This is a genomic window from Pseudomonas sp. TH49, from assembly GCF_016650625.1.
In the GTDB taxonomy this organism is placed as follows: domain Bacteria; phylum Pseudomonadota; class Gammaproteobacteria; order Pseudomonadales; family Pseudomonadaceae; genus Aquipseudomonas; species Aquipseudomonas fluorescens_H.
This window is the reverse complement of record NZ_JAEKFL010000002.1, coordinates 2460397-2689723: the sequence shown is the minus strand read 5'-3', so window position 1 is coordinate 2689723 and position 229327 is coordinate 2460397. Positions and strand designations below refer to the sequence as shown.

Genomic DNA, 229327 nt, shown 5'->3' with positions numbered 1-229327 from the left:
AGGACGGCAGCTTGGCTTTCAGAGAATTCGTCGGTCATGGCGGGCTCGGTTTCAGGCAGTGTGGAAAGCGCATCTTAGCGCTTTCCACACGGTCTGTACGGCGGGTTTTACTCTTCGCTGTCGGCCTGGCGGCTCTCAACGGCTTCTTTCGGCTCGGGCTGTTGGGCGCCGGCTTGTTGCGTGGTCGTCTGCTCAGGTACGTGCAGGCTTGGGAAGGGGAGATTAGGAATCTCGTGCATGGTTGCGCTCCTCGCTAAGTCTGTTGATAGATCTGGTAGATCCGCGCTTCTTGAAAGCCTGCGCAGGATACAGCAGGAAAAATGACATTCAGACTTTTAATTGAAAATAATGCGACAGATGGCCGCAGGGCGCGCAAAAACAACTGTGGGAGCGAGCTTGCTCGCGAAATCGGTGTATCAGTCAACATATCTGTCGAATGACACTCCGTATTCGCGAGCAAGCTCGCTCCCACAGAGGTTTGTGTAGCTGGATCTACTTGCTGACGTCGGCGATGGCTTGTGCCAGCAGCGCCAGGCGCGTGGCATCGATTCCGGCGACGCTGTTTCGTCGGCGCTACTTCAACAACGGTGCCCATGCCGGATTTGTGTTCTACACCAACGACCCGAACCTGTCGGAAGCGGACGAACAAGCGCTGCAGGCGAAAATTGCCGGTAGCAAAGGGGTGGGAAATTTCAGGTCGCTGTTCGTCAACATTCCCAGGGGCAGCGACAAGGCGATTCAGATCATCCCGGTGGGGATATCGCGACGAAAGACGAATTCGAACGCATCAAAAATATCACCCGCAACGATGTGATCGCGGCTTGGCGAATGAATCCGGCGTTGGCGGGGGGTATGCCGGAAAACGCGGCGGGGTTTGGCGATATTGAGAAGGTCGATCGGGTTTACACCAACAATGAAATACGGCCGATCAGTCAGTTGTTTTTACAAGTGAACGAGCAGTTGCGAGCGGATCAGGGTGTAAGGTGGTGAGAATGTCGATGCGCGTAGGAAGCACCGTCGTATTTAATTTTTGGCTATGAATGTAATTCTAAGTTGTTCTAAAAAACTGTCATTTATGACAGTGGTGGTGTTTGTGTTTTTTGCTTGATGATAGGAGGGAGGCAATGTCTGGAACATTGTTTTCATAGTCTGTCTAGAACAGGAGATAACACCATGACAACCACCATTTCTTTTGTAGAGCCAGTGCCAGAGAACAGCACAGATGCTGAAATTCTGGAGAGAATAAAAGAGCGGGAAAAATGCGAGATTTTGAACTTTGCAAGAGTTTCTAAGACGCGTGTCGAATATGATATTGAAATTCAAGGTGATGACGTAAGTGTCGGCAAGAATTCAGCTTCTCAGGAAATATTTATTAACTATAAGTTTGATTCTGAGGGTTTTAAAAAACACTTTAAAGATAAGTAGTGATTTACTTGTATTGTGTCGTCAATTGCAAAATTTTTGGCGATCTGGCGCATGAGTGTTGATGTGTGTGGCAAGTGCGATTGTTTAAGTTTTCTGCTGCGGGAGTTATAACCATGGGCCGTTTCGTGCTTGTTTCAAAGTGGGTGCCGGAAAATAGTAAGGATGCTGAAATTCTAAATAATTTATAGCTCGTAGAAGGAGAGGTTTTCAGTTTTAAAAGGGTTGAAAAAATCGTGTGGAATATCAACTAAAGTTGCCATAACCTGCGGAGGATAGGGCTTCAGATCCGCCGGATAAGGCTTTTTACGATGTGATTCATCAACCGAAAAATGATGGTCGCCTGTGATCTATCAATGCCAGAGTTGCATTCGGATGGTGGCGAAAAAAGGATGGGCTGATAGTACGAAAATGGCTGTGTAAAGATGAGAAATAACGCCGATCCGTCGGGAACGGAAATGTCTGAATTAAGTTGAGGAGTGCTTTAATGGATAGCCGACTTGGTACCTTTGAGCTTGTTTCTGCGGATTCAGGCGATTTAGAAATTACCGGTGTTCCGGTTGATTTGTCAATTGAGCAAATCCAGCAAAAATTGCGGGGTGTTCAAACATTTTTAGGCAGTAATGGAGGATTGGATGAAGATGAAGCGTTTGACAATTTTTTTGTTGTTCCGATAAAGGATAGGAGTGGTGGCGTAATAACGATAGCTTCTTGGTACGAGGACACTGAGATATCACGGGGATATGGATGGGGGAAAAAGAAGCTGAAGGAGTTTAAGACTTGGCAAGAACTTGAAGCGTGGGCGTGATGGGGGGCTAGCTTCCTGACAACTGATTGCTTGGTTTTGTTAGCGGCGATGATAAAAAAGACACGTGCTTTTGGAGGGGATAATAGTGCGTGTCTATTGCAAAGTACGCAGTGAGAAAGGGCGAATTTCTCTCGCGATGAACTGTCCTTGGAGTTTGTTCGGTTGTATTGCCAACGTTCTTCTGTAGCTTGTGGTCACACTTGGGTGGCTAACTTGACGTTTTCCCACACGCTGAGCCCCTCCGCCCAGGCGGTTGATCGTTTGCTGTTTGATCGGCTGCGTTCGCTGTCACGTCTGGAGCGGCGCGATTTATTCGACCAGCTCTGTTGTGTATCGGAGCCGCGTAATGTGCGCTGTGGCGAGGGGCTGGCCCCGCCACAGCAGTCAGCTACTCAGTCGGTACCAATTGATTGAGCACTTCATTGACGGCTATTTCAGCCACCATGACGATCTGGGCGATGCCTTGCGCGGTTTTGCGGTGTGAGCCGCCGAGCGCGGCGGCGAAGTCGTTGAGCATGACGGTCGCTGAACCCAAGGACTCGCAGGCGTCAGCCAGCAGGGGCTCGGTGCCGCTTTGCGGATTCGCCAGGTAGAGGCGGTTAGGTTGATAGGGTGTGGCCATGATGTCGGCGGTGGGAGGGCCTAAATAATGATCCAGGGCTCGCTCAGCGGCTTCATTGAGCTTTTTTGAATCGAGCGATTGGTAGGGGGACGTTGGATTTGCGATGGATGCCGGATCAATTACCGGCGGGTTCGGCGTTACCTTGAACATGAGTCTTCACCTCGTCTTTTTTCGCCGCACCTTATCGCTACTAAACGAAAGGGTGGCAGCTATGCGCAAGTTAGTAGGCCGGCAGAAGACTCAACATCCGGCGCACCCGAAGGTGCCATGCGCACAGCCGCCATCAAGAGCAGGCAGACACCTGACTGGATGGAGCTCATGCAACCGTAAAGTCATCTAATCCGGGCTACTAAACCCGATCACTGGGAATCAGTGATGGGAAACAAGTTACCGATAGCGTCCAAGGTGCACAAGCCAGCGGATTCTGGCTTAGGCGTAGGCAGCGGCGCAAGGTTTTGTAGGCATTGTGGCGTATCACGACGTGTCGCTAAACACGTTTTGTTTAGAGTGTTTTAGCGGTGCTGGATGCGGGGAAATGATCTGACGTGCCTCACACAGCTGACGGGACATCCTCACGTTGCAACAGGTGCTTGGTCACTCGTCGCTCATGATGACCATGCGCTACGCGCACTTCAGCCCCGGGGCATCTGGCGGAAGTGGTGAATCTCAATCCCTTAGCTAAGGACTTTGGAAACTTTGTGGACGATACAAAGTGGGCCACGGTTAGGGAATTGGCTGAAACAGCCTAAATTTGGGGATGGGGCTGGGGGCTTTGCCTTTTTGGGGGGGGATGCTGGAAATGACAATCAGACTTTTAATTGAAAATAATGCGACAGATGGCCGCAGGGGGGACGCAATAACAAAGGTCGCCGCAAAAACAACTGTAGGAGTGAGCCTGCTCGCGATGGCGGTGTGTCAGTCAACTCATATGCTGGCTGATACGCCGCTATCGCGAGCAGGCTCACTCCTACAGGGGGATTGCGGTGTTACTTGCTGACGTCGGCGATGGCTTGTGCCAGCAGCGCCAGGCGCGTGGCATCGATCCCGGCGACGTTGGCCCGGCCCGAGCTGACCATGTACACGCTGTGATGCTCACGCAGTTGTTTGACCTGCTCCGGTGACAGGCCGGTGTAGGAGAACATTCCGCGCTGCACGCCAATGTGCGCAAAACGCTCACGCAGGCCATGCGGTTCCAGTGCTTCGACCAGGCCGCTGCGCAATTGGGCGATACGCAAGCGCATGGCTTCCACTTCATCGGCCCAGCGGCTTTTCAGCTCCGGGTCGGCGAGGATGGTCGCGACCACTGCCGCACCGTGATCCGGTGGGGTCGACCACAGGTTGCGGGCGATGTTGGCCAGTTGGCTGCGGATGTCGATCAGCTTGTCGGCGGTTTTCGCACAGACAATCAATGCGCCAGTGCGGTCGCGGTACAGGCCGAAGTTCTTCGAGCAGGAGCTGGTGATCAGCAGCTCGGGTACTTCTGCGGCGAACAGTCGGGTCGACCACGCGTCCTGCTCCAGCCCATCGCCAAAGCCCTGGTAGGCAAAGTCGATCAGCGGCAGCAGGTCACGGCGGCGCACCACGTCGAGCACGCGCTGCCAGTCGTCATGATTCAGGTCGAAACCGGTCGGGTTGTGGCAGCACGCATGCAGCAGCACCACGTCGCCGTGCGGCACTTCGTTGAGCACGGCGAGCATCGCATCGACGTCGAGGCGGTTGTCGCTGCCCACGTACGGGTAGTGACTGACCTTGACCCCGGCCGCCGCGAAAATGGTTTCGTGGATCGGCCAGGTCGGGTTGCTCAGCCATACGCCCTTGCCCGGCAGGCACTGGGCGATGAAGTCGGCCGCCAGACGCAGTGCGCCGGTACCGCCCGGGGTCTGGGTGGCGCCGGCGCGCTGTTCGGCGATCAGCTTCGATTCGGCGCCGAGCACCAGCTCATTGATGACCTTGCCGAACAGCGGATTGCCGTGACCACCGATGTAGGTCTTGGTGTCCTGGCTTTCGACCAGTCGCGCCTCGGCGATTTTCACCGCTTCGGGGATCGGCGTCAGGCCCTGGGCATCCTTGTAGACGCCAACGCCGAGGTCAAACTTGCGCGGGTTACTGTCCTGCGCATAGGCCTCCATCAAACCGAGGATCGGGTCGCCGGGTACCCGGCCGATGGCGTCAAAGTGCATTACTTGCGTCCTTCTGCGGTCTTGGCCACTTCGTCAGTGCGCGCGGCCATGATGAAGTCGTTGCGGTGCAGACCCTTGATCGAGTGGCTCCACCAGGTCACGGTGACTTTGCCCCACTCGGTCAGCAGACCCGGGTGGTGACCTTCGGCCTCGGAGATCTCGCCGACGGCGTTGGTGAACGCCAGCGCATGCTTGAAGTTCTTGAACAGGAAGACCTTCTCCAGCTGCATGATGCTGTCGCGAACTTCGATGTTCCAGTCCGGGATCTGCTTGATCAGGATCGGCAGTTCTTCGTCGCTGACTTGTGGCGCATCGGCACGGCACGCTTCGCAGTGGGCTTGGTTCAAAGTGGACATGGTGTGATTCCTGAAATCGAGTGTGTTTTTTTTATAGAAGCTATCGGCCCGTCAATGCCGTCACGCTAAACCAAAGTGGCGGCGACTGACAGACTCAATTGTCAGCAAAAGACGCGGATCACGCGGCTTTCGGTTTTGGCGGAAACTTCGGAGCATGCAACCCCAGCTGCATGCCTTGCTTGACCATGGCCATGATGTCTTCATGGGCGACGTCGAACAGGCGCTTGAGGTTCGGCAAGACAAAGTACAGCGGCTGCAGAATGTCGATGCGATACGGCGTGCGCATCGCTTCCAGCGGATCGAAGGTTTGATGTTCGGGCTCGTCCGACAGCGAGTAAACGGTTTCTTTTGGCGAAGACAGGATGCCGCCGCCGTAGATGCGTTTGCCTTGCGGGGTGTCGACCAGGCCGAACTCGATGGTCATCCAATACAGACGCGCCAGATACACGCGCTCTTCCTTGGTGGCCTGCAGGCCGAGCTTGCCGTAGGTGTGGGTGAATTCGGCGAACCAGGGGTTGGTCAGCAGCGGGCAGTGACCGAATATCTCGTGAAAAATGTCCGGCTCTTGCAGGTAGTCCAGTTCTTCGCGGGTGCGAATGAACGTGGCCACCGGAAACTGTTTGCTGGCGAGCAATTCGAAGAAGGTCTGAAAGGGAATCAGTGCCGGAACGCGGGCAACCTGCCAACCGGTGGTTTCACCGAGTACCTTGTTGATTTCGCCGAGCTGCGGAATGCGGTCGTGGGGCAGACCGAGTTTTTCGATACCGTCCAGGTACTCCTGGCACGCCCGACCCTCGATCACTTTCAGCTGGCGAGTGATCAGCGTGTTCCACACCGCGTGTTCTTCGGCGGGGTAGTCGATAAAACCTTGCGCATCGGGCTCGCGGGCCAAGTACTGCGTCTGCTTCATACTGCTCTCCTGCTAGGGGAATTCGTTCTTGTTATGTCCAGCGATGGGCTCAGGATTACCCGAGTGCGGGGTTGGATGCAGCAGGTTGAGCGTTCTCTGTGTAGGAAAATTCGCCGCATTTCGTAAAAAAATCGTTACGCTTTGCCGGGTATCTCGCATTTGCGGTGATTTGCAGGTTTGAAAAGGGTCGTGGCTGTCACATAATCTTGACAACTATCTGCGCGCCTCGACAGAAAAGTCAGGCCAAACCGCAGCGCAAATCTCTTGTGGGAGCGGGCTTGCTCGCGAAAGCGGTGTGTCAGCTGAATGAATGGCGACTGACACACCGTCTTCGCGAGCAAGCCCGCTCCCACAGGGATTGTGTTCAACCCCTCATCCTTGTCGGGCCTCTTTATATGCGTATCAAAGTTCACTGCCAAAACCGCATCGGCATCCTGCGCGACATCCTCAACCTGCTGGTGGAGTACGGGATCAACGTTGCACGCGGCGAGGTCGGCGGTGAGCACGGCAACGCGATCTATCTGCACTGCCCGAACCTGATCAACATCCAGTTCCAGGCGCTGCGGCCGAAGTTCGAGGCGATTGCCGGGGTGTTTGGGGTCAAGCGCGTCGGGCTGATGCCCAGTGAGCGTCGGCACATGGAGTTGAACGCGTTGCTCGGCGCGCTGGAATTCCCGGTGCTATCGATCGACATGGGCGGCTCGATCGTCGCCGCCAACCGCGCGGCGGCGCAGTTGCTCGGGGTGCGGGTGGACGAGGTGCCGGGGATTCCGCTGTCGCGCTATGCCGAGGATTTCGATTTGCCGGAACTGGTGCGCGCCAACAAGTCGCGAATCAACGGCATGCGGGTCAAGGTCAAGGGCGACATCTTCCTCGCCGACATCGCGCCGCTGCAATCGGAGCATGACGACAGTGAAGCCATGGCCGGTGCGGTGCTGACCTTGCACCGCGCCGACCGCGTTGGTGAGCGTATCTATAACGTGCGCAAGCAGGAACTGCGCGGCTTCGACAGTATCTTCCAGAGCTCGAAAGTGATGGCCGCTGTCGTGCGTGAGGCGCGGCGCATGGCGCCGCTGGATGCGCCGCTATTGATAGAAGGCGAAACCGGCACCGGTAAAGAGTTGCTGGCCCGCGCCTGTCACCTCGCCAGCCCGCGCGGACAGTCGCCGCTGATGGCGCTCAATTGCGCCGGGCTGCCGGAGTCGATGGCCGAGACCGAGCTGTTCGGCTATGGCCCCGGCGCGTTCGAAGGGGCGCGCGCCGAAGGCAAGCTTGGTCTGCTGGAGCTGACGGCGGGCGGTACGCTGTTCCTCGATGGCGTCGGGGAAATGAGCCCGCGCTTGCAGGTGAAACTGCTGCGCTTTCTGCAGGACGGCTGCTTCCGTCGGGTCGGCAGTGATGAAGAGGTGTATCTGGACGTGCGAGTGATCTGCGCAACCCAGGTCGACCTGTCCGAATTGTGCGCGCGCGGCGAGTTTCGTCAGGATCTGTATCACCGCTTGAACGTGCTGTCGCTGCACATCCCGCCTCTGCGCGAATGCCTCGACGGTTTGACCCCGTTGGTCGAGCACTTCCTCGATCAGGCCAGTCGGCAGATCGGTTGTGCCCTGCCGAAACTGGCGCCGGCAGCGATGGATCGGCTGAGTCATTACCACTGGCCGGGCAACGTGCGGCAGCTGGAGAACGTGCTGTTCCAGGCGGTTTCACTGTGCGAGGGCGGCACGGTCAAGGTCGAACACATTCGCCTGCCGGATTACGGCGTGCGTCAGCCGCTTGGCGATTTCTCGCTGGAGGGTGGGCTGGACGAGATCGTCGGACGCTTTGAGAAAGCGGTGCTGGAACGCCTGTATTCCGAACACCCGAGCAGTCGGCAACTGGGTAAGCGGTTGGGGGTTTCGCATACGACCATTGCCAACAAGCTGCGTGAGTATGAAGTCGGTAAAGACCCCGAGAGTTGACAGCAACACTGTGGTGAGAAGAGCTTTTGTGGTGAGGGGATTTATCCCCGATCGGCTGCGCAGCAGTCGCAAAACCTGTAAATGAGGTCGTCCTGAAAGAAAAGCGGGGCGGCTTCGCCCCCCATCGGGGATAAATCCCCTCACCACAGGTTTTATTTCCATCTGCAACAATCGTGATTGCCGCCTAGCGGCATAACACCGCCGGTTTTTCGACTTCGATACATTTCCAATTTCCCCGCAAACCCCCTCAAGTCCTTTGTTTACCGGGCCGCAAGCCGCCAGAAAAAAGTTGGTCTGCAAATTGCTTATGGCTCAGCAGTACAGCGGTGGGCGGCAAACGTCCGGCATGCAGAGGAAAGAGTGTGGACAAGTACCTTTATGTGGCAATGACCGGCGCCAGTCAGAACGCACTGGCGCAAAAGGCGCATGCCAACAACCTGGCGAACATCTCCACCAATGGTTTTCAGCGCGACCTGGAGCAGGCGCGTTCGATGCCGGTGTTCGGTGACAGCTTTCCGGCGCGTGCGTTTGCCATGAGCGAGCGGCCCGCCACCGACTTCACCGCCGGTTCGCTGGTGCAGACCGGGCGTGACCTTGACGTCGCCGTGACCGGCAACGGTTTCATTGCCGTGCAGAACCCCAACGGCGGCGAAAGCTACGTGCGCACCGGCAGCCTCAACATCGACGCCCTCGGCGTATTGCGCGCCGGCAACGGCATGCCGGTATTGGGCAACGGCGGTCCGATCGCCGTGCCGCCGGAGCAGCAGGTCGAAGTCGGTGAAGACGGCACCATCAGTATTCGTGCGATGGGCGAAGGCCCGCGCGTCATGGCGGAAGTCGACCGGATCAAACTGGTCAACCCGGACATCAAGAACCTCAACAAGGGCCTCGACGGTTCGATCTACACCAAGGACGGCCAGCCTGCGCCGGCCGATGCCAACGTCAAACTGGTGTCGGGTTTCCTCGAGTCGAGCAACGTCAACGCCGTGGAAGAAATGACCTCGGTGCTGGCCCTGGCCAAGCAGTTCGAGTTGCACGTCAAGATGATGAACACCGCCAAAGACGACGACCAGGCCATGGCTCGGGTCTTGCAGATCAGCTAATTATCAGAACGTCGCGCCGTAAAACAGGCGCACGAGGAGAATCGAATGCTTCCGGCTCTATGGGTTGCCAAAACCGGTCTGTCCGCCCAGGACACCAACCTGACCACCATTTCCAACAACCTGGCGAACGTCTCGACCACGGGTTTCAAGCGTGACCGTGCCGAATTCCAGGACCTGCTGTATCAGATCAAGCGTCAGCCAGGCGCTCAGTCGACGCAGGACAGCGAACTGCCGTCGGGTCTGCAACTGGGTACCGGTGTGCGCATCGTCGGCACGCAGAAAAACTTCACCGCCGGCAGCCTGCAAACCACCGAGCAGCCGCTGGACATGGCCATCGACGGTCGCGGTTTCTTCCAGATCCTGCAGCCGGACGGCACCACGTCCTACACCCGTGACGGTACTTTCCACCTCGACTCCAATGGCCAGATCGTCAACGCCAGCGGTTTCGCCCTGGAGCCGGCCATCGTCATCCCGAACAACGCGCAGAGCTTCACCGTCGGCACCGACGGCACCGTGTCGATCACAGTGCCAGGCAACCCGGCCGCTCAGGTGATCGGCAACCTGCAAACCGCCGACTTCATCAACCCGGCCGGTCTGCAAGCGGTGGGCAACAACCTGTTTCTGGAAACCGCTGCTTCCGGCGCGCCGCAAATCGGCACCCCGGGCCTGAACGGTTTCGGTACCACGCTGCAGAACACCCTGGAAGGTTCCAACGTCAGCACCGTTGAAGAGATGGTCAACATGATCACCACTCAGCGCGCTTACGAGATGAACTCCAAGGTGATCTCCACCGCCGACCAGATGCTCTCGTTCGTAACGCAGAATCTGTAATCAGTCTATGAGGCGGCCATGAGGCCGCCTGCAACACCGTGAGGTAAGGGTCATGAAACGCTTCGTATCTGTTCTGGCATTGGGTGGGGTCGTCTCGCTCGCGGGCTGCGTCGCTCCGCCGCCAAAGCCCAATGACCCTTACTATGCCCCGGTATTGCCGCGTACGCCGTTGCCGGCTGCAGCCAACAATGGCTCGATCTATCAGGCCGGCTTCGAGCAGAACCTCTACAGCGACCGCAAGGCGTTCCGGGTCGGTGACATCATCACTATCACCCTGAACGAGAAGACCCAGGCCAGCAAGAACGCCAACTCCCAAGTGGCCAAGAACAGCAAGACCGGCATCGGCCTGACCTCGCTGTTCGGCGGCAGTGGCACCACCAACAACCCGTTGGGTGGCAATGACCTGAGTCTGGATGTCGGCTACAGCGGCGACCGTGCAACCAAGGGTGACAGCAAGGCGGCGCAGGGCAACACCCTGACGGGTTCGATCACCGTGACCGTGGCCGACGTGCTGCCCAACGGCATCATCGCCGTGCGCGGCGAGAAGTGGATGACCCTCAACACCGGCGACGAGCTGGTGCGGATCGCCGGTCTGGTGCGTGCCGATGACATCGCCACCGACAACACCGTGTCGTCGACCCGTGTCGCCGATGCGCGCATCACCTACTCGGGCACCGGTTCGTTTGCCGATGCGAGTCAGCCAGGCTGGTTCGACCGTTTCTTCCTCAGCCCGCTGTTCCCTTTCTAGGTGGCGACTTTGAACTTCAAACACCTGATGCTGGCTGCGGCATTGATGTCCGCAGCCTTTGGTGCCCACGCCGAACGGCTGAAAGATATCGCCAGCATTTCCGGCGTGCGCTCCAACCAATTGATCGGTTACGGCCTGGTGGTCGGGCTTAACGGCACCGGCGACCAGACGACGCAAACCCCGTTCACCCTGCAGACCTTCAACAACATGCTCTCGCAGTTCGGCATCAAGGTGCCGCCGGGATCGGGCAACGTGCAGTTGAAAAACGTCGCGGCGGTGTCGGTGAGTGCCGATCTGCCGGCGTTCGCCAAACCGGGGCAGCAGGTCGATATCACCGTGTCTTCCATCGGTAACTCCAAGAGCCTGCGCGGCGGCACCCTGTTGCTGACCCCGCTCAAGGGGATCGACGGCAACGTCTACGCCATCGCTCAGGGCAACCTGGTGGTCGGTGGTTTCGATGCTGAAGGTCGCGACGGTTCGAAGATCACCGTCAACGTTCCGTCGGCCGGTCGCATCCCGGGCGGTGCGTCGGTGGAGCGTTCGGTGCCGAGCGGGTTCAACCAGGGCAACAGCCTGACGCTGAACCTCAACCGTTCCGACTTCACCACCGCCAAGCGCATCGTCGACAAGATCAACGACATGCTCGGCCCTGGCGTGGCGCAAGCCATCGACGGCGGCTCGATCCGTGTGACCGCGCCGCTGGATCCGAGCCAGCGCGTCGACTACCTGTCGATCCTCGAAAACCTCGAAGTCGATCCGGGTCAGGCGGTGGCGAAAGTCATCATCAACTCGCGCACCGGCACCATCGTCATCGGCCAGAACGTGAAAGTCTCGCCGGCCGCCGTGACCCACGGCAGCCTGACCGTGACCATCACCGAAGACCCGATCGTCAGCCAGCCGGGCCCATTGTCCAATGGGCAGACGGCCGTTGTGCCGCGCTCGCGGGTCAACGCCCAGCAAGAAGCCAAGCCGATGTTCAAATTCGGCCCGGGTACCACCCTCGACGAAATCGTGCGTGCGGTAAACCAGGTTGGCGCGGCACCGGGTGACCTGATGGCAATCCTTGAAGCACTGAAGCAGGCCGGCGCGTTGCAAGCCGACCTGATCGTGATCTGAGGACGGCGACCATGGATATGCGCAAAGGCAGTCTGGCGGGCACTGGCGATTCGGGTTCGTACTCCGACCTCAATCGTCTGAACCAGCTCAAGGTCGGCGACAAGAACAGCGATGCGAACATGCGCAAAGTGGCGCAGGAATTCGAATCGCTGTTCCTCGGCGAAATGCTCAAGTCGATGCGTTCGGCCACTGAGGCATTGGGTAAAGACAACCCGATGAACACCCCGGCGGCCAAGCAATATCAGGAAATGTACGACCAGCAACTGGCGGTGTCGCTGTCTCGCGAGGGCGGCGGTATCGGTCTGGCCGACGTGCTGATGAAGCAGATGTCGAAGAACAAGCCAATGGCGCCGGGTGAGGCTGCGGCCGCGTCCGCTGCCAAGCAGGAAGCGGCGAAAGCCGCTGCGGTGCAGACGCCGATTGCTGCCGGCACTACCGGCACCGGCCCGCTGTCACGGCTCAATGGCGAGCGCCCGTTGTGGGCCTCGCGTTCGTTGCATGCGCCGAACACTCAATTGGCCCACGCCAACGACATGGAAATGATCAACAAGCGTCGTCTGGCTCTGCCGCCGAAACTGGCTGATCGTTTGCTCGCCGGTCTGGTGCCTTCCGCTACGCCGACTGCCGCCAATGCGTTGCCGCAACGCACCGCGAGCACGGCCGCCACTGGTTCCGGTCCGCTGTACAACGGCGACTGGCTGAGCCGTGCCGAAGACGCCAAGGCGTCCGGCGGGCAGATGCAGATTTACGGCCGGGCAATGGCGCAGATTCCGCTGGCGCCGGCCAAGCGCGCCTTCAGCTCCGCCGACGAATTCGTCAACACCATGCTGCCGATGGCCAAAGAAGCCGCCGCGCGTATCGGTGTCGATCCGCGCTACCTGGTGGCGCAAGCCGCACTGGAAACCGGTTGGGGCAAATCGGTCATGCGCGCTCAGGATGGCAGCAGCAGTCACAACCTGTTCGGCATCAAGGCCAGCAGCAACTGGACCGGCGATTCGGCCCGGGCAATCACCAGCGAGTTCCGCAACGGGCAGATGGTCAAGGAGACGGCGCAGTTCCGTTCCTACGCCTCGTACAAGGACAGTTTCCACGATCTGGTGACTTTGCTGCAGACCAACAATCGCTATCAAGATGTGGTGAAGTCGGCCGATAACCCAGAACAGTTTGTACGCGAGTTGCAAAAGGCCGGTTACGCGACCGACCCGAACTACGCGACGAAGATTTCGCAGATAGCCAAGCAGATGAACAGTTTTGAAAACTACGCTGCGGCGGGCGTTTCCACCCAGCCTTTTTAAGGCACAAGGTATAAGGTCTGAACCATGAGTTTGCTCAATATCGGGATGTCGGGTCTGGCGTCGAGTCAGGCCTCTTTGGCTACGACAGGCAACAACATTGCCAACGTCGACACCGCCGGTTATTCACGCCAGCAAACCGTGCAGGGCACCAAGGCCTCGCAGCAGTACGGCACCGTTTTCATCGGCACGGGCACAACCCTGGCTGACGTGCGCCGGGTCTACAACTCCTACCTGGAATCGCAATTGCACACCGCGACTTCGCTCAACAGCGAAGCGGCGTCGTACCTGGCCCAGGCCACGCCACTGGACGCCACGTTGTCCGACACCAACACCGGCCTGACCGGCGTGTTGCAGAAGTTCTTCACCTCGATGCAGGGCGTCGCAACGTCGGCGACCGATGACACCTCCCGTCAGTCGGTGCTGACTGGCGCACAGGCGCTGACCAGTCGCTTCAACACCATCGCCAAACAGCTGAACGACCAGAACACCAGCATCAACGGCAGCCTGGGCGACATGACGGCCCAGGTGAACAAACTGGCGACCTCGATTGCCAATCTGAACCAGAAGATCGGTGAGATTTCCACCAGTGGCGGTGCCCCGAACGATCTGCTCGACAGCCGTAACGAAGCCGTGCGTCAGCTGTCCGAGCTGACCGGTGCGCAGGTCGTCGAGCGCGGTACCAGCTTCGACGTGTACATCGGCAGTGGTCAGCCACTGGTGATCGGCAACACCACCAACACCCTGAGCACCGTGCCAAGCAAAGACGATCCGTCGCGCATGGCGATCCAGATGGACCGCGGTTCGAGCACCATTGACGTCACTTCGGCGATGACCGGTGGCGAAATCGGTGGCCTGCTGACCTATCGCAGCGACGTCCTCGACCCGTCGCTCAATGAGCTGGGGCGTGTAGCGCTGGTCGTCGCCGATCAGATCAACAGCCAGCAAGCCCAGGGCATCGACAAGAACGGTGACTTCGGCGCAGCACTGTTCAACAACATCAACAGTGCCGCGCTGGTCAGTCAGCGCAGCATCGCGCAGTCGGGCAACAGCGCAGGCTCGGGCAACCTCGATGTGACCATCAAGGACACCGGCAAGCTGACCACCAGCGATTATCAGGTCACCTTCACCAGCGCCACCGACTACTCGGTCAAACGCTCCGACGGTACCGACCTCGGTTCGTTCAGCACCACCACCAACCCGCCTCCGGTGATCGACGGCTTCAGCCTGTCGCTCAATGGCGGTGCGCTGAGCGCCGGTGACACCTTCAAGGTGACCCCGACCCGTAACGCGGCGGCGAGCATCCAGACGGTGCTTACCGATCCGAAGAAAATCGCCGCCGCCGGCCCATTGACCGGCTCGGCTAGCGCCAACGGCCTGGGCACTTACACCCAGCCGACGCTCAGCGACAAGATTGATATCTACAACCCGACTGCCCAGGCCGACATGCAGGCGGCGCTGAAGAATTCGACGCCGGTCAAACTGGTGTTCGGTGACGCGAGCGGCGGCAGCCAGTCGTACAACCTGGTCGATGCCAAGGGCGCGACCATCGGCACTGGCACCATCGTTCCCGGCCAATCGAACACGCTCAACCTGAAAGTGGGCATCGTCGACGCCAGCGGCAACCCGGTGATGGACACCACTGTCACGCCGAACGTGCAGAAAACCTTCACCGTACAGACCACGGTCGGTGGCACGCCGAAGTCCGGCGAAACCTTCACCATGAACCTAACCGGTGCCGCCTCGTCCGACAACCGCAACGCGCAAGCGCTGGTGGCTCTGCAAACCAAGCAAACCGTCGACACCGGTTCGGCGAGCAAGGGCATCAGCCTCACCGACGCCTACAACAAGCTGGTGACCAACGTCGGTACCAAAGCGGCGCAAGGCAAATCCGACGCCACGGCCACTTCGCAGATTCTGGATCAGGCCCAGGGCGCACGCGATTCGCTGTCCGGGGTCAACCTGGATGAAGAAACCGGCAACCTGGTCAAATACCAGCAGTACTACACCGCCTCGTCGCAGATCATCAAGGCGGCGCAGGAAACATTCTCTACGTTGATCAACAGCCTTTAAGGAGTCGTAATTCATGCGCCTTTCCACCGCCCAGTATTACGGCACCCAAGCGGCTGACTATCAGCGTAACTTCAACAAGGCCGTTGCCACCGCGAGCGAGGCCAGCAGCCTGCAGCGCATCAACACTGCAGCTGATGATCCGATCGGTGCCGGTCGTTTGCTGCAACTGGGCCAGCAGGCGGCGATGCTGGATCAGTACAACACCAATATCAGCAGCACCAAGAGCGGGTTGTCCGTACAGGAAACCACGCTGGACTCCATCACCACGGCACTGCAACGCGCCAAGGAATTGTCTCTGGCCGCCAACAACGGCACGGCCACCGACAAGGATCGCCAGGCCTACGCTCAGGAGCTGGGACAGATTCAGCAAACAGTGCTGGGCCTGATGAACTCCAAGGATGCCAACGGCAACTACCTGTTCTCCGGTTCGAAGACCGACACCGCGCCGTACTCGCAGAATGCCGACGGCACCTTTTCTTACAACGGTGACCAGACCACCATCAACCTGGGCATCGGCGACGGCATGACCGTCGGCACCAACACCACGGGTTGGGATGCTTTCCAGCAGACCATCAATACCGGTCGCACCAGCACCACCATGACTGCTCCGGCGGTGGATGACGGTCGTGTGGTGCTGTCCAACGGTACGGTTGGCACCGCAGCCACCTATGACGCCAAGTTCACCGCTGGCCAGCCTTACACCGTCAGCTTCGTCAGCAGCACTCAGCTGAAAATCACCGATGCCCTGGGCAATGACGTAACCGCCGAGGCCAGCAAGAACGGGGTTGTCAGCAACAGCAGCGGCGCCAACCAGACGGTCAGCTTCCGTGGTGTCGACATGAAGCTGAACATTAACCTGAAGGCGGGTGACACTAACCCTGACGCGGTCATTGCCGGGCACAGTTTCCAGTTGGCTTCCACGCCTGACTCGTTCACCACCACGCGCAGTCCGGGCAACCCGTCTACTGCGGTGATCACCGGTTCCAGCATCACCGACCAGGCGGCGTATAACAATGCCTTCCCGCAAGGTGGCGCGGTCCTCAAGTTCACCAGCGCCACCGCGTTCGATCTGTACGCTGCACCTGTTACCGCTGACAGCAAGCCTGTGTCGTCCGGCACGGTGGCCGGGGGTAACGCAACCGCTGCTGGTGTGACCTTCGCGTTAGGCAGCGCACCGGCAGCGGGTGATCAGTTCTCGATCCAGCCGAACAATCATCAGACCCAGAATATCCTCGACACCCTGGGCCAGATGATCACTGCGATGAACACGCCAATCGATGGCGATGACGTGGCCAAGCAGAAATTCCAGGGCGCGATGGAGGCCGGTCTTGGCAACATCGACAGCGCTAATAATCAGATTGGTGCTGCGGTTACTGCAATCGGTGCGCGTGGTCAGTCGCTGGATATGCAAACCGTGACCAACCAGAGCCTGAGCACCGCGAACACTACGACCCAGGGTTCGATTCGCGACTCGGATCCGGCCGAAGTCATGACCCGCCTGACTTTGCAGCAAACCATGCTGCAGGCAGCGCAACTGGCCTTCAGCAAAATCAGCCAGTTGGGTCTGTTCAACAAGATCTGATGGTCAACGGGTGTGCAAACGCCCGTTTTGCCGTGTCCCCCTTAGTTAATGTTTTTTGCGGTTTTCAGGGCTCGCTTTCAGGAGCGGGCTCGTACCGCCTGTGAGCCCGCCGTGAATTCACTCCCTCTCGTCAGTATTGCCATTCCCGCCTTCAGTCCACGTTTCTTCGAACGGGCATTGCGCAGTGCCGTCGGTCAGAGCTACGGCAATCTCGAAATCATTGTGTGTGATGACAGTCGCGGCAACGAGATCGAAGACATCGTTGCCAAGGTGGTCGAGGGCACGGGTTTTGCCGTGAGCTACGTGCGCAATCCACGCACGTTGGGCATGGTCGGCAACCTGAAGGTCTGCCTCGATCAGGCGCAGGGTGAGTTCATCAAGTTTCTGTGTGACGACGATCTTCTCTATTCCACCTGTGTCGAACAACAAGCCCATGAACTGTTGCGCGACGAAGTCAGTCTGGTAGTGGCCCAGCGACTTCTGTGGGATGCGGGCGAAATCATCCTGCCTTCGCGTCTGGAAAATACTTCGTTGACACCTTTCAGCGGCTTGCTCAAGGGCGATGATCTGCTGGGGATATTCGAAAAATTCCCGGTCAACGTTCTGGGCGGGTTCAGTAGCGCCTTGTTCCGCCGTGCGGATGTTGTGGAGCTCTTGCCGGCGCTGACCCAGGAAGGTTACTGCTTTGTCGCAACCCTGGATTTCGCGTTGTACGTCTGCCTGCTGCGGCGCGGCAATCTTGCGCTGTCCAACAATGTGCTCAGCGTCGAGCGACTTTACGCAGAGCGCTTGAGCGCACAACAACCCATGAAGGATGCGGTAGAGGTTGAGCGCGAATGGATTTCGCAAATGCTCAAGGCCCGCAGCGGCGAGGCGGCACCTGCATCCGGATGGGTTCGCTACGTCCAGTTGACCAAGGCTGATGAGTCGCCGCGAGTCTGGGAGGAGCTGCCTTTGAGCCGTACTCTCGGTACCAAACAGAGCCGTCAGGAGTGGAGTGTCGGCGCCGACAGTTTCAGTTTCACCGAACTCTATGCGCAGTGGCTGGCGTGTCGGGTGCTCACCGACGAGCAGCGAAAATATCTGCCGGAAACGATTTCCAACTGGCCGCATCAGCCCCGGATCGTGCCGGTCATCATTGATGGTCGGGGCAACCGTAACGGTCTCGAACGCACGTTGGAGGCGCTCGGTGCTCAGGATTACCCGCCAGAATTGATTCTGGTGCTATCGGAGTCCTGTGCCGAAGCCGAGCTGGACGGGCGCGTATTTCGCATGCCGTTGCAAGGGGACGGTCTGGAGCAGATCAATGCGTTGCTGCCGCAGCTGGAAGGCGCCGACTGGTTCTACCTGTTGCAGGCCGGTGATTGTCTGGTAGCGCCAGCGCTGTTGATAATGGCAGAGCGGATCGCGCACTCGAACACTTTCACCTGCCTGTACAGCGATGAGGGCAGTTTGCGCGGTGGTGAGTCGGTAGAGCCGGCTTTCAAACCGGATTTCAACATCGATCTCATGCGCAGCTACCCTTACGTCGGGCGTGCTCTGGCGTTCAAGCGCGAGCGTTTTCTTGAGCTGGGCGGGTTTGAGCCGGACTTTGCCGAGCTGGCAGCGCATGACGTGCTGTGGCGCATGGTCGAGAGCGACGGGACGCAGGCTATCGGCCATGTCGCGGAAGTTTTACTGGAGTCCAGGCACGACCTGTCCAAATGGCTTGCCGAACCAGGCGTCGTGGAGCAAAACCCACGGGTGCTCGAAGCGCATTTGCAGCGTTTGGAGGTCGCACACGGTATTCGCCGTGGCAGTCGCGAGTTGCTCAATCGTATCGACTATCAACATGCCCGACGCCCGTTGGTGTCGATCATCATTGTGACGCAGGACCAGACAGCCGCTTTGCAGCGCTGTGTCGAGACGCTACTGGAAAAAACTGCTTACACCGAGTACGAATTGCTGTTGGTCGACAACGGCAGCAAAAGCGCTGAAGCACTGGCATGGCTGGAAGGCATGGCGCAGCTGGGCAGTGACCGGATCCGCGTAATCACCTGTTCACAAACGAGTAATGTCGCTGCATTGCACAATTTCTCGGTGGCGCAGGCGCGCGGCGAGTATGTGTTGATGCTCAACTCCTTTGTGGTGATTACTCAGGCTGACTGGCTGGACGAACTGGTCAACCATGCACAGCGCCCGGAAGTGGGTGTGGTCGGAGCCAAACTGTTCAACCCGGACGGTTGCGTGTTGCATGCCGGCCTGATTCTTGGCTTGCAAGGGCCGGTCGGTCTTCCGTTTTACGGTCAGCCTGCACAGTCCGACGGCTATATGTTCCGTCTGCAAGCGGTGCAAGACCTGAGCGCTGTGGGTGGCGATTGTCTGATGATTCGCAAATCGCTCTTCGAGGCGCTTGGGGGGCTGGATGAGCATGATCTGAAACAAGCGCTCAATGTCGCGGATCTCTGCCTGCGGATCGGTCAGGAAGGCTATCTGGTGGTGTGGAACCCTTACGCCATTCTGGCCATTGGCGAACGGCCAACCAGTGCGGCGACGGAGCAGGAAGAGCAACTGCATGTTCAGGAACAGGAAGTGTTTTATCGACGTTGGCTGCCGCTCATCGCGCGTGACCCGGCTTATAACGTCAACCTGGCCTTGCAGGGTATCGGAGCGACTTGCTTCAGTCTTGAGCCGGGGCTGCGCACTGGCTGGAGCGCATTCTCCAGAGTGCAGTTGCCCAATGTGCTTGCGGTGCCGATCAATGCCTCGGCGATTGGGCATTACCGCATGAGTCAGCCGTTGATCGAGCTGAAGGCGGCCAACAGAGTAGAGGGGCGCATTTGTTACGGCTTGCCATCGATCATTGATATCGAGCGCCAGACGCCTGACGTTATCGTGCTGCAAGGACGCTACTCGGAACACGCCATCGATGAAATTCCACCACTGAAGAAGTATTTCAATGCGCGGCGAATCTTCGAGCTGGACGACTATGTGATTGACGTTCCACATCGCAACGCGCACATCCGCAACATGCCGAGCAAGCAGGACATGGAGCGTATGGTACGACGTGCTATCGGCCTGTGTGATCGTGTGGTGGTCTCCACTCAGCCGCTCGCCAACGTCCTGTCGGACATGCATCACGATATTCGTGTTGTGCCGAACATGCTGGCCAAAGACATGTGGAGCAACCTTCGCAGCCAGCGCCGTACCTCGAAAAAACCTCGAGTGGGCTGGGGCGGAGGCACCAGTCACCATGGCGATCTGGCGGTCATCGCCGACGTGGTTCGTGAGCTGGCGAATGAAGTCGAATGGGTGTTCTTCGGCATGTGTCCGGATGACCTGCTGCCGTACATGCACGAGTTCCACGGCGTAATCCCCCTCGAGGTGTATCCGGCAAAACTGGCCAGTCTCAACCTGGATCTTGCGTTGGCGCCGCTGGAGTTTCACATCTTTAACGACTGCAAGAGCAACCTGCGTCTGCTGGAATATGGTGCCTGCGGTTACCCTGTGATCTGCACCGACACCGAGGCCTATCGCGGCTACCTGCCGTGCACGCGGATCAAGACCAACACCACCGATGAGTGGCTGCAAGCGATCCGCATGCACCTGGCCGATCCGGATGCCAGCTACCGCATGGGTGATGATTTGCGTGAGGTCGTGTTGCGTGACTACGTGTTGCGTGGCGATAACCTGCGGTATTGGGAGTATGGCTGGCTGGCGGATTGATCGATTCGCGCACGGCCCCATTGCAAAAACAGGCGACTTTCGAGTCGCCTGTTTTTTTTTGCGTGGCGAAAAGTTTTTGTATCAAGCCCGATACTTTTTTTGGCGGCGGGCTCAAGCATCGGGATTTTTCTGTCGATACCTTTCCATGCGCTCAATTGGCACGGTCAGCGAAGACCGCCCGGCCAGTGTCTGAGGTGACCGATTTCCGGATTCGACAACAACGCAAGGAAGAAGCAAATGGCAGTAGTAAATGGAACGAGTGAAGCGGATATCCTGTCGGGCACCGATGGCAATGACGAACTCCATGGACTGGAGTCCGACGATCAACTGCTGGCCAGCGCGGGATCCGACCTGCTCGACGGTGGTGAAGGTTTTGACACGGCGAACTATTACGCAATGGAGTCGGGAGTCAGCGTCGAGTTTGGCACTGGTGCGGCAACGGTCGCAGGGCCTGACGGCAAGGTCGATACGCTGGTGTCGGTGGAGAAGGTGGCCGGCAGTTACCACAACGACACGTTTACCGTTTCCGTGGGCGGGGTGACGCTGGACGGCAGCGGCGGTGATGATCTGTACATCGTCGACGCCGAAGGCGTGACCCTGATTGAAGAAAACTACGGTGGCTACGACGAGCTGCGCACCAGCCTCAACACGGTCAAGATGGACCCGTTTATCGAGAAGCTGACCTTCACGGGCACGGGGGATCTCAAGGTTTACGGCAACGCCAGTGACAACGAGATCATCGCCGGAGCGGGCAATGACTGGCTGTGGGGCGGCGCTGGTGCCGACCACTTTGTCGGTGGCGATGGTTACGATACGGTCAGCTACAGCGACAGTCTCGAGGGCGTGCGCGTCGAAGACTTTACCAACTACGACGGACTGACCATTGCCTACGGCGATACCTTTACCGGTATCGAGGCGATTCAGGGCTCGGGGTTCGATGATGTGATTTATCGCCATCAAGGCTCGATGGTCATCGATGGTGCCGACGGTCATGACACCGTGAATTATCGTTACGCGTTCGATGTGGCCAACGTTGTGATCGGCGGTGGCACCAATGCTGCGGGCGATACGTTGCTTAGCGTGGAAGAAGTCATCGGCTCCACCGGTGCTGACCGCTTCACCGTGAACGCCAGCGGTGTGACGGTCGCAGGCGGTCACGGTGATGACGTTTATGTGATCAACAGCACCGGCGTGACGGTCGAGGAAGACGACGGTTTCATGGGCGGAACCGATCACGTGTTCACCAGCCTTTCGGAACTGAAGCTGAGTGCGTTCGTGGAAAACCTGACCTATACCGGCACTGCCGACTTCACCGGCTACGGTAACGACGAAGCCAACACCATCGTTTCCGGTGCCGGCAATGACGTGTTGCTGGGCGGTGCAGGTGGCGACCGTTTTGAAGGCGGCGCCGGTATCGACATCGTCAGTTACGACGACAGCACTGAAGGCCTGAGCGCCTCTCTGAACTGGGGGCCGCAGAGCGGAATTGCGCTCTACGATATCTACATCGATATCGAAGGTCTGCGCGGCAGTCAGTACAACGATTCGCTGCAAGGCAATTCGGACGACAACATCCTCGAGGGCGGGGCCGGCGACGACCAGATTACCGGTGGCGATGGCAATGACCACATCTATGGCGGCCTGGCATCCGGTCTGGATCAGGCCGGGCAGTCCGACTCCCTGTCGGGCGGCGCGGGGGATGATGTCATCGTCGGTGCCAGCAATGATCTGTTCACCTGGGCCAGTGGCGATGACGGCAACGACACGATCACGCTGGGCCGTGGAATGGCCTTTGGCGGTGAAGGCAACGATGTGCTGACCGCTACGGGCAGCAACTACGTGCTGAACGGTGATGGCGGGAATGATCTGCTGATTCTCAATCTTGCCGGCCAGTCGTCTTCCGGCGGCAGCGCCTATGGCGGCCAGGGTGACGACACTTACGTGGTCAACACCAGCGGCCTGGTAACGATTCAGGATTACGGGCTGGACATCAACGACACGCTGATCCTCAACACCATCACCAACGCCAGCCAGTTGAACGTCACCCGTATCGGCGACGACGCCTACCTGCACAGCGCCAACGATGGCAGCACTGGTGTGCCGGACAACGGCGTGAAACTGGCGGGTTGGTATGCCGGGTTCAACACCATCGAGCACCTGCAGACTGCCGACGGCCAGGTCTACGACCTGCCGGCGACTGTCGATGGCTTCGCCATGTTCGGCTGATCGCTCAATCTGTTGATGCAACGCAAGGAAAGAGATGAATCCGCTGCTGGATTCATCCCTTTTTTCATGCCTCGCGGCGCACCTGACGCAGCGCTCATGGAGCTGGCGCGTTTCCTGCAAGTCCCCCTCAAATCGCCATAAAACGAGCGCTCGCGGTCATCGCAGCGACGCCGCAGGCGGCAAAAGGGTTAGCCAGACGGCGCGCATCGCTCAAAAAAGCCATGCGCAGCCCGGTGACGAACGAGAGGGGAGACGATGAAGGCAGTTATTTTGGCGGGTGGCCTCGGCACGCGCATCAGTGAAGAGTCGCACCTCAAGCCCAAGCCGATGATCGAGATCGGCGGCAAGCCAATTCTCTGGCACATCATGAAGCAGTATTCCGCTCACGGAATCCACGACTTCGTGATCTGCCTGGGCTACAAGGGCTATGCGATCAAGGACTTCTTCGCCAACTACTTCCTGCACACCTCCGACGTCACTTTCAACATGCGCGAGAACCGCATGGACGTGCATCAGAATTACAGCGAGCCGTGGAGCGTCACCCTGATCGACACCGGCGAGGAAACCATGACCGGAGGCCGTCTGCTGCGTGCCGGTCGTTACCTCAAGGATGAAGAGGCGTTCTGCTTCACCTACGGCGACGGCGTTTCCGACATCAACATTGCTCAGCTCGTCGATTACCACAAAGCGCACGGTCGCCTGGCCACCGTCACCGCGGTGCAGCCGCCGGGACGTTACGGCGCCCTCGAGCGCCAGGGCGATCAGGTGCTGGGTTTCACCGAGAAACCGCGCGGCGACGGTGGCTGGATCAACGGTGGCTTTTTCGTGCTGTCACCCAAAGTCCTGTCCTATATCGCTGGCGATGAAACCACCTGGGAAGCCGAGCCGCTGGCGCGTCTGGCTCAGGAAGAACAGTTGAACGCCTTCGAACACGAAGGCTTCTGGCATCCGATGGACACCCTGCGCGACAAGAACCACCTCGAAGCGCTGTGGCAGAGCGGGGAGGCCCCATGGAAGCAATGGGTCTGAGCGCGGATTTCTGGCGCGGCAAACGTGTGCTGGTCACCGGTCACACCGGTTTCAAGGGCAGTTGGCTGACCCTGTGGCTGCAAAGCCTCGGTGCGCAAGTCAGCGGTTTCTCGCTGGATCCGTCGACCGAACCGAGCCTGTATGAACTGGCGCGGGTTCACGAAGGGATCAACGATCAACGTGGAGATCTGCGCGATCTCGGCGCGCTGCTGGAGATCATTGCCGACACAGAGCCGGAGATCGTCCTGCACCTGGCGGCGCAGCCACTGGTGCGTGAAGGCTATCGCGACCCGCTGGGCACATACTCCAGCAACGTCATGGGCACGTTGAACCTGCTCGAAGCGATTCGTCAGGTCGGTTGCGTACGCGCCTGCGTGCTGGTGACCACCGACAAGGTTTACGCCAACAAGGAATGGCTGTGGCCGTACCGCGAAGACGAAGCCCTTGGCGGGCACGATCCTTACAGCAGCAGCAAGGCTTGCTGTGAACTGTTGGCACAGTCTTATGCGGCGTCGTTTTTCCCGGCTGACAAGTACGCCGAGCACGGTCTGGCCCTGGCCACCGCGCGCGCCGGCAACGTGCTGGGCGGCGGCGACTTTGCCCCGGAGCGCCTGATTCCCGACGTGCTCAAAGCCTGGACTGCCGACGAGCCGGTGACCCTGCGTTATCCGCAAGCCGTGCGCCCGTGGCAGCACGCGCTGGAACCGCTGGCCGGTTATCTGCAACTGGCGGCGGGGCTCTACGAACAAGGCCCGGAGTACGCCGGGGCGTGGAACTTCGGCCCGGGCGAGGCGGACATGTGCAGCGTCGGCGAAGTGGTCGAACAGCTCGCCAGTCGCTGGCCGCAGGCACGCGGTTTGCGCATCGAAAAAAGCGAACTGCACGAGGCTGGTCTGTTGCGCCTCGACAGTAGCCGCGCCCGTCAGGTACTCGGCTGGCAGCCACGCTGGACCTTGCAGCAATGCCTGACCCAGACTCTCGACTGGCACTTGGCGTGGCAGAACGGCGATGACATGCGCAACGTCACTCTCGGTCAACTGAACCTGTACCGAGGCGCGCTGTGAGCGAGTTTTCCTTGAAACAGTTGCCGCTGGCCGGGTTGTTCAGCGTCCAGCACAAACGCTTCGAAGATCAGCGCGGGCACTTCGCCCGGTTGTTCTGCGAGGGCAGCCTGAGCGCGTTCGGCAGCGAATTTCATATCCGCCAGATCAACCATTCCTGCACCCGCGAGAAGGGCAGTGTGCGCGGTCTGCATTACCAGAACGCCAATGCACCGGAAGCCAAGCTGATCACCTGTCTGCGCGGTGAGGTGTGGGATGTGGCGGTGGATCTGCGCCCTGATTCCGAAACCTTTTTGCACTGGCACGCCGAGCACCTTAAGGCTGGCGACGGTCGCAGCCTGTTGATTCCGGCCGGGTTTGCTCACGGCTTCCAGACCCTGACCGCCGACGCCGAACTGCTTTATCTGCACAGCGCCGATTACGCGCCGGAGCACGAGAGCGGACTGTCGGTGAACGATTCACGGCTGGCAATTGCCTGGCCGTTGCCTGTCAATAATTTGTCAGCGCGTGATTCCAGCCATCCCGCGCTCGATCAACACTTTGCTGGAGTGCGTCTATGAACTGCCGTGGGTGCGCCGCACCGCTGAGCCTGCCGCTGATCGACCTCGGCACCTCACCACCGTCCAATGCCTACGTGCACGCCGAGCGCCTGGACCAGGCTGAGCAATGGGTGCCGCTGAAGGTTGCCGTGTGCCAGCAATGCTGGCTGGTGCAGACCGAGGATTACACCCGCGCCGACAGCCTGTTCGATGCCGAGTACGCCTACTTCAGTTCGTTCTCCAGCACCTGGCTGGCCCATGCCGAGCGCTATGTCGCCGAGATGGTCGAGCGCTTTGCGCTGAACGCCGACAGCCGTGTAGTCGAAATCGCCGCCAATGACGGCTATCTGCTGCAGTACGTCGCTGCTCGCGGCATCCCGTGTCTGGGTGTCGAGCCGACCCGCAGCACCGCGCAAGCGGCGCGGGAAAAGGGTCTGCAGATTCGTGAAGTGTTCTTCGGTCGCGACAGCGCTGCGCAGCTGCACAGCGAAGGCTGGGGCGCCGACCTGATGGCCGCCAACAACGTGCTCGCGCATGTGCCGGACATCAATGATTTCCTCGGTGGTTTCGCCACGCTGCTCAAGCCGACCGGCGTCGCCACTTTTGAATTTCCGCAACTGCTGACGCTGATGGCCGGTGCGCAGTTCGACACGCTGTACCACGAGCACTATTCCTATCTGTCGCTGACTGCCGTGCAGACTCTGTGCGAGCGCAATGGTCTGGAAGTGTTCGACGTCAGCGAACTGCCGACCCACGGCGGTTCGCTGCGGGTGTTCGTGCAGCGCCGGGACGGTGAGCGTCGGGCGGTGCAGCCGGCGGTGCAGCAACAGTTGCAGGCCGAGCTGGATGCCGGGGTGAAAACCCCTGAGTACTACGCGACCCTCGCGCCGGCTGCCGAACGCATCAAGCATGAACTGCTGCGCTTCCTGTTGCAGGCCAAGGCCGACGGCAAGCGTGTGGTCGGTTACGGCGCGGCGGCCAAGGGCAACACCTTGCTCAACTACGCCGGGGTCAAACCCGACCTGCTGGCGTGGGTGGCCGATGCCAACCCGCACAAGCAGGGCAAGTTTCTGCCGGGCAGCCGTATCCCGATTGTCGCGCCGACGCAGATCGACATCGAAAAGCCGGACTACGTGCTGGTACTGCCGTGGAACCTGCTGCACGAAGTCAGTCAGCAACTGGCGCAGGTGCGTCAGTGGGACGGGCGCTTCGTGATCGCCGTGCCTGAGATGAAAGTCCTGTGAAAGTTCTGGTCACCGGGGCCACGGGCTTCGTCGGCCGGCATCTGGTCGCCGCGTTGCTCGCGCGTGGCTACGACGTTCGCGCGGTGGCGCGCAATTCAGATACGGCTGCGACCATGCCGTGGATCAACCACGTCGAATTTGTCGCGGCGGATATTCACGCGGCGGATCTGGACATTGCGGCGCTCACCGACGGTATCGACGTCCTCGCGCACCTGGCTTGGCCGGGGTTGCCGAACTATCGGGCGCTGTTCCATTTCGAGCACAACCTGATGGCCGACTACCGCTTTATCAAAGGCACGGTCGAGGCGGGTGTGAAGCAAGTGCTGGTGACTGGCACCTGCTTCGAGTACGGCATGCAAAGCGGCCCGCTCAGCGAAAATGTCGAGCCGAAGCCGAGCAATCCTTACGGTCTGGCGAAACACACGCTGCATCTGTTTTTGCAAAATCTGCAACAGGAAAAACCGTTCACCTTGCAGTGGGCGCGTCTGTTCTATCTGCATGGCGAAGGGCAGAACCCCAACAGTCTGCTGGCGGCACTGGACCGGGCGATCGATGCCGGGGAGGCGTCGTTCAACATGTCTGGCGGCGAGCAGCTGCGGGACTTTTTGCCGATCGCCAGCGCCGCCGCTTACCTCGCCACGATCGTCCATCAGCGCGATTTCAACGGCGTGATCAATTGCGCCAGCGGTCAGCCGGTATCGGTGCGCGCACTGGTTGAACAACGGCTGCGCGAGCGCGGTGCGGCACTGAATCTGAACCTCGGCCATTACCCGTATCCGAGCCATGAACCGATGGCGTTCTGGGCCGTGACCGAGCGTTTGCAACAGCTACTGGGAGAGCCGCAATGAGGCACGAGTTGTATCGGGTTACCGACCTGCCGGTGTTGCAGAACCGCACCTTCGCCGACCCGGAGTCGGCCAAGGCTTCGGCCAGCGCCGACATGCTGCTGGTGCAGGACGAGCGGAGCGGCCTGATCTTCAACGCCGCGTTCAATGCCGACAAGCTCAGCTATGACGCTGACTATCAGAACGAGCAGGCCCATTCGGGCCAGTTCCAGAAGCACCTGAGCGACGTCGAAGGCATCATCGCCAGGCACTTCAAGGGCCAGGAGCTGATCGAAGTCGGCTGCGGCAAGGGCTACTTCCTTGAGTTGCTCAAGGGCCTCGGTTATTCGATCACCGGGATCGACCCGGCCTACGAAGGCGAGAACGCCGACGTGATCAAGGCGCCGTTCACCCGTGGTCTCGGCCTGGCGGCGGACGCCATTGTCCTGCGCCATGTGCTGGAGCACATCGAAGACCCGGTGAGCTTTCTGGCGGTGATTGCCGAAGCCAATCAGGGCGGGCAGATCTACATCGAAGTGCCGTGCTTCGACTGGATCCTCGAGCACAAGGCCTGGTTCGACCTGTTCTACGAGCACGTCAATTATTTCCGCCTCGATGACCTGCGCCGGATGTTCGGCACCGTGCACGAGGCCGGCCACCTGTTCGGTGGCCAGTACCTGTACATCGTCGCCGACCTGTCGACGTTGCGCCTGACCCCGGAGCAACCGGTGCCACGCCTGACGCTGCCGGACGGTTTCACGGCGAGCCTTGAGCGCGCGGTGCAGATCATTCAATCCGCACCCGAGCAGGGTTCGGCGATCTGGGGCGCATCGTCCAAAGGCGTGATCTATTCGCTGTTCCTGCAACGCGCGGGTGTCGCGGTGGATCGTGTGGTGGATATCAACCCGGCCAAACAGGGGCGTTATCTGCCGCTGAGCGGCGCGCGGGTGTCCTCGCCGCAAGAGGCCATGGATGCGCTGCCCGAAGGCGCCAACCTGTTTGTGATGAACTCCAATTACCTCGAAGAAATCAAGCGGATGACCGGTGGACGCTACGTCTATCACGCCGTCGATAGCGCTTCGTTCCAGTGACCATTGAGACTTTGAACATGACCGACAACAGCATCAACCAAGCCTTCGAAGCCGAATGCCGCGAGCAGATCGCCCAGCAGGGTGACGACCAGAAACTCACTGGCCTGGCCCGTGATTTCTTCAACGAATCGGCCAAACACAAGTACAGCTACCACTTCTCGTGGATGGGCCGCCCGATCATCCAGTTGCCACAAGACATGATGGCGATGCAGGAGATCATCTGGCAGGTCAAGCCGGATCTGGTCATCGAGTGCGGCATCGCCCACGGCGGTTCGATCATCTACTACGCCTCCCTGCTGGAGCTGCAAGGTCACGGCGAAGTGCTGGGCATCGACCTCGACATCCGCCCGCACAACCGTGAAGCGATCGAAAGCCACCCGATGGCCAAGCGCATCAAGATGATCGAAGGCTCGAGCATCGACCCGGCCATCGCCGCTCAGGTGCAGGCTGCGGCCAAAGGCAAGAAGGTCATCCTGGTGCTCGACTCCAACCACACCCACGACCACGTACTCGAAGAGCTGCGCCTGTATGCGCCCTTGGTCTCGGTCGACAGCTACTGCGTGGTGATGGACACCGTGGTCGAAGACATGCCGGCCGATTTCTTCCCGGATCGTCCATGGGGCCCGGGTGACAACCCGAAAACCGCAGTGTGGAAGTACCTGGAAGAGAACCAGGATTTCGAGATCGACCAGCAATTGCAGAACAAGCTGCTGATCACCGTGGCGCCGGACGGCTATCTGCGTCGCGTTCGTTAATTCGCAACATCACCAAAGCGTTATCTCGGCGAGTCGCCGGTTGTGGAGAGAAGTTATGCAAGGCAAGTACAGTTCTGAACTGGCGCTACCGCTCAACGAGCTGTTGACCGTGGTGCTGATTACTCACAATCGGCCGGCGTTCCTGCGTCGGGCGGTGAAGTATTACAGCAGCTTGCCCTGCCGGATCATGGTGCTCGACTCCACACCCGAGCGGCCGGAAGGGGATTTTTCCGCCGTCGATTATCACCATGTGCCGCAGTTCGCTTACTGGGGCATGCAGTCCAAACTGGCTTATGGTGTAGAGCGACTGACCACGCCGTACATGGTGCTGGCGGCTGACGACGATTTTATCCTGCACGATTCGCTGGCCGAGTCCGTCGGTTTTCTGCAGGCGAATCAGGACTACGGCATGTGCCACGGCTACTGCCTGATGTACCTGTCTCTGGCACACGGGGTGAGTTACTACCGCCGCGACAAGAAGGTCCAGGAAGATTATGCGTCGGAGCGGGCTCAGGATCGGGTCATCGATTACATGAGTCAGTACATCCCGCCGTTCTACGCGGTGACCCGTACCGATCTGATGAAGACTTGGCATTCGGCGCTGCCGCCGGGTACCAGTTTCCAATGGCAGGAAATCGGTCACGTGTATTTTCTGCTGGCCAGTGCCAAGGCGCGGATCCTGCCGATGCCTTACGTGGTTCGCGAGATCAACTATGGTGTCTCCGAGCACAGCACGGATGTGTATCACTCGCTTACTTACGTCGACAGTAAGTCGGTTGCCGAACGCGAGGCTTTCACCGACTTCCTGATAACGCTGCCGACCGAGATCAATGGCCTGGACACCGAACAGGCCAAGGCCTTCGTCGAACAGAGTTACGAAGCGATGGCCGAGAGTCTGCGGACCGGCCGGGCTCTGGCTGCCGAGTTGATTTTTGAATCCACCTGGAATCAGCACTCGAAAGTACCGGATCGTCGTTTCGGACCACTGCAATATGTCGAGATGCCGTTCTACAACCAGGCGTTCTTCGACCGTCTGGAACAGTTCGAATTCATGCTGCACGCCATGCCGGCCGGGCGCATGCAGCTGGAAGGGCTAGAAGGTATCTGGGCGCGCCAGACGCACCTGTTGCAGGCACGCAATAACGATAATCCAGAGAGTGTGCTGGACCGTTTGTGGCAGGCGCATGACCTCAATGCCTTCAATCGAAATGTGCTCAAGCGTCTGGCGGGGCAATTGGACCTGTTGGGCGACGCCGAAGCGGCACCGGCGATTCATGAATGGATTGCCCGTCTCGAGTCGCTGAGCGTCGACGATCATCGCGCAGTCTTTGACAATATGACGTCGGGTCGCCTGCTCAACTGGCTGGCCGCGCGAGCGCCTTCCGAACAACAGTTCGAGTCAATCCGTCAGCACTTGGCAACTAACGGTGGTGGTCCGCAGTTCGGGATTTTCCTGCTTGATCTGGATAACGACATCGACAAACTGCAGGTCTCTCTCGACAGCCTGCTCGAGGGGCACTGCAAGGCGTTCAAGATTGTCGTGCTCACCACCGGCGAACCACCAGCGGCAACCACGGCGCAAAACATTCTGCATTTTGTCCGGGTCACTCCAGGCAATTTTGTTGACAGGCTCAACCAGAGCATTCGGCAGTCTCCCTGCGATTGGATGTTGCTGGCGCAGGCGGGGGATGAGTTCACGTCGAGCGGATTGCTGCGTGCCAGCCTGGAGTTGATGTCCGTCGAGGGCGTTCACGCGGTTGCCACCGATGAAGTCCAGCGCAAGGAAGGCGGGGCGCTGATTGACGTGTTCCGCCCCGGCTTCAATCTGGATCTACTGCAGAGTATTCCTTCGTTGATGGCGCGCCACTGGTTGATTCGCCGAGAGGTACTGCTTGAGGTTGGCGGTTATCAGTCGGATTTCCACAAGGCGCTGGAATTCGACTTGCTGCTACGCATCATTGAGCAAGAAGGGCTCGGTGGCCTGGCCCACCTTGACGAACCGTTGTTGATTACCCAGGCAGCGGTGCTGGAAGAAAACGCCCACGAGCGTCAGGCCTTGCTGCGTCACCTGGGTCATCGTGGCTACAAGGCGCGGATCAGCTCGACAGTGCCGGGGACTTACCAGATTGATTACCGCCATTGCGAACAGCCGAAGGTTTCGATCATCCTGCCTGCGGGCGGCGATCTTGCGGAACTTCAACGCTGCCTGAACGGCGTGTTGTTGCGAACGCGCTACACCCGTTATGAGGTGCTGATTGCGGCCAATCCGCATTTGTCGGCTGCGATCAATGACTGGCTGGGTTCTCTGCAGAATGCCAGGGTGCGCGTGCTGTACGCCGATCGACCACTGACTGAGGTGGCACTGTGCAATGCGGCGAGTCAGGAGGCACAGGGCGAGTATCTGGTACTGCTGGCAGCGGACAGCGAAGTGGTCAATCCGAACTGGCTCGAGTCTTTGCTCAACCACGCTCAGCGTCCGGAAGTCGGCATCGTGGGGGCCAAAATGATTGATCGCGACGGCAAGATTTCTCAGGCCGGTTTGATTCTTGGTCTGAACGGTGGCGTCGGATCGGCCTTCATCGGCGAAACACACACCACCGAGGGCTATATGCAACGCCTCGTCGTCGAGCAGAACTACTCGGCCGTGTCGAAGGTGTGCCTGATGGTGCGCAAAGAGTTGTTCGACGCGCTCGGCGGTCTGGACGAAGTGACCTTTGCCGACGGTTTCAGCGACGTCGATTTGTGCCTCAAGGCCGGTCAGGCCGGTTACCTCACGGTGTGGACGCCGCTGGTGCAGGTGCTGCACACCGGCGAGCTGCCGCAGGTTCCCGAAGCATTGGCGGCATTGCGGGAGAAATGGAGCGCGGCCTTCGCCCAGGATCCGGCGTATAACGCCAACCTGGCCCTGACCGGCAAAGGCTTCACCCTGGGCGACAGTGCCCCGATCAATTGGGCGCAGTTGCTCGCCTGAGCCGGCCGACAGGAATCCGAACATGTTCAATGGTAAATCGATCTTCATCTCCGGCGGCACCGGCTCGTTCGGGCGCAAATTCATCGCCCGTCTGCTTGAGCAATACCAGCCCAAGCGCGTGGTGGTGTTCTCCCGCGATGAGCTCAAACAGTACGAAATGCAGCAGACGTTCAACGCGCCGTGCATGCGGTACTTTCTCGGTGACGTGCGCGATGCCGACCGTCTGCGGCAGGCCATGCGCGGCATCGACTACGTGGTGCACGCGGCGGCGCTCAAGCAGGTGCCGGCGGCGGAGTACAACCCGACCGAATGCATTCGCACCAACGTCAATGGCGCGGAGAACATCATCGCCGCTGCCATCGACAACGGCGTGAAGAAAGTCGTGGCCCTGTCCACCGACAAGGCTGCCAGCCCGATCAACCTGTATGGCGCAACCAAGCTGCTCTCGGACAAACTGTTCGTCGCCGCCAACAACATTGCCGGCGAGCAGCAGACCCGTTTTGCCGTGGTGCGCTACGGCAACGTGGCGGGCTCGCGGGGTTCGGTGGTGCCGTTCTTCAGCAAGCTGATTGCCGACGGTGCGCAGGAGTTGCCGATCACCGACGAGCGCATGACCCGCTTCTGGATCACCCTCGATCACGGCGTGCAATTTGTCCTCGACAGCTTTGCGCGGATGCATGGCGGCGAAGTGTTCGTGCCGAAGATCCCGTCGATTCGCATCGTCGATCTGGCGCGAGGCATGGCCGAGCATCTGCCGCACAAGAACGTCGGTATTCGTCCCGGGGAAAAACTGCATGAACTGATGGTGCCGCTGGACGATGCGCGGATGACCCTGGAATTCGCAGACCACTACACCATCCAGCCTTCCATTCGCTTTACCAGCGTCGATGTCGATTTCTCCATCGACAAGCTCGGCGAACGTGGGCGGCCGGTGAGTGAAGATTTCGAATACCGCTCCGATACCAATCCGCACTACCTCTCGGTCGGGCAGATCGCCGAGCTGCACGCGAAGTTGTCGGCATGATTCCCTACGGTCGGCAGAGCGTTGATCAGGCGGACATCGATGCTGTGGTCGAGGTGCTGCAATCGGACTGGCTGACTCAAGGCCCGAGCATCGAGCGCTTCGAGCAGGCAATGGCCGAACGATGCCAGGCCAACTTCGCCGTGGCGGTGTGCAACGCCACCGCGGCGCTGCACATTGCCTGCCTCGCTGCCGGCCTTGGCCCGGGCGATCGCTTGTGGACCACGCCGAACACTTTTCTGGCTTCGGCCAACTGCGGGCGCTATTGCGGCGCCGATGTGGATTTCGTCGATATCGATCCGCTGACCTGGAACCTCGATGCCTTCGCCCTCGCGGCGAAACTCGATCAGGCCGAGCAGGACGGCACGCTGCCGAAAGTGTTGGTGGCGGTGGCGTTCTCCGGGCAGAGCTGCGACCTGCGCAAGATTGCCGAACTGGCCGAGCGCTACAACTTCACCGTGATCGAAGACGCCTCGCACGCCGTGGGCGCCAGCTACGCCGGGCGCCCGGTGGGTTGCGGGGAATTTGCGGCGATGACCGTGTTCAGTTTCCACCCGGTGAAGATCATCACCAGCGCCGAAGGCGGCATGGTCCTGACCAATCGCCCGCAACTGGCCGAGCGTCTGCAACGCCTGCGCAGCCATGGCATGACCCGCGATCCGCAGCAGATGAACCAACCCAGCCACGGCCCGTGGTATTACCAGCAGATCGAGCTGGGCTTCAATTACCGGATCACCGATTTGCAGGCGGCGCTGGGTCTGTCGCAACTGGGCAAACTGGACGAATTCATTGCCCGTCGCCGTGAACTGGCGGCGCGTTACGACCGTTTACTGGCCTACCTGCCACTGACCTTGCCCAGCGCGCAGCCGGAGGCAGAATCGGCGTGGCACCTGTACGTGGTGCGCCTGCAGACCGAGCGCATCGGCCTGACCCACCGTCAGGTGTTCGAAGGCTTGCGTGCCGCCGGTATCGGCGTGAACCTGCACTATATTCCGGTGCATTTGCAGCCGTACTATCGCGAACTGGGTTTCGCCGAGGGCGACTTCCCCGAAGCCGAGCGTTATTACGCCGAGGCGATCAGCCTGCCGCTGTTTCCGTTGCTCAGCGATGAGCAACAGGATCATGTGGTCGAGCAACTGCGTCGGTTGACCGAATAGAGACCGCTGCGGCGGTGAATGAGACTGTGCGATGCGTGATCTGAGTGAGCAGGAAAAATTCTGGCAGGGCGACTTTGGCAACCAGTATGTCGATCGCAACGTCGGACAACCGCTGGTGGCGGCCAATCTGGCGCTGTTCGCCAAGGCCCTGAGCCGCGCCGGGCGCATCGACAGTGTGGTTGAGCTGGGCACCAATGCCGGCAACAACCTGCAGGCGTTGCATCAACTGCTGCCGCAAAGTGAGTTGTTCGGCGTCGAGATCAATGAAAGCGCCTGTGCTCAGGCGCAGGCACTGGGCATCGCGCAGATCTGGCACGGCTCGCTGTTCGACTTTCCCCGCGAGCGCCGTTACGACCTGACCCTGAGCAAAGGCGTGCTGATCCATCTGGCGCCGGAACTGCTGCCGACTGCCTATGCGCAGCTGTATGAGCTGAGCCAGCGCTACATCCTGATCGCCGAGTACTACAACCCGGCGCCGGTGGAGGTGTCCTATCGCGGCAACAGCGGCAAGCTGTTCAAGCGCGATTTCGCTGGGGAAATGCTTGATCGTTATGCCGATCTGCACTTGCTCGATTACGGCTTTGGTTATCACCGTGACCCACAATTCCCGGTGGATGACATCACCTGGTTTCTGCTGGAAAAACGTCCTTGAACAGCGTCGCAATCATCCCGGCCCGTGGCGGCAGCAAGCGCATCCCGCGCAAGAATCTGTTGCCGTTCGATGGCGTGCCGATGATTGTCCGCTCGATCCGTACGGCGCTCGACAGTGGCCTGTTCGAACAGGTCGTGGTCAGCACCGATGACGCCGACATTGCCGAGCTGGCGCTGGCCCATGGTGCGCAAGTGCCGTTCCTGCGCCCGGCTGAACTGGCGGATGATTTCATCGGCACTGCTGCGGTGATCGTGCATGCCTTGCAGCAGCTGCCTGCGTTCGATTATGCCTGCTGCGTGTACGCCACGGCGCCGTTGTTGCAGGCGTGCTTTCTGCGTCAGGGGTTGGAGTTGCTGCAGCAGCATCCGCAGAAGTCGTTTGCGTTCTCCGTGTGCAGCTTTGGTTTCCCCGTGCAGCGGGCGCTGACGCTGGACGGGCAGGGCGCGTTGACTGCGTTGTACCCGGAATTTCGCAATACCCGCTCGCAGGATCTGCCTGAAGCTTTTCAGGACGCCGGCCAGTTTTACTGGGGGCGTAGCGAAGCGTGGTTGCGCGGCGAGGTGCTGTATTCAAGCGCCAGCCTGCCGGTGATTCTGCCGCGGCATCTGGTGCAGGACATCGACACGCTGGAAGACTGGAAGCGCGCCGAATACCTCTACGCCGCGCTCAAGGCCGGCGGAGAACTGCAATGAGAGTGCTGATCCGCGCTGACGCTTCGCCGACCATCGGCAGTGGCCACATTGCCCGCTGCCTGACCCTCGCCAGGGTGTTGCGCGGGCAGGGCAGTCATGTCGCGTTTGCCTGTCGGCAATTGCCGGGCCATCGACTGGATGCACTGCAGGCCGAGGGGTTCGAGACGTTCGCGCTGCCCGACAGCTATCCTGGTGAAGATCCGCAGCAGGCCATCGAGTCGATGCTGCCGTGGCAGGCTGATATCGATGCTCTGGACGCCTTGCTGGCAGGTCACGCCGCATTCGACTGGATCATCGCCGACCACTACGGCCTCGATCATCAGTGGCAAACCGCGGCCCGTCAGTGGTCGCCACGAATTGCTGCAGTGGATGACCTCGCCACGCGGCATTACAGCGTTGATCTGTTGCTCAATCAAAACCTGTCCGGCCTGAGCGCCGACTACGCGCCACTGCTGCCCGAAGGCTGCCGCACCTTGCTCGGCCCGCGCTACGCCATGCTGCGCGAAGAGTTCGTCTGCCCGGCCATCGAGATCAAACCCAAGGCCCGCCGTGTGCTGGTGAATTTCGGTGGTTTCGACGCGGCGATGCAGACCCATCACGCGATGTTGGCCCTGAAGGATTTCACCGAACTGGAAGTGGATTTCGTCGCCGGTGCAGACAATCCGGCATGGACACAAATGCAGGCACTGGCCGCAACACGGCCGCATTGGCGCCTGCACAGTTTCGTCAGCGATTTCCAACAACGCATGACCGAAGCAGATCTGTTTATCGGCGCCGGCGGCGGCACCAGTTGGGAACGCGCGGCGCTGGGTCTGCCGACGATCTGCATCGCGGTATCGAATAATCAGCAGGCCAACGGCGAAGTCATGGCGGCGGCGGGCGCGCATGTGTTCATGGGCGCCCGCGAGCAGGTGAGTGTCGAGCAGTTGCGCGACGCCATCGGTTTTGTCGTCGACAATGTCTATCTGCGCCAGAGCCTGGCCGAGCGTTCGCGGCAACTGGTCGATGGGCGCGGTGCTTTGCGTGTGGCGGCGGCGCTGGCCGGTGCAGTGCTCACGCTGCGCCCGGCGACCCTCGATGATGCGCAACTACTGTTCGACGGGCGCAATGCCGAGGCTGTGCGGCGCTGGTCACTGGACACGGCTGCAATCGAATGGCCGCAGCACCTGAACTGGCTCAATGCGAGTCTGCGCAACCCTCAACGCCTGCTGTTGATTGCCGAGGCCGATGACGGGCCGGTTGGCGTCTTGCGCTATGACCTGCGCGGCTTCGAAACTGAGGTGTCGCTGTATCTGCTGGACGGGCGTTTCGGTCTCGGCTGGGGCAGGGCGCTGCTGGCGCGAGGTGAGGCGTTCGTCCGCGCGCACTGGCCGCAGATGACCGCCATTACCGCGCAGGTCTTGCCGGGCAATCGCCCCTCTTTGAATGTATTTCGTGACGCCGGATTCACCCAGAGTGCCTGCGCGTTCACCCAGGTTTTGAAGGATCACCGCGATGAGTAGTTTCAAGATTGGCGAGCGTCTGATCGGCGCCGATGCGCCGCCGTTCATCATTGCCGAGATGAGCGGCAACCATAACCAGTCGCTGGAGGTGGCTCTGCAGATTGTCGAGGCCGCCGCCAAGGCTGGCGCGAATGCCTTGAAGTTGCAGACGTACACCGCGCAGACCATGACTCTGGATCTGACCGAGGGCGAGTTTTTCATCAAGGATCCGAACAGCCTGTGGGCCGGTACTTCGCTGTACGACCTGTATGAGAAAGCCCATACCCCGTGGGAGTGGCACGCACCGATTTTCGCCCGGGCCAAAGAGATGGGGATGCTCGCGTTCTCGACGCCGTTCGATGACACGGCGGTGGACTTTCTCGAAAGCCTCGACGTGCCGGCGTACAAGATCGCCAGTTTCGAAAACACCGATCTGCCGTTGATTCGTCGCGTGGCGGCGACCGGCAAACCGCTGATCATCTCCACCGGCATGGCCAGCATCGCCGAACTCGACGAAACCGTGCGTGCTGCCCGCGAGGCCGGGTGCAAGGATCTGGTGCTGCTCAAATGCACCAGCACTTACCCGGCAACGCCGCTCAACAGCAATCTGCGCACGATCCCGCACCTGCGTGAGCTGTTCGGTTGCGAGGTGGGTCTTTCCGATCACTCCATGGGCGTTGGCGTGTCCGTGGCCGCTGTGGCGCTCGGGGCGACCGTGGTAGAAAAGCACTTTACCCTCGACCGTTCGGCGGGTGGGGTGGACGCGAGTTTCTCGCTGGAACCCGCCGAACTGGCCAGTCTGGTGGTCGAAACCGAACGCGCCTGGCAGGCCATGGGCCAGGTGCATTACGGCGTCACCGAGGCCGAGCGCAAGTCGCTGGTTTATCGCCGTTCGCTGTACGTCACCGCCGACATGGCCGCCGGTGAGCCCTTCACCGCAGCCAATCTGCGCGCCATTCGCCCCGGTCTCGGTCTGCCGCCCAAGCACACCGAAGCCGTCCTCGGTCGCTGCGCTCGTCTGGCGATCAAACGCGGCACGCCGCTGGACTGGTCGTTGGTCGAATAACCCGATCTGCAACCGATTCGGCAAAATAGCGTGACCTGCGAGTCATAACGCGCATCTTCACTGTATTGTATTGACCGGGGAGATGGCGCCTGGCCGTGTATCGGTTCCAGTGATAGCCCTTTGCGCTCCCCGTGGCTGCCCTTTGTGGCGGCCGTTTTCTGTTTGTCGGCGCCCCTCGAATCCTTGCGAGCGGTGGTTTTGGGCTGTTTTTTATTGGGAAGCCGTAATGATTGGCATAAAAAGCATTGCGAGCTACGTTCCTGTAGCCGGCGTGGACAATTACGCACAAGGTGCAAAATTCGAGAAGGATGAAGAATTCATCCTCGGCAAAATCGGTTCGGCCTTCCTGCCGCGCAAAGACGCTGAACAGGAAACCTCCGATCTGTGCGTGGAAGCGGCCAATGCGCTGTTTGCCAGCAACCCTGAACTGAAACGTGAATCGATCGACGCACTGATCGTCGTCACTCAGAACGGTGATGAAGAAGGCCTGCCGCACACTGCTGCAATCGTCCAGGACAAACTCGGTCTGCCGACCAATGTTGCGGCGTTCGATATTTCCCTGGGCTGCTCCGGTTACGTCTACGGGATCTACGCGATCAAGGGCTTCATGGAAGCCGCCGGCCTGAAGAACGGCCTGCTGATCACCGCTGACCCGTACTCGAAAATCGTCGACCCGGAAGACCGCAACACCACCATGCTGTTCGGCGATGCCGCCACTGCGACCTGGATGGGCGAAGATCCTTCCTGGGCGCTGGGCAAGGCCAAGTTCGGCACCGACGGTTCCGGCGCACCGCACCTGAAAGTCACCGATGGCGTGTTCTTCATGAACGGGCGTCAGGTGTTCAACTTCGCGCTGCTCAAAGTCCCGGCGCACTTGCACGAATTGCTCGACGACTCCGGCCTCAAGGCTGATGACATCGACGCCTTCTGCATTCACCAGGGCAGTGCGGCGATTGTCGATGCGGTGGCCCGCCGTTTCGAAGGTGAGCCGGAGAAGTTCATCAAGGACATGGTCGAGACCGGCAACACCGTGTCGTCGAGCGTGCCGCTGCTGCTGGAAAAACACGTGCTCGATTCCGACTGGAAGCGCATTGCGATCAGTGGTTTCGGTGTGGGTCTGTCGTGGGGCTCGGCGATCATCTACCGTCCTTGAGTCCGGTCAAAAACGGCGGATACAAAAATAGCGTTCAGGGTTACCCTTGAACGCTATTTTTTTGCCTGAAGGGAGCGCGAGCCGGCATGAGCGAGTTTTTCCAAGCCAACGCCGAGGTTATTCAGCAGCGCTGGCCGGCGTTGTTCGAGCGGATGATGGCTGAAGACAGTTCAGCCGTTCAAGCCGAGCTGGTGCAGGGGCTGGGTTCAACGCTGAGCGTAAATGGCATTCAACTGACCAGTCGCCACGACCGCGTCCACGAAGCCCGCATCCAGGCTGCCAGCCTGGCGGAAAAACCGCAGTTGCATGTCTACGGCACTGGCCTCGGTGATCTGCCAACGGTGCTTCTGGAGCGCGCTGGCCTTGAGCAGTTGTACGTGCATATCCTCAATGGCGCGTTGTTCGCGCTGGTGCTGCAACTGCTCGATCAGCGCCAATGGCTGGAAGACCCGCGCGTGCAGCTGTTCTATGCCGGTGATCTGTCAGACATCTGCACACCGTTTTTCGCCCTGCCGGCGGAGATGCTGCTGTCCGATGACTTCAACGCGAAGATCCGCGATCGGCTGGTCAGCGAAGTGCACCTGAGCTTCAACAATCGCGAGTTCGATCCAAACTTGCCGTTCATTCAACAGCGTTTGCAGGACTGCCTGCCGGTGTTGCTGGGCGATGACGATGTGGCGCAATTGTTCGGCAGCGCCAATGGCCGGGAGATCTATGTGATCGGTACCGGGCCGACCCTGGAGGGGCATTTCCAGCGTCTGGCGGCGGTGCACGCGCAGGCTGAACGTCCATTGTTGATGTGCGTCGATACCGCTTACCGGCCACTGCGCGAGCACGGCATCGTCCCGGATCTGGTGGTCACCATCGATCAGCGCATCAGCTTTCGGCATTTGCCGTTCGAGGACTCCGCTGGCATCCCGCTGGTGTATCTGCCCATGAGTGATCCTGCGGTGCTGACCGCCTGGAAGGGCAAGCGTTACGGCGGTTACTCAGCCAGCCCGGTGTACGCCGCGTTGCGCGAGCAATATCCGCGCGGGCAACTGCATGTGGGTGGCAGCGTGATTCATCCGGCGGTGGACCTGGCGGTGAAGATGGGTGCATCGCGCATTACCCTGTTCGGCGCCGACTTTGCGTTCCCGATGAACAAGACCCATGCCGGTTGGAATGACGGTGATCTGGGCCCCGGTGTTGATCAGGCGCGGCACTGGGTGCAGGACGGCCATGGCCGGCGGGTCAGCACCCAGCTGAACTTTCGCGGCTATCTGTGCGTACTGGAGCGTTATATCGCCGCACATCCGCAGGTACAGTTTTTCAACAGCAGTCGGGCGGGCGCATTGATCGCCGGGACGCAGTTCAATCAGGAGTTTGTGCAATGACGACGATTGAGCAGTGCGTTGGCGAATGCCGTCAGTGCGCCGGGTTGTTTCGCCTGGGACGTGATGTCGAGGCGGCGCTGGATATGGTCGATGTATTCGAGGGCGCGCAGCAGTTGCTGATAGCCAAACCTGCGCCGATTCAACAGGACTGGGCCTTTGTACTCACGCACATGCTCGCTTGTCAGGAACGTCAGGACTGGTTGGGGCTGGCGGACTGGATGGAGTATGAGTTGATCGAACTGTTGCAAAAAGCACGATCGGCACACTGACCGAGCGCACTGGCCCGCGGCTTTACGCGCGGGTCGGTTTTATGGCGTCATTTTTTCGCAGGTGGGAGGGCGCTAAGCCCTTGTTTTCTCGGGGGTGGCAGGGTGATGGCAAATTTTTTTCAAAAAGCCCTCAAGCAACCTGCCAACCCGACGATAACTATTACGAAGGTTCTCTAGGCCACACCAGGCGGTTGCCAGGGCCGGAAGCCGCAGTACCCAACCAACGAGGAATTCGTCATGGCTTTAACAGTAAACACCAACACCACGTCGCTGAACGTTCAGAAAAACCTGAACAACGCTTCCAACGCCCTGTCGACTTCGATGCAGCGCCTGTCTTCCGGCCTGAAAATCAACAGCGCTAAAGACGACGCCGCTGGCCTGCAGATCTCCAACCGTATGGCTTCGCAAATCCGTGGTGGCAACCAGGCTATCCAGAACGCCAACGACGGTATCTCCGTTGCTCAGGCAGCTGAAGGCGGCCTGCAAGCGACCACCGACATCCTGCAACGTATGCGTGAACTGGCTGTTAAAGCACGTAACGGCACCAACGGCACTGCTGACCAGACCGCAACCAACGCTGAATTCGCTCAGATGTCCGACGAGATCACCCGTATCTCGGCTTCGACCAACCTGAACGGCAAAAACCTGCTGGACGGTTCGGCTGGTACTGTAACCCTGCAAGTTGGCGCAAACACTGGTTCGGCTAACCACATCGACCTGGTACTGAGCTCCAAGTTCGACGCCGTCAGCCTGTCCGTAGGTAGCGGTACTGTAGTTCTGACCGGTGCTACCGGTACTGGTGCTGGTTCTGCTTCGCAGAACATCGACAACGCGATCACTGCAATCGACGCCGCTATCGCTGCCATCGGTGCACAGCGCGCCAGCCTGGGTGCTTCGCAAAACCGTCTGACCAGCACCATCTCCAACCTGCAGAACATCGTGGAAAACACCACTGCTGCACAGGGTCGAGTACAAGATACCGACTTCGCCGCAGAAACTGCTAACCTGACCAAGCAGCAAACTCTGCAGCAGGCTTCGACCTCTGTTCTGGCTCAAGCCAACCAACTGCCATCCGCTGTACTGAAGCTGCTTCAGTAATTTCGGATTGAGTTCGGGCGGGGGAGTGCGCTGGTCGCGCTCTCTCGCCTTTTTACGTTAGAGGGTGATGAGCATGGACATGAGCGTAAAGCTTAACGTGTCTTATCCGGCTCCCAAGCCAGCAGCACCGGTTGCTGACAAACCGTCAGAGGCGCCAGTCGTTGCCAAGGTGGATGCTCCGGTCGCTGATAAAAAGAGTCAGGATTCGGATGATGCCAAGTTGAAACTGGCGGTGCAGGAGATCGAAAAGTTTGTACAGTCGATCAAGCGCAATCTGGAGTTCTCTATCGACGAACACTCCGGAAAGGTCATCGTCAAGGTGATCGCAAGCGAGACGGGTGAAGTCGTTCGACAGATTCCCTCCGCAGAAGCCCTGAAGCTGGCAGACAGCCTCGCCAACGCGAGTCACGTGTTGTTCGACGCCAAAGTCTGATAGCTGGCATGAATAATGTTTGTACGTTCTCAGGACGCTGTTAACGGTCAAAAGAATGGCAACAATCTGAAGGGAGATGCACATGGCAAGTCCAATTCTACCGGGTTCCGGACTGGGTTCCGGCCTGGACATCGGCGCGATCGTGACCGCGCTGGTCAACGCCGACAAGTCTGCCAAGCAGACGCAGATCGATACTCAGACAAAAACCAACTCGCTGAAGATTTCCGGTGTCGGCTCGCTGAAAAGTGCGCTGGCGGCATTCCAGAAATCGATGACTGATCTGGGCAAGGCGACCAGTCCTGCGTTTGCCGGTTATACCGCGACTTCGGATACGCCGACGGTACTCGGTGCAACGTCCGACAGTACTGCAGTACCTGGCAGCTATAGCGTTATCGTGAACAAACTGGCAACCGGCTCGAAAGTAGCCAGTGCTGCTTTTGCTGGCGGCGCCACCAGTGCCATTCCGAGTGGTACTCTGAAAATCAGTCAGAATGGCATTGATTACAATGTTGCGATTCCGGCCAATGCCACCTTGCAGAGCACTCGGGATGCGATCAACACCGCGCAGGCGAGCAATGGTATCTCCGCCAACATCGTGACCGACGCCAGCGGCGCTTCGCGTTTGGTGATCAACTCGAGCAAGACCGGCGCAGGCATGGACTTGCAGGTGAGTGGCATCGCTGGTCTCGAGATCGACGGTACTCAGCAAATGGGGACCAGTCCTGCGGCAGGTGCCTCGGGCGCCGTTGGCGCCTTGGCTCAGGACGCATCGCTCACCATCGACGGTCTGACCGTTACCAGCAAGAGCAACACGGTAACAGGTGCAATCAGCGGAATGACGTTGAGCCTCGCTGCCGTAAGCCCTAAAGACGCCAGTGGGACTCCGACGCCCGCAACCGTGACCGTCGCAACCAACACCGCAGGCATCCAGACGTCGCTGCAGACGTTCATGGATTCCTACAACACGCTCAAGCGAACCATCGATACCCTGTCCAATGCGACCGCGGACGCTGATGGCAACCTGACTGTTTCTGCTGCGTTTACCGGTGACTCGCTGCCGCGTTCGCTGATGGCGGATATCCGTTCGCAGCTGACCCAGAGCTCGGCAGGTACCGGACAGTTGGCCGTCCTGGCGCAGATGGGTGTGCTGACCGACAAGGAAACCGGTGAGTTGACCCTCGATACCAAGGTGTTCAACGATCGTATGAGTATTCCGGGCATGTCTGGTCAGGTTCAGCAGATGTTCTCCGGCACCAATGCCACCAATGGTCTGTTGGCGCGCATGAGCAGTGCGGTTGATCCGTACATCAAGTCGGGTACCGGGCTGCTCGATCAGCGCAGCACCAGTTTGACCAACGCTGCGGCGAATCTGAAAAAGCAGCAGACAGCGTTGGACTTGCACGTGACGAGCCTGACGGCGACGCTGACCGCCAAATACAACGCCATGGACCTGTTGGTCGGGCAAATGAAGGCGACGGCAAGTAACATCACGTCGTTCTTCAGCTCGCTGAACGCTCAGCAATCCGCGAAGTAACCCGTAAGAACGACAAAAACCCGGCTACGCTTCATCGGCGTGCGCCGGGTTTTTGTCTTTTGATCTAAAGTTCTGTGATTCGTTGGCGATACACTGGTTATACGAGTCATTGTGGCAATGAGGTAGAACATGAACCCAATGTTAGCCCTTCGGCAATATCAAAAAGTCGGTGCACACGCCCAGACATCCGAAGCGAGCCCGCACCGCTTGGTGCAAATGTTGATGGAAGGTGGTCTGGAGCGCATTGCTCAGGCCAAGGGTGCCATCGAGCGCAAAGACATCCCTGCCAAGGGTACGGCTATCAGCAAGGCCATCGGTATCATTGGCGGTTTGTGCGAGGGTCTGGATCTGGAAAACAGCGCCGATTCGGTCGCTGATCTCAATCAGCTCTACATCTACATGATGAAGCGGCTGGCGCAGGCCAATATTGACAGCGACCCGCGAATTCTTGATGAGGTCGCGGGCCTGCTGCGCACCGTAAAGGAAGGCTGGGACGGCATCGCTCCGCCAGGCCCCCAGTTTTAAGGAGAGCACCATGAGTCTTGTATTGCAGCGAATTGCCGATACCCGTGAAGCGTTGGTCAGCGCGTTGGCCGAACGCAACTGGGAAGCCATTGGCGAGCTGGATCTGGCTTGCCGTTCCTGCATGGAAGACGTCATGGCCGAGGCTTCGCTGGATGAGGAGGCCTTGCGCAGTAACCTTGAGGAATTGCTCCATGTCTACAAGGAGCTTCTGGAGGCGGCGATGGGTGAGCGGCAGGCGATAGCCAACGAGATGTCGCAGATCACCCAAGCGCAGAAGGCGGCAAAGGTTTACCATCTGTTTGGTTAATTAACCTCCAGTTAATCCAGACATGTGCGCCATAAATTTGACTGTGCACGGTTTTTTGACTTAACTAGTGGCTGTTTTCAGATTTCAGGCGTCTACAGGCACAAGGTGTCCTGCAAGCGTCTCGCTTGCCCCATTTTTCGGGCATTGAGTTGACTAGGGAAGTTGCTATTGCATGTGGCGTGAAACTAAAATTCTGCTGATCGATGACGATAGCGTCCGCCGCCGCGACCTGGCGGTGATTTTAAATTTTCTCGGCGAAGAAAATTTACCCTGCGGCAGCCATGACTGGCAGCAGGCCGTCGGCTCTTTGTCATCAAGTCGTGAAGTCATCTGTGTATTGATCGGGACGGTCAATGCTCCGGGTGCACTTTTGGGCTTGTTAAAGACACTCTCGACATGGGATGAGTTCCTTCCGGTTTTGCTGATGGGCGATAATTCTTCCGTCGACCTGCCGGAAGACCAGCGCCGCCGGGTGCTTTCGACCCTGGAAATGCCGCCCAGCTACAGCAAATTGCTCGACTCCCTGCACCGTGCCCAGGTCTATCGCGAGATGTACGACCAGGCCCGCGAGCGCGGCCGTCATCGCGAACCCAATCTGTTTCGCAGCCTCGTCGGCACCAGCCGGGCGATCCAACACGTCCGGCAGATGATGCAGCAAGTGGCCGATACCGATGCCAGCGTGCTGATCCTCGGCGAGTCCGGCACCGGCAAGGAAGTGGTTGCGCGCAATCTGCATTACCACTCCAAGCGTCGCGACGCGCCATTCGTGCCAGTCAACTGCGGGGCGATCCCGGCAGAGCTGCTGGAAAGCGAACTGTTCGGCCACGAGAAGGGCGCCTTCACCGGTGCGATCACCAGCCGTGCCGGGCGTTTCGAACTGGCCAATGGCGGTACGCTGTTCCTCGACGAAATCGGCGACATGCCGCTGCCGATGCAGGTCAAGCTGCTGCGCGTCCTGCAGGAGCGCACCTTCGAGCGCGTGGGCAGCAACAAGACCCAGAGTGTCGACGTGCGCATCATTGCCGCGACCCACAAGAATCTCGAAAGCATGATCGAGATCGGCACCTTCCGCGAAGACCTCTACTATCGCCTGAACGTGTTCCCGATCGAGATGGCGCCCCTGCGTGAGCGCGTCGAAGACATTCCGCTGCTGATGAATGAACTGATCTCGCGCATGGAACACGAAAAGCGCGGCTCGATCCGTTTCAACTCGGCAGCGATCATGTCGCTGTGCCGTCACGGCTGGCCGGGCAACGTCCGTGAGCTGGCGAACCTGGTCGAGCGCATGGCGATCATGCATCCGTACGGGGTGATCGGCGTGGTCGAGTTGCCGAAGAAATTCCGCTACGTCGACGACGAAGACGAGCAGATGGTCGACAGCCTGCGCAGCGATCTCGAAGAGCGCGTGGCCATCAACGGTCACACCCCGGACTTCACCGCTAACGCGATGCTGCCGCCGGAAGGTCTGGACCTCAAGGACTACCTCGGTGGTCTGGAGCAGGGCCTGATCCAGCAGGCGCTGGACGACGCCAATGGCATCGTGGCGCGCGCTGCCGAACGCCTGCGCATTCGTCGTACCACGCTGGTGGAGAAGATGCGCAAGTACGGCATGAGCCGGCGCGAAGGTGACGAACAGGCGGATGATTGACGCCTGTTTTTCAATGCCTTCATTTATAAGCAGTTTTTTTTAGGCACGGGTATTGCTACATCCCTCGCAACGTTCCGTTTAACTGACGGTCAGCCAAGCGAGAGAACACAATGCCCCACGCCCAGATGTCTTCTGCCTCCAATGCCGAGGGGCAACCGTCGTCCTTAGAGCAGACGAGCCGCCTGGGTCTTGAGCAGGCGTTCGCGCTGTTCAATCAGATGTCCAGTCAACTGACCGACTCCTACAGCATGCTTGAAGCCCGGGTCACCGAGCTCAAGGGCGAACTGGCCGTGGTCAGCGCCCAGCGCATGCAGGAGCTGGCAGAAAAAGAACGCCTGGCCAACCGTCTGCAAAACCTCCTCGATCTGTTGCCTGGTGGCGTCATCGTGATTGACGGCCACGGTATGGTTCGCGAAGCCAATCCGGCGGCGATCGACTTGCTCGGGCTACCACTGGAAGGCGAATTGTGGCGTCACGTCATCGCCCGTTGCTTTGCCCCGCGTGAAGACGACGGTCATGAAATCTCTCTGAAAAACGGTCGACGCCTGTCGATTGCCACGCGCTCGCTGGATGCCGAGCCGGGGCAGTTGGTGTTGCTCAACGACCTGACAGAAACCCGTCATCTGCAGGATCAACTGGCGCGCCACGAGCGCCTGTCGTCGCTGGGGCGGATGGTCGCCTCGCTGGCTCATCAGATCCGCACGCCGCTGTCCGCCGCTTTGCTCTATGCCAGTCATTTGACTGAGCAGGAGCTTCCGGTCGCCACTCAACAGCGCTTTGCCGGCCGCCTCAAAGAGCGCCTGCATGAGCTGGAACATCAGGTGCGCGACATGCTGGTGTTCGCCCGTGGCGAGCTGCCGCTGACCGACCGGATCGCCCCGAATGCCTTGATGCAGTCGCTGCAAGCGGCGGCGCTGACCCATGTGCAGGATTTGCCGATTCGTTGGCAGTGCGACAGCCATGCTGGCGAATTGCTATGCAACCGCGACACGCTGGTCGGGGCGATTCTCAATCTGATCGAAAACGCGATTCAGGCCAGCGATGGCAACGTGCGCCTGAAAGTGCACTGCTACAGCCGCGACAACAGCCTGCGCCTGTGTGTCAGCGACAGCGGCAGCGGCATTGATCCGGCGGTGCTGGAGCGTCTCGGTGAGCCATTTTTCACCACCAAAGTGACCGGTACCGGGCTTGGCCTGACCGTGGTCAAGGCTGTGGCGCGGGCACATCAGGGAGAATTGCAGCTGCGCTCGCGAGTAGGGCGCGGCACGTGCGCGCAGGTGATCCTGCCGCTGTTTTCCGCTGTACACGGAGCTGAGTAAACGTCATGGGCATCAAGGTTTTGCTGGTCGAGGATGACCGCTCGTTGCGCGAAGCGCTGGCCGATACGCTGTTGCTGGCGGGCCACGACTACCAGGCGGTCGGCAGTGCCGAAGAGGCGTTGCAGGCGGTCGAGCGCGAGGCGTTCAGTCTGGTGGTCAGCGACGTCAACATGCCTGGCATGGACGGCCATCAACTACTTGCACTGTTGCGTGCCCGGCAGCCGCAATTGCCGGTGCTGCTGATGACTGCGCATGGCGCGGTCGAGCGTGCGGTCGATGCGATGCGTCAGGGCGCGGCGGATTATCTGGTCAAGCCATTTGAACCCAAGGCCCTGCTGGACCTGGTGTCGCGGCATGCCCTGGGTAGCGTCAGCGTTGCTGACGGTGAAGGTCCGGTGGCAGTCGAGCCGGCCAGTGCGCAGTTGCTCGAACTGGCCGCGCGGGTGGCGCGCAGTGATTCCACGGTGCTGATCTCCGGCGAATCCGGTACCGGCAAGGAAGTGCTGGCGCGCTACATCCACCAGCAATCCCATCGCGCCAGCCAACCGTTCATCGCGATCAACTGCGCAGCGATTCCCGACAACATGCTCGAGGCCACACTGTTCGGTCACGAGAAGGGCTCGTTCACTGGCGCCATCGCGGCGCAGGCCGGCAAGTTCGAGCAGGCCGATGGCGGCACCATTCTGCTCGACGAGATTTCCGAAATGCCCTTGGGCCTGCAAGCCAAGTTGCTGCGGGTGTTGCAGGAGCGCGAAGTCGAGCGCGTCGGTGCGCGCAAACCGATCACCCTGGATATTCGCGTGGTCGCCACCACCAACCGTGATCTGGCCGGCGAAGTGGCGGCGGGGCGTTTCCGTGAAGACCTTTTTTACCGTCTGTCGGTTTTTCCCCTGGCGTGGCGTCCACTTCGCGAGCGCACTGCCGATATCTTGCCGCTGGCGGAGCGGTTGCTGAACAAACACGTCAATAAAATGAAGCATGCGGCGGCGAAACTTTCGCCAGAGGCCCAGGCTTGCCTGACCCACTACCCGTGGCCGGGCAACGTGCGTGAGCTGGATAACGCGATTCAACGGGCGCTGATTCTGCAGCAGGGCGGTTTGATCCAGCCGCAGGATTTCTGCCTGACCGGCGCGGTGACGTTTAGCGCAGCGCCGGCCGTAGTGCCGGTGCAACCGTTGGTGCGCGAGATCGAAGTCGAGGCCGAATCCGCCGGTGCGCTGGGCGATGACCTGCGTCGCCGGGAGTTCCAGATGATCATCGACACCCTGCGCACCGAGCGTGGCCGGCGCAAGGAAGCCGCGGAAAAGCTCGGTATCAGCCCGCGTACCCTGCGCTACAAACTGGCGCAGATGCGGGATGCCGGGATGGACGTCGAAGGCTATCTGTTCGCCACCTGAAAATTGTCGCAGGTCAATTGTGGGAGCGGGCTTGCTCGCGAAAGCGCAGGGTCAGTTGCGAAAATATCGACTGACTCTCCCTCTTCGCGAGCAAGCCCGCTCCCACAGTGGTTTCGCGGTGCCTGGACCTGACGCGGTGCCTTGATGGGCTTTTATAGAGTAAGTCCGCCGAGCTGGCACCCTTGTTGCTAATACCTGTGTACCCGCCGAGTGAGTGTCAAAAAATTGCGGGCCGCCCAAGAGAGTAGACCATGAGCCAAGGTATTGAATTTAATCGGTTGATGATGGACATGAAGGCCATGAAAATGGACGCCATGGCCACGCCGAAATCGACTGCCGCCGTCCCTGAACTGGCAGGCAGCAGCTTTTCCGACATGCTCGGTCAGGCCATCAACAAAGTCAGCGATACCCAGCAGGCGTCGACTCAGTTGGCCAACGCATTTGAAATCGGCAAGAGCGGCGTCGATCTGACGGACGTGATGATCGCCTCGCAGAAAGCCAGCGTGTCGTTCCAGGCTCTGACCCAGGTGCGCAACAAGCTGGTTCAGGCTTATCAAGACATCATGCAGATGCCGGTTTAAGGACGAGATTGAGTCATGGCAGAAGCAGTCGCCGATAACGTTCCGGCCAAGGCCACCCCGATAGACGGCAAACCGCCGCTGTTCGGCCTGTCCTTCCTGGAAAACCTCTCCGAGATGACCATGCTGCGTCAGGTGGGCCTGTTGGTCGGCCTGGCTGCGAGCGTGGCGATTGGCTTTGCCGTGGTGCTGTGGTCGCAGCAGCCGGATTACCGTCCGTTGTACGGCAGCCTTGCCGGCATGGACGCCAAGCAGGTCATGGACACCCTGGCCTCCGCCGACATTCCCTACACCGTCGAGCCGAACTCCGGCGCCTTGCTGGTCAAGGCCGACGACCTGTCCCGTGCGCGGATGAAACTCGCGGCCGCTGGTGTCACTCCCAGCGACGGCAACATCGGTTTCGAAATCCTCGACAAGGAACAGGGTCTGGGCACCAGCCAGTTCATGGAAGCGACCCGTTACCGTCGCGGCCTCGAAGGCGAACTGGCACGCACCATTTCCAGCCTGAACAACGTCAAGGGCGCCCGTGTGCACCTGGCGATTCCGAAGAGTTCGGTGTTCGTGCGTGATGAGCGCAAGCCAAGCGCTTCGGTTCTGGTCGAGCTGTACTCCGGGCGTTCGCTGGAGCCGGGTCAGGTGGTGGCGATCATCAACCTGGTGGCGACCTCCGTGCCTGAACTGAGCAAATCGCAGATTACCGTCGTCGATCAGAAGGGCAACCTGCTCTCCGATCAGGCGGAAAACTCCGAAATGACCATGGCCGGCAAGCAGTTCGATTACAGCCGCCGCATGGAAAGCATGCTCACCCAGCGCGTGCACAACATTCTGCAACCGGTACTGGGTAACGATCGCTACAAGGCTGAAGTCTCGGCCGACATCGATTTCAGTGCCGTCGAATCCACCGCCGAGCAGTTCAACCCGGATCAGCCGGCGTTGCGCAGCGAGCAGTCGGTCAACGAACAACGCACCGCCAGCAATGGCCCGCAAGGTGTACCGGGTGCCCTGAGCAACCAGCCGCCAGCGCCGGCCTCGGCACCGCAGACCACCGGTGGCGCGCAAGCCTCTACCGGCATGATTCAACCCGGTCAGCCACTGGTTGATGCCAACGGTCAGCAGATCATGGACCCGGCCACCGGCCAGCCAATGCTCGCGCCGTACCCGGCGGACAAGCGTCAACAATCCACCAAGAACTTCGAACTCGACCGTTCCATCAGCCACACCAAACAGCAGCAGGGTCGCCTGAATCGTCTGTCGGTGTCGGTGGTGGTCGACGATCAGGTCAAGATCAACCCGGCCAACGGGGAAACCACCCGCGCGCCGTGGAGCGCCGATGAACTGGCGCGTTTCACCCGTCTTGTGCAGGACGCGGTCGGCTTCGATGCCAGCCGTGGCGACAGCGTCAGCGTGATCAACATGCCGTTCTCCGCCGAACGCGGCGAAGTGGTTGCCGATATTCCGTTCTACTCCCAGCCATGGTTCTGGGACATCGTCAAACAAGTGCTGGGTGTGTTGTTCATCCTGGTGCTGGTGTTTGGTGTGCTGCGTCCGGTGTTGAACAACATCACCGGTGGCGGCAAAGGCAAGGAGCTGGCCGGTCTGGGCAGCGACGTGGAACTCGGTGGCATGGGCGGCCTGGACGGCGACCTGGCCAACGACCGCGTGAGCCTCGGTGGTCCGCAGAGCATTCTGTTGCCTAGCCCGAGCGAGGGTTACGACGCACAACTGAATGCAATCAAGAGCTTGGTGGCCGAGGATCCGGGTCGCGTGGCTCAGGTCGTGAAAGAGTGGATTAACGCAGATGAGTGATAACCGAGCCGCAACCGCCAAACTGAACAAGGTCGACAAAGCCGCGATTCTGCTGCTGTCCCTGGGTTCAACCGATGCCGCGCAAGTGCTGCGCCACATGGGCCCCAAAGAGGTTCAGCGTGTCGGTGTGGCCATGGCGCAGATGGGCAACGTCCATCGCGAGCAGGTCGAGCAGGTCATGAGCGAGTTCGTCGACATCGTCGGCGACCAGACCAGCCTCGGCGTCGGCTCCGACGACTACGTGCGCAAAATGCTTACCCAGGCGTTGGGCGAAGACAAGGCCAATGGCCTGATCGACCGCATCCTGCTCGGTGGCAACACCAGCGGCCTCGACAGCCTGAAATGGATGGAGCCGCGCGCCGTTGCCGACGTGATCCGTTACGAACACCCGCAGATCCAGGCCATCGTCGTCGCGTACCTCGACCCGGATCAGGCCGGTGAAGTACTGGGCAACTTCGACCACAAGGTGCGTCTGGACATCATCCTGCGCGTCTCGTCGTTGAACACCGTGCAACCGGCTGCGTTGAAAGAGCTGAACCAGATTCTCGAGAAGCAGTTCTCCGGCAACTCGAACGCCTCGCGCACCACCCTGGGTGGCATCAAGCGTGCGGCAGACATCATGAACTTCCTCGACAGCTCGATCGAAGGCCAGCTCATGGACTCGATCCGCGAAGTCGACGAAGACCTGTCCGGTCAGATCGAAGACCTCATGTTCGTGTTCAACAACCTGGCCGACGTCGACGACCGCGGCATTCAGGCGCTGTTGCGCGAAGTCTCTTCCGACGTGCTGGTACTGGCCCTCAAGGGTTCGGACGAAGGCGTCAAAGAGAAGATCTTCAAGAACATGTCCAAGCGTGCGGCCGAGCTGTTGCGCGACGACCTCGAAGCCAAAGGCCCGGTGCGCGTCAGCGACGTGGAAACCGCGCAGAAAGAAATCCTCACCATTGCCCGTCGTATGGCCGAAGCCGGCGAGATTGTGCTCGGTGGCAAGGGCGGCGAGGAAATGATCTAAGCCCATGGACAAGCATGACGATGTGACGGATCTGATCCGTGCCCGGGATGTCCGTGGTTTCGAATCCTGGGCGCTGCCCAGCTTCGATCCGCCGAAACCGGAACCCGAGCCGGAACCGGAGCCCGAACCGCCGGAAATGGAAGAGGTGCCGCTGGAAGAAGTCCAGCCACTGACTCTGGAAGAACTCGAAAGCATCCGTCAGGAGGCTTACAACGAGGGCTTTGGCATCGGCGAGAAGGAAGGTTTTCACAGCGCTACGCTGAAGGTGCGTCAGGAGGCCGAAGTGGCGCTGGCGGCGAAACTGGCCAGCCTCGAGCAACTGATGACCCACCTGTTCGAGCCGATTGCCGAGCAGGACACGCAGATCGAAAAGTCGCTGGTCGACCTTGTGCAACACATCACCAAACAAGTGATCAAGCGCGAGCTGGCCATCGATTCCAGCCAGATCGAACAGGTCATGCGCGATGCGCTCAAGCTGTTGCCGTTGGGCGTGGAAAACGTGCGTCTTTACGTCAATCCGCAAGACTTCGAGCAGGCCAAGGCCTTGCGCGAACGTCATGAGGAATCCTGGCGTATCGTCGAAGACGACTCGTTGCTGCCCGGCGGTTGTCGGGTTGAAACCGAGCACAGCCGTATCGACGCCAGTATCGAGACCCGCGTGACCCAGGTCATGGCCAAACTGTTCGACCAGTTACACGAACAGGCCCTGCACCCGGCTGCGCCGGATCTGAGTCTGGACATTCCTGAAGAAAACCAACCGGCGGCTGCGCCTGAAGAGCCGCTCGCGGACACCCCCGATGCGCCTTGAACGCACCAGTTTCGCCAAGCGCCTCAGCACTTATGCCGAAGCCACTGAGATCGCCGGCGCGCCGATTCTCGAAGGCCGCCTGCTGCGGATGGTCGGCCTCACCCTCGAAGCCGAAGGCCTGCGCGCTGCCATGGGCACGCGCTGCCTGGTGATCAATGACGACAGCTATCACCCGTCCCAGGTGGAAGCGGAGGTCATGGGGTTTTCCGGCAACAAAGTCTTTCTGATGCCGGTCGGCAGTGTCGCCGGCATTGCCCCCGGCGCCCGTGTGGTGCCGCTGGCGGAAACCGGCCGCCTGCCAATGGGCATGAGCATGCTCGGTCGCGTACTCGACGGCGCCGGACGCGCGCTGGACGGCAAGGGCGGGATGAAGGCTGAAGACTGGGTGCCGATGGACGGCCCGACCATCAACCCGCTCAACCGCGATCCGATCCACGTCCCGCTCGATGTCGGCATCCGTTGCATCAACGGTTTGCTGACGGTCGGGCGTGGTCAGCGTCTGGGGCTGTTCGCCGGTACCGGTGTCGGTAAATCGGTGCTGCTGGGCATGATGACCCGCTTCACCGAGGCCGACATTATCGTCGTCGGTCTGATCGGTGAGCGGGGTCGAGAAGTTAAAGAGTTCATCGAGCACATCCTCGGTGAAGAAGGCCTCAAGCGTTCGGTGGTGGTCGCCTCGCCGGCGGACGATGCGCCGCTGATGCGTCTGCGCGCGGCGATGTATTGCACGCGAATCGCCGAGTATTTCCGCGACAAGGGCAAGAACGTCCTGTTGCTGATGGATTCGTTAACCCGTTTCGCCCAGGCCCAGCGGGAAATCGCTTTGGCCATTGGCGAGCCGCCAGCGACCAAGGGTTATCCGCCCTCGGTGTTCGCCAAACTGCCGAAACTGGTGGAGCGCGCCGGTAATGCGGAGAAGGGCGGTGGTTCGATCACCGCGTTCTACACCGTGTTGTCCGAAGGCGATGACCAGCAGGACCCGATTGCCGACTCGGCGCGGGGCGTGCTCGACGGCCACATCGTGTTGTCCCGGCGTCTTGCCGAGGAAGGGCACTATCCGGCCATCGACATCGAAGCCTCGATCAGCCGGGTGATGCCGGCCGTGGTTTCGGCGGAGCACATGCAGCGCGCGCAGTACTTCAAGCAATTGTGGTCGCGCTATCAGCAGAGCCGCGACCTGATCAGCGTCGGCGCGTACGTCGCCGGTGGCGACCGCGAGACCGATCTGGCGATCAATCTGCAGCCGCAACTGACCCGCTACCAGCGGCAGGGCCTCAACGACAAGATCAACATGGGCGAGAGCCAGGCTTACCTCGAAACCCTGTTCGCGCCTGCGGCGGGTGGGTAACCGGCCATGGCCGTGAGCCGAGCTGCGCGTCTGGCACCCGTGGTGGAGATGGCCGAACAGGCCGAGAAAACCGCCGTGCAGCGCCTGGGTTACTTTCAGGGCCAGGTCAAAGTGGCCGAAAGCAAACTCGCCGACCTCGACGCCTTTCGTCTGGATTATCAGGAGCAGTGGATCGTGCGCGGCAGCGACGGGGTTTCCGGACAATGGCTGCTGGGTTATCACGGCTTCCTCGCGCAACTGGACACCGCCATCGACCAGCAGCGCCAGAGCCTGGTCTGGCACCAGAACAACCTGATCAAGGCGCGCGATGCCTGGCAGCAGGCGTTTGCCAAGGTCGAAGGCCTGCGCAAACTGGTGCAGCGCTACCGCGAAGAGGCGCAACGCCTCGAAGACAAGCGTGAGCAGAAGCTGCTGGACGAGTTGTCGCAGCGTTTGCCGCGCCAGAACCCTTTTTAAGTTGTTCCAAACTCCCTGTGGGAGCGGGCTTGCTCGCGAAGGCGTCGTGTCAGTCACCACCTCGGTCAACTGACCGATTGCATTCGCGAGCAAGCCCGCTCCCACATTTGGTTCTACGTTGCACCTTGCCCCTGGGTCTACCAGATGCTAAACCTTGTACACGTTCGTCAATGACAAGGAAGCCAGTCAATGTCAGTCGTTACAGAAGTCTCTCCGGATGGTCAAAAACTGACGATTTCGGTCAAGGGGCGGTTCGATTTTGGGCGCCATCAGGAGTTTCGCGAGTCCTATGAGCGGCTTAACCAAAAACCCGACTCCATCGTGGTTGATCTGAAAGAAGCCACCTACCTCGACAGCTCCGCGCTGGGCATGCTGCTCTTGCTGCGCGATCATGCCGGCGGCGACGACTCGGATGTGCGCGTGATCAACAGCAACTCCGACGTGCGCAAGATCCTCGCCATCTCCAATTTCGACAAACTCTTCGACATCAGTTGACGGCCATGCAGGCGCAAGAGCCGCTGACGATCCTGATCGCCGAAGACAGCGCCGCTGACCGGTTACTGTTGTCGACCATCGTCCGGCGTCAGGGGCATGAAGTGCTGACGGCGGCCAATGGCGCTGAAGCGGTTGAGGTCTTTCGCCGGCAACAACCGCATCTGGTGCTGATGGACGCGATGATGCCGGTGATGGACGGCTTCGAAGCGGCGCGGCAGATCAAGGCGCTGGCGGGGGAAACCCTGGTGCCGATCATCTTCCTGACCTCGCTGACCGAAAGTGAAGCCTTGGCCCGGTGTCTGGAGGCTGGGGGCGACGACTTTCTGGCGAAGCCCTACAACCAGGTGATCCTCGCCGCCAAAATCAAGGCGATGGATCGCTTGCGCCGCTTGCAGGCCACCGTGCTGCAGCAGCGCGATCTGATCGCCAAACATCACGATTACCTGCTCAACGAACAGCGTGTGGCCAAAGCGGTGTTCGACAAGGTGGCCCACTCGGGCTGCCTGAGTGCGCCGAATATCCGCTATCTGCAATCACCTTACGCGTTGTTCAACGGCGACCTGCTGCTGGCGGCGTACACCCCGGCCGGCGATATGCATGTGCTGCTCGGTGATTTCACCGGTCACGGTCTGCCGGCGGCGGTGGGGGCGATGCCGCTGGCAGAAGTGTTCTATGGCATGACCGCCAAGGGCTACGGCCTGGCTGAAACCCTGCGCGAGATGAACGCCAAGCTCAAGCGCATCCTGCCGGTGGACATGTTTTGCTGCGCGACGATGCTCTGCCTGAGTTTTCAGCGGCGCACGGTGGAGGTGTGGAACGGCGGTATGCCCGACGGTTATCTGCACCGGATTGCCAGCGGCGAGCGGGTGCCGCTGTCGGCGCGGCACTTGCCGCTGGGCGTGCTCAGCCCGCAAGCGTTTGACGATCGGACAGAAGTGCAAACCATGGCGGTGGGGGATCGGGTGTTCCTGCTGTCGGACGGTGTGATCGACACCACTGACGGCGATGACCGGTTGTTCGGTGTCGAGCGTTTGCAGCAGCTGTTTGCTGTCAACCGAGAGCCGGACAACCTGTTTGCCGAAATTGAACAGGCCTTGCTCGAGTTTCGCGGCGAGCCCCGTGACGACGTGAGCATGGTCGAGATCAGTCTGCTTGACGCGGCGCGGGTCATGCCGCCGGCGCCGGTGTATTCCGACAGCGGCCAGTCGTGTCCGCTGGACTGGTCGGTGAGCTTCGAGTTTCGCGGCGCTACACTCAAGCGCTTCAATCCTTTGCCGTATCTGCTGCAGTTGTTGCTGGAAGTACACGGGTTGCGCACCCAGAGCGGGGCGATCTACAGCGTGCTCGCCGAGTTGTACTCCAATGCGCTGGAGCACGGCGTGCTGGGTCTGGATTCCAGCCTCAAGCGCGATGCCGCAGGATTCGCCCGCTACTATGAGCAGCGCAATGCGCGACTCGAAGCCTTGCAGGACGGTTACGTGCGCGTGCATCTGCAGGTCCGGCCGCAAGGTGCCGGTGGCTGTCTGGTCATTCGCGTCGAGGACAGCGGCAAGGGTTTTGACGTGGCGCGGGTGATGGAGCGGCCGGTGGACGGTGTCCGTCTGTCGGGGCGCGGGGTCAGTTTGATCCGGCATTTGGGGCATAACGCCAGATGGTCGGACGAAGGTCGCAGTGCTTGCGTAGAGTTTTTCTGGGAGGTTAGGGCATAATTCGCCGATTCTTGATCAAGGAGTGAACAAGTGACTGACCAACATGTGGATCGCGAAGTACTCGATGCGTTGCGCGAAGTGATGGAAGACAGCTATCCGGATTTGCTGGATACCTTCCTGACCGATTCTGAAAGTCGCTTGCATCAACTGCAGAAGACCGCCGATGCCAGGGTGTTGGCTGAGGTTGCCCATAGTTTCAAGGGTAGCGCCAGCAACATGGGCGCCGTTCGGCTGGCGCAGCTCTGTCAGGAGCTGGAGGCGGACGCCAAGGGCAAAAGCCCTGCGGAAATCGTCAAACTGGTGGCCGACATCCGTTGCGAATTCGCCGATGTGCGACCTGTCTACGAAGACGAACGCCAGCACGCCCTGACCCATTGAATCCCGCCGTCCGGCGCTTTTCGCAAGTGCCGGACAAAACTGGCCCGACACTTGCAATAATCCCCGTCAACTGTACCTACGATCCCAGTGCAGCGGAGACCGTGTCATGCCTGCGACCCCCAATGTTCTTCTTCAATCTGCCGCTCAGGCCAAGGCGCAAGCCGCCTCCGCGAAAACGCCGGTAATGGCTGCAGACACCGGGGACAAGGCCTCAAGCTTCGCTCAGGTGTTCGCCGATCAAGGCCCGAAAAAGACTCTTCCGAGCTCTGACAGTTCGTTGAAACCGGCGCGCGACAAGGTTGCCGACAACAGCGACAGGAAAGATCTCGGCAAGGATAAGTCTGCCGCCACGCAACAGACCGTTGCCGATAGCGGCAACGCCTTGCCTGCCGACAAGTCTGCACCGACGACATCCGATGATCAGGCCGCCGCTGACAAGGCCGCTGCCGATGCTGCCGCAGACGACGCGCAGACTCCGGTGGCTGACACCACGCCGGTTGACCCGGCGCTGGATCCGGCGCTGGCGCAAACCGTGCAGCCGCTGGTCGCAGCGCCTGTGGTGCCAGCCCCGGTGGCTGTAACACCGGAGCCGGTCAAGGCCGAAACACCGGTCGTGGCCGCAACCGTCGCGCCGGCAGTGGTCAAAGACCCTGCTGTGTCGACCGACAGCGCTTTCGACCCGGCTGCCGATCCGCTCGACTCGTTGCCGGCGGTGCGCATGGCGATGGAGCAGGGCGGGCACATTTCCGCATCCAGCCAGACACAGCCCAAAGCTACGCCGGCCCAGACTCAGGCCGACGGTGAATTGACTTCGGCGCAGAACTTCGCCGCCGGCATGGCCAGCATGCTCGACGTGCAGGCCGACAAGGACAGCACCAGTCAGAATGGTGAAAAAACCTTCAGTGGCCTGATCGACGATGGCCTGAAAGATCTGAAAAGCGCCACCAGTGATACCCGTGTCGATGATTTCGCCAACCGTCTGGCGGCGCTGACTCAGGCAGCCACACCGAAAACCGCGAACGCCGTACCGGTGAATCAGTCGATCGCCATGCACCAGAGCGGCTGGACCGAAGAAATCGTCAACCGCGTCATGTACCTGTCGAGCGCCAATCTGAAGGCGGCGGATATTCAATTGCAGCCGGCGGAACTGGGGCGTCTGGATATCCGGGTGAACATGGTTCCCGATCAGCAGACTCAGGTGACGTTCATGAGCGCGCATCCAAGCGTGCGTGAAGCGCTGGACGGGCAGATGCATCGTCTGCGTGACATGTTCACCCAGCAGGGCATGGGCCAGGTCGACGTCAATGTCTCCGACCAGAGCCGCGGCTGGCAGGGTCAGCAGGGCCAGGAGCAGGCGCAGCAGGGCCAGAGTGGCCGCACCAGCGCCGCTGGCGGACGTCTGGATTCGGCGGAAGAAGAGCTGACGCCGGCGGCAGTGGCGGAAGCCGCTGCGCAAACCACCAGCGTGATCGGCAGCAGCGCCGTCGACTATTACGCCTGAGCAAAATCAAGAGCCCCTCACCCTAGCCCTCTCCCACAGGGAGAGGGGACCGATTGGGGGATGCTCGCGAAGTACGCCGACCGGATACTTTCGCTGTGAATCCATAATCGACTCGGTCTTTCAGGTCGATGTTTGATGCCTGACACCTCGGTCAGCCCCCTCTCCCTCCGGGAGAGGGCTGGGGTGAGGGTGGCTTTTGACTTTAGCGTTACCTCCGACACTTCTGGCATAACACTTGCTCTTGCCTTGCCGTGCGACTGTGAAAACCCGAATAGTGACGGATTATTGGCATGGCGAAGAGCGAAGCAGCAGCTGTAAAAGACCCCGCGACCAAAGGCAAACTCAAGATGATCATCCTGATCGTGGTGGCTCTGCTGCTGGCGATCGGTGTGTCCGTGGGCGCGACCTGGTACTTCATGCACAGTGCTCAGAGCAAGCCTGCCGCAGCGGCCGAAGCCGCACCGACCGGCAAGCAGCCGGCGATTTTCGAGCCGATGGCGCCGGCGTTTGTCGCCAACTACAACCAGAACGGCCGTCAGCGCTACATGCAGGTGAGCATCACCATGCTGGCGCGTAACCAGGCCGATCTGGACGCGCTCAAAGTGCACATGCCGGTGATCCGCAACAACCTGGTGATGCTCTTCTCCGGTCAGGATTTCGCCACGCTGGCGACCCCGGTCGGGCAGGAGATGTTGCGCCAGAAGGCCACAGCCAGCGTCCAGGAAGTGGCGCAGAAAGAGCTGGGCAAAGTGGTGATCGAACAGTTGCTTTTCACTAATTTCGTACTGCAGTAGGAACACGACATGGCCGTGCAGGATCTGCTGTCCCAGGATGAAATCGACGCGCTGTTGCATGGCGTCGACGATGGTCTGGTACAGACCGATAACGCTGCCGAACCCGGCAGTGTCAAAAGCTACGACCTGACCAGCCAGGATCGCATCGTCCGTGGACGCATGCCGACTCTGGAAATGATCAACGAGCGTTTTGCCCGTTACACCCGCATCAGCATGTTCAACATGCTGCGCCGCTCGGCGGACGTTGCCGTCGGTGGCGTTCAGGTGATGAAGTTCGGCGAATACGTGCACTCGCTGTACGTGCCGACCAGCCTCAACCTGGTCAAGATCAAACCGTTGCGCGGCACCGCGCTGTTCATCCTCGACGCCAAACTGGTGTTCAAGCTGGTGGACAACTTCTTCGGCGGCGACGGCCGTCACGCCAAGATCGAAGGGCGTGAATTCACCCCGACCGAACTGCGTGTAGTGCGCATGGTGCTGGAGCAGGCCTTCGTCGATCTGAAGGAAGCCTGGCAGGCGATCATGGAAGTCAATTTCGAGTACATCAACTCGGAAGTGAACCCGGCCATGGCCAACATCGTCGGCCCGAGCGAAGCGATCGTGGTCTCCACCTTCCACATCGAACTCGATGGCGGTGGCGGTGACCTGCACGTGACCATGCCGTACTCGATGATCGAGCCGGTGCGCGAAATGCTCGACGCCGGTTTCCAGTCGGACCTCGACGATCAGGACGAGCGCTGGGTCAACGCCCTGCGTCAGGACGTGCTCGATGTCGATGTACCGATCGGCGCCACCGTGGCCCGCCGCCAGTTGAAGCTGCGCGACATCCTGCACATGCAGCCGGGGGACGTGATCCCGGTCGAGATGCCGGAAGACATGATCATGCGCGCCAACGGCGTACCGGCCTTCAAGGTCAAGATGGGCTCGCACAAAGGCAACCTCGCGTTGCAAGTGATCGAGCCGATCGAGCGTCGCTGAAGCGCCGCTCTCACCCCCACGCATTTAACTGAATTGTTGCCCGCCGAGGACAAATGATGAACGACGAAATGAACGCCCAGGACGATCAGGCACTGGCCGACGAATGGGCTGCGGCCCTGGAAGAGACCGGTGATGGCAGCCAGGCTGACATCGACGCGCTGCTGGCGGCCGACGCTGGCGCTGCAAGCTCCAACCGTCTGCCGATGGAAGAGTTCGGCAGCGTGCCGAAAAACAATGATCCGGTGACGCTGGACGGTCCGAACCTGGACGTGATCCTCGACATCCCGGTGTCGATCTCGATGGAAGTGGGCAGCACCGACATCAACATTCGCAACCTGCTGCAACTGAACCAGGGTTCGGTGATCGAGCTTGATCGTCTGGCCGGCGAGCCGCTGGACGTGCTGGTCAACGGCACGCTGATCGCGCACGGCGAAGTGGTGGTGGTCAACGAGAAGTTCGGCATCCGCCTGACCGACGTGATCAGCCCAAGCGAACGCATCAAGAAGCTGCGCTGAGTGAAACGGTTCCTGTGGGCGCTGCTGGCGCTGCCGTTGAGTGTGCTGGCCGCTGAACCGGCCGCCACGTCCGCCGCTGCGGTTGCCGCGCCGGCGATCGGCAGCGGTGTGGCCGGGCAATTGACGCAACTGGTCTTCGGCTTGTTGCTGGTGCTGGGGTTGATCTTCTTCCTCGCCTGGCTGCTGCGCCGGGTGCAGCAGTCCGGGCCGGCAGGCAAGGGCCAGGTGATCGAGCTGATCGGCTCCCGCGCACTCGGTCCGCGCGACCGGTTGATGCTGGTGCAGGTCGGCAACGAACAGATTCTGTTGGGCCTCAGCCCTGGCACCATCACGGCGCTGCATGTGCTGAAGGAACCGGTGCCAGTGCCGAGCAGCAGCGAAAAAGCGACCCCGGAATTTGCCCAGCATCTGCTGAAGATTCTCGGCAAGGATCAGAAGGATAAGAAGTAATGGGTGCGCTACGCATCGTCTTGACGCTGGCCCTGATGCTGGCCGCGCCGCTGGCGTTCGCCGCCGATCCGTTGTCGATCCCGGCGATCACGCTGGGCACCAACGCCGACGGCGCGCAGGAATATTCGGTCAGCCTGCAGATCCTGCTGATCATGACGGCGCTGAGCTTCATTCCGGCGGCTGTGATTCTGATGACCAGTTTCACCCGGATCATCATCGTCTTCTCGATCCTGCGTCAGGCCCTCGGCCTGCAGCAGACACCGTCGAACCAGATCCTCACCGGCATGGCGCTGTTCCTGACCATGTTCATCATGGCCCCGGTGTTTGATCGGGTGAACAACGATGCGCTGCAGCCCTATTTGGCGGAAAAACTCACCGCGCAGCAAGCAGTGGAAAAGGCTCAGGTGCCGATCAAGGACTTCATGCTCGCCCAGACCCGCACCAGCGATCTGGAGCTGTTCATGCGCCTGTCCAAGCGCACCGACATTGCCACCCCGGATCAGGCACCGCTGACCATCCTGGTGCCGGCGTTCGTCACCTCCGAGCTGAAAACCGCGTTCCAGATCGGCTTCATGATCTTCATTCCGTTCCTGATCATCGACCTGGTCGTGGCCAGTGTGCTGATGGCGATGGGGATGATGATGCTGTCGCCGCTGATCATTTCGCTGCCGTTCAAGATCATGCTGTTCGTACTGGTGGATGGCTGGGCGCTGATCATCGGCACCCTGGCCAGTAGCTTCGGAGGTGTTTCGCCATGACGCCGGAAGTGGCGGTCGATATCTTTCGGGAAGCGCTGTGGCTGACCACGATGATGGTCGCAATTCTCGTGGTGCCGAGCCTGCTGGTCGGCCTGCTGGTGGCGATGTTCCAGGCCGCTACCCAGATCAACGAACAGACCCTGAGCTTCCTGCCGCGTCTGCTGGTCATGCTGGTCACCCTGATCGTCGCCGGCCCGTGGCTGGTGCAGACGTTCATGGAGTACATCATCCAGCTCTACAAGAACATTCCGATGGTCATCGGCTGAGCCATGCAATCGCTGCTTCAGCTGACCGACACCCAGATCAGTACCTGGGTGGCGTCGTTCATGTTGCCACTGTTTCGCGTTGCCTCGATGCTGATGGTCATGCCGGTGTTCGGCACCACCCTGGTGTCGCGCCGTGTGCGTCTGTATTTCGCCGTGGCGATTACCGTGTGCATTGCCCCGGGGCTGCCGCCGATGCCGGAGGTCAGTCCGCTTGCGCTCAGCGGCTGGTTGCTGATCGCCGAGCAGATTCTGGTCGGTGCGGTGCTCGGGTTTTCCCTGCAACTGTTTTTCCAGGCCTTTGCCGTGGCCGGGCAGATTGTCGCGATCCAGATGGGCATGGGCTTCGCCTCGATGGTCGACCCGGCCAACGGCGTCTCGGTGGCAGTGATCGGGCAGTTCTTCACCATGCTGGTGACCCTGCTGTTCCTGTCGATGAACGGCCATCTGGTGGTCTTCGAAGTGCTCACCGAGAGCTTCACCACGCTGCCGGTGGGCGGCGGGTTGATGACCGCGCAATACTGGGAACTGGCCGGCAAACTCGGCTGGGTTCTCGGGGCGGCGTTGTTGCTGGTGCTGCCGGCGGTCACTGCGCTGCTGGTGGTCAACATCGCGTTCGGCGTGATGACCCGCGCTGCGCCGCAACTGAACATTTTCTCCATCGGTTTTCCGCTGACCCTGGTGCTGGGGCTGTTCATCGTCTGGGTCGGTCTGGCGGACATTCTCAATCAGTATCAACCGCTGGCCACCGAGGCCTTGCAGTTGCTACGCGAACTGGCACGGGCGCGCTGAGGCATGGCTGAGAGCGAAAGCGGTCAGGACAAAACAGAAGACCCCACGGAGAAACGCAAAAAGGACTCCCGTGAGAAGGGTGAGATTGCCCGTTCCAAAGAGCTCAACACCCTCGCGGTGATGCTCGCCGGTGCCGGCGGCCTGCTGGTGTTCGGCGGCATGCTGGCGCAGGAATTGATGGATCTGATGCGCCTGAATTTCTCGCTGTCGCGGGAAGTGATCATGGATGAAAAGTCCATGGGCACGTTCCTGCTGATCTCGGGCAAGATCGCGCTGGTGGCGATTCAGCCGATCATGATCACCCTGTTGCTGGCCGCACTGATCGGGCCGATTTCCCTTGGCGGCTGGCTGTTCGCCGCCGGCTCCATGGCGCCGAAATTCAGCCGGATGAACCCCGGTGCGGGCCTCAAGCGCATGTTCTCGATGAAGGCCGTGATCGAGTTGGTCAAGGCGCTGGCCAAGTTCCTGATCACCCTGTTCGTGGCGCTGATGGTGTTGTCGTCCGACATCGATGACTTCCTGCGCATCGCCCATGAACCGCTGGAGCAGGCGATCATTCACAGCGTGACGCTGGTGGGCTGGAGCTCGCTGTGGCTGGCCTGCGGTTTGATCATCATCGCTGCGGTCGACGTGCCGGTGCAGTTGTGGGAAAGCCACAAGAAACTGCTGATGACCAAGCAGGAAGTGCGCGACGAGCACAAGGATCAGGAAGGCCGGCCAGAGGTCAAACAGCGCATCCGCCAGACCCAGCGCGAGATGTCGCAGCGGCGGATGATGGCGGCGATTCCCGACGCCGACGTGGTCATCACCAACCCGACCCACTACGCCGTCGCGCTCAAGTACGACTCGGAGAAGGGCGGGGCGCCAGTATTGCTGGCCAAGGGCAGCGACTTCCTGGCGCTGAAGATCCGCGAAATCGCCGTCGCCAACAACGTCATGCTCCTCGAGTCGCCGGGGCTGGCGCGCTCGATCTACTACTCCACCGAACTCGACCAGGAAATCCCCGGCGGCCTCTATCTGGCGGTCGCCCAGGTGCTGGCCTACGTCTACCAGATCCGCCAGTACCGCGCCGGCAAGGGCAAACGCCCGGATCCACTCAAGGACGATTTGCCGATCCCACCGGATTTGCGCCGCGATTCCTGACCTGACAGTGACACAATAAAAAACCGCCATCCTGATTGAACGGGACGGCGGTTTTTTATGCCTGAAGACATCTGTCGGCTGTGAGGCCGCTTTCGCGAGCAAGCCCGCTCCCACAGGTTCGGCGTGTAGGCACAGGTTTGTGATCGTCCCCAATCCCTGTGGGAGCGGGCTTGCTCGCGAAGACGTTAGCAGCCGCAACGCCTCATTCAAAGCTTGTCACCGATCCCTGTTACTGCAGCAATTCCAGATTATCCAGCGCCCGATTCACCGCCAACTCCCCGAGCATGATCAGTTGTGCGATGCCCAGCAGCGTCCTGCGCTGCGACGCCGGTATGAGGTGGGCGAAGTCATTGGCGATGGTTCTGGCTGAGGCGAGTGTTTCGCAGGCATCGGCCAGCAGTTCTTCGTTTTTGAAGTCTGCGGTCACGGCGTACATCGAGCGGGTTTTACGCTGAATGGGCGTGGCGCCGGGCGAGCAGAGGTAGTGGTCGAGGGCACGGTCGGCGGCTTCGTGGAGCTTTTTTGAATCGAGGGATTCGTAGGGGGAGGTGGTGTCGGTATCGGGTGGGTTGGGTGTTGGTTTGATCATGGTGAAGCTCCTTTGAGGTGGAGCCGCTACAACCTGTCGCTAAACAGGAGGGGTGGCGGCTGTACGCAGGTTAGCGAACCGGTCAAAGGCACCCGGCAGACCCGAAGGTCTCCCGCATACAGCCACCATGACGAAATCGCGAAAATACAGATCCGCAACGAAGCCTGGAGCGCTGATGCACCTTTGAATTGAGTTCGAGTCGCTAAACCCGATCGCTGATTCGTCAGCGACCGAGCCACAATAGAACCCGCCCCCAAAGCGCACAAGCCGGCGGATTCTGGCGTAGCTGTAGGCAATGGCGCAAGGATGTGTAGCCTTGGAGGCGTGTCTGGAGGTGTCTTTTAAACACCTCCACTTAATACGCAGAAGATCGGGTGACTCTCTGGATGCAATATCACCCTTCTCTGTCTGCTATCCTTATTTACAGTTTGAATGTGAAGCAGTCTAATAAATAAGCGTCATTTGCTCCTGAGATTTCCATTTCTACTATTTCGGAATAAGTGGCAGTCATATTGTCCAGCTGCGAGGGTAACTCATTACTTTTAAAGTTTTGTGTGCCAAGGAGAAGTCTGTTGGGTCCAAAAAAAGTTACTTTGGTGGTCGACTTTGTCTGGTTGTACCAAAAACTAATCGATGAATAGGGTTTTTTAAATGTTATTAGGATTTTGGCAGCTGAAGTTGACCATAGATATAAAACATTCTGGTACATTTTCCCCTCCTGTGCAGGAGGTTTCGGTCGCGGCGGATTGAGCGTGTCCAGTTTTGCGATTTCTAGTGTCGTGGCGGTGGATAATAATTTGATTGTCATGGCTGGGGTTTCGATTGTTCCGTTAAAGCCAATTGATTGAATCGGTACCTCATCGAAATTTTCTTCAAGTATCACGTTTTGTATTTTGTAATTCCTCTCTGGGAACTTGGTTGTTATCAAGTCGCCTGAAGTGTCGGTGGATGTATTAAATTCAATGTTGAGGTTGCTGTTGTTTTTTAGTTTTTTTAATTCTTCAAGCGGCAGAAGAGTGCTGAAGCCGGGAGGTGTGGTTGGTTCGTTTTTGACCAGCTCCGATTTGAAATCAGTGTCGTCAAAATACTCCCCTTCCAGTACTAACGAGATTAATTCACCAGGGATGTGCGGCCAGGGGTTGACAGATATTGTGTCTGTTGGCTCTAGCTTCGTTACGTCGAGATCGTCGCCGGAGGCGCGATTGATAAAGGGAGTAGGGAGTCGTGCGTCCTCATCTGCAATCTTCAATATGTTCACTTCCAATAGACCTGACTTTCCTGCCTGCCCTCCATTGCGATTCAAATTCCAGTGCAGCTTTATCTCCTTGCCTTGCCTTGCCGCGAGAAACGTCTGGCTCAACACCGTGTTCACCCGTTTGTTGCTGTTGAACTCCACCAGTGGAAACTGCGGCGAGCCTGCCGGTGGGTTTACTTCCACGAGACGTCCCTTGTCGCCGCTCAATGCTTCAAGGAATTCGATGCGCACCGTCACGCCGTTCGGGTAGGCCAAGACATCAATCGGATCTTTTGCCGGTGCTACAAGAAACGGTGGCGGTAGCTCCCCCAGTGCCGTCCCGATGCGCAGCGTCAATTCCCGAGAGTGCCCCAACTGCACGCCGCCGCGCTGAATACTGTAATCAGCGACCACCGTATCGTTCAGGTTGGCGGTCACGTATTTTTTCTCAACGGTAATCCGCACAGGCCTGCCGGCGGTGGCGGGGATCAGGTCGACATGACTACTGATGCTGCCGCCACTGGCTGAGCCGCGCCAGCGGTAATTCACGCGGTCCTTGTCGAGGGTGTCGAGGTACGGGATCACCAGCGTGGCACCGGTCGGCGGCACGTTGTCCGGATCGAGCACATCATTGGGTGCACCCTCGACTTCCGGCCGGTCGAACGTCGGCAAGGCCACGCCGACCTGCATCATGAACGGCAGCGACTCGCGAACGCTCAACAGCCCCGTTTCGCTATTGGTGACGACGTAATAGACCTTGACGCGCAGGCCATCGAAACGCTGGATTTCGGCATTGCTGACGCTGCGCAGGACGGGCTGATTGTCCGCTACGTTACCGACCGGGCGGGGATCTTCGTAATAAACGGTGTCGTTACCGGGCGTCCGGGCCCACCAGATCAGGTTGATCAGGTCGCTGCTGTTGCGACCGAAATACCAAGGGATCTGCACAGTCGCCCAGCGCGTTTCGGGTGGCAGCGTGCCGCCCGGTGCCTCGTCGACGGTGGGGGCGACTAACTGGCTGATGTCGCCATTCACGGTGACGCTGGCATTTTTTGAGGGGCGGTCGCTTTCACCGCTGCGACGGCGCACATAGCCGACCGAGGCTGCGCCTTTGGCGATGGCTTTGACGGCGGCGTTGGGGATGGGGAAATCGAGCTGGAAAGGCACGTACAACACCTCTTTTTCCAGCGGCCCGACGATGATTTGCGACCCTTGCGCCGGGGTGCCGAACCAGGTCAGGAACACTTTGTCGCCCACCGCAAAATTGTCCTTGGTGATGTACACGCGGGCGTTCACATCGTCATCCCCGAGCTGATCGAGGTCGATGCTATTGGTTGGAATTCCGTTGACCAGCGCCTGCGGTTCGTCCAGCCGATTGCCCCCAAGGTCCACCAGCATATGATGCGTCGCCGACCAGGGCGCGCGTTCGTCCGGGAAGTTACCGCAGCGATCAATGACCTGATAAGCCACCGCGACACGATCGCCATCCCCCGCGGCGTCGATAACGGCGCGGCTGAAAACGACCTCAATCGGGTTGCTGATCGGGTCCTGGGCCTGTTCCGGCGTAACGACATGCACCACTTGCTGGCTACCCCAGCGGGCGAGAATGCGGTCGTATCGGGTGAGGTTGCGGTAGGGCACGATGTGCATCGTCACCCCGCTGGGCGGCAAAGTTTCATCGACCTCGTCGTGGGAGAGGGAAAACCTGAGATCGGAGTGGCCGTCATCGCCGGCAATGTCATCGTACTCGCCGGGTCGGGTGAGTTTGACCAGCAAGGTCAGAACGGGCGCCGAATCCTCCGGGGACTGATTCTTTTGCTTGATCCGGTAGAACACTGGCGTGGCATCCCCCTCCAGCACGTGCGCCTTGGCAATGGTGAAAGCTACATCCTTGTTGAGCTCGGCATCGTTCTCGATGAACTTGCTCCAGACCGCTGCGCTGCCATTGCCCCAGAACACCTCGGCCAGATCGCCAATGGCCATGTCCTGCCAGGCGGAGATGACGCCTTGCAGATCGCCTTCCACGGCTCTGATGGGGATGCCGCCGTTATAGTGTTCGGCAGGGCTGAGGCTGACCAGCGCCGGAAAATACGGAGGTCTGGGGGCTTTAGGGGTAGGGGCTGCTTGGCTGGACATTTGGCGAACTCCGGTCGGAGGGGTTGGTGACGGAGTTATTGAGCGCGGATTGGAGGAATTGCGCACCTGTCAGATCTGACAGGTGCTGGCGGGTTTCCGACAAGTGGTCATGTGGGCTGAAGGGAAGAGGCGACAAACCGCAGTCCGGTTAAATGAGGTGGCGGTTTTTTATGCCTGGAGACATGTGTCGGCTGTGAGGCCGCCTTCGCGAGCAAGCCCGCTCCCACCGGTTCGGCGTGCAGGCACAGGTTTGTGATCGACCCCAATCCCTGTGGGAGCGGGCTTGCTCGCGAAGACGTCAGCAGCCGCAACGCCTCATTCAAAGCTTGTCACCGATCCCTGTTACTGCAGCAATTCCAGATTATCCAGCGCCCGATTCACCGCCAGTTCGCCGAGCATGATCAGTTGCGCGATGCCCAGCAGCGTCCTGCGCTGCGACGCCGGTATGAGGTGGGCGAAGTCATTGGCGATGGTTCTGGCTGAGGCGAGTGTTTCGCAGGCATCGGCCAGCAGTTCCTCGTTTTTGAAGTCGGCGGTCAGGGCGTACATCGAGCGGGTTTTGCGTTGAATGGGCGTGGCGCCGGGCGCGCAGAGGTAGTGGTCGAGGGCACGGTCGGCGGCTTCGTGGAGTTTTTTTGAATCGAGGGATTCGTAGGGGGAGGTGGTGTCGGTATCGGGTGGGTTGGGTGTTGGTTTGATCATGGTGAAGCTCCGTGGTTGATTTAGCCGCCACGGCTCATCGCTAAACAAGTAAAGGTGGCGGCTGTACGCAGGTTAGCGATCCGGGTCACAGAAACCCCGGGTAGACCCGAAGGTCTCCCACGCACAGCCACCATGAAATCAAGTGCAGGTCGAAAACTGCAATTGAGATTGGGCATTGGTGCGTCTGTAAGGTGTCGGATCGCTAAACCCGATCGCTGATTCGTCAGCGACCGACCCACAATAGAACCCGCCCCCAAGGCGCACAAGCCGGCGGATTCTGGCGTAGCTGTAGGTAATGGCGCAAGGATATGTAGCCTGGAAGACGTATCTTGAAGTGTCTTTTAAACACCAAAGTTTAAAGAGCAATTTTCGCCGACTGCACTGACCCGTTCGCGAGCAGGCTCGCTCCCACATTTGGAATGTATTCCACTTCCGGATTTGGAATGCATTTCCACTGTGGGAGCGAGCTTGCTCGCGAAGGCGTCAGTCCAGGCGCGAAATTTTTCCGTTACGCCCTCAGCCTGATGCCTTTGGTCTGAAAGCAGGCGTGACCTGTCAACTCTGACAGGTGCATGTAGCTTTCTTTTGCCGTTTGATTGCGGGGTGATTCCGCGCACTTCGCGCGACTGCACGGGAGCAAGGCAATGAAAGGCACATTCAGCAGCTATGACCCGAAAACCGGTAAAGGCACCATTACGCCAGATCCAGAGCCTGCATCAACAGGTTTTTCTTTTGGCGCGGCCGCGGCGGGAGTTCTGTTCGCCGAAGATTACCCGTTCAGCATTCCATTGGCCGAGGCCGGACGTGTGAAGATCAAAAAGGATAAAGCGGTGGAGTTCGACAAGCCATCAACGGCTGGTGGCGAAGCCACGAACCTGAAGTATTAGTTTCCCCCGAAACCAAAAGATCGCAGCCTCCGGCAGCTCCTACAGGGATCGGTGTAGGAGCTGCCGAAGGCTGCGATCTTTTGATCTGGCTTTTGAAAAAAAGATCGTCCGGTCGCGGCCCGAGCTTTCGGCAGTTCCTAAAGGGGAGGGCAGAGAAGCGTGCTACTGCGGCAACTGCAGGTTATCCAGCGCCCGATTCACCGCCAGTTCGCCGAGCATGATCAGTTGTGCGATGCCCAGCAGCGTCCTGCGCTGCGACGCCGGTATGAGGTGGGCGAAGTCATTGGCGATGGTTCTGGCTGAAGCGAGTGTTTCGCAGGCATCGGCCAGCAGTTCCTCGTTTTTGAAGTCGGCGGTCACGGCGTACATCGAGCGGGTTTTACGTTGAATGGGCATGGCGCCGGGCGCGCAGAGGTAGTGGTCGAGGGCGCGGTCAGCCGCTTCGTGGAGCTTTTTTGAATCGAGGGATTCGTAGGGGGAGGTGGTGTCGGTATCGGGTGGGTTGGGTGTTGGTTTGATCATCGGTAAAGCCTCTAGAGTAATGAAGCTGACACCGTTCGCTGCTAACGAAGGAGGTGGCGGCTGTACGCGGGTTAGCAGACCAGGACTCTAGAACCCGGCGCACCGAAGTGCCCCACGCAAAGCCGCCATAACGACAACGGACTTTGTGCGTCTAGAGAAACCCCAGGCTGCTAAACCCGATCACTGAACAATCAGCGACCGACCCACAATAGAACCCGCTCCCAAGGCGCACAAGCCGGCGGATTCTGGCGTAGCTGTAGGCAATGGCGCAAGGAGGTGTAGCCCGCAACGCGTGTCTGGAGGTGTCTATTAAACGCCAACGTTTAAAAGTGCTGCTCATGATTCTGTGGTGTCGCGGATGGCCTCTTCGCGAGCAAGCCCGCTCCCACAGGGGATCAGTGTGATACCCCCTATCTGTGTTCATTGCGGCGCGATTCCTGATAATTCAAAAGACCGCGGCCTTCCGTTTATCTGAAAAAGACCTCTACCTGTTAGTTCTGACAGTGGACACAAAGGGCATTCGGCTATTCCATGTTCCTTGGCAGGTTTCACGGGCAATTCGCCTTCTGACCTGTCTTTAACATTCGCCAAGGAGAAGGTCATGCCAGAGAACTACAAAAAGCTTGAAGGAATGAGGTTCGAGTTCGTTTCCGGGTCGGTGGCGAAAGAGTCTGATCATATCGCTTGCACGTTCACTTTTAAGGCGATGTTGGACTTCACGCATTTCGTGCACATGAGCAATGCGTATGTGCCGGGCTATCTCGATTCGTATATCAATGCGATCAAGCCAAGGTTGGACGGGGTAGCCCACCATAGTCTCTACAACCGATTCAATAGTGCCGCTGGCAACATTGGTACTGTTGAAGAGTTGGTCAGAGTTTTCTCTTCGCCCAACAACTACTCCGATACATGGAGTAGCAATGGCACCGGCCTACTGGCGCGTTATCACAAACCACAATTTCACATGGTCGGTGATCAGTTACAGGTCACGGGTGGGCAGGACTTTCGATGGGAGGTCGAGCCGGAGGTCGAACGGAAGATCGAGCCGCAGGATGTGCCGGACATTTACTTTGTCTGGGCACTGATTGTGATGAAGGCATACCCCGAAGATCCTTTTCATCAGCCTGAGGAAATCGTGACATTAGGCTATTCTGAGGAAGCGTTTGTCGACGTGGGAGGGAGTCCGATCCGTAAGGGTACGCGCTATCTGGTGGGCCGCGATTTGCGTCTTGGTGAGATTAATCCAGAGCAAATTTTGACTGCCGGGTATCCGTGAGTGCGCGTGTTTTTCTGATTTTTGTTCACCGCTAATGGTGATAGCCGTCCTGAGTCTGTTTTGCGGTCGGCTCCATGGCGCCCAGCTTCTCTCAAGACACTTCCCCGAAACAAAGCTCAATTTCAATCCCCGGCAAAAGTTGGAAGGCTTCTTGCAGTAGCCGCCGTGCGCCTGCTTTGGGCGTCAAAAGTTTGCTTTAAAGGAACGGGGAAAACCGGTGGATCGCTCTCAGTTAATCAACAGCGCACGCTCGAACATTGCCGACCTCAGTCGAGGCAATCTGGGCGTGCCGTTGTTGCTGCTGGTCATGCTGGCCATGATGATGTTGCCGGTGCCGCCGTTCCTGCTGGACGTGTTCTTCACCTTCAACATTGCGCTGTCGATTGTCGTCCTGCTGGTCTGCGTGTACGCACTGCGGCCGCTGGATTTTGCGGTGTTCCCGACCATTCTGCTGGTGGCGACGCTGCTGCGGCTGGCGTTGAACGTGGCCTCGACGCGGGTGGTGATGCTTCACGGTCAGGATGGCCACGCCGCTGCCGGTAAGGTGATCCAGGCCTTCGGTGAGGTGGTGATCGGCGGTAACTACGTGGTCGGTATCGTGGTGTTCGCGATCCTGATGATCATCAACTTCGTCGTGGTGACCAAGGGTGCCGGGCGAATTTCCGAGGTGAGCGCGCGCTTCACCCTCGATGCAATGCCCGGCAAACAAATGGCAATCGACGCCGACCTCAACGCCGGTCTGATCGACCAGAACCAGGCGAAGCTGCGCCGTCAGGAGGTCGCGCAAGAGGCCGAGTTCTACGGTTCGATGGACGGTGCGAGCAAGTTCGTCCGGGGTGACGCCATCGCCGGCCTGCTGATTCTGTTCATCAACCTCATCGGCGGTATGGCCGTCGGTATCTTCCAGCACAACATGACCTTCGCCGACGCGGGCAAGGTTTACGCCTTGCTGACCATCGGTGACGGTTTGGTGGCGCAACTGCCATCACTGTTGTTATCGACAGCGGCAGCGATCATGGTGACCCGTGCTTCCGGTTCGGAAGACATGGGCAAACAGATCAATCGCCAGATGTTCGCCTCGCCCAAAGCCCTGGCGGTGGCCGCTGGTTTGATGGCCGTGATGGGCCTCGTCCCGGGCATGCCGCACTTCTCGTTCCTGAGCATGGCCGCGCTGGCTGCCGGTGGCGCGTACCTGTTCTGGAAGAAGCAGAACGTCGCCAAGGTGCAGGCGCTGCAAGAGGTTCAGCGTCAGCAGGAACTGCTGCCGTCGCCGGCCCGCGCCATGGAAACCAAAGAGCTGGGCTGGGATGACGTGACGCCGATCGACATGATCGGTCTGGAAGTCGGCTATCGCCTGATCCCGCTGGTGGATCGCAATCAGGGTGGTCAGTTGCTGGCGCGGATCAAGGGCGTGCGCAAGAAACTCTCGCAGGATCTGGGTTTCCTGATGCCGACGGTACACATTCGCGACAACCTCGATCTGGCGCCGAGCGCCTATCGCCTGACCCTGATGGGGGTGATCCTCGCCGAAGCCGAGATCTACCCGGATCGCGAACTGGCGATCAACCCGGGGCAGGTCTACGGCACGCTCAACGGCATTACCGCCAAAGATCCGGCTTTCGGCCTGGAGGCGGTGTGGATTGAAGTCAGCCAGCGTGCGCAGGCGCAATCGCTCGGTTACACCGTGGTCGACGCCAGTACCGTGGTCGCGACGCACTTGAACCAGATTCTGTACAAGCACTCCAGCGAGCTGATCGGCCACGAAGAAGTGCAGCAACTCATGCAATTGCTGGCCAAAAGCTCGCCGAAACTGGCTGAAGAACTGGTGCCGGGGGTGGTGTCGCTGTCGCAGTTGCTCAAAGTGCTGCAGGCGCTGCTGGCCGAACATGTGCCGGTGCGCGATATCCGCAGCATTGCCGAGGCTATCGCCAACAACGCCGCCAAGAGTCAAGATACCGCCGCTTTGGTGGCCGCAGTACGCGTCGGGGTATCCCGCGCCATCGTCCAAAGCATTGTAGGCACTGACTCCGAGCTGCCTGTGATCACCTTGGAACCAAGGTTGGAACAAATATTGCTCAATAGTCTGCAGAAGGCAGGACAAGGCTCTGAAGAGGGCGTTCTGCTGGAGCCAAGCATGGCCGAGAAGCTGCAGCGTTCGCTCATCGAAGCGGCGCAGCGCCAGGAAATGCAAGGTCAACCGGTGATCCTGTTGGTAGCAGGCCCGATACGCGCGATGCTTTCGCGTTTCGGCCGCCTCGCAGTCCCAGGGCTGCACGTGCTGGCCTACCAGGAAATTCCGGACAACAAGCAAGTGACCATCGTTGCGACAGTAGGGCCCAACGGCTGAGGTAGTGGTTTATGCAAGTTAAGCGTTTTTTCGCCGCCGATATGCGTCAGGCCATGAAGCTGGTTCGTGATGAGCTGGGCGCTGATGCCGCCATCATTGGCAACCGCCGCATTGCCGGCGGCGTCGAGCTGACGGCGGCGCTGGATTACAAATTGTCGGCGCTGGCGCCACGGGTTCCGAACATGGAACTCGAGGACGAGCTGCGCAAGACCCAGTCGCGCATCGTTACCGCCCAGGCCGAACTGAGCCTGCGTGGCGAAGCCGACGGCAACACCAATCGCCAGTTGTTCGCCGGGCTGCCGTTGACGGCCGGCCTGCCGCTGACCGCTGCCGAGCCGTTGAGCGAACCGACTTACGCCGCCCCGGCGCGTCCGGCGCCAGCGCCTGCCCAGTCGTCCGCCGGCATCGATCCGCGTGCGCTGGATTCGATGCGTTTCGAATTGAACAGTCTGCGTGAGCTGATGGAAGTGCAGCTCGGCACCCTGGCCTGGAATCAGCTGCAAGGCAGCCGTCCGGCACAAGCCAATCTGTATCGTCGTCTGCAACGCATCGGTCTGTCCGGGCCGTTGTCGCGCGACTTGCTGGCGATGATCACCGACATCGAAGAACCGCGTCAGGCCTGGCGCATGCTGCTCGCGCACCTGGCGCGAATGATTGCCGTACCGGAAGTCGAGCCGTTGGAAGAGGGCGGAGTGATTGCCATGGTCGGCCCGGCCGGCATGGGCAAGACCACCACCCTGGCCAAACTCGCGGCGCGCTACGTGCTCAAGTACGGCGCGCAGAATGTCGCGCTGGTCAGCATGGACAGCTTCCGCATCGGCGCCCAGGAACAACTCAAGACCCTGGGGCGGATTCTCAATGTGCCGGTTACGCACGTCGATCCGGGCCAGTCGCTGGTGCAGGCACTCGACCCGCTGCTGCGCAAACGCGTGGTGCTGATCGATACCGCCGGCCTGCAGGCCAGCGATCCGGCACTGCGCATGCAGCTGGAAAGTCTGGCCGGGCGTGGCATCCGTTCAAAAAATTATCTGGTGCTGGCAACCACCAGCCAGAAACAGGTTCTAACCGCCGCTTATCACAGTTACAAGCGTTGCGGGCTTGCCGGCTGCATCCTGACTAAACTGGATGAGACGGCCAGCCTTGGCGAAGTGTTGAGCCTGGCGATCAGTCATGAACTGCCGGTCGCCTACCTGACCGACGGCCCACGGATTCCGGATGATCTGCATCTGCCGCGCCGTCATCAATTGGTCAGCCGCGCCGTCAGCGTGCAAATGCAGGAAGAACCCAGCGAAGAAGCCATGGCTGACATGTTCGCTGATATCTACCACAGCCCGACCAAGCAGGTTGGCTGAGGTAATGAACAGTTTTTGTACCTACATCGATGGTCTGCCATGCATTGTTCCGGTTGAGAACGCGCAGCCAGTAATGTGGCCTCCGTCTATGCAAGACAAGGTAAAGAAATAACATGGGCAGCATGCATCCCGTACAGGTGATCGCGGTGACCGGCGGCAAAGGTGGCGTCGGCAAGACTAACGTGTCAGTGAACTTGTCTCTGGCGCTGGCAGAGCTTGGCCGTCGGGTCATGCTGCTGGACGCCGATCTGGGGCTGGCGAACGTCGACGTTCTGCTGGGACTGACCCCCAAACGCACTTTGGCCGATGTCATCGAAGGCCGCTGTGAGCTGCGCGACGTGCTGTTGCAGGGCCCCGGCGGGATCCGCATCGTGCCGGCCGCGTCCGGCACCCAGAGCATGGTGCACCTGAGCCCGGCACAACATGCCGGTCTGATTCAGGCCTTCAGCGACATCGGCGACAACCTCGATGTGCTGGTGATCGACACCGCTGCAGGTATTGGTGACTCGGTAGTCAGTTTTGTCCGCGCCGCGCAGGAAGTGTTGCTGGTGGTCTGCGACGAGCCGACCTCGATCACCGACGCCTACGCGCTGATCAAACTGCTCAACCGCGACTACGGCATGAACCGCTTCCGCGTGCTGGCCAACATGGCGCAGAGCCCGCAGGAAGGGCGCAACCTGTTCGCCAAGTTGACCAAGGTCACGGATCGCTTCCTCGACGTCGCCTTACAATACGTCGGCGCGGTGCCGTACGACGAAAGCGTGCGCAAGGCAGTGCAGAAGCAGCGAGCGGTCTATGAAGCCTTTCCGCGTTCCAAGTGCGCGCTGGCGTTCAAGGCGATCGCGCAGAAGGTCGATACCTGGCCGCTGCCTGCCAACCCGCGCGGTCACCTGGAGTTTTTCGTCGAGCGCCTCGTGCAGCAAACGGCAGGGCCTGTGCTATGACCGCCAGCGGTATGAACTACTACAAGAAGTCGGCACGTGACGCGCAGTACGAGTTGATCGAGCGTTACGCGCCACTGGTCAAGCGCATTGCCTATCACCTGCTGGCGCGCTTGCCGGCGAGTGTGCAGGTTGAAGACCTGATTCAGGCCGGGATGATCGGCCTGCTCGAAGTCTCGACCAAATACGACGCCAGCAAAGGCGCCAGTTTCGAAACGTACGCGGGCATCCGGATCCGCGGCGCGATGCTCGACGAAGTACGCAAAGGGGACTGGGCGCCACGTTCGGTTCACCGCAACACCCGTATGGTCAGTGACGCAATTCGGGCAATTGAAGCTAAAACCGGCCGTGACGCTAAAGATCACGAGGTTGCGGCCGAACTCCAATTGAGTCTCGACGATTACTACGGGATTTTGAATGACACCCTGGGCAGCCGGCTGTTCAGTTTCGACGACCTGTTGCAGGACGGCGAACACGAAGGGCTGCACGAGGATGGCGCCAGTGCTCATCTTGAGCCGTCACGCGATCTGGAAGATGAACGCTTCCAGGCGGCGCTGGCGGACGCGATTGCCAATTTGCCGGAGCGTGAGCGACTGGTGTTGGCGCTGTACTACGACGAAGAGCTGAACCTCAAGGAGATCGGTGAAGTCCTTGGCGTCAGTGAATCGCGGGTCAGCCAGTTACACAGCCAGTGCGCGGCCCGTTTGCGGGGGCGTTTGGGGGAGTGGCGAGCGCGCTGAAGGCAGTGTGGGGACACTGCGAACGAGGCTGGTGCGGTGATGAACGGCACCGGTCTTGCTCTGTTGTGCTCCAGACAGTCTTCGAGTGCTGCGCCGATTGATTGAAGTGGCGCGTCCAGGTGCTGGGCGCGTTTAAGACTGCTTGGAGGTCGAATTGAACAAAGACATGAAAATCCTCATCGTTGATGACTTCTCAACGATGCGGCGGATCATCAAGAACCTGCTGCGGGATCTTGGGTTCACCAACACCGTCGAGGCCGACGATGGCACTACCGCCATTCCGGTGCTCAACAGCGGCAGCATCGACTTTCTGGTAACGGACTGGAACATGCCGGGCATGACCGGTATCGACTTGCTGCGCCACGTGCGTGCCGATGAAAAACTCAAGCACCTGCCGGTGCTGATGGTGACCGCTGAAGCCAAGCGCGAGCAGATCATCGAAGCGGCCCAGGCTGGCGTGAACGGCTACGTGGTCAAACCTTTCACGGCTCAGGCGTTGAAAGACAAAATCGAGAAGATTTTCGAACGCATCGGCTGATGAACGCGCGGGGGAGCTATGGAGCATAACGAATCTTCACAGGGCGATTTCGAGTCGACCCTGAAAAAACACGCGGTCGAACTGGTCGAAAGCCTTGAAAAAGGCAGGTTCGGCGACGCTGTGCAACTGATCCATGAGCTCAATCAGACCCGTGACCGCGGCCTGTATCAGGAAGTGGGCAAGCTCACACGCGAACTGCACAGTGCGATCGTCAACTTCCATATCGATCCGCACATGCCGCAGGCCGAGGAAGTGTCGCAAATCACCGACGCCACCGAACGCCTGGGCTATGTGGTCAAGCTGACCGAAGCCGCGGCCAACCGCACCATGGATCTGGTGGAAAGCGCCACGCCGGTGGTCAATGGCCTGGCTGAAGAAGCTCAGGCCTTGAGCACCGATTGGGGGCGCTTCATGCGTCGCGAAGTCGGGGCTGAAGAGTTCCGCGAACTGGCGCGCCGGGTCGACGGTTTTCTGTCACGCAGCAGCACGGACAACCGTGCGGTGTCGAGCAACCTGAACGACATCCTGCTGGCTCAGGATTACCAGGACCTCACCGGTCAGGTGATCAAGCGTGTGACCCAGTTGGTCACCGAAGTCGAAAGCAATTTGCTCAAACTCGTACTCATGGCCAGTCAGGTGGACCGCTTTGCGGGCATCGAACACGACCGTGCTGCGATGCTTGCAGAAAAAGATCCACAAAAACATCTCTCGCAGGGTGAAGGTCCGCAGATTCATGCCGATAAACGAGAAGACGTTGTGTCCGGTCAGGACGATGTGGACGATTTGTTATCCAGCCTTGGATTTTGAGTTTAGGTTTTTAGACCTGTAGGAGCACCCCATTAATGAGCTTCGGCGCCGATGAAGAGATCCTTCAGGATTTCCTGGTTGAGGCCGGCGAGATTCTTGAGCAACTGTCCGAGCAACTGGTCGAGCTGGAAAGCCGCCCGGATGACGCAGATCTGCTCAACGCAATTTTTCGCGGTTTCCACACTGTAAAAGGGGGCGCCGGCTTCCTTCAGCTCAATGAGCTGGTGGAGTGCTGTCACATCGCCGAAAACGTGTTCGACATCCTGCGCAAGGGTGAGCGTCGCGTTGATGCAGAACTGATGGACGTGGTGCTTGAAGCACTGGACGCGGTGAACAGCATGTTCAGCGAAGTCCGTGAGCGTGCACCGATCACTGCTGCAACCCCGGAACTGCTGGCTGCGCTGGCGCGTCTGGCCGAACCGCAATCGGCGGACGAAGCCCCGGCTTCGCCAGTGGCCGAGATGATCGAAGAGCTGGTCGTCGAAGGCGATTCCGGCGACATCACCGATAACGAATTTGAACAGCTGCTGGATTCGCTGAACGCCGTCAAGGCTGAAGCCGAAGCCCCGGCCGCTGCTGCACCTGCGCCAACTGCCGATACGGCAGCGAGCGATGAAATTACCGACGCTGAATTCGAGTCGTTGCTCGATCAGTTGCACGGCAAAGGCCAGTTCGCGCCAGACGCCGTGGCACCGACAGCGGCCGCTCCGGCGGCACCGGCTGCCGGTGACAGCTCGGACATCACCGACGACGAATTCGAAGCACTGCTCGATCAGTTGCATGGCAAGGGCAACTTTGCCGTTGAAGCGCTGGAGTCGGCGATCGCCTCGGCACCGGCTGCGCCAGCCGCTCCGGTGGCCGCTGCCGCCGGCAGTGATCTGATCAGCGATCACGAATTCGAATCACTGCTCGACGAGTTGCACGGCAAAGGCAAGTTCACCGATGTCGGCGCTGCTGCTGCGGGCACCGCGTCGACCGTGGCCGCGCCAGCCGCCAAGGCCGCCGCCGCTCCAGCTGCTGCACCGAAAGCAGCGCCCAAGCCTGAGCCAAAAGCTGAAGCGCCAAAACCGGCTGCCGCTGCTGCACCGGCGCCGGCCCGTGCCGCCGCTGCTCCGCCACCGGAAAAACCGGCCAGCGAAGCCGAAACCACTGTTCGTGTCGATACCGCGCGTCTCGACGAAATCATGAACATGGTCGGCGAGCTGGTACTGGTGCGTAACCGTCTGGTGCGCCTGGGCCTCAACAGCGGCGACGAAGCCATGTCCAAGGCCGTGTCGAACCTCGACGTGGTCACGGCTGACTTGCAGACCGCGGTGATGAAGACCCGGATGCAGCCGATCAAGAAGGTCTTCGGGCGCTTCCCGCGTCTGGTTCGCGACCTCGCGCGTCAGCTCAAGAAAGAGATCAACCTGGAACTGGTGGGTGAAGAAACCGACCTCGACAAAAACCTTGTCGAGGCCCTGGCCGACCCGCTGGTTCACTTGGTGCGTAACGCTGTCGACCACGGCATCGAGTCGCCGGAAGAGCGCGAAGCGTCGGGCAAGGCCCGCGGCGGTCGCGTTGTACTGGCCGCCGAGCAGGAAGGCGATCACATCCTGTTGTCGATCTCCGATGACGGCAAGGGCATGGACCCGAACGTCCTGCGTTCGATCGCGGTAAAACGCGGTGTGATGGACAAGGACGCGGCCGATCGCCTGAGCGATACCGAGTGCTACAACCTGATCTTCGCCCCGGGTTTCTCGACCAAGACCGAGATCTCCGACGTGTCCGGCCGCGGTGTCGGCATGGACGTGGTGAAGACCAAGATTTCCCAGCTCAACGGTTCGATCAACATCTACTCGACCAAGGGCCAGGGTTCGAAGATCGTCATCAAGGTGCCGCTGACGCTTGCGATTATGCCGACCCTGATGGTCATGCTCGGCAATCAGGCGTTTGCGTTCCCGTTGGTCAACGTCAACGAAATCTTCCACCTCGACCTGTCGACCACCAACGTGGTGGATGGCCAGGAAGTGGTGATCGTGCGGGACAAGGCGCTGCCATTGTTCTACCTCAAGCGCTGGCTGGTCAGCTCCGCCGCTCACGAAGAGCAGCGTGAAGGCCATGTGGTGATCCTTTCGGTGGGCACTCAGCGGATCGGCTTCGTCGTCGATCAACTGGTCGGCCAGGAAGAAGTGGTCATCAAGCCATTGGGCAAAATGCTCCAGGGCACTCCGGGCATGTCCGGCGCCACCATTACCGGTGATGGCCGCATCGCTCTGATCCTCGATGTTCCAAGCATGCTCAAGCGTTACGCCGCACGGCGTATTTGAATCCGGGGCAGCGGGGCGACGACGTCCCGCTGCGCCTAATGGAGTGTTTATGGCAGTCAAAGTCCTGGTGGTGGACGATTCGGGTTTTTTCCGCCGCCGCGTCTCGGAAATTCTTTCAGCGGATCCGAGCATCCAGGTGGTCGGCACGGCCACCAACGGTAAAGAGGCGATCGATCAGGCCCTGGCCCTCAAGCCGGACGTGATCACCATGGACTACGAGATGCCGATGATGGATGGCATCACGGCGGTGCGGCACATCATGCAGCGCTGCCCGACTCCGGTGTTGATGTTCTCCTCGCTGACGCACGAAGGCGCCCGGGTCACCCTGGATGCGCTGGACGCCGGCGCGGTGGATTTCCTGCCGAAGAATTTCGAAGACATCTCGCGCAATCCCGAGAAGGTCAAGCAACTGCTGTGCGAGAAGGTCCACAGCATCTCGCGCAGTAATCGTCGTTTCAGTGCCTACAGTGCGCCGGCTCCAGCCGCTGCACCGACGCCTGCACCTGCCCCGGCGCCAGCGGCTTCGAGTTTCAGCAGCCACAGCGCTGCTGCTCCGACGCGTCCGGCCCCGGCTCCGACACCGGCTCGCGCGCCGGCTGCCAGCGCTTCGTCGCCGGCACCGAAACGCAAAGCGTACAAACTGGTTGCCATCGGTACTTCGACCGGCGGCCCGGTTGCCCTGCAACGGGTGCTGACCCAGTTGCCGGCGAACTTCCCGGCGCCGATCGTGCTGATCCAGCACATGCCGGCGGCGTTCACCAAGGCGTTTGCCGAGCGTCTGGACAAGCTGTGCCGCATCAGCGTCAAGGAAGCCGAGGATGGCGACATCCTGCGTCCGGGCCTGGCGCTGCTGGCGCCGGGTGGCAAGCAGATGATGATCGACGGCCGTGGTGCGGTGAAAATCCTCCCGGGCGACGAGCGTCTGAATTACAAGCCGTGCGTGGACATCACCTTCGGTTCCGCGGCCAAGTCCTACGGTGACAAAGTTCTGGCGGTGGTCCTCACCGGCATGGGCGCCGACGGCCGTGAAGGCGCGCGTCTGCTCAAGCAGGGCGGCAGCTCGGTATGGGCGCAAGATGAGGCAAGCTGCGTGATCTACGGCATGCCGATGGCCATCGTAAAAGCCGATCTGGCTGACGCGGTGTATGGGCTGGACGACATCGGCAAGCACATCGTCGAGGCGTGTATCTGATGGATGTTCTAAGCCTTATCGGGATCATCATGGCGTTCGTCGCCATCATCGGCGGCAACTACCTTGAAGGCGGTCACCTCGGCGCGCTGGCCAACGGCCCGGCGGCGCTGATCGTTCTCGGTGGCACCATCGGTGCCGCGCTGCTGCAATCGCCGATGAGCGCCTTCAAGCGCGCCATGCAGATCCTCGCCTGGATCCTGTTCCCGCCACGGGTCGACCTGGCCGGCGGTATCGACCGGGTGGTCAACTGGAGCCTCACCGCACGCAAGGAAGGCCTGCTGGGGCTGGAAGGCGTAGCCGATGCCGAACCGGACAACTACTCGCGCAAGGGCCTGCAACTGCTGGTTGATGGCGCCGAACCGGAAGCGATCCGCAGCATTCTCGAAGTGGATTTCTACACCCAGGAAGCCCGCGACATCGAGGCTGCCAAAGTCTTCGAAAGCATGGGCGGCTACGCGCCGACCATCGGCATCATCGGTGCGGTGATGGGCCTGATTCATGTGATGGGCAACCTCGCTGATCCGACCCAATTGGGCAGCGGCATTGCCGTGGCATTCGTCGCGACCATTTACGGCGTGGCCAGTGCCAACCTGGTGTTGCTGCCGGTGGCGGCCAAGCTCAAGTCAATCGCGTTGCGGCAGTCGCGTTATCGCGAAATGTTGTTGGAAGGTATTTTGTCGATCGCCGAAGGTGAAAACCCTCGCTCTATCGAGCTGAAGCTTCAGGGCTTCATGGATTGATGGGGGTAATGGACTATGGCTCGCCGCAGGCATCAGGAAGAACACGTTAATCACGAGCGTTGGCTTGTGTCGTACGCGGATTTCATCACGTTGTTGTTCGCGTTCTTCGTGGTGATGTACTCGATCTCGTCGATCAACGAAGGCAAGTACAAGGTCATTTCCGAAGCGCTGATCGGGGTTTTCACCGACTCCGATCGCTCGCTCAAACCGATCCCGATCGGTGAGGAACGCCCGAAAACCGTGACCCCGGCCAAGCCGTTGGTCAAGGACAGCGAGCAGGTTGATGCCGGTATCGCCGGTGCCAGCGATCCGCTGAAAAGCATTGCCGATGACATCAGTGCCGCGTTCGGCGACTTGATCGCCTCCAACCAGATGACCGTGCGCGGCAACGAGTTGTGGGTCGAGATCGAACTCAATTCCAGCCTGTTGTTCGGCAGCGGCGACGCGATGCCGAGCGATATCGCCTTCAACATCATCGACAAGGTTGCAGCGATCCTCAAACCGTTCGACAACCCGATCCATGTCGAAGGCTTCACCGACGATCAGCCGATCCGCACCGCGCAGTACCCGACCAACTGGGAACTGTCCTCGGCGCGTTCGGCGAGCATCGTGCGCATGCTGGCGATGCAGGGTGTGAACCCTGGTCGTCTGGCCTCGGTGGGTTACGGTGAGTTTCAGCCGGTGGCCAACAACGCCACCGCCGAAGGCCGGGCGAAAAACCGTCGCGTGGTGCTGGTGGTGTCGCGCAACCTTGATGTGCGCCGCAGTCTGACCGGTACCGGAACCGCCAATGCGCAACCGGACGCGGCATTGAAGCGCGCTGGCACACAAACTGCACCGACCCCGGTCAAGACGCCGGGACGCGAGAGTGCCGTCAATTCTCCGTCACCCGCATTAATACGCTGAGCTATGTCTCGGTCGAGCATCTCGGCCGGGAGGAACGAACCGAATGAGAGTCTGGGCAGTCGCCAATCAAAAGGGTGGTGTCGGTAAAACCACATCTTCCATCGCTTTAGCCGGATTGCTGGCGGAGGCGGGCAAGCGCGTGGTTGTGGTCGATCTCGACCCGCACGGCTCGATGACCAGCTATTTCGGCTACGACCCCGACAGCCTGGAGCACAGCAACTACGACCTGTTTCTGCACAAGGGCAGCGTGCCGCAAGGCTTGCCCGGGCAGTTGCTGCTGTCGACCAGCGACGAACGTATTTCCCTGTTGCCGTCGAGTACCGCACTCGCCACCCTTGAGCGCCAGTCGCCGGGGCAGAGTGGTTTGGGCCTGGTGATCGCCAAGAGTCTGGCGCAGCTGTGGCAGGACTTCGATTACGCGATCATCGACAGCCCCCCGTTGCTCGGCGTGCTGATGGTCAACGCCCTGGCCGCGAGCCAGCAACTGGTGATCCCGGTGCAGACCGAGCACCTGGCCGTCAAAGGCCTGGAGCGCATGGTCAACACCCTGGCGATGATCAACCGCTCGCGCAAACAGGCGCTGCCATTCAGCATCGTGCCGACCCTGTTCGACCGCCGTACGCAGGCGTCGCTGGGTACCTTGCGCGTGCTGCGTGACAAATTCCCCGAAGAGATCTGGCAGGGTTACATCCCGGTCGATACCCGTCTGCGCGACGCCAGCCGGGCCGGTGTCACACCTTCGCAATTCGACGGCAAGAGTCGCGGCGTGCTGGCTTACCGCGCGCTGCTCAAGCATCTGCTGGCGCAACAACTTGTTCCGCAGGTGGCTTGAGCATGAACCGGCCGATCAAACTGACGTCGCGCCCGCAACTGGCGTTGCAGTCCTATCTGGACAGCTTGCTGCAGGAAATCCCTGACGAGTTGCCGCCAGTGGAAGTGCAGGTCGAGGTGCCGGTCGAGGTGGTCGAAAGCGCTGCGGCGCTGGATGAATTCCAGGCAGCGGTGCTTGAAGAGCAGGCGCGTGATGCGCAGAAAGCTGCCAAACCTGCCGCACCGATGGCTGCGCCTGCCGCCGCGCCAGTGGCCAAGGCACCTGTCGCATTGATTGAAGAGTCAGCGCCGGTGCGCGCAACGGTTTCGACCCTCGCACCGCTGTTGCAAACCCAATTGCTGAAAACCGCGCCGGAACCGGTCGTGGCCGAACCTGCGCCGGTTGCGCCGGCACCCGTGGAGCAAACGCTGGTGCCGCCGGTTGTAGAAGTGCACCTGCCGCCGAGCAACACGCCGCCACCGGTGGAAACCGATGGCCGTCCGGCCTGGGCTTCGGAAGCCTTCGAATGCCTGTTGTTCGATGTCGCCGGGCTGACCCTGGCCGTGCCGCTGGTGTGCCTGGGTTCGATCTATTCGCTGGCCGGCCACGAGTTGACGCCGCTGTTCGGTCAGCCGGAATGGTTCCTCGGGATTCTGCCGAGCCAGGCCGGCAATCTCAAAGTATTGGATACCGCGCGTTGGGTCATGCCGGATCGCTACCGCGATGACTTCCGTCAGGGCCTGCAGTACGTGATTTCGGTACAAGGTTACGAGTGGGGCCTGGCAGTGCATCAGGTCAGCCGCTCGTTGCGCCTGGACCCGAATGAAATCAAATGGAGAAGTCACCGGGGTCAGCGGCCATGGCTAGCCGGCACGGTGATTGAGCACATGTGTGCATTACTTGATGTAGCCGCGCTGGCCGAGTTGATCGCCAGCGGCGGGGCAAAGCACTTGGGCGGCCACAAGCCGCTACATAAATCGACATAGCAGCCGACATAACAGTCAGGCGAAGGCATTTTTCAATGCCTCCACACAGAACACACACCGCCCAGTGCGGTTTTTTCGAGGGGTCAGGGTATGAGTAGTCAGGCGACGAATGCAAAAGGTTCTGAAGATCCGATCCTGCAATGGGTGACCTTCAAGCTGGACAACGAAACCTACGGCATCAACGTGATGCGCGTTCAGGAAGTCCTGCGCTACACCGAGATCGCGCCGGTTCCGGGTGCGCCAAGCTACGTGCTGGGCATCATCAACCTGCGCGGTAACGTGGTCACCGTGATCGACACCCGTCAGCGCTTCGGCCTGAACAGCGGCGAGATCAGCGACAACACCCGTATCGTCATCATCGAAGCCGACAAGCAAGTGGTCGGGATCATGGTCGACAGCGTGGCCGAAGTGGTTTACCTGCGTCAGTCGGAAATCGAGACCGCGCCGAACGTCGGCAACGAAGAATCGGCTAAGTTCATCCAGGGCGTGTGCAACAAGAACAACGAGTTGCTGATCCTGGTCGAGCTGGACAAGATGATGAGCGAAGAAGAATGGTCGGAACTGGAGAGCATCTGATTGATTCTCGAGGTAGCGGTCATTGTCCTGTTCCTCTTCTGGGCAGGCACGCTGGCAATGTTTCTGGCGTATATCAAGGCGCAAAAGGTCATCGCTGCGCAGCAGGCCCAGGGCGATGCGCTGCGTGATCAGCGCATCAAGGACCTGGCCAAGCGCGTCGACGATTACCAGAACGGCAACGTGCGCATGGGCGAAGCCCTGCACGAGCTGCGCTCGGTGGTCGGCCCTCTGCCGGACAAGATTGTCGCGCTGGAACAGCGCGACCCGTCGAGCCTGTCGTTCGCCCAGGCGGCGAAACTGGTGGGGATGGGCGCGAGCGTCGATGAGCTGACTCAGTCCTGTGGCTTGACCCAGGCTGAGGCGGAGTTGATGCGCAAGCTGCACAGAAGCTGATTTTTGCTCTAAAGCGGAAATCGCCATTCGCGAGCAAGCCCGCTCCCACATTCGACCGCGATCCTATTGGAGGAATGCGATCAAATGTGGGAGCGGGCTTGCTCGCGAAGGGGCCTTCGAAACCTCAGTAATCATCCCCGCGTTCGGTAACGTCCTTCTCGACCATCGGCGCATCCGGGTCCTGTCCCTCGGGGAATTTCCCCTTCAGGTTCCATGCAAACGCGATGATCTCGGCAATCGTGCGGTACAGCTCCTCGGGAATGCTGTCGCCCAGTTCCATGCGCGCCAACAGCCGCACCAGCTCGGCGTTTTCATAGATCGGCACTTCACAGTCACGGGCAATGCGCAGGATTTCTTCGGCCAGTTCCTCGTCGCCCTTGGCGGTGAGGGTCGGGGCGTGGTTGCCGTCGTATTTGAGGGCGATGGCCTGGCGTGGAGCAGTGGAATCGTTCATGCGGTTTCGTCGACCCAGCGGTGTTCGAGGCGGGTGTGGTTGCCTTGCGGCGGGGTGCCGAGGTGGCAGTCGAGATCGCCGACATTCAGGCCGCGATCGAGCAGGCGCTGGCGCAGCGCGAACAGATTGGTTTCGATCAGGTCGGCGGTGTACGGGCGTTCGGCCCAGAGCTGGCTCGACAGGCTGCCGGCAATCAACTGCGCCTGAATCTGCATCGGTCCCAGCGGCTCCATGTCAAAGGCCAGATCGACGCGCCACAGCTGTTGTTTGGGCTCGCGCTCGTCACGGCGTTCGTTGGGTTGCGGTTCTCTTTCCGGCGCTTCTTCACGTTGGAACTTGACCTGCAGCGGCACGATGTCCTGCAAGTTGCGCATGGGGATTTCCAGCTGCCAGGTACTGAGCAGGCGACCATCGTCGGTGAGCCCGGTCTGTTCCAGGCTCGACAGTTGATGGCTTTGCAGGCGCGACACGGCTGCCGCGGCGAGGCGCAGCAGATGTTCCAGATCGCCTTCGCCTTCGAGGCTTTGCAGCAGGCGGTCGGGCAGCGGGAAACTGCTCGGCAGCGGTTTGGCGCTGACCTGACCGAGGGTGCCGAGGGCGTTGCGCACGAAGCTCGGCAGCGCTTGCGCCAGGGTGTTGGCGGCGATGATTGCGTTGAAACTGGCATTGCCCGGCGCACCCGGTGACAGCTGTGCGATCAGCTTGAGCAAATCGGCTTTTATGTCCGGGGCCAGCGCGGGATTCTGTCCGGTCAGCAGTTTGGCTTCGAGAAAGGCGCCGCTGCCGGCCAGGGCCAGGGCGACGCCTTTGGCGGTGCTCATCTGCTGCACGTCGGGCAGGTTGGCGAGCAGGCGTACGACGGCAGCGCGCAGGTCCTGCGAGGTCTGATCGTCGTCGCTCGGCAGGTTTTGCAAGGCGTTGAGCAAACCGTCCAGCGAACCCTGGCGACTCTGCTGGCCGAGCAGTTGCTGGCTCACCGCCAATTGCTCCTGGCGGCTGCTCAGTGGCACGAACTTGAGGGTTTGCGAGTCTTCCACCAGTGCCGAGAGCAGGGTGCCGATGCGCAACGGCGTCGGGCTGTCGATATCCAGCGTGGCACCGCTCTGCGCGGTGTTGAGCAGGCTCACCAGCGAGCGGTACACCGTCGGCTGCCCCGGCACTTGCGGCAACGTCTGTGAGGTCAGCACCTTGCCTTGCAGCAGCGTGCCGACCGGTAACTGCGCCGTATCAATGCGGGTGAGGGCGGCGACGCTGCTGGCAATCGCCTGCTGCACGGTGATCGCCAGATTGCCCGCCGACGGCTGGGTCACTGCCAGATTGGTGCCGGTCGGCAGCGGCAGGGTGCTGGTCGCTTGCACGGTGGTCTGCCGGCCGCCGTCGACGGTCACCTTCAGCAGCAGTTGAAAGGTCTGATCCGCCTGTTTGAGTGACAACACCTCGGCCTGCGCGCTTTGCCCGGCGCCGATCAAGCCTTCGACCGGGGTCAGCAGCTTGAGCAATTCACCGCTCATCACCAGCGGACGCGTGTTCGCCGGGGTGGTAGGCGGGAGCGGGAGGATGTTCATTTCACCTGTCATACGCGGACACAACCTGAGGAAATTGCACGCTTGGGAGTAAGGCACGCCATGTATAATGCCGCGCGTCTTGCGCTTCGTTCAGAAAACATAGCAATTGTTTGATCCAGCTCTCTGATTCGCACCGTCATTGCATTTATCCTGCATCTCTTTAACGGCCGCGCCAGAGCCGACTTGAACCGTATAAGGCCCGTGATCCCTTGACCAGTCCTGTCCTGCAAACCGTTGCCCTTGCCTGTGAGCGAGACCTGCGGCTGCTCTTCGAAAATCTCGAATTGAGACTGGCCAGTGGCGATATGGTGCAGATCAGCGGCCCCAACGGCAGCGGCAAGACCAGTCTGCTGCGCCTGTTGTCCGGGTTGATGCAGCCGACCAGCGGTCAGGTGCTGCTCAACGGCCAGCCCTTGGTCGCCCAGCCGAGCGAACTGGCGCGCAACCTGTTGTGGATCGGCCACGCCGCCGGGATCAAGGACCTGCTGACCCCCGAAGAGAACCTGTCCTGGCTCTGCGCCCTGCATCGGCCGGCCGAGCGCGAGGCGATCTGGCAGGCATTGGCTGCCGTAGGATTGCGCGGTTTCGAAGATGTTCCCTGCCACACCCTGTCCGCCGGTCAGCAACGCCGCGTGGCACTGGCGCGGTTGTATCTGGACAGCCCGCCGCTGTGGATTCTCGACGAGCCATTCACCGCGCTCGACAAACAGGGTGTGGCGCAACTTGAAGAACACCTGGCCGGGCACTGCGAACGCGGCGGTCTGGTGGTGTTGACCACGCACCACACACTGAGCCGGATGCCGGCCGGTTATCGTGATATCGATCTGGGGAACTGGGCAGTATGAGTGTGTTCGGCCTGCTGGTTGCCCGTGAGTCCCGTCTGCTGTTTCGTCGTCCGGCGGAACTGGCCAATCCGCTGATTTTCTTCGCCATTGTCATCGCTTTGTTCCCGCTGGCCGTCGGCCCGGAAACTCAAGTCTTGCAAAACCTGTCCCCGGGGTTAGTCTGGGTGGCCGCGCTGTTGTCGGTCCTGCTCTCGCTGGACGGACTGTTTCGCAGTGATTTCGAAGATGGCTCCCTGGAACAGTGGGTCCTTTCGCCGCATCCGCTGCCTCTATTGGTGCTGGCCAAGGTGCTGGCACACTGGTTGTTCTCGGGACTGGCACTGGTTCTGCTCTCGCCGTTGCTGGCGTTGATGCTCGGTTTGCCGGTCGCCTGCCTGCCGGTGTTGCTGTTGTCGTTGCTGCTGGGTACACCGGTGTTGAGCTTGCTCGGCGCGGTGGGCGCGGCGCTGACGGTCGGTTTGAAACGCGGCGGCCTGTTGCTGGCGTTGCTGATTCTGCCGTTGTACATCCCGGTGTTGATCCTTGGCAGTGGCGCCTTGCAGGCCGCCTTGCAAGGCATGCCGGCGACCGGGTATCTGCTGTGGCTGGGTAGCCTGACCGCCCTGGCGATCACCCTGACACCTTTTGCAATAGCTGCTGGCCTGAAGATCAGCGTCGGCGAATAATGAGGTCTGGTTAAAATTTAACCAGCAAAGACCCTGAGACCGCTCACACCGATGAGCGGCACCCGTGATGGAAACAGTATGAACTGGACCTGGTTTCACAAGCTCGGCTCGCCCAAGTGGTTCTACGGCATCAGCAGCCGGTTTCTGCCGTGGCTGAGCATTGCCGCGTTGCTGTTGATCAGCGTTGGCGTCGTCTGGGGCCTGGCCTTCGCGCCGCCGGATTATCAGCAGGGCAACAGCTTCCGCATCATCTACATCCACGTGCCTGCGGCGATGCTCGCGCAGTCGATCTACGTGATGCTGGCGGTGTGCGGCGTGGTCGGGCTGGTGTGGAAGATGAAACTGGCTGACGTCGCGCTGCAATGCGCCGCGCCGATCGGCGCATGGATGACCGCGGTGGCGCTGGTCACCGGGGCGATCTGGGGCAAGCCGACCTGGGGTTCGTGGTGGGTCTGGGATGCGCGGCTGACGTCGATGCTGATTCTGCTGTTCCTGTATTTCGGGGTGATTGCCCTGGGCAATGCCATCAGCAACCGTGACAGCGCCGCCAAGGCCTGCGCGGTACTGGCGATCGTCGGGGTGATCAACATTCCGATCATCAAATACTCGGTGGAGTGGTGGAACACCCTGCACCAGGGCGCGACCTTCACCCTCACCGAAAAACCGGCGATGCCGGCCGAAATGTGGCTGCCGCTGCTGCTGACGGTGCTGGGTTTCTACTGCTTCTTCGGTGCGGTGCTGTTGCTGCGCATGCGCCTTGAAGTGCTCAAGCGCGAAGCCCGCGCCAGTTGGGTGAAAGAAGAAGTGCAGAACAGTCTGGAGGCTGCGCGATGAGTTTCGCTTCATTCGGCGACTTCCTCGCCATGGGCCATCATGGCCTGTATGTCTGGTCGGCCTACGGCATCTGTCTGGCGGTGCTGATCCTCAACGTGGTCGCACCGATTGCGGCCCGCAAGCGCTATCTGCAACAAGAGGCGCGTCGTCTGCGCCGGGAGAACGGCAAGTGAATCCGCTGCGCAAAAAACGTCTGATCATCATTCTGGCGATTCTGGTCGGGGTCGGCGCTGCCGTCGGCCTGGCTCTCAGCGCCCTGCAGGAAAACATCAACCTGTTTTACACGCCAACCCAGATCGCCAACGGCGAAGCCCCGCACGACACGCGCATCCGCGCCGGCGGCATGGTCGAGAAGGGTTCGCTGCAACGCTCGCCGGACTCGCTGGACGTCAAGTTCATCGTGACCGACTTCAACAAATCCGTGACCATCACCTACCGCGGCATCCTCCCGGATCTGTTCCGCGAAGGGCAGGGCATCGTCGCCCTGGGCAAACTCAACGCGGACGGCGTAGTGGTGGCCGATGAAGTGCTGGCCAAGCACGACGAGAAGTACATGCCGCCGGAAGTGACCAAAGCGTTGAAAGACAGTGGTCAATCGGCACCGACCCAAGCGAAGGAGGGTTGATCGATGACTTCTGCACTGTTTATTCCTGAACTCGGTCACCTGGCGATGATTCTGGCGCTGTGTTTCGCGCTGGTGCAGGCCGTGGTGCCGTTGCTCGGTGCCTGGCGTGGCGACCGTCTGTGGATGAGCCTGGCCCAGCCGGCAGCGTGGGGCCAGTTCGCGTTCCTGGTGTTTGCCTTTGGCGCGCTGACTTACGCGTTCATGACCGACGATTTCTCGGTTGCCTACGTGGCGATGAACTCCAACAGCGCCTTGCCGTGGTACTACAAGTTCAGCGCGGTGTGGGGCGCCCACGAAGGTTCGCTGTTGCTGTGGGCGTTGATCCTCGGTGGCTGGACCTTCGCCGTGTCGGTGTTCTCCCGGCAGTTGCCGCAAGTCATGCTCGCTCGCGTACTGGCGGTGATGGGCATGATCAGCACCGGTTTCCTGTTGTTTCTGATCCTCACCTCCAACCCGTTCTCGCGGATTCTGCCGCAGATTCCGGCCGACGGTCGTGACCTCAATCCGCTGCTGCAAGACATCGGCCTGATTGTGCATCCGCCGATGCTCTACATGGGTTACGTCGGCTTCTCGGTGGCGTTCGCCTTCGCCATCGCTGCACTGCTCGGTGGTCGTCTCGACGCCGCGTGGGCACGCTGGTCGCGGCCGTGGACGATCGTCGCCTGGGCCTTCCTCGGCATCGGCATCACCCTCGGTTCGTGGTGGGCTTACTACGAACTCGGCTGGGGCGGCTGGTGGTTCTGGGACCCGGTGGAAAACGCCTCGTTCATGCCATGGCTGGTCGGCACCGCGTTGATTCACTCGCTGGCGGTCACGGAAAAACGTGGCGTGTTCAAGAGCTGGACGGTGTTGCTGGCGATTGCCGCGTTCTCGCTGAGCCTGCTTGGCACGTTCCTCGTGCGCTCCGGCGTGCTGACTTCGGTGCACGCGTTTGCCTCCGATCCTGAACGCGGTGTGTTCATCCTGATCTTCCTGCTGTTCGTGGTCGGCGGTTCGCTGACGCTGTTTGCGTTGCGCGCTCCGGTGGTCAAGAGCCAGGTCGGCTTCAATCTGTGGTCGCGGGAAACCCTGCTGCTGGGCAACAACCTGGTGCTGGTGGTGGCGGCGTCGATGATTCTGCTCGGCACACTCTATCCGCTGATTCTCGATGCCTTGAGCGGCGCCAAACTGTCGGTCGGCCCGCCGTACTTCAACGCGCTGTTCATCCCGCTGATGGCGTTGCTGATGCTGGTGATGGCGGTCGGCGTGATCGTGCGCTGGAAGGACACCCCGGTGAAGTGGCTGGCGAACATGCTGACCCCGGTGCTGCTCGGCAGCGTCGCATTGGCGGTGGTGGCCGGTATCGCTTACGGCGATTTCAACTGGGCGGTAATCGCGACGTTCCTGCTCGCCGCGTGGGTGTTGCTCGCCGGTGTGCGCGACATCTTCGACAAGACTCGCCACAAGGGCCTGATCAAAGGCCTGCCAACCCTGACCCGCAGCTACTGGGGCATGCAGATCGCTCACCTCGGCATCGCCGTATGCGCCCTCGGTGTGGTGCTGTCGAGTCAGAACAGTGCCGAACGCGACCTGCGTCTGGCGCCGGGCGAGTCGATGGATCTGGCCGGTTATCACTTCATCTTCGAAGGTGCCAAACACTTCGAAGGGCCGAACTTCACCTCCGACAAGGGCACCATCCGGGTGATCCGCGACGGCAAGGAAGTCAGCGTGCTGCACCCGGAAAAACGCCTGTACACCGTGCAGAGTTCGATGATGACCGAGGCCGGGATCGACGCCGGTTTCACTCGCGATCTCTACGTCGCACTGGGCGAGCCGCTGGAAAACGGCGCGTGGGCGGTGCGGGTTCACGTCAAACCGTTCGTGCGCTGGATCTGGTTCGGCGGTCTGCTGACCGGTCTGGGCGGATTGCTGGCGGCGCTGGATCGGCGTTATCGAGTCAAGGTCAAAGCCAAGGTGCGTGAAGCCCTCGGCCTGCAAGGAGCGGCTGCATGAGACGTTGGTTGATGCTGGTACCCCTGGCGATTTTCCTGCTGGTGGCGGTGTTTCTGTATCGCGGTCTGTACCTCGATCCGGCGGAGCTGCCGTCGGCGATGATCAACAAACCCTTCCCGGAATTCAGCCTGCCGAGCGTGCAGGGCGACAAGACCCTGACCAAGGCTGACATTCTCGGCAAACCGGCGCTGGTCAACGTCTGGGGCACCTGGTGCATTTCCTGCCGGGTCGAGCACCCGGTGCTGAACAAACTGGCCGAGCGCGGTGTGGTGATCTACGGCATCAACTACAAGGACACCAACGCCGATGCGTTGAAGTGGCTGGCCGAATTCCACAACCCGTACCTGCTGGACATTCGTGACGACGAAGGCTCGCTGGGCCTGAACCTCGGCGTGTACGGCGCGCCGGAAACCTTCTTCATCGACGCCAAGGGCATCATCCGCGACAAGTACGTCGGGGTGATCGACGAGCAGGTCTGGCGCGAAAAACTCGCGGCCAAGTATCAGGCGCTGGTCGATGAGGCCAAGCCATGAAGCGTTTCATTGCTGCCGTGGTCTTGGGCCTGAGTCTGGCCGGTGTGGCGCATGCCGCGATCGACACCTACGAGTTCGCCAAGGAAGGCGATCGCGAGCGTTTCCGTGAACTGACCAAGGAACTGCGCTGCCCCAAGTGCCAGAACCAGGACATCGCCGACTCCAACGCGCCGATTGCCGCCGACCTGCGCAAAGAGATTTTCCGCATGCTCGGCGAGGGCAGGGACAATCAGCAGATCATCGATTTCATGGTTGATCGCTACGGTGATTTCGTCCGTTACAAACCGGCGCTCAATGCCAAGACTGCACTGCTGTGGTTCGGCCCGGCTGGCCTGTTGTTCGGCGGTCTGGTGGTGATCGCAGTGATCGTTCGCCGGCGTCGCGCACAGCGCACCGAGACCCCGCCATCGCTGTCCACCGAAGAGCGTCAGCGCCTCGACCAACTGTTGGATAAAAACCAAGAATGATTGATTTCTGGCTTGCCGCAGGGCTGTTGCTTCTGGTCGCCCTGAGTTTTCTGCTGATTCCGGTTTTGCGTGGCCGTCGCGCCCAGCGTGAAGAGGATCGAACTGCCCTGAACGTGGCGCTGTATCAGGAACGTGTCGCCGAGCTGCAAGCGCAGCAGGCTGAAGGCGTACTCGATGCGGCGCAAATGGACAGCGGCCGTGCCGAAGCGGCGCGTGAGCTGCTCGCCGATACCGAAGGCGTTGCCGCACCGCGTGTGTCGAAACTGGGCAAGCCGTTGCCGCTGCTGGCAGCGGTGCTGGTGCCGGTATTGGGGCTGGGGCTGTATCTGCATTTCGGTGCTGCCGACAAAGTCGAGCTGACCCGCGAATTCGCCCAGGCACCGCAGTCGATGGAAGAAATGACCCGGCGGCTGGAGCGTGCTGTTGCGGCGCAACCGGATTCGGCGGAAGGCCTGTACTTCCTCGGGCGCACCTACATGGCCCAGGAACGTCCGGCGGATGCGGCGAAGATGTTCGAGCGCGCCGCCAACCTGGCCGGTCGCCAGCCGGAACTGCTCGGCCAGTGGGCGCAGGCGCAATACTTTGCTGACGGCAAGAAGTGGTCGGACAAGATCCAGGCTTTAACCGACGAAGCGCTGAAAGCCGATCCGAAAGAAGTCACCAGTCTTGGCCTGCTCGGCATCGCCGCGTTCGAGGGTGAACGTTATCAGCAGGCAATCGACTACTGGAACCGCCTGCTGGCGCAACTGCCGGCGGACGACAACTCCCGCGCCGCGCTGCAAGGCGGGATAGAGCGCGCCACCGAGCGCCTGCAAGCCAGCGGCGGTAAAGTCGCCGCCACGCCGGCCGCCAAGGTTGCCGCGCTGCTCAAGGTGCGCGTCGATCTGGCCAGCGAACTCAAAGGCAAGGTGCAACCGGGCGACAGCGTGTTCATCTTCGCCCGTGCCGTTTCCGGCCCACCGGCACCGCTGGCGGCCAAGCGTCTGACCGTGGCGGATCTGCCGGTGACCGTCGAACTGGGCGATGCCGATGCGATGATGCCGCAGTTGAAACTGTCGAACTTTCCTGAAGTCCAACTGGTTGCGCGCATTTCCCGAGCCGGTCAACCGACCGCCGGGGAGTGGGTGGGTCGCAGCGGCCCTCTGGCCAGCAGCACCACCGCGCCGCAAACACTGACCATCGACAGCCCGGACCAATAACCACCGGCACCCACAGGAAAGCACCGCCATGCACAGTCTCGCCCGAATCGCAGTCATCACAATGGCCCTGGGCATGAGCGCCTGTGCGGTGCACCGACCGGAACCGACCACCAGTCTGCCGCCGATCCCGCCGTCGCAACCGAGCCCGACCCCGTCGACCTCGCCGACCCCGGGCAAAAGCATTCCGGCCAAACCGTCCAAGCCAGTCCCACGCACCTCGGCCAGCTTCGCCCCGCCACCGGGCGGCAACAGCCACTGGGATCAGCAACTCGGGGTCTATGTCCTCGACGATCAGCCCAACACCTTCTACCGCCAGCGCACCTACTTCCGCTGGAACAACGGCTGGAGCCGCTCGATCAGCCCCAACGGCCCATGGGAAGACACCGATATCCACGGCGTGCCGCCGGGGTTGGGCAAACAGTTCGGGCAGTGATGAAAAAACGGCGATCTCTGGATCGCCGTTTGTTTATCTGGTGTTCCCAAAACGAGTATTCAGAGAATCGCACGGTAGGTGCTCAGTTCCCGAACTGACTCGACCAATCCTTGGCGCCGCAAAAGGTCAAGAAACGGCTCGACCTCCATTGGCGGCAATTTCAGTTGTTGGCGCTGCCGTTGCGCTGCAGCGATAACTGCTGCCGGATCAAGGTGAAACAGGTTTTCGACAAACTCATCAGGGTGTTGGGCCTCGACGCCATAGGGGGCGAGGCAGGCATCGGGAAAATCTTTCAGATTGAACGTCACGATCACCCCAGCGCCACAGCGTATGGCTGCAGCCAGTACATGGCGGTCGTTGGTATCGGGTAAGGAAAGTCCGGTGATCAGGTCTTCAAAATCGTAGACACAGGCATCCGGGATCGCACGATCCATAAGCTCGGAAGTGCGATCCAGTTGCTCCATCGTCAGATCGGTTCGGTTCTTCAATAAATTGCGTTTCCATTCGCCGTGAATCTCCTTGGTCCATCGGGCTCGAAATCTCCCCGAAAGCGCGAGCCACATCAGCAAGTCTCTAAGCGGGGCGGGGTACAAAACACATGCATCGTATACAGCGGTGAAAGGGGAATGCCTCACTCGTATCCTGTCCTTAACGCCTGTGCCTGCTCCGCGAGAAGCGCCATTGCCTGCTCGCTGGCGGTGTCGCGCCGGGTTTTATAGTCCATCAAATCGGCGAAACGCACACGTCGGTGCTTGCCGGTTTTGTGGTAGGACAACTCGCCATTTTCCAGCAGTTTTATCAGGTGCGGGCGTGAGACGTTGAGCAGATCGGCGGCTTCTTGCGTGGTCAGCTCGGCGTGCACCGGTACGACTTTGACGGCGTTGCCTTGAGCCAGCTCCGCCAGAATATCCATCAGTAGCCGCAGTGCCGACGTCGGAAGCTCGACCTGATGCGCCTGGTTTTGCTCATCGAAAATCTGGATGTGCTGGGTTTCGAATTGAGTCGCGAGGTAGGCGGCAAGCGCGCGTTTGCCTTCGATTGCGGCTTTGACTTCGCGCTCAACCGGGAGGTTGAGAGAGGGGTGAAGGACAATCGACATAATGGATTCCAGCATTCTGAATAGAGGATGCTGAAACGTTATTCGAATTAAACGAAAATCGCAATAAACGAAACGTGGCCGGTTCAGGTCAGGTGTTTCAGCAAATTTTCCATGTACTCCACAAACGCCCGCGCCTTCGCACTGACCATCCGCCCCGTGGGAAACACCGCCCACAAGTCCTGATCCGGCAATCCCCAATCGCTCATCACCGCCCTGACCGCACCGCTTGCCAGCTCCGGGGCGAACATCCATTGCGAGGCGATGGCCAGGCCCTGATCGGCCAGCACGGCTGCGCGCAAACCCTCGGCGGCGCTGACACGCAGGCGGCCGGTCAGGGTTTGCGTCTGCTGTTCGCTGCCTTGGGTGAAGGTCCAGGTGGCACCGCCGCTGAGGTTGTAGACGATGCCTTGGTGCTGATCCAAATCGGCAGGGCAGCTTGGCTCGCCGTGGCGGGCGAAGTAGGCCGGGGTGCCAAGCACCACGCGGCGACAGTCGGCGATCTTGCGGGCGGTGAGGCTGGAGTCGCTGAGCGGGCCCATGCGCAGGGCGACGTCGATGCCTTCTTCGACCAGATTGATGTTGCGGTCATCGAGCATCAGGTCGATGTTCAGCTGTGGATGCTGCTCGAGAAACGGCCCCAGCTGCGGCACGACGTGCAGGCGACCGAAAGTCACCGCCGCGCTGATGCGCAAGTTGCCGCTTAAACCGCTGGCGCTGCCACGGGCGGTGTTATCGGCTTCGTTGGCTTCGTCGATGGCGCGCCGGGCTCGCTCGAAAAACGCCAGCCCCGCCTCGGTCGGCGTCAGGCCGCGGGTCGAGCGCAGCAACAGGCTGACCGCCAGGCGTTTTTCCAGTTGAGCGATGGTTTTCGACACAGCGGGCTGGCCGATATTCAACCGTCGGGCGGCGGCGGAAAACGAGCCGGTTTCGACCACGTAGACGAAGGTTTCCATGGCGGCGAGGCGGTCCATCAGTCTTCCTGCAAATCTGAAAGTTGTCGTAGTCCCCTTGTGGGAGCGGGCTTGCTCGCGAAAGCGGTCTGACATTCAGCACAGGTATTGGCTGATCCGACGCCTTCGCGAGCAAGCCCGCTCCCACAGGGAATAGGGTGCTGAGTGTAATCCGCGTCCATTCAATCACATGCTGTAAAACAACCGAACGTCGTTCTGCAGATTTATGTGCTTGAGTAAAGATAACTCTAGAGTTACTTTTATTCGGCCGGAGTAAGGAGGCGGTAGGTGCAAAGCAGGCTATTGATCAAGGAGCTGGAGGAGGCAGGCTGGACGCTGGATCGAGTCACCGGCAGTCATCACATCTTCACTCACCGTTATAACCCTTACACCATTCCCGTTCCCCACCCGAAAAAGGATTTACCGTTGGGGACGGTCAAAAGCATCAGGAGGCGTGCCGGGTTGCACCACCCGCCAGCCAGCAACAAGGGAGATCCATAATGCAATATCCGATCTGCATCGAATGGGGTGACGACAACACCGCCATCGGTATTCAGATACCTGACATTCCCGGCGCCGTCACGGCTGGGGATACCTTCGAGGACGCCTACAACGCAGCCGTTGAAATTGCTCACATCATGCTGCAGGAGATAGCGGCGGACGGGGAATCGATTCCCATGCCGACGTCGGCAGCGGCCCATCGCAATAATCCGGAGTTTGCCGATATGGGCTGGGGGATGCTCGAGCTGGATATCTCGCCGTACATGGGCAAGACCGAGAAGGTCAACGTGACGTTGCCAGGTTATGTGATCCAGCGCATCGATCGTTATGTGCGTGAACACAATGTCAAAAGCCGCTCTTCGTTTCTGGCGGATGCGGCGATGGAGAAACTGGTTCGCTATTAAGCGTCATCGCTCCCTCAGGCCCATTGAGCAACCTGTGGGAGCGAGCCTGCTCGACACCTTACGCCGTTGCCAAAGAACCACGCTGCGACGCACTCAGAAACCGCAACAACGCCAGTAGCGGGAACGCGCTACCGACAATCACGATCCACAACCAGCCGCCATGTTCATACACCGCACTGGCCACCGACGAGCCGAAAGCGCCGCCAATGAAGATGCTGGTCATGTACAAAGCGTTCAGGCGACCGCGGCTTTTGGCATCGAGTGAGTACACCGCGCGCTGGCCGAGGACCATGTTCATCTGTACGCAGAAATCCAGTACCACGCCGGTCACGGCCAGGCCGATCACGCTGTAGGCCGGGTGGATGAAGGCGGGCAGGAAGCTCAGGCTGGCGAACAGCATGGCCAGCAGCGAAGCGATGCGGGTGTGGCCGGCGTCAGCCAGGCGTCCACTGATCGGCGCGGCGATGGCACCGATGGCGCCGACCAGGGCGAAGATCGCGATTTCGCTTTGCGACAGGCCATGGTTGCGCGCCAGTTCCAGCGGCACCGCGGTCCAGAACAGGCTGAACGTGGCGAACATGCAGCCTTGATAAAACGCGCGCTGACGCAGCACCGGTTGCTGGCGCAGCAGCGTCCACAGCGAGCCGATCAACTGGCCATACGTGGCGCTGTGATCCGGTTGGCGCTTGGGCACGGTCAACGCTAAAACCACGCTGATCGCCGCCATCAGAGCTGCCGCGATCATGAACATCGCACGCCAGCCGAGATGGTCAGCCACCACGCTCGACACCGGTCGCGCCAGCAGAATGCCCAGCAGCAGACCACCCATGATCCCGCCGACCACCCGGCCACGGGATTCCTCCGGCGCCAGGTGCGCAGCCAGCGGAATCAGGATCTGCACCGACACCGAACTGAAGCCCACCAGCAACGAGATCAGCAGGAACACGTTGGGCTGACTGGTGAACGCCGCGCCGAGCAGGCTGGCAATCGCCACCACCGTAGTGATGATCATCAACCGACGGTTTTCCAGCAGGTCGCCCAGCGGCACCAGGAAGAACAGGCCCAGCGCATAACCGATCTGCGTCAGCGAGACGATGAAGCTGGCCATGGTGTCGGAGAGGCCGATGTCTGGCGCGATCAGGCCGATGATTGGCTGTGCGTAGTAGATGTTGGCGACGATGGCACCGCAGCAGAAGGCGAACAGCAGCACCATGCCTCGGGTCATTGCGTGAGTTGTGGCGTTCATAAGGTTTCTCGATCCAGCGAAAGGGAATGCGGTGAGGCTAAGGGACGTACCGAAGCGGCGGTAGAAGCCTTCGATTGATATCAGTTATTCCGTTGCGGAATGATTGGCTTCCAACAGGGTGTCGTCCATCGGCGAACCTTGCGTCCGGCCGGGGAGGGTCGATGATACATTCACTTACATGTTCTTCGATAGCGTGCTTATGTTTACTTCTGCGCTATTACTGTTCATCAACGGAGGATTGCCATGTTGCGTCAGCTGCTGCGTCACACGACTACGATTGCCTTGCTTGGCCTGCTCAGTGCCACTGCGGGGCAGGCCGCCGATGCCCCGGGTATGCGTCTCGGCGTGCGCGGCGAGATCACCGGGGTCGGCGCCGACTCGCTGAAAGTCCACGTCAACAGCGGCGAGAATGTGGTGATCCGGTTGAACCCGGACACCAGGATTCGCGCCGTCACCCTGGCCAATATCGAGGACATCAAACCCGGCAGCTACATCGGCTCGGCCGCCATGCCCCAGGAGGACGGAACCCTGAAGGCGCTCGAAGTGCATGTGTTCCCGCCGGAACTGGCCGGCAGCGGCGACGGCCATCGGCCATTCGACCTGGCCAAGGGCAGCAGCATGACCAATGGCAGTGTAGGTGATCTGGTGGTCAGCAATGGCCGCGTGCTGACGGTCAATTACAAGGGCGGGCAGCAGAAGATCCTGGTGCCGGAGGACGTGCCGATCGTCAACCTGACGCCGGGGGATCGCAGCTTGCTCAAGGTCGGGGTGAAGATTGTCAGCTTCGTGACACAGGACGCAGACGGCACGTTGACGGCGCAATCGATTTCCGCCGGCAAGGATGGCGTCACGCCGCCGATGTAACTGGCTGACAAACAATCCCTCTGTAGGAGCGGGCTTGCTCGCGAAAGCGGTGTGTCAGTCAAAAACATGTATCTGACACACCGCCTTCGCGAGCAAGCCCGCTCCCACATGGGGGGACTGTGTGATTTCCAATGCCCACAAAAAAGGCGACCTGTTGAGGTCGCCTTTTTCGTTATCGCTTAAGCCTTACTGGCCGGAATAAATCTGATCAAAGATCCCGCCATCATTGAAGTGGGTCTTTTGCACCGAACGCCAGTCACCGAAGGTTTTCTCCACCGACAGGAAGTCGACTTTCGGGAAACGGTCGGTGTACTTCGCGAGCACTGCCGGGTCCCGTGGACGCAGGTAGTTGGCGGCGGCGATTTCCTGACCTTCCGGCGACCACAGGTATTTCAGGTATTCATCGGCGGCGGCGCGGGTGCCTTTTTTGTCGACCACTTTGTCGACCACCGACACCGGTGGTTCGGCCTCGGCGGAGACGCTTGGGTAGATCACCTCGAACTGATCGCGACCGAACTCGCGAGCGATCATCTCGGCTTCGTTCTCGAAGGTGACCAGCACGTCGCCGATCTGGTTGGTCATGAACGTGGTGGTCGCTGCGCGGCCACCGGTATCGAGCACTGGCGCTTGCTTGAACAGTTTGCCGACGAAGTCCTTGGCCTTGTTCTCGTCACCGCCATTTTTCAGCACGTAGCCCCAGGCCGAGAGGTAGGTGTAGCGGCCGTTGCCCGAAGTTTTCGGGTTCGGCACGATCACTTGCACGCCGTCCTTGAGCAGGTCCGGCCAGTCTTTCAGGGCTTTCGGGTTGCCTTTGCGGACGATGAACACGGTGGCCGAGGTGAACGGTGCGCTGTTGTTCGGCAGGCGGCTGACCCAGTTTTCCGGCACCAGTTTGCCGTTGTCGGCGAGGGCGTTGATGTCGGTCGCCATGTTCATGGTGATGACGTCAGCCGGCAGGCCGTCGATCACCGAACGCGCCTGCTTGCTCGAACCGCCGAAGGACATTTGCACGGTGATGTTTTCGTTGTGCTCGGCCTGCCAGTGTTTCTGGAACGCAGTGTTGTAATCCTTGTAGAAATCGCGCATCACGTCATAGGAGACGTTGAGCAGGGTCGGTGCGGCTTGAGCCACGCTGCCAAAGGCAAGACCGGCGGCGAGAAGTGAGGCGCCAAAGAGTTTTTTCACTGCGCATTCCTTGTTGTGTCGGTGATAACGGTCGGGGGTGATACCGTATTGCCAGCGACTATAGCCGGGCTGGCATAGTCGTTTAAAGATTAAAAAGCTCTGTGCTTATTCCACTTTCTTAAACAGCTGACTGCCGCACCGCGAGCAAAACGCTGCGTTCTGTTCATGGCTGTTTTTCTTGCACACCGGGCAGTCATGTTGCAGCTGTTCGCCGCGCATGGCGTTGGCCAGTTCCGCCGTGAAAATCCCGGTGGGCACGGCGATGATCGAGTAACCGGTGATCATCACCAGCGACGAAATCACCTGGCCCAGCGGGGTCTTCGGCACGATGTCGCCGAAGCCGACGGTGGTCAACGTCACGATAGCCCAATAGATGCCTTTGGGGATGCTGGTGAAGCCATGTTCCGGGCCTTCGATCACGTACATCAGGGTGCCGAACACCGTCACCAGGGTGCAGACGCTGACCAGAAACACCACGATCTTCTGCTTGCTGCCACGTAGCGCCGACATCAGGTAGTTGGCTTGCTTGAGGTACGGGCTGAGCTTGAGCACGCGGAAGATCCGCAGCATCCGGATGATGCGGATGATCAGCAGGTACTGCGCATCGCTGTAATACAGCGCCAGAATTCCGGGCACGATCGCCAGCAGATCCACCAGTCCGTAGAAACTGAAGGCGTAGCGCAACGGTTTCGGTGAGCAATACAGGCGCAGGATGTATTCACCGAGAAAAATGACGGTGAAACCCCATTCGATGTACGCCAGCACGTCGGCGTAGTTCTGGTGAATGCTGTCGATGCTGTCGAGCATCACCACCACCAGGCTGGCAAGGATGATCAACAGCAAGGTGCCGTCGAAGCGCCGCCCGGCGAGGGTGTCGCTCTGGAAAATCATCACGTAAAGCCGTTCGCGCCAACTGTTGCTGCTGTCCATGGATAACGCCTGAATTGAAGATCAGCGCAGCCTAGGTTGATTGTCCCCCTGTGCGCAAGGCGTGGCGTCGACGGCCGCTTTGCCGAGCATCTGGATCCCGGCGCGGATCAGCCAGCAAGCGAGGATGAACGGCGCGGTCAGCGTCGCCAGACCGAGAGCGACGAACAGCGGGGTGACCAGCAGCGCAAGGACGATGCCCGGCAGCGGCAACCACGGTTGTTGGCGCTGCGCACTGAAGGCGAGGGCGGCGAGTACCGCGTTGTAACTGCCCAGTCCCAGCAATGCCGCGCCGGTTTCGTGGTGCAACAGACTGGACGCAAGGCCGATGGCTGACGCGAACAATGCCCAGCAAAAGGCGCGGCGATCAGCGATCAACAAGCCAATGCCGATCAATGCGCCGGCCAGCGGATGCTCGAGGAACATCACCTGACCCAATCCACGCAGTCCTGCGGCGAGCAGGTTCAGCGTGTTCATCTCGATGTGCGCCGTCGGCGCGGATGGCTCGGCGAACAGCAGCAGGATCCAGCCGATGGCCACGAATGGCGAGGTGTAGGCCGGTATCGATCGACTGCGGTAAACGTGTTTGAGCCATTGCTGAGTGAGCATCGCACTGACGCCGCCAGCCGCCAGAATCAGCGGCGGCAGCAGCGGTGACCAGGGGAAATACAGACTCAGCAACAAGCCGAGCAGCACGCCGTTGTAGCTGAACAAACCGGCCTGACGATCAGCCTTGGCATAGTTACGTCGCTGTGCAGTGAGCAATCCAGCGACCGCCCCGAGCAGCGCGCCGGCAAACAGCACCGGCGCAGTGAGCAGGATCGCCAGCAGGCACAACAGGCCGCATAGCGGGTGGCGCTGAAGGAATATCTGACTGAAACCGTTGAGCAAAGCCTCGGCCCAGTCGGGGCAGTGGGTGTTGAAATGATTGGCAGGCATGTTGAAAAAATCTGGGCAGTTGGAAAATCAAAAGGTCTTGCCAATAACTGTGGCGAGGGAGCTTGCTCCCGCTGGGTCGCGAAGCGGCCCCAAAATGGGTTAATGCGGTTCTTCTGTGAAAACCGTCATGCCCTAAAAACGACGACTGCTGCGCAGCCGAAGCGGGAGCAAGCTCCCTCGCCACAGGTTTTGTGTCGCTAGTCAGATCAATGTTTCGATCCGCAGCGAATTAGTCGATCCCGGCTGCCCGAACGGCACCCCGGCAGTGATCAGCAACGTATCGCCACGCTCGGCCATTCCTTGCGCCTGAGCGATTTCCAGCGCGGTCGAACACACTTCATCGACCTGACGCAGGCGATCGTTGACCACCGAGTGAATACCCCACGCCACGCTCAAGCGCCGTGCCGTCTGCAGGTTTGGCGTCAGGTTGAGGATCGGCGCTTTTGGCCGCTCCCGCGCCGCCCGCAGGCTTGAGCTGCCCGACTCGCTGTAGTTGACCAGCACCGCTACCGGCAGCACGTTGCTGATGCGGCGGATCGCGCAGCTGATGGCATCGGACACCGTTGCTTCGGCTTTCGGTCGGCTGACGTCGAGTTGAGTCTGATAGTCCGGACCGTTCTCCACCTGACGGATGATTTTGCTCATCATCTGCACTGCTTCCAGCGGGTATTCACCGGACGCGGTTTCGGCCGAGAGCATCACCGCATCCGCGCCTTCAGCCACAGCGTTGGCCACGTCAGTGACTTCAGCACGGGTCGGTGCCGGGGAGAAGCGCATCGATTCGAGCATCTGCGTCGCCACCACCACCGGTTTGCCGAGCTCGCGGCAGGTAGTGATGATGTTTTTCTGGATCTGCGGCACGCTTTCGGCGGGTACTTCGACGCCGAGGTCACCGCGAGCCACCATGATCGCGTCGCTCAGTTCGGCGATTTCGCGCAGTTGTTCAACTGCTGACGGCTTCTCGATTTTCGCCATCAGGAACGCCTTGTCGCCGATCAGTTCGCGGGCCTCGAGAATGTCTTGCGGACGTTGCACGAACGACAGCGCCACCCAGTCCACACCCAGCTCCAGACCGAAGCTCAGGTCGCGGCGATCCTTGGCGGTCAGTGGGCTGAGGTCGAGCACCGCTTGCGGTACGTTGACGCCTTTGCGGTCCGACAGCTCGCCGCCATTGAGCACGGTGGTGTCGATCGCGTCGGAGTATTTGCTGACCACGCGCAGGCGCAGTTTGCCGTCATCCAGCAGCAGATCCATGCCCGCTTCGAGCGCGGCAATGATCTCCGGGTGCGGCAGGTTCACCCGGCGTTCATCGCCCGGCGTAGCGTCCAGATCGAGGCGGAACGCCTGACCACGATGCAGCTGCACCTTGCCGTCGGCGAACTTGCCGACGCGCAGTTTCGGCCCCTGCAAATCCATCAGGATCCCCAGCGGATAGTTGAGCTGGCGCTCGACTTCGCGGATCCACTGATAGCGCTGGGCGTGGTCGGCATGATCGCCGTGGCTGAAGTTCAGGCGGAAGATGTTGACCCCGGCCTCGACCAGCTCACGGATGTCGTCGATGCCGTCGACAGCAGGCCCGAGGGTGGCGAGGATTTTGACCTTTTTATCAGGCGTCATGATTTAGAGTTCTCAAGGATCAGAATGGCGCGGAAGTCGTTGACGTTGGTGCGGGTCGGCTCGGTGACGATCAGCGCGTCGAGCGCCTCGAAGTAGCCGTAACCGTTGTTGTTATCCAGCTCGTCGCTGGCGCTCAGGCCCAGAGCCGCGGCGCGGGCGTAGCTGTCCGGGGTCATGATCGCGCCGGCGTTGTCTTCCGAGCCGTCGATGCCGTCGGTGTCACCGGCCAGTGCATAAACGCCGGGCTGGCCCTTGAGGCTGTCGGTGAGGCTCAAGAGAAATTCGGCGTTGCGTCCGCCGCGGCCATTGCCGCGCACGGTCACGGTGGTTTCGCCGCCGGAGAGAATCACGCACGGCGCCGCCAACGGCTGACCATGGTTGATGATCTGCCGAGCGATGCCGGCGTGGACCTTCGCCACTTCACGTGACTCACCTTCCAGGTCGCCAAGGATCAATGTGCTGAAACCGGCCTGACGGCATTTCACCGCCGCGGCATCCAGCGATTGCTGCGGGCGGGCGATCAACTGGAAGTGACTGCGGGCCAGGCTCGGATCACCGGGTTTGACGGTTTCCGATTCCGGGCTTTGCAGCCAGTTGCGCACCGAGGCCGGGACTTCAATGTTGTAGCGCTTGAGGATCGCCAGCGCTTCAGCCGAGGTGCTTGGGTCGGCCACGGTCGGGCCGGAAGCGATGACCGTGGCGAGGTCGCCCGGCACATCGGAAATTGCGTAGGTATACACAGTGGCAGGCCAGCAGGCCTTGCCGAGGCGGCCACCCTTGATCGCCGAGAGGTGCTTGCGCACGCAGTTCATCTCGCCGATGGTCGCGCCGGATTTGAGCAGGGCTTTGTTGATCGACTGCTTGTCGGCCAGGGTAATGCCTTCGGCCGGCAGGGCGAGCAGGGCAGAGCCGCCACCGGAGAGCAGGAAGATCACGCGGTCGTCTTCGCTCAGGTTGCTGACCAGTTCCAGCACACGCTTGGCCACGGCCAGGCCGGCGGCGTCCGGCACCGGGTGCGCGGCTTCGACCACTTCGATTTTTTCGCACGGAGCGCCGTGACCGTAACGGGTCACCACCAGACCGGATACTTCACCCTGCCAGCAGCGCTCGACCACCTGCGCCATGGCAGCTGCGGCTTTGCCGGCACCGATGACGATCACCCGACCGCTGCGATCAGCAGGTAGATGGGCTTCGAGGACTTGGTTCGGATGGGCCGCGTCGATGGCTGTGGCAAACAGCTCGCGCAGCAGTTGTTGCGGATCGACCGACATGGCGGGCTCCCGGAATTCTTGTTATTCGAAAGGGCGGTAGAGATCCCTGTGGGAGCGAGCTTGCTCGCGAAAGCGATGGATCAGGCAATATCCATGTCGACTGATACGCCCTCTTCGCGAGCAAGCTCGCTCCCACAGGTTCAAGCGGTGGGGCAGTGGCTTTATTTTTTGTCGCGAATCGAGAAGTTGGCCATGTGTTCCAGACCCTTGATCAGCGCCGAGTGGTCCCAGTTGCTGCCACCGATGGCCGCGCAGGTGCTGAACACTTGCTGGGCGTTGGCGGTGTTCGGCAGGTTGATGTTCAGCTCCTTGGCGCCTTGCAGGGCCAGGTTCAGGTCCTTCTGGTGCAGGCTGATGCGGAAGCCCGGATCGAAGGTGCCCTTGATCATGCGCTCGCCGTGCACTTCGAGGATCTTCGACGAAGCGAAACCGCCCATCAGCGCTTCACGCACCTTGGCCGGATCAGCACCGTTTTTCGAGGCGAACAGCAGGGCTTCAGCCACGGCCTGAATGTTCAGCGCGACGATAATCTGGTTCGCCACTTTGGCGGTCTGACCGTCGCCGTTGCCACCGACCAGAGTGATGTTCTTGCCCATGGCCTGGAACAGCGGCAGTGCGCGTTCGAAGGCATCGGCGTCGCCACCGACCATGATGCTCAGGGTCGCAGCCTTGGCGCCGACTTCACCACCGGATACCGGGGCGTCGAGGTATTGCGCGCCTTTCTCGTTGATCTTCTTGGCGAAGGCCTTGGTGGCGGTCGGCGAGATCGAGCTCATGTCGATCACGACTTTGCCTTTGCCGATGCCGGCAGCAACGCCGTCGGCGCGGAACAGCACGTCGTCGACCTGCGGCGTGTCCGGGACCATGACGATGATGAATTCAGCTTCCTGCGCCACTTCGCGCGGGTTGGCCAGAGCGACGGCGCCAGCGGCGACCAGATCGGCCGGAGCGGCGTCGTGATGCGCCGACAGGAACAGGCTGTGACCGGCTTTCTGCAGGTTCGAAGCCATTGGGTGGCCCATGATGCCGGTGCCGATAAATCCGATTTTAGCCATGAGAAAATCCTCTTGTTTTTGTCTTGCTCAAGCGAAATAGGGGGTGTTGCCTTGGGTGGGAGCGGGCTTGCTCGCGAATGCGGTGGAACATTCAATATCCGTGTTGACTGAACCACCGCATTCGCGAGCAAGCCCGCTCCCACAAGGGTTTTGCAGTGCTCTTAAATTGCGTTGTGGCTCTTGAGCCAGCCGAGACCGGCCTCGGTGGTGGTCAGCGGCTTGTACTCGCAACCCACCCAACCCTGATAACCGATGCGGTCCAGGTGTTCGAACAGGAAGCGGTAGTTGATTTCACCGGTGCCCGGCTCGTTGCGCCCCGGGTTGTCCGCGAGCTGCACGTGGTTGATCTCGCCCAGGTGCGATTGCAGGGTGCGGGCCAGATCGCCTTCCATGATTTGCATGTGATAGATGTCGTATTGCAGGAACAGATTGGCGCTGCCGACCTGCTCGCGAATCGACAGGGCTTGCGCCGTGTTGTTCAGGTAGAAACCCGGGATGTCGCGGGTGTTGATCGCTTCCATCACCAGTTTGATACCGGCCGCCTGCAGCTTGTCGGCCGCGTACTTGAGGTTGGCGACGAAGGTTTTCTCCACGGTCACATCATCAATGCCTTGCGGACGGATACCGGCCAGGCAGTTGACCTGGGTGTTGCCCAGCACCTGCGCGTAGGCAATCGCCAGATCGACCCCGGCGCGGAATTCTTCGACCCGATCCGGCAGACACGCGATACCGCGCTCGCCCTTGGCCCAGTCACCGGCCGGCAGGTTGAACAGCACTTGGGTCAGACCGTTGGCATCGAGCTTGGCCTTGATTTCGGCAGAGCTGAAGTCGTACGGGAACAGGTATTCCACACCACTGAAACCGGCTTTGGCGGCGGCGTCGAAACGGGCAAGGAAATCCTGTTCGGTGAACAGCATGGACAGGTTGGCTGCGAAACGCGGCATGGTGGTCTCCCGTAAATCTTGTGAGGATCCCCTTGTGGGAGCGGGCTTGTGTGGCGAGGGATTTTGCTCCCGCTGGGCTGCATAGCAGACCCAGGATTTTCAGGGCAGCTTCGCCCCAGCGGGAGCAAGCTCCCTCGCCACATGGCCCGCTCTCACAGGGAGAGCGGTCAGCAGTTAATCAAGCAACGAAATCGCCGTTGGCGCGTCGTTGCCGACCAGTGCCAGGTCTTCGAATTCGTTGACGGCGTTGATCTCGGTCCCCATGGAGATGTTGGTCACACGCTCCAGGATGATCTCGACAATCACCGGTACCTTGAACTCTTCGATCATCTGTTCGGCCTTGCGCAGGGCAGGGGCGATTTCCGACGGTTCGAACACCCGCAGGGCTTTACAGCCGAGGCCTTCGGCGACTGCGATGTGGTCGACACCGTAACCGTTGAGTTCCGGCGCGTTCAGGTTATCGAAGGACAGCTGCACGCAGTAGTCCATTTCGAACCCGCGCTGGGCCTGACGGATCAGCCCCAGGTACGAGTTGTTCACCACGACGTGGATGTAAGGCAGTTTGAACTGAGCACCGACCGCCAGCTCCTCGATCATGAACTGGAAGTCATAGTCCCCCGACAGGGCCACGACTTTCCGGCTCGGATCGGCCTTGACCACGCCCAGCGCCGCCGGAATGGTCCAGCCCAACGGGCCGGCCTGACCGCAGTTGATCCAGTGACGCGGCTTGTAGACGTGCAGGAACTGCGCGCCGGCAATCTGCGACAGACCAATGGTGCTGACGTAGCAGGTGTCCTTGCCGAACACCTGGTTCATCTCTTCGTAAACGCGCTGCGGCTTGACCGGTACGTTGTCGAAGTGGGTCTTGCGGTGCAGGCTGGCTTTGCGTTGCTGGCAATCCTGCAGCCAGGCGCTACGGTTTTTCAGCTTGCCGGCGGCTTGCCATTCACGGGCGACTTCGATGAACACGGTCAGCGCGGCAGCAGCGTCGGAGACGATGCCCAGATCCGGAGTGAACACGCGGCCGATCTGCGTGCCTTCGATGTCAACGTGAATGAACTTGCGGCCTTCGGTGTAGACGTCGACCGAACCGGTGTGACGGTTGGCCCAACGGTTGCCGATGCCCAGTACCACGTCGGATTTGAGCAGCGTGGCGTTGCCGTAACGGTGCGAGGTCTGCAGACCGACCATACCGACCATCAACGGGTGATCGTCCGGAATGGTGCCCCAGCCCATCAGGGTCGGGATCACCGGAATACCGGTCAGCTCGGCGAACTCCACCAGCAGATCGCTGGCGTCGGCGTTGATGATGCCGCCGCCGGCCACCAGCAATGGACGCTCGGCCTGATCCAGCAGGGCCAAAGCCTTCTCGACCTGAATCCGGGTCGCAGTTGGCTTGGCCAGCGGCAGCGGCTGGTAGGCGTCGATGTCGAATTCGATTTCAGCCATCTGCACGTCGAACGGCAGGTCGATCAGCACCGGGCCTGGACGGCCGGAGCGCATTTCGTAGAAGGCTTTCTGGAACGCGTAAGGCACCTGGCCCGGCTCCAGAACCGTGGTCGCCCACTTGGTGACGGGCTTGACGATGCTGGTGATGTCGACCGCCTGGAAGTCTTCCTTGTGCATACGGGCGCGGGGTGCCTGGCCGGTGATGCAGAGGATAGGGATAGAGTCGGCCGAGGCGCTGTAGAGCCCGGTGACCATGTCGGTACCGGCAGGGCCGGACGTACCGATGCACACGCCGATGTTGCCGGCCTTGGTGCGGGTGTAACCCTCGGCCATGTGTGACGCGCCTTCGACGTGGCGAGCGAGGACGTGATCGATGCCACCGACTTTCTGCAGGGCGGAGTACAGCGGGTTGATCGCAGCACCCGGAATGCCAAAAGCGGTATCAACCCCTTCACGGCGCATCACCAGAACGGCGGCTTCGATTGCTCTCATTTTGCTCATGGTTTTGTGCCTCTTTACGTTTTGTAATTGTATACAAGTGGCTTTGCGCAGAGTGTATTCACGGCGGACGGCGCAGGTCAATCCATTTTCTCAAGCGTCTGTTTCATTCGTCGGAAGCCGGTTTTGCTGTGGCTTTTCGTCGCATGTGGCGCCTTTCGAGAATTATTGTATACAAAAAAATAATTCATTGTGTTCTATTTGTGGCATCGGTCTGCGGCACTTGAGCGCAGCCCCACGACTTTCCCAATAACAAAATGAGGACGGCACCATGAGCGCTTTAACCTTGAAAGTCGCAGTCAACCTGGTCAATCAGGCCATCAGCACCGGACGCGGCATCAACGCCGCGCCGCTGACCATCGCGGTACTCGATACCGGCGGCCACCTGATCACCCTGCAACGCGAAGACGGCGCCAGCCTGCTGCGCCCCAACATCGCCATCGGCAAAGCCTGGGGCGCCATCGCCCTGGGCAAGGGCTCACGCTTGCTGGCGCTGGACGCCCAACAACGCCCGGCGTTCATCGCCGCACTCAACAGCATGGGCCAGGGCAGCGTCGTCCCGGCCCCGGGCGGGGTGTTGATTCGTGATCAGGCAGGCAACGTGCTGGGCGCGATCGGGATCAGCGGCGATCTGTCGGATATTGATGAGCAGGTGGCGATCAAAGCGGTGGAGGCGCTGGATTTGAGGGCGGATGCGGGGGTGGCGGCTTGATCTGTAGCGTCTGATTAACCGCTTTCGCGAGCAGGCTCGCTCCCACATTGGATTTGTGTTTAGACACCAAATGTCTGAATACCCAAGTCCACTGTGGGAGCGAGCCTGCTCGCGAAGGCGATCTTCCGTACACATCCTGCTAAACGTCTGACGCTTGCTCGGAAATTCACTGAACTAGCCTTTTCATAATCAGGACATGAAAAGGCAAAGGAATGCTGGATCTATCTGCTTCAAATCGTTTGCGCATTGGTCGCTACTCCGAACAAAACCGCATCTACTTACTGACTACCAATACGGCGGGAAGGCAGCCTGTTTTCAGCGACTTTGCACTGGGTCGATTGGTCGTCAGCCAATTTCGCATCGCAGAGGAGATGGGGTTTGCCAATTCGTTGGCCTGGGTCGTCATGCCAGATCATTTTCATTGGCTGATTGAATTGAAGCGTGATTCGCTCAGCGAGTTGATGCAGCGTACAAAATCCCTCAGCACCAAAGCCGTGAATCTCTCGACGGGTCGAAAGACCAGTCTTTGGCAATCTGGCTTTCATGATCGTGCATTGCGCAGAGAAGAAGATCTGGTGAAGTTGGCTCGGTATATCGTGGCCAACCCGTTGCGGGCTGGTCTAGTGGAGAGGCTTGGAGACTATCCGCTGTGGGATGCCATTTGGGTTTGAGCTGATATCGAGTTGCTGCCATTCGCGAGCAGGCTCGCTCCCACATTGGATAGGCGGCGGTTATAAATCTCCTGTGGGAGCGAGCTTGCTCGCGAAGCGCTCAACGAGGTCTATCAGTCCGGCTCACACCCCTTCAACACCAACCGAATGATCGTCTGCGCCGCCGCCTCGTAATCCGCCTCGTCCAGTTTGTCCTTGCCGGTGACCGCAGAGATCTGCCAGTCGAAGTCGGCGTAGGTCTGGGTCGCGGCCCAGATGCTGAACATCAGGTGGTTGGGGTCGATCGGGGCGATCTGGCCGCGGTCGATCCAGCTCTGGATGCAGTCGATGTTGTGCTTGGCCTGGCTGTTGAGCTGCTCGACCAGGTCGGCGCTGAGGTGCGGGGCGCCGTGCATGATTTCGCTGGCGAACACCTTGGAGGCGAAGGGCAGGTCGCGGGAGATGCGGATCTTCGAGCGGATGTAGCCACTGAGCACTTCGCTCGGCACGCCGTCCGGGTTGAACGGAGTCGAGGCCTGCAGGATCGGCACGATGATGCTTTCCAGGACCTCGCGGTAGAGGTTTTCCTTGGACTTGAAGTAGTAGTAGACGTTGGGCTTGGGCAATCCTGCCTTGGCGGCGATGTCGCTGGTTTTGGTCGCAGCGAAGCCTTTGTCGGCAAATTCCTCACTGGCGGCACGCAGGATCAGTTCTTTGTTGCGCTCGCGGATTGTGCTCATAAACCCGGTGGTTCCTTGCCTGTTCTGGCGGTTGCGCATGGTAGCACCGGCCTCGCGCAGCGCTCAAGAATGCCCCGGCCACGGGGCGGACGGACTTCGCTGTCTCGGGGCTGAACGAACCTGCAGATCTTTGGGTGAACTCGGGAGGCGCTGCTAGAGTTCAAGGCAGCGATCAAGCCATTGGCCAGGGATTTGCCTTGTATGGCCGGGCTTCACTTTCAATTGCCGTGTGTGATTGTCGGCCTGTTCGAGTGAAATACCGTGGAAAAACGCAGACGCAGCAAAATCGCCTGGGCCATCGTTGTGCTGGGGCTTGTATTGCTGGCAGTGGTGCTGTGGCTGTTCCTCGCGTCGAACCAGCGCAAGCCCAAGCCACCGCCGCCGGCCGAGCCCGTGGCAACGGTCGCAGTCAAGTTGCAGGATGTGCCGGTGTACATCGACGCCCTCGGCACCGTCACCCCGACCCGCAGCGTGACAGTGATCACCCAAGTCGACGGAATTTTGAGCTCGGTCGAATTCCAGGAAGGCCAGCAGGTGCGCAAGGGCCAGGTGATCGCACGCATCGATGACCGCGCACTCAAGGCGCAATTGGCGGTGGCCAAGGGTACGCTGATGCACGATCAGGCGTTGCTTGCCAACGCCGTGCGCGATCTGGCGCGCTATCGCGAGCTGATCAAGGTCGGTTCCACCACCCAGCAAACCCTCGATACCCAGGCCTCCCTGGTGCAGCAACTGCAAGGTACGGTCGCTTCCGATCAGGGCAGCGTGCAGAACCTCGAAGTGCAATTGAGTTATTGCACCATCACCTCGCCGGTGGATGGCGTGGTCGGCCTGCGCCAGGTCGATCCCGGCAACTACGTGACCACCACCAGCACCACCGGGATTGCGGTCATCACCCAGATGACCCCGGCCACGGTGGTGTTCGCCGTGCCCGAAGATGATCTGGGCGCAATCAATCAGGCCATGGCCAAGGGGCCGGTGACGGTGCTGGCCTACGACCGCAACAAGCACAATCTGCTGGCCACTGGCAGTCTGCTGGCGCTGGACAACCAGGTCGATACCAGCACCGGCACGATCAAGGTCAAGGCGCAGTTTGATGATGCGGGCAAGGCGCTGTTTCCCAATCAGTTCGTCAACGCGCGACTCAAGGCCGACACGCTGACCCAGATCAGCGTGGTGCCGACCCGGGCGATCCAGCACGGCAGCAAGGGCGATTTCGTGTTCGTCGTGGTCGATCCGGGCAACAAGGTCAGCCTGCGCAACATCAAGACCGGCCCGGCGACGGGGGACGTCTCGGCAGTGCTCGACAACGGCGTGAAGGCCGGTGAGCAGGTGGTCACCGAGGGCGCCGACAAACTCGACGATGGCTCTGCGGTGAAAGTCGTCGCGCAGTGAGGAGGCGCCCAACATGAACGTCTCGCGCCCCTTCATCGAACGCCCGGTCGCTACCACGCTGTTGATGGTGGCGGTGCTGTTGCTGGGCATGCTCGGTTATCACTTGCTGTCGGTGTCGGCGTTGCCCGAAGTGGATTACCCGACTATCCAGGTTTTCACTCAATACCCCGGCGCGAGTCCCGAGGTGATCAGTTCGTCGATCACCGCGCCGCTGGAGCGTCAGCTCGGCGAGATGCCGGGCCTCAAATCGATGAACTCCACCAGCTCCGACGGCGCTTCGGTGGTGACCCTGCAATTCGATCTGTCGTTGTCGCTGGATGTTGCCGAGCAGGAAGTGCAGGCCGCGATCAACGCCGCCGGCACGTTCCTGCCGGCCAACCTGCCGTACCCGCCGGTGTACAGCAAGGTCAATCCGGCCGACGCGCCGGTGCTGACCCTGTCGCTGACCTCCGACGTGCTGCCGCTGACCAAGGTTGAAGACCTCGCCGACACGCGGCTGGCGCAGAAAATTTCGCAGATCACCGGTGTCGGCCTGGTCACCATCAGCGGCGGTCAGCGCCCGGCGGTGCGGGTCGAGGCCAACACCTCGGCGCTGAACAATCTCGGTCTGTCCCTCGACGACCTGCGCACCTCGCTGGGCACGGCCAACGTCAATCAGGCCAAGGGCAATATCGACGGCAAATATCAGGCGTATTCGATCGGCACCAACGACCAGTTGCAGTCGGCCGAGGAGTATCGCGACCTGGTGATCGCCTACAAGAACGGCGCGCCGATCCGTCTGTCGCAGATCGCCAGTTCGACCCAGGGCCCGGAGAATCCACGCCAGGCTGCGTGGACCAATAGCACGCCGTCGATTGTCCTGAATATCCAGCGCCAGCCCGGCGCCAACGTGATCGACGTGGTCGACCGTGTGCAGCAACTGTTGCCCAAGTTGCGCGCCAGTCTGCCGGCGACGCTCAAGGTCAACGTGCTCACCGATCGCACGCAAACCATTCGTGCCTCGGTCACCGACGTGCAGTACGAACTGGGCGTGGCGGTGCTGCTGGTGGTGATCGTGATTTTCCTGTTCCTGCGCAATCTCCCGGCGACGATCATTCCGGCGGTAACCGTGCCGCTGACCCTGGTCGGTACGCTTGCAGTGGCCTATGGGCTGGGCTTTTCGCTGAATAACCTGACGCTGATGGCGCTGACCATCGCCATCGGTTTTGTGGTCGATGACGCCATCGTCATGATCGAAAACATCACCCGTTACATCGAGGCCGGCGACTCGCCGATGGAGGCTGCGCTCAAGGGCTCGGAGCAGATCGGCTTCACGATCATTTCGCTGTCGGTGGCGCTGATCGCGGTGATGATTCCGCTGCTGTTCATGGGCGACGTGGTCGGGCGATTGTTCCGTGAATTTGCCATGACCGTGGCGGTGACCATCGTCATCTCGGCGCTGATCACCCTGACCCTGACGCCAATGATGTGCTCGCGCATGCTCAAGCACAGGCACGAGGAGCGCCGGGTCGATTTCTTCGACCGGATCAACGGCTATTACGTCAAAGGCCTGGACTGGGTGTTGCTGCACCGCGGGTTGACGCTGATTTCCATTGTGTTCACCGGGGCACTGACCCTGCTGATCATCGTGGTGATGCCCAAGGGCTTTTTCCCCGAGCAGGACACCGGGCTGATCCAGGGTATTTCCCAGGCCTCGCCGACAATTTCCTTCCAGCAGATGCAGATCGAACAGCAACGGTTGGCCGCACGAATTCTGAAAGATCCAGCGGTGGCCAGCCTGTCGTCGTTCGTCGGTATCGACCAGACCAACCCGACGATCAATCAGGGCAACCTGCTGATCAACCTCAAGCCCCACGGCGACCGCGACAGCAGCGCGGCAGTGATTCGCCGGCTCTCGGACGCCAACGCCGACGACGCCGGGATTCGCCTGTACCTGCACAGCGTGCAGGACCTGACGCTGGACGCCACGGTCTCGACCACCAGCTACCGCCTCGGCCTGCAGGCCACCGACCCGGATGAGCTGGAGCAGTGGACCAACACATTGCTGGCGGCGATCAAGCAGGACCCGATGTTCACCGATGTGCAGAGTCAGGCGATGCAGTTCGGCAATCAGATCCAGCTCAACTTCGACCGGGCCACCGCTTCACGTCTGGGGATCACCCCGCAGGCCATCGACGATGTGCTGTACGACGCCTTCGGCCAGCGTCAGGTGTCGACCATTTACACCCAGCTCAACCAGTATCACGTAGTGATTGCCACTGATCATCCGCCGCACAATCTGGCCGATTTGCTGACCGGGCTCTACGTCGATATTCCCGGCGGCGGGGTGGCACCGCTGTCCAGCATGGCGACCATGCAGGTGATTCGCGCGCCGGTGACCATCAACCGCCTCGGGCAATTTCCCTATGCCGACGTGTCGTTCAACCTCGCCCCCGGCCAGACCCTTGGTGCTGCGGTGACCCGGCTCAACGAGATCGAAGCCAAGGCCGGCCTGCCGCTGTCGGTGCAGGCCAATCTGGAGGGGGCGGCGGCGACGTTCGAGGCGTCACTGTCGAATCAGGTGTTTCTGGTGCTGGCGGCGATCATCGTCGTGTACCTGATGCTGGGCATTCTCTACGAGAGCTTCGTGCACCCGGTGACGATTCTTTCGACCTTGCTCTCGGCAGCGCTGGGCGCGCTGCTGGCGTTACTGATCACCGGCACGCAGTTCGACATCATCGGCCTGATCGGGATCGTGCTGTTGATCGGGATCGTGATGAAGAACGGCATCATGATGGTCGACTTTGCGCTGGAGCTTGAGCGCGAGGGCGGACTCGATGCCGTGGCGGCGATTCGTCAGGCGGCCGAGCTGCGTTTTCGGCCGATCCTGATGACCAGCATGGCCTCGCTGTTTGGCGCGGTACCGCTGGCGCTGGGCACCGGGATCGGTTCGGAGCTGCGACATCCGCTGGGCATCGCGATCATCGGCGGGCTGCTGCTCAGTCAGTTGTTGACGCTGTTTTCGACCCCGGTGATTTTCCTCGCCATGCACAGTCTGGAGCAGCGTTTCACTCGGCGCCGGCCAGCGCTGGTCGAGGCCTATCGCGATGAACCTTAGCGCGCCGTTCATCCAGCGCCCGATCGCCACCACGTTGCTGGCGGTGGGGCTGGCGCTGTTCGGCGTGCTGGCGTTCAACCTGCTGCCAGTGGCGCCGCTGCCGGAAGTGGATTTCCCCACCATCAGCGTGCGCGCTTCGTTGCCCGGCGCTGATCCGAGCACTGTCGCATCGTCGGTGGCGACGCCGCTGGAGCGCCAGTTCGGGCAGATCGCCGGGGTCACTGAAATGACCTCGTCGAGTTCGCTGGGGGCGACGCGCATCACCCTGCAGTTCGACCTCAACCGCGACATCGACGGCGCCGCCCGGGACGTGCAGGCGGCGATCAACGCGGCGCGCAGCAATCTGCCGAGCGACCTGTCCGGCAACCCGACCTACCGCAAGGTCAACCCGGCCGATTCACCGATCCTGATCCTCAGCCTGACCTCCGACAGCGCCACACGCGGGCAGATGTATGACGTGGCCTCGACCCTGCTTGAGCAACGCCTGTTGCAAACCACCGGGGTCGGCGACGTCACGGTGGGCGGCGCGGCGCTGCCGGCGGTACGCATCGAGCTCAACCCGGATCGGCTCAACCGCTATGGCGTCAGCCTCGAACAGGTGCGCCAGGTGATTCAGGCGTCCAACGTCAATCTGCCCAAGGGCACGGTGGCGCTCGGCGCTCAATCCTATGGCCTCAAGGCCAACGACATGCTCTATCAGGGCGCCGATTACGGGCCGTTGGTGGTGAAGAAAAACAATGGCGATCTGGTGCGCATTTCCGATCTGGGCGACGTCACCGAAGACGTCGAAGACCTGCGCAACTTCGGCCTGTCCAACGGCAAACCAGCGGTGCTGCTGGTGGTGTTCAAGCAGCCCGGGGCCAACGTCATCGACACCGTGGATGCGGTGAAGGCTGACCTGCCGTTTCTGCAAAGTTCGATCCCTTCGGCGATCAAGATCAACATCCTGATGGATCGCACCACCACCATTCGTGCGTCGTTGCATGACGTGGAAATGACCCTGCTGATTTCCATCGCACTGGTGACGCTGGTGACGTTCGCGTTCTTCCGCGACTGGCGCAGCACGCTGATCCCGGCCATCGTCGTGCCGTTGTCGCTGCTCGGCACGTTTGGCGCGATGTACTTTCTCGGCTATAGCCTGAACAACCTGTCGTTGATGGCGCTGACCATTTCCACCGGGTTTGTGGTGGACGATGCGATCGTGGTGGTCGAGAACATCATGCGCCATCTGGAGAAGGGCGAAAGCCGTGTGCAGGCGGCGCTGGCCGGGGCGCGCGAGGTCGGCTTCACGGTGATGACCATCAGTGTGTCGCTGGTGGCGGTGTTCATTCCGTTGCTGCTGATGGGCGGCATAGTCGGGCGACTGTTTCGCGAGTTTTCGATTTCGCTGTCGGTGGCGATCGTGATTTCGATGCTGGTATCACTGACCGTGACGCCGATGCTCGCCAGCGTGCTGCTGCGTACCAATGAGCAGGCTGGGGACGGCGAAGATCATCCGGATTCGCGCTTTCACCGCTTCTATGACCGCACCCTGGGCTGGGTGGTGGAGCATTCGTTCCTGATGGGGTTGCTGACGTTGCTGGTGATCGTGCTGGCGTGCGTCCTGTACGTGATGGTGCCCAAGGGCTTTTTCCCGCAGGAAGACACCGGGCGCATGTCCGGCAGCATCATCGCGGCGCAGAGCATTTCCTTCGGGGCGATCCAGTCGAACTTCAGCGAGATCAACCAGAAGGTGCTGAGCAATCCGAACGTGGCCACCGTCGGTGGTTTTGTCGGCGGTGGCGGCGGGATCGGCGGCGCGGTCAACAGTGCGCAGTTGTTCATTACCCTCAAATCACTGGCCGATCGCAAGGACAGCGCCGATCAGGTCATCGGGCAGATTCGCCGCACCCTGGGCGACATGCCCGGCACGCGCCTGTACCTGCAATCAGCGCAGGACATCACCGTTGGCGGGCGGCAGAGCGGGGCGCAGTATCAGTACACGATGACCGCCGATGACCAGAGCACCCTCGATGAATGGGTGCCCAAAGTCGTGGCGGCGCTGCACACCTTGCCGCAACTGACCGACATCAACACCGATCAGCAGGACAACAGCCTGATGGCCAGCGTCACCGTCAATCGTGATGCGGCGGCGCGACTGGGCGTGAGCATGTCGGCCATCGACCAGACGCTGTACGACGCGTTCGGCCAGCGTCAGGTCTCGACCATCTACCGTTCCGCCAACCAATACCACGTAGTGATGGAAGTTGCGCCGCCGTATTGGGCTGACCCGGCCACCCTGAAAAATGTCTACGTGCCGGTGGGCACGGCGGCCGTCACCACCAAGGGCGCTGCGGCGGCGCCCAACCTCAGCGCCACCGCTTCGCAACCGTTGGTGCCGCTGTCGGCTGTTGCTGATTATTCGGTGGGGCGCACAGCGATTTCGATCAGTCATCAGGGCACCTTTCCAGCGGTGACCGCTTCGTTCAACCTCGCGCCAGGCGTATCCATCGGTCAGGCGACGGCGTTAGTTGAAAACGCCGTGAAGCAATTGCGCATGCCGGCCAGCGTGGTCGGCCAGTTCGCCGGCACCGCGCAGGTGTTCCAGTCTTCGGTGGCCAGTGAACCGCTGCTGATCGTCGCGGCGCTGCTGTCGGTGTATGTCGTGCTGGGGATGCTTTACGAGAGTCTGGTGCATCCGCTGACGATTCTTTCGACCTTGCCCTCGGCCGGGGTCGGTGCGTTGATCGCGTTGCTGCTGACGGGGACTGAGCTGTCGATCATCGCGCTGGTGGGGGTGATTCTGTTGATCGGGATCGTGAAGAAGAACGCGATCATGATGATCGACTTCGCCATCACCGAGCGCCGCGAATTTGGCCTGAGCGCGAAAGAAGCGATTCGCCGCGCCTGTCTGATCCGTTTCCGGCCGATCATGATGACCACGCTGGCGGCAATTCTTGGCGCACTGCCGCTGGTGCTCGGCACCGGCTATGGCTCGGAGCTGCGCCGACCGTTGGGGATTTCGATCATCGGTGGCTTGCTGTTCAGCCAGTTGCTGACGCTGTACACCACGCCGGTGATCTACCTTTGGCTGGATCGGGCGTCGCAGCGCCTGCGCAGGAGTACGCCATGAAACACAAATCCTTTGTAGGAGTGAGCCTGCTCGCGATAGCGGCGGATCAGCCTGTATCGTTGTTGAATGTGAAACCGCTATCGCGAGCAGGCTCACTCCTACAGGGGGTTGTGTTGTGTCTGTTGTTGAGTGGCTGCATGGTCGGTCCGGATTATCAGAAACCGGCCATGGAACTGCCGACCTCTTTCAAGGAAGGCACCCAATGGCAGCGCGCCCAGGCCAATCCGCAGGGGGCGCTGAACAGCCAGTGGTGGCGGATTTATCAGGATCCGATACTCAACGATCTGGTCGAACGCTCGGCCAAGGCCAACCCGTCGATCATTGGTGCCGAAGCGGCGTATCGGCTGGCGCAGGCACAAGTGGCATCGAGCCGCGCCGGGTTGTGGCCGACGGTGGGCGTGGGCTTGTCCGGCGCGCGCGGGGTCGGTGGCGGTGCCAGCGGCAGCACCACCAGCGGCTTGACCGGCACCAGCAGCAGTGGCGGCACCGTCGAGCAATCCGTCAGCGCGACCTTGAGCGCCAGTTGGGAGCCGGATCTGTGGGGCCAGGTGCGGCGCGGCATCGAATCGAGCCAGGCCTCGCTGCAATCGTCCGATGCCTTGCTGGCCGGGGTGCGGCTGTCGATTGGAGCGAGCGTAGCGACCAATTATCTGGGGCTGCGGCAACTGGATATGGACATCGATCTGTTGCAGCAACAGCAGACCATCAACCAGCAACTGCTGACGATGATCCAGGCGCAAACCGTGCAGGGTACGGCGACCAACGATCAATTGCTGGTGGCGCAGGATCAATTGAGCACGGTGATTGCCGCGCTGCAAACCGCGCAGCGTTCACGCGAGCAGGCCGAGCATGCATTGGCGGTGCTGGTGGGCGTGGCGCCGGCGCAGTTCAATCTGCCCAAGGCGGCCGACTATCAGTTCACCACGCCGATGCCGCCGCCGGTGCTACCGTCGAATCTGCTGCTGCGGCGTCCCGATGTGGTCTCGGCCGAACGCCTGGCAGCAGCGGCCAACGCGCGAATCGGCGTCGCCGAAGCGGCGTTTTTCCCGACCCTGAGCCTGACCGCCGAAGGCGGTTTTCGCGGCACGGCGCTGGGCGGTCTGTTCTCGGTGCCGAACCGCATCTGGACCCTCGGCCCGGCGCTGGCCGCAACGATTTTCGACGGCGGCGCCCGCGAAGCCGCCAAGCAGGAAGCCGAAGCCACCTACGATCAGGACGTGGCGAATTATCGCGGCACGGTGCTCGGTGCGTTGCAGAACGTCGAGGACAACCTGTCGGCGATCAATCACCTGCACACCCAGGCGCAGGCCTACGAGCAGATGTTTCAGCGCAATCAGCAATTGTTCGGCAGCCAGCAGGCGCAGCAGCGCGCGGGCACGGTCAGCCAGCAAGCGGTATTGACTCAGCAATTGGTGCTGTTGCAGGCCGAGCAGAACCTGCGCGACACGCAAGGTTTGCTCAGTCAGGGCAGTGTCGCGCTGTTCCAGAGCCTGGGGGGTGGCTGGCAGGTGCCTTAGCGTCTCGCTCCAGTGAGTGCGGCGCGGTATGCTGCGCGCACTTTTTTCATGTAGGGAAGCCTGACCCATGGCAGGAAGCAGTTTGCTGGTGCTGATCGACGACATCGCTACGGTTCTGGATGACGTGGCGTTGATGAGCAAAATGGCCGCGAAGAAGACCGCCGGGGTGCTCGGTGACGACTTGGCGCTCAATGCCCAGCAAGTCTCCGGCGTGCGCGCCGAGCGGGAAATTCCTGTGGTCTGGGCGGTGGCCAAGGGCTCGTTTCTCAACAAACTGATTCTGGTGCCTTCGGCGTTGGCGATCAGTGCGTTTGTACCGTGGCTGGTGACGCCGCTGTTAATGGTCGGCGGCGCGTATCTGTGCTTCGAAGGCTTCGAGAAACTCGCGCACAAGTTCCTGCACAGCAAGGCCGAAGATGACGCCGGACATGCGCAATTGACCGAGGCCGTGGCCGCGCCGAGCACCGATCTGGTGGCTTACGAGAAGGACAAGATCAAAGGCGCGATCCGCACCGATTTCATCCTTTCGGCGGAAATCATCGCCATCACGCTCGGCACCGTGGCCGACGCTTCGCTGACCCAGCAAGTGATCGTGATGTCCGGCATCGCCATCGTCATGACTGTCGGTGTTTATGGTCTGGTGGCCGGCATCGTCAAACTCGACGACCTCGGCCTGTGGCTGACGCAGAAACCCGCTGCCGCAGCGAAAAGCATCGGCAACGCGATCCTGCGCGCCGCGCCGTACATGATGAAAGGCCTGTCGGTGATCGGCACGGCGGCGATGTTCCTGGTCGGCGGTGGCATCCTCACCCACGGCATTCCTGCGGTGCATCACTGGATTGAAAGTGTGGGTGCGGCGTCCGGTAGTGTCGGGTTTGCAGTCCCGGTGCTGCTCAATGGCGTGGCCGGGATTATTGCCGGGGGCGTGGTGTTGCTCGCGGTGAGCCTGGTTGGCAAATTGTGGAAAGCTGTGCGGGCGTAAGGACACCCGCAGGTGTTCATGCCGGGCGATCAGCGCTCTTCAGCAGATGCTTCGACAGGTAGTGCGCGACGGCTTCATCGGTGCATCGGCCGATGATCTCCGCTTCGGGCAGTGCCTGTCTCAACTCGGCATGTGCGTTGCCCATCAGCACGCCTTTGCCGACACTGGCCAACATGTCGGCGTCGTTCATGGCGTCACCAAACGCGATGCAGGCCTGAATGGGCACGTTGAGGAATTCGGCCAGCTGCTTCAGGGCATTGCCCTTGGAGACGTCTCTGGCCATGACCTCCAGGCACCATGGAAACGTGAATACCGTGCCGATCTGATCGCCCAGCCGTTGTTCCAGCCGCGCCTGCAGCCTGAGCAGGGCGTCATGATCCTTGCTGCGTTGAAAGAAAAACACTTTCTGCACAGCCTGCAGCGGCAGATTCTCGGTCGCGCAGAGTGTTGGCTGGAAGTCCGGGTTCTGGCTGAAGTCCTTCAGGTTTTCGTCTTCTCGACTCATCAGCCAGCCGGATCGGCAGTAAAGGTTGATGGTCAGGTCGGTGTCGGCGCGGGTTTCCTCGAGCAATGTCTGAACAACGGCGGTCGATAATTCCGCGCTCAGTGAAAGCCCGCCACAGGTGCTGGAGATGCGCGCGCCATTGGCGGTGATCAGGTGAACCGGCGGTGACTGACTGTCGAGCAATGACTCGACGTCCGTCTGATGCCGACCCGTCGCCAGCACGATGTGATGACCTGCGCGGTTCAGGCTGTGAATCACGCTTTTGGTAAAGGCACCGAAAGTATCGCCTGGCAGCAGCAGCGTGCCATCCAGGTCAGAGGCAATAAGCAAGTACATCATGACTCCTCGGAAGGGATCGCCTGCCCACCCAGTTGACCGGGCGTACGCCGCTGTCTGTAAGACGAATGGCGGCGTCAGTCTTTACCCGGGCGGGCACAGAAGGGCAGGCATATGAAAAGAATGTCGGGCGTGCAGACGCGCTGACAAGCTCGGCGGGGCCGATGCTTGCCAGCGGTTGGAAGGGTTTACTCGGCAATCTGCAACTTGCGCGACTCGGTGTACACGTAACGCACTTTCTCGTACTCGAACGGCGAGTTCATCTGGCCGTAGCGGAAGTTGGTCTGGTAGCGCTTGTCGACCGCGCGCAGGGCCCAGATTTCCGGGTGGTTTTCGCTGACTTTCGACACGTTCAGGTAGTTGATCGCCGATTCGGCGGTGTAGTCGACGGCCAGGCCGGCGGTGTCGCGGATGTTCGACGGGCCGAGGATCGGCAACACGAAGTAGGCGCCGCCCGGTACGCCGTAGAAGCCCAGGGTCTGACCGAAGTCTTCGCTCTGGCGCGGCAGGCCCATGGCGGTGGCCGGGTCCCACAGACCGGCGACGCCGATGGTGGTGTTGAGCAGCAGCCGCGCCGTGGTTTCCATCGAGCGCTTGCCCTTGAACTGCAGCAGGCTGTTGACCAGGTTCGGCACGTCGCCGAGGTTGTTGAAGAAGTTGCTCACCCCGGTACGCAGGAAGCTTGGCGTCACGTAGCGATAACCGTCGACCACTGGCAGGAACACCCATTGGTCGAAGCGGTAGTTGAAGTGGTAGACGCGGCGGTTCCACGACTCCAGCGGGTCGTAAACGTTGAGCGCGTTAAGCGTCGAGCGTTCGAATTCACGCTGGTCCAGACCCGGGTTGAACTTGAGTTTGGACAGCGGTTCCTTGAAGCCGTCGTTGTCGACCACCACTGGCGCGTTGGCTTTGCTGTTGTCGGCCTGGGCCACGCCTGCACTGAGGAGCGCTGCAATCAGCAGGAGATATTTAGCCACGGAAGAACTCCAGCATGGCGTCGCTGTTGACGCGGTAGTTAAGGTTGCCGCAATGGCCGCCGTAAGGATAAACGGTCAGGCGATCGCCGAAGGTCTTGCGTAGGAAACCGAGGTCGCCGGGGCCGAGGATCACATCGTCGGCGTTATGCATGACGGCGATTTTCGGGCTGTCGTGCAGGTAATCCTTGAGCGCGTACAGGCTGACCTGGTCGATCAGTTGCAACAGGCTGCCGCCGTCGGTGCGCGCACGCCACATCGGGATCACCTGTTCGGTCAGGTAGCAGTCGAAGTCGCATTGCAGCGCACGCTTGAGGAATGGCGTGAGGCTGGTGCCTTCGGTGATCGGGAATTTCGGCGGGGTGATCAGGCCGCGACGGTTGATCAGGTCGGAAGTGAAGGCAATGTCGGCCGCCGAGAAACGGAACGAGGTGCCGATCAGCATCGCCATCTGTTCGTTGGTCAGATGCTGTTTCGACTGCTGGAAGTCGTAGAGCAGGGCGTCGTTGAGATCGATGTAGCCTTTCTGCTGGAAGTAGCGGGTCAGCTTGTTCAGCACCAGTTCATAGAAGGTGGTGCTGTTGTTGATGCCTTTCACCTCGGTCTGCACCAGCTTGTCGAGGTTGGTGATCGAGGTATAGAGGTTGACCGGCGGGTTGAGCAGCAGGACTTTCTTGAAGTTGAAGCTGCGCCGGGTTTCGTCCAGGTGTGCGACGAACGCGGCATCCAGCGCACCGAGGCTGTAGCCGCTGAGGTAGTACTCGGTGACCGGCAGTTTCGGATGTTGCGCGCGCACGGCTTGCATCACCCGGTACATGTCTTCGGCGTCTTCCTTGGTGATGCCCGGGGTGGCGAAGCGTGAGGCGGCGCTGATGAAGTCGAAGCTGGTCGGCGACGACAACTGCACGACGTGGTAGCCGGCCTTGTAATAGAGCTTCTTCAGGTATTCGTTGATCGCGCTGTCATAGCGCGCGCCGGTGCCGGCGATCAGGAAGATCAGCGGCGCCGGTTTGTCCTGCTCGGCGATGCGGTACGTGAGTTTTTTCACTGCCCAGAAATTGTCCGGGAGAATGAATGCCCGTTCCGGGCGCAGGGTAATGCTGTGGTCGGACTGGTTGATCTCGTCGTCCGACGGCAATTCCGGGCGCAGGTCCGGTGGCGTCGTGGCGATGGTCGCCTCGAACGGGTTGGTCAGGGGATAGCCATAACCGGCGGCATCGATATCCACCGCCAGTGCGGACGCACTCAGAATAAGGCCGCAGAAAAGCGCGGCGAAGCGCAAGGAACGGAGCATGACTGGATCCCTTAAAGGAAGGTGCCGAATGAAGTTCGCAGGCTATGACCACCGGGGTTGCGCCAAAGTGCCATGCCTCGGCACCAAACAGGCAGAATTCGGAGTAATAGTAGCTGGACGATACACTTTGCAAGGCGCGGATGACCAGTTAACAGTTGTTAGTACTTGCCAACGGTACAAGTGCGATTAAGCTGGCCGCCGATTTCGTTGATTGGAGAGATTCATGTCCCGCCGCTTGCCCGTGATCCTGTTGCTCGTTCTGTTGCCGCTGTGGCTGGCCGCCAGTTATGGCGCGCGTTATGGCTTTATGGAGGACGGTCGGTGGGTTGGCATCTGCGTCGATGAAGCGAGCCGTTGGGAATGCTCGGTGCGTTCGAACCTGGGGCTGATGATCCACTTCAAGGTACTGGGCTGGACCGCGCTGGGTGCGGCGCTGCTGGGTTTTGTGCTGCCCGGGCGGGCAGGGTGGTGGCTGGCGGTGCTGGCGCTGGTGTTCGGGTTGCCGGCGCTGGCGTTGTACAACACGACTTTGGCGGTATTTGCGGTGGTGATTGCCGGGTTGCGGCTGGTCCGGGAATCCCGTAGCGCCTGATCCTCAGCCTTCGCGAGCAAGCCCGCTCCCACATTTAATCGAGTTCCTTCAGTTGGAATGCAATCAAATGTGGGAGCGGGCTTGCTCGCGAAGGGGCAAGACTGGCCTCTGGAGATCAGCCCTTGCGAACCCGCAGGCAGCGCCAAAGTGCCGCCACCAGCAACCCGCTGACCAACGCCCAGCCCCATGCCTGCTGATTCAACAATCCTTCTTCATACAACTGCGGCGCAATGCCGGCACCGATGATAAAGGTCAGCAGAGCGATTTCCCGACGCGGCACACTGACCGGCCGGCACACGTAAACCAGTGCCGGCAGGATGAACGCCATGCTGGCAAAGCTGCGATAACGTGCGTCGAAGACCATCTCCAGCATCATCACCGCCGCCGCGAAACCTGCCAGCGCCACCAGCCAGCCGGCACGGCGCTCGAGCCGATTGAAGACGCGTTCACGCCAACCCTGGCGGGCGCTCAGGCTCAGCGCGGCATGGGCCAGCACCAACAGATTCAAGACCGTCAGCAAACCGACCCACAGCCATTCGCTGGCAAACCGCGTGGTCACTCGCGCCAGATCACCCCAGGCGCCGATCGAGCAGGCGGCCAGCGCACCGAGCAGGGGCAGGATCAACGCCGATCGGGTGGTGCGCACCCGGCCGCCGAGCAGCAGCGTGCCGAGGAAGATCAGCCCGCCGATGCCCAGCCATTCCTTCCAGTACGGCACGTTGGTCACCGGTCCGGCGAGCACACCCTTGTCCTGGCGATCGGCATCAAACAGGCCCCAATAGCCGCCGACCGCACCTTCGCTGCCACGCTTCCATGGCTGGTCGAACGCCTCGATCAGGTTGTAATGCCAGCCTTCCTTCTCGGCCATCGCGACAAAACCGCGAATGAACTTGGCCTCGTTGACCCGGCTCGGCAGGGCGGTCTCGCGCTGGCGACCTTCGCTGGGCCAACCGGTTTCGCCGATCATCACGTCCTTGGGCGCGAACTTGTTGCCGAACACCTGACGCACATCCGCCACATGTTGCAGGGCGACATCGATGTTCGACGGATCATCTTCCCAGTACGGCAGCAAGTGAATGGTCAGGAAGTCCACCGCCGGCGCAACTTCCGGGTGCTTGAGCCAGAACTCCCAGACATCGGCATAGGTGACTGGTTGCTTGACCTGGCTTTTGACCTTGTTGATCAGTCTGGCCAGTTGCGCGCCGGTGACTTCCTTGCGCAGCAAGGCTTCGTTGCCGACGATCACCGCGCTGACCACATCCGGGTTGGCGTTGGCCGAGGCGATCAACTGGTCGACCTCTTTTTCGGTGTCCACCGGGTTGCTGTTGACCCAGGCGCCGATCATCAGCTTCAAACCGTGTTTGCGCGCCAGCTCCGGCAGCGCTTCGAGGCCGGTCATCGAATAGGTGCGGATGCACTCGAAGCGCGTCGCCAGCAGGGCGAGGTCGGCGTCCATGCGCTCCGGGCGCAGTTTGAACGGTACGTCGAACGGCGACTGATCCTTGTCGAACGGCGTGTAGGAGGCGCATTGCAACTTGTGCGTCGGGGTCGCGGCGTCCGGCAGGATCACCGGTTTGCCGAGGCCGTACCAGAAGCCGCCGAGGGCAAGCAGGCCGAGCAGGCAGGCGAAGAGGTAAGGAAGAGAGGGAAAGCGGGAAGTCGCGGACATGGTCAGGCCGAGTGGCTGCAAAGCGACGCATGTTACCTGCATTTTTAAGCGGTTGGTGGCCTGCATGATTTGTCCATGCAAAGTTCGGGCGGATTGTCTGGCGCCATTAATTCGGAGGCGATTAATGGCCTTCTGATGTCGTTTCTCGGTGTATTGAGGTCGCTGACAGAGCAGGTCGCTGCGGGCGTCAGGCCGATGATCGAAAGCGTCAGCACTCCACTGGCGTTCAAGCGAGTTTGCGGTCAGGCGTGATGGGGGCGCTGTGCACCATAACAATACGTTGACGATGCCCGGCATCCGTTGGGCGCAGCATTTCGGGGAAGTAAACGATGAAGATGCGACGACTTTTAGGCGCAGGTGCCGCTCTGGTGCTTGCGATGAGTTCCACATTCGCCAGCGCTGAAAAACAGACCCTGAACATCGGTTACGTTGACGGCTGGTCCGACAGCGTCGCGACCACCCATGTGGCGGCCGAGGTGATCAAGCAGAAACTCGGCTACGACGTGAAGTTGCAAGCCGTCGCCACCGGGATCATGTGGCAGGGCGTGGCCACCGGCAAACTCGATGCGATGCTTTCGGCCTGGCTGCCGGTCACCCACGGCGAATACTGGGCGAAGAACAAGGATCTGGTCGTGGATTACGGCCCGAACTTCAAGGATGCGAAAATCGGCCTGATCGTGCCGGAGTACGTCAAAGCGAAATCGATCGAAGACCTCAAGACCGATGACAGCTTCAAGAACCGCATCGTCGGCATCGACGCCGGTTCAGGCGTAATGCTCAAAACCGATCAGGCGATCAAGGATTACGGCCTGGACAAATATACGCTCAAGGCCAGTTCCGGCGCCGGCATGATTGCCGAGCTGACCCGCGCCGAGAAAAAGAACGAGTCGATTGCGGTCACCGGTTGGGTGCCGCACTGGATGTTCGCCAAGTGGAAACTGCGCTTCCTCGACGACCCGAAAGGCGTGTACGGCGCGGCTGAAACCGTGAACAGCATCGGCAGCAAAGAGCTGGATGCCAAAGCGCCTGAAGTCGCCAAGTTCCTGAAAAACTTCCAGTGGGCATCGAAAGACGAGATCGGCGAAGTCATGCTGGCCATCCAGGACGGCGCCAAGCCTGAAGCGGCGGCCAAGGATTGGGTCGCCAAGCACCCGGATCGCGTGGCTGACTGGACCAAATAACCCAAACACTGCAATAACCCTGTGGGAGCGGGCTTGCTCGCGAAGGCGTCGTATCAGTCACATTTGCATTGACTGGCACACCGCCTTCGCGAGCAAGCCCGCTCCCACATTTGTTTCTTGTGCACCCTCCCTTACAGGGTTTACGGCTGTTTCAACGCCTCTTTCCATTTCTTTCGGCTAATTACCGTCCGAAAATTGGCGAAAACGTCATGTCGTTCTAATACTAAGGTCGTCTGGAACCCGTTCCGCAGCCGCATACAGTGGATACGTTCCAACAATAATCTGTGCTGCGAGGATAAAAACAATGAACGACAGCATTTACCTCTCGATTCAAAACAGCCCGCGCTTCAAGGAGCTGGTGAGAAAAAGGGAACGATTCGCCTGGATTCTCTCGGCAATCATGCTCGGGCTTTACTCCGCATTCATTCTGCTGATCGCGTACGGGCCGCAAGTGCTCGGGGCGAAACTCAGTCCCGGGTCTTCGATTACCTGGGGTATTCCGATCGGTGTCGGCCTGATTGTCTCGGCCTTCATCCTGACCGCGATCTACGTACGGCGCGCCAACGGCGAGTTTGACGACCTGAACAATGCGATTCTCAAGGAGGCTCAGCAATGATCCGGCGTCTACTGGCTCTTTTGAGCATCGCAGCGTTCGCTCCAGCCGTCTGGGCCGCTGACGCCTTGACCGGCGAAGTCCACAAACAACCGCTCAACGTTTCCGCCATCGCCATGTTCGTGGTGTTCGTCGGTGCGACCCTGTGCATCACCTACTGGGCCTCCAAGCGCAACAAGTCGGCTGCCGACTACTATGCGGCGGGCGGCAAGATAACTGGTTTTCAGAATGGTCTGGCGATTGCCGGTGACTACATGTCGGCGGCGTCCTTCCTGGGGATTTCCGCGCTGGTGTTCACCTCCGGCTACGACGGCCTGATCTACTCGATCGGCTTTCTGGTGGGCTGGCCGATCATTCTGTTCCTGATCGCCGAGCGTCTGCGTAACCTGGGCAAATACACCTTTGCCGACGTGGCGTCCTACCGCCTCGGGCAAACCCAAATCCGTACCCTGTCTGCCTGCGGTTCGCTGGTGGTGGTGGCGTTCTACCTGATCGCGCAAATGGTCGGTGCCGGCAAGCTGATCCAGCTGCTGTTCGGTCTCGACTACTACGTCGCGGTGATTCTGGTCGGTATCCTGATGTGCATGTACGTGCTGTTCGGCGGCATGCTGGCGACCACCTGGGTGCAGATCATCAAGGCTGTGCTGTTGCTGTCCGGTGCCTCGTTCATGGCGCTGATGGTGATGAAACACGTCAACTTCGACTTCAACACGCTGTTCTCCGAGGCAATCAAGGTTCACCCGAAAGGTGAAGCGATCATGAGCCCGGGCGGTCTGGTGAAAGATCCGATTTCGGCGTTCTCCCTGGGCCTGGCCCTGATGTTCGGTACCGCTGGTCTGCCGCACATCCTGATGCGCTTCTTCACCGTGAGTGACGCCAAAGAAGCCCGCAAGAGCGTGCTGTACGCCACCGGTTTCATTGGTTACTTCTACATCCTGACCTTCATCATCGGCTTCGGCGCGATTCTGCTGGTCAGCACCAATCCTGACTTCAAGGACGCGGCGGGCGCTCTGCTCGGCGGCAACAACATGGCGGCGGTGCACCTGGCTGACGCAGTGGGTGGCAGCATCTTCCTCGGCTTCATCTCGGCGGTGGCGTTCGCGACCATTCTGGCGGTGGTGGCCGGTCTGACCCTGGCCGGTGCCTCGGCGGTGTCGCACGACCTGTATGCCAGCGTGATCAAGAAGGGCAAGGCTAACGACAAGGATGAGATTCGCGTGTCGAAGATCACCACCATCGCATTGGGTGTGCTGGCGATCGGCTTGGGCATCCTGTTCGAAAGCCAGAACATTGCGTTCATGGTTGGCCTGGCGTTCTCCATCGCGGCGAGCTGCAACTTCCCGGTGCTGTTGCTTTCGATGTACTGGAAGAAGCTGACCACCCGCGGCGCGATGATCGGCGGCTGGCTGGGGCTGATCAGTGCGGTGGGGCTGATGATCCTTGGCCCGACCATCTGGGTGCAGATTCTGCATCACGAGAAGGCGATCTTCCCGTACGAGTATCCGGCGCTGTTCTCGATGGTGATCGCGTTCATCGGGATCTGGTTCTTCTCGATCACCGACAAATCGGCTGCGGCCGAGAACGAGCGGGCGCTGTTCTTCCCGCAGTTTGTGCGTTCGCAGACGGGGTTGGGGGCGAGTGGGGCGGTTTCGCACTAAGCGCTGATTACGTGGTTTGAGTGAAGTGCCCCGGTTGAGAGATCGGGGTATTTTTTTTGTGGGCGGTTATCGGGCTAGGGCCTTGGTGTTTGGTGGTTATTGAGTACATATCCGTTGCTGCGGTAACGGCTACTTAGGGTTCCGCCCTTACGGCGGGTCACTTTTGGCAAACGCCCCAAAAGTAACCAAAAGGTCTGTGCCCTGACGTTCGGCCCTCGCCTGGGCTCGGGTTCCTTCGCTCCGGGATTCATCCGGGGGGCAGCGCCTACGGTTTGCTTCGCTGCACCTCCTCTCGCTGTGTTTGGCTGCGCCAAACGGTCGCTACGCTCCCACCCCCGGATAAATCCCTCCACTCAGCCTGCCGACGGGCCCTGAGATCAAAAGCTTTACTCGAGCTAACGCTCATTGTGTTGAGTGGGGCGGCTTCGCCGCATGCGGGGCACGCTCTCTGAACTGTAGGAGCCAGCCTGCTGGCGATGGCGGCCTGACAGCCGACCAATTTCTTGCTGATGCACCCGGCCCAACTGTGGGAGCGGGCTTGCTCGCGAAGGCGGCCTGCCAGCCGACCAATCTCTAACTGAATACACCCAATCCCATGTAGGAACTGCCGAAGGCTGTGATCTTTTGATCTGCTTTGGCTTTGGCTTTGGCTCTGGCTTTTGATCTTTTGCCCCATCGGCAGGCCGAGCGAAGGTGTCCATCAGGGGGTTAGGCGCGCAGCGCCATGCGGCGAAGCCGCATACATCGAGAGGAGGTGCAGCGAAGCAAACCGTAGGCGATGCCCCCTGATGGACACCGTAGCGAGGGAACACTGAGCCTAAGCGAAGTGCCGTACGCCGGGGCAAAGCCTTTTGGGTTACCTTTTCGGCGTTTGGAAAAGGTGACTCGCTGTAAGAGCGAAACCATAGGAGGCCGTTACCGCAGCAACGGATATACACCCAAAACCCCAAAACCCAAACAAACAAAAACGGCCTCTATATAAGAGGCCGTTCCCGATACAACTTCAAGACGTTATCGCAAGACAGGTCTTATTTGCGATCTTCCAGCTTGGTGATATCACGCGACTCGTAGCCAGTATACAACTGGCGCGGACGGCCAATCTTGTACGGGCTGGAGAGCATTTCTTTCCAGTGCGAAATCCAGCCCACGGTACGGGCCAGAGCGAAGATCACGGTAAACATGCTGGTTGGAATGCCGATCGCCTTGAGGATGATCCCCGAGTAGAAGTCGACGTTCGGGTACAGCGAGCGCTCGATGAAGTACGGGTCGGTCAGCGCGATCTCTTCCAGGCGCATGGCCAGTTCGAGTTGCGGATCGTTGTTGATGCCCAGTTCTTTCAGCACTTCGTCGCAGGTCTGCTTCATCACAGTCGCGCGAGGGTCGCGGTTCTTGTAAACGCGGTGACCGAAGCCCATCAGCTTGAACGGATCGTTCTTGTCCTTGGCCTTGGCGATGAACTTGTCGATGTTGGACACATCGCCAATCTCGTCAAGCATGGTCAATACGGCTTCGTTCGCACCGCCGTGGGCAGGGCCCCACAGTGCGGCGATACCGGCGGCGATACAGGCGAACGGGTTGGCACCCGAGGAGCCTGCCAGACGCACGGTGGAGGTCGATGCGTTCTGCTCGTGGTCGGCATGGAGGATGAAGATCCGGTCCATGGCCTTGGCGAGTACCGGGCTGATCGGTTTGATCTCGCACGGGGTGTTGAACATCATGTGCAGGAAGTTTTCCGCGTACGTCAGGTCGTTGCGCGGGTACATCATGGGTTGGCCCATGGAGTACTTGTAAACCATCGCTGCCAGGGTCGGCATCTTGGCAACCAGACGGATCGCGGAGATTTCGCGATGCTGCGGGTTATTGATGTCCAGGGAGTCGTGGTAGAAGGCCGAGAGGGCGCCGACTACGCCGCACATGACGGCCATCGGGTGGGCGTCGCGACGGAAACCGTTGAAGAAGGTTTTCAGCTGCTCGTGAACCATGGTGTGGTTTTTCACGGTGCTGACGAACTGGGCCTTCTGTTCTGCGGTCGGCAGTTCGCCGTTAAGCAGCAGGTAGCAGGTTTCCAGGTAGTCCGACTTTTCAGCCAGCTGTTCGATCGGGTAGCCGCGGTGCAACAGAATGCCGTTGTCGCCGTCGATATAGGTGATCTTCGATTCGCACGAAGCGGTCGACATGAAACCCGGGTCGAAAGTGAAGCGGCCCGTGGCCGTCAGGCCCCGAACATCGATTACATCGGGACCAACGGTGCCGGTTAAAATGGGCAGCTCGACGGGGGCTGCGCCCTCGATGATCAACTGCGCTTTTTTGTCAGCCATGTGGCCTCCTATTTATGCTTGAACCATCAGACAGACCCCCCACGCAGGGCCCGCACCACTATAGTGAGATAAATTCGAATGTCAATTTGCCTAAAGTCTTGCTCCAGAAGGCTTTAAGCGCACTTTTTCCTCGAAATTGACTGCCATTTACGCCTTTTATGCGACTTGTGCAATCAGCTATTGGGGGTAGGTGATTGCGTTGTCATTAGTAGCCTAACTGTCTATACTCGGCCACCGACCGCCAAGGGCTTTTGGGCTTGCTTTCATTGGGGGTCGCATCCCTGGGTGGTGGTTACCTGACCAGTGCACTCCCCAACAACTTTGCCCTGATTGTTAGGGGCTCTTCAGTGTGAAAAAAAAGCCGTGAAAAGCCAACGACCTGTAAACCTAGACCTAAGGACCATCAAACTCCCAGTCACTGCTTACACGTCCATTCTTCACCGTATCTCCGGTGTCATCCTCTTTGTGTGCCTTGCCATCATGCTTTACGCATTGGACAAGTCGCTGAGCTCCGAGGAAGGCTTCGGTCAGGTGAAAGCGTGTCTGACCAGTCCGCTAGCCAAGCTAGTGATTTGGGGCATCCTGTCCGCTCTGCTGTATCACCTGGTTGCCGGTGTGCGCCACTTGATCATGGACATGGGCATCGGTGAGACGCTGGAAGGCGGCAAGCTGGGCTCGAAAATCGTTATCGCCGTTTCCGTGGTGGTAATCGTTCTGGCAGGAGTCTGGATATGGTAACTAACGTCACGAACCTCTCGCGTTCGGGCCTCTATGACTGGATGGCGCAACGTGTGTCGGCGGTCGTTCTCGCGGCTTACTTCATCTTTCTGATCGGATACGTCGTGGCCCACCCAGGCCTCGAGTACGCCCAGTGGCATGAACTGTTCGCTCACAACGGGATGCGTATTTTCAGCCTCCTGGCCCTTGTTGCTCTCGGCGCTCACGCCTGGGTCGGCATGTGGACCATCGCGACTGACTACCTGACGCCAATGGCGTTCGGCAAGTCCGCGACGGCTATACGTTTCCTTTTCCAGGCAGTATGCGGCGTTGCGATGTTCGCTTACTTCGTCTGGGGTGTGCAGATTCTCTGGGGTATCTGAGTCATGGCTAACATTCCAACGATTTCTTTCGACGCCATCATTATTGGTGGTGGCGGTGCCGGCATGCGCGCTGCGCTGCAGCTGGCGCAGGGCGGTCACAAGACTGCGGTGATCACCAAGGTTTTCCCGACCCGTTCGCACACTGTATCCGCCCAGGGCGGCATCACCTGCGCGATCGCGTCCGCTGACCCGAACGATGACTGGCGCTGGCACATGTACGATACCGTCAAGGGTTCCGACTACATCGGTGACCAGGACGCTATCGAATACATGTGTCAGGAAGGCCCGGCTGCCGTTTTCGAGCTGGACCACATGGGTCTGCCGTTCTCGCGTACCGAACAAGGCCGTATCTACCAGCGTCCGTTCGGTGGTCAGTCCAAGGACTACGGTAAAGGCGGTCAGGCTGCCCGTACCTGCGCAGCGTCCGACCGTACCGGTCACGCGCTGCTGCACACCCTTTATCAGGGCAACCTGAAAGCCGGTACCACGTTCCTGAACGAGTACTACGCGGTCGACCTGGTGAAAAACCAGGAAGGCGAGTTTGTCGGTGTGATCGCGATCTGCATCGAAACCGGCGAAACTTCGTACATCCGCGCCAAGGCCACCGTACTGGCAACTGGCGGTGCTGGCCGTATCTACGCCTCCACCACCAACGCCCTGATCAACACCGGTGACGGCGTTGGCATGGCGCTGCGTGCTGGCGTGCCGGTACAAGACATCGAAATGTGGCAGTTCCACCCGACTGGCATCGCCGGCGCCGGTGTCCTGGTGACCGAAGGTTGCCGTGGTGAAGGTGGTTACCTGATCAACAAGCACGGCGAGCGTTTCATGGAGCGTTATGCTCCGAACGCGAAGGACCTGGCTGGTCGTGACGTGGTTGCCCGCTCGATGGTTAAAGAAATCATTGCCGGCAATGGTTGCGGTCCGAATGGCGACCACGTGATGCTCAAACTCGACCACCTGGGCGAGGAAGTGCTGCACAGCCGTCTGCCAGGCATCTGCGAACTGTCGAAGACTTTCGCACACGTTGACCCGGTGGTTGCTCCGGTTCCGGTTGTTCCGACCTGCCACTACATGATGGGCGGCGTTGCCACCAACATTCATGGTCAGGCGATCACCCAGAACGCCGAAGGCGTGGATCAGATCATTCCGGGTCTGTTCGCCGTAGGTGAAGTGGCTTGCGTATCGGTACACGGTGCAAACCGTCTGGGCGGCAACTCGCTGCTCGACCTGGTGGTATTCGGCCGCGCTGCCGGCCTGCACCTGGAAAAGGCGCTGACCGACGGCATCGAATACGACGACGCTACCGAGTCCGACATCGAAGCAGCCCTGTCGCGTCTGAACGCGCTGAACGGCCGTACCGATGGCGAAGACGTGGCCACCCTGCGTCGCGAGCTGCAAAGCTGCATGCAGAACTACTTCGGTGTGTTCCGTACCGGCGAATACATGCAGAAAGGTATCGCTCAACTGGCCGATCTGCGCAAGCGTATCGCCAACGTGAAGATCAACGATAAGTCGCAGGCGTTCAACACTGCACGTATCGAAGCGCTCGAGCTGCAAAACCTGCTGGAAGTGGCTGAAGCTACCGCCATCGCGGCCGAAGTACGTAAAGAGTCCCGCGGCGCTCACGCCCGTGAAGACTTCGAAGACCGTGACGACGAAAACTGGCTGTGCCACACCCTGTACTTCCCGGGTGAGAAACGCGTCGCCAAGCGTGCCGTTAACTTCTCGCCGAAGACTGTTCCGACTTTCGAACCTAAAGTCCGGACTTATTAAGGGTGATCGCCATGTTGCAAGTCAGTGTTTATCGCTACAACCCTGATCAGGACGCTGCGCCGTTCATGCAGGAATTCCAGGTCGATACCGGTGGTAAAGACCTGATGGTGCTGGACGTGCTGGCCCTGATCAAAGAGCAGGACGAGGGTTTCTCCTATCGTCGCTCTTGCCGTGAAGGCGTCTGCGGCTCCGACGGCATGAACATCAACGGCAAGAACGGTCTGGCGTGCATCACGCCACTGTCCGCCGTTGTAAAAGGCAACAAGTTGATCGTTCGTCCGCTGCCAGGTTTGCCGGTTATCCGTGACCTGGTTGTCGATATGAGCATCTTCTACAAGCAATACGAGAAGGTTAAGCCTTACCTGCAGAACGACACGCCGGCTCCGGCCATCGAGCGTCTGCAGTCCCCTGAAGAGCGTGAAAAGCTCGACGGTCTGTACGAGTGCATCCTGTGCGCCTGCTGCTCGACCTCGTGCCCGTCCTTCTGGTGGAACCCGGACAAGTTCCTGGGTCCAGCTGCCCTGCTGCAAGCGTACCGCTTCCTGGCAGACAGCCGTGACACCAAGACGTCCGAGCGTCTGGCTTCGCTTGATGACCCGTTCAGCGTTTTCCGCTGCCGGGGCATCATGAACTGCGTCAACGTATGTCCGAAAGGCCTGAACCCGACTAAGGCCATCGGTCACATCCGTAACATGCTGCTTTCGAGCGGCGTGTGATTCAGCTGCTGTAACCGTAGAACCGCTGTAACGAAGAGGCTGTGGCGCGGGCTTCAACCCGCGTCATGGCTATAACCAGAGCAGTAGCCACAAGCTGCAGCTCTTATTTTGAAGAAATGAGACAAGCAGGGGCATCCGGGCTGGTACCCGGACTATCAGCGTGATCCTAAGTGGCTTGTTTTGGTCGCTGCATTCGGACTTCTGCAAGTTTGCTCGGTATTGACGCCGATGGTGTTCCCCTAACCGAGGGTGACCAAGCATGCAAGAAAGCGTGATGCAGCGCATGTGGAACAGCGCCTACCTTTCAGGTGGAAACGCTGCCTATGTGGAAGAGCTTTATGAGCTCTACCTGCACGACCCTAACGCTGTGCCAGAAGAGTGGCGCACCTACTTTCAGAAGCTGCCTGCCGACGGCAGCTCTGCCACTGATGTTTCGCACTCCACAATTCGCGATCATTTCGTGCTGCTGGCAAAGAACCAGCGCCGCGCCCAACCGGTTTCCGCCGGTAGCGTGAGCAGTGAGCACGAGAAGAAGCAAGTTGAAGTGCTGCGATTGATCCAGGCCTACCGTATGCGTGGCCACCAGGCAGCCCAGCTGGACCCGCTGGGGCTGTGGCAGCGTCCTGCACCTGCAGACCTGTCGATCAATCATTACGGCTTGACCAATGCCGATCTTGATACGACCTTCCGTGCCGGCGACCTGTTCATCGGCAAAGAGGAAGCGAGCCTACGCGAAATTCACGAAGCGTTGCAGCAGACATATTGCCGCACCATCGGCGCTGAATTTACGCACATCACCGATTCCGAGCAGCGCCACTGGTTCCAGCAGCGTCTGGAAAGCGTGCGTGGTCGTCCGACGTACTCCGCCGACATCAAGAGCCATCTGCTCGAGCGCGTCACTGCCGGTGAAGGCCTGGAAAAATACCTGGGCACCAAATACCCGGGCACCAAGCGTTTCGGTCTGGAAGGCGGCGAAAGCCTGATTCCGATGCTCGATGAACTGATCCAGCGTTCCGGTTCCTACGGCACCAAGGAAGTCGTCATCGGCATGGCCCACCGTGGCCGTCTGAACGTGTTGGTCAACACCTTCGGCAAGAACCCGCGCGAGCTGTTCGACGAGTTCGAAGGCAAGAAGAAGGTCGAGCTGGGTTCCGGTGACGTTAAGTACCACCAGGGCTTCTCGTCCAACGTGATGACCGCCGGCGGTGAAGTTCACCTGGCCATGGCGTTCAACCCGTCCCACCTGGAAATCGTTTCCCCGGTGGTAGAAGGTTCGGTTCGCGCCCGTCAGGATCGTCGTAACGACCCGACCGGTGAGAAGGTTCTGCCGATCTCCATCCACGGTGACGCTGCATTCGCAGGTCAGGGCGTGGTCATGGAAACCTTCCAGATGTCGCAGACCCGCGGTTTCAAGACCGGCGGTACCGTGCACATCGTGATCAACAACCAGGTCGGTTTCACCATCAGCAACCCGCTGGACTCGCGTTCCACCGAGTACGCCACCGACGTTGCGAAGATGATTCAGGCGCCGATCCTCCATGTGAATGGCGATGATCCGGAAGCCGTGCTGTTCGTGACCCAGTTGGCCATCGACTACCGCATGCAGTTCAAGCGTGACGTGGTGATCGACCTGGTCTGCTACCGTCGTCGCGGCCACAACGAGGCCGACGAGCCAAGCGGTACCCAGCCGCTGATGTATCAGCAGATCACCAAGCAGCGCACCACCCGTGAGCTGTACGCTGATCGTCTGACCCAGGCCGGTGTACTCGACGCAGAGCGTGTTCAGGCGAAAGTCGACGAATACCGCAACGCGCTGGACAACGGTCTGCATGTCGTGAAGTCGCTGGTCAAAGAGCCGAACAAAGAGTTGTTCGTGGACTGGCGTCCGTATCTGGGCCACGCCTGGACTGCGCGTCACGACACGCGTTTCGATCTGAAGACCCTGCAGGAACTGTCCGCCAAGCTGCTGGAAATTCCGGAAGGCTTCGTGGTTCAGCGTCAGGTTGCGAAGATCTACGAAGACCGTCAGAAGATGCAAGCCGGCGGCCTGCCGATCAACTGGGGTTACGCCGAAACCATGGCGTACGCGACCCTGGCGTTCGAAGGTCACCCGATCCGCATGACCGGTCAGGACATCGGCCGCGGTACGTTCTCGCACCGTCACGCTGTGCTGCACAACCAGAAAGATGCTGGCACCTACATTCCGCTGAAACACCTGTACGAAGGTCAGCCACGCTTTGACCTGTACGACTCGTTCCTGTCGGAAGAAGCGGTACTGGCCTTCGAATACGGCTACTCGACCACCACGCCAAACGCGCTGGTGATCTGGGAAGCCCAGTTCGGCGACTTCGCCAACGGTGCACAGGTTGTTATCGACCAGTTCATCACCAGCGGCGAACACAAGTGGGGCCGTCTCTGCGGTCTGACCATGCTGTTGCCGCACGGCTACGAAGGTCAGGGTCCTGAGCACAGCTCGGCTCGTCTTGAGCGTTACCTGCAGTTGTGCGCCGAGCACAACATTCAGGTGTGCATGCCGACCACTCCGGCCCAGATCTACCACTTGCTGCGTCGTCAGGTGATTCGCCCTCTGCGCAAACCTCTGGTAGTGCTGACGCCGAAGTCGCTGCTGCGCCACAAACTGGCCGTCTCGACCCTGGAAGATCTGGCCGAAGGTTCGTTCCAGACCGTGATCCCGGAAATCGATGCCCTGGACCCGAAAAAGGTCGAGCGTGTTGTTCTGTGTAGCGGCAAGGTCTACTACGACCTGCTGGAAAAACGCCGTGCCGAAGGCCGTGACGATATCGCCATCGTGCGTATCGAGCAGCTGTATCCATTCCCTGAGGACGACTTGAAAGAAGTCCTGGCGCCTTATACCAACGTCAAGCATGCCGTTTGGTGTCAGGAAGAGCCGATGAACCAGGGTGCCTGGTACTGCAGCCAGCATCACCTGCGTCGCAGCATCGGTAACCTCAACAAGTCTCTCGTACTCGAGTACGCGGGCCGTGAGGCTTCTGCTGCCCCAGCATGTGGTTACGCATCGATGCACGCCGAGCAGCAGGAAAAACTGCTGCAAGACGCGTTTACCGTTTAACGCCTTCGCGCACCTGAAACCGAATTTAAGGAACCACAGATAATGGCTATCGAGATCAAAGCCCCCACTTTCCCGGAATCGGTTGCCGATGGCACCGTTGCCACCTGGCACAAAAAACCGGGCGACGCCGTCAAGCGTGACGACCTGATCGTCGACATCGAAACCGACAAAGTCGTACTGGAAGTGCTGGCTACCGCCGACGGCGTGCTGGGCGCAATCGTCAAGAACGAAGGCGACACCGTTCTGTCCGACGAAGTTCTGGGCTCCATCGAAGCGGGCGGCGCTGCTGCCGCTGCTCCAGCCGCCGCTGCTGCTCCGGCCGCTGCTGCTGCCGCACCGGCTGCTGCCGAAGGCGAAGACGATCCTGTTGCTGCTCCTGCTGCGCGCAAGCTGGCTGAAGAGAATGGCATCAACATCGCTTCCGTTGCCGGCACCGGCAAGGGTGGTCGTGTGACCAAGGAAGACGTGGTCGCTGCTGTTGCCGCGAAGAAAGCCGCTCCAGCTGCCGCACCTGCCAAGGCTGCTGCTCCGGCTGCCGCTGCTCCGGTATTCGCTGCCGGTGATCGCGTTGAAAAACGCGTGCCGATGACCCGTCTGCGTGCCAAGGTTGCCGAGCGTCTGGTTGAAGCCCAGTCGAACATGGCGATGCTGACCACGTTCAACGAAGTCGACATGACCGAAGTCATGGCCCTGCGTTCGAAGTACAAGGACCTGTTCGAGAAGTCCCACAACGGCGTACGCCTGGGCTTCATGTCGTTCTTCGTCAAGGCTGCCACCGAAGCGCTGAAACGCTTCCCGGCGGTCAACGCTTCGATCGACGGCGCGGACATCGTTTACCACGGCTACGCCGACATCGGTGTTGCCGTTTCCAGCGACCGTGGTCTGGTCGTACCGGTTCTGCGTAACGCCGAGCTGATGAGCCTGGCTGAAATCGAAGGCGGCATCGCCACTTTCGGCAAGAAAGCCCGTGACGGCAAATTGTCGATGGAAGAGATGACTGGCGGTACCTTCACCATCACCAACGGTGGTACCTTCGGTTCGATGATGTCGACTCCGATCGTCAACCCGCCGCAGGCAGCGATTCTGGGCATGCACAACATCATCCAGCGTCCTATGGCCATCAACGGTCAGGTCGTGATCCGTCCGATGATGTACCTGGCACTGTCCTACGATCACCGTCTGATCGATGGCAAAGAAGCTGTAACCTTCCTGGTGACCATCAAGAACCTGCTGGAAGACCCGGCTCGTCTGTTGCTGGATATCTGATAGAAGCAGCCATGCGCTGCGGGTAGCGTACCGTCGGAAACGGCGGTGCGGCCCGCAGCGCGCGGCTTGAAGCTTTTCGCTCAAGAGGATTTTTTGAATGTCGCAGAAATTTGACGTAGTAGTGATCGGTGCCGGCCCTGGCGGCTATGTTGCTGCCATCAAGGCCGCGCAGCTGGGTCTCACCACTGCCTGCATCGAGAAGTACACCGACGCTGAAGGCAAGCAGGCCCTCGGCGGTACTTGCCTGAACGTCGGCTGCATTCCGTCCAAGGCGCTGCTCGACAGCTCCTGGAAGTACAAGGAAGCCAAAGAGAGCTTCAACGTTCACGGTATCTCGACCGGCGAAGTCAAAATGGACGTCGCTGCGATGGTTGGCCGCAAGGCTGGCATCGTCAAGAACCTGACCGGCGGCGTTGCCACCCTGTTCAAGGCCAACGGCGTTACTTCGATTCAGGGCCACGGCAAGCTGCTGGCTGGCAAGAAAGTCGAAGTCACCAAGCCGGACGGCTCGGTTGAAGTCATCGAAGCCGAAAACGTCATCCTGGCGCCAGGTTCGCGTCCGATCGACATTCCACCGGCTCCGGTCGATCAGAAAGTCATCGTCGATTCGACTGGCGCTCTGGAATTCCAATCCGTACCTAAACGTCTGGGCGTGATCGGCGCTGGCGTGATCGGTCTGGAGCTGGGCTCGGTCTGGTCGCGTCTGGGTGCAGAAGTGACTGTCCTGGAAGCTCTGGACACGTTCCTGATGGCAGCGGACACCGCCGTTTCCAAGGAAGCGCTGAAAACCCTGACCAAGCAGGGTCTGGACATCAAGCTGGGCGCTCGCGTCACCGGTTCCAAAGTCAACGGCGACGAAGTCGTTGTTAACTACACCGATGCCAACGGCGAACAGACCATCACTTTTGACAAGCTGATCGTAGCCGTTGGTCGCCGTCCGGTGACCACTGATCTGCTGGCTGCCGACAGCGGCGTGACCCTGGACGAGCGCGGTTTCGTGCACGTTGACGATCACTGCGCCACCACCGTACCGGGCGTTTACGCCATCGGTGACGTGGTTCGCGGCATGATGCTGGCTCACAAAGCCTCGGAAGAGGGCATCATGGTTGTCGAGCGCATCAAGGGCCACAAAGCCCAGATGAACTATGACCTGATCCCTTCGGTTATTTATACTCACCCGGAAATCGCGTGGGTTGGCAAAACCGAGCAGGCCTTGAAAGCCGAAGGCGTTGAAGTTAACGTCGGCACCTTCCCGTTCGCCGCTTCCGGCCGTGCCATGGCCGCCAACGATACCGGTGGTTTCGTCAAGGTCATCGCTGATGCCAAGACTGACCGCGTATTGGGCGTGCACGTGATTGGCCCAAGCGCTGCAGAACTGGTTCAGCAGGGCGCGATCGGTATGGAATTCGGCACCAGCGCTGAAGACCTGGGCATGATGGTTTTCTCCCATCCGACCCTGTCTGAAGCCTTGCACGAAGCTGCTCTGGCTGTGAATGGCGGCGCCATCCACATCGCCAACCGCAAGAAGCGTTAAGACAATAAGAAACCACGGCGGTAACGGCCCGTCGTGAGCCTTGCGAGCAAGTCTCACCGCGGAATGTCCGCTGGACGCAGTCTTGCGTAGCTGCACCGGGTATCCGGAAAGGCTACGCAAGCAGCAGTCACAGGTGGCGCGGCACTCATCAAGAGCGCAGCGCCGAATGCGCAGTACCTAACGAAGACGGTAAAAAGCATGAATCTTCACGAGTATCAGGGTAAGCAGCTGTTCGCTGAATACGGCCTGCCAGTTTCCACTGGTTACGCAGTAGACACCCCGGAAGCAGCAGCAGAAGCTTGCGACAAAATCGGCGGCAGCGAGTGGGTTGTCAAAGCCCAGGTCCACGCCGGTGGTCGCGGTAAAGCGGGCGGCGTCAAGCTGGTTCGCAACAAAGAAGACGCCAAGGCCTTCGCACAGCAGTGGCTGGGCAAGCGTCTGGTGACTTACCAGACTGACGCCAATGGTCAGCCAGTCACCAAGATCCTGGTTGAATCGTGCACTGATATCGCTAAAGAGCTGTACCTGGGCGCTGTCGTTGACCGTTCGAGCCGTCGCATCGTGTTCATGGCTTCCACCGAAGGTGGCGTGGACATCGAGAAAATCGCTCACGACACTCCAGAAAAAATTCTGAAAGCCACTATCGATCCACTGGTTGGCGCTCAGCCGTTCCAGGGTCGCGAGCTGGCGTTCCAACTGGGTCTGGAAGGCAAGCAAGTTGCCCAGTTCGCCAAGATCTTCGTCGGTCTGGCCAAACTGTTCCAGGATCACGATCTGGCCCTGCTGGAAGTGAACCCGCTGGTGATCAAGGCTGACGGCGATCTGCACTGCCTCGACGCCAAGATCAACATCGACGCCAACGCCATGTACCGTCAGCCTAAGCTGAAGACTTTCCACGATCCGTCGCAAGACGATCCGCGCGAAGCGCACGCTGCCAAGTTCGAACTGAACTACGTAGCGCTGGAAGGCAACATCGGCTGCATGGTCAACGGTGCCGGCCTGGCCATGGGTACCATGGACATCGTCAACCTGCACGGCGGCAAGCCAGCCAACTTCCTCGACGTAGGTGGTGGTGCTACCAAAGAGCGCGTGACCGAAGCCTTCAAGATCATCCTGTCCGACACCAACGTCGCTGCAGTACTGGTCAACATCTTCGGCGGCATCGTTCGCTGCGACATGATTGCCGAAGGCATCATCGGCGCTGTGAAAGAAGTCGGCGTGAAAATCCCGGTTGTTGTTCGCCTTGAAGGCAACAACGCTGAGCTGGGCGCTAAAGTACTGGCAGAAAGCGGTTTGAACATCATCGCTGCTACCAGCCTGACCGACGCTGCTCAACAAGTTGTCAAAGCTGCGGAGGGCAAATAATGAGCGTCCTGATCAATAAAGACACCAAAGTTATCTGCCAGGGTATTACCGGTTCGCAAGGTAGTTTCCACACCCAGCAAGCCATCGAATACGGCACCAAGATGGTTGGCGGCGTAACTCCGGGCAAAGGCGGCACCGAGCACCTGGGTCTGCCAGTGTTCAACACCGTTAAAGACGCAGTTGCTGCCACTGGCGCTACCGCAAGCGTGATCTACGTTCCGGCTCCTTTCTGCAAGGACTCGATCCTGGAAGCAGCGTTCGGCGGCATCAAGCTGATCGTCTGCATCACCGAAGGCATTCCTACCCTGGACATGCTGGACGCTAAAGTTAAGTGCGACGAGCTGGGTGTTACCCTGATCGGCCCTAACTGCCCAGGCGTGATCACCCCAGGCGAATGCAAGATCGGCATCATGCCAGGTCACATTCACTTGCCAGGCAAGGTCGGTATCGTTTCGCGTTCCGGCACCCTGACCTACGAAGCTGTGAAGCAGACCACTGACGCCGGTTTCGGTCAGTCGACTTGCGTCGGCATCGGTGGTGACCCGATCCCGGGTTCGAACTTCATCGACATCCTGAAGCTGTTCCAGGAAGATCCGAAGACCGAAGCGATCGTGATGATCGGCGAGATCGGCGGTTCGGCTGAAGAAGAAGCGGCTGCCTACATCAAGGCACACGTGACCAAGCCGGTTGTTTCCTACATCGCTGGTGTGACTGCTCCTCCGGGCAAGCGCATGGGCCATGCTGGCGCAATCATCTCTGGCGGCAAAGGCACTGCAGACGAGAAATTCGCTGCGCTGCAGGACGCAGGCGTAAAAACCGTGCGTTCGCTGGCAGACATCGGCAAGGCCCTGGCCGAGCTGACCGGTTGGGCTGTCAAGTAAGCCTCGGGCTTGACTGACGCTTCACCAGACAAAGGCCACCTTCGGGTGGCCTTTGTTGTTTCTGGCATATGGGTATTTGAGTGGATTCTTGTGGCGAGGGAGCTTGCTCCCGCTGGGCTGCGAAGCGGCCCTAATGCAATCTTCGGATTCATGAGTGTTTTCGGGATTTGCGCCTGCTGCGCAGTCGAGCGGGAGCAAGCTCCCTCGCCACGGAGTGCTCCGCAGGAAAAATAAATGCGTAAACGCGACACAGACACGTCGTGTATCGGATAGTTCGCCCTCAAACAGTGCGTTTGTCAGACAAATTCGTTAGGCTAGCAGCCATTTTTGCGTCTGCCGCCCACAAGGCATGCAACGCGCTAAACGGGTCAGTCTTATACGGACTGACAGCATTTCCCTAACCCCACAGGGAAATCCCCCTCTAAATTCCGATTCAGTAGTGTGGTATTTCCTTAATGAAAGTTTTGAAAGGTCAGGACGTCCTGGCACTGGGCTTTATGACATTTGCCCTGTTCGTCGGGGCCGGCAACATCATTTTCCCGCCTATCGTCGGCCTGCAGTCCGGACCTGACGTCTGGATGGCGGCGCTGGGCTTTCTGATCACGGCAGTCGGTCTGCCGGTGGTCACTGTCGTCGCCCTGGCCAAGGTCGGTGGTGCGATGGATGCGCTGAGCAGCCCGATCGGCAAGATCGCCGGCGGTGTGCTCGCCGCGGCGTGCTACCTGGCGGTCGGCCCGCTGTTCGCCACCCCGCGCACCGCGACCGTGTCGTTCGAAGTGGGTCTGGCGCCACTGACCGGCGAAAGCCCGCTGGCGCTGTTCCTCTACAGCTCGGTGTACTTCCTGCTGGTGTTCTTCATCTCGCTGTATCCGGGGCGTCTGCTCGATACCGTTGGGCGTTTCCTCGCGCCGCTGAAAATCATCGCCCTGGCGGTACTCGGCATCGCCGCGTTCGCCTTGCCGGCCGGTGATATCGGTCAGGCCACGCCTGAATACGTCGCGGCACCGTTCTCCCAGGGCTTCATCAATGGTTACCTGACCATGGATACCCTCGGCGCGCTGGTGTTCGGTATCGTCATCGTCAACGCGATCCGCTCCCGTGGCGTCGAGTCGCCTGCGCTGATCACCCGTTACGCGATCATTGCCGGCCTCATTGCCGGTGTCGGCCTGGCACTGGTGTACATCAGCCTGTTCCGCCTCGGTTCCGGCAGCCATGAAGTCGCGGCGGGTGCCACCAACGGCGCGGCGGTATTGCACGCTTACGTGCAGCACACCTTCGGTTCGCTGGGCAGCGGTTTCCTCGCGGTGCTGATCTCGCTGGCTTGCCTGGTGACGGCGGTCGGCCTGACCTGCGCCTGCGCTGAATACTTCAGCCGCGTGCTGCCACTGTCCTACAAGACCCTGGTGATCATCCTCGCTGCGTTCTCGCTGCTGGTGTCGAACCTGGGCCTGACCAAGCTGATCGCGTTCTCGATCCCGGTGCTGACCGCGATCTACCCGCCGTGCATCGTTCTGGTGGCCCTGAGCTTCTGCAAGGACTTCTGGCATGAACACGGTCGGATCCTCGGCCCGGTGATGCTGGTGTCGTTCCTGTTCGGCACTATCGACGCCCTCAAGGGCGCCGGTCTGGCTGACTGGATGCCGTCGCAGCTGTCGCACCTGCCGCTGAGCGAGCAGGGCCTGGCGTGGCTGGTGCCATGCGTGATGACCCTGGTGGTCGCCGTGGTTTGCGATCGCCTGCTGGGCAAGCGCAGCGAAGCCGTTGCCTGACGTTGCCTGATCCGCCACAAGCGGGTCTTCAACGCTTAAACAGAAATGCCCCGTATCAATCGATACGGGGCATTTTTTATGGGTGTCAGGCAGTGTCTTTTTTCGCGAGCTAACGTCGAAGCACTGCCGAACTCCTAATGTGGGAGCGAGCCTGCTCGCGAAAGCGTTGTGTCAGCCGCCATCAATGTTGTGTGATACGCCGCTTTCGCGAGCAGGCTCGCTCCCACAGGTAGCATCCATACTCCACAGGGAATTGCATGTCGTTCATCCAAGCCAATCTGATTCACCTGCTCGCCGCGCTCTGGTTCGTCATCTGCTGGGGCGGCTACACCCGCTATGCGTCCTGGAAGGCCCGCGACACCGCGTGCCTCGCCAGCGTGTTGCACCTGTACCGCGAAGACTGGATGCGCCGCATGCTGCTGCGTGACAACCGTATCGCCGACGCCAGCGTGATCGGCAATCTGGAGCGCAACGCCTCGTTCTTCGCCTCCAGTACCCTGATCATCCTCGCCGGTATTCTCACCGTGCTCGGTGCGTCCGAGCGTGCAGTGTCGTTGCTGGCGGACATCCCGATGGTGCAGCAGGCGTCGCAGGGTATGTCGGAGATCAAGTTGCTGTGCCTGGCGCTGGTGTTCGTCTATGCGTTCTTCACGTTCAGTTGGTGCATGCGTCAGTACAACTTTGCGGCGGTGCTGGTCGGTTCAGCGCCGATGATCGGTGAGCGTCAGGTTTCGGAGCAGGAGCGCAAGGCATTCGCACTGCGGGCGGCGCGGGTGATTTCGATGGCGGCCAACCAGTTCAACTTCGGCCTGCGCTCTTATTACTTCGGCATGAGCATGCTGGCCTGGTTTGTCAGCCCGTGGTTGTTCATGTTGATGAGTGCTGGAGTCGTACTGGTGTTGTACCGCCGCGAGTTTCATTCCGACGTTCTCGACGTGATGGTCTATACCCCTACAGAGGCGCCGTTGCCCGAAACCAATAAAGAGGCCGCTTGATGAGTATTCCGTTCTGGTGTGTGTTTATCAGTGCACTGTTGATTTACATCGCGCGTATGCCGGTGGGCAAGGCCATGAAAGAGCAGGGCGGTTACAACAACCATCTGCCGCGCCAGCAACAGGCGCAACTGACTGGCTATGGCGCGCGGGCACTGGCGGCGCACCAGAACAGCATCGAAGCGTTCATCCTGTTTGCCGTCGGTGTGCTGATGGCGCACACCACGCAGACACAAGGCTGGTTGATCGATGCTCTGGCGATCATCTTCGTGATCGCACGGATTCTCTACTTGTGGTTGTACCTGGCTGATAAACCATCCTTGCGCAGCCTGGTCTGGCTGGTCGGCCTGATATGTTCTTTGTTGCTGATGATTAGTCCGACTTTTAGAACCGTCTTGCTCTAAGCGGCACTAGCGAAAAATTACAGGCAAAAGAAAACCCGCACTTGGCGGGTTTTCTTTTTCTGCATCAAGTCGCAATTATTGCTTCTTGGCAGCTTCTTCCTGAGCAGCCTGATTCGATTCAGCCTGATCTTTGGCGGCTTCAGCGTTTTCTTTCGCTGCGTCGTTCACTTTATCCTGAGCTTCGTTCATTTTCTGCTGAGCTTGTTCAGCATGTTGGTTGGCATCTTGAGCTTTGTCCTCGGATTTTTTATCGCAGGCAGCGAGACCGAGGGAAGCGGTCAACATCAAGGCAATAGCTAAAGTCTTACGCATGGGGTGTTTCTCCTTATGGAAAATAACTACTGGCCTTAAGAACGTTGCCCCCAACGTTAAGTTCCTCATTTCTTTCAGATATATAAGTTTGTTTTTCAGTGGAACTTTTGCGTTATTTCCTACTACTGGCACAAGGCTCTGACGAGAGTAATTATCAAATGGCTGAAAACCCCGTTTTTGAGCGCGCAACGCGATTTCTCTCGGCCCTGCGCCATTGTCAGGTGCTCGGTTTGACGGTGCACAGCGTCAGCAGCGAAGGGCTGACGGTAAAGCTGCCGTACAGCGCGCAAATCGTCGGCAATCCGCAGACCGGGGTCATCCACGGTGGCGCCATTACCTCGCTGATGGACACGGCGTGCGGCATGTCCACGTTGTGCGTGCTGCCGGAATTCGAAGTCTGTCCGACCCTGGACCTGCGCATCGACTACATGCACGCCGCCGAACCGAACAAGGATGTCTACGGCTTTGCCCAGTGTTACCGGGTCACCACCGACGTAATCTTCGCCCGCGGCTTTGCCTATCAGGACGACCCGCAGCAACCCATCGCTCACGTCGTCGGTACCTTCATGCGCATGGGCAAGGGTCTGAAGGGCACACAGGGATTTGGCGGCAAGATCAAAGGAGAAAGCCGATGAGCGATGACTGGAAGCAACAACTGCAGCAGGCTCACGCTCAGGGTGACTACGCGCCGCTGCTGCAGATCATTCCTTACGCCGGATTGATCGGCGTCGAATGCTCTCGGGTCGGTGATGAGTTGCTGTTCAAGCTGCCGGCGAACAAGGACAACATTGGTAACCCTTTATTGCCGGCGATCCATGGCGGGGTGATTGCCGGGTTCATGGAGCTGGCAGCCGCGTTGCATTTGTTGATCTTCACCGGTTCGCCCGGGGTGCCGAAGATCATCGACTTTTCCCTGGATTACCTGCGTGCCGGGCAGTTTCGCGACACTTGGGCCAAATGTCAGGTCTGCCGCCAGGGCCGGCGCGTGGCCAACGTCGCCATCACCGCCTGGCAAAGTACCGAGAGCGAACCGATTGCCACCGCCCGTGCACACTTCAAAATTGATGAGCCCTTGAAATCCTGAACGCTGCCCCCAACTCAGTGAACAACCCGCCGCCGACCATCTGGGTCGCGGCCAATGCCATCTGATTGGAGTTTGATGACCATGAGTGTGGAAACTCAAAAGGAAACCCTGGGCTTCCAGACCGAGGTAAAGCAGCTGCTGCACCTCATGATCCATTCGCTGTATTCCAACAAGGAAATCTTCCTTCGCGAATTGATCTCGAACGCCTCTGACGCTGTCGACAAGCTACGCTTCGAAGCCCTGGCCAAGCCTGAGTTGCTCGAAGGTGGCGCTGAACTGAAAATCCGTGTGAGCTTCGACAAGGACGCCAAGACCGTCACGCTCGAAGACAACGGTATCGGCATGAACCGTGACGATGTGATCACCCATCTGGGGACCATCGCCAAGTCGGGCACCGCCGATTTCATGAAGAATCTCTCGGGCGATCAGAAGAAAGATTCGCACCTGATCGGCCAGTTCGGTGTCGGCTTCTATTCCGCCTTCATCGTCGCTGACAAAGTTGACGTGTACAGCCGTCGTGCCGGCACTCCTGCCAGCGAAGGCGTGCACTGGTCGTCGAAAGGCGAGGGCGAGTTCGAAGTCGCCACCATCGACAAGCCAGAGCGCGGCACCCGCATCGTCCTGCACCTGAAAGCCGCGGAAGACGAGTTCGCTGATGGCTGGCGCCTGCGCAACATCATCAAGAAATACTCCGACCACATCGCGCTGCCGATCGAGCTGCCGAAAGAAGTCACTGCCGCCGAAGGTGAAGAGAAGCCAGCCGTTGAATGGGAAACCGTCAACCGCGCCAGCGCCCTGTGGACCCGTCCGCGCACTGAAGTGAAGGACGAGGAATACCAGGAGTTCTACAAGCACATCGCTCACGACTTCGAAAACCCGCTGGCCTGGAGCCACAACAAGGTCGAAGGCAAGCTTGAGTACAGCTCGCTGCTGTACGTGCCGGCCCGCGCGCCGTTCGATCTGTACCAGCGTGAAGCGCCGAAAGGCCTCAAGCTCTACGTGCAGCGCGTGTTCGTGATGGATCAGGCCGAGTCGTTCCTGCCGCTGTACCTGCGCTTCATCAAGGGCGTGGTCGATTCCAACGACCTGTCGCTGAACGTGTCGCGGGAAATCCTGCAGAAAGACCCGATCATCGACTCGATGAAGTCGGCGCTGACCAAGCGCGTGCTGGACATGCTGGAAAAACTGGCGAAGAACGAGCCTGAGCAATACAAGGGCTTCTGGAAAAACTTCGGTCAGGTCATGAAAGAAGGCCCGGCAGAAGATTTCGCCAACAAGGAAAAAATTGCCGGTCTGCTGCGTTTCGCATCGACCCAAGGCGACGACGGCGAGCAGATCGTCGGTCTGGCCGACTACCTGGCGCGCGCCAAGGAAGGTCAGGACAAGATCTACTACCTCACCGGCGAAACCTACGCGCAGGTCAAGAACAGCCCGCACCTGGAAGTCTTCCGCAAGAAAGGCATCGAAGTGCTGCTGCTGACCGATCGTATCGACGAGTGGCTGATGAGCTACCTCAGTGAGTTCGACGGCAAGACGTTTGTTGACGTGGCACGTGGTGATCTCGATCTGGGCAACCTGGACTCGGAAGAGGACAAGAAGGCCGCAGAAGAAGTCGCCAAATCCAAGGAAGGTCTGGTCGAGCGCCTGAAAACCGCGCTGGGCGATTCCGTTGCCGAGGTTCGCGTCTCTCACCGTCTGACCGATTCGCCAGCCATTCTGGCGATCGGCGAACAGGACCTGGGCCTGCAAATGCGCCAGATTCTCGAAGCCAGCGGGCAGAAAGTACCGGACTCGAAGCCGATCTTCGAATTCAACCCAGGCCACCCGTTGATCGAGAAACTCGACGGCGAGCAGAACGAAGAGCGTTTTGGCGACCTGTCGCACATCCTCTTCGATCAGGCAGCCCTGGCTGCCGGCGACAGCTTGAAAGACCCGGCCGCTTATGTACGCCGTCTGAACAAGCTGCTGGTTGAACTGTCGGTTTAATCACGTTGCAGAAAAACCCGCTTCGGCGGGTTTTTTCATTCTGGTGTTTAACATTCAGGAGTCAGAAATGAGCCAAGTCACTGTACGTTCCGTGGTCTATCAGCTGGATGGCCAGCCTTATGAAGGTCGTCTGGCGTTCGACGCCGAGCACAAGGGCGCGCGCCCGGGCCTGCTGATGGCGCCGAACTGGATGGGCGTCAGCGCCGGGGCGGAAGAAATCGCCAAATCTGTCGCGGCCAAGGGCTACGTGGTGTTGATTGCTGACGTGTACGGCCAGGCTGTGCGTCCGCAGAACGGTGATCAGGCCGGTGCGGCGATGATGCCGCTGAAAAATGATCGCGCTCTGCTGCGCAAGCGCATGCAGGCGGCGTTCGAGCAATTGCAGACGCAGGGTGAGGCGGCGGTTGATACCTCGAAACTGGCGGTGTTCGGGTTCTGCTTCGGTGGTTGCTGTGCGCTGGATCTGGCGCGCACCGGTGCGCCAGTGAAGGCCGCCGTATCGTTCCACGGTACGCTGGATTCGCCGAACCCGGCCGATGCGCAGAACATCAAGGGCTCGGTGCTGGTGTTGCACGGTGCCTCCGACCCGTTGGTGCCGAAAGAGCAATTGCCGGCGTTCGAAGATGAGATGAGCGCGGCGAAGGTCGATTGGCAGTTGCTCAGCTACGGCGGTGCGGTGCACTCGTTCACCGATCCGCATGCCAATGTGCCAGGCAAGATGATGTACGACGCGAAGACCGCCAAGCGTGCGTTCAAGTCGATGCATGACTTGCTGGAAGAAGTGTTCAAGGGCTGATTTTTCGGCGCTTTTACTGGCCTCTTCGCGAGCAAGCCCGCTCCCACATTGGGATTGTGGTGTGTATAAGTTCTGAGTACACCACAAGTCCCCTGTGGGAGCGGGCTTGCTCGCGAAGGCTTACTAACCAGCGACCCAATACTCAGGGCAGTTCGATTCGCTCAACTTCCCCCGGCACCGTCGGCCAGTCCCCGGCCGCCCATTTGCGCCGCGCCTCATCAATTGTCGCCGGATCGCTCGCAACAAAATTCCAGTTGATCCGTCGTGGTCCGTCCAGCGGTGCGCCGCCGAACACCACCGCGTGCACATCGCTCTCGGCAGACAGGCTCAGCTCTTCCCCGGCGGGCAATACCACCAGTGCATGTGGCTCAATCACCTCGCCATTCAACTGTGCCTCCCCACTCAACACATAAATCGCGCGTTCCGCATGCTCGGTCGGAATCAGCAATGTGGTCGCGGTCTGCATCTTCACTTCCGCGTACAGCGTAGGAGAAAGCACCGGCACCGGCGATTCCAGGCAAAAGCCTGACCCGGCGATCATCCGAATCTGCACGCCAAGGTTATCGCTGACCGGCAGGGTTGCCGCTGGGTGATGGCTGTAATGTCCGGGGCCTTGCTCGTGATCCTTGGGCGAGGCCAGCCAGATCTGCAAACCGTGCATCGTGAAGCTTTGCTCCCACAACGGCTCGGGCGTGCGCTCGACGTGGGCAATCGCACTGCCGGCGGTCATCCAGCTGACATCGCCAGCGCTGACCACCTGATCGGAGCCAAGGCTGTCCTTGTGCTGTATCTGTCCTTCGAACAGGTAGGTCAGGGTCGACAGACCAATGTGCGGATGCTGTCGGATGTTCATGCCTTTGCCCGTCGGATAAACCGTCTCGAGCATGTGGTCGAAAAACACGAAAGGCCCGACGCTGCGACATTTGGCTGACGGCAGCGGGCGCAGGATCGGCTGGCCTTCGACGTCTTCGGCGCGCGGGCGGATGATCAGTGGTTGCGTATCCATGGTGCATTCCAGGCTGAGCGGGTGATGCCAGAAGCATAACCCGCCGCTGGCATGAGGGAGATTACTGGCTGTCGAAGCCCTGTGGGGCGTGGGTCTCGATACTGACTTCGCTGGTGGTCATCAGTTTATGGATCGGGCAGCGATCGGCGACGCGCAGCAGTTCTTCACGCTGGGCATCGGTGAGGACGCCTTTAAGGGTGAGCGTCACGTGCAAAACGTATTTGCCTTTCTGCTCTTCGCTGTTGTCGCGTTTGACCTCGACACCCACGCCGGTCAGCGGGATGTCTTTCTTCTTTGCGTACATCTTCAGGGTCAGGGCCTTGCAGGCGCCGAGTGCGGCGTCGAAGTAGTCGTGTGGCTCGGGTGCCGAGCCTTCGCCGCCGGCAGACTTCGGTACGTCGGCAAACAATTCGTGGTCATCGATCTTTACGGTGTGACGAAAACCTTCGGCGGAGACGGTATTGACGGTAACAGTCATGGCAACCTCACTGGCAGTAGGAAAAGTCGTGCGATCAAAAAAGACCTTGCAGTTATAGAGCATTCCTACGGAGGCGCGTTCCACTTTCCTGCAGGATGAACCCTTGTCATCGGCTCAGGGTCTAGGCTATGCCTACCTGCCGGAGATTACTTGTGTCCTTGTTTCGTTTGAGTCTTGCCTGCCTGCTGGCCTTTGCCGGCCCCGCCAGCGCCCGCGATTACACCTACAGCGATGCGCACCTGCACTACGTGGATTTCTTCCAGGAAACCGCCGGCATGGCGAAATTGCTCACGGCCATGCAGGACAATTCCATCGACCATGTGATGATTTCCGGTATTCCCGTGGCGAAGAAGTGGCACGAGGACGAACCCAAGCGTCCGCGCTATTACGCCGGCGATGATGCCGATGCCTACTGGTACAGCGCCACCGATGTGATCGTTGCCGATGCGGTGCAAAAGCTGACTGCGGAGCAGCGTCAGCACTTTCATCCGTTCCTGTCGGGCTTCAACCCCAATGACAAGAACTCCGCCGCGCACATCCAGCGCATGCTCGACCTGTATCCGGGGCTGTGGCAGGGCATTGGCGAGGTGTTCACCCGCCATGATGACCTGACGGCGCTGACCGCCGGCGACACACCTCGGGCCAATAACGAAGCGATGAAGCGGATTTATCACCTGGCAGCGGAAAATGATCTGCCAGTGATGCTGCATTCCAATATCACCTCCAAGCGTGAGAGAAATCCGCTGTATCTGAAGGAAATCGAGGAGCCGCTGCGTAATCACCCGCACACGCGTTTCATCTGGGCTCACGCCGGTACCAGCGCCGAGATTCATCGGCACCAGACGCAGCTGAAATTCCTCCTGCCCACCGTGAGCCGGATGCTTGAGGCCTACCCGAACCTGTTCATTGATCTGTCGTGGAGCATGCTCAGTCCTTATTTGCTGGACGAGCAGGGCAAGCCGCGAGCGGAATGGCTGGCATTGGTGGAGAAATACCCTGAGCGATTCATGATCGGTTCGGATGTTGTCGGCCGATTCAACAAGCTCGGTCAGGAAATGCACAGTTTCACCCCGTTCCTTGATGCCTTGCCCGAGGATGTCGCCCGTAAAGTGGCCCGGGACAACTTCCTGGCAATATTGCCGCGAACAGCGGCAAAGTCCGGGAAAAGCGCGCTGAATCGTTAATGCCAAGCGTTAGAAGTATCAAGGCCTTTTGATATCAGCTTTTCGTCTTACGCAATTCTTCGCCGGGCCGATACCTTCTAAGGCAACCAGCTGCAGGGTTGATGCAGCGCTTTTGGAAGGAACCAAAGTAATGAGCATCCGTAGTCTCAATATCGCGCCGCGTGCCGGCCTGGGTTTTGGTGTACTGGCGTTGATGGTGTTTGCCTTGGGGGCGTTCGCCCTGCTGCAAATGTCGAACATGCGCGCCCAGTCTGATGAGGTCGACAACAACTGGCTGCCGAGCGTGATGGCGGTCGGCGAGATGAGTCAGGACATGCTGCGCCTGCGCGCGCTGACCATGCGCCTGCTGCTCAATCGCGATCCGCAGGCGCTGGAGCAGAACGTTAGCAAGCTCAATGAGCTGCGCGGCGTTTTGAGCGAAGCGCAGCAGCGCTATGACGTGCTGATCGTATTGCCCGAGGAGCGAACGCTGTTCGATCGCTTCAAGGTCGCCGAGCACAAATATCTGGAGCTGCAGGCGCAGGTCATGCAGTTGTCTGCCCAGAATCGTGTCGAGGAGGCCGCAACGATCCTCAACGGTCAGATGAGCCCTTTGGCTGACGACATGGCGGTGACCCTGAAGGAGCTGGTCGAGCTGAACAAGCACAACGCCAACCTTGCTACCGAAGCCGCGCGGCTGGTGTTTATCAATTCGCGGGTGTGGGTCGGGGTGATGATCGGTATTACGGCGCTGATCACCATCGGTCTGGCGTTGCTGTTGACCCGGAGCATCGTCCTGCCTCTGGCGCAGTCGCTGGGCGTGGCCGAAGTGGTGGCCGGCGGTGATCTGACCGGCGATATCAGTATTTCCGGGAAGGACGAGCCGGCGCGACTGCTGCAGGCGCTGAAAAGCATGCAGCACAACCTGCGCGACACCATCCGGCAGATTTCCGAGTCGTCCAGCCAGCTGGCTTCGGCGTCGGAAGAGCTGAGCTGCGTCACCGAGGACGCTACGCGCGGGCTGCATCAGCAAAGCCTGGAGATCGAGCAGGCAGCCACGGCGGTCAATCAGATGACTGCCGCCGTGGAAGAGGTGGCGAGCAACGCCGTGGCAACCTCCGAAGCGTCACGCGAGTCTGACCGCATTGCCCAGCATGGGCGCGAGCAGGTCCGGCAGACCGTGACTTCAATCGAATCGCTGGCCGAGGATGTCACGTCCAACGCAACGCAGGTCGAGGATCTGGCGCAGAAGGTTCACGGCATCAGCAAGGTGCTCGATGTGATCCGCTCGATTGCCGAGCAGACCAATCTGCTGGCGTTGAATGCGGCGATCGAGGCGGCACGGGCCGGTGATGCTGGTCGCGGGTTCGCAGTGGTCGCTGATGAAGTGCGGGCGCTGGCGCATCGCACTCAGCAATCGACTCAGGAAATCGAACAAATGATCGGTGGCATTCAGCAGGGCACCGATTCGGCGGTGAGCTCCATGCAGCAGAGCAACATCCGTGCGCATTCGACCCTTGAGCTGGCCAAGGCTGCAGGTGTGGCGTTGGAGGAGATCGCCTCAGCGTTCACCTTGATCAACGAACGCAACCTGGTGATCGCCAGTGCCTCGGAGGAGCAGGCGGCGGTGGCGCGGGAGGTGGATCGCAATCTGATGAACATCCGCGATCTGGCGATGCAGACGTCGGCGGGGGCGAATCAAACCAGTGCGGCGAGCCAGGAGTTGTCGCGGCTGGCAGTGGATTTGAACAATATGGTGGCCAAGTTTTCGGTCTGAGCTGACCCTTGATGATTGCACTCACCCCCTGTGGGAGCGGGCTTGCTCGCGAAGGCGTTGTATCAGATACATATTCGTTAGCTGGCAGACCGCTTTCGCGAGCAAGCCCGCTCCCACAGTAGTTGTGTGTCGTTCGGGGAATCGCAGGCACAAAAAAGCCCCGCATTGGCGTAATGCTGTTCACTTAAGCATTTGAGTCTCAGCAGGGCTTACTTGAAAATCCGATGCCAGACCTCTGGCATCGGATTTTTTATGTCTGTTCAGCAAGACCTGCTCGACCTTGGCGATCTTTTTAACTTCTGCGATCTGAGTACCTTTACCCAACATATTCCGGTTGAGTGGGTAGCGTCTGCACTGGATCTCTCCAGTCAGGCGACCATTCGCCGACGTCGCTTGCCCGCCGATCAAGTGCTTTGGCTGGTACTCGGCATGGCGCTGTTTCGTGACGAGCCGGTCCACGAAGTGGCCAGGCGTTTGAACATTTGTGCCCAAGGGCTGGCCTCTGACCAGCTATTAGCACGAAGCGGTGTAACCGAAGCGCGTAAGCGGCTCGGTGCCGATCCTGTTGAATGGTTATTTCGCAAGACAGGTCATCAATGGGGCGCGGAGCGTTATACCGATGATGCTTGGCAGGGCCTGCAAGTGTTTGCAGTGGACGGTGCGCTTTTGCGTACTCCGGATACGCCCGAACTTCGAGATCATTTCGGGTCGGGAAACACCCGGACCGAGCGCCAGACTCCGTTCCCCATGCTGCGCTTGGTGGCGTTGATGAATGTGCGTTCGCACGTAATCCTGGATGCCCAATTGAGCCCTTACCGACGCAGTGAAATGCGCTTGGCCGACGAGTTTTTGCAGCAGGTTCCCGATCACTCGGTGACGTTATTCGATAAAGGGTTCTGGGGTGCCGAACTACTGTCGAATCTGAATAAAGCCGGTACACATCGGCACTGGTTGATTCCAGCCAAAAAAGGCACGGTTTGTGAGGAAGTGGCTCGTTACAACCCGCATGATCGCCTGGTGCGCATGAAGGTCTCACCGCAAGCCAGAGCCCGAAATCCGGCCCTCTCAACACATTGGGAGGCCCGCGAAGTCAGCTATGAAATTCAAGGCAAACTCAAGACAGTCATGACGTCACTGCCGGCGAGCACCTACAGCACCGAAGCCGTTGCCCGGCTTTATCAGGAACGCTGGGAAATCGAGTTAGGCTTCAGAGACATCAAAAGCTCAATGCAGCAGAACGCAGTGACCTTGCGTAGCAAAAAAGTCGACTTGATCTATCAGGAAGTCTGGGGACTGTTGCTGGCTTACAACGTGGTTCGTCGGGAAGCCAGTCAAGCGGCAGTTGCATTGGGTCGCCTCCCTTCGGACATCCGCTTCAAACCAGCCTGTCAGTACATCGCGGTCCAACTGATCGTAATGGCAGCAGCCAATCCGATTTCAGCGACAGGGAGGCGGCTATCAGAGTTGAGGGCAGGTATTGGAGGATTGTTTCTGGATCACCGCCCAAGGCCTTCAAGACCTAGGACGGTGAAAATTTCAAAGACCCGGTTTCCTGTGGATCGTAAGGCTGCTCCACTTAAGTGAACAGCATTACCGCATTGGCGGGGCTTTTCGTTGTAGCGGCGGATCAGCTGCCTTTGACTGGCTTGCCGTTGACCGTACCGTCCTGGAGCATGATGTTGTACTCCTTGCCGTCGGTTTCGACCTGTTGCAGGCGGACCAGCAGGTAATCCCAGTCCTTGGCGAACCACAGGACAGTGATGCGCTTGCTTTGTGTCGGGTCGCGCACGCGCTCGACTTTGATCGCATCGATCTGGCCGGCCTTGGTGTCGACTTTCTCGGCACCCAGTACACGGAAGTCATAGGTATCGACATCGCTGCCATCGACCACTTGATAGCTCATGGTCTTTTTGCCGGCGGCCAGGTCGTGCTGCAGTGCCAACTGGTAGGTGGATTTGTCGACCATGCCACGGTTCAGTGCAACCTTGACCGGATCGCCGCGATCGGTGCCGGTGACCATCTTGGCATTCCAGTCGAAGTCCAGATCCATTTTCTTGGTTTTGCCCAGACCACCACGCTCGAAGTGGTAGGACTGTGGCAGCAGGGTGTCCTTGTCCAGAGTCAGGGTGCTTTCTTCGGTCAGGCTGGCGATCATCATCGACGCCTTGAAGCTGAGTTTCCAGACGCCGTTGGCTTCCTTGGTCAGGCTGCGTTCGGCGGTGCCGCTCATGGGCAACTGTTTCCAGTCGGCGGTGTAGCTGGCGGAGAACGGTTGAAGGTCTGCCGCCTGCGCGAAGGGCAGGGCGAACAGAGCGCAAGCGAAGAGCAGGGCGCGACGCATAAAATCTCCTAGTGTCGAATCAAGTGGCCGCTGGCCGCGAGTAACTGGCCATCCAGTAAAGCACCTTGTTCACCAAGTGCCAGCCGGCCTTCGGCAAACCAGCGTACGGCCATCGGGTAGATCAGGTGTTCCTGGACATGCACTCGCTGCGCAAGTGTCTGCGGCGTGTCGTGCAACTCTACCGGTATTACTGCCTGTACGACCAGTGGTCCACCATCGAGTTCCTCGGTAACGAAGTGCACGGAGCAGCCGTGCTCGGCATCGCCGGCCTCCAGCGCGCGCTGATGAGTGTGTAACCCTTTGTATTTGGGCAGTAGCGACGGGTGGATATTGAGCAGGCGACCCTGGTAGTGACGCACGAAATCAGCGCTGAGAATGCGCATGAAGCCGGCCAGTACCACGAGTTTCGGTTTGAATTCGTCGATCAGTTCGATCAGGGCAGCATCGAAGGCCTCGCGACCTTCGAAAGCCTTGTGATCCAGCGAGCGGGTGGCGATACCCGCGTCACTGGCGCGTTGCAGGCCGTAGGCGTCGGCGCGGTTGGAAATCACCGCAGCGATGCGAACCGGGCTGTCGCCGGTCCGCGTGCTGTCGATCAGAGCCTGCAAGTTACTGCCGGTGCCGGACAACAGCACCACGACATCACAGGTAGGCATTAGTGAGCCTTGAGGTTTTTCAGCTCGACCTGTGCAGCGCCTTCGGCAGCGGCAGCGATCTGGCCGATGACCCAAGGCTGTTCGCCGGCGTCACGCAGGGTGTTCAGGGCTACTTCAACGTGCTCCTGAGCCACGCAGATCACCATGCCCACGCCGCAGTTCAGCACGCGGTGCATTTCGGTCTCGTCGACATTGCCTTTCTCTTGCAGCCAGTCGAAGACCGCCGGGCGAGTCCAGCTGGCCACGTCAACCACGGCCTGAGCGCCTTTTGGCAGAACGCGAGGGATGTTGTCCAGCAGGCCGCCACCGGTGATGTGAGCCATGGCTTTGACCGCGCCGGTGTCTTTGATCAGCTTGAGCAGCGGCTTCACGTAGATGCGGGTCGGAGCCATCAGCAGGTCGGTCAGCGGTTTGCCGTCGAGCTGGATGTTTTCGATGTCAGCGCCGGACACTTCGATGATCTTGCGGATCAGCGAGTAGCCGTTGGAGTGCGGGCCGGACGATGGCAGGGCGATCAGTGCGTCACCGGTGGCGACTTTCGAGCCGTCGATGATTTCGGCCTTTTCCACGACGCCGACGCAGAAACCGGCCAGGTCGTAGTCTTCGCCTTCGTACATGCCAGGCATTTCAGCGGTTTCACCGCCAACCAGCGAGCAACCGGACAGTTCGCAGCCGGCGCCGATGCCGGTCACAACCTGGGCAGCGGTGTCGACATTCAGTTTGCCGGTGGCGTAGTAGTCGAGGAAGAACAGGGGCTCGGCACCGCAGACCACCAGGTCGTTGACGCACATCGCAACCAGGTCGATACCGATGCTGTCGTGCTTGTTCAGGTTCAGCGCCAGGCGCAGCTTGGTGCCAACGCCGTCGGTGCCGGAAACCAGTACAGGCTGCTTGTAGCCGGCCGGGATTTCGCAGAGGGCGCCGAAACCGCCCAGGCCGCCCATGACTTCCGGGCGCGCAGTGCGCTTGGCGACGCTCTTGATGCGTTCGACCAATGCTTCACCGGCGTCGATGTCTACACCGGCGTCCTTGTAGCTCAGGGAGGGTTGCTTGCTCATGATCCAGGCCTTTAGGGGAGGGGATTCAGGGGTAACGACCGAGTTCAGCGGGAACATCGAAATCGAGAGGGCGATGGCCTCACGCGAATTTCGGGGTGCCCGGCTGTTGCCGGTCTGCGAAGGCGCGCGATTTTATCAGGCTTGAGGGGCAGCGGCCATCCTCGTGCCGACGGGCAGGGGCATAATCGGTGGAAATTTTTTGCAATTGTGCCGGGTAGCTGCCTGTATAAGGTGTGGCAATTAACCGTCTATCGTTATCACTGTGCAAAAAGTTACCGCTGCCGTGTGAATGTTTTGCGATGGCAGATTGTCACAGCCTTGCTTAACCGGTTCACGCGGCCTGTTCCAGCCGCTCCTGTCGACGGGAATTTTCCATGCGTTTTTGTAAATTGTTGGTTGTGGGTTGTTTGTCGGTCGTCAGCCTGGCGAGTCATGCCGAAAACCTCAAAGGTCTTTATCAAGTACGCCAGCCGGTGAGCAGTCAGGCCCCGGAAGAGCGTGATCGCGCCACGCAGGCGGCGCTCGATACGCTGGTGTTGCGTCTGACCGGTGACCCTAAGGCCCCGCAGAATCCGGGGCTGGCGGCGATTCGCAAGGACCCGCAGCAGATCATCAGCCAGTTCGGTTTCGATGCCGGGCCGCCGGAGGTGCTGAAAGTCGATTTCGATCCGGCCACCACCGAGCAGGCACTGCGTCGGGCCGGGCTTTCGTTGTGGGGGGCGAGTCGCCCGTCGATTCTGAGCTGGTGGCTGAACGATTCGACGGAAGGCTCGAGTCTGGTCGGCGATGGTCAGGCTGCGGCTGCACCATTGCGTTCTGCGGCTCAGCATCGTGGCTTGCCGCTGCGTTTGCCGCTGGCGGATCTGAGTGAACAACTGGTGGCCACGGCGCCGGTGCTCGATGGCACCGATCCCGCGCCTTTGCGCGGGGCCTCGGAGCGTTACGGTGCGGATGCCTTGCTGGCGGTGCATGCGCACGAACAGGGCGGGCAGTGGCAAGCCAGCTGGCATCTATGGCTGGGCGATCAGAAAGAGGCCGGTAATGTGCAGGGCGCCGATCAGGCCGCGGTGGCCGATGCGGTGATGCTGGCGGTGGCCGAGCGTCTGGCGCCGCGATTTGTCGCCAAGCCTGGCGCTTCGGGTCAACAGACGCTGGAAGTGCAGGGCATGAATCTTGAGCATTACGCCACGCTGCTGCGGTTACTCGAACCGTTCGGTGTGCGTCTGCAAAGTGTCGAGGGTGATCGCATCGTGTATCGGGTCAGCGGCAGTGCCGATCAGTTGCGTTCGCAATTGTCGCTGGCGAAGTTGCAGGAGTTGCCGGCCGAAGCACCGACGCCAGTGGCAGCGCCGCAGCCAGCCGTCGCAGGTGCGGCGCCTGTTGCGGCTCAGGCGCCTGCACCGGTAGCGCCTTCGTTGCGGTTTCGCTGGTAAGTCTTTCCTTATATAGAAGCAGGAGTGATACATGGCCGATTCGCGGCGTTGGTTCTGGCTCGGTGGGGTAGTCCTGCTTTGCGCGTTTGTCTGGTTGCTGCATCCGATCCTCACACCGTTCCTGGTGGCGCTGCTGCTGGCGTATCTGTTCGATCCGCTGGTGGATCGCCTGGAACGTCTCGGCATGTCACGCACCTGGGGCGTGATCGCGGTGTTTGCGTTGTTCACTCTGATCGTCACGACGTTGCTCTTGGTGCTGGTGCCGATGCTCGCCAAGCAGTTGGTGCGCTTGTACGAACTGGCACCGCAGATGCTCGACTGGCTGCAGCACACTGCACTGCCGTGGGCGCAGTCGAAGCTGGGGTTGTCGGACGGCTTCTGGAAGTTCGACAAGGTCAAGGCAGCGATTAGCGAGCACATGGGCCAGACGACCGACATCGTCGGTGTGGTGTTGAGTCAGGCGACGGCCTCGAGTCTGGCGCTGATCGGCTGGTTGGCGAATCTGGTGCTGATTCCGGTGGTGAGTTTCTACCTGCTGCGCGACTGGGATGTGATGATGGCCAAGATCCGCAGCCTGTTGCCGCGTGATCGTGAAGAAACCATCGTCTCGCTGGCGGGTGAATGCCACGAGGTGCTCGGCGCGTTTGTGCGCGGGCAACTGCTGGTGATGCTGGCGCTGGGCGTGATTTATGCGGCGGGCCTGATGATCGTCGGTCTGGAGTTGGGCCTGTTGATCGGCCTGATCGCCGGCCTGGCGGCAATCGTGCCGTACATGGGCTTTGTGATCGGCATTGGCGCGGCGCTGATTGCCGGGCTGTTCCAGTTCGGTGGCGATCTGTATCCGATGATCGGGATCGTCGCGGTGTTCATGGTCGGCCAAGCCCTGGAAGGCATGGTGCTGACGCCGCTGCTGGTGGGCGACCGGATCGGCCTGCATCCGGTGGCGGTGATCTTTGCGATCCTGGCCGGTGGCGAGCTGTTCGGCTTTACCGGTGTCCTGCTGGCACTGCCGGTGGCGGCGGTGATCATGGTGCTGGTGCGTCACGTGCACGATCTGTACAAGGACTCGGATATCTACAGCGGGACAGATGAGCCCGAGTTGTAATCCGATCGCGGGCGGCCCGGCATTGCGCCGGGTTGGCCTGCGTTTTGCGCAGGGTTCGCACGGCAGTGCGTCAGAGAAACTGTCATAAAACCAGCGCATTAACGCAAACCTTTGATTTTGCTTGGGGTCTGTCGCATTGTGCGCTCCGCTTCACGGGTATAAACTTCGCAAACTTTACACAGAGGCCACTAACGGTTCCTTGAGAACTGTTCAGTCAGCATGAAACCGATTCAGCTGCCCCTAGGTGTGCGTCTGCGTGACGACGCCACCTTCATCAACTACTACCCAGGCGCCAATGCCGCTGCACTCGGCTATGTCGAGCGCCTATGCGAAGCCGACGCCGGCTGGACCGAAAGCCTGATCTACCTGTGGGGCAAGCATGGGGTAGGGCGTACGCATCTGTTGCAGGCGGCTTGCCTGCGTTTCGAGCAGATGGGTGAGCCAGCGGTGTATCTGCCACTGGCCGAGCTGATGGATCGTGGTATCGAAATCCTCGACAACCTTGAGCAGTACGAACTGGTCTGCCTGGATGACTTGCAGGTGATTGCCGGCAAGGCAGACTGGGAAGAGGCGATGTTTCATCTGTTCAACCGTCTGCGTGACAGCGGTCGGCGCTTGCTGATTGCTGCTTCAACCTCGCCACGCGAGTTGCCGGTGAAACTGGCCGACCTCAAATCGCGCCTGACCCTGGCGCTGATCTTCCAGATGCGCCCGCTTTCCGATGAAGACAAATTGCGTGCCCTGCAATTGCGCGCATCGCGTCGCGGTCTGCACCTGACCGATGAAGTCGGACACTTTATTCTGACCCGCGGCACCCGCAGCATGAGTGCATTGTTCGACCTGCTCGAACAGCTGGATCAGGCCTCGTTGCAGGCGCAACGCAAGCTGACTATTCCGTTTCTGAAAGAAACCCTCGGCTGGTAGCCAGCCCTTGAAATACGGGGGCTGGAGCACGTTTCGGCATATTTCAGGCGCCAGAAAATCCGCTTTTCCGCACCGTGTGCAGACCGCGTATCGATTCAAATGGGCTTAAGCGCTTAGATGTAAACGAGAAACCGGGAAGTCACAAAAAGATCGATTGAATTTGCAAATGAGGCCGATAGCGGGCATAGTCTCGGCTTCTTTACAACTTCAGCCACGGTCGTGCCCATGCTAAATCGCTTCGCACCCCTCGTGCCTCTCGCACTCGTCACCCTGTTGTTCGGTTGCGCTGCTCATTCTCCAGTTCAAGAGCAGCCTCAACAGGTTAAAAATTCTGCCACGGCTCAGTCTTCCGTTATTTACCAGGAAGAGCTGGCCACCGAAAAAGAACTCGCCGATTTCAACGGCAAGAAGCCATACGAGCTTCCGGTTCTGGCCGACAGCATCCTCGAACGCGGCATGTCCCTGATCGGTACCCGTTACCGTTTCGGCGGCACCTCTGAAGCCGGTTTCGATTGCAGCGGTTTCATCGGTTACCTGTTCCGCGAAGAAGCTGGCATGAATCTGCCGCGCTCCACTCGCGAAATGATCAACGTGGATGCCCCTCTGGTCTCGCGCAGCAATCTTGAGCCGGGCGATCTGCTGTTCTTTGCCACCAATGGTCGTCGCGGTCGTGTGAGTCACGCCGGGATCTACCTGGGTGACAACCAGTTCATCCACTCCAGCAGTCGTCGCAGCGGCGGTGTTCGCATCGACAGCCTGGGTGACAGCTACTGGAGCAAGACCTTCATCGAAGCCAAGCGCGCCCTCGCGATGGCACCGACCGTGGTCACCGCTCGCAAGTAATTCCCCCGTTGTCGCCACGTCCGTGGCGACAAAAAGGGTGCCCGGCCAGGGAGTAGACCTAGACTTTACAAGGTGAAGTTAAAGTCTTACTTGAAGTTTGCCGCGTAGCCGCTAGAATCCTGTATCTATATTGATGGCAAACCGCCTGCGTGCTCCGCAGGCGGTTTTGTTTCTGTCCATTCGGCAGAGAAAGCCGCAGCCAGATCAGGATGTTCTGCTTATGACGATGTCGGCCCGCCTCACAGTGATCTTCTTCGCAGCGCTGCTCAGCGCCTGTGCCAGCCGCACTCCGCCGCCTGCGCCCGTCGTACGCGCCCCGGTGGTGTTCGGGCCTTCCCAAGCTTTTTCGCCTGCTGCTGAAGACGTGCTGTTTCGCGCCCTGGGCCTGGTCGGCACGCCTTATCGCTGGGGCGGCAACACACCAGACTCCGGGTTTGATTGCAGCGGCCTGATCGGTTTCGTCTACCGCGATGCTGCTGGCATTTCATTGCCGCGTTCCACTCGCGAGATGATCGTGATGCAGGCGCCGAATGTCGGCAAAGAGGGGTTGCAGACCGGCGACCTGATCTTCTTTGCCACCAATGGCGGCTCGCAGGTCAGCCATGCGGGGATCTACGTCGGGGAAGGGCGTTTTGTGCATGCGCCGGCGACGGGCGGCACGGTGAAGCTGGACAGCCTGTCGAAGGCGTATTGGCAGAAGGCGTATCTGAGTGCCAAGCGGGTGTTGCAGCCGGAGCATCTGGCGCATAACCCGTAGTAAAAATCGCAGCAATCCTAATGTGGGAGCGGGCTTGCTCGCGAAAGCGGTGTATCAGTCAACTCAATGGAGGCTGAAACTCCGCATTCGCGAGCAAGCCCGCTCCCACATTTGTTATGTGTCGGGCCCTGATTTATTTAGCGGACGACACCCGCCACACCTTGTTCCCCACATCATCCGCCACCAGCAAACCACCTTGCTGTTCGATCACCACACCCACCGGGCGGCCCAAGGCGTTCTCATCCTTGTCGAGGAACCCGGTCAGCACATCGATCGGTTGTCCGTTCGGCTTGCCGGCGGCGAACGGGACGAAAATCACTTTGTAGCCACTGTGCGGTTTGCGGTTCCACGAGCCGTGCTGGCCGATGAAGGCGCCGTCCTTGAATTGCGCCGGCAGGCTGTTGCCATCGGCGAACGTCAGGCCCAGCGAGGCGGTGTGCGGGCCAACGGCGTAGTCCGGGGCGATGGCTTTGGCTACCAGATCCGGATTCTGCGGTTTTACTCGCACATCCACGTGTTGACCGTAATAGCTGAATGGCCAGCCGTAAAAACCGCCGTCCTTGACCGAGGTGATGTAGTCCGGCACCAGGTCGCTGCCGATTTCGTCACGCTCGTTCACCGCTGTCCACAGCGCACCCGTGGTGGGTTCCCAGGCAAGACCGTTGGGGTTGCGGATGCCCGAGGCGAAAATCCGGTGGTTGCCGGTGGCGCGATCGACTTCCCAAATCGCTGCGCGACCTTCTTCTTTATCCAGACCATTCTCGCCAACGTTGCTGTTCGAGCCGACGGTGACGTACAGCTTGCTGCCGTCCTTGCTGGCGATGACGTTCTTGGTCCAGTGGTGGTTCAGCGTGCCGCCCGGCAGGTCGGTGACTTTGATCGGCTGCGTCTTGATCTCGGTCGCGCCGGGTTCGTAGTGGAAGCGCAGCAGGCGATCGGTGTCAGCGACGTACAGGTCATTGCCGACCAGGGTCATGCCAAACGGCGAATTGAGGTTTTGCAGAAACACCGTGCGCGTTTCGGCCACGCCATCGTGGTCGGCGTCGCGCAGCAGGGTGATGCGGTTCGGGCTCGGCACGCCAGCACCGGCCTTGCCCATGACTTTCTTCATCACCCAGCCACGAATGCCGGCGCTGTCATCGGGTTTCGGTGGGGCGTTGGTTTCCGCCACCAGCACGTCGCCGTTGGGCAGGACATAGAGCCAGCGCGGATGGTCGAGGCCTTCGGCAAACGCTGCCACTTGCGTGCCGGCTGCAGCGGTCGGTTTGCCGCCGGCGGGCCAGCCGATCGCCGGGGCGATGTTCACTGTCGGAATCAGGGTTTTGTTCGGTTCGGGCAGTTTCGGCGACGGGCCGGTGCCGTCGGAAACTTGCAGGCTGGAGGATTCACCGCAGGCGGCGAGCCCTCCGGCGAGGGCGATGACGAGAGCGAGTTGGGTTTTGCGCATTACTGATCTTCCCTATGAATGCATGCTTAATCATAGAGGAGCTTGCGCACCCGATGGTTCAACCGCTCAACCACGGGCCTCTTTGAACAGCACGGCGATGCCTGGGTGATAGTTACCCGCTTCGCTGCGCAACTTGCGGTAGGCGTAGGGGAAATACCAGGCCACTGCGCAGCAATGTTCCTTTTGCAGGTCGTCGACCATGTCCTGCAACTCTTCGGGGCTGGCGCTGTGTTGGGCTTTTTGCGGGGCGACGAACAGGCAACCGAGCTTGAGGTCGCTGGCAAAACTGATGCGTTTGGCGTCGCTGGTGATGTCCAGCAGGGCCTGGGTCAGGTTGAGGTTGTTGACTCGCGGCCAGCGCTGGGTCGCCTGAAGGTAGGCGCGGTCTTCGGCCCCGGCGATGAACAGGTCGGCGCGGGCGTTGCGTTCGCCGTCCTCGTTCTGTTTGCGCGTGGCGGTATCGCAAAGAGTCACCAGCTCGGCCATCCATGCCGCCGCGGAGAGCAGTCCGAGATTGGCTTTCTCGTCATGCCAGTAGGGGGTGTCGTTGTCGCCGCGTACAGCGTTGTAGCGGTCGATACAGTCAAACCAGCGTTCAAGCATCGGGCGCAGGAATTCCAGGCGCGGGTTGCTGATGATCATGCCTTGCATCGTCATCATCCTTATTGTTGTGATGTGCTTTTTCAACCAAAAGCATGGCTCTTTGATATCACTTGTCTCAGTGTGGCACAAGATTGGCGTCAGATAATTGATCGGCGGCAGTTATTCGCCCGACGGCCCCCTCTTTAATTGACGCTCCACCCCCAACCCTCTAACCTTCGCGGCTTGTTTCAGGTGCTCTGTGACCTGTGTCGACAGAGTGAAACAGGGAAGCCGGTGAGGGTTGTCTTCAGGCGAAGAACGATCACGATCCCGGCGCTGCCCCCGCAACGGTAAATGAGTGAAAACTGTGCATTGAGCCACTGTGTCGAAGACGCGGGAAGGCGCGCAGTCAGGCGATTCGCCGCTCATGAGCCCGGAGACCGGCCTGATCCATCCAGCGGCATCACGGTGGGCGATGCCAGGCTTTTTGCCGTCTATTCTTGTGCCTGCCCGCCGTTATCCAGCCTCAACGGAGAGCTCCCCCATGACCGATTCCCCCGAGCGCGACGAACGCCATCTGGCGCGTATGCAGCGCAAAAAAGCCGTGATCGACGAACGCATCGCCAATTCGCCTGACGAATGCGGCCTGGTGCTGGTGTTGACCGGCAATGGCAAAGGCAAAAGCAGCTCGGCGTTCGGCATGCTCGCCCGCGCCATGGGCCACGGCATGCAGTGCGGCGTGGTGCAGTTCATCAAAGGCCGCAATAGTACGGGCGAAGAACTGTTCTTCCGCCGTTTCCCCGAGCAAGTGCGCTTTCACGTGATGGGCGAGGGCTTCACCTGGGAAACTCAGGACCGCCAGCGCGACATCGCTGCCGCCGAAGCCGCGTGGGCCGTTTCCCGCGAGCTGCTGCGCGATCCGTCGATTGGCCTGGTGGTGCTGGACGAACTGAACATCGCGCTCAAGCACGGCTACCTCGATCTGGATCAGGTGCTCAGTGACTTGCAGGCGCGTCCGCCGATGCAGCACGTGATCGTCACCGGTCGCGCGGCCAAGCCGGAAATGATCGAGATGGGCGATACCGTCACCGAAATGGGCATGCTCAAACACGCCTTCCAGGCCGGCATCAAAGCGCAGAAAGGCGTCGAACTTTGAATCAACCACGTCACTGCCCGGCGGTACTGATTGCCGCGCCGGCCTCCGGTCAGGGCAAGACCACCGTCACCGCCGCGCTCGCTCGCTTGCATCGTAACCAAGGGCGCAAGGTGCGCGTGTTCAAGTGCGGCCCGGACTTTCTCGACCCGATGATTCTCGAGCGCGCCAGTGGTGCGCCGGTGTATCAACTGGACATGTGGATGGTCGGCGAGCAGGAAAGCCGCCGCCTGTTGTGGGAAGCCGCCGCCGAAGCCGATCTGATCCTGATCGAAGGCGTGATGGGCCTGTTCGACGGCACGCCGTCCAGCGCTGATCTGGCGCGGCATTTCGGCGTGCCGGTACTCGGCGTGATCGACGGCACCGCCATGGCCCAGACCTTTGGCGCGTTGGCGCTGGGGCTGGCGCGTTATCAGCCGGATCTGCCGTTCGCTGGCGTGCTGGCCAACCGTGTCGGCACTTTGCGTCATGCGCAATTGCTCGAAGGCAGCCTCACCGAAGGTTTGCGCTGGTACGGCGCATTGTCCCGGGAAACCGGGATCGAGTTGCCGAGCCGCCATCTCGGTCTGGTGCAGGCCAGTGAACTGAATGACCTCGACCTGCGCCTCGACGCCGCCGCCGAAGCCCTGGCCAGCAGTTGCGAGGTAGCGCTGCCACCGGCCGTGGCATTCGCCGCGCCCGAAGTGATCCCTGCTGAACCGCTGCTCGACGGCGTGCGCATTGCTGTCGCTCGCGATGAGGCTTTTGCCTTCACCTATGGCGCCAGTCTCGATCTGCTACGGGCGATGGGCGCTGAGTTGAGCTTCTTCTCGCCGATCCGCGATACCCAATTGCCTGCGGCCGACAGTCTGTATCTGCCCGGTGGTTACCCGGAGTTGCACCATGTCGCGCTGGCGCAAAACACCTCGATGCTCGACGCGATCCGTGCGCACCACGCCGCTGGCAAACCGCTGCTCGCCGAATGTGGCGGCATGCTCTATCTGCTCGACGCGTTGACCGACGTTGACGGCACCCGCGCCGAACTGGTGGGGCTGCTGCGCGGTGAGGCGGTGATGCAAAAACGTCTGGCGGCACTGGCACTGCAAGCGGTGGATTTGCCGGAAGGTTCGTTGCGCGGTCACACCTATCACCATTCCCTGACCAGCACCGAGCTGACGCCGATTGCCCGAGGCCTGAGCCCGAATGGCGGGCGTGGGGCCGAGGCGGTTTATCGGGAGGGGCGGATGACGGCGTCGTACGTGCATTTCTACTTTCCGTCGAATCCGACGGCGATTGCCGCGTTGTTTGCGCCAGATCTCAATACCGCCATCGCTGGCAAGCCAGCTCCCACAGTGGCCGGTGTCATGCCTGAAGAAACGCGATCCCCTGTGGGAGCTGGCTTGCCAGCGATGGGGCCATGACCGACAACGCATATTCCGAGGCCGAGCGCACAGCGATCTATAAGGCCATCGCCGAACGCCGCGACATGCGCCACTTCACCGGCGGCACGGTCGAGCCGGAGCTGCTGCGCCGTCTGCTCGAAGCCGCGCATCAGGCACCCAGCGTCGGCCTGATGCAGCCATGGCGTTTCATCCGCATCAGCGATCGCGCCTTGCGCGGGCAGATTCAGCACCTCGTCGAAGAAGAGCGCATCCGCACCGCCGAAGCCCTCGGCGAGCGCAGCGACGAGTTCATGAAGCTCAAGGTCGAGGGCATCAACGACTGCGCCGAAGTCCTGGTCGCGGCATTGATGGACGATCGCGAAAAACACATTTTCGGCCGTCGTACGCTGCCGGAAATGGACATGGCTTCGCTGTCCTGCGCGATCCAGAACTTGTGGCTGGCGTCCCGTGCCGAAGGACTGGGCATGGGCTGGGTTTCACTGTTCGAACCGCAGGCACTGGCCGATCTGCTGCAGTTGCCGGCCGGGGCCAAGCCGCTGGCAGTGTTGTGCCTGGGCCCGGTCAAAGAATTCTATCCGGCGCCGATGCTGGTACTCGAAGGGTGGGCGCAGGCGCGCCCGCTCAATGAGTTGCTGTACGAAAATTATTGGGGAGTGAGTCAATGAGTGTGGCGTTGTTGAGTGTCGCCGCGGTCGCGCTGGATGCGCTGCTGGGTGAACCGAAACGCTGGCATCCGCTGGTGGCGTTCGGCAATTTTGCCGGGCGCATCGAGCGCCGTTTCAATGCGGGCGGGCGTGGCTGGCGCAGTCACGGGGTCACCGCGTGGGTGATCGCCGTGTTGCCGCTGACCTTGCTCGCCACCGCGTTTTCCTGGGCACCGTACGTGGGCTGGATCGTCGAGATTCTGGCGCTGTATTGCGCCCTCGGCATGCGCAGCCTCGGTGAGCATGTCGCGCCGGTAGCCGCCGCCTTGCGCGCTGATGATCTGCAAGAGGCGCGCAAACGCGTCGGCTATCTGGTCAGTCGCCAGACCAGCGAACTGGACAGCACCGCCGTCGCTCGCGCCGCGACTGAATCGGTGCTGGAAAACGGCAGTGACGCGGTGTTCGCCGCGCTGTTCTGGTTTGTCGTGGCCGGCGCGCCGGGCGTGGTGCTCTATCGCCTGAGCAATACCCTCGACGCGATGTGGGGCTATCGCAACGAACGCTTCGAGCGCTTCGGCTGGTGCGCGGCAAAAATCGACGACGTGCTCAACTACATTCCGGCACGGCTGGTGGCGCTGACCTACGCGCTGCTGGGCAACACCCGGCTTGCCTGGAAATGCTGGCGCACTCAGGGGCCGCAATGGGACAGCCCTAACGCCGGTCCGGTGATGGCGGCCGGTGCCGGTGCGCTGGGTGTCGAACTGGGCGGGCCGGCGATCTATCACGGCGAACTGCATCAGCGTCCACAACTGGGTGAGGGGCCGCCAGCCGATGCCGATTCGATTGATCGCGGCTGGCAATTGGTCCAGCGCGGGGTATGGTTATGGCTGCTGATTCTCTGCGTGGGGGCTGAATTCTATGCTTGAGCACGGTGGCCGGCTGCGCAAGGCTGCACTCGATTACGGGATTGCCGAGGCTGACTGGCTCGACCTGTCCAGCGGCCTCGCGCCGTGGCCGTTTGCGGTGCCGGAGATTCCGTTGCGCGCCTGGGCACGCTTGCCGGAAACCGATGACGGACTGGAGCAGGCCGCGTGCGATTACTACGGCGCCTCGCAGGTGCTGCCGGTGGCCGGTTCGCAAATGGCGATCCAGTTGCTGCCGCGTTTGCGCCGCGCCGGCAAGGTCGGCGTGTTGTCGCCGTGTTATGCCGAGCACGCTGAAGCCTGGCGCCGCAGCGGTTACATCGTGCGCGAAGTGCTGGAGCAGGAAGTCGAATTCTTTCTCGACAGCCTCGACGTGCTGGTGGTGGTCAATCCGAATAACCCGACAGGCCTGAGCCTGACCCCGGCGCGGCTGCTCGATTGGCACGCGCGGCTGGCTCAGCGGGGTGGCTGGCTGGTGGTCGATGAAGCGTTCATGGACAACACGCCGCAGCTGAGTCTGGGGCCGCATACCCACCAGATCGGTTTGATTGTGCTGCGCTCGTTCGGCAAGTTTTTCGGTCTGGCCGGAGTGCGTCTGGGCTTTGTGCTGGCCGAGCGCAAATTGCTCAGATTGCTCGCCGAACAGGTCGGACCCTGGGCGGTCAGCGGGCCGACACGGGTGCTCGGTCAGGCCTGTCTGCAAGACACCGAAGCGCAGACCCGGCAACGCATTCGCAGCGATGAGGCCAGTGAACGTCTGGCGCTGCTGCTGGAGCGCTACGGCTTCAAACCCCACGGCGGTTGCGCGTTATTTCAGTGGCTGATCACCGAGCACGCGGCGGCGCTGCACGAATTCATGGCCCGGCGCGGCATCCTCCTGCGCATCTTCGTTCACAACAGCAGTTTGCGTTTCGGTCTGCCCGCCAACGCCGCTGAAGAAGCGCGTCTCGAACACGCGCTGCAAGCCTTTGCCAAGGAATCGAAATGACCACCCTGATGGTGCAAGGCACCACTTCCGACGCCGGTAAAAGCACGCTGGTGACGGCGCTGTGCCGCTGGGCCACCCGTCAGGGCGTGGCAGTGGTGCCGTTCAAACCGCAGAACATGGCACTCAACAGCGCGGTGACCGCCGACGGCGGCGAGATCGGCCGGGCGCAGGCGGTGCAGGCGCAAGCGGCGCACCTCGAACCGCACACCGACATGAATCCGGTGCTGCTCAAGCCCAACAGCGACACCGGCGCGCAGGTGATCATCCATGGCCGCGCGGTCACCAGCATGAACGCGGTGGCGTATCACGACTACAAAGCCATCGCCATGCAAGCGGTGCTCGCGTCGCACCAGCGACTCAGCGCGGCATATCCGCTGGTGATGGTCGAAGGCGCTGGCTCGCCGGCCGAGATCAACCTGCGTGCCGGTGACATCGCCAACATGGGCTTTGCCGAAGCGGTGGATTGCCCGGTGCTGCTGATCGCCGACATCAATCGCGGTGGGGTTTTCGCTCATCTGGTCGGCACGCTTGAACTGCTGTCGCCGAGCGAGCAGGCGCGGGTCAAGGGCTTCATCATCAACCGTTTTCGCGGTGACATCGCCTTGCTGCAACCAGGCCTCGACTGGCTGGAACAGCGCACCGGCAAACCGGTGGTCGGCGTGCTGCCGTACGTGATGGATCTGCACCTGGAAGCCGAGGACGGCATCGACCAGCGCCAGACCGACAAGGCCGAGCAAGTGCTGAAAGTGGTGGTGCCGGTGCTGCCGCGCATCAGCAATCACACTGACTTTGATCCGCTGCGTTTGCATCCGCAGGTCGATCTGCAATTCGTCGGCCCGGGGCAGGCGATTCCGGCTGCCGACTTGATCATCCTGCCCGGCTCGAAAAGCGTGCGCAGCGACCTCGCGTATCTGCGCGCCAATGGCTGGGATGAGGCAATCAATCGGCACCTGCGTTATGGCGGCAAGTTGCTGGGGATTTGTGGTGGTCTGCAAATGCTTGGCGAGCAAGTACACGATCCGCTGGGCCTGGAAGGCGCGCCGGGATCCAGTGTCGGACTGGGTTTGCTGGCGTTCGAAACCACGCTGGAAGCCGAGAAGCAATTGCGCAATGTACGCGGACGTCTGGCGCTGGAAAACGCCGAGGTCAGTGGCTATGAAATTCATGCGGGCGTGACGGTGGGGCCGGCGCTGGAGAACGCGGCGGTGCATCTGGATGACGGCCGTTGTGACGGTGCGCAGAGTCTGGACGGGCAGGTGTTCGGTACTTATCTGCACGGCTTGTTCGAATCACCGCAAGCCAGTGCCGCGTTGCTGCGCTGGGCCGGGTTGAGCGATGTGCAGGAGGTGGATTACCACGGCTTGCGCGAGCGCGATATCGAGCGGCTGGCGGATCTGGTGGAGCAGCATCTGGATACCGGGCTACTGCGTCAGCTCTGTGGGATTTAGGCTGGCTGTTACGGCCTCTTCGCGAGCAGGCTCGCTCCCACTTTGGAACGCATTCCCATGTGGGAGCGAGCCTGCTCGCGAAGGGGCCGGTTGCCTCAATACATAAATGACAGGACATCTCCATCCTCCACAGGGGAGTGAGGTGTTTCAGCCACTGCGGTCACTGTGGGAGCGGGCTTGCCCGCGAAGAGGGCGATTGCCTCAACACATAATTTTCAGGATGTCCCCATGCTCCAACTGATCCTCGGCGGCGCCCGCTCCGGCAAAAGTCGCCTGGCGGAAAAACTCGCCAGCGCCAGCCATCTGGCGGTCACTTACATCGCCACCAGCCAGCCGCTGGACGGCGAGATGAATGAACGCGTCGCCCATCACCGCGCGCGGCGTCCGGCCGAATGGGCGCTGATCGAAGAGCCGCTGCAACTGGCCCGTGTCCTGCGTGAAAGCGCCAGCGCCGAGCGTTGCCTGCTGGTGGATTGCCTGACCCTTTGGCTGACCAATATGCTGATGCTCGATGACGCCGCGCGTCTCGCCGCTGAGCGTGAAGCCCTGCTGGACTGCCTGGCGTCATTGCCGGGAGAAATCATTTTTGTCAGCAACGAGACCGGAATGGGTGTCGTGCCGCTGGGCGAATTGACTCGCCGCTACGTCGATGAAGCCGGTTGGCTGCATCAAGCTCTGGCCGAGCGTTGTCAGCGAGTCGTCCTGACCGTCGCCGGCCTGCCCCTGACCCTGAAAGGACCTGCGTTATGACCCAAGCGTGGTGGTTGAACCCGTGCCAATCCGTGAATGCCGAGATCGTTGAACAGGCGGCGGCGCGCCAACAGCAACTGACCAAACCGGCCGGCTCCCTCGGTCGCCTCGAAACCGTGGCGGTGCAACTGGCCGGATTGCAGGGGCAGATCAAGCCGACGATTGAACAGGTGTGGATCGCGATTTTTGCCGGCGATCACGGGGTGGTCGCGGAAGGCGTTTCCGCGTTCCCGCAGGAAGTCACCGGGCAGATGTTGCTCAACTTCGTCAGCGGCGGTGCGGCAATCAGCGTGCTGGCGCGGCAGCTCGATGCGCGTCTGGAAGTGGTCGATCTGGGTACCGTGACGCCGACGTTGAATCTGCCGGGCGTGCGTCATCTGAACATCGGCCCGGGCACAGCGAATTTCGCCAAAGGCGCGGCGATGACCCGAGCGCAGGGCGAACTCGCCTTGCAGGCCGGTCGTGACAGCGTGCTGCGGGCCAAAGCCGCTGGCGCACAGTTGTTCATCGGCGGCGAAATGGGCATCGGCAACACCACCGCCGCCAGTGCGCTGGCCTGTGCCTTGCTCGACTGTCCGGTGGTGCACCTGACCGGTCCCGGTACCGGGTTGAGTGCCGAGGGCGTCAGCCATAAAGCGCAAGTGATCGAGCGCGCACTGGCGTTGCACGCGGCGCAACGTGGCGATGCGCTGCAAACCCTGTTCAACCTCGGCGGTTTTGAAATCGCCGCACTGGTCGGCGCGTATCTGGCCTGTGCGCAGGAAGGCGTCGCGGTGCTGGTCGACGGCTTTATCTGCACGGTCGCTGCGCTGGTGGCGGTGCGGCTGAATCCGGCCTGCCGCGAGTGGCTGCTGTTCGGCCACCGTGGCGCCGAGCCGGGCCATCGCCACGTGCTGGAAACCCTCAACGCTGAACCGCTGCTGGAGCTTGGCTTGCGTCTGGGCGAGGGCAGTGGGGCGGCGTTGGCTGTGCCGCTGTTGCGTCTGGCCTGCGACCTGCACGGGCAAATGGCGACGTTCGCCGAAGCCGCGGTGGCGGATCGTCCGGCATGACGTTGCGTCTGGACCTGCTGCGCCACGGTGAGACTGAACTGGGCGGCGGTTTGCGCGGCAGCCTCGATGATGCGCTGACTGAAAAAGGCTGGGCGCAGATGCGTGCCGCCGTGGTGGCGGGTGGGCCGTGGGACCGGTTGGTCAGTTCGCCGCTGCAGCGGTGTGCGCGGTTTGCTGCCGAGCTGGGCGAGCAATTGAATCTGCCGGTTCATTTGGACAAGGATCTGCAGGAATTGCATTTCGGTGCCTGGGAAGGGCAGAGCGCAGCGGCGTTGATGGAGACTGATGCCGAGGCGCTGGGGCTGTTCTGGGCCGATCCATATGCCTTCACGCCGCCGCAGGGCGAACCGGTCAGGGATTTTGCTGAACGTGTGCTCGGCGCGGTGGCGCGTTTGCATCAGGCCTATGCCGGCGAGCGCGTGTTGCTGATCAGTCATGGTGGCGTGATGCGCCTGCTGCTGGCGCAGGCGCGTGGTTTGCCGCGAGAGCAGTTGCTCAATGTCGAAGTCGCGCATGCTGCGCTGTTCGCGCTGAGCGTCGAAGCCGATGGCGTGCTGAAGGAAGGTCACTGAGATGCTGCCACTGTGGATCGCCCTGCAATTTCTCAGCAGCTTGCCGATTCGTCTGCCGGGGATGCCGGAGCCGGAACAGCTCGGGCGTTCGCTGCTGTTTTATCCGCTGGTGGGGTTGCTGTTCGGGCTGATCCTCTGGGTGTTGAACCTGGCATTGAGCGGCGCGCCGTTGCTGCTGCATGCGGCGCTGTTGCTGACGGTGTGGGTGCTGCTCAGCGGGGCGCTGCACCTCGATGGTCTGGCTGACAGCGCCGATGCCTGGCTCGGTGGCTTCGGTGATCGCGAGCGCACGCTGACGATCATGAAAGATCCGCGCAGCGGGCCGATTGCCGTGGTGACGCTGGTGTTGGTGTTGCTGCTGAAGTTCTGCGCGTTGCTGGCGCTGATCGAGCAAGGGCATGCGCTGATGTTGCTCATCGTACCGCCGCTCGGACGTGCGGCGTTGCTGGGGCTGTTTCTGACCACGCCGTATGTGCGAGCGGGTGGGTTGGGGCAGGCGTTGGCTGATCATTTGCCGCGCCGGGCCGGTTGGTGGGTGCTAGGGGCGAGTGCGCTGGCCTGCTTGCTGATTGCCGGGGTGACAGCGATTGTTGCGCTGGTTGTCGCGTTCGTTGGGTTTGTCTGGCTGCGGCAGGTGATGATGCGGCGGTTGGGCGGGACTACGGGCGATACAGCGGGGGCGTTGCTGGAATTGCTGGAAATGGCGGTGTTGGTTGGAGTGGTGTTTGTCTGAGATATTTGTGTTGCCTGTTCTGGCTTCATCGCGAGCAGGCTCACTCCTACAGGGGAATGCGGTCAATTTGTAGGAGTGAGCCTGCTCGCGATAGCGGTCTGTCCAACACCGGCACTACTACTGAAAAAACATGTGTAACTTGATTTAACACAGTCGCGGGTATATACACGCATCATGCTTCCTTCTCAGTGTTTGTGCACCAACCTGCGTCGCGCCGCTCGTGGCGTCAGCAGGCATTACGACGGCGCTCTCGACGGCTTCGGGATCAACGTTGCCCAGTATTCTTTGCTGTGCAACCTGCAGCGTCTGGATCAACCGAGCATCTCGGAACTGGCCGAAGCCATGGGCCTGGATCGCAGCACCCTGGGGCGCAACCTGCGGGTGCTCGAAGGCGAAGGGCTGGTGGCGCTGGCCGAGGGCGAGGACATGCGTAATCGCATCGTCCGGCTCACCGAAACCGGTGCACAGCGCCTTGCGGCGGCCCTGCCGGCCTGGGAAGCGGCGCAACAGCGATTGATCGATCGGCTGGGCGCCGAGAAGCGTGAAACCTTGCTGCGACTGTTGGACGAACTGGCCTGAAGGCCGGTTTTTCCGGTTTTAAGCGGGTATATACCCGCGAACGGAGAATAACAATGACATCGATGTGGCGTACGTGCGGTTGGGTGTTGCTGGGAAGTGCGCTGATTCTGGCGTTGTCATTGGGCGTGCGGCACGGCTTCGGTCTGTTCCTGTCGCCGATGAGTGCGCAGTTCGGCTGGGGGCGCGAAGTGTTCGCCTTCGCCATCGCCCTGCAGAACCTGATCTGGGGCCTGGCGCAGCCGTTCACGGGCGCGCTGGCTGACCGTTTCGGTGCGGCGAAAGTGGTGTTGGTCGGCGGCGTGCTGTATGCCGCGGGCCTGGTGTGTATGGGCTTGTCCGATTCGGCGCTGACCCTGTCGCTGAGTGCCGGTCTGTTGATCGGTATCGGCCTGTCTGGCACCTCGTTCTCGGTGATTCTCGGTGTGGTTGGGCGTGCCGTGCCGCCGGAAAAACGCAGCATGGGCATGGGCATCGCCAGTGCTGCCGGTTCGTTCGGCCAGTTTGCGATGTTGCCGGGCACGCTGGGTTTGATCGGCTGGCTCGGCTGGTCGGCGGCGCTGCTGGTGCTTGGCCTGCTGGTGGCGCTGATCGTGCCGCTGGTGAGCATGCTCAAGGACAAGCCGTTGCCGGTGCTGGGCCACGAGCAAACCCTGTCCGAAGCGTTACGTGAGGCCTGCTCGCACTCGGGTTTCTGGTTGTTGGCGTTCGGCTTTTTCGTCTGCGGTTTTCAGGTGGTGTTCATTGGCGTGCATTTGCCGGCCTATCTGGTTGATCAGCATCTGCCCGCCACGGTTGGCACTACGGTGCTGGCGCTGATCGGACTGTTCAATATCTTCGGCACTTACACTGCCGGCTGGCTCGGCGGGCGCATGTCCAAGCCGCGTCTGCTGACGGCGTTGTACCTGTTACGGGCGGTGGTGATCGTACTGTTTCTGTGGCTGCCGGTGACGACGACCTCGGCGTACCTGTTCGGCATGGCCATGGGCTTCCTGTGGCTGTCGACGGTGCCATTGACCAACGGTACGGTGGCGACCTTGTTTGGCGTGCGTAACCTGTCCATGCTCGGCGGTATCGTGTTCCTGTTCCATCAGCTCGGCTCGTTCCTCGGCGGCTGGCTGGGTGGGGTGGTGTATGACCGTACCGGGAGTTATGACTTGATCTGGCAAGTGGCGATTCTCTTGAGCCTGCTGGCGGCTGCGCTGAACTGGCCAGTGCGCGAGCGTCCCGTGGCGCGTCTGCAACCGGCTGTCGGCGCCGTATGAAGCGTTCCTGGCCGCGAATCGCCTTCATCGCACTCGGCGCGCTGTTGCTGGCGCTGGTGTGGTGGGGCTGGCATCAGGGCGGGCTGGCGTTGATGCAGTTGGGCATGGCCGCTTGCTTGTAGGCTTGGAGGGCGAGTAACGTCGATGTCTGATAACCGCATCAAGGATGCCCGACATGTTCATGCGCTGGTGTGCTGTACCCGCGTTGTTGATGGCGTTGACCGGACTGGCCCAGGCCGCTGATTGTCCGGAGGCGCTGCAAGGTTCGTTGCCCAAGTTGCGCGCCAAGGAATCCGTCGATCTGTGCCAGCGTTACGCTGGCAAACCGCTGGTGGTGGTCAATACCGCCAGTTTCTGTGGCTTCGCCCCGCAGTTCGAGGGCCTCGAGGCGCTCAATCAGCACTACAAGGCGCAAGGCCTGGAAATGCTCGGCGTACCGTCCAACGACTTCAAGCAGGAGTCCAAGGACAGCGCCGAAACCGCCAAGGTCTGCTACGCCAATTACGGCGTGACCTTCACCATGACCGAACCGCAGAAAGTCCGTGGCGACGACGCTACTCATCTGTTCAAGGTGCTGGCCGAGCAGAGCAGCGCGCCGAAGTGGAATTTCTACAAGTACGTGATTGATCGTCAGGGCAAGGTGATCGCGAATTTCTCCAGCCTGACCAAACCCGATGATCCGGAGTTTATTGCGGCGGTTGAAAAGGCCATTGCCTCAAAACCTCTCAACTGATAACACACGCTTTTTGTGGTGTCTGAACAGGCACAAAAAAGCCCCGCTTTCTGCAAAGAGAGCGGGGCTTTTCAATGGGCGAGGGGTTAGCCTCGCCGTGCAGCATCAGAAGCGATAGGTCGCGCCGACACCGAAACCGTTTGCCGAGTTTTCATACTTGGCGTCGTAGGTCTGGCCACGATCGTTTTCGTTGTGGACTTTGATCGCTTCTTCCTTCAAGTACGAGTAGGCCACGTCGATGGTCAGCGCTTCGGTTGGGCTCCAGCCGGCACCGATGCTGAAAATGGTCCGGTCGCCAGTAGGGATACGCGGCGAACGGTCGACGTTGTTGGTCGGCGACTGGTCGAAGGTCAGACCGGTACGCAGTACCCATTCCTTGTTCAACTGGTACGAAGTACCCACGGCGTAAGCCCAGGAGTCATGCCAGTTCTGCTCTTCGGTGATCTCGCCAAACTGACCGGCCAGCAGCGGCTGCACGCCCGAGTTTTCAACGGTGATCTTTTTCAGCTGGCTCCAGCGCGTCCAGGTGGAACCGGCGTAGACGTTCCAGCGGTCGTTGATCGCTTGAGTAACCGAGAAGTCCACAGATTCAGGCGTGGTGATCTTCAGCGAAGCGTCGTACTTCTGCTCGGCACCCAGACCGATAGCGCCCAGCACGCCGTAGTTGACCTTGGTGTTGCCTTCGAGCTTGTAGTCGACTTTCGAGTGGTACGTCAGACCCAGACGGGTGGTGTCAGTGGCCTGAACCAGTACGCCGATGTTGTAGCCCAGCGCAGTGTCGTCACCCTTGATCTTGACCTTGCCGTCCGGCGCAGCCTGGGTAATCGACAGGTTGGATTCCAGCGTGCCGTCGATGCGGTTGATGGTCGGACCGAAACCTACCGACACCACGTCGTTGAACTTGTAGCTGACAGTCGGCTGGAAGGTGATGACCTGGACTTCGGACTTGCTGCCGAAGTAACGGCCGGCAAAGCCTTTTTCGTAGTCGGTAATCAGGCCGAACGGCACGTACACGCCGAGGCCGAATGCCCAATGCTCGTCGATCGGTTTGACGTAGAAGCCCATAGGTACGGAGGTGAAGGGCACCATGTCGCCTTTGTTGCTGCCGCCGTTCGGGCTGGAGCTGGCGTCTTTGATATCGGTTTTGGCATCGAGGAATGCAACGCCGCCAGTGACTTGTTCGCTTGTGAGGCGCGACATGCCGGCAGGGTTACCGTAAACAGTGCTTGCGTCGTCGGCAGAAGAAGATCGCCCGGCATAACCAGTGCCCATGCCGCTGATGCTGTGTTCGTTGATGGCAAAGCCAGCTGCGAAGATCTGGGTGGATGCCAAGGAAACGGCGAGGCTAATGGTGGTTTTGAGCATTACTTTTTTCATTATTAGAACTCCTGGTGATCACCGGGGCGAAAATTACCAACATTTTCGTTCCAGCGCTATAGTCCGTATAGCCTGAGTTAGAGCGGTTTTGTAGGACAATCCGACCAGAATCCTGACCTGTTGGCCGATCTTTGGAAACTGCAGGGTCAACATGCGACCTGATTCACAGGTGAAACACAGGTGTGCCAGGCGTAAGTAAAGTCGCGCAGGCGGCCTTGGGGCTGGAAGGTCTGGCGCCAGATTCGCGCCATGCCCAGCAGGTCATCGGCGTCGGGGAGCTGAGTGTTTTGTTCTTCGACCAACAGCCAGGCAATGGCGGTGGCGTAACGCAGGTTGACGGTCAGTTCGAGGTGCGGGCCGCTCAAAAAAGCATGTTGGCTGGCGAGGCCGCGAACCAGGCTTGCGCGTTCCGGATCGAGTGCCAGGTAATGGTCCCAGAGAGCCTGATGGCGGTGCTCGGCAATCCGGTAGAGGCCGTGGCCACGGCGGTCATGCAGGGCGGAGCCGAGGGCGGATTGGCTGGCGGCGATCCCCAGTAGCAGGGATTCGGCGGTTGCGCAGTGGCGTCCCAGATAGATCAGTGTGGGACGGATCACATAGCGGCACAGTTCGCTGGCAGCGATACCCATAATGCCCTCGATTCTTGTAATTGGGCGGCGATACCTGAAGGGGCCTTGGCAGCGGTGGATCGAATCAGGCTCGCCGAAAGCGGATCAAGCCGCTTGAGTTGAAGTGTAGTGTCATATTCGCGACGTAAAGGCCTGTTTTTAAAATATTTCCAGCCGCGAGCCAAAAGCGTTATATCCGATGGTGCTTAGGCGCGAAGGGCTAAAAGCGAAACATCGGGCAATAAAAAGCCCCGCATTTTGTGCGGGGCTTTTGCTTTTGCAGCCTTTTCGGCTCTCAGGCAATCAGGGCCTGACGTGTACGATCGATCACGGCCTGCAGCGGTTCGGCGCTGGAGTATTGATCGGGGTACAGACGCTCGCTGTGGCGAGCGATCCCGTGTTCATTGACCACGGTGAAGCTGAAGCAGCCTTTGCGAGCGGCCATGATCAGGCAGTTCATTGGGGCAAAAGCGTTGGTTAGGGTGCGAATGGCATCCTGAGTATGGATTTGAGTAGACATAGTTATTAGGTGTTCCTACAAATGACACGGATAAGAACCGTGCAACGTTAAAACGTTCCAGTAATGTCGACCACCGTTGGTCGAACAAAGAACCCGACTGGAACAAAGCAGCCAGTTTGAAGCGCTATTAAGTTGGCGCGCTTGGGCTGGCAGGTAGGTACTTAGGAGGACAGGCAACACATCAAGGGCAAAGGTTCTGGGCCCGGGGTGAAGATCCTGATCAATTTGCAGGCTGGTTCGGTCAGAGTAAGTGGTCTTCGCAACACCCTTTGCATTCATTCAAAGGCAGTGTCGGCGCAAGATTTACCTGGAAACCATCGAGGGGTCGTTCCCGCTTTTTTCGGTGAAGGGCTTCTTGGAAGAAGGTTGACCGTGGGGATGTGTTCGACCGGAATTGACTTTCAGCTTGGTACTAACGCCGCGGATAGTAACGGAACGTCTTGGGCAATGCAAACCCCGTCGTAAAAAAGATTTCGTGAGTCGCCAAGCATTGAGGTGGTGTCCCGCTTCTTCGCGAGCAGGCTCGCTCCCACATGGGAAACACCATCCAGTGTGGGAGCGAGCCTGCTCGCGAAGGGATCACCCTGATCAACCGCCGGTCGCCACAAAAGCGTGCAGCCATCCCCATCACCAACCCGCTTATCCCCAGCCCGAGAAGCAAAACGACCCGAAAAAGCGCATCGATATAACCGGGTAACAGGTACTTGTGCACATTAGTTGCGCAGACCGTAACCTCACTGTCATATCAATCCTGACCCCGGTAGCTGCCTGCATCAAAAGTTTAAGTCAATGAAAAATATCGTCTTTTTTTGTTGGTGAAAAAATCGTCAGTTTGACTGCGGGCCCCATTCCACAAGGCTTTGCGCGAGTTCGGGAGCGGTTGTCCACTGAGTTATCCACAGCTTCTGTGGATTGTCCCTAGCGCTTGCTCTAGCACGGGCGTGCCGGGTTTTTTTTGACTTTACCTGTACGAAAAAGAGAGTAGAGTGGCGCGCCCTCCGATCTGTCCCACAGTGTTTTATGAAGTTTCGCTCAGTATCAGGCTCTGTTACCTCCGAACACCCTCGTGTTACCTCTCCCAAGCGATTTTCCGTGCGTGTGGCCGAATGGCTGCTCGACAGCCCGCGTCTGGGCGATAGCCGCAATGCCAAGCATCTGGCGGGGCGTCTGCTCAAGCAACCGGCACGCGAAGGCGTGGTTGCGGCGCAAAGTCGTCTCGGTCAGTTGATGTGCCGCGAGTGCGGCAATGCCCGGGATCGGCGCATCGGTCAGGATCTGTTGCGTCAGGCCGCCCGCGCCGGTGACCGTCGTGCACAACAGGAACTCGGTCTGCTCGAAGACTGAGCTGTCCAACGTCCCACGCCTTGGTTAACCTTCAGGCTTTATCGGATCGGCAGGAGTGGCTATGGCTATGGACTTGACCAGCGTGTTGCTGGGGCTGGCGGGCGCGGGACTGCCGCTGCTGGCGCTGGCCTGGCAACTGCAACGGCGGGCCAGCGACCGGCAAGCCGAGGTCGCCTTGCTCGAAGAGCGTCTGACCATGGCGCAACTGGCGCAGGACGGGCTCAACGCCCAGCTTGAGGCAAGCCGCGATGAAATCGTCGACCTCGGCCAGGCCAATGCCGCCAAGCAGGCTGAACTGGCTGCACTGCGCCGCGAAGTCGAGCTGCTGCAGATCGAACGTGATGACGCCCGTGACGCTTCGCACGCCTGGAACATCGAGCGCGCCAACAAAGAAGCCGAATTGCGTCGCCTCGACGCGCAGGCCGCGTCGCTCAACGCCGAATTGCGCGAGCAACAGGAAAGCCATCAGCAACGCCTCAACGACCTGCAAGGCTCGCGCGATGAGCTGCGCGCGCAGTTCGCCGAGCTCGCCGGGAAAATCTTCGATGAGCGTGAACAGCGCTTTGCCGAGACCAGTCAGCAGCGTCTCGGCCAGTTGCTCGATCCGCTGAAAGAGCGCATCCAGTCCTTCGAAAAACGCGTGGAAGAGAGCTATCAGGCCGAGGCTCGCGAGCGCTTCTCGCTGGCCAAGGAGCTGGAGCGTCTGCAGCAATTGAACCTGCGCCTGAGTGACGAAGCGACCAACCTGACCCGCGCCCTCAAAGGCCAGAAGACCCAGGGCAACTGGGGTGAGCTGATTCTTGAGCGGGTGCTCGAACACGCGGGTCTGGAGAAGGGCCGCGAGTACCAAACCCAGGTCAACCTCAAGGGGCCGGATGGCGAGCGCTTCCAGCCGGACGTGATCATTTACCTGCCGGGCGACAAGCAGGTGGTGGTCGACTCCAAGGTCAGCCTGACGGCGTATCAGCAGTACGTTGCCGCTGAAGACGACACCCTCGGCCAGATCGCGATCAAGCAGCACGTGCTGTCGCTGCGCAGCCATGTCAAAGGCCTCGCAGGTAAGGACTACAAACGTCTGGAAGGTCTGCACAGCCTCGATTTCGTCTTGCTGTTCGTGCCGATCGAAGCGGCATTTTCCGCCGCCTTGCAAGCTGAGCCGACGCTGTTTCAGGAGGCGTTCGACCGCAATATCGTGATCGTCAGCCCGACCACGTTGTTGGCGACGCTGCGGGTGATCGACAGCCTGTGGAAGCAGGAGCGGCAGAGCCAGAACGCGCGGGAAATCGCCGAGCGAGCCGGTTGGCTGTACGACAAATTCGTGCTGTTCATTCAGGATCTGGACGAAGTCGGCAATCGCCTGCAACAGCTGGACAAGGCTTACAGCTCGGCGCGCAACAAACTCACGGAAGGGCGCGGTAACCTGGTCAGCCGCAGTGAGCAGCTCAAATTGCTCGGCGCGCGGGCCAGCAAGAGTTTGCCGGCGGATCTGCTGGAGCGGGCGATGACCGATGTCGATGGGCTGGTCGAACTCCCGGAATAACCCGAAGAGCTTCGCGAGCAGGCTCGCTCCCACAGTGAATGCATTCCCAAGGTGGGAGCGGGCTTGCTCGCGAAGGCGTCAGCGGTAGCGCTGCAACACTCAAGTCGAACGGTTACAACGGCACATACCGACTCAACAACGCCCGCAACGCCGCCGGTTTCACCGGTTTCGCCAGATAATCCAGCCCCGCCGCATGCACCTGCGCCACCGTCTCCGGTCGCCCATCGGCGCTGATCACCACGCCCGGTACCGGCTCACCCAGCGTCGTGCGCAACCACGCCATCAGCTCGGTCCCGGTATCGCCGTGATCGAGGTGATAGTCGACCAGTGCCAGTTGCGGTCGCACACCCTCGTTCAGCAACGCCGCGCATTCCTCGCGATTGCGCGCCGTCCACACCTGACAGCCCCAACGGGTCAGCAGGCTGTTCATGCCAATCAGAATGCTGTCTTCATTGTCGATGCACAGCACCTGCGCGCCGCTGAGCAGCTTGCCGTTCAACTCCACCGCAGTTTTCTGTGGCAGCGATTGCGCCCGGGCCAGCGGCACACTGACACTGAACACACTACCGCGCCCCGGCCACGAACGTACGCGCAGGGTATGGCCGAGCACGCGACACAAACCGTCGGCAATCGCCAGGCCCAGACCGAGGCCTTTTTCGGCGCGGGTCTGATGGCTGTCGAGGCGTTTGAATTCCTCGAAAATCACTTGTTGTTTGTCTTCCGGAATTCCCGGCCCGCGATCCCACACTTCCAGACACAGCTCGCCATCACGCCGACGCACGCCCAGCAGCACCGGGCCCTTGGCATAGCGGAAGGCGTTGGTGAGGAAGTTCTGCAGAATCCGTCGCAGCAGCTTGATGTCGCTGTCGATGCGCAACTGGCTGCCGCGCACGCGGAACTTCAGGCCTTGTTCCTGCGCCAGCGCCTTGAATTCGGCGCCGAGTGTATCGAACAGCTCATTGAGCGCGAACGGCTTGGGATCGGGGTTGATCTTGCCGTTTTCCAGGCGGGATATATCCAGCAGGTCGCTGATCAGGTCTTCTGCCGAACGCAGCGAACTGTCGAGGTGTTGCACCAGTTTCTGCGCCTCGCTGCTCAAGCCGTCGTCCTGATGGGAGAGGGCGGCAGAGAACAAGCGAGCGGCGTTCAACGGCTGCATCAGGTCATGGCTGACAGCGGCGAGGAAGCGGGTTTTCGACTGGTTCGCCGCCTCGGCATGGCCCTTGGCTTCGGTCAGTGCGACGTTGAGTTGCGACAGCTCCTGCGTGCGCTCGCTGACCCGTTGTTCCAGGCCTTCGTTGGCCTCGGTCAGCGCCTGCTCGGCTTCGCGGAACGCGGTAATGTCAGTGAAACTCATGACGAAACCGCCACCAGGCATCGGGTTGCCGATCAGCTCGATCACCCGGCCGTTGGGGAACAAACGTTCGGAAGTGTGCGCGCGGCCCTGACGCATCCAGTGCAGGCGTCGGGCGACGTGGACTTCCGCCTCGCCGGGGCCGCACAAGCCACGTTCGGCGTTGTAGCGAATGATGTCGGCAATCGGCCGGCCGACGCTGATCAAGCCATCCGGGTAGTTGAACAGCTCCAGATAGCGGCGGTTCCATGCCACCAGTTTCAGCGACTGGTCGACCACGCTGATGCCCTGGGTGATGTTCTCGATCGCACCTTGCAGCAAGGCGCGGTTGAACTGCAGGACTTCCGAGGCTTCGTCAGCGATACGGACGACGTCCTCCAGTTGCATTTCCCGACCTTCGATGGCGGCTTTTACTACGGCGCGCGTCGAAGAAGCACCGAGCACGCCGGCCAGCAAGCGTTCGGTGTGGGCGATCCATTCGCCATCGGCGTTCTGGTTCGGGTTGAAGCCTTTGCCCTGGCGGTAGGCAAAACGAATGAAGCTCTGCCGCGCACGTTCTTCGCCGACAAAGCGCGCCGCCAGTTGCAGCAAATCATCGATCTGCACCGCCAGCATCGAACGCGCACTCGGCCGCGCGCTGATTTCCTGACCGATAAAGCGCCCGGCCTGCCAGTGCTCCGAAACCCGCGTGCGCGACAGCACCGAGACCCAGGCGAACAACGTGAAGTTGCCCGCCAGCGACAGCACCACGCCTTGCGTCAGCGGGGTGATCGGCAGGTTCAGCGGGTTGCTGTGCAGCCACGCCAGACCGGGAAAAGTGCTCAGCGACCAGCCGAGGCTGTGGGCGGCAATCGGCAGGATCAATGTGTAAAACCAGAGGAACGTGCCCGCCGCGAGACCGGCGAACACCCCACGGCGGTTGGCCTGTTTCCAGTACAGCGCGCCGAGCATCGCCGGGGCCAGTTGGGTGACAGCGGCGAAGGCGATCTGGCCGATGGTCGCCAGGCTCGCGGTGGAGCCGAGCAAGCGGTAGCTGACGTAGGCCAGCAGCAGAATCAGCACGATGCTCACCCGGCGTACCGAGAGCATCCACTGGCGGAACACCTCGAACGGGCGCTCGGCGTTATTACGCCGCAGTAGCCACGGCAACAGCATGTCGTTGGAGACCATGGTCGACAGCGCCACGCTGGCTACGATCACCATGCCGGTGGCCGCCGACGCACCGCCGATGAACGCCAGCAACGCCAGGGCCGGATGGGCCTGGGCCAACGGCAGGCTGATCACGAACGAATCCGGAAGCACGTGACTCGGCAGCATCATCTGCCCGGCGAGGGCGATCGGCACCACGAACAGCGCGGCCAGCGCCAGATAGGCCGGGAACACCCACTTGGCCAGACGCAGATCCTGCGGGTCGATGTTCTCCACCACCGTGACGTGAAACTGCCGTGGCAGGCAGATGATCGCCATCATCGCCACCCCGGTCTGCACTACCATCGACGGCCAGTTAATCGTTTCCTTCCAGTACTCCTCGAGGCGCGGTGCGAGCATCGCCTGATTGAACAGGTCGTCAAAACCGTCGTACAGCCCGTAGGTCACGAACGCGCCGACGGCGAGAAAGGCGAACAGCTTGACCAGCGATTCAAACGCAATCGCCAGCACCATGCCCCGGTGGTGCTCGGTGGCGTCGAGGTTGCGCGTACCGAAGACGATGGTGAACAGCGCCAGTACCAGCGACACGATCAGTGCGGTGTCCTGGGCGCGGGTGCCCATGGCGTCGGCACCGGCGCCGATCAGCAGGTTCACACCAAGGACGATGCCTTTGAGTTGCAGAGCGATATAAGGCAGGACGCCGACCAGACAGATCAGCGCAACGACCACCGCCAGCGATTGCGATTTGCCGTAGCGCGCGGCGATGAAGTCGGCAATCGAGGTGATGTTCTCCTGTTTGCTGATCATCACCATTTTCTGTAGAACCCACGGTGCGCCCAGCAGCAGCAGGATCGGCCCGAGGTAGATCGGCAGGAATGACCACAGCTGTTCGGCCGCCTGACCGACCGCGCCGAAGAACGTCCAACTGGTGCAATAAACCGCCAGCGACAGGCTGTACACCCACGCGCGCATCCGCGGCGGCAATGGCGCGCTGCGACGGTCGCCGTAGAAGGCGATGGCGAACATGATGGCCATATAGGCGAGGGCGACGGCGGCGATCAGCCCGGTGGACAACGACATGCAACACTCCCGACAGAAGACTCCCCGGCAGTCCTGCCCGGGCGGACAGTCTCGCATGAGTGCGGCGGTTAGTCAGTGTCGACCAAGGTCGTGGCGTGGCGGGGTGTCGCAGGTTTGAAACCGGGTGGTTCTGAGGTGACTGGTCGGGCCTCTTCGCGAGCAGGCTCACTCCTACAGGTGGAACGCATTCCAATTGTAGGAGTGAGCCTGCTCGCGATAGCGTCAGTCCTGTTTCAACGCCATATCGATCAATCGATGCAGTTCATCCACCTCCAGCGCCGCCGCCGCAAACAGAATCCGGAACACCACCGGCGCCACCACCAGATTGATCAACCGATCAACGCTCGGCGCCGGCTCGTCGGGATGACGCTCGATGATGGTCTGCAACTGCGCGCCAATGATCGTCACGCAATACCCCGGCGTGGCGCTGGCCTGCACGTCGCGCATCATGTTGCGCCCCGGCTCCGAACTCATTTCGTCCAGATACTGCTCGGCCCAGGCGCGGATATCACCGCGCAGGTCACCGGTCACGGCCGGTTCGCTGTCGGGGCGCATGCGGGCGAGGGCGACGTCCGCCAGCAACGCCGTCAGATCGCCCCAGCGCCGATAGATCGTCGAGGGCGTGACCCCGGCCCGCGCAGCGATTTGCGGGACGGTCACGGTGCTGCGCTCCTGTTCTTGCAGAAGCGCGCGGACTGCCGAATGAATCGACTCTTGCACCCGGGCACTGCGGCCGCCGGGGCGTAAACCTTCTTTAATAGCCATGCGCCAGACCTTAACACAAAGAATTTGCTTTAAGCCAAAGCCAAGAGCACACTCCGCAAAAGCAAAAAATTAGCTTTTGCGGAGTGTGCCCATGACCAGCCTTGCTTCCAACCGTGGCAGCCTGATTTTTCTGGCGATCACCTTGTTGAGTTTTCTCGCCGCCTCCACGGCGCCGACGCCGCTGTATCACCTGTATCAGGATCAACTGCACTTCTCGGCAGCAGTGCTGACCCTGATTTTCGGCGTGTATGCCTTAAGCCTGCTGGCGGCGCTGCTGACGGTCGGTTCGTTGTCCGATCATCTGGGGCGCAAACCGGTGATCTTCACCGCGGTGCTGCTCAATGCCCTGGCGATGCTGCTGTTCATCCACGCCGACAGCGTCGCCTGGCTGATCAGCGCCCGCGTGCTGCAAGGTTTTGCCACCGGCATGGCCACCGCTGTTCTGAGCGCGACGCTGCTCGACACCGACCGCCAGCAGGGGCCGTTGATCAACAGCGTCGCACCTTTGCTCGGCATGGCGGTGGGCAGCATGGGCTGTGGCTTGCTGGCCGAGTTCGCTCCGGCGCCGTTGCAACTGACTTACTGGTTGCTGCTGGCACTGTTTGTGTTGCAGGCGATGTATGTCTGGCGTCTGCCGGAAAGCGTCACCCCGCAAGCCGGGGCCTGGGCTTCGCTGCGGCCGACCCTGCATGTGCCGGTTCAGGCGCGTTCGACCTTGTGGCGTGTGCTGCCGCTGAACACCGCAACCTGGGCCCTCGGCGGCTTCTTTGCCTCGCTGGCGCCGTCGCTGGTGCGCACCGCCACCGGGTCGACTTCCAACCTGATCGGCGGTGCGACCGTCTCGGCGCTGACGGTGACGGGCGCGCTGATGATTTTCACGTTGCGCAATCGGCCTGCGACCCGCGCCCTGCAACTGGGCGCCAGTCTGCTGCCGATCGGGGTGCTGCTGATTCTGCTCGGCGTGCACAGCGCCAGTCTGGGGCTGTTTTTCCTCGGCACGCTGGTCGCCGGTTGTGGCTTTGGTTCGGGTTTCCTCGGCGCGGTGCGCAGCCTGGTGCCGTTGGCCCTGCCGCATGAACGGGCCGGTTTGATGTCGGCGTACTACGCGCTGAGTTATCTGGCGTTCTGTTTGCCGGCGTTGCTCGTAGGGTATCTGACCCGCATCTTTGGTTTGTTGGCGACCACGGATGCTTACGGTGCGGTATTGATCGTATTGTCGGTGGCAGCATTATTGCTGTCATTGCGAGGGCGTTCCGATTTGCACACGGCGCAAAAATGCGGGGGCAACTGAGATCCTCATTGATGGCATAAGGGCGGTTCTTTAGCATGTCCTCCCTCAAAGGCGCTGGGCCTGCACAAGGACTGTAAAAGAGATGAGTACGGAAATGCTGAAGCGCTTCGAAAACTTGCATGGAGCGTTGAAGCCCGGAGAGCGACGTCTTGTTCAGCGTTCCCAGAAAGGCCTTTACGCAAACCTGGGTGAAGATCTTCCCGACGAAGAGACGACCAGAACCGTTGTCCGTGCCTCCCTGATCCGGTGGTTGTTGCTCAATTACTCTGCAACAGCGAGTTTTGGTGAAGTGCTGCGTTTAAGGGGCGCTTTCATTGAAGGGAAACTCGATCTTGACGGGCTTTGTGTCACGATTCCGGTTGCTTTTGTTAAATGCAGATTTACTCAACCGGTTTCTGTCCGGGGCACTGAGTTCAAGCATTCTGTCGGATTTAGCGAGTGCGCGATGACGTCACTGTTTGGCCAGGGACTATCCGTCGATGGCGATCTGGCTTTTATCAAGGTGCAAACTTGCGGAACCGTGAATTTACTCAATGCCCGTATTTCCGCCAGTCTGAAATGTGCTGGCAGTCAGTTTGACGGCCAGGGCAAAAAAGCACTGATTGCTTCCGGTACTGAAATCAATTCCGTCGTTCAATTGACCAAGGAGTTTTCCGCCAAGGGTGGAGTGATTTTTTCGATCGGCAAAAATAGGCGGTTCGTTTAGCTGTGACACGGGTACCTTTGCAGTGGACGAAGGCGAATCGCTGGATTTCGATAAAGCTGTAATAGGTGGCTCGGTATTTTTGCACGAAGGCTTTTCATCTATCGGAACGATCCGGATGTCGGGCGTCAGGATTTTTGGCCAACTCAGTTGCATAAATGGGCGATTCGATGGAAACCGCAAAGGCCGCGCGCTGAACATGGAGCGTGGATATGTCAGAAACAATGTTCTCTTCAGTCGTGGTTGTGAGGTCATTGGTGGGTTGTATCTGGCAAGCTGCTCTATCGACGGGAATCTCGGGTTTGATGATTCCTCGATAGACGAGATAAAGGCGCACGAGATCAATGTGAAAGGACGTTTAAGTCTGAGTAATGTCAGATCCGTTCCGAAGCTGGTTTCACTTTGGGGGGCGAAAATCTCCTCTCTTCATGATGATTTGAAGTCTTGGGGAGGGCACCCAATCCTGAACGGCTTCGTCTATGAAGCCATTGACGTCAATAACCCGATGCCTGTCAGCGAACGGATTGTCTGGCTGAAAAGTCAGAAAACCGGCTACACGCCGCAAAAAAAGATTGTTTCATCAGAAGCGGAAAACTTCCGTCCTCAACCCTGGCGTCAGTTGCAACAAGTCCTGGAGTCGATGGGGCGCACTGAGGAAGCCAAAGAAATCGCGATTGAATATGAACACTGCCTGCGCCGGTTCGGATTGATTGGTCAAACACCGGAAAACTGGTACGGCTGGTATCGACGGTTATATGCCTGGTGGGCCAAGTGCTTGCATATTTGTTACGGCCATCTCACCGGTTTCGGCTACCGTCCGATGGTTTTGCTCCCTTGGTTTGCCTTGGTTTGGGTGTTTTGTACAGTCATTTATTGGTGGGCGGCCAGTGCCGGGATTTTTGCCCCCAGCAATCCGCTCATCTTTCAGAACGAGGCCTATGAAACCTGTCGACCCGATCGAGAGCAGGTCTGGTTGAGCAAACGTCATGATCGTTTGTCGACAGAACTTCCAAAAGACTACAGGGGCGAGGGCAACTGGTACCTGTGTAACGACTTGCGTGAGGAATACACTGGCTTCAGCCCGATCGCTTTTTCACTCGATTTACTGCTGCCTTTGGTCGATTTACATCAGGAGAATGACTGGGCCCCCCTCATCGAAACCCCAAAAGCTAATCCGGCTCATGAATTTTTCAGCTTCTTTATCAGTGGCAAGCGCTTTGTCAGATTTGTGATGTGGTGCGAAATTCTGGCTGGCTGGGGCTTCAGCCTATTATTTGTCGCGGTGGTTTCCGGTTTGGCGCGCCGCAAGGAGTAAGGCACCTTCATGAAGATTATCCGCAGCAAGTCGTTCACCGCCGAGCGTGCCTGGGGTGCGCTGGACATCGCCAATATGAACGGCATCACCACGCGTCTGCACTGGACCGATCAGCCCTACAAATGGCACGTCAACGATGGTGAAGAAGTGTTCGTGGTGCTCGATGGTCAGGTGCAGATGCGCTATCGCGAACTGGGCGAAGAAAAGCAGGTGCTGCTTGAGGTCGGGGATATCTTCTACGCCTCGGTCGGCACCGAGCACGTGGCGCATCCACAGGGAGCGGCGCGGATTCTGGTGATTGAAAGCGAAGGCAGTGTCTAGACGCTTATCTGTAAAGTAGATAAGAGATAGAGAAATTACCCGTTATATAGATATTCGATTCGGTTCTACCATGGACTCAACCTCACCTGAGGACAGGAGTTCATGATGACTTGCCCCAACATAGCCAAACCCGGCATCAAGCCGTTCAGCCAGCTTCAGCATCCGCGTGAAGTGATCCGTCAATTCACCCCGAACTGGTTCGCCGCGACCATGGGCACCGGTGTGCTGGCCCTGGCCCTGGCGCAACTGCCGGTGGCGATCCCCGGGTTGCACGCGGTGGCCGAAGGTTTGTGGCTGTTCAACATTCTGTTGTTCACCCTGTTTACCTTCGCCTATGCCGCGCGCTGGGTACTCTTCTTCGATGAAGCGCGGCGGATCTTCGGCCATTCCACCGTTTCGATGTTCTTCGGCACCATCCCCATGGGCCTGGCGACGATTATCAACGGCTTTCTGCTGTTCGGCCTGCCACGCTGGGGCGAAGGCGTGATTCATTTGGCCGAAGTGCTGTGGTGGCTCGACGTGGCGATGTCGCTGGCCTGCGGTGTGTTGATCCCCTACATGATGTTTACCCGCCAGGAACACAGCATCGATCAGATGACCGCCGTCTGGCTGTTGCCGGTAGTGGCGGCGGAAGTGGCGGCGGCCAGCGGCGGCTTGCTCGCGCCGCACCTGGCCGATGCCCACGCGCAACTGGTGGTGCTGACGACAAGCTACGTGCTCTGGGCATTTTCCCTGCCCGTGGCGTTCAGCATTCTGACCATCCTGTTGCTGCGCATGGCGCTGCATAAACTGCCCCACGAAAACATGGCCGCCTCAAGCTGGCTGGCCCTCGGTCCGATCGGCACCGGCGCGTTGGGCATGTTGCTGCTGGGCGCTGATGCACCGGTGATCTTCGCCGCCAATGGCCTGCCGGGCATCGGTGAAATCGCTGCGGGCCTGGGGCTGGTCGCCGGGATCACCCTGTGGGGGTTCGGTTTGTGGTGGATGTTGATGGCGCTGCTGATCACCGCGCGTTACCTGCGCGACGGTATCCCGTTCAACCTCGGCTGGTGGGGTTTCACCTTCCCGCTGGGCGTGTATTCGCTGGCGACCCTCAAGCTCGCCAGCACGCTGAACCTCGGTTTTTTCAGCGTGGTGGGCTGTGTGCTGGTGAGCCTGCTGGCAGTGATGTGGCTGATCGTCGGTAAACGCACCGTGCAGGGCGCGTGGCGCGGTGAGCTGTTTGTCTCACCTTGTATTGCAGGGTTGAAGAAATAACCTGAAAAGTTTAGGTAATGTGTGGCCTGGATCGCCGATCGAGATTCCAATAAGCAGATCCAGGCCATTCTCTACCGACCTCAGGGAAACACGGAAGATGAGTCACCCCTCACAGTTCAACCTGCTTCGCACTCGGCGCTTTCTGCCGTTTTTCATTACGCAGTCGCTGGGCGCGTTCAACGACAACGTGTTCAAGCAGTCGCTGATCCTCGCCATTCTGTATCGGCTGACCATCGAAGGTGATCGTTCGATCTGGGTCAACCTGTGTGCGCTGCTGTTTATCCTGCCGTTCTTCCTGTTCTCGGCGCTGGCCGGGCAGTTCGGGGAAAAATTCGCCAAGGACGCGCTGATCCGTCTGATCAAACTCGCGGAAATCGCGATCATGGCCGTAGGATCGATCGGTTTTCTCTTCGATCACCTGTCGCTGATGCTGGTGGCGCTGTTTGCCATGGGCACGCATTCGGCGCTGTTCGGGCCGGTGAAGTATTCGATTTTGCCGCAGGCGTTGCGCGAGGATGAACTGGTCGGCGGCAACGGACTGGTGGAGATGGGTACGTTCCTGGCGATCCTTGCCGGGACCATCGGCGCTGGCGTCATCATGTCTTCGACGCATTACGCGCCACTGGTGTCGACCGCGATTGTCGGCATTGCGGTGCTCGGGTATCTCGCCAGTCGCAGCATTCCGCGCGCTGCGGCGGCTTCGCCGGAAATGCGCCTGAACTGGAACATTTTCAGCCAGTCCTGGGCCACGCTGAAACTCGGTCTGGGCCAGACGCCCGCGGTGTCGCGCTCGATTGTCGGCAACTCGTGGTTCTGGTTTGTCGGGGCGATTTACCTGACGCAGATCCCGGCCTACGCCAAGGAGTGGATGCACGGCGACGAAACCGTGGTAACGCTGATTCTCACGGTGTTCTCGGTGGGGATTGCGCTGGGTTCGATGCTCTGCGAGAAGCTTTCCGGGCGCAAGGTCGAGATCGGTCTGGTGCCGTTCGGTTCGTTCGGTCTGACCGTGTTTGGCCTGCTGCTGTGGTGGCATTCCGGTGGAATCCCGGAGAGCGTCACCGGCCATAGTTGGACCCAAGTGCTGGGCTTTGCCCATACCTGGGCGGTGCTGGTCGATATTCTCGGCCTCGGTATTTTTGGCGGCTTCTATATCGTGCCGCTGTACGCGCTGATCCAGTCGCGCACTGCCGAGAACGAACGGGCGCGGGTGATCGCGGCCAACAACATTCTCAACGCGCTGTTTATGGTGGTGTCGGCGATCGTTTCGATCGTGTTGCTGAGCGTGGTCAAACTGTCGATTCCACAGCTGTTTTTGGTGGTATCGCTGCTGAACATCGGCGTCAACGCCTACATCTTCAAGATCGTCCCCGAGTTCAGCATGCGTTTCATGATCTGGCTGCTCAGCCATTCCATGTACCGCGTCGAACACCGTAATCTCGAAGCGATTCCGGACGAGGGCGCGGCATTGCTGGTGTGCAACCACGTGTCGTTCGTCGATGCCTTGCTGATTGGCGGCGCGGTGCGTCGGCCGATTCGCTTTGTCATGTACTACAAAATCTACAACCTGCCGGTGCTGAACTTTATCTTCCGCACGGCGGGGACGATTCCGATTGCCGGACGCAACGAAGACATCCAGATCTACGAAAAAGCCTTCACCCGGATTGCCCAGTACCTGAAGGACGGTGAGCTGGTGTGCATCTTCCCGGAAGGCAAGTTGACCACCGATGGCGAGATCAACGAGTTCAAGGGCGGGCTGACGCGGATTCTCGAAGAAACCCCGGTGCCGGTAATTCCGCTGGCACTGCAGGGATTGTGGGGGAGTTTCTTCAGTCGCGATCCGAACAAGGGCTTGTTCAAGCGGTTGTGGTCGCGGGTGACTTTGGTGGCGGGTTCGGCGGTGGCGGTGGAGGCGGCGCAGCCGGCGAAATTGCAGGGGTTGGTGGGGGCGTTGCGCGGGGCAGTCAGATAGTCGCAGACTTCAATGGCTCCTTCGCGAGCAAGCCCGCTCCCACATTTGAAGTGCATTCCAGTGTGGGAGCGGGCTTGCTCGCGAAAGCGGCAGTGGCCTAAGCGCTGACCTTGAGGCCGATCAAACCGGTGATGATCAACGCCACGCTGGCCAGGCGAATCAACGCCATCGACTCGCCAAACAGAATGATCCCGGCAATCACCGTGCCTACGGCACCGACCCCGGTCCAGATCGCATAAGCCGTACCCAACGGCAATTCCTTCATTGCAAGACCCAACAGGCCGAGGCTGATTGCCATCGCTGCGACGGTCAGTACGGTGGGGAGCGGGCGGGTGAAACCGTCGGTGTATTTCAGGCCGACGGCCCAGCCGACTTCGAACAGGCCGGCGAAAAACAGAATGATCCAGGACATGAAAAACCTCCATCGATTGACGGGGCCGTCCCCAGATTGATAACTCGATCGAGCCGCAGGGTCGTCCCCGCGTAGCGCAATAGTCTGCCGAGCATTAATCCGGGGATCAAGCTTCCCGCTCAGTCGGCCGGCTGCTGCGCCAGCGCCTCACGGTCTTCTTTCTCGCTCATGCGCCGGAAGTACGTCGAGAGCAACGCCCCGGAAATGTTGTGCCAGACGCTGAACAACGCGCTCGGCACCGCCGCCAGCGGCGAGAAGTGCGCACTGGCCAATGCCGCGCCCAACCCCGAATTCTGCATGCCGACTTCCAGCGCCAGCGACTTGCGCTGCGCCAGTGGCAACTTGAACAGGCGCCCGGTGAAGTAGCCCAGCAAGTAGCCGAAGCTGTTATGCAGCATCACCACCGCCATGATCAGCAGCCCGGATTCGGCAATCTTCGCCTGACTGGCGGCCACCACGGCGGTGACGATGATGACGATGCTGACCACCGACATCAGTGGCAACACCTCCACCGCGTGCCGCACTCTATCGCCGAGCAAACGTTGCGCTACCACGCCGAGCACGATCGGCAGCAGCACCACTTGCAGGATCGACCAGAACAATTCCATGAACGACACCGGCAACCATGCCGAAGCCAGCAGCCAGATCAGCGCCGGGGTCAACAGCGGCGCGAGGAGGGTGGTAACAGCGGCAATCGCCACCGACAGCGCCAGGTCGCCCCGGGCCAGCCAGGTCATGACGTTCGAAGACGTGCCACTTGGGCAGCAGCCGACCAGAATCACCCCGACGGCGATTTCCGGTGGCAGATGGAAGATCTGGCAGAGCAACCACGCCACACCGGGCATGATCACGAAATGTGCGACCACGCCCAAAGCCACGCGCCACGGATGGCGGGCGACGGCGGCGAAGTCATCGAGTTTGAGGGTCAGGCCCATGCCGAACATCACCAGCCCCAGCAGCGGCACGATTGCGCCTTTGAGGCCGAGGAACCACGCCGGTTGCAGGAACGCGATCACCGCGAAAATCAGAACCCAGTAAGCGAAGGTATTGCCGACAAAGCGACTCAGTGCAGCCAGTGCGCGCATGGCCTGTTCCTTGTTATTAGTTACGCCACAAAACCAATTGTGGGAGCGGGCTTGCTCGCGAAAGCGGCGGGTCAGCCAAGTTAATGTTGAATGACACACCGCTTTCGCGAGCAAGCCCGCTCCCACATTGGGGTTTCACGAGGGTTTTAGATCCCCTGCGGCGTCTCTTCACCGCCCAACGCTTCCACCAGCGCCGGCAGGAAGTCGCCGAAGGTCAGCATCATCAGGGTGAAGCTGGCGTCCAGTTGGCCCAGGGCCTCGTCGCCACCGTCCTGTTCCGCCTGATCTTGCAGCAGGTCTTCGAACTTCAGGCGTTTGACGGTCATCTTGTCATCGAGCATGAACGACAACTTGTCCTGCCAGGCCAGCGACAACTGAGTCACGACTTTGCCGGTGCTCAGGTGCAACTGGATTTCTTCGCTGGTCAGGTCCTGACGCTTGCAACGCACGATGCCGCCGTCTTCGTGGGTGTCGCGCAGCTCGCACTCGTCCAGAACGAAGAAGTCCGGGGCCGCTTGCTGGGTGGTGACCCACTCGGTCATCACGGCGGTCGGCGCGGTTTTCACGGTCAGCGGACGGACGGGCAGGGTGCCGAGCACTTCACGCATGGTGGAGAGCAGGTCTTCGGCGCGTTTCGGGCTGGCCGAGTTGACCAGGATCAGGCCCTGTTTCGGCGCGATGGCGGCGAAGGTCGACGAGCGACGGATAAAGGCGCGCGGCAGGAACGCCTGGATGATTTCATCCTTGATCTGATCGCGTTCCTTCTTATAGACCTTGCGCATCTGCTCGGCTTCGATCTCTTCGACTTTTTCCTTGACCGCATCGCGCACGACGCTGCCCGGCAGAATGCGTTCTTCTTTACGCGCAGCGATCAGCAGGAAGTCACCGCTGACGTGTACCAGTGGAGCATCTTCGCCTTTGCCGAATGGCGCGACGAAACCGTAGGTGGTCAACTCCTGGCTTGCACATGGACGCGCCAGTTTGGTGGCCAGTGCAGTTTCCAGCGCCTCGGCATCGACAGGCAGGTCTTGGGTCAGGCGATAGATAAGCAGGTTTTTGAACCACATGGGGTGAGTCTCTCCTTTATACAAAGGGGGGCATTATTGTCTTCGCCGGGTCATAGGCCAACCCTTCTCTAAGCCTTTGGAAGGCCTGAGAAAATTAATTAAAAAAGTGCTTGCCAGAGGTTGGGTCGCTCCGTAGAATGCGCGCCACACCGAAGCGAAGGGTGATTAGCTCAGCTGGGAGAGCGTCTGCCTTACAAGCAGAATGTCGGCGGTTCGATCCCGTCATCACCCACCATTCGTTTCAAGTGTTTAGCGCAGCGGTAGTTCAGTCGGTTAGAATACCGGCCTGTCACGCCGGGGGTCGCGGGTTCGAGTCCCGTCCGCTGCGCCATATTCGGTAACCTGGACCACTGAACGCCAGGTCACCACGGAAAAACCCGCTGAAGCGGGTTTTTTTCTGTCTCACGTTTGTACCTTGTTCCATCGGGTTGTGTCGTTTCACCGGTTTTCGGATTTTTTTGAAAAAAACTTCAATTAAATCAACACTTTACGAAAACTTGTGGCATAATGCGCCCCGTAACGAAGCGAAGGGTGATTAGCTCAGCTGGGAGAGCGTCTGCCTTACAAGCAGAATGTCGGCGGTTCGATCCCGTCATCACCCACCATTCGTTTCAAGCGTTTCGCGCAGCGGTAGTTCAGTCGGTTAGAATACCGGCCTGTCACGCCGGGGGTCGCGGGTTCGAGTCCCGTCCGCTGCGCCATATTCGGTCACCTGGACCCACTGAACGCCAGGTCACCACAGAAAGCCCGCCTAGTGCGGGCTTTTTGCTGTCTGCGATTTGATAATTTCTGCATTGCCGCTGTGGTGAGGGGATAAATCCCCTCACCACAGGTACTTTTTACTGTTCGGCATTGCGGCTATGCCGATAGTCACTCACCGCCTCATACACCGCTTTGCGCAAGCGGTTGATCCCGCCAATCGGCCGATGCGCCTCAATACCAAACCATGGGTTGAACGACAGGTTGTCGCATTCTAGATTCAAGGCCGGCGTGTCGAAGTCCTGTGCAGGCAGGGTAATCCGCGCCACGCTTTCAAACGGTGAATCCTGCTCGCGCCATTCGATGCTGGTGTCCTCGATCGGCATGTACCTGTTCGCATCCTGGCGCTGAATCTGCAGCACGAAACACGCCGGCACCCGATCCGTCGACAATTGCTGATTCAGGGCACTGCGCAGGAAGTTCGGCAAGTCATGGTTCTGCGGGGGCAGGGCATACGCCGGGCAATTATCAGGATCCGGTGCTACCCGAAACTTCGCATTGGCCTCACCGAGTTTGTAGGGGGATACCGAAAAGTAAGTCGTCCCTGTCGGGCTGTCCGGTGGCGGCGACAGTGTCGCCAGGGCGATGAACAAGTGGCGGATCTGCCAGGTGCGCGGATCCCAGCCGGGGAAAAATGCCATGATCTTTTTGCCATCAGCCTGAGCCGCTACATTCTGACGATACTCGGCGACATCGCTGACAAAGAAATTCGCATGGCTGAACATCACAAAGTCTTGTTCGTGGCGCTCCTGACGGTCGCCTAGCAGCTGTTTCCCGGGAACATCGAGCAGTTTGATCGCCATGCCCCGGGCGTCGCGGATGCTGTCGAACTGTGGATAGGCGTTGCCATTGGACAGGCGAATCATCGCCTGCCAGGTTTTACCCGGCTCGCTGAATACGCCTTGGCGCAACGCTGGCGCCAGTTCCTGCAGCACCGTCACTTCGGCCTTCACGCAACCGTGGGCCTTGGCATGCGCGTCGCGCAGGTAGCGAGTGCCTTCGCGGTGTTGATCGACGATGCGCACCGCCGTCTGGATCACGTCCTGGGTCATCGCCGCTTCACCGGCGGGAATCTGTTCCTGCGCCGACACCGGGCCGCGGTGTTGCCAGGCGAACCATGCGCTCGCGATGGCCCAGCCCAGCAGGCCGATAATCAGCAATGCCAGCAGGGTTTTGCCGAGCAGGCGTCCCAGCCACAACCAGAGGCGGGCGAGCATGGACGGTCTTTTGTACGAATTGATCATCATGGCAATTGAGCCTCCAACGGTCCGCCCAGGACTTTCAGGTACTCCAGCAATGCCCAGCGTTCCTGCGGTTGCAGCAGTCTGCCGATGACGCCATTGCCACGCTCGCCGGCGCGGAATTCATGACCGCTGTTGTGGTTGCCGCTAATCCGGGTGTCGAACAGAAAGCCGTTGGTAAAGGCCTCGGTGCGATACCCCAAGTGGCGCGGGTCGTACTCGAGAGTGCCTTTATAGAAGGTGGTGGCGCGTTCATCCTGGGGCGACAGCAGTTGATAAAGACTCGGTACCGAACCGTTGTGCAGAAATGGCGCGGTGGCCCAAACCCCGGCCAGTGGTCTGGCCTTGTAAGCGACTTTTTCGCGCACGCCGATCGGCAGACCGAAGCCATCAAGTTGTGGCTTTTCCTGAGGGGTGACACCGGCCTCGCGATAAGCGCGGTTTTCGACGAATGCGGTGACGTAAGCCAGGCCCTTGGCCACCGATAGCTGGCTCAGATCCAATGGCTCTTTGGGCGTTGGATGCAGCTTCACATCCATCTGCTCAAGCTCCTTCAGATCCCATTGCAGCGGCGTCAGGTCGAAACGGTGGTTGGCAATGTTGGTCGCTGCATTCGGATCGGTGCCGATCACCGCCACCGGCAGCATGTGCAAATGCTGCACCCAGCGTTCGCCCTCCTGAGTCTTGCGTGGCACATGGCAACCGGCGCAGTTCTCGGCAAACAGCGCGCGGCCCCTGGCGGCCAGTGGTTTGTCCACCGCACCCAAGACATCTTCCGGCCAGGCGGGTGGTTGCAGGTGTTGCAGGGTTTCTTCGATTTTGTGCAGGTCACGCACGCGGACACTGGAGGCGTAACGGGCATCGCCCTGCAGCGGCTGGCCATTGCTGTCGAAGAAATTCAACGTGGCGCCGACACCCAGTGCCTCCCCGATATTGCGCGCCATCGGTTGCTGTGCCGAGCCGTTCCATTGCACCCAGTCGAACGTCCACATGTCCCACAGTTGCGGGTAGTCCACCGGGGCGTTGGCCACCCGGTAGTTGGTGGGGGAGATCGCGTCGCCGAAGGTGGCGTTGGCGATGCGGCCGAACGCATCGGTGCGTCCCGGGCCTTCTTCGGTGGGGTAGAGACCGCGGTGAGTGTCGTTCCAGGCGACTTTCAGGAACGTGTTCAGAGACGCCTTGAAGTCTTTGCGCAGTTGCTCGTGGCGCGCCTCATAGTCATTGCCCAGCACATTGCGGGCGAAACGCTCGAATTTCCATGGGTTGTAGTAAGTCGAGGCCAGACTGGCGACCAATGCCTGTCCGAAACTGCCGCCGCGCAATGTCGGAACGCTGGAAGGCAAGACATGCTGCGCCGAACCGCCGTCAATTCGCACGGCCTGGTCCTTGAAGCGTAATTCGCCGGTGTGGCAAGCGGCGCAGGTGATATCGAGATATTGCTCGTTACCGCCGGGATTTCGATGGCGGGCGAAACCGACCGGCAGATTGCCAGGGTTGTTCGGTGTGGCTTTCTGTTGCGGATCAACCAGAAAGCCGAAGCGTGCGAGGTATTCCGGGGACGCGAAACGCTGCTGCGAGAAGGGTAATTCCAGCGCCTCGAACCATTCATAACGCAGGCCTTTGACCTGTGTGCCCTGCGGGGTGAAGTAGTAGGTCTGGCGTTGTTCTTCACTCCACTGGTTCAGGTAATGCACCTTTTGGGCGGGGGAGTAGAACGGTAATTTCGGGTTGGCGACGTAGTACAAAACCACGGCCAGGCCCAGGCCCAGCAGCACGATGATCAGGGTCAGCACACGGTAGAAGAGGCGCAAGATAAACATCCTTGTCGAGTTGTTGCGCTGTTATGCCTCACCTGTTGCGGGTGCGGCAAGTGGCCATTACGCCAACTGTCGTAGGAAGTCTCTTCAGTCTCCATCGGACCAAGATGACAGAAGCTTCATCGTCCCTTTTCCCGAATGCGTTTTAATCCCTGAACTTATCGGACGTTTCCTGCTCTCATGCCGGTAGCCATTGGTCGTGGCGGCCTGATAAGCTCGCGGCTTTACTCGATTGCCCTTTCGGCGCATGAACAAGGAAATAGCATGAAACAGCATCGGTTGGCGGCGGCGGTAGCCCTGGTTAGCCTGGTCCTCGCGGGTTGTGATTCGCAGACCAGCGTAGAGCTGAAAACCCCGGCGCAAAAAGCTTCCTACGGTATCGGCCTGAACATGGGCAAGAGCCTTGCTCAGGAAGGCATGGATGATCTGGACTCCAAAGCGGTAGCCCAGGGCATCGAAGATGCCGTCGGCAAGAAAGAACAGAAGCTGAAAGACGAAGAACTGGTCGAAGCCTTTGCCGCGCTGCAGAAGCGTGCTGAAGAGCGCATGGCCAAGATGAGCGAAGAGTCGGCAGCTGCCGGCAAGAAATTCCTCGAAGAAAACGGCAAGAAGGCCGGCGTGACCACTACTGCATCCGGTCTGCAGTACGAAGTGATCAAGAAAGCCGACGGCCCACAGCCTAAGCCTACCGACGTAGTGACCGTTCACTATACCGGCAAGCTGACCAACGGCACCGTGTTCGACAGCTCCGTTGAACGTGGCAGCCCGATCGATCTGCCGGTCAGCGGCGTGATCCCGGGTTGGGTTGAAGGTCTGCAACTGATGCACGTTGGTGAGAAGTACAAGCTGTACATCCCTAGCGATCTGGCTTACGGCGCGCAATCGCCAAGCCCGGCGATCCCGGCCAACTCGGTCCTGGTCTTTGACCTGGAACTGCTGGCCATCAAGGATCCAGCCAAAGAAGACGCCGCCGCTGCCAAGTAACAGGCATCATTAACGGCTTCGCCAACAACGCCTCGCTTATGCGGGGCGTTGTTGCATCTGGACGAAGCTGGCGGTAAACAGAGCGAACGGATGCGGCTCGCAGCAGTCCTAGAGATTGAGGCCGCCAGCGCTAGACGCCCTGAGCTGCCAAGTCAATGAAATATTGGGGTTTTTTATGTGAGTAAAAAACGCCCGATCTGAGCGCGGCCCTTATAAAACGGGGCTTTCAGCGCTGAAATGCAGCTCTGTTCACAAGGTTATCCACAATTTGTGTGGATAACATTTCAACGGGAGAAATAGATGAAAGCGCCGTGGAATTTCGCCCGATTTCTGCCCCTGGCCGGTCGATTGCTGGCGCGTGGGCGTCTGCCGACTCTGTTGTTCGCGGTGGCGAGCAAAGGTGCCGCGCAAGGCAATCGCCTTGGCAAACTCAAGGATGATCTGCGTCTGCTCCAGGCACTGTGCCTGGCTTACTGGCGTGGCGAGTATCGGGCCATCAGCCCGAAAGCCATGGTTTCGGTGGTAGCGGGGCTGATGTACTTCCTCAGTCCGGTGGATGCGATCCCGGATTTCATCCCGGTGTTCGGCATGCTCGATGACATCGCGGTTCTGGCTTGGGTGATGAAAACCCTCGACGATGAGCTCAATGCTTTCCGGCTCTGGCGCAGCCGGCAGCAGCCGGAAAAGCTCGCGGTGGTCGAGCGCCTGCCTGATACCCCCGAACAACTTCAGCTGCAGGGTCCGAAAAAGCCCTGATTCACTTCGCCTGGATACAGATAGATACCCCCCGCGACCTTGGCCGCTGTTAGGATTACACTTCTAGGGAAAAGTGCCGACTCGCTAAGTGTTGTTGTCCTACGGGGTAGTCATGGATATTCAGATAATTGCACGCGATGGCGAACCCGAATATGCGGTTCTGCCATGGGTTCAGTATCAGGCTCTACTGAAAGCAGCAGGCATCAACGAAACACCGCAGCAGCAGGCGCCAGCGCCGGCCGCCGCAACGCCGGACCCGATTCTTCCAGGTCTGGATCAACTACGCAGTTTGCGCGAAGGGAAGGGCATCGCCATCGAGGCGCTGGCCCGCACGGTAGGCATCAGCCCGTCTTATCTGGCCATGATCGAAAGCGGCGAGCGTCAACCTGACGCCGCGATTCGTCGCAGCCTGGCCTGGGAACTGACGGTGCCGGGTTGGAGGGATGAATCGTGAGCGTACGCATCAGTCGTCAACATTGGGACGGATTGCTCGGGGAGCTGGATCAGGCGCGCAGGCAGCGCCATCTGTTGACCTATCGAGCCTTGCTCGAACGTTTGCAACTGCCGACGCCGGCGATGCAGACGCTGACCGCGGCACTTGAGCATCTGGCCGCACTGGACGCCAAGGCCGAGCAGCCATTGCGCAGCTCGCTGGTGATCAGCCAGGGTGCCAGCCGTTTGCCACGTACCGGTTTTTTTGAATGCGTCGAGCGTCTGGGGCGCTTTTCCGGGCCATCCGATGGCGTCGCGGCTGCTTCCTGGCATGCGTCGGAAGTGGTCAGGGTTTTCGAATACGAGTACCCGGAATCGGCGGAGGCCTGAGTGTTCTTACGACTCAAGGCGTCGGCTAGTTACTGGTTGGCCCGTAGGCTGTTTCACTGGTCGTGGTTCGTCCGCCAGCCCAGAGGCTGGCGCTGGCTCGAAGGGCAGTTTGCGCGCATGGCCAATCTTGGCGATGTTGGCGCGCAAAGCTTTTATGGGCACATTCTGACGTTTCGCGGGGTTGGCCTGGGTGCCCGCGAAGAGGGTGTGCGGCTATTGCGTCTGGCGGCACTCGCCGGCGATGGCAAAGCGGCCTATCAGGTCGGCGTGATCTGCCTTGCAGGTACCCCGAGCAAGGGGCCGGATCCAGCAGAGGCTGCGCGCTGGTGGACTTTGGCCGCCAAGGCCGGCCACCCGTTGGCCGAACTCAAACTCAAAGAATTGAGCGCTCGCGATTAAACCCAGTAAATCCATTTGTGTCGGCCCGATAAACGTGGCGTGAGGGAAACCTCACGCCACGTTTACGTTTATAGCTATACGTTTTGTAGTAACTGGTTTTTTACAGATTAGTCCTACAGCAAACGCCTACTCGCCTGACTTCTTTCCTGGCTGATCCCCCGCAAAGTCCCCGCGCCTAATTTCTGCGCGAGGGAACGCTCATGTTTGACCCGGTTTTTCATTCCACCCCGCATCGTCGTGTGCGTTGATGGACGCCGTCAGCCGCATCGAGCAGGAACTCGACAGCTTCCCCGACACCCTCGACCTCTATCGCCAACAACTTGAGCATTGGTTGAGTCGCGCGGCCGACCAGGTCAGCCACGCGGCCGACCTGCCGTCGCTGATGGGCATGGAGCGGATCATTCGCTTCGGCGATCGCGTCACCGCCGTCAGCACCGGCGACAGTGAGTTTTCCACCAGCGTCGTGCAGTGCCCGAAGAGCGGAGTGCTGGCGATCGAGAGCAAGTTCGAGTCGGTGTACGACATTCCGCTGGGCGACATCGTGGTGGATGTGGTGGCGGTGGATGATGGAAAAACCTCGCCCGTGGCACTGGATGCGCAAGGCCGGGGCACCTTCACCGGTACGCCAGGCAAGTTCTATCGCGTGCAGGTGCACAGCGACGTTACCCCGGAGCAGATCAAGGCGCTGTTCAAGTCCTACGACGGCTTAACCGGTGAGCTGGATGGCTGGCTGCGCAGCGAGTGGCAAGGGTTCCAGCCGCAGTGGTCGCAGTCGGTGGCGACAGCCGCGAGCAACGGCATGCTCGCCGGGAGTTGGGCGGCGATCGAGGGGGTGTGGGACAGCATCGGGATGCTGTCGGACATTCTCAAGGATCCAGGCGCATTTGCCGAGCGGCTGGGAAGCGGCGCGGCTGATCTGATCCATCTCGCAGAATCAGCTCCGGATGTCATGCAGAAACTGCAGTTGCTGGTCAGTGATGAAGCGGCGCTGTGTTTGCTGTTGCGTGCGGCGAGCCTCTGGTTCGAGATGCTGCCGCCCAGCCAGATCGCCGGCAAAACCGCTGAAACGGCGTCAATGATGATCGTGCAGGTGCTGATCGATGTGCTGATCGGCGTTGTGTTGACATTCGTCGGGGCTGGCGCAGGGATCGCTTATCTGACCCTGCGCCTGGCGGATCGCGCGGCCCAGTTGCTGTCGGTTGTAAAGCGCCTGGTCAAGGCGATTTTCGGCATCGTCAACACGTTCATCCATTACGTCGACCAGTACAAAACCGTTGCCGCGCGGGGTATTGCCGCCGGCGTGAAAAAGGGGCGCATGCAATTGCGCTGGGATGCGAAGCGCAATGCCGCCCTGAAGAAAAACGAGCACCACGATAACGCTCCCGATCAAGCGAAAAACCCCAACGGCGACAGCGCCGATTGCGCGCCGCTGACCTGCACCAACGGCTGTCCGGTGTCGATGGTCACCGGCGAAGAACTGCTGACCCTGAGCGATGGCACGCTCGATGGTTTGCTGCCGTTCGAGTTCACCCGGTTGTACCGCACCAGCGCGGTGGAGATCGATGTCGGGCTGGGGTTTGGCTGGAGTCATTCGCTGGCGCATCGGCTGGAGTTTGACGGCGATGTGGTGGTCTGGGTCGATCACGAGAACCGCCGCACGCGGTTTCCGTTGCCCAGCGTTGAACGGCCGCAGATTCACAACAGCCTGTCGCGGGCGGCGATTTTTCTCGGGAATGAGCCGGAGGAACTGATCCTCGCGCTGGCGGGGGAAACGGCGCGGTTTTATCACTTTCGGGCTGGGCGGCTGACGGCGGTCAGTGATGCGTATGGCAATCGTCTGACCGTACAGCGCGATTATTCCGACCGTGTGCAGCGCCTGGATAACGGCGCAGGTCGCTCGCTGTTTTTGCGCTACGACCAGGCGCATCTGTTAGCGGTGGATTACCAGGTGCTTGGGGGCGATGGCTGGCGCACCGAGCAAACGTTGGTCAGTTATTGCTACGACGCCCGTCAGCGTTTGTTGGCCGCGACCAACGCCGTCGGTGACAGCGAGCGTTACGACTACGACGATCAGCACGTCATCCTGCAGCGGCAACTGACCGGCGGCGCGAGTTTCTTCTGGGAGTGGGAGCGTGCCGGCAAAGCGGCGCGCTGCGTGCGGCACTGGGCGTCGTTCTCGCAGATGGACACGCGGTATGTCTGGGACGACGACGGCCGTGTCGCGGTGCATTACGTCGATGGCACCGAAGAGGTTTACGTCCACGATGACAGCGCACGGCTGGTGCGTAAGGTCGAGGCCGATGGCGGTGAGCACCTCAAGGCCTATGACGATCAGGGTCGGCTGATCGCCGAGCAGGACGCGCTCGGTGCGGTCACCGAATACCGCTACGACGACGTCGGACGGCTGATCGCGCTGCTTCCGCCGGAAGACGAGCCAACGTCCTACGAGTACCGCAACGGTTTCCTGCACAGCCGTTCTCGCGGTGAGGCGGTGTGGACATTCCGGCGCAACGCTGAAGGGGATGTCACCGAAGCAGTCGATCCCGACGGCCAGGTCACCCATTACTACTACAACGTTCGCGGGCAGTTGCTGTCGATCCGCTATCCGGACACCAGTCGGCACATTTTTGTCTGGAACGATCTCGGCCAACTGATCGAAGAAACCCTGCCCGCTGGCGGTGTGCGGCGTTTTTCCTACGATGCGCTGGGACGGCGGACGACCTCTTGCGACGAGCACGGCGCGATTAGCCGTCAGCAGTGGGATGCGGCTGGCCGACTGGTTCAGACGACCTTTCCTACAGGTGCCACCCGCGCCTACAGCTACGGCGCTTATGGCCAGGTTACTGCCGAGCGCGACGAACTCGGGCGCATCACCCGCTACGAGTATGACGATGACCTGCACCTGGTCTCGCGCAAGATCAATCCCGACGGCACGCGGGTGCAATACCGCTACGACCATGCGCAACTGCTGCTCACGGAAATCGAGAACGAGTCCGGGGAAAAGTACCGACTGGACTACACGCCGAGCGGATTGATCCGACAGGAAACCGGCTTCGACGGCCGGCGCACCGCCTACGCCTACGATCGTAATGGGCACCTGCTGGAGAAGACCGAGTTCGGCGATGACGGCTCAACGCTGGTCACCGCTTACCAGCGTGATGCGGCCGGGCGTCTGCTGCTGAAAACCCTGCCCGACGGGGTTCAGGTGGCTTACCGCTACGATCGCCTGGGGCGGTTGATCGGTGTCGATGACGGCCAGAAACATCCACTGGCCTTCGCATACGATCTGCAAGACCGGCTGATCACCGAGCATCAGGGCTGGGGCACTTTGCGGTATACCTATGACGCTTGCGGCCAGCTCAAGCGCCAGCGTCTGCCGGACAACAGCAAGCTCGATTATCACTACGCCAAGGGCGGTGCGCTGACCGCCATCGACCTCAATGGCGCACGGCTGACCAGTCACGTCTACCAGTGCGGTCGCGAACAACAACGCCAGCAAGGCCTGCTGCTCAGCGACTATGCCTACGACGATCAGGGCCGTTTGCTGGCCCACGTTGTAGGCCATCAGCACACGTCGCTATACCGCCGCGACTATGCCTACAGCGCCAACGGCAATCTGGAGCACATTGCCGACAGCCGTCACGGCCAGCGCACCTACGCCTACGACGCCCTCGACCGCTTGATCCGCGTGCGCCACTCGCGTGACGAACTGCCCGAGTCCTTCACCCACGACCCGGCCGGCAACCTGCTGATGCAGGATCGCCCCGGTCCCACCCGGATCAAGGGCAACCGCCTGCTGATGCAAGGCGACCGACACTACGACTACGACGCCTTCGGCAACCTGATCCGCGAGCGTCGTGGCCGCGACCAGCAACTCGTTACCGAGTACCGCTACGACTGCCAACACCGCCTGATCAGCCTGACCCGCCCCGACGGCCAAACCGCGACCTATCAATACGACGCTTTCGGCCGGCGTATCCGCAAGACCGTCGACGGCGTCAGCACCGAGTTCTTCTGGCAAGGCGACCACCTCGTCGCCGAGAGCAGCAAAACCCACCACCGCAGCTACGTCTACGAACCCGGCACCTTCCGGCCGCTGGCGTTGCTCGACGGCAAAGGCCCGAAACGCGCTTGCCCGTTCTACTACCAACTCGACCACCTCGGCACCCCGCAGGAACTCACCGACTACAGCGGCGAAATCGTCTGGTCCGCGCAGTACGACGCCTACGGCAAAGTCGCGGCGATCACCCTCGCCGGCGAGGACTATCTCGACCAGCCGCTGCGTTTTCAGGGGCAGTATTTCGACGCGGAAAGTGGACTGCATTACAACCGGCATCGGTATTACGACCCGCGGTTGGGGCGGTATCTGACGCCGGATCCCATCAAGTTGGCGGGTGGGTTGAATCAATACCGGTATGTGCCAAATCCGACGGGGTGGGTGGATCCGTTGGGGTTGAGCTGCACCTGTCCTCCGCCGACACCGCGCCGTCCGATGCGGTACGAGGCGGGTCGTGCAGTCGTCGAAGAAGGAGCGCCTCCACTGCCGAAGATGACAGCGCAGGAGCGGCGGGCGAGGCTTGATGAGGTGGCAGAAGAAAATGCTCATCGGCGTCTGGATGAAATGGAGAGAGCCACACAAGACGCACACTTCTTAGAGAAACATGGCAAACAGACCACATTAGCTTCTCAGCAGGAACGCTCACTGACGGGAAGAAATCCAACAACTGGAATTATCGAGGTTTATACCAATGGGAGGCGAGCAGGGCAGCCAAAAATACCCAGTGCGGCTACTCACTTTTTTAGTTATCGAGATCAACTTAACGCAATACATCGTGCACAGCTTATTTTCAGACGGAACGGTCAAATCGCGTCTAAAGAACCTATGAATATGGGTAAGGTTGTTGGCGAGGGGTACAAAAGGGGAGGAGTCGTTTATGGACAGCAAACACATGCTGTAGTAGTTCTCAATAGAGCGGCTGAGCCGATAACCTCTTATACGGAGTTTGTGAATTGAAACGTAAGCCTGAATATTTTGTTTTGCGTGGTCTGCTTTTTCTATTTGATATAGAAAATACTCATGATGACGCTCGTGAAAAAATCATCGTCTCGAAGAATGTCAATGACAAGAAAGAGCTTGCTGAGCTATTTGATATTCTTATGAAGCCTGAGTTTATTTTTTATAGCGTTGAGGAACGAGAGTGGTGTATCGACACACTGAAGTACTATTTGGAAGCCGGTGATAGCTTTGATGAGGTATTTACAAGAATCACTACTTATTTTGATGACGACGTAGAGGACCAGCGTCAGTTTATGCAGGTTTTGTTGAGTTGTTTATTGAAGTATCACGCCGATGATTCAGATATGGGTTAAGGCCGAAACAGTTGGGCTAATTCAAATGCCCCCTTCGCGAGCAAGCCCGCTCCCACAGGGATTTGTGTCTGCTGGGGAGTCAGCGTTGGCCGATCAGTTGCGGTTGATGAAGGGCGGCGGCAGTGAGGCTATCAATCACATGCACGCTATACCCCGGAACATTCTTCGCATGATGCTTCGCCTGCGAAGCCATCTCCGCCAGTTGACTCGCATCCAGTTCTGCGCAAGCCGTGGGGTGCAGGTGGACGACGCCGATCGATAACGAGAGTAACGGAAACTCCTGCCGAATCCCCTGCCGGTTCGGCGCGATGAAGCAGCCGGCTTCCAGGTGTTCCGGGCGATAGAAGCGGCGGCATTGGCTTTGGAAGTCGTCGAGCAACTGGTTTAGGCGTTTGCGCCAGTCTTCCGGGCCGAGCACCAGCAGGAAGTCGTCACCGCCGATATGGCCGACGAAGTCGCGGGATGGGTCGACGCGTTCGTTGAGGCATTGCGCCAGGCACAGCAGGACTTCGTCGCCACGGCCGTAGCCGTAGATGTCGTTGAAGGGTTTGAAGCTGTCGATGTCGACGTAGCAGATGATCGATTCGCGGCCCTGTTGCAGCAGGCGGGTCAGGCATTGCTGGATCGGCACGTTGCCGGGCAGCAGGGTCAGTGGATTGGCGTATCGCGCCTGTTGGATTTTCAGTTCGGTGATCAGTTTGAGGACGTCGATCACCCGACCGAGGCCGAGATAACCACCGTTGAGGGTAATGATGAAATCCTCTTCGATGCGTTGCCGGGCGCGGCTGGTGATCAGACGGCTGACCTGTTGCAGCGACTGGCTCATCTCCACGGCGAGGAAGTCGTCGTTCATCAGGCGGCTGATCGGCTTGCGCGCGAACAGGTCGGTGGCAAATGGCTTGAGCAAGGCGTCGGACAGCGAATGGCGATGGACGATGCCGCACGGCTGGCCCTGTTCATCGAGCACCGCCAGTGAGTTCAGATTGGCCTGGCGGCGGAAGGCTTCCAATACGGTAGCGGTCGGTGTGTCGCGATGCACCGCCGGTTGGTCATTGAGCAGGGCGCTGAGGTCGCTGCCCTCGTCGTTCAGCGCTACGGCGCTGCTGTCGTGTTTCGGCATCAGGGCCCGGGCATCGCGGGGTGGATGCTCCTGAGGGCGAGCGAGCAGGTAACCCTGTACCAGATCGACGCCCATCTCGGTCAGCACCGCCAGTTCCTCTGGCAACTCGATCCCCTCGGCAATCACCTGTGCCCGTGACGCCTTGGCGATTTGCAGGATCGAGCCGACGAACTCGCGTTTCAATGCGTCCTGATGGATGCCGTCGATGAAGTGGCGGTCGATCTTCACGTAATCCGGGCGCAGCTCCGACCATAGACGCAAGCTCGAATAGCCGGCACCCAAGTCATCCAGCGCAATCGAAAAGCCCATCGCCCGATAGTGATGCAGCGCGGTTTGCAGCAACTGGAAATCGTCGATTGGCGTCTGTTCGGTGAGTTCGATCACCACCTGGCTTGGTGGAATGCCGAAGTCCTGCAGCAGTTGCAGGGTCCGTCCCGGTTGGTGCGCGGCTTCAAGCAGGGATTCCGGTGAAACGTTGAGGAACAACTTGCCCGGCAATTGCTGCTCGTTGAAACGACGGCAGGCAGACTGGCGGCAGGCAATTTCCAGTTCGCTCAAACGACCGGCCTGACGGGCCACGGCGAACAACGCGATAGGCGAGTGCAAAGGGCTGTTGGACGGGCCACGGGTGAGGGCTTCGTAACCGAGAATACGACGTTCGGAAAGACAAATGATCGGCTGGAACAGACTGTGCAAACCGCTTTGAGTCAGGATCGAGCTCAAGGCACTCAGCTGTTCGGTCGTGGTCATGGCTATCTCTGGCGATAAAAAAAGGACCGGGAGCGCTCTTGCTTGAAGAGACGCTCCCGGTCCTTTATTTCACGACAGAATGATGACTGTTTGATGACGCTCCGAGGAGCGTCAACACTAAATTGCCATCATCTTACTTTTTGGCCACCTGATTACTCAGTTTCAGATAATCCAGCAGCACGCGCCCGGTTTCGGCCAGGTAGGCGTCGTCCTCTGGTTTGACCTTGTCCGGCTCGGCTGCCGCGAGGGCGTCGTCGTCTTCCTTCTTCAGCTCTTTCAGCGGTTCTTCGCCTTTGGCTTTGCGACGGATGTTTTCCATCGCCAGTTGCTTGGCATCGATGTCCGCGTGCTGGGCACGGCGCTCGGCTTCGTTGAGGCTGACGGTTTTTTCTTCCATCAGCTTCTGCGCCAGGGCCAGCTTGTCGCGGATGAACACGAACTCGGCATCTTTGGCGCTACGTGCCTCATGCTCGGACTTGAGCTGCGCCAGGTACGGCTTGAACGGATCGACCGCAGGCTTGATCGCTGCCTTGATGGTGTCCCACGGCATGGCTTCCGGCAGGGCGCTTTCGCCGATTTCCTTGGTGTCGATGATCGACGGATAATCGATGTCTGGCAGCACACCCTGATGCTGGGTGCTCTGCCCGGAAACCCGGTAGAACTTGGCCAGGGTCAGTTTCAGTTCGCCGTGGTTCAGCGGCTGAATGGTCTGCACGGTGCCTTTGCCGAAGGTCTGGCCACCGATGATCAGTGCGCGATGGTAGTCCTGCATGGCGCCGGCAAAAATCTCCGAAGCCGAGGCGGACAGGCGATTGACCAACAGCGCCATCGGGCCTTTGTAGAACGCGCCCGGGTTTTCATCTTCAAGCACATCGACGCGGCCATCGGCATTACGCACGAGTACGGTCGGGCCCTTGTCGATGAACAGGCTGGTCAGCTCGGTAGCTTCCTGCAGAGAACCGCCGCCATTGTTGCGCAGGTCGATGACCACGCCGTCGACTTTCTCTTTCTGCAGTTCGGTCAGCAGCTTCTTGACGTCACGGGTGGTGCTCTTGTAGTCCGGATCACCGGCACGGAACGCCTTGAAGTCGAGGTAGAAGGCCGGGATCTCGATGATGCCGAGTTTGTAGTCCTTGCCATCCTGTTTCAGGCTGAGGATCGATTTCTTCACCGCCTGATCTTCAAGCTTCACCGATTCGCGAGTGATCGGCACGATCTTGCTGGTCTGGTCGTTCGGCGCATTGCTGGCCGGAATCACTTCCAGACGCACCACGGTGCCTTTCGGGCCGCGGATCAGCTTGACCACTTCGTCCAGGCGCCAGCCCACTACGTCGACCATCTCTTTGTTGCCCTGGGCAACGCCGATGATCTTGTCCGCCGGTGCAACCTGCTTGGTCTTGTCGGCCGGGCCTGCCGGCACCAGGCGCACGACTTTCACCTGATCGTTGTCGCTCTGCAACACGGCGCCGATGCCCTCGAGGGACAGGCTCATGTTGATGTCGAAGTTCTCCGCGCTATCCGGCGACAGATAGTTGGTGTGCGGATCGTAGGACATGGCGAAGGTGTTGATGTACGCCTGGAAGATGTCTTCCGCGCGTGTCTGATCGAGGCGCGCCAATTGGTTCTTGTAGCGCTTGGTCAGGGTGTCCTGAATCTGCTTGGAATCCTTGCCGGCGATCTTCTGCCGCAGCACTTCGTCCTTGACGCGTTTGCGCCACAGGTCGTCGAGTTCAGCGGTGGATTTGAGCCAAGGGGCGTCCTTGCGATCGATCAGCAAGGTTTCCTTGGTGGTGAAGTCCATCTTGTCGACGCCCTTGTTCAGCTCCGCAATGGCGAAGTCCAGACGCGCCTTGACGCGGTCCAGATAGCGTTTGTAGATGGTGAACCCGGCGTTGAGGTCGCCGCTTTTGAGGAAGTCGTCGAACTGGGTCTTCCACTTGTCGAATTCGGCGATGTCGCTGGCCAGGAAGTAGCTGCGCGACGGGTCCAGCAGCTTGATGTAGCTGTCGTAGATGATCACCGAGCGCGCATCGTCGAGCGGCGGCTTGCTGTAGTGGTGACGCTTGAGCAACTCGACGACATTGAGGCTGGCGATGACTTCGTCGCGATCAGGCTGCAAGTTGTCCCAGCTGTTGGCTGCGAATGTTTTGCCCGACATCGGCAACAAACCGATACCGATGAAAAGAGCGAGGGCGGTGCTGGGGAGCAAATGCTTCATGCTGATTCGACGCGGGGACAATTGATAACGCATATTAGGCCGTCTTTGAAGTCGCCGGTTCTACGAGAGCCGGTCGCATAATGCAAAAAGCCCGGCGCTACAGCTTCGGGCTCAGTCCAGACTCACTATGGAGGCACTGTGAAGGCATTGCAAGGCGTTGAAGGGCAAGTGGCATGGGTTGAAGAGCCGAGTCCGGCATGTGATGTAGGACAAGTGCGCATTCGCGTGGCGGCTGCCGGCCTCAATCGCGCCGATTTATTACAGAAAGCCGGGCTTTATCCACCGCCGCCTGGCGCCAGTCAGGTGCTCGGTCTGGAGTGTTCCGGGGTGATCAGCGAGGTCGGCGCCGGCTCGTCCTGGCAGGTCGGCGACCGGGTCTGCGCCTTGCTGGCCGGGGGCGGAATGGCTGAAGAGGTGGTCGTCGACGGACGGCACGTGCTGCCGGTGCCCGAGGGCGTGTCGTTGATCGAGGCCGCGGCATTACCCGAGGTTTATGCAACGGTCTGGCTGAATGTGTTTCAGCTCGCAGCGCTGAAACCCGGTGAAAAGGTTCTCCTGCATGCCGGCGCCAGTGGAATTGGTTCAGCCGCCATTCAGCTGTGCAAGGCGTTCGGCAATCCATGCTGGGTCAGCGTCGGGTCTGCCGAGCGATTGGCCTACTGCGAGGCGCTGGGGGCCCAGGGCGGGGTGGTGCGCACCGATGATCTGGAGAGCCTGCGCGACCTCGGGCCGTTTGACGTGATTCTTGATCCGGTCGGCGGCAATTATGCGGCGCTGAACCTCAAGTTGACGGCGCTGGACGGGCGCTGGGTGCTGATCGGTTTGATGGGCGGGCGTGAGGCGAAGCTGGATCTGGCACAGGTGCTGGCCAAGCGCGTGCAGTTGCTCGGTTCGACGTTGCGCAGTCGCGATGATCAGTTCAAGGCCGACTTGTTGAGTGACCTGAGCCAGCATGTGTGGCCGTTGTTTGCCGAAGGGCGGTTGCGTCCGCAACTGGCGAAGACTTTCCCGGTGAAGGATGCCGAAGCGGCGTTTGCCGAGCTGGCGAGTAATACGGTTTCGGGGAAGGTGGTGTTGGTGATTGACGACAGCCTGAGCTGAGGACTCTGAAAAACCTGTGTGGGAGCGGGCTTGCTCGCGAAAGCGGAGTGTCAGTCGATATATTCTTGACTGATCCACCGCCTTCGCGAGCAAGCCCGCTCCCACATTTAAATCTCTGTTTATTTCCAGAGATGGATCGGCCAGCCTGCTTTTTCGGCATGCTCCAGCAGCACCGGATCCGGATTTACCACATGCGGGAAATCCACCTTCAGCAGCAACGGCAAATCGTTGCGTGAGTCGGAGTAGAAACTCGCGCCTTCCAGATTTTCTTCCTCGGCATCCAGCCATTCCAGCAGGCGGGTGATCTTGCCTTCGCGGTAGGTCAGCGTGCCGACGGTCTGGCCGCTGTAAACGCCGTGCGCGACTTCAAGTTCGATGCCCAGAATCTCGTCGATACCCAGGCGCTCGGCGATCGGTTTGACCAGGTGTGTACCCGAGGCCGAGATCACCAGAATCCGGTCGCCGGCCTTGCGGTGGGCGGCGATGGTTTTGGTCGCGTCGCTGAAGATGATCGGTTCGATGAAATCTTCGACCCACGGGCCGACCAGGTGGTCGACTTCTTCCGGGGTGCGGCCGATCAGCGGTTCGAGGCTGAACGCCATGAATTCTTCCATGCGCAATTTGCCATGGCTGTAGGCGTCCATCAGCTCGTTGTTCTTGCGCATGAACGACTCGCGATCGACCCAGCCCAGGCGCCCCATCTGTTCGCTCCAGAGGGTGGCGCAGTCGCCGTGGATCAGGGTTTCGTCCAGATCAAATATTGCCAGGGCCATCAGTGCAGTTCTCTCTTCAACGTCAGCAAAGTCATCAGGCTACCTCACACAGGGCCGTCGGATCGATGGAAAGCGCCAGACGCTGACCGTCGGGATGCAGATCCGCCGCCGAGCGGTTGAGCACGTCCACCACCAGTTCCACGCCGCGCGCTTCGACGCGGTAGCGGATCACGTTGCCGAGCAGGCTGTGGCTGCGGATCTGCGCATCGAGCTCGCCATTGAGGCTCAGCTCGATGGCTTCCGGGCGAATTGCGATACGGTGGTTGATCGGCCGTTGCAACAGCTTCGAGGCACTGTCGGCGTCAAGCAAGTTGTAGTTGCCGATGAAGCCTGCGGCGAATATGTCCACTGGTGCGGTGTAGAGGGTTTCGGCATCGCCGCTCTGCACGATCTTCCCTTGGTTCATCAGGAAAATCCGGTCGGACATGGTCAGCGCTTCTTCCTGGTCGTGGGTGACGAAAATCGTCGTCAGGCCGAGTTCGCGCTGGATCTGCCGGATCTGTTCGCGCAGGTGTTTGCGAATTCGTGCATCCAGCGCCGACAGCGGTTCATCCAGCAGCAACAGGCGTGGGCGAGTGACCAGCGAGCGGGCGAGGGCAACGCGCTGGCACTGACCGCCGGAAAGCTGATGCGGATAACGACTGGCGAAGTCGTTGAGCTCGACCAGTTTCAACACCTCGGCGACACGTTTGTGGCTGTCGTCGGCATTGACCTTTTGCATGCGCAGGCCGAAGGCGACGTTCTGCTCGACGGTCATGTTGGGGAACAGCGCGTAGCTCTGGAACACCATGCCGATCCCGCGTTTCTGCGGGCTCAGCGGCACGATGTCGACACCATCAAGGAGGATCTTGCCAGCATCCACCGGCGTCAGCCCGGCAATGCAGCGCAGCAGCGTGGACTTGCCGCAGCCGGACGGGCCGAGCAAGGTGACGAATTCACCCTTGTTGATCTCGCAGTTGATGTCGCTGAACACGGTGGTGCCGGCGTAGTTTTTCTGCAGGTGTTGGACGCTGACATAGCTCATTCGCTTTTGTCCTTGTTCAAGATGTTGGCGATCCAGGTCAGGACCAGCACGAAAAAGAAGTACGAGATCACCAGCGCACTGGTGAAGTGGCCGCTGCTGTTGCGCATGTTGTTCAGATACACCTGCAGGGTTTCGTAGCGTGTGCCGACGAGGATGTTGGCGAACACGAACTCACCGAACAGGAACGAGAACGACAGCAGCAGCGCGACCATCAGGCCTTTGCGCAGGTTCGGCAGCACCACCAGGAACGCCGCCTGAAAGGTGCTGGCGCCGAGCAGCTGCGCGGCGTCCATCAGGTCGCGCAGGTTGATCGCCTGCAGGTTGTTGGTGATCGCCCGGTACATGAACGGCAGCGCCACGGTGAAGTAGCAACCGATCAGGATCCACGGCGTACCGACCATCGCCAGCGGCCCGGAACCATAGAGTTGCAACAGCCCGACCGACGACACCACTGGTGGCACCGCGAAGGGCAACAGGATCAGGATGTTCATCAGCGCATCGAGTTTCGGGAAGTGGTAATGCACCACGAACAGCAGGGGCAGGATCAGCACCACCGACAGCACCAGCGCACCGACGCACACCAGTAGCGACTGGCCGAAGGCATGCAGGAAGCGCGGATCGCTCCACAGCTGGATGTACCACTTGAAGGTGAAGCCGCTGGGCAGGATGGTCGCCGACCAGCTGCTGGCAATCGAATAGATCAGCGTACCCACCAGCGGCAGCAGCAGGATCGCGAACAGCAGATACACCACGACGCGGTGGTAGACGCCGGCGGGGCCGGATTCAGCGCGAGACATGGTAGCTCCTCTTCAGCAGCAGTTGATGCACGACGGTGACGATGGTCATCAACGCCACCAGCACCACGGCCAGGGCACTGGCGAGATTCGGGTCGAGGGAAATGTCCCCGGAAACCATCGCCGCGATGCGGATCGGCAGTACGTTGAAGTTGCCGGTGGTCAAGGCGTACACCGTGGCGTAGGCGCCGAGGGCGTTGGCCAGCAGGATCACGAAGGTGCCGAGCAGTGCCGGGGTCAGCACCGGCAGACCGATGTGCCGCCAGAATTGCCAGCCGTTGGCGCCAAGCAACGCGGCGGATTCGCGCCAGTCTTCACGCAAGGCGTCGAAGGCCGGGTAGAGCAGCAGCACGCCGAGGGGAATCTGGAAGTAGGTGTAGAGGATGATCAGACCGGTTTTCGAGTACAGGTTGAAGTCCTGAATGATCCCGGCCTGCTTGAGCATGATGGTGATGCTGCCGTTGAAACCGAGCAGGATGATGAACGCGAAAGCCAGGGGCACACCGGCGAAGTTGCTGGTCATGTTGGCGAAGGCATTCACGAAGTTGCGCAGTTTCGAGTCGACCCGGCGCAATGAATACGCACCGAGCACGGCGATGATGATGCCGAACACGCTCGACCAGAAACTGATCTCGAGGCTGTACTGGATCGCCTGCAAATAGAACTTCGAGCTGAAGATCTTGCTGAAGTTGGCGAAGCCCCAGCCGAACTCTTCCGATTGCAGGCTGTTGATCATCACCCAGACCAGCGGGGCGATTTCGAACACGATAAAGAACAGCGCGAACGGCACCAGACACAGGGCCGCGAGCCATTTGCCGCGAGTCATGGCGTTCACTTGAGCAGCTCCCGGCACACAGGTTTGTCATGGGGCACGCCGAGCAGTGCGCAGACCGTGCCGCAGATGTCGGTCTGCTTCGGCGTGGCATCAGCATTGAGGCTGAACGCGTCACCGAGGACGAACAGCGGCACCTGGCGCTCTTCCGGTAGCAAGCCGTTGTGCGAGCGATCGTTGTTCATGCCGTGATCCGCGGTCACCAGCACCTGATAGCCAGCGTCGAGCCAGCCTTGCAGGTAGTCGGCGAGGATGATGTCCGCCGAGCGCGCGCTGTTGCGGTATTGCGCGGAATCGAGGCCGTGCTTGTGGCCGGCGTCGTCGATGTTCATCGGGTGGATCAGGAGGAAATTCGGCGCATGACGCAGGCGCAGGTTTTCCGCGTCGGCGAACAGGTGCGAATCCGGGTAGTGGTCACTCCAGTAGAATTGCCCGTGCTGGATCGGCAGCGACAGATTGTCGGTATGCCGGTCGCGGGCCGCCACGAACGGCGAGCGGTTGTACAGCTCGCTGACCCAGTGGTAGGCCGCTGCGGCGGTTTTCAGACCGGCGTCGCGGGCGTAGTGATAGATGCTGCGCTGATTGGACAGCCGTGCAACGTTGTTGTGGACGATGCCGCTGTCGATCGGCGGCACACCGGTGAGGATGCATTCGTAAAGCGGTCGGGACAGGGCCGGCAACTCGCACTCCAGCTGATAGAGCGCAGCGCGTCCTGCGCCAACGTAAGCCTGCAGATGCCCCATGGCGTGACGCGCGACCTCGTAGTTGAGACCGTCGAGCACGACAAGGATGACGTTGTGCTTCATAGGGGCAAAAACTCCGCGAAATTCAATTAGCTCGAAATCAATTCGATCCCCCTGTGGGAGCGGGCTTGCTCGCGAAAGCGTCGGGTCAGTCAACATCATCGTTGAATGACTCACCGCCTTCGCGAGCAAGCCCGCTCCCACATTTGGATCTCCAATGGATCCAGCAGTGGGGATTTACAGGATTACTTCATCTCTACGATGACTTCTTCGTTCCACTTCTGCGGCAAGGCCTTGGAGGTTTTTTCCCAGGCGTCGGCGTCCTTGATCGGCGTGACCTTTTTGTACTGCTCGTTCGGCAGCAGCTTGGCTTTCACGTCCTCCGGCAGTTGCAGGTGATCGGCGCGGATCGGACGGGCGTTGCCGCGCGCCAGGTTGGTCTGGCCGGCGTCGCTGAAGATGTATTCGCGGGTCAACTTGGCGGCGTTCGGGTTTTTCGCGTACTTGTTGATGATGGTGGTGTAGCCGGAAATCACCGAGCCATCGGACGGGATCAGCACCACGTAGTCATCCGGGTTGGCCATCTTGGCCTTGTAGCTCAGGCCGTTGAAGTCCCAGACCACGCCGACTTCGATCTCGCCTTTTTCCATGGTGGCGATGGTCGGGTTGGCCATCGACAGGCGACCTTGCTTGGCGATGTCTGCAAACAGCAGCAGGGCCGGCTGGATGTTCTTCTCGTCGCCACCGTTGGCCAGGGCCGCGGCGAGTACGCCGTTGGCAGCTTGCGCGGCGGTGCTCACGTCACCAATGGAAACCTTGTATTTGCCGCCCTTGAGGTCAGCCCATTTGGTTGGCACTTCGGAGCCGTGCAGCAGTTTCTTGTTGACGATGAAGGCGATGGTGCCGGTGTAGGCCAGTGCCCAGTTGCCGTCCTTGTCCTTGGCCCAGTCCGGGACTTGATCCCAGGTGCTTGGCTTGTACGGTTGCACCACGCCTTGCTTGACCGCGATCGGGCCGAAGGCGGCACCGACGTCGCCGATGTCGGCGGTGGCATTGTCTTTCTCGGCGGCGAACTTGGCGATTTCCTGGGCCGAGCTCATGTCGGTGTCGATGTGTTTCAGGCCATAGGTCTTGGCCAGGTCTTCCCAGGTGCCTTTCCAGTTGGCCCAGTCATCGGGCATGCCGACGCTGTTGACGGCGCCTTCCGCTTTCGCAGCGGCTTCGAGGGTTTTCAAATCGGTACCCGCCGCCATGGCGGAGGTGCACATTGCAATGGTCGAGCCTAACAGTGTTGCCAGGAAAAGCTGTTTCATTCCGAAGCTCCTTGGTCGTGTTCAACGCTGCGATTGCGGTTTGTGTTGGTCTAGGTCAGCAATACCTGAGCCAATTTAAGGGGGCTGGATGACACTTTGATGTCGGCGGTCGCCCGGCAGGCCTTTTATTTGCCCGGTTTCGGCGCTTGCCCGCTAAGCGTAGACCAAGGTCAAAGCCCCGGCAGACAAGGGACTTGGCCGATGTATTGCAAGTCATGAGGGCGACCGTCGGGCAGGTTTGTCATCTCTCGGTCATCTGCACTGCCTAGGCTTGCAACACATGGAAACGGCTTGCAGCCGTACGGTTTTTGCCCCGAAACAGTGCTGGTCTAGTCCAGATAGGTAACGTTGATGCGCGATGAGGCAACAAAAGCGGTGACAGCGATTGGTCAGGTGTTGCAGGAGCAACTTGATCACGGCCTGCTCGCGCCCGGGAGCAAGTTGCCGGCCGAGCGCAAACTCAGTGAGTTGTTCGGCACCACGCGCATTACTGTGCGTGAGGCGTTGTTGCAGCTGGAGGCGCAGGGGCAGATTTATCGCGAGGAGCGCCGTGGCTGGTTCGTTTCGCCGCCACGTCTGGCGTACAACCTGATGCAGCGCAGTCACTTTCACGCGATGGTCAGTGCGCAGGGGCGGGTGCCGTCGACCGAAGTTATTTCGGCGCGCTTGCAGCCGGCGTCGGTGGCGGTGTGTGCGTTGTTGCAGTTACCTGCTTTGTCGAGCGTGATTCAGATTTGTCGATCGCGGCGGATTGATGGGCGGCTGGTGTTGTATGTGGAGCATTATCTTAACCCGCAGTATTTTCCGGGGATTCTGGGGTTTGATTTGAATCAGTCGATGACCGAGTTGTATGCGCGGCATTACGATTTGCACTATGGGCGGGTGCGGTTCGAGATTGTGCCGACGTCGTTGTCGGTGGATGCGGCGGCGGCTTTGCGGGTTTCTGTGGGGAGTCCGGGGTTAAGGATTGCTCGGGTCAATTATGATCAGCATGAGCGGTTGATTGATTGTGATCTGGAGTTTTGGCGGCATGATGCGATTCATGTTGGTGTAGATGTTGTTTGAGCTTTTGGCCTTGGCGGCCTCTGGGCCGACCAGGTTCTTGGGGTTTTAGGTGTATATCCGTTGCTTCGGGTGCTGCGGCTGGCGGTTTCGCTCTTACAGCGACTCCCTTTGGCAAACGCCCCAAAGGAAGCAAAGGTCTTGGCCCCGGCGTACGGCCCTCGCTTGGGCTCGGGTTCCTTCGTTGCGGGGTTCATCCGGGGGCATCGCCTCCGGTTTGCTTCGCTGCACCTCCTCTCGATGTGTTTGGCTTCGCCAAACGGTCGCTGCGCTCCCACCCCCGGATGAACCCCTCCACTCAGCCTGCCGATGGGGCCGGCACGGCAAGATCAAGAGCTGCAGCCGAGCTTGCGCTCATCCTGTTGAGTGGTGAAAAGCGTGCGGTCGGCTTTTGCTTTTCTGTAGGAGTGAGCCTGCTCGCGATGGCGGCCTGACAGCCGACCAGTCTCCAACTGCCTGCACCCAATCTCACTGTAGGAGTGAGCCTGCTCGCGAAGTCGCCCTGACAGCCGACCAATCCCCAACTGACCGCCCCCAATCTCACTGTAGGAGCGAGCCTGCTCGCGAAGGCGTCCTGACAGCCGACCAATCCCCAACTGACCGCCCCCAATCCACTGTGGGAGCGAGCCTGCTCGCGATGGCGGCCTGACAGCCGACCAATCTCCAACTGACCGCCCCCAATCCAACTGTAGGAACGAGCCCGCTCGCGATGGCGGCCTGACAGCCGACCAATCCCTCGCTGAATGAACCCAATCCACCTGTGGGAGCGGGCTTGCTCGCGAAGTCGCCCGCACAATCACCCCATCTCTATCTGGCAGCCTCAGCATTCCCATACAAATAATCCGTCGCCAGCGACGCCATCGTCCTCACCCCAACCACCAGCGCCGACTCATCCACAAAGAATCCCGGATTGTGATTCGGCGCAGCTTTGCTCATGTCCTGATCCCGTGGCGTCACCCCGAGAAACACAAACAGCCCCGGCACTTCCTTGGCAAAGAACGAGAAGTCTTCCGCGCCGCCCACCAGCGGTGCATTGACCACGTCATTCTTGGCCGCCCACTTCAACGTCGGCAGCATTTTCTCCGTCAGTGCCGGGTTGTTAATCGTGGGGTCGTATTTTTCGATGATGGTCACGTCGGCTTTCGCGCCGCCGCTTTCGGCGATTTTTTCGATGGTCTGGCGAACGTCGCTGTGCAGTTTCTGGCGGATGCCGTAGTCATAGGAGCGGATGGTGCCGCTCATGTCGACGGACTCGGGAATGATGTTGTAGCGGGTGCCGCCATTGATGGTGCCGATGCTGACCACCGACGGGTAGGACGAGATGTCGGTGCGCCGGCTGACCACGGTTTGCAGGCCGACGATGGTTTGTGCGCCGACGGTGATCGGGTCGATGCCGTCCCACGGGCGGCCGGCGTGGGTTTGTTTGCCGAGGATTTTGATGCGCAGGTCGTCGGAGCTGGCCAGGGTCGGGCCGGGGCGGTAGGCGATCTGGCCGGCGGGGACGCCGGCCCAGACGTGCAGGCCGAACACGGCGTCGGGTTCGGGGGATTTCATCACGCCTTCCTCGACCATCATTTTCGCGCCACAGGTGTTTTTGCCGTCGGGGATGAAGTCGCTCGGGCCTTCTTCGGCGGGCTGGAAGTAGAACACCACGGTGCCGGGCAGGGTGTCGCGCAGGCCTGTGAGAATTTTCGCCGTGCTCAGCAGGATCGCGGTGTGGGCGTCGTGGCCGCAGGCGTGCATCACGTCGACTTCTTTGTCCAGATAAGTGCCTTTGGCTTTCGAGGCGAAGGGCAGGTCGGCCACTTCCTTGACCGGCAGCGCGTCCATGTCGGCGCGCAGGGCGACGGTCGGGCCGGGCAGGGCGCCCTTGAGGATCGCGACCACGCCGGTGCGGGCGACGTTGGTTTTGACTTCCAGACCCATGGCCTTCAGTTGTCTGGCGACCAGTTCCGCAGTGCGTTTCTCGGTGTTGCCCAGTTCCGGGTGCGCGTGGATGTCGCGGCGGGTTTCCAGCAGTTCCGGTTCAAGTGCCTTTGCTTGTGCGGCGATCTGTTCGCGGGTGCTGTCCAGAGTGGCGGCGCTGGCGGTGCCGGCCAGCAGGGTGAGCAGAACGGTCTGGGCGATACGTGTCAGCTGCATCGGATTTCTCCATGGTTATTGTTTTTCTGGCTTCCCTGCCTGTGACAAAAAAACCGGTGGGTAAGTTTAGGGGCAACGGAGTATCGCGCGCGAAGTTTTCGAAAGTGTGCATGTTCATTAATTGGGGCGGGAATTTTCCTACTGCCTTATCGGCTTGGTCTGGCGTGACAGAAAAATAAAAAACAATAACTATATACCGCACACCGCAGCATTTATTTCAATAAATTTCTCCGCAGTCCAGGCGATGTGGTCGACAAGTTGTCGATTTCGTTTGCCAGGAAACGACGGCGCGAATAATCCAGGGAGGATATATAAATGCTGCGTAATGGAATAACGCTTCCAGTGACAGAGGTGAACCCGGATAAACAAGATGTATATATACATTACTTAGGGAGGGGTGATGGTTCGGGGCGAAATGTTGATTTCGCCCCGCTTGATGAAATTCTGGACATGGAAAGTGCTTACAAGTCTTTTTCCGAAAGCCTTGCTGAAGTACTTGAAGTTGAACTTGCGAATGTCAGAAATGGAGGTGATTCAGTTCCACTCCCTCCGCTAGAGGCCTTAGCGCGAGAGATGCGCTTTAGAGATTCACTGATTGTCCGCAAATACACGGCTCTGTTGTCGACACAGGATGTCGCCATTCAGCGATTCGGTCATGCACAAGTTGAAAGGTTTTATAACAGCGGCCGCCTGCCACAGGTAAATCGGCGAGGCTCCGGCGCCACTGTGCGGCAAGCCTACAGTGCATTGTTTAACGCCAAGTTGCTGGTTGAAGGCATTGGCTTGTTAAACACTCAATCCGCAAGGGTCAGGGAGGTCATTACCGTCGTACAAGCGCAAGAGACTGCGCGAATTGCCCAGGAGCAGGCGCGGTTGGCGGCGGAACACGCCCAGCAGCTTGCTCAGGAACAGGTCCGTGCAGCACAGGATCAAGCGCGCCGGATGGCGGAAGAGTTAGCGCGTATTGCCGCCGCCGATGAAATCAAGCGAGTGGCAGAAGAGCAAGCCCGTTTGGCGGCGCACGCCCGGGAGCAGAAGCTCGCCGAGGAACGGGCAGCGCTTGAGGCGGAAGCTGAAGCACACAGGCTCGCAGAGGAAAAGCGCCGACTGGAAGAAGTCGAACAGGCCAATCGTTCGCTTGAAGACCAGCGACCAAGTCTGGGTCATGGCATACCCCTGCGCCTTCAGGGCAATGTCGCCAACGCCCAGTTGGTCTTTGCGACATCCCGTGGCGCGGTGGCCATTGCTGACAACCTGATGGCGGGATTAGCTGCCGCCATTCGCTCGGCGGTCGGGGAGTTGGCTGGACTGGCTGCAGGAGCGGCGCCGGGCCTGATGGTGGGTGTGGGTGCGTTCATCTACTCACCGACACTGGGCAATGGTGAGTTGCCCGAGCGCTTCTTGCTTAGCCATCCGTTATCGGACCTGTTACCCGGGCCTATGCCGGATCTGCACAGGCTGGCAAGCGAAAGGGCATTGCTGGATTTACCAGTACGTTTAAGTCCCCGGCCATTGACAGGCAATCTGGCGGAACTGCTGGTTGTTCCGGTAGGCGGCAAAAGACTCCCTTCCGGTGTGCGGGTGATTGCAGCGGGCTATAACCCCGGGGATAACACTTACGACACCACGCTTACTGATCTTCCGCCAACAACCGTGGTCTGGACGCCAATAGTTGCGCCGACCGACAGTTCAACGCAGTTGCCCGCCGAGGAGTCAGCTCCACCACGATACTTCGGCGGCAATCTCGTCCCGATTGAAGGGCGGATCGATACCTATCCCGTCCCAGGCAACATTCACTTCGACGACTTCATTCTCGTCTTCCCGCCGGAGTCGGGGCTGCCACCGCAGTACGTCATGTTCCGGGATCGTCGGAATGACGCGGGAGTGGCCAGCGGCTATGGCGAGCCGGTTGTGGGTCGATGGCTTGAGGCGGCTGCGCAAGGTGAGGGGGCGGCCATTCCATCGGAGATCGCTGAGAAGTTGAGAGGGAGGCAGTTCAAAAGCTTCAGAGCTTTTAGAGAGAGATTGTGGAAGGCTG

General features: G+C 60.1%; 209 protein-coding genes, 4 tRNA genes, 3 pseudogenes and 1 riboswitch (2 of these 217 running past the window's edge). Of the genes and pseudogenes, 159 read left to right on the top strand and 57 right to left on the bottom strand.

Annotation, left to right across the window (positions count from 1 at the left end; translation table 11 throughout):
* Both JFU48_RS29180 and JFU48_RS30250 read right to left on the bottom strand, forming a co-directional pair.
* A protein-coding gene (locus JFU48_RS29180; protein ID WP_003222790.1) for a hypothetical protein crosses the window boundary here: on the bottom strand, positions 1-38 show its beginning. It extends 145 nt beyond the left edge of the window; the window shows 38 of its 183 coding nt (coding positions 1-38); its start codon is at positions 36-38; its stop codon lies off the left edge, out of view.
* A 69-nt stretch (positions 39-107) separates the two neighbouring features.
* Positions 108-239, bottom strand: coding sequence for a hypothetical protein (locus JFU48_RS30250; RefSeq protein WP_256214475.1), 132 nt, complete (start codon positions 237-239; stop codon positions 108-110).
* A gap of 314 nt (positions 240-553) precedes the next feature.
* Between JFU48_RS30250 and JFU48_RS29175 the strand changes: the two are divergent.
* From JFU48_RS29175 to JFU48_RS30175, 4 genes and pseudogenes are all read left to right on the top strand, one after another.
* Positions 554-990: pseudogene (locus JFU48_RS29175) on the top strand (phage portal protein); the annotation flags it as partial.
* A 183-nt stretch (positions 991-1173) separates the two neighbouring features.
* Positions 1174-1425: a hypothetical protein gene (locus tag JFU48_RS29170; protein WP_201138420.1), complete on the top strand. Its 252-nt coding sequence runs from the start codon at positions 1174-1176 to the stop codon at positions 1423-1425.
* Positions 1426-1909: 484 nt separating this feature from the next.
* Positions 1910-2230, top strand: a complete 321-nt coding sequence (locus tag JFU48_RS29165; protein WP_201138419.1) for a hypothetical protein — start codon at positions 1910-1912, stop codon at positions 2228-2230.
* Positions 2231-2315: 85 nt separating this feature from the next.
* Positions 2316-2554 (top strand): annotated as a pseudogene (locus JFU48_RS30175) (ogr/Delta-like zinc finger family protein); the annotation flags it as partial.
* Between the two features lie 64 nt (positions 2555-2618).
* On the opposite strand, the gene JFU48_RS29160 reads toward JFU48_RS30175, so the two are convergent.
* Positions 2619-3002, bottom strand: a complete 384-nt coding sequence (locus JFU48_RS29160) for a DUF6124 family protein (protein ID WP_201138418.1) — start codon at positions 3000-3002, stop codon at positions 2619-2621.
* Between the two features lie 415 nt (positions 3003-3417).
* On the opposite strand from JFU48_RS29160, the pseudogene JFU48_RS30170 reads away from it, so the two are divergent.
* A pseudogene (locus JFU48_RS30170) lies at positions 3418-3601 on the top strand (hypothetical protein); the annotation flags it as partial.
* Between the two features lie 237 nt (positions 3602-3838).
* On the opposite strand, the gene JFU48_RS29155 reads toward JFU48_RS30170, so the two are convergent.
* The 3 genes from JFU48_RS29155 to phhA form a co-directional block, all read right to left on the bottom strand.
* Positions 3839-5032: an amino acid aminotransferase gene (locus tag JFU48_RS29155; RefSeq protein WP_201138417.1), complete on the bottom strand. Its 1194-nt coding sequence runs from the start codon at positions 5030-5032 to the stop codon at positions 3839-3841.
* Entirely contained in the window at positions 5032-5388 is a 357-nt protein-coding gene (locus JFU48_RS29150) for a 4a-hydroxytetrahydrobiopterin dehydratase (protein ID WP_003222798.1), read from the bottom strand. Before JFU48_RS29150 ends, JFU48_RS29155 begins: the two co-directional genes overlap by 1 nt.
* Before the next feature lie 118 nt (positions 5389-5506).
* A complete protein-coding gene (gene phhA / locus JFU48_RS29145) occupies positions 5507-6298 on the bottom strand; it encodes a phenylalanine 4-monooxygenase (protein ID WP_201138416.1) in 792 nt (263 codons plus the stop codon).
* 395 nt (positions 6299-6693) lie between these two features.
* Between phhA and JFU48_RS29140 the strand changes: the two genes are divergently transcribed.
* The 54 genes from JFU48_RS29140 (at position 6694) to flhB (ending at position 65358) form a co-directional block, all read left to right on the top strand.
* The gene (locus JFU48_RS29140) at positions 6694-8256 is read left to right on the top strand and encodes a sigma-54-dependent transcriptional regulator (RefSeq protein WP_201138415.1); all 1563 of its coding nucleotides are present in this window, start codon (positions 6694-6696) and stop codon (positions 8254-8256) included.
* 362 nt (positions 8257-8618) lie between these two features.
* Positions 8619-9359, top strand: a complete 741-nt coding sequence (locus JFU48_RS29135) for a flagellar basal body rod protein FlgF (RefSeq protein ID WP_007965507.1) — start codon at positions 8619-8621, stop codon at positions 9357-9359.
* A 45-nt stretch (positions 9360-9404) separates the two neighbouring features.
* Positions 9405-10190 carry a flagellar basal-body rod protein FlgG gene (flgG, locus tag JFU48_RS29130; RefSeq protein WP_003222804.1) on the top strand — a complete coding sequence of 262 codons (786 nt, stop codon included), beginning with the start codon at positions 9405-9407 and terminating at the stop codon, positions 10188-10190.
* Between the two features lie 52 nt (positions 10191-10242).
* Complete coding sequence (gene flgH, locus JFU48_RS29125; RefSeq protein ID WP_103521185.1) at positions 10243-10938, top strand: flagellar basal body L-ring protein FlgH; 696 nt, start codon at positions 10243-10245, stop codon at positions 10936-10938.
* Between the two features lie 27 nt (positions 10939-10965).
* Positions 10966-12054, top strand: a complete 1089-nt coding sequence (locus JFU48_RS29120; protein ID WP_080593281.1) for a flagellar basal body P-ring protein FlgI — start codon at positions 10966-10968, stop codon at positions 12052-12054.
* An 11-nt stretch (positions 12055-12065) separates the two neighbouring features.
* Positions 12066-13349: a flagellar assembly peptidoglycan hydrolase FlgJ gene (flgJ, locus tag JFU48_RS29115; RefSeq protein ID WP_201138414.1), complete on the top strand. Its 1284-nt coding sequence runs from the start codon at positions 12066-12068 to the stop codon at positions 13347-13349.
* Between the two features lie 24 nt (positions 13350-13373).
* Entirely contained in the window at positions 13374-15419 is a 2046-nt protein-coding gene (gene flgK, locus JFU48_RS29110; RefSeq protein WP_103483900.1) for a flagellar hook-associated protein FlgK, read from the top strand.
* A 13-nt stretch (positions 15420-15432) separates the two neighbouring features.
* Entirely contained in the window at positions 15433-17001 is a 1569-nt protein-coding gene (locus JFU48_RS29105; protein ID WP_103483901.1) for a flagellar hook-associated protein 3, read from the top strand.
* Between the two features lie 111 nt (positions 17002-17112).
* Positions 17113-20706 (top strand): glycosyltransferase, encoded by a 3594-nt coding sequence (locus tag JFU48_RS29100; RefSeq protein ID WP_201138413.1) that lies wholly within the window; start codon positions 17113-17115, stop codon positions 20704-20706.
* Positions 20703-20969 carry a hypothetical protein gene (locus JFU48_RS29095; RefSeq protein WP_201138412.1) on the top strand — a complete coding sequence of 89 codons (267 nt, stop codon included), beginning with the start codon at positions 20703-20705 and terminating at the stop codon, positions 20967-20969. The genes JFU48_RS29100 and JFU48_RS29095 overlap by 4 nt, the downstream gene beginning before the upstream one ends.
* Complete coding sequence (locus tag JFU48_RS29090) at positions 20944-22932, top strand: calcium-binding protein (RefSeq protein WP_201138411.1); 1989 nt, start codon at positions 20944-20946, stop codon at positions 22930-22932. The genes JFU48_RS29095 and JFU48_RS29090 overlap by 26 nt, the downstream gene beginning before the upstream one ends.
* Before the next feature lie 255 nt (positions 22933-23187).
* Positions 23188-23961, top strand: coding sequence for a glucose-1-phosphate cytidylyltransferase (rfbF, locus tag JFU48_RS29085; protein ID WP_201138410.1), 774 nt, complete (start codon positions 23188-23190; stop codon positions 23959-23961).
* The gene (gene rfbG, locus JFU48_RS29080) at positions 23943-25025 is read left to right on the top strand and encodes a CDP-glucose 4,6-dehydratase (RefSeq protein ID WP_201138409.1); all 1083 of its coding nucleotides are present in this window, start codon (positions 23943-23945) and stop codon (positions 25023-25025) included. Before rfbF ends, rfbG begins: the two co-directional genes overlap by 19 nt.
* Positions 25022-25582 (top strand): dTDP-4-dehydrorhamnose 3,5-epimerase family protein, encoded by a 561-nt coding sequence (locus JFU48_RS29075; RefSeq protein ID WP_201138408.1) that lies wholly within the window; start codon positions 25022-25024, stop codon positions 25580-25582. Before rfbG ends, JFU48_RS29075 begins: the two co-directional genes overlap by 4 nt.
* Positions 25579-26805, top strand: coding sequence for a class I SAM-dependent methyltransferase (locus JFU48_RS29070; RefSeq protein ID WP_201138407.1), 1227 nt, complete (start codon positions 25579-25581; stop codon positions 26803-26805). The genes JFU48_RS29075 and JFU48_RS29070 overlap by 4 nt, the downstream gene beginning before the upstream one ends.
* A complete protein-coding gene (locus JFU48_RS29065) occupies positions 26802-27653 on the top strand; it encodes an NAD-dependent epimerase/dehydratase family protein (protein WP_201138406.1) in 852 nt (283 codons plus the stop codon). Before JFU48_RS29070 ends, JFU48_RS29065 begins: the two co-directional genes overlap by 4 nt.
* On the top strand, positions 27650-28720 hold the full coding sequence (locus JFU48_RS29060; protein ID WP_201138405.1) for a class I SAM-dependent methyltransferase: 1071 nt from the start codon (positions 27650-27652) through the stop codon (positions 28718-28720). The genes JFU48_RS29065 and JFU48_RS29060 overlap by 4 nt, the downstream gene beginning before the upstream one ends.
* A gap of 17 nt (positions 28721-28737) precedes the next feature.
* Positions 28738-29475: a cephalosporin hydroxylase family protein gene (locus JFU48_RS29055; protein ID WP_027614220.1), complete on the top strand. Its 738-nt coding sequence runs from the start codon at positions 28738-28740 to the stop codon at positions 29473-29475.
* 55 nt (positions 29476-29530) lie between these two features.
* A complete protein-coding gene (locus tag JFU48_RS29050) occupies positions 29531-32446 on the top strand; it encodes a TIGR00180 family glycosyltransferase (protein WP_201138404.1) in 2916 nt (971 codons plus the stop codon).
* 22 nt (positions 32447-32468) lie between these two features.
* Positions 32469-33470 (top strand): UDP-N-acetylglucosamine 4,6-dehydratase (inverting), encoded by a 1002-nt coding sequence (gene pseB / locus JFU48_RS29045; RefSeq protein WP_098967822.1) that lies wholly within the window; start codon positions 32469-32471, stop codon positions 33468-33470.
* Positions 33467-34624 carry a UDP-4-amino-4,6-dideoxy-N-acetyl-beta-L-altrosamine transaminase gene (gene pseC, locus JFU48_RS29040; protein WP_201138403.1) on the top strand — a complete coding sequence of 386 codons (1158 nt, stop codon included), beginning with the start codon at positions 33467-33469 and terminating at the stop codon, positions 34622-34624. The genes pseB and pseC overlap by 4 nt, the downstream gene beginning before the upstream one ends.
* Before the next feature lie 31 nt (positions 34625-34655).
* Positions 34656-35276, top strand: a complete 621-nt coding sequence (locus tag JFU48_RS29035) for a pseudaminic acid biosynthesis-associated methylase (protein WP_201138402.1) — start codon at positions 34656-34658, stop codon at positions 35274-35276.
* On the top strand, positions 35273-35968 hold the full coding sequence (gene pseF / locus JFU48_RS29030) for a pseudaminic acid cytidylyltransferase (protein ID WP_201138401.1): 696 nt from the start codon (positions 35273-35275) through the stop codon (positions 35966-35968). The genes JFU48_RS29035 and pseF overlap by 4 nt, the downstream gene beginning before the upstream one ends.
* A complete protein-coding gene (gene pseG / locus JFU48_RS29025) occupies positions 35965-37470 on the top strand; it encodes a UDP-2,4-diacetamido-2,4,6-trideoxy-beta-L-altropyranose hydrolase (RefSeq protein ID WP_201138400.1) in 1506 nt (501 codons plus the stop codon). The genes pseF and pseG overlap by 4 nt, the downstream gene beginning before the upstream one ends.
* Positions 37463-38515, top strand: a complete 1053-nt coding sequence (gene pseI / locus JFU48_RS29020) for a pseudaminic acid synthase (protein WP_201138399.1) — start codon at positions 37463-37465, stop codon at positions 38513-38515. The genes pseG and pseI overlap by 8 nt, the downstream gene beginning before the upstream one ends.
* Positions 38516-38741: 226 nt before the next feature.
* A complete protein-coding gene (locus JFU48_RS29015) occupies positions 38742-39668 on the top strand; it encodes a ketoacyl-ACP synthase III (protein ID WP_103521344.1) in 927 nt (308 codons plus the stop codon).
* Positions 39669-39754: 86 nt separating this feature from the next.
* The gene (locus JFU48_RS29010; protein ID WP_201138398.1) at positions 39755-41044 is read left to right on the top strand and encodes a motility associated factor glycosyltransferase family protein; all 1290 of its coding nucleotides are present in this window, start codon (positions 39755-39757) and stop codon (positions 41042-41044) included.
* Entirely contained in the window at positions 41041-41313 is a 273-nt protein-coding gene (locus JFU48_RS29005) for a hypothetical protein (RefSeq protein ID WP_103483918.1), read from the top strand. Before JFU48_RS29010 ends, JFU48_RS29005 begins: the two co-directional genes overlap by 4 nt.
* 237 nt (positions 41314-41550) lie before the next feature.
* Positions 41551-42411 carry a flagellin domain-containing protein gene (locus tag JFU48_RS29000; protein WP_103483919.1) on the top strand — a complete coding sequence of 287 codons (861 nt, stop codon included), beginning with the start codon at positions 41551-41553 and terminating at the stop codon, positions 42409-42411.
* A gap of 73 nt (positions 42412-42484) precedes the next feature.
* Positions 42485-42844, top strand: a complete 360-nt coding sequence (locus tag JFU48_RS28995; RefSeq protein WP_103483932.1) for a flagellar protein FlaG — start codon at positions 42485-42487, stop codon at positions 42842-42844.
* 82 nt (positions 42845-42926) lie between these two features.
* Positions 42927-44378 carry a flagellar filament capping protein FliD gene (fliD, locus tag JFU48_RS28990; protein ID WP_201138397.1) on the top strand — a complete coding sequence of 484 codons (1452 nt, stop codon included), beginning with the start codon at positions 42927-42929 and terminating at the stop codon, positions 44376-44378.
* Positions 44379-44507: 129 nt separating this feature from the next.
* Positions 44508-44903: a flagellar export chaperone FliS gene (fliS, locus tag JFU48_RS28985; protein ID WP_103483921.1), complete on the top strand. Its 396-nt coding sequence runs from the start codon at positions 44508-44510 to the stop codon at positions 44901-44903.
* Positions 44904-44913: 10 nt separating this feature from the next.
* Positions 44914-45210 (top strand): flagellar protein FliT, encoded by a 297-nt coding sequence (gene fliT / locus JFU48_RS28980; RefSeq protein ID WP_007966233.1) that lies wholly within the window; start codon positions 44914-44916, stop codon positions 45208-45210.
* A gap of 172 nt (positions 45211-45382) precedes the next feature.
* Positions 45383-46858: a sigma-54 dependent transcriptional regulator gene (locus tag JFU48_RS28975; RefSeq protein WP_003222863.1), complete on the top strand. Its 1476-nt coding sequence runs from the start codon at positions 45383-45385 to the stop codon at positions 46856-46858.
* Positions 46859-46983: 125 nt separating this feature from the next.
* Positions 46984-48177, top strand: coding sequence for a sensor histidine kinase (locus JFU48_RS28970; RefSeq protein WP_201138552.1), 1194 nt, complete (start codon positions 46984-46986; stop codon positions 48175-48177).
* Between the two features lie 5 nt (positions 48178-48182).
* Positions 48183-49574, top strand: coding sequence for a sigma-54-dependent transcriptional regulator (locus JFU48_RS28965; RefSeq protein ID WP_201138396.1), 1392 nt, complete (start codon positions 48183-48185; stop codon positions 49572-49574).
* Between the two features lie 251 nt (positions 49575-49825).
* Complete coding sequence (gene fliE / locus JFU48_RS28960; RefSeq protein WP_003222869.1) at positions 49826-50155, top strand: flagellar hook-basal body complex protein FliE; 330 nt, start codon at positions 49826-49828, stop codon at positions 50153-50155.
* Between the two features lie 15 nt (positions 50156-50170).
* Positions 50171-51958: a flagellar basal-body MS-ring/collar protein FliF gene (gene fliF / locus JFU48_RS28955; protein ID WP_201138395.1), complete on the top strand. Its 1788-nt coding sequence runs from the start codon at positions 50171-50173 to the stop codon at positions 51956-51958.
* Complete coding sequence (gene fliG / locus JFU48_RS28950) at positions 51951-52970, top strand: flagellar motor switch protein FliG (protein WP_003222873.1); 1020 nt, start codon at positions 51951-51953, stop codon at positions 52968-52970. The genes fliF and fliG overlap by 8 nt, the downstream gene beginning before the upstream one ends.
* Positions 52971-52974: 4 nt before the next feature.
* On the top strand, positions 52975-53778 hold the full coding sequence (gene fliH, locus JFU48_RS28945; RefSeq protein ID WP_201138394.1) for a flagellar assembly protein FliH: 804 nt from the start codon (positions 52975-52977) through the stop codon (positions 53776-53778).
* The gene (gene fliI / locus JFU48_RS28940; protein ID WP_003222877.1) at positions 53768-55126 is read left to right on the top strand and encodes a flagellar protein export ATPase FliI; all 1359 of its coding nucleotides are present in this window, start codon (positions 53768-53770) and stop codon (positions 55124-55126) included. Before fliH ends, fliI begins: the two co-directional genes overlap by 11 nt.
* 6 nt (positions 55127-55132) lie before the next feature.
* Positions 55133-55582, top strand: coding sequence for a flagellar export protein FliJ (gene fliJ / locus JFU48_RS28935; RefSeq protein WP_003222878.1), 450 nt, complete (start codon positions 55133-55135; stop codon positions 55580-55582).
* 189 nt (positions 55583-55771) lie between these two features.
* Complete coding sequence (locus JFU48_RS28930; protein WP_003222880.1) at positions 55772-56077, top strand: STAS domain-containing protein; 306 nt, start codon at positions 55772-55774, stop codon at positions 56075-56077.
* Between the two features lie 5 nt (positions 56078-56082).
* Positions 56083-57786 (top strand): ATP-binding SpoIIE family protein phosphatase, encoded by a 1704-nt coding sequence (locus JFU48_RS28925; RefSeq protein ID WP_201138393.1) that lies wholly within the window; start codon positions 56083-56085, stop codon positions 57784-57786.
* A 30-nt stretch (positions 57787-57816) separates the two neighbouring features.
* A complete protein-coding gene (locus JFU48_RS28920; protein ID WP_003222884.1) occupies positions 57817-58164 on the top strand; it encodes an Hpt domain-containing protein in 348 nt (115 codons plus the stop codon).
* 106 nt (positions 58165-58270) lie between these two features.
* Entirely contained in the window at positions 58271-59665 is a 1395-nt protein-coding gene (locus JFU48_RS28915) for a flagellar hook-length control protein FliK (protein WP_201138392.1), read from the top strand.
* A 290-nt stretch (positions 59666-59955) separates the two neighbouring features.
* Positions 59956-60459 carry a flagellar basal body-associated protein FliL gene (gene fliL, locus JFU48_RS28910; protein WP_003222887.1) on the top strand — a complete coding sequence of 168 codons (504 nt, stop codon included), beginning with the start codon at positions 59956-59958 and terminating at the stop codon, positions 60457-60459.
* A gap of 9 nt (positions 60460-60468) precedes the next feature.
* Positions 60469-61437 (top strand): flagellar motor switch protein FliM, encoded by a 969-nt coding sequence (gene fliM, locus JFU48_RS28905; protein ID WP_003222890.1) that lies wholly within the window; start codon positions 60469-60471, stop codon positions 61435-61437.
* 56 nt (positions 61438-61493) lie between these two features.
* A complete protein-coding gene (gene fliN, locus JFU48_RS28900; RefSeq protein ID WP_003222891.1) occupies positions 61494-61952 on the top strand; it encodes a flagellar motor switch protein FliN in 459 nt (152 codons plus the stop codon).
* A complete protein-coding gene (fliO, locus tag JFU48_RS28895) occupies positions 61953-62402 on the top strand; it encodes a flagellar biosynthetic protein FliO (protein WP_003222893.1) in 450 nt (149 codons plus the stop codon).
* Positions 62402-63160: a flagellar type III secretion system pore protein FliP gene (fliP, locus tag JFU48_RS28890; protein WP_003222895.1), complete on the top strand. Its 759-nt coding sequence runs from the start codon at positions 62402-62404 to the stop codon at positions 63158-63160. Before fliO ends, fliP begins: the two co-directional genes overlap by 1 nt.
* Positions 63157-63426 carry a flagellar biosynthesis protein FliQ gene (gene fliQ / locus JFU48_RS28885; protein WP_003222897.1) on the top strand — a complete coding sequence of 90 codons (270 nt, stop codon included), beginning with the start codon at positions 63157-63159 and terminating at the stop codon, positions 63424-63426. The genes fliP and fliQ overlap by 4 nt, the downstream gene beginning before the upstream one ends.
* A gap of 3 nt (positions 63427-63429) precedes the next feature.
* On the top strand, positions 63430-64215 hold the full coding sequence (gene fliR / locus JFU48_RS28880) for a flagellar biosynthetic protein FliR (protein ID WP_003222899.1): 786 nt from the start codon (positions 63430-63432) through the stop codon (positions 64213-64215).
* Positions 64216-64218: 3 nt separating this feature from the next.
* Positions 64219-65358 carry a flagellar biosynthesis protein FlhB gene (gene flhB, locus JFU48_RS28875; RefSeq protein WP_003222902.1) on the top strand — a complete coding sequence of 380 codons (1140 nt, stop codon included), beginning with the start codon at positions 64219-64221 and terminating at the stop codon, positions 65356-65358.
* A gap of 229 nt (positions 65359-65587) precedes the next feature.
* Here flhB and JFU48_RS28870 read toward each other — a convergent pair whose 3' ends face one another.
* The 3 genes from JFU48_RS28870 to JFU48_RS28860 form a co-directional block, all read right to left on the bottom strand.
* Positions 65588-65947: a DUF6124 family protein gene (locus JFU48_RS28870; RefSeq protein WP_201138391.1), complete on the bottom strand. Its 360-nt coding sequence runs from the start codon at positions 65945-65947 to the stop codon at positions 65588-65590.
* Positions 65948-66368: 421 nt separating this feature from the next.
* The gene (locus JFU48_RS28865; RefSeq protein WP_201138390.1) at positions 66369-69317 is read right to left on the bottom strand and encodes a hypothetical protein; all 2949 of its coding nucleotides are present in this window, start codon (positions 69315-69317) and stop codon (positions 66369-66371) included.
* Between the two features lie 342 nt (positions 69318-69659).
* Positions 69660-70019, bottom strand: a complete 360-nt coding sequence (locus JFU48_RS28860) for a DUF6124 family protein (RefSeq protein ID WP_201138389.1) — start codon at positions 70017-70019, stop codon at positions 69660-69662.
* A 644-nt stretch (positions 70020-70663) separates the two neighbouring features.
* Between JFU48_RS28860 and JFU48_RS28855 the strand changes: the two genes are divergently transcribed.
* Positions 70664-70906: a hypothetical protein gene (locus JFU48_RS28855; RefSeq protein ID WP_103522545.1), complete on the top strand. Its 243-nt coding sequence runs from the start codon at positions 70664-70666 to the stop codon at positions 70904-70906.
* Between the two features lie 162 nt (positions 70907-71068).
* Here the strand turns inward: JFU48_RS28855 and JFU48_RS28850 are convergent, their stop codons facing one another.
* The gene (locus JFU48_RS28850; protein ID WP_201138388.1) at positions 71069-71428 is read right to left on the bottom strand and encodes a DUF6124 family protein; all 360 of its coding nucleotides are present in this window, start codon (positions 71426-71428) and stop codon (positions 71069-71071) included.
* 601 nt (positions 71429-72029) lie between these two features.
* On the opposite strand from JFU48_RS28850, the gene JFU48_RS28845 reads away from it, so the two are divergent.
* From JFU48_RS28845 to JFU48_RS28775, 15 genes are all read left to right on the top strand, one after another.
* Positions 72030-72704 carry a hypothetical protein gene (locus tag JFU48_RS28845; RefSeq protein WP_201138387.1) on the top strand — a complete coding sequence of 225 codons (675 nt, stop codon included), beginning with the start codon at positions 72030-72032 and terminating at the stop codon, positions 72702-72704.
* 217 nt (positions 72705-72921) lie between these two features.
* The gene (gene flhA, locus JFU48_RS28840; RefSeq protein ID WP_003222912.1) at positions 72922-75051 is read left to right on the top strand and encodes a flagellar biosynthesis protein FlhA; all 2130 of its coding nucleotides are present in this window, start codon (positions 72922-72924) and stop codon (positions 75049-75051) included.
* A gap of 11 nt (positions 75052-75062) precedes the next feature.
* Positions 75063-76403 (top strand): flagellar biosynthesis protein FlhF, encoded by a 1341-nt coding sequence (gene flhF, locus JFU48_RS28835; protein ID WP_003222914.1) that lies wholly within the window; start codon positions 75063-75065, stop codon positions 76401-76403.
* A 113-nt stretch (positions 76404-76516) separates the two neighbouring features.
* Positions 76517-77347, top strand: coding sequence for a flagellar synthesis regulator FleN (fleN, locus tag JFU48_RS28830; protein WP_003222917.1), 831 nt, complete (start codon positions 76517-76519; stop codon positions 77345-77347).
* Positions 77344-78084 carry an RNA polymerase sigma factor FliA gene (gene fliA, locus JFU48_RS28825; RefSeq protein WP_003222919.1) on the top strand — a complete coding sequence of 247 codons (741 nt, stop codon included), beginning with the start codon at positions 77344-77346 and terminating at the stop codon, positions 78082-78084. Before fleN ends, fliA begins: the two co-directional genes overlap by 4 nt.
* Before the next feature lie 166 nt (positions 78085-78250).
* The gene (locus tag JFU48_RS28820) at positions 78251-78622 is read left to right on the top strand and encodes a chemotaxis response regulator CheY (RefSeq protein WP_024012118.1); all 372 of its coding nucleotides are present in this window, start codon (positions 78251-78253) and stop codon (positions 78620-78622) included.
* An 18-nt stretch (positions 78623-78640) separates the two neighbouring features.
* The gene (locus tag JFU48_RS28815; RefSeq protein WP_003222924.1) at positions 78641-79429 is read left to right on the top strand and encodes a protein phosphatase CheZ; all 789 of its coding nucleotides are present in this window, start codon (positions 78641-78643) and stop codon (positions 79427-79429) included.
* A 35-nt stretch (positions 79430-79464) separates the two neighbouring features.
* Positions 79465-81738 (top strand): chemotaxis protein CheA, encoded by a 2274-nt coding sequence (locus JFU48_RS28810; protein WP_103484796.1) that lies wholly within the window; start codon positions 79465-79467, stop codon positions 81736-81738.
* A gap of 49 nt (positions 81739-81787) precedes the next feature.
* Positions 81788-82930, top strand: a complete 1143-nt coding sequence (locus tag JFU48_RS28805; RefSeq protein ID WP_201138386.1) for a protein-glutamate methylesterase/protein-glutamine glutaminase — start codon at positions 81788-81790, stop codon at positions 82928-82930.
* The gene (locus JFU48_RS28800) at positions 82930-83670 is read left to right on the top strand and encodes a flagellar motor protein (RefSeq protein WP_003222929.1); all 741 of its coding nucleotides are present in this window, start codon (positions 82930-82932) and stop codon (positions 83668-83670) included. The genes JFU48_RS28805 and JFU48_RS28800 overlap by 1 nt, the downstream gene beginning before the upstream one ends.
* A 15-nt stretch (positions 83671-83685) precedes the next feature.
* On the top strand, positions 83686-84576 hold the full coding sequence (gene motD, locus JFU48_RS28795; RefSeq protein ID WP_003222931.1) for a flagellar motor protein MotD: 891 nt from the start codon (positions 83686-83688) through the stop codon (positions 84574-84576).
* Positions 84577-84619: 43 nt separating this feature from the next.
* On the top strand, positions 84620-85408 hold the full coding sequence (locus tag JFU48_RS28790) for a ParA family protein (RefSeq protein ID WP_003222933.1): 789 nt from the start codon (positions 84620-84622) through the stop codon (positions 85406-85408).
* Positions 85409-85410: 2 nt separating this feature from the next.
* Positions 85411-86373 carry a CheW domain-containing protein gene (locus JFU48_RS28785; protein ID WP_201138385.1) on the top strand — a complete coding sequence of 321 codons (963 nt, stop codon included), beginning with the start codon at positions 85411-85413 and terminating at the stop codon, positions 86371-86373.
* A 90-nt stretch (positions 86374-86463) separates the two neighbouring features.
* Positions 86464-86949, top strand: coding sequence for a chemotaxis protein CheW (locus tag JFU48_RS28780; RefSeq protein ID WP_003222936.1), 486 nt, complete (start codon positions 86464-86466; stop codon positions 86947-86949).
* Positions 86950-87342 carry a DUF2802 domain-containing protein gene (locus JFU48_RS28775; RefSeq protein WP_003222938.1) on the top strand — a complete coding sequence of 131 codons (393 nt, stop codon included), beginning with the start codon at positions 86950-86952 and terminating at the stop codon, positions 87340-87342.
* A 124-nt stretch (positions 87343-87466) separates the two neighbouring features.
* On the opposite strand, the gene JFU48_RS28770 is transcribed toward JFU48_RS28775, so the two are convergent.
* Both JFU48_RS28770 and fliK read right to left on the bottom strand, forming a co-directional pair.
* Entirely contained in the window at positions 87467-87796 is a 330-nt protein-coding gene (locus JFU48_RS28770; protein WP_003222939.1) for an EscU/YscU/HrcU family type III secretion system export apparatus switch protein, read from the bottom strand.
* The gene (gene fliK, locus JFU48_RS28765; protein WP_201138384.1) at positions 87793-89373 is read right to left on the bottom strand and encodes a flagellar hook-length control protein FliK; all 1581 of its coding nucleotides are present in this window, start codon (positions 89371-89373) and stop codon (positions 87793-87795) included. The genes JFU48_RS28770 and fliK overlap by 4 nt, the downstream gene beginning before the upstream one ends.
* A 197-nt stretch (positions 89374-89570) precedes the next feature.
* Between fliK and ccmA the strand changes: the two genes are divergently transcribed.
* The 10 genes from ccmA (at position 89571) to JFU48_RS28715 (ending at position 96954) form a co-directional block, all read left to right on the top strand.
* Positions 89571-90206 (top strand): cytochrome c biogenesis heme-transporting ATPase CcmA, encoded by a 636-nt coding sequence (gene ccmA, locus JFU48_RS28760; RefSeq protein WP_201138383.1) that lies wholly within the window; start codon positions 89571-89573, stop codon positions 90204-90206.
* Complete coding sequence (ccmB, locus tag JFU48_RS28755; RefSeq protein ID WP_003222942.1) at positions 90203-90871, top strand: heme exporter protein CcmB; 669 nt, start codon at positions 90203-90205, stop codon at positions 90869-90871. Before ccmA ends, ccmB begins: the two co-directional genes overlap by 4 nt.
* Positions 90872-90949: 78 nt before the next feature.
* Complete coding sequence (locus JFU48_RS28750) at positions 90950-91705, top strand: heme ABC transporter permease (protein ID WP_003222943.1); 756 nt, start codon at positions 90950-90952, stop codon at positions 91703-91705.
* Positions 91702-91878, top strand: coding sequence for a heme exporter protein CcmD (ccmD, locus tag JFU48_RS28745; protein ID WP_003222944.1), 177 nt, complete (start codon positions 91702-91704; stop codon positions 91876-91878). Before JFU48_RS28750 ends, ccmD begins: the two co-directional genes overlap by 4 nt.
* Positions 91875-92330 (top strand): cytochrome c maturation protein CcmE, encoded by a 456-nt coding sequence (gene ccmE, locus JFU48_RS28740; protein WP_003222945.1) that lies wholly within the window; start codon positions 91875-91877, stop codon positions 92328-92330. The genes ccmD and ccmE overlap by 4 nt, the downstream gene beginning before the upstream one ends.
* Before the next feature lie 3 nt (positions 92331-92333).
* The gene (locus JFU48_RS28735; RefSeq protein ID WP_003222946.1) at positions 92334-94322 is read left to right on the top strand and encodes a heme lyase CcmF/NrfE family subunit; all 1989 of its coding nucleotides are present in this window, start codon (positions 92334-92336) and stop codon (positions 94320-94322) included.
* Entirely contained in the window at positions 94319-94855 is a 537-nt protein-coding gene (locus JFU48_RS28730) for a DsbE family thiol:disulfide interchange protein (RefSeq protein WP_003222947.1), read from the top strand. The genes JFU48_RS28735 and JFU48_RS28730 overlap by 4 nt, the downstream gene beginning before the upstream one ends.
* Complete coding sequence (locus JFU48_RS28725) at positions 94852-95322, top strand: cytochrome c-type biogenesis protein (protein WP_201138382.1); 471 nt, start codon at positions 94852-94854, stop codon at positions 95320-95322. Before JFU48_RS28730 ends, JFU48_RS28725 begins: the two co-directional genes overlap by 4 nt.
* Positions 95319-96521 (top strand): c-type cytochrome biogenesis protein CcmI, encoded by a 1203-nt coding sequence (ccmI, locus tag JFU48_RS28720; RefSeq protein ID WP_201138381.1) that lies wholly within the window; start codon positions 95319-95321, stop codon positions 96519-96521. Before JFU48_RS28725 ends, ccmI begins: the two co-directional genes overlap by 4 nt.
* Before the next feature lie 28 nt (positions 96522-96549).
* Positions 96550-96954, top strand: coding sequence for a hypothetical protein (locus JFU48_RS28715; protein WP_003222950.1), 405 nt, complete (start codon positions 96550-96552; stop codon positions 96952-96954).
* Positions 96955-97013: 59 nt separating this feature from the next.
* Here JFU48_RS28715 and JFU48_RS28710 read toward each other — a convergent pair whose 3' ends face one another.
* From JFU48_RS28710 to JFU48_RS28700, 3 genes are all read right to left on the bottom strand, one after another.
* A complete protein-coding gene (locus JFU48_RS28710; RefSeq protein WP_103484789.1) occupies positions 97014-97589 on the bottom strand; it encodes a PIN domain-containing protein in 576 nt (191 codons plus the stop codon).
* Complete coding sequence (locus tag JFU48_RS28705) at positions 97586-98053, bottom strand: helix-turn-helix domain-containing protein (RefSeq protein ID WP_201138380.1); 468 nt, start codon at positions 98051-98053, stop codon at positions 97586-97588. Before JFU48_RS28705 ends, JFU48_RS28710 begins: the two co-directional genes overlap by 4 nt.
* Before the next feature lie 83 nt (positions 98054-98136).
* On the bottom strand, positions 98137-99024 hold the full coding sequence (locus tag JFU48_RS28700) for a LysR family transcriptional regulator (protein WP_201138379.1): 888 nt from the start codon (positions 99022-99024) through the stop codon (positions 98137-98139).
* A 267-nt stretch (positions 99025-99291) separates the two neighbouring features.
* On the opposite strand from JFU48_RS28700, the gene JFU48_RS28695 reads away from it, so the two are divergent.
* Together JFU48_RS28695 and JFU48_RS28690 are read left to right on the top strand one after the other, a co-directional pair.
* On the top strand, positions 99292-99504 hold the full coding sequence (locus tag JFU48_RS28695; protein WP_103484786.1) for a type II toxin-antitoxin system HicA family toxin: 213 nt from the start codon (positions 99292-99294) through the stop codon (positions 99502-99504).
* A complete protein-coding gene (locus tag JFU48_RS28690; RefSeq protein WP_003222952.1) occupies positions 99504-99908 on the top strand; it encodes a type II toxin-antitoxin system HicB family antitoxin in 405 nt (134 codons plus the stop codon). Before JFU48_RS28695 ends, JFU48_RS28690 begins: the two co-directional genes overlap by 1 nt.
* Positions 99909-99966: 58 nt before the next feature.
* On the opposite strand, the gene JFU48_RS28685 is transcribed toward JFU48_RS28690, so the two are convergent.
* Positions 99967-101154 (bottom strand): MFS transporter, encoded by a 1188-nt coding sequence (locus tag JFU48_RS28685; protein ID WP_201138378.1) that lies wholly within the window; start codon positions 101152-101154, stop codon positions 99967-99969.
* Positions 101155-101397: 243 nt separating this feature from the next.
* On the opposite strand from JFU48_RS28685, the gene JFU48_RS28680 reads away from it, so the two are divergent.
* The gene (locus JFU48_RS28680; RefSeq protein WP_201138377.1) at positions 101398-102018 is read left to right on the top strand and encodes a DUF5666 domain-containing protein; all 621 of its coding nucleotides are present in this window, start codon (positions 101398-101400) and stop codon (positions 102016-102018) included.
* A gap of 186 nt (positions 102019-102204) precedes the next feature.
* On the opposite strand, the gene JFU48_RS28675 is transcribed toward JFU48_RS28680, so the two are convergent.
* From JFU48_RS28675 to gcl, 8 genes are all read right to left on the bottom strand, one after another.
* Positions 102205-103203, bottom strand: coding sequence for a sulfate ABC transporter substrate-binding protein (locus JFU48_RS28675; RefSeq protein ID WP_201138376.1), 999 nt, complete (start codon positions 103201-103203; stop codon positions 102205-102207).
* Positions 103204-103308: 105 nt separating this feature from the next.
* Positions 103309-104133, bottom strand: a complete 825-nt coding sequence (locus tag JFU48_RS28670) for an ion transporter (protein WP_095667160.1) — start codon at positions 104131-104133, stop codon at positions 103309-103311.
* Between the two features lie 21 nt (positions 104134-104154).
* Complete coding sequence (locus JFU48_RS28665; protein ID WP_201138375.1) at positions 104155-105069, bottom strand: urea transporter; 915 nt, start codon at positions 105067-105069, stop codon at positions 104155-104157.
* Between the two features lie 201 nt (positions 105070-105270).
* On the bottom strand, positions 105271-106686 hold the full coding sequence (pyk, locus tag JFU48_RS28660) for a pyruvate kinase (protein WP_003222958.1): 1416 nt from the start codon (positions 106684-106686) through the stop codon (positions 105271-105273).
* The gene (locus JFU48_RS28655; RefSeq protein WP_201138374.1) at positions 106683-107957 is read right to left on the bottom strand and encodes a glycerate kinase type-2 family protein; all 1275 of its coding nucleotides are present in this window, start codon (positions 107955-107957) and stop codon (positions 106683-106685) included. The genes pyk and JFU48_RS28655 overlap by 4 nt, the downstream gene beginning before the upstream one ends.
* 161 nt (positions 107958-108118) lie before the next feature.
* A complete protein-coding gene (locus JFU48_RS28650; RefSeq protein ID WP_003222962.1) occupies positions 108119-109012 on the bottom strand; it encodes a 2-hydroxy-3-oxopropionate reductase in 894 nt (297 codons plus the stop codon).
* Between the two features lie 161 nt (positions 109013-109173).
* Positions 109174-109956, bottom strand: a complete 783-nt coding sequence (gene hyi, locus JFU48_RS28645; RefSeq protein WP_201138373.1) for a hydroxypyruvate isomerase — start codon at positions 109954-109956, stop codon at positions 109174-109176.
* A 174-nt stretch (positions 109957-110130) separates the two neighbouring features.
* On the bottom strand, positions 110131-111906 hold the full coding sequence (gcl, locus tag JFU48_RS28640) for a glyoxylate carboligase (RefSeq protein ID WP_003222966.1): 1776 nt from the start codon (positions 111904-111906) through the stop codon (positions 110131-110133).
* A gap of 268 nt (positions 111907-112174) precedes the next feature.
* Here gcl and JFU48_RS28635 point away from each other — a divergent pair, with 268 nt between their 5' ends.
* Positions 112175-112615, top strand: coding sequence for a GlcG/HbpS family heme-binding protein (locus JFU48_RS28635; RefSeq protein ID WP_003222968.1), 441 nt, complete (start codon positions 112175-112177; stop codon positions 112613-112615).
* A gap of 212 nt (positions 112616-112827) precedes the next feature.
* Positions 112828-113286: an REP-associated tyrosine transposase gene (locus JFU48_RS28630; RefSeq protein ID WP_201138372.1), complete on the top strand. Its 459-nt coding sequence runs from the start codon at positions 112828-112830 to the stop codon at positions 113284-113286.
* 113 nt (positions 113287-113399) lie between these two features.
* Here the strand turns inward: JFU48_RS28630 and JFU48_RS28625 are convergent, their stop codons facing one another.
* The gene (locus JFU48_RS28625) at positions 113400-114005 is read right to left on the bottom strand and encodes a TetR/AcrR family transcriptional regulator (RefSeq protein WP_007969638.1); all 606 of its coding nucleotides are present in this window, start codon (positions 114003-114005) and stop codon (positions 113400-113402) included.
* 261 nt (positions 114006-114266) lie between these two features.
* On the opposite strand from JFU48_RS28625, the gene JFU48_RS28620 reads away from it, so the two are divergent.
* The 5 genes from JFU48_RS28620 (at position 114267) to JFU48_RS28600 (ending at position 124108) form a co-directional block, all read left to right on the top strand.
* On the top strand, positions 114267-115400 hold the full coding sequence (locus JFU48_RS28620) for an efflux RND transporter periplasmic adaptor subunit (protein ID WP_003222969.1): 1134 nt from the start codon (positions 114267-114269) through the stop codon (positions 115398-115400).
* Between the two features lie 13 nt (positions 115401-115413).
* Positions 115414-118497 carry an efflux RND transporter permease subunit gene (locus tag JFU48_RS28615; RefSeq protein ID WP_201138371.1) on the top strand — a complete coding sequence of 1028 codons (3084 nt, stop codon included), beginning with the start codon at positions 115414-115416 and terminating at the stop codon, positions 118495-118497.
* Entirely contained in the window at positions 118487-121609 is a 3123-nt protein-coding gene (locus JFU48_RS28610; RefSeq protein ID WP_201138370.1) for an efflux RND transporter permease subunit, read from the top strand. The genes JFU48_RS28615 and JFU48_RS28610 overlap by 11 nt, the downstream gene beginning before the upstream one ends.
* A complete protein-coding gene (locus tag JFU48_RS28605) occupies positions 121606-123126 on the top strand; it encodes an efflux transporter outer membrane subunit (protein ID WP_201138369.1) in 1521 nt (506 codons plus the stop codon). Before JFU48_RS28610 ends, JFU48_RS28605 begins: the two co-directional genes overlap by 4 nt.
* 67 nt (positions 123127-123193) lie before the next feature.
* Entirely contained in the window at positions 123194-124108 is a 915-nt protein-coding gene (locus JFU48_RS28600) for a DUF808 domain-containing protein (RefSeq protein ID WP_201138368.1), read from the top strand.
* Positions 124109-124124: 16 nt separating this feature from the next.
* On the opposite strand, the gene JFU48_RS28595 is transcribed toward JFU48_RS28600, so the two are convergent.
* From JFU48_RS28595 to JFU48_RS28585, 3 genes are all read right to left on the bottom strand, one after another.
* Positions 124125-124949, bottom strand: coding sequence for a Cof-type HAD-IIB family hydrolase (locus JFU48_RS28595; protein ID WP_201138367.1), 825 nt, complete (start codon positions 124947-124949; stop codon positions 124125-124127).
* 188 nt (positions 124950-125137) lie between these two features.
* Entirely contained in the window at positions 125138-125926 is a 789-nt protein-coding gene (locus tag JFU48_RS28590) for an MlaA family lipoprotein (protein ID WP_003222981.1), read from the bottom strand.
* Positions 125919-127217, bottom strand: a complete 1299-nt coding sequence (locus JFU48_RS28585; RefSeq protein ID WP_003222983.1) for a hypothetical protein — start codon at positions 127215-127217, stop codon at positions 125919-125921. Before JFU48_RS28585 ends, JFU48_RS28590 begins: the two co-directional genes overlap by 8 nt.
* A 223-nt stretch (positions 127218-127440) precedes the next feature.
* Here JFU48_RS28585 and JFU48_RS28580 point away from each other — a divergent pair, with 223 nt between their 5' ends.
* Complete coding sequence (locus tag JFU48_RS28580; protein ID WP_003222985.1) at positions 127441-127809, top strand: hypothetical protein; 369 nt, start codon at positions 127441-127443, stop codon at positions 127807-127809.
* Between the two features lie 115 nt (positions 127810-127924).
* On the opposite strand, the gene JFU48_RS28575 is transcribed toward JFU48_RS28580, so the two are convergent.
* Positions 127925-129520, bottom strand: a complete 1596-nt coding sequence (locus JFU48_RS28575; RefSeq protein ID WP_201138551.1) for a glycoside hydrolase family 17 protein — start codon at positions 129518-129520, stop codon at positions 127925-127927.
* Positions 129521-129807: 287 nt separating this feature from the next.
* On the opposite strand from JFU48_RS28575, the gene JFU48_RS28570 reads away from it, so the two are divergent.
* The 3 genes from JFU48_RS28570 (at position 129808) to JFU48_RS28560 (ending at position 132930) form a co-directional block, all read left to right on the top strand.
* Positions 129808-130659, top strand: a complete 852-nt coding sequence (locus JFU48_RS28570) for a glycine betaine ABC transporter substrate-binding protein (RefSeq protein WP_003222989.1) — start codon at positions 129808-129810, stop codon at positions 130657-130659.
* A gap of 304 nt (positions 130660-130963) precedes the next feature.
* Entirely contained in the window at positions 130964-131275 is a 312-nt protein-coding gene (locus tag JFU48_RS28565) for a DUF485 domain-containing protein (protein WP_003222991.1), read from the top strand.
* On the top strand, positions 131272-132930 hold the full coding sequence (locus JFU48_RS28560; protein ID WP_103522381.1) for a cation acetate symporter: 1659 nt from the start codon (positions 131272-131274) through the stop codon (positions 132928-132930). The genes JFU48_RS28565 and JFU48_RS28560 overlap by 4 nt, the downstream gene beginning before the upstream one ends.
* Positions 132931-133958: 1028 nt before the next feature.
* On the opposite strand, the gene gltA is transcribed toward JFU48_RS28560, so the two are convergent.
* A complete protein-coding gene (gltA, locus tag JFU48_RS28555; protein ID WP_003222994.1) occupies positions 133959-135248 on the bottom strand; it encodes a citrate synthase in 1290 nt (429 codons plus the stop codon).
* 363 nt (positions 135249-135611) lie between these two features.
* On the opposite strand from gltA, the gene sdhC reads away from it, so the two are divergent.
* From sdhC to JFU48_RS28495, 12 genes are all read left to right on the top strand, one after another.
* On the top strand, positions 135612-135986 hold the full coding sequence (gene sdhC, locus JFU48_RS28550) for a succinate dehydrogenase, cytochrome b556 subunit (protein WP_016773673.1): 375 nt from the start codon (positions 135612-135614) through the stop codon (positions 135984-135986).
* On the top strand, positions 135980-136348 hold the full coding sequence (gene sdhD / locus JFU48_RS28545; protein WP_003222999.1) for a succinate dehydrogenase, hydrophobic membrane anchor protein: 369 nt from the start codon (positions 135980-135982) through the stop codon (positions 136346-136348). Before sdhC ends, sdhD begins: the two co-directional genes overlap by 7 nt.
* A 3-nt stretch (positions 136349-136351) precedes the next feature.
* Positions 136352-138124 carry a succinate dehydrogenase flavoprotein subunit gene (sdhA, locus tag JFU48_RS28540; RefSeq protein ID WP_003223001.1) on the top strand — a complete coding sequence of 591 codons (1773 nt, stop codon included), beginning with the start codon at positions 136352-136354 and terminating at the stop codon, positions 138122-138124.
* Between the two features lie 11 nt (positions 138125-138135).
* Positions 138136-138840 (top strand): succinate dehydrogenase iron-sulfur subunit, encoded by a 705-nt coding sequence (locus JFU48_RS28535; RefSeq protein ID WP_003223007.1) that lies wholly within the window; start codon positions 138136-138138, stop codon positions 138838-138840.
* A 259-nt stretch (positions 138841-139099) separates the two neighbouring features.
* Positions 139100-141931, top strand: coding sequence for a 2-oxoglutarate dehydrogenase E1 component (locus tag JFU48_RS28530; protein ID WP_003223009.1), 2832 nt, complete (start codon positions 139100-139102; stop codon positions 141929-141931).
* A 42-nt stretch (positions 141932-141973) separates the two neighbouring features.
* Complete coding sequence (gene odhB, locus JFU48_RS28525; protein WP_003223011.1) at positions 141974-143197, top strand: 2-oxoglutarate dehydrogenase complex dihydrolipoyllysine-residue succinyltransferase; 1224 nt, start codon at positions 141974-141976, stop codon at positions 143195-143197.
* Between the two features lie 97 nt (positions 143198-143294).
* The gene (gene lpdA, locus JFU48_RS28520; protein WP_003223013.1) at positions 143295-144731 is read left to right on the top strand and encodes a dihydrolipoyl dehydrogenase; all 1437 of its coding nucleotides are present in this window, start codon (positions 143295-143297) and stop codon (positions 144729-144731) included.
* A gap of 198 nt (positions 144732-144929) precedes the next feature.
* Positions 144930-146096 carry an ADP-forming succinate--CoA ligase subunit beta gene (gene sucC / locus JFU48_RS28515; RefSeq protein ID WP_003223015.1) on the top strand — a complete coding sequence of 389 codons (1167 nt, stop codon included), beginning with the start codon at positions 144930-144932 and terminating at the stop codon, positions 146094-146096.
* Entirely contained in the window at positions 146096-146977 is an 882-nt protein-coding gene (gene sucD, locus JFU48_RS28510; RefSeq protein ID WP_003223019.1) for a succinate--CoA ligase subunit alpha, read from the top strand. The genes sucC and sucD overlap by 1 nt, the downstream gene beginning before the upstream one ends.
* Positions 146978-147432: 455 nt before the next feature.
* Positions 147433-148746 carry a branched-chain amino acid transport system II carrier protein gene (gene brnQ / locus JFU48_RS28505; protein WP_201138366.1) on the top strand — a complete coding sequence of 438 codons (1314 nt, stop codon included), beginning with the start codon at positions 147433-147435 and terminating at the stop codon, positions 148744-148746.
* 257 nt (positions 148747-149003) lie between these two features.
* Positions 149004-149741 (top strand): DUF599 domain-containing protein, encoded by a 738-nt coding sequence (locus tag JFU48_RS28500; protein ID WP_003223022.1) that lies wholly within the window; start codon positions 149004-149006, stop codon positions 149739-149741.
* Complete coding sequence (locus tag JFU48_RS28495; protein ID WP_003223023.1) at positions 149741-150142, top strand: MAPEG family protein; 402 nt, start codon at positions 149741-149743, stop codon at positions 150140-150142. Before JFU48_RS28500 ends, JFU48_RS28495 begins: the two co-directional genes overlap by 1 nt.
* Positions 150143-150217: 75 nt before the next feature.
* Here the strand turns inward: JFU48_RS28495 and JFU48_RS28490 are convergent, their stop codons facing one another.
* Entirely contained in the window at positions 150218-150454 is a 237-nt protein-coding gene (locus tag JFU48_RS28490) for a hypothetical protein (protein WP_003223025.1), read from the bottom strand.
* A gap of 158 nt (positions 150455-150612) precedes the next feature.
* Between JFU48_RS28490 and JFU48_RS28485 the strand changes: the two genes are divergently transcribed.
* The 4 genes from JFU48_RS28485 (at position 150613) to JFU48_RS28470 (ending at position 154320) form a co-directional block, all read left to right on the top strand.
* The gene (locus JFU48_RS28485; RefSeq protein WP_201138365.1) at positions 150613-151089 is read left to right on the top strand and encodes a PaaI family thioesterase; all 477 of its coding nucleotides are present in this window, start codon (positions 150613-150615) and stop codon (positions 151087-151089) included.
* Positions 151086-151538 carry a PaaI family thioesterase gene (locus JFU48_RS28480; RefSeq protein WP_003223029.1) on the top strand — a complete coding sequence of 151 codons (453 nt, stop codon included), beginning with the start codon at positions 151086-151088 and terminating at the stop codon, positions 151536-151538. The genes JFU48_RS28485 and JFU48_RS28480 overlap by 4 nt, the downstream gene beginning before the upstream one ends.
* 81 nt (positions 151539-151619) lie before the next feature.
* Positions 151620-153524 carry a molecular chaperone HtpG gene (gene htpG, locus JFU48_RS28475; protein WP_201138364.1) on the top strand — a complete coding sequence of 635 codons (1905 nt, stop codon included), beginning with the start codon at positions 151620-151622 and terminating at the stop codon, positions 153522-153524.
* A gap of 67 nt (positions 153525-153591) precedes the next feature.
* Complete coding sequence (locus JFU48_RS28470) at positions 153592-154320, top strand: dienelactone hydrolase family protein (protein WP_201138363.1); 729 nt, start codon at positions 153592-153594, stop codon at positions 154318-154320.
* A 142-nt stretch (positions 154321-154462) separates the two neighbouring features.
* Here the strand turns inward: JFU48_RS28470 and JFU48_RS28465 are convergent, their stop codons facing one another.
* Entirely contained in the window at positions 154463-155326 is an 864-nt protein-coding gene (locus tag JFU48_RS28465) for a pirin family protein (protein ID WP_201138362.1), read from the bottom strand.
* 61 nt (positions 155327-155387) lie between these two features.
* Positions 155388-155804: an OsmC family protein gene (locus tag JFU48_RS28460; protein WP_103485434.1), complete on the bottom strand. Its 417-nt coding sequence runs from the start codon at positions 155802-155804 to the stop codon at positions 155388-155390.
* A 128-nt stretch (positions 155805-155932) separates the two neighbouring features.
* Here JFU48_RS28460 and JFU48_RS28455 point away from each other — a divergent pair, with 128 nt between their 5' ends.
* The 3 genes from JFU48_RS28455 (at position 155933) to JFU48_RS28445 (ending at position 160328) form a co-directional block, all read left to right on the top strand.
* Complete coding sequence (locus tag JFU48_RS28455; protein ID WP_201138361.1) at positions 155933-156988, top strand: amidohydrolase family protein; 1056 nt, start codon at positions 155933-155935, stop codon at positions 156986-156988.
* Between the two features lie 130 nt (positions 156989-157118).
* The gene (locus tag JFU48_RS28450; protein ID WP_201138360.1) at positions 157119-158744 is read left to right on the top strand and encodes a methyl-accepting chemotaxis protein; all 1626 of its coding nucleotides are present in this window, start codon (positions 157119-157121) and stop codon (positions 158742-158744) included.
* A 252-nt stretch (positions 158745-158996) separates the two neighbouring features.
* Positions 158997-160328: an IS4 family transposase gene (locus JFU48_RS28445; protein ID WP_201136773.1), complete on the top strand. Its 1332-nt coding sequence runs from the start codon at positions 158997-158999 to the stop codon at positions 160326-160328.
* Between the two features lie 43 nt (positions 160329-160371).
* On the opposite strand, the gene JFU48_RS28440 is transcribed toward JFU48_RS28445, so the two are convergent.
* The 3 genes from JFU48_RS28440 to purM are packed head-to-tail and all read right to left on the bottom strand — an operon-like array spanning position 160372 to position 162799.
* The gene (locus JFU48_RS28440; protein ID WP_045122349.1) at positions 160372-161085 is read right to left on the bottom strand and encodes a DUF3108 domain-containing protein; all 714 of its coding nucleotides are present in this window, start codon (positions 161083-161085) and stop codon (positions 160372-160374) included.
* Positions 161086-161093: 8 nt separating this feature from the next.
* A complete protein-coding gene (gene purN / locus JFU48_RS28435) occupies positions 161094-161741 on the bottom strand; it encodes a phosphoribosylglycinamide formyltransferase (protein WP_003223038.1) in 648 nt (215 codons plus the stop codon).
* Positions 161741-162799 carry a phosphoribosylformylglycinamidine cyclo-ligase gene (purM, locus tag JFU48_RS28430; RefSeq protein WP_003223039.1) on the bottom strand — a complete coding sequence of 353 codons (1059 nt, stop codon included), beginning with the start codon at positions 162797-162799 and terminating at the stop codon, positions 161741-161743. The genes purN and purM overlap by 1 nt, the downstream gene beginning before the upstream one ends.
* Before the next feature lie 374 nt (positions 162800-163173).
* On the opposite strand from purM, the gene JFU48_RS28425 reads away from it, so the two are divergent.
* The 5 genes from JFU48_RS28425 to JFU48_RS28405 all read left to right on the top strand — a co-directional run bounded on the left by JFU48_RS28425 (position 163174) and on the right by JFU48_RS28405 (position 167861).
* Positions 163174-164232 carry a DUF2066 domain-containing protein gene (locus tag JFU48_RS28425; RefSeq protein WP_003223040.1) on the top strand — a complete coding sequence of 353 codons (1059 nt, stop codon included), beginning with the start codon at positions 163174-163176 and terminating at the stop codon, positions 164230-164232.
* A 31-nt stretch (positions 164233-164263) separates the two neighbouring features.
* Positions 164264-165337: an AI-2E family transporter gene (locus JFU48_RS28420; RefSeq protein ID WP_003223041.1), complete on the top strand. Its 1074-nt coding sequence runs from the start codon at positions 164264-164266 to the stop codon at positions 165335-165337.
* Positions 165338-165556: 219 nt separating this feature from the next.
* Positions 165557-166261: a DnaA regulatory inactivator Hda gene (gene hda / locus JFU48_RS28415; protein WP_003223042.1), complete on the top strand. Its 705-nt coding sequence runs from the start codon at positions 165557-165559 to the stop codon at positions 166259-166261.
* 225 nt (positions 166262-166486) lie between these two features.
* Entirely contained in the window at positions 166487-167104 is a 618-nt protein-coding gene (locus tag JFU48_RS28410; protein ID WP_003223044.1) for a C40 family peptidase, read from the top strand.
* A 220-nt stretch (positions 167105-167324) separates the two neighbouring features.
* Positions 167325-167861 (top strand): C40 family peptidase, encoded by a 537-nt coding sequence (locus JFU48_RS28405; protein WP_027614054.1) that lies wholly within the window; start codon positions 167325-167327, stop codon positions 167859-167861.
* Positions 167862-167994: 133 nt separating this feature from the next.
* Here JFU48_RS28405 and JFU48_RS28400 read toward each other — a convergent pair whose 3' ends face one another.
* Together JFU48_RS28400 and JFU48_RS28395 are read right to left on the bottom strand one after the other, a co-directional pair.
* Entirely contained in the window at positions 167995-169308 is a 1314-nt protein-coding gene (locus JFU48_RS28400; protein WP_201138359.1) for a PQQ-dependent sugar dehydrogenase, read from the bottom strand.
* A gap of 66 nt (positions 169309-169374) precedes the next feature.
* Positions 169375-169959: a hypothetical protein gene (locus JFU48_RS28395; RefSeq protein ID WP_201138358.1), complete on the bottom strand. Its 585-nt coding sequence runs from the start codon at positions 169957-169959 to the stop codon at positions 169375-169377.
* A gap of 164 nt (positions 169960-170123) precedes the next feature.
* Positions 170124-170353, top strand: a riboswitch (cobalamin riboswitch).
* An 81-nt stretch (positions 170354-170434) separates the two neighbouring features.
* Here JFU48_RS28395 and cobO point away from each other — a divergent pair.
* The 14 genes from cobO (at position 170435) to JFU48_RS28330 (ending at position 182109) form a co-directional block, all read left to right on the top strand.
* The gene (cobO, locus tag JFU48_RS28390; RefSeq protein ID WP_003223053.1) at positions 170435-171046 is read left to right on the top strand and encodes a cob(I)yrinic acid a,c-diamide adenosyltransferase; all 612 of its coding nucleotides are present in this window, start codon (positions 170435-170437) and stop codon (positions 171044-171046) included.
* Positions 171043-172443, top strand: a complete 1401-nt coding sequence (locus tag JFU48_RS28385; protein ID WP_201138357.1) for a cobyrinate a,c-diamide synthase — start codon at positions 171043-171045, stop codon at positions 172441-172443. Before cobO ends, JFU48_RS28385 begins: the two co-directional genes overlap by 4 nt.
* On the top strand, positions 172440-173090 hold the full coding sequence (gene bluB / locus JFU48_RS28380; protein WP_103521553.1) for a 5,6-dimethylbenzimidazole synthase: 651 nt from the start codon (positions 172440-172442) through the stop codon (positions 173088-173090). Before JFU48_RS28385 ends, bluB begins: the two co-directional genes overlap by 4 nt.
* Positions 173087-173995 carry an adenosylcobinamide-phosphate synthase CbiB gene (cbiB, locus tag JFU48_RS28375; RefSeq protein WP_003223058.1) on the top strand — a complete coding sequence of 303 codons (909 nt, stop codon included), beginning with the start codon at positions 173087-173089 and terminating at the stop codon, positions 173993-173995. The genes bluB and cbiB overlap by 4 nt, the downstream gene beginning before the upstream one ends.
* Positions 173988-174980, top strand: coding sequence for a threonine-phosphate decarboxylase CobD (gene cobD / locus JFU48_RS28370; protein WP_201138356.1), 993 nt, complete (start codon positions 173988-173990; stop codon positions 174978-174980). The genes cbiB and cobD overlap by 8 nt, the downstream gene beginning before the upstream one ends.
* Positions 174977-176428 carry a cobyric acid synthase gene (locus tag JFU48_RS28365; RefSeq protein WP_201138355.1) on the top strand — a complete coding sequence of 484 codons (1452 nt, stop codon included), beginning with the start codon at positions 174977-174979 and terminating at the stop codon, positions 176426-176428. Before cobD ends, JFU48_RS28365 begins: the two co-directional genes overlap by 4 nt.
* A gap of 228 nt (positions 176429-176656) precedes the next feature.
* Positions 176657-177178, top strand: coding sequence for a bifunctional adenosylcobinamide kinase/adenosylcobinamide-phosphate guanylyltransferase (gene cobU, locus JFU48_RS28360; RefSeq protein WP_201138354.1), 522 nt, complete (start codon positions 176657-176659; stop codon positions 177176-177178).
* A complete protein-coding gene (cobT, locus tag JFU48_RS28355; protein ID WP_201138353.1) occupies positions 177175-178230 on the top strand; it encodes a nicotinate-nucleotide--dimethylbenzimidazole phosphoribosyltransferase in 1056 nt (351 codons plus the stop codon). Before cobU ends, cobT begins: the two co-directional genes overlap by 4 nt.
* Positions 178227-178802: an alpha-ribazole phosphatase family protein gene (cobC, locus tag JFU48_RS28350; protein ID WP_201138352.1), complete on the top strand. Its 576-nt coding sequence runs from the start codon at positions 178227-178229 to the stop codon at positions 178800-178802. The genes cobT and cobC overlap by 4 nt, the downstream gene beginning before the upstream one ends.
* Before the next feature lies 1 nt (position 178803).
* On the top strand, positions 178804-179535 hold the full coding sequence (locus JFU48_RS28345; protein WP_201138351.1) for an adenosylcobinamide-GDP ribazoletransferase: 732 nt from the start codon (positions 178804-178806) through the stop codon (positions 179533-179535).
* 174 nt (positions 179536-179709) lie between these two features.
* Positions 179710-180114, top strand: coding sequence for a MarR family winged helix-turn-helix transcriptional regulator (locus JFU48_RS28340; RefSeq protein ID WP_007950413.1), 405 nt, complete (start codon positions 179710-179712; stop codon positions 180112-180114).
* A gap of 53 nt (positions 180115-180167) precedes the next feature.
* Positions 180168-181376, top strand: a complete 1209-nt coding sequence (locus tag JFU48_RS28335; protein WP_103486115.1) for an MFS transporter — start codon at positions 180168-180170, stop codon at positions 181374-181376.
* The gene (locus tag JFU48_RS30245) at positions 181373-181498 is read left to right on the top strand and encodes a hypothetical protein (protein WP_274610515.1); all 126 of its coding nucleotides are present in this window, start codon (positions 181373-181375) and stop codon (positions 181496-181498) included. The genes JFU48_RS28335 and JFU48_RS30245 overlap by 4 nt, the downstream gene beginning before the upstream one ends.
* Before the next feature lie 53 nt (positions 181499-181551).
* Positions 181552-182109 carry a glutathione peroxidase gene (locus JFU48_RS28330; RefSeq protein ID WP_003223074.1) on the top strand — a complete coding sequence of 186 codons (558 nt, stop codon included), beginning with the start codon at positions 181552-181554 and terminating at the stop codon, positions 182107-182109.
* Between the two features lie 105 nt (positions 182110-182214).
* Here JFU48_RS28330 and JFU48_RS28325 read toward each other — a convergent pair whose 3' ends face one another.
* The 3 genes from JFU48_RS28325 to JFU48_RS28315 all read right to left on the bottom strand — a co-directional run bounded on the left by JFU48_RS28325 (position 182215) and on the right by JFU48_RS28315 (position 184614).
* Entirely contained in the window at positions 182215-183486 is a 1272-nt protein-coding gene (locus tag JFU48_RS28325; RefSeq protein ID WP_201138350.1) for an OmpP1/FadL family transporter, read from the bottom strand.
* Between the two features lie 146 nt (positions 183487-183632).
* Positions 183633-184115, bottom strand: coding sequence for a hypothetical protein (locus tag JFU48_RS28320; RefSeq protein WP_003223077.1), 483 nt, complete (start codon positions 184113-184115; stop codon positions 183633-183635).
* Positions 184116-184389: 274 nt separating this feature from the next.
* Positions 184390-184614, bottom strand: a complete 225-nt coding sequence (locus JFU48_RS28315) for a hypothetical protein (protein ID WP_003223079.1) — start codon at positions 184612-184614, stop codon at positions 184390-184392.
* Between the two features lie 1020 nt (positions 184615-185634).
* Between JFU48_RS28315 and JFU48_RS28310 the strand changes: the two genes are divergently transcribed.
* Positions 185635-185958 (top strand): hypothetical protein, encoded by a 324-nt coding sequence (locus JFU48_RS28310; RefSeq protein ID WP_080593230.1) that lies wholly within the window; start codon positions 185635-185637, stop codon positions 185956-185958.
* A 175-nt stretch (positions 185959-186133) separates the two neighbouring features.
* Positions 186134-187498 (top strand): DNA recombination protein RmuC, encoded by a 1365-nt coding sequence (gene rmuC, locus JFU48_RS28305; RefSeq protein WP_201138550.1) that lies wholly within the window; start codon positions 186134-186136, stop codon positions 187496-187498.
* A gap of 112 nt (positions 187499-187610) precedes the next feature.
* Here rmuC and JFU48_RS28300 read toward each other — a convergent pair whose 3' ends face one another.
* Both JFU48_RS28300 and JFU48_RS28295 read right to left on the bottom strand, forming a co-directional pair.
* Complete coding sequence (locus JFU48_RS28300; protein ID WP_103486112.1) at positions 187611-191081, bottom strand: hybrid sensor histidine kinase/response regulator; 3471 nt, start codon at positions 191079-191081, stop codon at positions 187611-187613.
* A 222-nt stretch (positions 191082-191303) separates the two neighbouring features.
* Positions 191304-191846 (bottom strand): TetR/AcrR family transcriptional regulator, encoded by a 543-nt coding sequence (locus tag JFU48_RS28295; RefSeq protein WP_003223085.1) that lies wholly within the window; start codon positions 191844-191846, stop codon positions 191304-191306.
* 91 nt (positions 191847-191937) lie between these two features.
* Between JFU48_RS28295 and JFU48_RS28290 the strand changes: the two genes are divergently transcribed.
* From JFU48_RS28290 to JFU48_RS28265, 6 genes are all read left to right on the top strand, one after another.
* On the top strand, positions 191938-193137 hold the full coding sequence (locus JFU48_RS28290) for an MFS transporter (protein ID WP_201138349.1): 1200 nt from the start codon (positions 191938-191940) through the stop codon (positions 193135-193137).
* A 94-nt stretch (positions 193138-193231) separates the two neighbouring features.
* Positions 193232-193843: a hypothetical protein gene (locus JFU48_RS28285; RefSeq protein ID WP_201138348.1), complete on the top strand. Its 612-nt coding sequence runs from the start codon at positions 193232-193234 to the stop codon at positions 193841-193843.
* A gap of 22 nt (positions 193844-193865) precedes the next feature.
* Positions 193866-195155: a membrane-associated oxidoreductase gene (locus JFU48_RS28280; protein WP_242486726.1), complete on the top strand. Its 1290-nt coding sequence runs from the start codon at positions 193866-193868 to the stop codon at positions 195153-195155.
* 9 nt (positions 195156-195164) lie between these two features.
* Positions 195165-195476: a cupin domain-containing protein gene (locus tag JFU48_RS28275; protein ID WP_201138347.1), complete on the top strand. Its 312-nt coding sequence runs from the start codon at positions 195165-195167 to the stop codon at positions 195474-195476.
* Between the two features lie 105 nt (positions 195477-195581).
* Complete coding sequence (locus JFU48_RS28270) at positions 195582-196733, top strand: TDT family transporter (RefSeq protein ID WP_201138346.1); 1152 nt, start codon at positions 195582-195584, stop codon at positions 196731-196733.
* A gap of 97 nt (positions 196734-196830) precedes the next feature.
* Entirely contained in the window at positions 196831-198705 is a 1875-nt protein-coding gene (locus JFU48_RS28265) for an MFS transporter (protein WP_003223092.1), read from the top strand.
* A gap of 97 nt (positions 198706-198802) precedes the next feature.
* Here JFU48_RS28265 and sugE read toward each other — a convergent pair whose 3' ends face one another.
* The 3 genes from sugE to rdgC form a co-directional block, all read right to left on the bottom strand.
* Positions 198803-199117 (bottom strand): quaternary ammonium compound efflux SMR transporter SugE, encoded by a 315-nt coding sequence (gene sugE, locus JFU48_RS28260; protein WP_003223093.1) that lies wholly within the window; start codon positions 199115-199117, stop codon positions 198803-198805.
* A 119-nt stretch (positions 199118-199236) separates the two neighbouring features.
* Positions 199237-200202: a bile acid:sodium symporter family protein gene (locus JFU48_RS28255; protein ID WP_201138345.1), complete on the bottom strand. Its 966-nt coding sequence runs from the start codon at positions 200200-200202 to the stop codon at positions 199237-199239.
* A 146-nt stretch (positions 200203-200348) separates the two neighbouring features.
* The gene (gene rdgC, locus JFU48_RS28250) at positions 200349-201269 is read right to left on the bottom strand and encodes a recombination-associated protein RdgC (protein WP_003223096.1); all 921 of its coding nucleotides are present in this window, start codon (positions 201267-201269) and stop codon (positions 200349-200351) included.
* Between the two features lie 159 nt (positions 201270-201428).
* Between rdgC and JFU48_RS28245 the strand changes: the two genes are divergently transcribed.
* From JFU48_RS28245 to JFU48_RS28230, 4 genes are all read left to right on the top strand, one after another.
* Positions 201429-201504, top strand: a tRNA-Val gene (locus JFU48_RS28245).
* A 19-nt stretch (positions 201505-201523) separates the two neighbouring features.
* Positions 201524-201600, top strand: a tRNA-Asp gene (locus JFU48_RS28240).
* 198 nt (positions 201601-201798) lie between these two features.
* Positions 201799-201874, top strand: a tRNA-Val gene (locus JFU48_RS28235).
* A gap of 19 nt (positions 201875-201893) precedes the next feature.
* Positions 201894-201970 (top strand) — tRNA-Asp (locus JFU48_RS28230).
* Between the two features lie 138 nt (positions 201971-202108).
* On the opposite strand, the gene JFU48_RS28225 is transcribed toward JFU48_RS28230, so the two are convergent.
* Both JFU48_RS28225 and JFU48_RS28220 read right to left on the bottom strand, forming a co-directional pair.
* A complete protein-coding gene (locus tag JFU48_RS28225; protein WP_201138344.1) occupies positions 202109-203245 on the bottom strand; it encodes a catalase family protein in 1137 nt (378 codons plus the stop codon).
* 26 nt (positions 203246-203271) lie between these two features.
* Positions 203272-205080, bottom strand: coding sequence for a di-heme-cytochrome C peroxidase (locus JFU48_RS28220; RefSeq protein WP_201138343.1), 1809 nt, complete (start codon positions 205078-205080; stop codon positions 203272-203274).
* Positions 205081-205350: 270 nt separating this feature from the next.
* On the opposite strand from JFU48_RS28220, the gene JFU48_RS28215 reads away from it, so the two are divergent.
* The 7 genes from JFU48_RS28215 (at position 205351) to JFU48_RS28185 (ending at position 213417) form a co-directional block, all read left to right on the top strand.
* On the top strand, positions 205351-206070 hold the full coding sequence (locus JFU48_RS28215; protein WP_003223103.1) for an FKBP-type peptidyl-prolyl cis-trans isomerase: 720 nt from the start codon (positions 205351-205353) through the stop codon (positions 206068-206070).
* A 300-nt stretch (positions 206071-206370) separates the two neighbouring features.
* Positions 206371-206826, top strand: coding sequence for a YkvA family protein (locus JFU48_RS28210; RefSeq protein WP_003223105.1), 456 nt, complete (start codon positions 206371-206373; stop codon positions 206824-206826).
* Positions 206827-206938: 112 nt separating this feature from the next.
* Positions 206939-207280 carry a helix-turn-helix domain-containing protein gene (locus JFU48_RS28205; RefSeq protein WP_027613366.1) on the top strand — a complete coding sequence of 114 codons (342 nt, stop codon included), beginning with the start codon at positions 206939-206941 and terminating at the stop codon, positions 207278-207280.
* Positions 207277-207648 (top strand): hypothetical protein, encoded by a 372-nt coding sequence (locus JFU48_RS28200; protein ID WP_003223109.1) that lies wholly within the window; start codon positions 207277-207279, stop codon positions 207646-207648. Before JFU48_RS28205 ends, JFU48_RS28200 begins: the two co-directional genes overlap by 4 nt.
* A complete protein-coding gene (locus tag JFU48_RS28195; protein WP_103483772.1) occupies positions 207649-208047 on the top strand; it encodes a sel1 repeat family protein in 399 nt (132 codons plus the stop codon). It begins immediately after the preceding gene.
* 247 nt (positions 208048-208294) lie between these two features.
* Positions 208295-213061: an RHS repeat-associated core domain-containing protein gene (locus tag JFU48_RS30715; RefSeq protein ID WP_201138342.1), complete on the top strand. Its 4767-nt coding sequence runs from the start codon at positions 208295-208297 to the stop codon at positions 213059-213061.
* Positions 213058-213417: a hypothetical protein gene (locus JFU48_RS28185; protein ID WP_201138341.1), complete on the top strand. Its 360-nt coding sequence runs from the start codon at positions 213058-213060 to the stop codon at positions 213415-213417. The genes JFU48_RS30715 and JFU48_RS28185 overlap by 4 nt, the downstream gene beginning before the upstream one ends.
* 79 nt (positions 213418-213496) lie before the next feature.
* On the opposite strand, the gene JFU48_RS28180 is transcribed toward JFU48_RS28185, so the two are convergent.
* Both JFU48_RS28180 and JFU48_RS28175 read right to left on the bottom strand, forming a co-directional pair.
* Positions 213497-215287, bottom strand: a complete 1791-nt coding sequence (locus tag JFU48_RS28180; protein ID WP_201138340.1) for a bifunctional diguanylate cyclase/phosphodiesterase — start codon at positions 215285-215287, stop codon at positions 213497-213499.
* A 133-nt stretch (positions 215288-215420) separates the two neighbouring features.
* On the bottom strand, positions 215421-217505 hold the full coding sequence (locus JFU48_RS28175; protein WP_177434744.1) for a carboxy terminal-processing peptidase: 2085 nt from the start codon (positions 217503-217505) through the stop codon (positions 215421-215423).
* 138 nt (positions 217506-217643) lie between these two features.
* Between JFU48_RS28175 and JFU48_RS28170 the strand changes: the two genes are divergently transcribed.
* Positions 217644-218606, top strand: coding sequence for a zinc-binding dehydrogenase (locus JFU48_RS28170; protein ID WP_201138339.1), 963 nt, complete (start codon positions 217644-217646; stop codon positions 218604-218606).
* 119 nt (positions 218607-218725) lie between these two features.
* Here JFU48_RS28170 and JFU48_RS28165 read toward each other — a convergent pair whose 3' ends face one another.
* From JFU48_RS28165 to JFU48_RS28140, 6 genes are all read right to left on the bottom strand, one after another.
* Positions 218726-219379, bottom strand: coding sequence for an HAD family hydrolase (locus JFU48_RS28165; RefSeq protein ID WP_103520195.1), 654 nt, complete (start codon positions 219377-219379; stop codon positions 218726-218728).
* 34 nt (positions 219380-219413) lie between these two features.
* The gene (locus JFU48_RS28160; protein WP_103520194.1) at positions 219414-220403 is read right to left on the bottom strand and encodes an ABC transporter ATP-binding protein; all 990 of its coding nucleotides are present in this window, start codon (positions 220401-220403) and stop codon (positions 219414-219416) included.
* Positions 220400-221200: an ABC transporter permease gene (locus JFU48_RS28155; protein ID WP_003223125.1), complete on the bottom strand. Its 801-nt coding sequence runs from the start codon at positions 221198-221200 to the stop codon at positions 220400-220402. Before JFU48_RS28155 ends, JFU48_RS28160 begins: the two co-directional genes overlap by 4 nt.
* A complete protein-coding gene (locus JFU48_RS28150) occupies positions 221187-222023 on the bottom strand; it encodes an ABC transporter permease (RefSeq protein WP_163005303.1) in 837 nt (278 codons plus the stop codon). Before JFU48_RS28150 ends, JFU48_RS28155 begins: the two co-directional genes overlap by 14 nt.
* A 5-nt stretch (positions 222024-222028) precedes the next feature.
* Entirely contained in the window at positions 222029-222835 is an 807-nt protein-coding gene (locus tag JFU48_RS28145; RefSeq protein ID WP_201138338.1) for an alkaline phosphatase family protein, read from the bottom strand.
* A gap of 182 nt (positions 222836-223017) precedes the next feature.
* Entirely contained in the window at positions 223018-224085 is a 1068-nt protein-coding gene (locus JFU48_RS28140; RefSeq protein WP_003223128.1) for an ABC transporter substrate-binding protein, read from the bottom strand.
* A 351-nt stretch (positions 224086-224436) separates the two neighbouring features.
* Between JFU48_RS28140 and JFU48_RS28135 the strand changes: the two genes are divergently transcribed.
* Positions 224437-225150 (top strand): UTRA domain-containing protein, encoded by a 714-nt coding sequence (locus JFU48_RS28135; RefSeq protein ID WP_025113378.1) that lies wholly within the window; start codon positions 224437-224439, stop codon positions 225148-225150.
* An 804-nt stretch (positions 225151-225954) separates the two neighbouring features.
* Here JFU48_RS28135 and JFU48_RS28130 read toward each other — a convergent pair.
* A complete protein-coding gene (locus JFU48_RS28130) occupies positions 225955-227289 on the bottom strand; it encodes an amidohydrolase (protein ID WP_201138337.1) in 1335 nt (444 codons plus the stop codon).
* 315 nt (positions 227290-227604) lie between these two features.
* Between JFU48_RS28130 and JFU48_RS28125 the strand changes: the two genes are divergently transcribed.
* On the top strand, positions 227605-229327 hold the 5' portion of the coding sequence (locus JFU48_RS28125; protein WP_201138336.1) for an S-type pyocin domain-containing protein. The gene runs 224 nt beyond the window's last position; only the first 1723 of its 1947 coding nucleotides appear in the window; it begins with the start codon at positions 227605-227607; its stop codon lies off the right edge, out of view.

What these genes read in the sequence shown, in the direction of transcription:
- JFU48_RS30250 (WP_256214475.1), bottom strand. Translation starts at nt 239, where the DNA reads ATGCACGAGATTCCTAATCTCCCCTTCCCAAGCCTGCACGTACCTGAG.
- JFU48_RS29170 (WP_201138420.1), top strand. Translation starts at nt 1,174, where the DNA reads ATGACAACCACCATTTCTTTTGTAGAGCCAGTGCCAGAGAACAGCACA.
- JFU48_RS29165 (WP_201138419.1), top strand. Translation starts at nt 1,910, where the DNA reads ATGGATAGCCGACTTGGTACCTTTGAGCTTGTTTCTGCGGATTCAGGC.
- JFU48_RS29160 (WP_201138418.1), bottom strand. Translation starts at nt 3,002, where the DNA reads ATGTTCAAGGTAACGCCGAACCCGCCGGTAATTGATCCGGCATCCATC.
- JFU48_RS29155 (WP_201138417.1), bottom strand. Translation starts at nt 5,032, where the DNA reads ATGCACTTTGACGCCATCGGCCGGGTACCCGGCGACCCGATCCTCGGT.
- JFU48_RS29150 (WP_003222798.1), bottom strand. Translation starts at nt 5,388, where the DNA reads ATGTCCACTTTGAACCAAGCCCACTGCGAAGCGTGCCGTGCCGATGCG.
- phhA (WP_201138416.1), bottom strand. Translation starts at nt 6,298, where the DNA reads ATGAAGCAGACGCAGTACTTGGCCCGCGAGCCCGATGCGCAAGGTTTT.
- JFU48_RS29140 (WP_201138415.1), top strand. Translation starts at nt 6,694, where the DNA reads ATGCGTATCAAAGTTCACTGCCAAAACCGCATCGGCATCCTGCGCGAC.
- flgG (WP_003222804.1), top strand. Translation starts at nt 9,405, where the DNA reads ATGCTTCCGGCTCTATGGGTTGCCAAAACCGGTCTGTCCGCCCAGGAC.
- flgH (WP_103521185.1), top strand. Translation starts at nt 10,243, where the DNA reads ATGAAACGCTTCGTATCTGTTCTGGCATTGGGTGGGGTCGTCTCGCTC.
- JFU48_RS29120 (WP_080593281.1), top strand. Translation starts at nt 10,966, where the DNA reads ATGCTGGCTGCGGCATTGATGTCCGCAGCCTTTGGTGCCCACGCCGAA.
- flgJ (WP_201138414.1), top strand. Translation starts at nt 12,066, where the DNA reads ATGGATATGCGCAAAGGCAGTCTGGCGGGCACTGGCGATTCGGGTTCG.
- flgK (WP_103483900.1), top strand. Translation starts at nt 13,374, where the DNA reads ATGAGTTTGCTCAATATCGGGATGTCGGGTCTGGCGTCGAGTCAGGCC.
- JFU48_RS29105 (WP_103483901.1), top strand. Translation starts at nt 15,433, where the DNA reads ATGCGCCTTTCCACCGCCCAGTATTACGGCACCCAAGCGGCTGACTAT.
- JFU48_RS29090 (WP_201138411.1), top strand. Translation starts at nt 20,944, where the DNA reads ATGGCAGTAGTAAATGGAACGAGTGAAGCGGATATCCTGTCGGGCACC.
- rfbF (WP_201138410.1), top strand. Translation starts at nt 23,188, where the DNA reads ATGAAGGCAGTTATTTTGGCGGGTGGCCTCGGCACGCGCATCAGTGAA.
- rfbG (WP_201138409.1), top strand. Translation starts at nt 23,943, where the DNA reads ATGGAAGCAATGGGTCTGAGCGCGGATTTCTGGCGCGGCAAACGTGTG.
- JFU48_RS29070 (WP_201138407.1), top strand. Translation starts at nt 25,579, where the DNA reads ATGAACTGCCGTGGGTGCGCCGCACCGCTGAGCCTGCCGCTGATCGAC.
- JFU48_RS29060 (WP_201138405.1), top strand. Translation starts at nt 27,650, where the DNA reads ATGAGGCACGAGTTGTATCGGGTTACCGACCTGCCGGTGTTGCAGAAC.
- JFU48_RS29055 (WP_027614220.1), top strand. Translation starts at nt 28,738, where the DNA reads ATGACCGACAACAGCATCAACCAAGCCTTCGAAGCCGAATGCCGCGAG.
- JFU48_RS29050 (WP_201138404.1), top strand. Translation starts at nt 29,531, where the DNA reads ATGCAAGGCAAGTACAGTTCTGAACTGGCGCTACCGCTCAACGAGCTG.
- pseB (WP_098967822.1), top strand. Translation starts at nt 32,469, where the DNA reads ATGTTCAATGGTAAATCGATCTTCATCTCCGGCGGCACCGGCTCGTTC.
- pseC (WP_201138403.1), top strand. Translation starts at nt 33,467, where the DNA reads ATGATTCCCTACGGTCGGCAGAGCGTTGATCAGGCGGACATCGATGCT.
- JFU48_RS29035 (WP_201138402.1), top strand. Translation starts at nt 34,656, where the DNA reads ATGCGTGATCTGAGTGAGCAGGAAAAATTCTGGCAGGGCGACTTTGGC.
- pseG (WP_201138400.1), top strand. Translation starts at nt 35,965, where the DNA reads ATGAGAGTGCTGATCCGCGCTGACGCTTCGCCGACCATCGGCAGTGGC.
- pseI (WP_201138399.1), top strand. Translation starts at nt 37,463, where the DNA reads ATGAGTAGTTTCAAGATTGGCGAGCGTCTGATCGGCGCCGATGCGCCG.
- JFU48_RS29015 (WP_103521344.1), top strand. Translation starts at nt 38,742, where the DNA reads ATGATTGGCATAAAAAGCATTGCGAGCTACGTTCCTGTAGCCGGCGTG.
- JFU48_RS29010 (WP_201138398.1), top strand. Translation starts at nt 39,755, where the DNA reads ATGAGCGAGTTTTTCCAAGCCAACGCCGAGGTTATTCAGCAGCGCTGG.
- JFU48_RS29005 (WP_103483918.1), top strand. Translation starts at nt 41,041, where the DNA reads ATGACGACGATTGAGCAGTGCGTTGGCGAATGCCGTCAGTGCGCCGGG.
- JFU48_RS29000 (WP_103483919.1), top strand. Translation starts at nt 41,551, where the DNA reads ATGGCTTTAACAGTAAACACCAACACCACGTCGCTGAACGTTCAGAAA.
- JFU48_RS28995 (WP_103483932.1), top strand. Translation starts at nt 42,485, where the DNA reads ATGGACATGAGCGTAAAGCTTAACGTGTCTTATCCGGCTCCCAAGCCA.
- fliD (WP_201138397.1), top strand. Translation starts at nt 42,927, where the DNA reads ATGGCAAGTCCAATTCTACCGGGTTCCGGACTGGGTTCCGGCCTGGAC.
- fliS (WP_103483921.1), top strand. Translation starts at nt 44,508, where the DNA reads ATGAACCCAATGTTAGCCCTTCGGCAATATCAAAAAGTCGGTGCACAC.
- fliT (WP_007966233.1), top strand. Translation starts at nt 44,914, where the DNA reads ATGAGTCTTGTATTGCAGCGAATTGCCGATACCCGTGAAGCGTTGGTC.
- JFU48_RS28975 (WP_003222863.1), top strand. Translation starts at nt 45,383, where the DNA reads ATGTGGCGTGAAACTAAAATTCTGCTGATCGATGACGATAGCGTCCGC.
- JFU48_RS28970 (WP_201138552.1), top strand. Translation starts at nt 46,984, where the DNA reads ATGTCTTCTGCCTCCAATGCCGAGGGGCAACCGTCGTCCTTAGAGCAG.
- JFU48_RS28965 (WP_201138396.1), top strand. Translation starts at nt 48,183, where the DNA reads ATGGGCATCAAGGTTTTGCTGGTCGAGGATGACCGCTCGTTGCGCGAA.
- fliE (WP_003222869.1), top strand. Translation starts at nt 49,826, where the DNA reads ATGAGCCAAGGTATTGAATTTAATCGGTTGATGATGGACATGAAGGCC.
- fliF (WP_201138395.1), top strand. Translation starts at nt 50,171, where the DNA reads ATGGCAGAAGCAGTCGCCGATAACGTTCCGGCCAAGGCCACCCCGATA.
- fliG (WP_003222873.1), top strand. Translation starts at nt 51,951, where the DNA reads ATGAGTGATAACCGAGCCGCAACCGCCAAACTGAACAAGGTCGACAAA.
- fliH (WP_201138394.1), top strand. Translation starts at nt 52,975, where the DNA reads ATGGACAAGCATGACGATGTGACGGATCTGATCCGTGCCCGGGATGTC.
- fliI (WP_003222877.1), top strand. Translation starts at nt 53,768, where the DNA reads ATGCGCCTTGAACGCACCAGTTTCGCCAAGCGCCTCAGCACTTATGCC.
- fliJ (WP_003222878.1), top strand. Translation starts at nt 55,133, where the DNA reads ATGGCCGTGAGCCGAGCTGCGCGTCTGGCACCCGTGGTGGAGATGGCC.
- JFU48_RS28930 (WP_003222880.1), top strand. Translation starts at nt 55,772, where the DNA reads ATGTCAGTCGTTACAGAAGTCTCTCCGGATGGTCAAAAACTGACGATT.
- JFU48_RS28925 (WP_201138393.1), top strand. Translation starts at nt 56,083, where the DNA reads ATGCAGGCGCAAGAGCCGCTGACGATCCTGATCGCCGAAGACAGCGCC.
- JFU48_RS28915 (WP_201138392.1), top strand. Translation starts at nt 58,271, where the DNA reads ATGCCTGCGACCCCCAATGTTCTTCTTCAATCTGCCGCTCAGGCCAAG.
- fliL (WP_003222887.1), top strand. Translation starts at nt 59,956, where the DNA reads ATGGCGAAGAGCGAAGCAGCAGCTGTAAAAGACCCCGCGACCAAAGGC.
- fliM (WP_003222890.1), top strand. Translation starts at nt 60,469, where the DNA reads ATGGCCGTGCAGGATCTGCTGTCCCAGGATGAAATCGACGCGCTGTTG.
- fliN (WP_003222891.1), top strand. Translation starts at nt 61,494, where the DNA reads ATGAACGACGAAATGAACGCCCAGGACGATCAGGCACTGGCCGACGAA.
- fliP (WP_003222895.1), top strand. Translation starts at nt 62,402, where the DNA reads ATGGGTGCGCTACGCATCGTCTTGACGCTGGCCCTGATGCTGGCCGCG.
- fliQ (WP_003222897.1), top strand. Translation starts at nt 63,157, where the DNA reads ATGACGCCGGAAGTGGCGGTCGATATCTTTCGGGAAGCGCTGTGGCTG.
- fliR (WP_003222899.1), top strand. Translation starts at nt 63,430, where the DNA reads ATGCAATCGCTGCTTCAGCTGACCGACACCCAGATCAGTACCTGGGTG.
- flhB (WP_003222902.1), top strand. Translation starts at nt 64,219, where the DNA reads ATGGCTGAGAGCGAAAGCGGTCAGGACAAAACAGAAGACCCCACGGAG.
- JFU48_RS28870 (WP_201138391.1), bottom strand. Translation starts at nt 65,947, where the DNA reads ATGATCAAACCAACACCCAACCCACCCGATACCGACACCACCTCCCCC.
- JFU48_RS28865 (WP_201138390.1), bottom strand. Translation starts at nt 69,317, where the DNA reads ATGTCCAGCCAAGCAGCCCCTACCCCTAAAGCCCCCAGACCTCCGTAT.
- JFU48_RS28860 (WP_201138389.1), bottom strand. Translation starts at nt 70,019, where the DNA reads ATGATCAAACCAACACCCAACCCACCCGATACCGACACCACCTCCCCC.
- JFU48_RS28855 (WP_103522545.1), top strand. Translation starts at nt 70,664, where the DNA reads ATGAAAGGCACATTCAGCAGCTATGACCCGAAAACCGGTAAAGGCACC.
- JFU48_RS28850 (WP_201138388.1), bottom strand. Translation starts at nt 71,428, where the DNA reads ATGATCAAACCAACACCCAACCCACCCGATACCGACACCACCTCCCCC.
- JFU48_RS28845 (WP_201138387.1), top strand. Translation starts at nt 72,030, where the DNA reads ATGCCAGAGAACTACAAAAAGCTTGAAGGAATGAGGTTCGAGTTCGTT.
- flhF (WP_003222914.1), top strand. Translation starts at nt 75,063, where the DNA reads ATGCAAGTTAAGCGTTTTTTCGCCGCCGATATGCGTCAGGCCATGAAG.
- fleN (WP_003222917.1), top strand. Translation starts at nt 76,517, where the DNA reads ATGGGCAGCATGCATCCCGTACAGGTGATCGCGGTGACCGGCGGCAAA.
- fliA (WP_003222919.1), top strand. Translation starts at nt 77,344, where the DNA reads ATGACCGCCAGCGGTATGAACTACTACAAGAAGTCGGCACGTGACGCG.
- JFU48_RS28820 (WP_024012118.1), top strand. Translation starts at nt 78,251, where the DNA reads ATGAAAATCCTCATCGTTGATGACTTCTCAACGATGCGGCGGATCATC.
- JFU48_RS28815 (WP_003222924.1), top strand. Translation starts at nt 78,641, where the DNA reads ATGGAGCATAACGAATCTTCACAGGGCGATTTCGAGTCGACCCTGAAA.
- JFU48_RS28810 (WP_103484796.1), top strand. Translation starts at nt 79,465, where the DNA reads ATGAGCTTCGGCGCCGATGAAGAGATCCTTCAGGATTTCCTGGTTGAG.
- JFU48_RS28805 (WP_201138386.1), top strand. Translation starts at nt 81,788, where the DNA reads ATGGCAGTCAAAGTCCTGGTGGTGGACGATTCGGGTTTTTTCCGCCGC.
- JFU48_RS28800 (WP_003222929.1), top strand. Translation starts at nt 82,930, where the DNA reads ATGGATGTTCTAAGCCTTATCGGGATCATCATGGCGTTCGTCGCCATC.
- motD (WP_003222931.1), top strand. Translation starts at nt 83,686, where the DNA reads ATGGCTCGCCGCAGGCATCAGGAAGAACACGTTAATCACGAGCGTTGG.
- JFU48_RS28790 (WP_003222933.1), top strand. Translation starts at nt 84,620, where the DNA reads ATGAGAGTCTGGGCAGTCGCCAATCAAAAGGGTGGTGTCGGTAAAACC.
- JFU48_RS28785 (WP_201138385.1), top strand. Translation starts at nt 85,411, where the DNA reads ATGAACCGGCCGATCAAACTGACGTCGCGCCCGCAACTGGCGTTGCAG.
- JFU48_RS28780 (WP_003222936.1), top strand. Translation starts at nt 86,464, where the DNA reads ATGAGTAGTCAGGCGACGAATGCAAAAGGTTCTGAAGATCCGATCCTG.
- JFU48_RS28770 (WP_003222939.1), bottom strand. Translation starts at nt 87,796, where the DNA reads ATGAACGATTCCACTGCTCCACGCCAGGCCATCGCCCTCAAATACGAC.
- fliK (WP_201138384.1), bottom strand. Translation starts at nt 89,373, where the DNA reads ATGACAGGTGAAATGAACATCCTCCCGCTCCCGCCTACCACCCCGGCG.
- ccmB (WP_003222942.1), top strand. Translation starts at nt 90,203, where the DNA reads ATGAGTGTGTTCGGCCTGCTGGTTGCCCGTGAGTCCCGTCTGCTGTTT.
- JFU48_RS28750 (WP_003222943.1), top strand. Translation starts at nt 90,950, where the DNA reads ATGAACTGGACCTGGTTTCACAAGCTCGGCTCGCCCAAGTGGTTCTAC.
- ccmD (WP_003222944.1), top strand. Translation starts at nt 91,702, where the DNA reads ATGAGTTTCGCTTCATTCGGCGACTTCCTCGCCATGGGCCATCATGGC.
- JFU48_RS28735 (WP_003222946.1), top strand. Translation starts at nt 92,334, where the DNA reads ATGACTTCTGCACTGTTTATTCCTGAACTCGGTCACCTGGCGATGATT.
- JFU48_RS28730 (WP_003222947.1), top strand. Translation starts at nt 94,319, where the DNA reads ATGAGACGTTGGTTGATGCTGGTACCCCTGGCGATTTTCCTGCTGGTG.
- JFU48_RS28725 (WP_201138382.1), top strand. Translation starts at nt 94,852, where the DNA reads ATGAAGCGTTTCATTGCTGCCGTGGTCTTGGGCCTGAGTCTGGCCGGT.
- ccmI (WP_201138381.1), top strand. Translation starts at nt 95,319, where the DNA reads ATGATTGATTTCTGGCTTGCCGCAGGGCTGTTGCTTCTGGTCGCCCTG.
- JFU48_RS28715 (WP_003222950.1), top strand. Translation starts at nt 96,550, where the DNA reads ATGCACAGTCTCGCCCGAATCGCAGTCATCACAATGGCCCTGGGCATG.
- JFU48_RS28705 (WP_201138380.1), bottom strand. Translation starts at nt 98,053, where the DNA reads ATGTCGATTGTCCTTCACCCCTCTCTCAACCTCCCGGTTGAGCGCGAA.
- JFU48_RS28700 (WP_201138379.1), bottom strand. Translation starts at nt 99,024, where the DNA reads ATGGACCGCCTCGCCGCCATGGAAACCTTCGTCTACGTGGTCGAAACC.
- JFU48_RS28690 (WP_003222952.1), top strand. Translation starts at nt 99,504, where the DNA reads ATGCAATATCCGATCTGCATCGAATGGGGTGACGACAACACCGCCATC.
- JFU48_RS28685 (WP_201138378.1), bottom strand. Translation starts at nt 101,154, where the DNA reads ATGAACGCCACAACTCACGCAATGACCCGAGGCATGGTGCTGCTGTTC.
- JFU48_RS28680 (WP_201138377.1), top strand. Translation starts at nt 101,398, where the DNA reads ATGTTGCGTCAGCTGCTGCGTCACACGACTACGATTGCCTTGCTTGGC.
- JFU48_RS28670 (WP_095667160.1), bottom strand. Translation starts at nt 104,133, where the DNA reads ATGGACAGCAGCAACAGTTGGCGCGAACGGCTTTACGTGATGATTTTC.
- JFU48_RS28665 (WP_201138375.1), bottom strand. Translation starts at nt 105,069, where the DNA reads ATGCCTGCCAATCATTTCAACACCCACTGCCCCGACTGGGCCGAGGCT.
- pyk (WP_003222958.1), bottom strand. Translation starts at nt 106,686, where the DNA reads ATGACGCCTGATAAAAAGGTCAAAATCCTCGCCACCCTCGGGCCTGCT.
- JFU48_RS28655 (WP_201138374.1), bottom strand. Translation starts at nt 107,957, where the DNA reads ATGTCGGTCGATCCGCAACAACTGCTGCGCGAGCTGTTTGCCACAGCC.
- JFU48_RS28650 (WP_003222962.1), bottom strand. Translation starts at nt 109,012, where the DNA reads ATGGCTAAAATCGGATTTATCGGCACCGGCATCATGGGCCACCCAATG.
- hyi (WP_201138373.1), bottom strand. Translation starts at nt 109,956, where the DNA reads ATGCCGCGTTTCGCAGCCAACCTGTCCATGCTGTTCACCGAACAGGAT.
- gcl (WP_003222966.1), bottom strand. Translation starts at nt 111,906, where the DNA reads ATGAGCAAAATGAGAGCAATCGAAGCCGCCGTTCTGGTGATGCGCCGT.
- JFU48_RS28635 (WP_003222968.1), top strand. Translation starts at nt 112,175, where the DNA reads ATGAGCGCTTTAACCTTGAAAGTCGCAGTCAACCTGGTCAATCAGGCC.
- JFU48_RS28630 (WP_201138372.1), top strand. Translation starts at nt 112,828, where the DNA reads ATGCTGGATCTATCTGCTTCAAATCGTTTGCGCATTGGTCGCTACTCC.
- JFU48_RS28625 (WP_007969638.1), bottom strand. Translation starts at nt 114,005, where the DNA reads ATGAGCACAATCCGCGAGCGCAACAAAGAACTGATCCTGCGTGCCGCC.
- JFU48_RS28615 (WP_201138371.1), top strand. Translation starts at nt 115,414, where the DNA reads ATGAACGTCTCGCGCCCCTTCATCGAACGCCCGGTCGCTACCACGCTG.
- JFU48_RS28610 (WP_201138370.1), top strand. Translation starts at nt 118,487, where the DNA reads ATGAACCTTAGCGCGCCGTTCATCCAGCGCCCGATCGCCACCACGTTG.
- JFU48_RS28605 (WP_201138369.1), top strand. Translation starts at nt 121,606, where the DNA reads ATGAAACACAAATCCTTTGTAGGAGTGAGCCTGCTCGCGATAGCGGCG.
- JFU48_RS28600 (WP_201138368.1), top strand. Translation starts at nt 123,194, where the DNA reads ATGGCAGGAAGCAGTTTGCTGGTGCTGATCGACGACATCGCTACGGTT.
- JFU48_RS28595 (WP_201138367.1), bottom strand. Translation starts at nt 124,949, where the DNA reads ATGTACTTGCTTATTGCCTCTGACCTGGATGGCACGCTGCTGCTGCCA.
- JFU48_RS28585 (WP_003222983.1), bottom strand. Translation starts at nt 127,217, where the DNA reads ATGCTCCGTTCCTTGCGCTTCGCCGCGCTTTTCTGCGGCCTTATTCTG.
- JFU48_RS28580 (WP_003222985.1), top strand. Translation starts at nt 127,441, where the DNA reads ATGTCCCGCCGCTTGCCCGTGATCCTGTTGCTCGTTCTGTTGCCGCTG.
- JFU48_RS28575 (WP_201138551.1), bottom strand. Translation starts at nt 129,520, where the DNA reads ATGCAGGTAACATGCGTCGCTTTGCAGCCACTCGGCCTGACCATGTCC.
- JFU48_RS28570 (WP_003222989.1), top strand. Translation starts at nt 129,808, where the DNA reads ATGAAGATGCGACGACTTTTAGGCGCAGGTGCCGCTCTGGTGCTTGCG.
- JFU48_RS28565 (WP_003222991.1), top strand. Translation starts at nt 130,964, where the DNA reads ATGAACGACAGCATTTACCTCTCGATTCAAAACAGCCCGCGCTTCAAG.
- JFU48_RS28560 (WP_103522381.1), top strand. Translation starts at nt 131,272, where the DNA reads ATGATCCGGCGTCTACTGGCTCTTTTGAGCATCGCAGCGTTCGCTCCA.
- gltA (WP_003222994.1), bottom strand. Translation starts at nt 135,248, where the DNA reads ATGGCTGACAAAAAAGCGCAGTTGATCATCGAGGGCGCAGCCCCCGTC.
- sdhD (WP_003222999.1), top strand. Translation starts at nt 135,980, where the DNA reads ATGGTAACTAACGTCACGAACCTCTCGCGTTCGGGCCTCTATGACTGG.
- sdhA (WP_003223001.1), top strand. Translation starts at nt 136,352, where the DNA reads ATGGCTAACATTCCAACGATTTCTTTCGACGCCATCATTATTGGTGGT.
- JFU48_RS28535 (WP_003223007.1), top strand. Translation starts at nt 138,136, where the DNA reads ATGTTGCAAGTCAGTGTTTATCGCTACAACCCTGATCAGGACGCTGCG.
- JFU48_RS28530 (WP_003223009.1), top strand. Translation starts at nt 139,100, where the DNA reads ATGCAAGAAAGCGTGATGCAGCGCATGTGGAACAGCGCCTACCTTTCA.
- odhB (WP_003223011.1), top strand. Translation starts at nt 141,974, where the DNA reads ATGGCTATCGAGATCAAAGCCCCCACTTTCCCGGAATCGGTTGCCGAT.
- lpdA (WP_003223013.1), top strand. Translation starts at nt 143,295, where the DNA reads ATGTCGCAGAAATTTGACGTAGTAGTGATCGGTGCCGGCCCTGGCGGC.
- sucC (WP_003223015.1), top strand. Translation starts at nt 144,930, where the DNA reads ATGAATCTTCACGAGTATCAGGGTAAGCAGCTGTTCGCTGAATACGGC.
- sucD (WP_003223019.1), top strand. Translation starts at nt 146,096, where the DNA reads ATGAGCGTCCTGATCAATAAAGACACCAAAGTTATCTGCCAGGGTATT.
- brnQ (WP_201138366.1), top strand. Translation starts at nt 147,433, where the DNA reads ATGAAAGTTTTGAAAGGTCAGGACGTCCTGGCACTGGGCTTTATGACA.
- JFU48_RS28500 (WP_003223022.1), top strand. Translation starts at nt 149,004, where the DNA reads ATGTCGTTCATCCAAGCCAATCTGATTCACCTGCTCGCCGCGCTCTGG.
- JFU48_RS28495 (WP_003223023.1), top strand. Translation starts at nt 149,741, where the DNA reads ATGAGTATTCCGTTCTGGTGTGTGTTTATCAGTGCACTGTTGATTTAC.
- JFU48_RS28490 (WP_003223025.1), bottom strand. Translation starts at nt 150,454, where the DNA reads ATGCGTAAGACTTTAGCTATTGCCTTGATGTTGACCGCTTCCCTCGGT.
- JFU48_RS28485 (WP_201138365.1), top strand. Translation starts at nt 150,613, where the DNA reads ATGGCTGAAAACCCCGTTTTTGAGCGCGCAACGCGATTTCTCTCGGCC.
- JFU48_RS28480 (WP_003223029.1), top strand. Translation starts at nt 151,086, where the DNA reads ATGAGCGATGACTGGAAGCAACAACTGCAGCAGGCTCACGCTCAGGGT.
- htpG (WP_201138364.1), top strand. Translation starts at nt 151,620, where the DNA reads ATGAGTGTGGAAACTCAAAAGGAAACCCTGGGCTTCCAGACCGAGGTA.
- JFU48_RS28470 (WP_201138363.1), top strand. Translation starts at nt 153,592, where the DNA reads ATGAGCCAAGTCACTGTACGTTCCGTGGTCTATCAGCTGGATGGCCAG.
- JFU48_RS28465 (WP_201138362.1), bottom strand. Translation starts at nt 155,326, where the DNA reads ATGGATACGCAACCACTGATCATCCGCCCGCGCGCCGAAGACGTCGAA.
- JFU48_RS28460 (WP_103485434.1), bottom strand. Translation starts at nt 155,804, where the DNA reads ATGACTGTTACCGTCAATACCGTCTCCGCCGAAGGTTTTCGTCACACC.
- JFU48_RS28455 (WP_201138361.1), top strand. Translation starts at nt 155,933, where the DNA reads ATGCCTACCTGCCGGAGATTACTTGTGTCCTTGTTTCGTTTGAGTCTT.
- JFU48_RS28450 (WP_201138360.1), top strand. Translation starts at nt 157,119, where the DNA reads ATGAGCATCCGTAGTCTCAATATCGCGCCGCGTGCCGGCCTGGGTTTT.
- JFU48_RS28445 (WP_201136773.1), top strand. Translation starts at nt 158,997, where the DNA reads ATGTCTGTTCAGCAAGACCTGCTCGACCTTGGCGATCTTTTTAACTTC.
- JFU48_RS28440 (WP_045122349.1), bottom strand. Translation starts at nt 161,085, where the DNA reads ATGCGTCGCGCCCTGCTCTTCGCTTGCGCTCTGTTCGCCCTGCCCTTC.
- purN (WP_003223038.1), bottom strand. Translation starts at nt 161,741, where the DNA reads ATGCCTACCTGTGATGTCGTGGTGCTGTTGTCCGGCACCGGCAGTAAC.
- purM (WP_003223039.1), bottom strand. Translation starts at nt 162,799, where the DNA reads ATGAGCAAGCAACCCTCCCTGAGCTACAAGGACGCCGGTGTAGACATC.
- JFU48_RS28425 (WP_003223040.1), top strand. Translation starts at nt 163,174, where the DNA reads ATGCGTTTTTGTAAATTGTTGGTTGTGGGTTGTTTGTCGGTCGTCAGC.
- JFU48_RS28420 (WP_003223041.1), top strand. Translation starts at nt 164,264, where the DNA reads ATGGCCGATTCGCGGCGTTGGTTCTGGCTCGGTGGGGTAGTCCTGCTT.
- hda (WP_003223042.1), top strand. Translation starts at nt 165,557, where the DNA reads ATGAAACCGATTCAGCTGCCCCTAGGTGTGCGTCTGCGTGACGACGCC.
- JFU48_RS28410 (WP_003223044.1), top strand. Translation starts at nt 166,487, where the DNA reads ATGCTAAATCGCTTCGCACCCCTCGTGCCTCTCGCACTCGTCACCCTG.
- JFU48_RS28405 (WP_027614054.1), top strand. Translation starts at nt 167,325, where the DNA reads ATGACGATGTCGGCCCGCCTCACAGTGATCTTCTTCGCAGCGCTGCTC.
- JFU48_RS28400 (WP_201138359.1), bottom strand. Translation starts at nt 169,308, where the DNA reads ATGCGCAAAACCCAACTCGCTCTCGTCATCGCCCTCGCCGGAGGGCTC.
- JFU48_RS28395 (WP_201138358.1), bottom strand. Translation starts at nt 169,959, where the DNA reads ATGCAAGGCATGATCATCAGCAACCCGCGCCTGGAATTCCTGCGCCCG.
- cobO (WP_003223053.1), top strand. Translation starts at nt 170,435, where the DNA reads ATGACCGATTCCCCCGAGCGCGACGAACGCCATCTGGCGCGTATGCAG.
- bluB (WP_103521553.1), top strand. Translation starts at nt 172,440, where the DNA reads ATGACCGACAACGCATATTCCGAGGCCGAGCGCACAGCGATCTATAAG.
- cbiB (WP_003223058.1), top strand. Translation starts at nt 173,087, where the DNA reads ATGAGTGTGGCGTTGTTGAGTGTCGCCGCGGTCGCGCTGGATGCGCTG.
- cobD (WP_201138356.1), top strand. Translation starts at nt 173,988, where the DNA reads ATGCTTGAGCACGGTGGCCGGCTGCGCAAGGCTGCACTCGATTACGGG.
- JFU48_RS28365 (WP_201138355.1), top strand. Translation starts at nt 174,977, where the DNA reads ATGACCACCCTGATGGTGCAAGGCACCACTTCCGACGCCGGTAAAAGC.
- cobU (WP_201138354.1), top strand. Translation starts at nt 176,657, where the DNA reads ATGCTCCAACTGATCCTCGGCGGCGCCCGCTCCGGCAAAAGTCGCCTG.
- cobT (WP_201138353.1), top strand. Translation starts at nt 177,175, where the DNA reads ATGACCCAAGCGTGGTGGTTGAACCCGTGCCAATCCGTGAATGCCGAG.
- cobC (WP_201138352.1), top strand. Translation starts at nt 178,227, where the DNA reads ATGACGTTGCGTCTGGACCTGCTGCGCCACGGTGAGACTGAACTGGGC.
- JFU48_RS28345 (WP_201138351.1), top strand. Translation starts at nt 178,804, where the DNA reads ATGCTGCCACTGTGGATCGCCCTGCAATTTCTCAGCAGCTTGCCGATT.
- JFU48_RS28340 (WP_007950413.1), top strand. Translation starts at nt 179,710, where the DNA reads ATGCTTCCTTCTCAGTGTTTGTGCACCAACCTGCGTCGCGCCGCTCGT.
- JFU48_RS28335 (WP_103486115.1), top strand. Translation starts at nt 180,168, where the DNA reads ATGACATCGATGTGGCGTACGTGCGGTTGGGTGTTGCTGGGAAGTGCG.
- JFU48_RS30245 (WP_274610515.1), top strand. Translation starts at nt 181,373, where the DNA reads ATGAAGCGTTCCTGGCCGCGAATCGCCTTCATCGCACTCGGCGCGCTG.
- JFU48_RS28330 (WP_003223074.1), top strand. Translation starts at nt 181,552, where the DNA reads ATGTTCATGCGCTGGTGTGCTGTACCCGCGTTGTTGATGGCGTTGACC.
- JFU48_RS28325 (WP_201138350.1), bottom strand. Translation starts at nt 183,486, where the DNA reads ATGAAAAAAGTAATGCTCAAAACCACCATTAGCCTCGCCGTTTCCTTG.
- JFU48_RS28320 (WP_003223077.1), bottom strand. Translation starts at nt 184,115, where the DNA reads ATGGGTATCGCTGCCAGCGAACTGTGCCGCTATGTGATCCGTCCCACA.
- JFU48_RS28315 (WP_003223079.1), bottom strand. Translation starts at nt 184,614, where the DNA reads ATGTCTACTCAAATCCATACTCAGGATGCCATTCGCACCCTAACCAAC.
- JFU48_RS28310 (WP_080593230.1), top strand. Translation starts at nt 185,635, where the DNA reads ATGAAGTTTCGCTCAGTATCAGGCTCTGTTACCTCCGAACACCCTCGT.
- JFU48_RS28300 (WP_103486112.1), bottom strand. Translation starts at nt 191,081, where the DNA reads ATGTCGTTGTCCACCGGGCTGATCGCCGCCGTCGCCCTCGCCTATATG.
- JFU48_RS28295 (WP_003223085.1), bottom strand. Translation starts at nt 191,846, where the DNA reads ATGGCTATTAAAGAAGGTTTACGCCCCGGCGGCCGCAGTGCCCGGGTG.
- JFU48_RS28290 (WP_201138349.1), top strand. Translation starts at nt 191,938, where the DNA reads ATGACCAGCCTTGCTTCCAACCGTGGCAGCCTGATTTTTCTGGCGATC.
- JFU48_RS28285 (WP_201138348.1), top strand. Translation starts at nt 193,232, where the DNA reads ATGCTGAAGCGCTTCGAAAACTTGCATGGAGCGTTGAAGCCCGGAGAG.
- JFU48_RS28275 (WP_201138347.1), top strand. Translation starts at nt 195,165, where the DNA reads ATGAAGATTATCCGCAGCAAGTCGTTCACCGCCGAGCGTGCCTGGGGT.
- JFU48_RS28270 (WP_201138346.1), top strand. Translation starts at nt 195,582, where the DNA reads ATGACTTGCCCCAACATAGCCAAACCCGGCATCAAGCCGTTCAGCCAG.
- JFU48_RS28265 (WP_003223092.1), top strand. Translation starts at nt 196,831, where the DNA reads ATGAGTCACCCCTCACAGTTCAACCTGCTTCGCACTCGGCGCTTTCTG.
- sugE (WP_003223093.1), bottom strand. Translation starts at nt 199,117, where the DNA reads ATGTCCTGGATCATTCTGTTTTTCGCCGGCCTGTTCGAAGTCGGCTGG.
- JFU48_RS28255 (WP_201138345.1), bottom strand. Translation starts at nt 200,202, where the DNA reads ATGCGCGCACTGGCTGCACTGAGTCGCTTTGTCGGCAATACCTTCGCT.
- rdgC (WP_003223096.1), bottom strand. Translation starts at nt 201,269, where the DNA reads ATGTGGTTCAAAAACCTGCTTATCTATCGCCTGACCCAAGACCTGCCT.
- JFU48_RS28225 (WP_201138344.1), bottom strand. Translation starts at nt 203,245, where the DNA reads ATGCTCGCCCGCCTCTGGTTGTGGCTGGGACGCCTGCTCGGCAAAACC.
- JFU48_RS28215 (WP_003223103.1), top strand. Translation starts at nt 205,351, where the DNA reads ATGAAACAGCATCGGTTGGCGGCGGCGGTAGCCCTGGTTAGCCTGGTC.
- JFU48_RS28210 (WP_003223105.1), top strand. Translation starts at nt 206,371, where the DNA reads ATGAAAGCGCCGTGGAATTTCGCCCGATTTCTGCCCCTGGCCGGTCGA.
- JFU48_RS28205 (WP_027613366.1), top strand. Translation starts at nt 206,939, where the DNA reads ATGGATATTCAGATAATTGCACGCGATGGCGAACCCGAATATGCGGTT.
- JFU48_RS30715 (WP_201138342.1), top strand. Translation starts at nt 208,295, where the DNA reads ATGGACGCCGTCAGCCGCATCGAGCAGGAACTCGACAGCTTCCCCGAC.
- JFU48_RS28180 (WP_201138340.1), bottom strand. Translation starts at nt 215,287, where the DNA reads ATGACCACGACCGAACAGCTGAGTGCCTTGAGCTCGATCCTGACTCAA.
- JFU48_RS28175 (WP_177434744.1), bottom strand. Translation starts at nt 217,505, where the DNA reads ATGAAGCATTTGCTCCCCAGCACCGCCCTCGCTCTTTTCATCGGTATC.
- JFU48_RS28165 (WP_103520195.1), bottom strand. Translation starts at nt 219,379, where the DNA reads ATGGCCCTGGCAATATTTGATCTGGACGAAACCCTGATCCACGGCGAC.
- JFU48_RS28160 (WP_103520194.1), bottom strand. Translation starts at nt 220,403, where the DNA reads ATGAGCTATGTCAGCGTCCAACACCTGCAGAAAAACTACGCCGGCACC.
- JFU48_RS28155 (WP_003223125.1), bottom strand. Translation starts at nt 221,200, where the DNA reads ATGTCTCGCGCTGAATCCGGCCCCGCCGGCGTCTACCACCGCGTCGTG.
- JFU48_RS28150 (WP_163005303.1), bottom strand. Translation starts at nt 222,023, where the DNA reads ATGACTCGCGGCAAATGGCTCGCGGCCCTGTGTCTGGTGCCGTTCGCG.
- JFU48_RS28145 (WP_201138338.1), bottom strand. Translation starts at nt 222,835, where the DNA reads ATGAAGCACAACGTCATCCTTGTCGTGCTCGACGGTCTCAACTACGAG.
- JFU48_RS28140 (WP_003223128.1), bottom strand. Translation starts at nt 224,085, where the DNA reads ATGAAACAGCTTTTCCTGGCAACACTGTTAGGCTCGACCATTGCAATG.
- JFU48_RS28135 (WP_025113378.1), top strand. Translation starts at nt 224,437, where the DNA reads ATGCGCGATGAGGCAACAAAAGCGGTGACAGCGATTGGTCAGGTGTTG.
- JFU48_RS28130 (WP_201138337.1), bottom strand. Translation starts at nt 227,289, where the DNA reads ATGCAGCTGACACGTATCGCCCAGACCGTTCTGCTCACCCTGCTGGCC.